The organism is Exiguobacterium sp. s50 (assembly GCF_018618175.1).
GTDB lineage: Bacteria > Bacillota > Bacilli > Exiguobacteriales > Exiguobacteriaceae > Exiguobacterium > Exiguobacterium chiriqhucha.
The window spans coordinates 1-230686 of sequence record NZ_JACSLP010000004.1 but is presented as its reverse complement, the minus strand read 5'-3'; the positions used below and the strand labels follow the sequence as shown (position 1 = coordinate 230686).

Annotated in this window: 236 protein-coding genes, 1 tRNA gene, 1 other RNA gene, 1 pseudogene and 2 riboswitches (1 of these 241 cut by a window edge); of the genes and pseudogenes, 184 read left to right on the top strand and 55 right to left on the bottom strand. The window is 53.5% G+C overall.

Annotated elements, in window-relative coordinates; translation table 11 throughout:
* The 8 genes from KNP68_RS07740 to KNP68_RS07705 form a co-directional block, all read right to left on the bottom strand.
* Positions 1-316, bottom strand: partial view of a CAP domain-containing protein gene (locus tag KNP68_RS07740; RefSeq protein ID WP_214714126.1) — the beginning only. 605 nt of this gene lie to the left of the window's left edge; 316 of the gene's 921 nt are visible here — the first part of the coding sequence; it begins with the start codon at positions 314-316; its stop codon lies off the left edge, out of view.
* Positions 317-429: 113 nt separating this feature from the next.
* Positions 430-1611 carry an exo-beta-N-acetylmuramidase NamZ family protein gene (locus KNP68_RS07735; RefSeq protein ID WP_251131483.1) on the bottom strand — a complete coding sequence of 394 codons (1182 nt, stop codon included), beginning with the start codon at positions 1609-1611 and terminating at the stop codon, positions 430-432.
* A gap of 215 nt (positions 1612-1826) precedes the next feature.
* Positions 1827-3461 (bottom strand): C39 family peptidase, encoded by a 1635-nt coding sequence (locus KNP68_RS07730; RefSeq protein ID WP_214799261.1) that lies wholly within the window; start codon positions 3459-3461, stop codon positions 1827-1829.
* A 113-nt stretch (positions 3462-3574) separates the two neighbouring features.
* Positions 3575-4333 (bottom strand): ABC transporter permease, encoded by a 759-nt coding sequence (locus KNP68_RS07725; RefSeq protein ID WP_214799259.1) that lies wholly within the window; start codon positions 4331-4333, stop codon positions 3575-3577.
* Positions 4333-5181: an ABC transporter ATP-binding protein gene (locus tag KNP68_RS07720; RefSeq protein WP_131471867.1), complete on the bottom strand. Its 849-nt coding sequence runs from the start codon at positions 5179-5181 to the stop codon at positions 4333-4335. The genes KNP68_RS07725 and KNP68_RS07720 overlap by 1 nt, the downstream gene beginning before the upstream one ends.
* The gene (locus tag KNP68_RS07715) at positions 5178-5381 is read right to left on the bottom strand and encodes a PLD nuclease N-terminal domain-containing protein (RefSeq protein ID WP_021066453.1); all 204 of its coding nucleotides are present in this window, start codon (positions 5379-5381) and stop codon (positions 5178-5180) included. The genes KNP68_RS07720 and KNP68_RS07715 overlap by 4 nt, the downstream gene beginning before the upstream one ends.
* A gap of 106 nt (positions 5382-5487) precedes the next feature.
* Positions 5488-5901 carry a universal stress protein gene (locus KNP68_RS07710; RefSeq protein WP_214751611.1) on the bottom strand — a complete coding sequence of 138 codons (414 nt, stop codon included), beginning with the start codon at positions 5899-5901 and terminating at the stop codon, positions 5488-5490.
* A gap of 109 nt (positions 5902-6010) precedes the next feature.
* Positions 6011-7492: a SulP family inorganic anion transporter gene (locus tag KNP68_RS07705; protein WP_131471871.1), complete on the bottom strand. Its 1482-nt coding sequence runs from the start codon at positions 7490-7492 to the stop codon at positions 6011-6013.
* A gap of 225 nt (positions 7493-7717) precedes the next feature.
* On the opposite strand from KNP68_RS07705, the gene KNP68_RS07700 reads away from it, so the two are divergent.
* From KNP68_RS07700 to KNP68_RS07675, 6 genes are read left to right on the top strand one after another with little or no spacing between them, the layout of a single operon-like run.
* Positions 7718-8035 carry an ArsR/SmtB family transcription factor gene (locus KNP68_RS07700; protein WP_214799257.1) on the top strand — a complete coding sequence of 106 codons (318 nt, stop codon included), beginning with the start codon at positions 7718-7720 and terminating at the stop codon, positions 8033-8035.
* A gap of 13 nt (positions 8036-8048) precedes the next feature.
* On the top strand, positions 8049-8408 hold the full coding sequence (arsD, locus tag KNP68_RS07695; protein ID WP_029594925.1) for an arsenite efflux transporter metallochaperone ArsD: 360 nt from the start codon (positions 8049-8051) through the stop codon (positions 8406-8408).
* Between the two features lie 11 nt (positions 8409-8419).
* Positions 8420-10180, top strand: a complete 1761-nt coding sequence (arsA, locus tag KNP68_RS07690) for an arsenical pump-driving ATPase (protein WP_029594926.1) — start codon at positions 8420-8422, stop codon at positions 10178-10180.
* Complete coding sequence (locus KNP68_RS07685; protein ID WP_214799255.1) at positions 10177-10455, top strand: Fe-S cluster assembly protein HesB; 279 nt, start codon at positions 10177-10179, stop codon at positions 10453-10455. Before arsA ends, KNP68_RS07685 begins: the two co-directional genes overlap by 4 nt.
* A gap of 30 nt (positions 10456-10485) precedes the next feature.
* On the top strand, positions 10486-11772 hold the full coding sequence (locus KNP68_RS07680) for an arsenic transporter (protein WP_035385645.1): 1287 nt from the start codon (positions 10486-10488) through the stop codon (positions 11770-11772).
* Between the two features lie 12 nt (positions 11773-11784).
* A complete protein-coding gene (locus KNP68_RS07675) occupies positions 11785-13443 on the top strand; it encodes an FAD-dependent oxidoreductase (protein ID WP_214799253.1) in 1659 nt (552 codons plus the stop codon).
* Positions 13444-13625: 182 nt separating this feature from the next.
* Here KNP68_RS07675 and KNP68_RS07670 read toward each other — a convergent pair whose 3' ends face one another.
* Positions 13626-14756 carry a GGDEF domain-containing protein gene (locus KNP68_RS07670; protein ID WP_029594930.1) on the bottom strand — a complete coding sequence of 377 codons (1131 nt, stop codon included), beginning with the start codon at positions 14754-14756 and terminating at the stop codon, positions 13626-13628.
* 214 nt (positions 14757-14970) lie between these two features.
* Here KNP68_RS07670 and pulA point away from each other — a divergent pair, with 214 nt between their 5' ends.
* The 10 genes from pulA to KNP68_RS07620 all read left to right on the top strand — a co-directional run bounded on the left by pulA (position 14971) and on the right by KNP68_RS07620 (position 24878).
* Positions 14971-17892 (top strand): type I pullulanase, encoded by a 2922-nt coding sequence (gene pulA, locus KNP68_RS07665; protein WP_251131478.1) that lies wholly within the window; start codon positions 14971-14973, stop codon positions 17890-17892.
* Positions 17893-18087: 195 nt separating this feature from the next.
* Entirely contained in the window at positions 18088-18573 is a 486-nt protein-coding gene (locus KNP68_RS07660) for a PAS domain-containing protein (protein WP_214799250.1), read from the top strand.
* On the top strand, positions 18521-19258 hold the full coding sequence (locus tag KNP68_RS07655) for a PAS domain-containing protein (RefSeq protein WP_131471879.1): 738 nt from the start codon (positions 18521-18523) through the stop codon (positions 19256-19258). Before KNP68_RS07660 ends, KNP68_RS07655 begins: the two co-directional genes overlap by 53 nt.
* A complete protein-coding gene (locus KNP68_RS07650) occupies positions 19255-19875 on the top strand; it encodes a GGDEF domain-containing protein (protein WP_214799249.1) in 621 nt (206 codons plus the stop codon). The genes KNP68_RS07655 and KNP68_RS07650 overlap by 4 nt, the downstream gene beginning before the upstream one ends.
* Positions 19876-19884: 9 nt before the next feature.
* The gene (locus KNP68_RS07645; RefSeq protein ID WP_255569768.1) at positions 19885-20940 is read left to right on the top strand and encodes an EAL domain-containing protein; all 1056 of its coding nucleotides are present in this window, start codon (positions 19885-19887) and stop codon (positions 20938-20940) included.
* A 102-nt stretch (positions 20941-21042) separates the two neighbouring features.
* Positions 21043-22116, top strand: a complete 1074-nt coding sequence (locus tag KNP68_RS07640; RefSeq protein WP_131471886.1) for a nitric oxide synthase oxygenase — start codon at positions 21043-21045, stop codon at positions 22114-22116.
* Between the two features lie 18 nt (positions 22117-22134).
* Positions 22135-22551: an RDD family protein gene (locus tag KNP68_RS07635; RefSeq protein ID WP_241764573.1), complete on the top strand. Its 417-nt coding sequence runs from the start codon at positions 22135-22137 to the stop codon at positions 22549-22551.
* Between the two features lie 132 nt (positions 22552-22683).
* Entirely contained in the window at positions 22684-23535 is an 852-nt protein-coding gene (locus KNP68_RS07630; RefSeq protein ID WP_029594935.1) for a DegV family protein, read from the top strand.
* 19 nt (positions 23536-23554) lie between these two features.
* Complete coding sequence (locus KNP68_RS07625) at positions 23555-23878, top strand: thioredoxin family protein (RefSeq protein WP_029594936.1); 324 nt, start codon at positions 23555-23557, stop codon at positions 23876-23878.
* A gap of 106 nt (positions 23879-23984) precedes the next feature.
* Positions 23985-24878 (top strand): DUF5996 family protein, encoded by an 894-nt coding sequence (locus tag KNP68_RS07620; protein WP_214799247.1) that lies wholly within the window; start codon positions 23985-23987, stop codon positions 24876-24878.
* Between the two features lie 34 nt (positions 24879-24912).
* Here KNP68_RS07620 and KNP68_RS07615 read toward each other — a convergent pair whose 3' ends face one another.
* The 3 genes from KNP68_RS07615 to KNP68_RS07605 all read right to left on the bottom strand — a co-directional run bounded on the left by KNP68_RS07615 (position 24913) and on the right by KNP68_RS07605 (position 28753).
* Positions 24913-25641 (bottom strand): DUF4261 domain-containing protein, encoded by a 729-nt coding sequence (locus KNP68_RS07615; protein ID WP_241764574.1) that lies wholly within the window; start codon positions 25639-25641, stop codon positions 24913-24915.
* A gap of 86 nt (positions 25642-25727) precedes the next feature.
* Positions 25728-28049, bottom strand: coding sequence for an ABC transporter permease (locus tag KNP68_RS07610; protein WP_214799245.1), 2322 nt, complete (start codon positions 28047-28049; stop codon positions 25728-25730).
* A gap of 5 nt (positions 28050-28054) precedes the next feature.
* Complete coding sequence (locus KNP68_RS07605) at positions 28055-28753, bottom strand: ABC transporter ATP-binding protein (protein ID WP_214799244.1); 699 nt, start codon at positions 28751-28753, stop codon at positions 28055-28057.
* Between the two features lie 169 nt (positions 28754-28922).
* On the opposite strand from KNP68_RS07605, the gene KNP68_RS07600 reads away from it, so the two are divergent.
* Positions 28923-29753 carry a DegV family protein gene (locus KNP68_RS07600; RefSeq protein WP_021066472.1) on the top strand — a complete coding sequence of 277 codons (831 nt, stop codon included), beginning with the start codon at positions 28923-28925 and terminating at the stop codon, positions 29751-29753.
* Positions 29754-29881: 128 nt separating this feature from the next.
* Entirely contained in the window at positions 29882-31564 is a 1683-nt protein-coding gene (locus KNP68_RS07595) for a GGDEF domain-containing protein (RefSeq protein WP_214756272.1), read from the top strand.
* Positions 31565-31988: 424 nt separating this feature from the next.
* Here the strand turns inward: KNP68_RS07595 and KNP68_RS07590 are convergent, their stop codons facing one another.
* Positions 31989-32630 carry a homing endonuclease associated repeat-containing protein gene (locus tag KNP68_RS07590; RefSeq protein ID WP_235045171.1) on the bottom strand — a complete coding sequence of 214 codons (642 nt, stop codon included), beginning with the start codon at positions 32628-32630 and terminating at the stop codon, positions 31989-31991.
* 453 nt (positions 32631-33083) lie between these two features.
* On the opposite strand from KNP68_RS07590, the gene KNP68_RS07585 reads away from it, so the two are divergent.
* The 6 genes from KNP68_RS07585 (at position 33084) to KNP68_RS07560 (ending at position 38541) form a co-directional block, all read left to right on the top strand.
* Positions 33084-33896 carry an undecaprenyl-diphosphate phosphatase gene (locus tag KNP68_RS07585; protein WP_029594943.1) on the top strand — a complete coding sequence of 271 codons (813 nt, stop codon included), beginning with the start codon at positions 33084-33086 and terminating at the stop codon, positions 33894-33896.
* Positions 33897-33990: 94 nt separating this feature from the next.
* Positions 33991-34133, top strand: a riboswitch (FMN riboswitch).
* Between the two features lie 152 nt (positions 34134-34285).
* Positions 34286-35365 carry a bifunctional diaminohydroxyphosphoribosylaminopyrimidine deaminase/5-amino-6-(5-phosphoribosylamino)uracil reductase RibD gene (ribD, locus tag KNP68_RS07580; RefSeq protein WP_214799242.1) on the top strand — a complete coding sequence of 360 codons (1080 nt, stop codon included), beginning with the start codon at positions 34286-34288 and terminating at the stop codon, positions 35363-35365.
* The gene (gene ribE, locus KNP68_RS07575; RefSeq protein ID WP_131471900.1) at positions 35346-35987 is read left to right on the top strand and encodes a riboflavin synthase; all 642 of its coding nucleotides are present in this window, start codon (positions 35346-35348) and stop codon (positions 35985-35987) included. The genes ribD and ribE overlap by 20 nt, the downstream gene beginning before the upstream one ends.
* Complete coding sequence (locus tag KNP68_RS07570; protein ID WP_029594946.1) at positions 35987-37171, top strand: bifunctional 3,4-dihydroxy-2-butanone-4-phosphate synthase/GTP cyclohydrolase II; 1185 nt, start codon at positions 35987-35989, stop codon at positions 37169-37171. Before ribE ends, KNP68_RS07570 begins: the two co-directional genes overlap by 1 nt.
* Positions 37168-37632, top strand: coding sequence for a 6,7-dimethyl-8-ribityllumazine synthase (gene ribH / locus KNP68_RS07565; RefSeq protein ID WP_021066479.1), 465 nt, complete (start codon positions 37168-37170; stop codon positions 37630-37632). Before KNP68_RS07570 ends, ribH begins: the two co-directional genes overlap by 4 nt.
* Positions 37633-37725: 93 nt before the next feature.
* Entirely contained in the window at positions 37726-38541 is an 816-nt protein-coding gene (locus KNP68_RS07560) for a ZIP family metal transporter (protein WP_214799240.1), read from the top strand.
* 49 nt (positions 38542-38590) lie between these two features.
* On the opposite strand, the gene KNP68_RS07555 is transcribed toward KNP68_RS07560, so the two are convergent.
* Together KNP68_RS07555 and pruA are read right to left on the bottom strand one after the other, a co-directional pair.
* Entirely contained in the window at positions 38591-38959 is a 369-nt protein-coding gene (locus tag KNP68_RS07555; protein ID WP_131471906.1) for an iron chaperone, read from the bottom strand.
* A 54-nt stretch (positions 38960-39013) separates the two neighbouring features.
* The gene (pruA, locus tag KNP68_RS07550) at positions 39014-40558 is read right to left on the bottom strand and encodes an L-glutamate gamma-semialdehyde dehydrogenase (RefSeq protein WP_021066482.1); all 1545 of its coding nucleotides are present in this window, start codon (positions 40556-40558) and stop codon (positions 39014-39016) included.
* 171 nt (positions 40559-40729) lie between these two features.
* Here pruA and KNP68_RS07545 point away from each other — a divergent pair, with 171 nt between their 5' ends.
* The 3 genes from KNP68_RS07545 (at position 40730) to KNP68_RS07535 (ending at position 43603) form a co-directional block, all read left to right on the top strand.
* Complete coding sequence (locus KNP68_RS07545) at positions 40730-41545, top strand: nuclear transport factor 2 family protein (RefSeq protein WP_214799237.1); 816 nt, start codon at positions 40730-40732, stop codon at positions 41543-41545.
* Positions 41546-41557: 12 nt separating this feature from the next.
* On the top strand, positions 41558-41995 hold the full coding sequence (gene bcp, locus KNP68_RS07540) for a thioredoxin-dependent thiol peroxidase (RefSeq protein ID WP_021066484.1): 438 nt from the start codon (positions 41558-41560) through the stop codon (positions 41993-41995).
* 231 nt (positions 41996-42226) lie between these two features.
* Entirely contained in the window at positions 42227-43603 is a 1377-nt protein-coding gene (locus KNP68_RS07535; RefSeq protein ID WP_029594951.1) for an alanine/glycine:cation symporter family protein, read from the top strand.
* 39 nt (positions 43604-43642) lie between these two features.
* Here the strand turns inward: KNP68_RS07535 and KNP68_RS07530 are convergent, their stop codons facing one another.
* A complete protein-coding gene (locus tag KNP68_RS07530) occupies positions 43643-45346 on the bottom strand; it encodes a methyl-accepting chemotaxis protein (protein WP_214799235.1) in 1704 nt (567 codons plus the stop codon).
* 217 nt (positions 45347-45563) lie between these two features.
* On the opposite strand from KNP68_RS07530, the gene gatC reads away from it, so the two are divergent.
* The 7 genes from gatC (at position 45564) to KNP68_RS07495 (ending at position 52452) form a co-directional block, all read left to right on the top strand.
* On the top strand, positions 45564-45854 hold the full coding sequence (gatC, locus tag KNP68_RS07525; protein WP_021066487.1) for an Asp-tRNA(Asn)/Glu-tRNA(Gln) amidotransferase subunit GatC: 291 nt from the start codon (positions 45564-45566) through the stop codon (positions 45852-45854).
* An 11-nt stretch (positions 45855-45865) separates the two neighbouring features.
* Entirely contained in the window at positions 45866-47308 is a 1443-nt protein-coding gene (gene gatA, locus KNP68_RS07520; protein WP_021066488.1) for an Asp-tRNA(Asn)/Glu-tRNA(Gln) amidotransferase subunit GatA, read from the top strand.
* A 12-nt stretch (positions 47309-47320) separates the two neighbouring features.
* A complete protein-coding gene (gene gatB, locus KNP68_RS07515; RefSeq protein WP_021066489.1) occupies positions 47321-48751 on the top strand; it encodes an Asp-tRNA(Asn)/Glu-tRNA(Gln) amidotransferase subunit GatB in 1431 nt (476 codons plus the stop codon).
* Positions 48752-48812: 61 nt separating this feature from the next.
* Positions 48813-49814 carry a diacylglycerol kinase gene (locus tag KNP68_RS07510; protein ID WP_029594954.1) on the top strand — a complete coding sequence of 334 codons (1002 nt, stop codon included), beginning with the start codon at positions 48813-48815 and terminating at the stop codon, positions 49812-49814.
* Between the two features lie 96 nt (positions 49815-49910).
* Positions 49911-51272, top strand: a complete 1362-nt coding sequence (gene rlmD, locus KNP68_RS07505; RefSeq protein ID WP_214799233.1) for a 23S rRNA (uracil(1939)-C(5))-methyltransferase RlmD — start codon at positions 49911-49913, stop codon at positions 51270-51272.
* A gap of 76 nt (positions 51273-51348) precedes the next feature.
* On the top strand, positions 51349-51885 hold the full coding sequence (locus KNP68_RS07500; RefSeq protein WP_029594956.1) for a GNAT family N-acetyltransferase: 537 nt from the start codon (positions 51349-51351) through the stop codon (positions 51883-51885).
* 36 nt (positions 51886-51921) lie between these two features.
* On the top strand, positions 51922-52452 hold the full coding sequence (locus KNP68_RS07495; RefSeq protein WP_029594957.1) for a DM13 domain-containing protein: 531 nt from the start codon (positions 51922-51924) through the stop codon (positions 52450-52452).
* Positions 52453-52556: 104 nt separating this feature from the next.
* On the opposite strand, the gene KNP68_RS07490 is transcribed toward KNP68_RS07495, so the two are convergent.
* From KNP68_RS07490 to KNP68_RS07480, 3 genes are all read right to left on the bottom strand, one after another.
* Positions 52557-53276, bottom strand: a complete 720-nt coding sequence (locus KNP68_RS07490; protein WP_029594958.1) for a Fic/DOC family protein — start codon at positions 53274-53276, stop codon at positions 52557-52559.
* Positions 53276-53464, bottom strand: coding sequence for an antitoxin VbhA family protein (locus KNP68_RS15250; RefSeq protein WP_029594959.1), 189 nt, complete (start codon positions 53462-53464; stop codon positions 53276-53278). The genes KNP68_RS07490 and KNP68_RS15250 overlap by 1 nt, the downstream gene beginning before the upstream one ends.
* 147 nt (positions 53465-53611) lie before the next feature.
* Positions 53612-54571: a DUF5692 family protein gene (locus KNP68_RS07480; protein WP_214799231.1), complete on the bottom strand. Its 960-nt coding sequence runs from the start codon at positions 54569-54571 to the stop codon at positions 53612-53614.
* 217 nt (positions 54572-54788) lie between these two features.
* Between KNP68_RS07480 and KNP68_RS07475 the strand changes: the two genes are divergently transcribed.
* From KNP68_RS07475 to KNP68_RS07370, 22 genes are all read left to right on the top strand, one after another.
* On the top strand, positions 54789-55391 hold the full coding sequence (locus KNP68_RS07475) for a TetR/AcrR family transcriptional regulator (protein WP_131471916.1): 603 nt from the start codon (positions 54789-54791) through the stop codon (positions 55389-55391).
* A gap of 95 nt (positions 55392-55486) precedes the next feature.
* On the top strand, positions 55487-56494 hold the full coding sequence (locus KNP68_RS07470; RefSeq protein WP_214717982.1) for a tRNA dihydrouridine synthase: 1008 nt from the start codon (positions 55487-55489) through the stop codon (positions 56492-56494).
* A gap of 93 nt (positions 56495-56587) precedes the next feature.
* A complete protein-coding gene (locus KNP68_RS07465; RefSeq protein WP_214799229.1) occupies positions 56588-57268 on the top strand; it encodes a response regulator transcription factor in 681 nt (226 codons plus the stop codon).
* 1 nt (position 57269) lies between these two features.
* Complete coding sequence (locus KNP68_RS07460; protein WP_214799227.1) at positions 57270-58274, top strand: sensor histidine kinase; 1005 nt, start codon at positions 57270-57272, stop codon at positions 58272-58274.
* 85 nt (positions 58275-58359) lie between these two features.
* Positions 58360-59043 (top strand): ABC transporter ATP-binding protein, encoded by a 684-nt coding sequence (locus tag KNP68_RS07455; RefSeq protein WP_021066503.1) that lies wholly within the window; start codon positions 58360-58362, stop codon positions 59041-59043.
* The gene (locus KNP68_RS07450; RefSeq protein ID WP_214799225.1) at positions 59040-61610 is read left to right on the top strand and encodes an ABC transporter permease; all 2571 of its coding nucleotides are present in this window, start codon (positions 59040-59042) and stop codon (positions 61608-61610) included. The genes KNP68_RS07455 and KNP68_RS07450 overlap by 4 nt, the downstream gene beginning before the upstream one ends.
* A gap of 74 nt (positions 61611-61684) precedes the next feature.
* The gene (locus KNP68_RS07445) at positions 61685-62194 is read left to right on the top strand and encodes a HEAT repeat domain-containing protein (protein WP_214799223.1); all 510 of its coding nucleotides are present in this window, start codon (positions 61685-61687) and stop codon (positions 62192-62194) included.
* 57 nt (positions 62195-62251) lie between these two features.
* Entirely contained in the window at positions 62252-62797 is a 546-nt protein-coding gene (locus KNP68_RS07440; RefSeq protein WP_214799221.1) for an RNA polymerase sigma factor, read from the top strand.
* Positions 62794-63528, top strand: coding sequence for a hypothetical protein (locus tag KNP68_RS07435; protein ID WP_214799219.1), 735 nt, complete (start codon positions 62794-62796; stop codon positions 63526-63528). Before KNP68_RS07440 ends, KNP68_RS07435 begins: the two co-directional genes overlap by 4 nt.
* A gap of 33 nt (positions 63529-63561) precedes the next feature.
* Positions 63562-63735 carry a hypothetical protein gene (locus tag KNP68_RS07430; RefSeq protein WP_158001040.1) on the top strand — a complete coding sequence of 58 codons (174 nt, stop codon included), beginning with the start codon at positions 63562-63564 and terminating at the stop codon, positions 63733-63735.
* A 151-nt stretch (positions 63736-63886) separates the two neighbouring features.
* Complete coding sequence (locus KNP68_RS07425) at positions 63887-64537, top strand: SIMPL domain-containing protein (RefSeq protein WP_029594971.1); 651 nt, start codon at positions 63887-63889, stop codon at positions 64535-64537.
* A complete protein-coding gene (locus tag KNP68_RS07420; RefSeq protein WP_029594972.1) occupies positions 64534-64962 on the top strand; it encodes a hypothetical protein in 429 nt (142 codons plus the stop codon). The genes KNP68_RS07425 and KNP68_RS07420 overlap by 4 nt, the downstream gene beginning before the upstream one ends.
* 83 nt (positions 64963-65045) lie before the next feature.
* On the top strand, positions 65046-65516 hold the full coding sequence (locus KNP68_RS07415; RefSeq protein ID WP_251131477.1) for a flavodoxin family protein: 471 nt from the start codon (positions 65046-65048) through the stop codon (positions 65514-65516).
* 110 nt (positions 65517-65626) lie between these two features.
* On the top strand, positions 65627-66028 hold the full coding sequence (locus tag KNP68_RS07410) for a hypothetical protein (RefSeq protein ID WP_214799215.1): 402 nt from the start codon (positions 65627-65629) through the stop codon (positions 66026-66028).
* An 88-nt stretch (positions 66029-66116) separates the two neighbouring features.
* Complete coding sequence (locus KNP68_RS07405; RefSeq protein WP_214756294.1) at positions 66117-67229, top strand: M14 family metallopeptidase; 1113 nt, start codon at positions 66117-66119, stop codon at positions 67227-67229.
* An 86-nt stretch (positions 67230-67315) separates the two neighbouring features.
* Positions 67316-68116, top strand: a complete 801-nt coding sequence (locus KNP68_RS07400) for an alpha/beta fold hydrolase (RefSeq protein ID WP_214756295.1) — start codon at positions 67316-67318, stop codon at positions 68114-68116.
* A 387-nt stretch (positions 68117-68503) separates the two neighbouring features.
* Positions 68504-68932 (top strand): CBS domain-containing protein, encoded by a 429-nt coding sequence (locus tag KNP68_RS07395; protein ID WP_128123335.1) that lies wholly within the window; start codon positions 68504-68506, stop codon positions 68930-68932.
* A gap of 76 nt (positions 68933-69008) precedes the next feature.
* The gene (locus tag KNP68_RS07390; RefSeq protein WP_214799213.1) at positions 69009-69386 is read left to right on the top strand and encodes a hypothetical protein; all 378 of its coding nucleotides are present in this window, start codon (positions 69009-69011) and stop codon (positions 69384-69386) included.
* Positions 69387-69530: 144 nt separating this feature from the next.
* A complete protein-coding gene (locus tag KNP68_RS07385; RefSeq protein ID WP_214799211.1) occupies positions 69531-70262 on the top strand; it encodes a hypothetical protein in 732 nt (243 codons plus the stop codon).
* Positions 70263-70457: 195 nt separating this feature from the next.
* The gene (locus KNP68_RS07380; RefSeq protein WP_198922691.1) at positions 70458-71192 is read left to right on the top strand and encodes a pentapeptide repeat-containing protein; all 735 of its coding nucleotides are present in this window, start codon (positions 70458-70460) and stop codon (positions 71190-71192) included.
* 337 nt (positions 71193-71529) lie between these two features.
* A complete protein-coding gene (locus KNP68_RS07375) occupies positions 71530-72033 on the top strand; it encodes a hypothetical protein (RefSeq protein ID WP_214799209.1) in 504 nt (167 codons plus the stop codon).
* Positions 72030-72920, top strand: a complete 891-nt coding sequence (locus KNP68_RS07370; RefSeq protein ID WP_029594980.1) for an aldo/keto reductase — start codon at positions 72030-72032, stop codon at positions 72918-72920. The genes KNP68_RS07375 and KNP68_RS07370 overlap by 4 nt, the downstream gene beginning before the upstream one ends.
* A gap of 106 nt (positions 72921-73026) precedes the next feature.
* Here KNP68_RS07370 and KNP68_RS07365 read toward each other — a convergent pair whose 3' ends face one another.
* Positions 73027-74721: a M3 family oligoendopeptidase gene (locus KNP68_RS07365; protein ID WP_214756307.1), complete on the bottom strand. Its 1695-nt coding sequence runs from the start codon at positions 74719-74721 to the stop codon at positions 73027-73029.
* 206 nt (positions 74722-74927) lie between these two features.
* Between KNP68_RS07365 and KNP68_RS07360 the strand changes: the two genes are divergently transcribed.
* Complete coding sequence (locus KNP68_RS07360; RefSeq protein WP_029594982.1) at positions 74928-75428, top strand: PTS sugar transporter subunit IIA; 501 nt, start codon at positions 74928-74930, stop codon at positions 75426-75428.
* Positions 75429-75514: 86 nt separating this feature from the next.
* Positions 75515-76114: a helix-turn-helix domain-containing protein gene (locus KNP68_RS07355; RefSeq protein ID WP_029594983.1), complete on the top strand. Its 600-nt coding sequence runs from the start codon at positions 75515-75517 to the stop codon at positions 76112-76114.
* 64 nt (positions 76115-76178) lie between these two features.
* Here the strand turns inward: KNP68_RS07355 and KNP68_RS07350 are convergent, their stop codons facing one another.
* From KNP68_RS07350 to KNP68_RS07340, 3 genes are all read right to left on the bottom strand, one after another.
* Complete coding sequence (locus tag KNP68_RS07350) at positions 76179-76604, bottom strand: hypothetical protein (protein ID WP_021066529.1); 426 nt, start codon at positions 76602-76604, stop codon at positions 76179-76181.
* 63 nt (positions 76605-76667) lie between these two features.
* Positions 76668-77861 carry an ABC transporter permease gene (locus tag KNP68_RS07345; RefSeq protein WP_214714114.1) on the bottom strand — a complete coding sequence of 398 codons (1194 nt, stop codon included), beginning with the start codon at positions 77859-77861 and terminating at the stop codon, positions 76668-76670.
* A complete protein-coding gene (locus tag KNP68_RS07340; protein ID WP_214714112.1) occupies positions 77851-78741 on the bottom strand; it encodes an ABC transporter ATP-binding protein in 891 nt (296 codons plus the stop codon). Before KNP68_RS07340 ends, KNP68_RS07345 begins: the two co-directional genes overlap by 11 nt.
* A 117-nt stretch (positions 78742-78858) precedes the next feature.
* Here KNP68_RS07340 and KNP68_RS07335 point away from each other — a divergent pair, with 117 nt between their 5' ends.
* Entirely contained in the window at positions 78859-79803 is a 945-nt protein-coding gene (locus KNP68_RS07335; RefSeq protein WP_214799206.1) for a VOC family protein, read from the top strand.
* Positions 79800-80399, top strand: coding sequence for an alpha/beta hydrolase (locus KNP68_RS07330; protein WP_214799203.1), 600 nt, complete (start codon positions 79800-79802; stop codon positions 80397-80399). Before KNP68_RS07335 ends, KNP68_RS07330 begins: the two co-directional genes overlap by 4 nt.
* Here the strand turns inward: KNP68_RS07330 and KNP68_RS07325 are convergent.
* Positions 80396-80884: a hypothetical protein gene (locus KNP68_RS07325; protein WP_029594986.1), complete on the bottom strand. Its 489-nt coding sequence runs from the start codon at positions 80882-80884 to the stop codon at positions 80396-80398. The two genes, KNP68_RS07330 and KNP68_RS07325, sit on opposite strands and share 4 nt — an antisense overlap.
* A 277-nt stretch (positions 80885-81161) precedes the next feature.
* Here KNP68_RS07325 and KNP68_RS07320 point away from each other — a divergent pair, with 277 nt between their 5' ends.
* The 5 genes from KNP68_RS07320 (at position 81162) to KNP68_RS07300 (ending at position 85301) form a co-directional block, all read left to right on the top strand.
* Positions 81162-82217 (top strand): acyltransferase family protein, encoded by a 1056-nt coding sequence (locus tag KNP68_RS07320; protein WP_029594987.1) that lies wholly within the window; start codon positions 81162-81164, stop codon positions 82215-82217.
* A 73-nt stretch (positions 82218-82290) separates the two neighbouring features.
* The gene (locus KNP68_RS07315; RefSeq protein ID WP_029594988.1) at positions 82291-82626 is read left to right on the top strand and encodes an Asp23/Gls24 family envelope stress response protein; all 336 of its coding nucleotides are present in this window, start codon (positions 82291-82293) and stop codon (positions 82624-82626) included.
* A 200-nt stretch (positions 82627-82826) separates the two neighbouring features.
* Positions 82827-83492: a beta-phosphoglucomutase gene (pgmB, locus tag KNP68_RS07310; RefSeq protein ID WP_021066537.1), complete on the top strand. Its 666-nt coding sequence runs from the start codon at positions 82827-82829 to the stop codon at positions 83490-83492.
* Positions 83493-83710: 218 nt separating this feature from the next.
* Complete coding sequence (locus tag KNP68_RS07305; protein WP_021066538.1) at positions 83711-84124, top strand: Rok-like winged helix domain-containing protein; 414 nt, start codon at positions 83711-83713, stop codon at positions 84122-84124.
* 124 nt (positions 84125-84248) lie between these two features.
* Positions 84249-85301: a glycosyltransferase family 4 protein gene (locus KNP68_RS07300; protein WP_021066539.1), complete on the top strand. Its 1053-nt coding sequence runs from the start codon at positions 84249-84251 to the stop codon at positions 85299-85301.
* A 48-nt stretch (positions 85302-85349) separates the two neighbouring features.
* Here the strand turns inward: KNP68_RS07300 and KNP68_RS07295 are convergent, their stop codons facing one another.
* Positions 85350-86372 (bottom strand): LCP family protein, encoded by a 1023-nt coding sequence (locus KNP68_RS07295; protein WP_214799200.1) that lies wholly within the window; start codon positions 86370-86372, stop codon positions 85350-85352.
* 41 nt (positions 86373-86413) lie between these two features.
* A complete protein-coding gene (locus KNP68_RS07290; protein WP_214799198.1) occupies positions 86414-87055 on the bottom strand; it encodes a YigZ family protein in 642 nt (213 codons plus the stop codon).
* A 174-nt stretch (positions 87056-87229) separates the two neighbouring features.
* Between KNP68_RS07290 and KNP68_RS15285 the strand changes: the two genes are divergently transcribed.
* The 6 genes from KNP68_RS15285 (at position 87230) to treC (ending at position 94143) form a co-directional block, all read left to right on the top strand.
* Positions 87230-88354, top strand: a complete 1125-nt coding sequence (locus KNP68_RS15285) for a sensor histidine kinase (protein ID WP_214799197.1) — start codon at positions 87230-87232, stop codon at positions 88352-88354.
* Positions 88355-88379: 25 nt separating this feature from the next.
* Positions 88380-89072: a response regulator transcription factor gene (locus tag KNP68_RS07280; RefSeq protein ID WP_021066543.1), complete on the top strand. Its 693-nt coding sequence runs from the start codon at positions 88380-88382 to the stop codon at positions 89070-89072.
* A gap of 94 nt (positions 89073-89166) precedes the next feature.
* Positions 89167-90015 carry a DegV family protein gene (locus KNP68_RS07275; protein WP_058764224.1) on the top strand — a complete coding sequence of 283 codons (849 nt, stop codon included), beginning with the start codon at positions 89167-89169 and terminating at the stop codon, positions 90013-90015.
* A 91-nt stretch (positions 90016-90106) separates the two neighbouring features.
* Complete coding sequence (gene treR, locus KNP68_RS07270) at positions 90107-90772, top strand: trehalose operon repressor (protein ID WP_251130829.1); 666 nt, start codon at positions 90107-90109, stop codon at positions 90770-90772.
* A 201-nt stretch (positions 90773-90973) separates the two neighbouring features.
* Positions 90974-92422 carry a PTS system trehalose-specific EIIBC component gene (gene treP / locus KNP68_RS07265; protein WP_058764222.1) on the top strand — a complete coding sequence of 483 codons (1449 nt, stop codon included), beginning with the start codon at positions 90974-90976 and terminating at the stop codon, positions 92420-92422.
* Between the two features lie 83 nt (positions 92423-92505).
* Complete coding sequence (gene treC, locus KNP68_RS07260) at positions 92506-94143, top strand: alpha,alpha-phosphotrehalase (protein WP_214756318.1); 1638 nt, start codon at positions 92506-92508, stop codon at positions 94141-94143.
* Positions 94144-94197: 54 nt separating this feature from the next.
* Here the strand turns inward: treC and KNP68_RS07255 are convergent, their stop codons facing one another.
* Entirely contained in the window at positions 94198-94551 is a 354-nt protein-coding gene (locus KNP68_RS07255) for a hypothetical protein (RefSeq protein ID WP_131472897.1), read from the bottom strand.
* Between the two features lie 182 nt (positions 94552-94733).
* Between KNP68_RS07255 and KNP68_RS07250 the strand changes: the two genes are divergently transcribed.
* The 11 genes from KNP68_RS07250 to KNP68_RS07200 all read left to right on the top strand — a co-directional run bounded on the left by KNP68_RS07250 (position 94734) and on the right by KNP68_RS07200 (position 102560).
* On the top strand, positions 94734-95891 hold the full coding sequence (locus KNP68_RS07250) for a helicase-related protein (protein ID WP_214799193.1): 1158 nt from the start codon (positions 94734-94736) through the stop codon (positions 95889-95891).
* Entirely contained in the window at positions 95888-96556 is a 669-nt protein-coding gene (locus KNP68_RS07245) for a ComFC family protein (protein WP_214799192.1), read from the top strand. The genes KNP68_RS07250 and KNP68_RS07245 overlap by 4 nt, the downstream gene beginning before the upstream one ends.
* A gap of 19 nt (positions 96557-96575) precedes the next feature.
* Positions 96576-96959, top strand: a complete 384-nt coding sequence (locus tag KNP68_RS07240) for a flagellar protein (RefSeq protein ID WP_029595002.1) — start codon at positions 96576-96578, stop codon at positions 96957-96959.
* 24 nt (positions 96960-96983) lie between these two features.
* Complete coding sequence (locus KNP68_RS07235) at positions 96984-97235, top strand: flagellar biosynthesis anti-sigma factor FlgM (protein WP_021066556.1); 252 nt, start codon at positions 96984-96986, stop codon at positions 97233-97235.
* Positions 97236-97347: 112 nt separating this feature from the next.
* Entirely contained in the window at positions 97348-97704 is a 357-nt protein-coding gene (gene flgN / locus KNP68_RS07230; RefSeq protein WP_214799190.1) for a flagellar export chaperone FlgN, read from the top strand.
* A 12-nt stretch (positions 97705-97716) separates the two neighbouring features.
* On the top strand, positions 97717-99210 hold the full coding sequence (flgK, locus tag KNP68_RS07225) for a flagellar hook-associated protein FlgK (RefSeq protein ID WP_214799188.1): 1494 nt from the start codon (positions 97717-97719) through the stop codon (positions 99208-99210).
* 6 nt (positions 99211-99216) lie between these two features.
* Entirely contained in the window at positions 99217-100146 is a 930-nt protein-coding gene (gene flgL / locus KNP68_RS07220) for a flagellar hook-associated protein FlgL (RefSeq protein WP_214799186.1), read from the top strand.
* A gap of 3 nt (positions 100147-100149) precedes the next feature.
* Positions 100150-100725: a DUF6470 family protein gene (locus KNP68_RS07215; RefSeq protein ID WP_214756327.1), complete on the top strand. Its 576-nt coding sequence runs from the start codon at positions 100150-100152 to the stop codon at positions 100723-100725.
* 15 nt (positions 100726-100740) lie between these two features.
* On the top strand, positions 100741-101178 hold the full coding sequence (gene fliW, locus KNP68_RS07210) for a flagellar assembly protein FliW (RefSeq protein WP_214756328.1): 438 nt from the start codon (positions 100741-100743) through the stop codon (positions 101176-101178).
* The gene (gene csrA, locus KNP68_RS07205) at positions 101178-101405 is read left to right on the top strand and encodes a carbon storage regulator CsrA (protein ID WP_021066562.1); all 228 of its coding nucleotides are present in this window, start codon (positions 101178-101180) and stop codon (positions 101403-101405) included. The genes fliW and csrA overlap by 1 nt, the downstream gene beginning before the upstream one ends.
* A 99-nt stretch (positions 101406-101504) precedes the next feature.
* Entirely contained in the window at positions 101505-102560 is a 1056-nt protein-coding gene (locus KNP68_RS07200) for a GGDEF domain-containing protein (RefSeq protein ID WP_251131476.1), read from the top strand.
* 31 nt (positions 102561-102591) lie between these two features.
* Here the strand turns inward: KNP68_RS07200 and KNP68_RS07195 are convergent, their stop codons facing one another.
* Positions 102592-103506 carry a YitT family protein gene (locus tag KNP68_RS07195; protein ID WP_021066564.1) on the bottom strand — a complete coding sequence of 305 codons (915 nt, stop codon included), beginning with the start codon at positions 103504-103506 and terminating at the stop codon, positions 102592-102594.
* A gap of 207 nt (positions 103507-103713) precedes the next feature.
* On the opposite strand from KNP68_RS07195, the pseudogene KNP68_RS07190 reads away from it, so the two are divergent.
* The 3 genes and pseudogenes from KNP68_RS07190 to KNP68_RS07180 all read left to right on the top strand — a co-directional run bounded on the left by KNP68_RS07190 (position 103714) and on the right by KNP68_RS07180 (position 105878).
* A pseudogene (locus tag KNP68_RS07190) lies at positions 103714-104529 on the top strand (YitT family protein).
* Between the two features lie 99 nt (positions 104530-104628).
* Complete coding sequence (locus KNP68_RS07185) at positions 104629-105582, top strand: DMT family transporter (protein WP_214799184.1); 954 nt, start codon at positions 104629-104631, stop codon at positions 105580-105582.
* A 2-nt stretch (positions 105583-105584) separates the two neighbouring features.
* Positions 105585-105878, top strand: a complete 294-nt coding sequence (locus KNP68_RS07180; protein WP_214799182.1) for a putative quinol monooxygenase — start codon at positions 105585-105587, stop codon at positions 105876-105878.
* Between the two features lie 32 nt (positions 105879-105910).
* On the opposite strand, the gene KNP68_RS07175 is transcribed toward KNP68_RS07180, so the two are convergent.
* The gene (locus KNP68_RS07175; RefSeq protein WP_214707193.1) at positions 105911-106408 is read right to left on the bottom strand and encodes a hypothetical protein; all 498 of its coding nucleotides are present in this window, start codon (positions 106406-106408) and stop codon (positions 105911-105913) included.
* Between the two features lie 157 nt (positions 106409-106565).
* On the opposite strand from KNP68_RS07175, the gene KNP68_RS07170 reads away from it, so the two are divergent.
* From KNP68_RS07170 to KNP68_RS07140, 7 genes are all read left to right on the top strand, one after another.
* Positions 106566-107051 carry a hypothetical protein gene (locus KNP68_RS07170; RefSeq protein ID WP_214799180.1) on the top strand — a complete coding sequence of 162 codons (486 nt, stop codon included), beginning with the start codon at positions 106566-106568 and terminating at the stop codon, positions 107049-107051.
* Positions 107052-107109: 58 nt separating this feature from the next.
* Complete coding sequence (locus KNP68_RS07165) at positions 107110-107937, top strand: GNAT family N-acetyltransferase (RefSeq protein ID WP_214799178.1); 828 nt, start codon at positions 107110-107112, stop codon at positions 107935-107937.
* Positions 107938-107947: 10 nt separating this feature from the next.
* Entirely contained in the window at positions 107948-108271 is a 324-nt protein-coding gene (locus KNP68_RS07160) for a hypothetical protein (RefSeq protein WP_021066571.1), read from the top strand.
* A 123-nt stretch (positions 108272-108394) separates the two neighbouring features.
* Positions 108395-109687 carry a methyl-accepting chemotaxis protein gene (locus KNP68_RS07155; protein ID WP_214799176.1) on the top strand — a complete coding sequence of 431 codons (1293 nt, stop codon included), beginning with the start codon at positions 108395-108397 and terminating at the stop codon, positions 109685-109687.
* A 114-nt stretch (positions 109688-109801) separates the two neighbouring features.
* Positions 109802-110440, top strand: a complete 639-nt coding sequence (locus tag KNP68_RS07150; RefSeq protein ID WP_214799174.1) for an EcsC family protein — start codon at positions 109802-109804, stop codon at positions 110438-110440.
* 124 nt (positions 110441-110564) lie between these two features.
* The gene (locus KNP68_RS07145) at positions 110565-111893 is read left to right on the top strand and encodes a coiled-coil domain-containing protein (protein ID WP_214799173.1); all 1329 of its coding nucleotides are present in this window, start codon (positions 110565-110567) and stop codon (positions 111891-111893) included.
* A 166-nt stretch (positions 111894-112059) separates the two neighbouring features.
* Positions 112060-113193: a flagellin N-terminal helical domain-containing protein gene (locus tag KNP68_RS07140; protein WP_214799171.1), complete on the top strand. Its 1134-nt coding sequence runs from the start codon at positions 112060-112062 to the stop codon at positions 113191-113193.
* 57 nt (positions 113194-113250) lie between these two features.
* On the opposite strand, the gene KNP68_RS07135 is transcribed toward KNP68_RS07140, so the two are convergent.
* Entirely contained in the window at positions 113251-114123 is an 873-nt protein-coding gene (locus KNP68_RS07135) for an endonuclease (RefSeq protein WP_214799169.1), read from the bottom strand.
* A 174-nt stretch (positions 114124-114297) separates the two neighbouring features.
* Here KNP68_RS07135 and KNP68_RS07130 point away from each other — a divergent pair, with 174 nt between their 5' ends.
* From KNP68_RS07130 to KNP68_RS07115, 4 genes are read left to right on the top strand one after another with little or no spacing between them, the layout of a single operon-like run.
* Positions 114298-114654, top strand: coding sequence for a flagellar protein FlaG (locus KNP68_RS07130; RefSeq protein ID WP_214799167.1), 357 nt, complete (start codon positions 114298-114300; stop codon positions 114652-114654).
* A 12-nt stretch (positions 114655-114666) separates the two neighbouring features.
* Complete coding sequence (gene fliD, locus KNP68_RS07125) at positions 114667-116340, top strand: flagellar filament capping protein FliD (protein WP_214799165.1); 1674 nt, start codon at positions 114667-114669, stop codon at positions 116338-116340.
* Between the two features lie 14 nt (positions 116341-116354).
* On the top strand, positions 116355-116729 hold the full coding sequence (gene fliS, locus KNP68_RS07120) for a flagellar export chaperone FliS (RefSeq protein WP_214799164.1): 375 nt from the start codon (positions 116355-116357) through the stop codon (positions 116727-116729).
* On the top strand, positions 116726-117079 hold the full coding sequence (locus tag KNP68_RS07115) for a flagellar protein FliT (RefSeq protein ID WP_029595022.1): 354 nt from the start codon (positions 116726-116728) through the stop codon (positions 117077-117079). Before fliS ends, KNP68_RS07115 begins: the two co-directional genes overlap by 4 nt.
* A gap of 35 nt (positions 117080-117114) precedes the next feature.
* Here the strand turns inward: KNP68_RS07115 and KNP68_RS07110 are convergent, their stop codons facing one another.
* Positions 117115-117492 carry a DUF3021 family protein gene (locus tag KNP68_RS07110; RefSeq protein ID WP_214799162.1) on the bottom strand — a complete coding sequence of 126 codons (378 nt, stop codon included), beginning with the start codon at positions 117490-117492 and terminating at the stop codon, positions 117115-117117.
* Positions 117493-117651: 159 nt separating this feature from the next.
* Between KNP68_RS07110 and KNP68_RS07105 the strand changes: the two genes are divergently transcribed.
* The 3 genes from KNP68_RS07105 to KNP68_RS07095 all read left to right on the top strand — a co-directional run bounded on the left by KNP68_RS07105 (position 117652) and on the right by KNP68_RS07095 (position 119274).
* Entirely contained in the window at positions 117652-117837 is a 186-nt protein-coding gene (locus tag KNP68_RS07105) for a hypothetical protein (RefSeq protein WP_214760504.1), read from the top strand.
* A gap of 148 nt (positions 117838-117985) precedes the next feature.
* Positions 117986-118615, top strand: a complete 630-nt coding sequence (locus KNP68_RS07100) for a hypothetical protein (RefSeq protein ID WP_214799160.1) — start codon at positions 117986-117988, stop codon at positions 118613-118615.
* A gap of 122 nt (positions 118616-118737) precedes the next feature.
* The gene (locus tag KNP68_RS07095; protein ID WP_214799158.1) at positions 118738-119274 is read left to right on the top strand and encodes a DUF402 domain-containing protein; all 537 of its coding nucleotides are present in this window, start codon (positions 118738-118740) and stop codon (positions 119272-119274) included.
* Positions 119275-119380: 106 nt separating this feature from the next.
* On the opposite strand, the gene KNP68_RS07090 is transcribed toward KNP68_RS07095, so the two are convergent.
* The 8 genes from KNP68_RS07090 to KNP68_RS07055 all read right to left on the bottom strand — a co-directional run bounded on the left by KNP68_RS07090 (position 119381) and on the right by KNP68_RS07055 (position 125039).
* A complete protein-coding gene (locus KNP68_RS07090; protein WP_131472871.1) occupies positions 119381-119884 on the bottom strand; it encodes a DUF1572 family protein in 504 nt (167 codons plus the stop codon).
* Positions 119885-120164: 280 nt separating this feature from the next.
* Complete coding sequence (locus KNP68_RS07085; RefSeq protein WP_131472870.1) at positions 120165-120830, bottom strand: DUF2225 domain-containing protein; 666 nt, start codon at positions 120828-120830, stop codon at positions 120165-120167.
* A 9-nt stretch (positions 120831-120839) separates the two neighbouring features.
* Positions 120840-121283 carry a YaaR family protein gene (locus tag KNP68_RS07080; RefSeq protein WP_131472869.1) on the bottom strand — a complete coding sequence of 148 codons (444 nt, stop codon included), beginning with the start codon at positions 121281-121283 and terminating at the stop codon, positions 120840-120842.
* 21 nt (positions 121284-121304) lie between these two features.
* Complete coding sequence (locus tag KNP68_RS07075; RefSeq protein ID WP_131472868.1) at positions 121305-122129, bottom strand: flagellin N-terminal helical domain-containing protein; 825 nt, start codon at positions 122127-122129, stop codon at positions 121305-121307.
* Positions 122113-122493 (bottom strand): flagellar export chaperone FliS, encoded by a 381-nt coding sequence (locus tag KNP68_RS07070; protein WP_029595030.1) that lies wholly within the window; start codon positions 122491-122493, stop codon positions 122113-122115. The genes KNP68_RS07075 and KNP68_RS07070 overlap by 17 nt, the downstream gene beginning before the upstream one ends.
* A complete protein-coding gene (locus KNP68_RS07065) occupies positions 122490-122780 on the bottom strand; it encodes an EscU/YscU/HrcU family type III secretion system export apparatus switch protein (protein WP_131472867.1) in 291 nt (96 codons plus the stop codon). Before KNP68_RS07065 ends, KNP68_RS07070 begins: the two co-directional genes overlap by 4 nt.
* A gap of 9 nt (positions 122781-122789) precedes the next feature.
* On the bottom strand, positions 122790-124454 hold the full coding sequence (locus KNP68_RS07060) for a hypothetical protein (protein ID WP_251131474.1): 1665 nt from the start codon (positions 124452-124454) through the stop codon (positions 122790-122792).
* A 90-nt stretch (positions 124455-124544) separates the two neighbouring features.
* Complete coding sequence (locus tag KNP68_RS07055; RefSeq protein WP_029595033.1) at positions 124545-125039, bottom strand: competence protein ComK; 495 nt, start codon at positions 125037-125039, stop codon at positions 124545-124547.
* 273 nt (positions 125040-125312) lie between these two features.
* Here KNP68_RS07055 and cspD point away from each other — a divergent pair, with 273 nt between their 5' ends.
* The 11 genes from cspD (at position 125313) to KNP68_RS07000 (ending at position 137657) form a co-directional block, all read left to right on the top strand.
* Positions 125313-125510 carry a cold-shock protein CspD gene (gene cspD, locus KNP68_RS07050; protein ID WP_021065411.1) on the top strand — a complete coding sequence of 66 codons (198 nt, stop codon included), beginning with the start codon at positions 125313-125315 and terminating at the stop codon, positions 125508-125510.
* A 313-nt stretch (positions 125511-125823) separates the two neighbouring features.
* Positions 125824-126384, top strand: a complete 561-nt coding sequence (gene hpf, locus KNP68_RS07045; protein ID WP_021065412.1) for a ribosome hibernation-promoting factor, HPF/YfiA family — start codon at positions 125824-125826, stop codon at positions 126382-126384.
* Positions 126385-126525: 141 nt separating this feature from the next.
* Entirely contained in the window at positions 126526-129048 is a 2523-nt protein-coding gene (gene secA / locus KNP68_RS07040; protein WP_214799154.1) for a preprotein translocase subunit SecA, read from the top strand.
* 54 nt (positions 129049-129102) lie between these two features.
* A complete protein-coding gene (gene prfB, locus KNP68_RS07035) occupies positions 129103-130203 on the top strand; it encodes a peptide chain release factor 2 (RefSeq protein ID WP_214756750.1) in 1101 nt (366 codons plus the stop codon).
* A 61-nt stretch (positions 130204-130264) separates the two neighbouring features.
* Positions 130265-131122, top strand: a complete 858-nt coding sequence (locus KNP68_RS07030; RefSeq protein ID WP_214756749.1) for a YitT family protein — start codon at positions 130265-130267, stop codon at positions 131120-131122.
* A 107-nt stretch (positions 131123-131229) separates the two neighbouring features.
* A complete protein-coding gene (gene cccB / locus KNP68_RS07025) occupies positions 131230-131562 on the top strand; it encodes a cytochrome c551 (protein WP_021065416.1) in 333 nt (110 codons plus the stop codon).
* Positions 131563-131995: 433 nt separating this feature from the next.
* Positions 131996-132682 (top strand): cell division ATP-binding protein FtsE, encoded by a 687-nt coding sequence (ftsE, locus tag KNP68_RS07020; RefSeq protein ID WP_021065417.1) that lies wholly within the window; start codon positions 131996-131998, stop codon positions 132680-132682.
* Complete coding sequence (gene ftsX / locus KNP68_RS07015) at positions 132672-133574, top strand: permease-like cell division protein FtsX (RefSeq protein ID WP_131472317.1); 903 nt, start codon at positions 132672-132674, stop codon at positions 133572-133574. Before ftsE ends, ftsX begins: the two co-directional genes overlap by 11 nt.
* Positions 133575-133604: 30 nt before the next feature.
* Complete coding sequence (locus tag KNP68_RS07010; RefSeq protein ID WP_029595038.1) at positions 133605-134978, top strand: murein hydrolase activator EnvC family protein; 1374 nt, start codon at positions 133605-133607, stop codon at positions 134976-134978.
* A 98-nt stretch (positions 134979-135076) separates the two neighbouring features.
* Complete coding sequence (locus KNP68_RS07005) at positions 135077-136480, top strand: S41 family peptidase (RefSeq protein WP_214799151.1); 1404 nt, start codon at positions 135077-135079, stop codon at positions 136478-136480.
* A gap of 40 nt (positions 136481-136520) precedes the next feature.
* A complete protein-coding gene (locus KNP68_RS07000) occupies positions 136521-137657 on the top strand; it encodes a PDZ domain-containing protein (RefSeq protein ID WP_214799150.1) in 1137 nt (378 codons plus the stop codon).
* 41 nt (positions 137658-137698) lie between these two features.
* Here KNP68_RS07000 and glpK read toward each other — a convergent pair whose 3' ends face one another.
* From glpK to KNP68_RS06985, 3 genes are all read right to left on the bottom strand, one after another.
* Entirely contained in the window at positions 137699-139216 is a 1518-nt protein-coding gene (gene glpK, locus KNP68_RS06995; protein ID WP_214707253.1) for a glycerol kinase GlpK, read from the bottom strand.
* Positions 139217-139246: 30 nt separating this feature from the next.
* Positions 139247-139954, bottom strand: a complete 708-nt coding sequence (locus tag KNP68_RS06990; protein ID WP_029334585.1) for an MIP/aquaporin family protein — start codon at positions 139952-139954, stop codon at positions 139247-139249.
* A gap of 101 nt (positions 139955-140055) precedes the next feature.
* The gene (locus KNP68_RS06985; RefSeq protein WP_214799148.1) at positions 140056-140853 is read right to left on the bottom strand and encodes a sulfite exporter TauE/SafE family protein; all 798 of its coding nucleotides are present in this window, start codon (positions 140851-140853) and stop codon (positions 140056-140058) included.
* A gap of 114 nt (positions 140854-140967) precedes the next feature.
* Between KNP68_RS06985 and uvrB the strand changes: the two genes are divergently transcribed.
* The 4 genes from uvrB (at position 140968) to KNP68_RS06965 (ending at position 147486) form a co-directional block, all read left to right on the top strand.
* Positions 140968-142944 carry an excinuclease ABC subunit UvrB gene (gene uvrB, locus KNP68_RS06980; RefSeq protein ID WP_021065425.1) on the top strand — a complete coding sequence of 659 codons (1977 nt, stop codon included), beginning with the start codon at positions 140968-140970 and terminating at the stop codon, positions 142942-142944.
* Positions 142945-145818 (top strand): excinuclease ABC subunit UvrA, encoded by a 2874-nt coding sequence (uvrA, locus tag KNP68_RS06975; RefSeq protein WP_214799146.1) that lies wholly within the window; start codon positions 142945-142947, stop codon positions 145816-145818.
* 66 nt (positions 145819-145884) lie between these two features.
* Entirely contained in the window at positions 145885-147063 is a 1179-nt protein-coding gene (locus KNP68_RS06970; protein WP_021065427.1) for a DUF4097 family beta strand repeat-containing protein, read from the top strand.
* A gap of 63 nt (positions 147064-147126) precedes the next feature.
* A complete protein-coding gene (locus tag KNP68_RS06965) occupies positions 147127-147486 on the top strand; it encodes a hypothetical protein (RefSeq protein ID WP_214799144.1) in 360 nt (119 codons plus the stop codon).
* Between the two features lie 49 nt (positions 147487-147535).
* On the opposite strand, the gene KNP68_RS06960 is transcribed toward KNP68_RS06965, so the two are convergent.
* Positions 147536-147892, bottom strand: coding sequence for a hypothetical protein (locus tag KNP68_RS06960; RefSeq protein ID WP_021065429.1), 357 nt, complete (start codon positions 147890-147892; stop codon positions 147536-147538).
* Between the two features lie 153 nt (positions 147893-148045).
* Here KNP68_RS06960 and hprK point away from each other — a divergent pair, with 153 nt between their 5' ends.
* The 13 genes from hprK to KNP68_RS06895 all read left to right on the top strand — a co-directional run bounded on the left by hprK (position 148046) and on the right by KNP68_RS06895 (position 158889).
* Positions 148046-148984, top strand: coding sequence for an HPr(Ser) kinase/phosphatase (gene hprK, locus KNP68_RS06955; RefSeq protein ID WP_021065430.1), 939 nt, complete (start codon positions 148046-148048; stop codon positions 148982-148984).
* Complete coding sequence (lgt, locus tag KNP68_RS06950) at positions 148984-149802, top strand: prolipoprotein diacylglyceryl transferase (protein WP_214799142.1); 819 nt, start codon at positions 148984-148986, stop codon at positions 149800-149802. The genes hprK and lgt overlap by 1 nt, the downstream gene beginning before the upstream one ends.
* Positions 149802-150452 (top strand): pyrophosphatase PpaX, encoded by a 651-nt coding sequence (gene ppaX / locus KNP68_RS06945; protein WP_214799140.1) that lies wholly within the window; start codon positions 149802-149804, stop codon positions 150450-150452. Before lgt ends, ppaX begins: the two co-directional genes overlap by 1 nt.
* Complete coding sequence (locus tag KNP68_RS06940) at positions 150445-150927, top strand: acyltransferase (RefSeq protein ID WP_214756742.1); 483 nt, start codon at positions 150445-150447, stop codon at positions 150925-150927. Before ppaX ends, KNP68_RS06940 begins: the two co-directional genes overlap by 8 nt.
* Before the next feature lie 295 nt (positions 150928-151222).
* Positions 151223-152695: a tetratricopeptide repeat protein gene (locus tag KNP68_RS06935; protein WP_251131473.1), complete on the top strand. Its 1473-nt coding sequence runs from the start codon at positions 151223-151225 to the stop codon at positions 152693-152695.
* Positions 152696-152763: 68 nt separating this feature from the next.
* Complete coding sequence (trxB, locus tag KNP68_RS06930; RefSeq protein WP_214799138.1) at positions 152764-153717, top strand: thioredoxin-disulfide reductase; 954 nt, start codon at positions 152764-152766, stop codon at positions 153715-153717.
* Positions 153718-153842: 125 nt separating this feature from the next.
* Positions 153843-154715, top strand: a complete 873-nt coding sequence (rapZ, locus tag KNP68_RS06925) for an RNase adapter RapZ (protein ID WP_021065436.1) — start codon at positions 153843-153845, stop codon at positions 154713-154715.
* 1 nt (position 154716) lies between these two features.
* Positions 154717-155712, top strand: coding sequence for a gluconeogenesis factor YvcK family protein (locus KNP68_RS06920; protein ID WP_021065437.1), 996 nt, complete (start codon positions 154717-154719; stop codon positions 155710-155712).
* 31 nt (positions 155713-155743) lie between these two features.
* Positions 155744-156697: a DNA-binding protein WhiA gene (whiA, locus tag KNP68_RS06915; protein ID WP_214799136.1), complete on the top strand. Its 954-nt coding sequence runs from the start codon at positions 155744-155746 to the stop codon at positions 156695-156697.
* 87 nt (positions 156698-156784) lie between these two features.
* Positions 156785-157021 (top strand): hypothetical protein, encoded by a 237-nt coding sequence (locus KNP68_RS06910; RefSeq protein WP_021065439.1) that lies wholly within the window; start codon positions 156785-156787, stop codon positions 157019-157021.
* A 95-nt stretch (positions 157022-157116) separates the two neighbouring features.
* Positions 157117-157632 carry a DUF2179 domain-containing protein gene (locus KNP68_RS06905; RefSeq protein WP_021065440.1) on the top strand — a complete coding sequence of 172 codons (516 nt, stop codon included), beginning with the start codon at positions 157117-157119 and terminating at the stop codon, positions 157630-157632.
* A gap of 63 nt (positions 157633-157695) precedes the next feature.
* Positions 157696-158136 (top strand): hypothetical protein, encoded by a 441-nt coding sequence (locus KNP68_RS06900; RefSeq protein ID WP_214799134.1) that lies wholly within the window; start codon positions 157696-157698, stop codon positions 158134-158136.
* A 57-nt stretch (positions 158137-158193) separates the two neighbouring features.
* Positions 158194-158889 carry a MerR family transcriptional regulator gene (locus KNP68_RS06895; RefSeq protein WP_214799132.1) on the top strand — a complete coding sequence of 232 codons (696 nt, stop codon included), beginning with the start codon at positions 158194-158196 and terminating at the stop codon, positions 158887-158889.
* 42 nt (positions 158890-158931) lie between these two features.
* Here KNP68_RS06895 and clpP read toward each other — a convergent pair whose 3' ends face one another.
* Both clpP and KNP68_RS06885 read right to left on the bottom strand, forming a co-directional pair.
* Positions 158932-159507 carry an ATP-dependent Clp endopeptidase proteolytic subunit ClpP gene (gene clpP / locus KNP68_RS06890; RefSeq protein WP_021065442.1) on the bottom strand — a complete coding sequence of 192 codons (576 nt, stop codon included), beginning with the start codon at positions 159505-159507 and terminating at the stop codon, positions 158932-158934.
* A gap of 154 nt (positions 159508-159661) precedes the next feature.
* Positions 159662-159734: transfer RNA gene (locus KNP68_RS06885), tRNA-Arg, on the bottom strand.
* A 123-nt stretch (positions 159735-159857) separates the two neighbouring features.
* Here KNP68_RS06885 and KNP68_RS06880 point away from each other — a divergent pair.
* The 15 genes from KNP68_RS06880 to KNP68_RS06810 all read left to right on the top strand — a co-directional run bounded on the left by KNP68_RS06880 (position 159858) and on the right by KNP68_RS06810 (position 175307).
* Complete coding sequence (locus KNP68_RS06880; RefSeq protein WP_214799130.1) at positions 159858-161000, top strand: RNA polymerase factor sigma-54; 1143 nt, start codon at positions 159858-159860, stop codon at positions 160998-161000.
* Between the two features lies 1 nt (position 161001).
* The gene (locus KNP68_RS06875) at positions 161002-161259 is read left to right on the top strand and encodes a glutaredoxin family protein (protein WP_058764126.1); all 258 of its coding nucleotides are present in this window, start codon (positions 161002-161004) and stop codon (positions 161257-161259) included.
* Positions 161260-161368: 109 nt separating this feature from the next.
* Positions 161369-162397 (top strand): sugar-binding transcriptional regulator, encoded by a 1029-nt coding sequence (locus tag KNP68_RS06870; RefSeq protein WP_021065445.1) that lies wholly within the window; start codon positions 161369-161371, stop codon positions 162395-162397.
* A 59-nt stretch (positions 162398-162456) separates the two neighbouring features.
* The gene (gene gap, locus KNP68_RS06865; protein ID WP_021065446.1) at positions 162457-163464 is read left to right on the top strand and encodes a type I glyceraldehyde-3-phosphate dehydrogenase; all 1008 of its coding nucleotides are present in this window, start codon (positions 162457-162459) and stop codon (positions 163462-163464) included.
* Between the two features lie 98 nt (positions 163465-163562).
* Positions 163563-164747 (top strand): phosphoglycerate kinase, encoded by a 1185-nt coding sequence (locus KNP68_RS06860; protein WP_131472331.1) that lies wholly within the window; start codon positions 163563-163565, stop codon positions 164745-164747.
* Positions 164748-164765: 18 nt separating this feature from the next.
* Entirely contained in the window at positions 164766-165518 is a 753-nt protein-coding gene (tpiA, locus tag KNP68_RS06855) for a triose-phosphate isomerase (protein WP_131437841.1), read from the top strand.
* Positions 165519-167057: a 2,3-bisphosphoglycerate-independent phosphoglycerate mutase gene (gene gpmI / locus KNP68_RS06850; RefSeq protein WP_021065449.1), complete on the top strand. Its 1539-nt coding sequence runs from the start codon at positions 165519-165521 to the stop codon at positions 167055-167057.
* 37 nt (positions 167058-167094) lie between these two features.
* On the top strand, positions 167095-168387 hold the full coding sequence (gene eno / locus KNP68_RS06845; protein ID WP_021065450.1) for a phosphopyruvate hydratase: 1293 nt from the start codon (positions 167095-167097) through the stop codon (positions 168385-168387).
* Positions 168388-168724: 337 nt separating this feature from the next.
* A complete protein-coding gene (locus KNP68_RS06840) occupies positions 168725-169522 on the top strand; it encodes a phosphotransferase (protein ID WP_214799128.1) in 798 nt (265 codons plus the stop codon).
* A gap of 252 nt (positions 169523-169774) precedes the next feature.
* The gene (galU, locus tag KNP68_RS06835) at positions 169775-170656 is read left to right on the top strand and encodes a UTP--glucose-1-phosphate uridylyltransferase GalU (RefSeq protein ID WP_214799126.1); all 882 of its coding nucleotides are present in this window, start codon (positions 169775-169777) and stop codon (positions 170654-170656) included.
* 21 nt (positions 170657-170677) lie between these two features.
* Positions 170678-171886 carry a glycosyltransferase family 4 protein gene (locus tag KNP68_RS06830; protein WP_251130877.1) on the top strand — a complete coding sequence of 403 codons (1209 nt, stop codon included), beginning with the start codon at positions 170678-170680 and terminating at the stop codon, positions 171884-171886.
* Complete coding sequence (locus KNP68_RS06825; RefSeq protein ID WP_214756739.1) at positions 171883-173223, top strand: glycosyltransferase; 1341 nt, start codon at positions 171883-171885, stop codon at positions 173221-173223. Before KNP68_RS06830 ends, KNP68_RS06825 begins: the two co-directional genes overlap by 4 nt.
* 55 nt (positions 173224-173278) lie before the next feature.
* The gene (locus KNP68_RS06820; RefSeq protein WP_131472337.1) at positions 173279-174166 is read left to right on the top strand and encodes a YitT family protein; all 888 of its coding nucleotides are present in this window, start codon (positions 173279-173281) and stop codon (positions 174164-174166) included.
* Between the two features lie 73 nt (positions 174167-174239).
* Positions 174240-174464 (top strand): preprotein translocase subunit SecG, encoded by a 225-nt coding sequence (gene secG / locus KNP68_RS06815; RefSeq protein ID WP_012726902.1) that lies wholly within the window; start codon positions 174240-174242, stop codon positions 174462-174464.
* Positions 174465-174566: 102 nt separating this feature from the next.
* The gene (locus KNP68_RS06810; RefSeq protein WP_214799125.1) at positions 174567-175307 is read left to right on the top strand and encodes an alpha/beta hydrolase; all 741 of its coding nucleotides are present in this window, start codon (positions 174567-174569) and stop codon (positions 175305-175307) included.
* 118 nt (positions 175308-175425) lie between these two features.
* Here KNP68_RS06810 and tnpB read toward each other — a convergent pair whose 3' ends face one another.
* Positions 175426-176523, bottom strand: a complete 1098-nt coding sequence (tnpB, locus tag KNP68_RS06805) for an IS200/IS605 family element RNA-guided endonuclease TnpB (RefSeq protein WP_214799123.1) — start codon at positions 176521-176523, stop codon at positions 175426-175428.
* A 258-nt stretch (positions 176524-176781) separates the two neighbouring features.
* Here tnpB and rnr point away from each other — a divergent pair, with 258 nt between their 5' ends.
* From rnr to KNP68_RS06770, 7 genes are all read left to right on the top strand, one after another.
* Positions 176782-179184 (top strand): ribonuclease R, encoded by a 2403-nt coding sequence (gene rnr, locus KNP68_RS06800; protein ID WP_214799120.1) that lies wholly within the window; start codon positions 176782-176784, stop codon positions 179182-179184.
* 49 nt (positions 179185-179233) lie between these two features.
* Positions 179234-179704: an SsrA-binding protein SmpB gene (gene smpB / locus KNP68_RS06795; protein ID WP_029595066.1), complete on the top strand. Its 471-nt coding sequence runs from the start codon at positions 179234-179236 to the stop codon at positions 179702-179704.
* Positions 179705-179753: 49 nt separating this feature from the next.
* Positions 179754-180109: a transfer-messenger RNA gene (gene ssrA, locus KNP68_RS06790) on the top strand.
* A 127-nt stretch (positions 180110-180236) separates the two neighbouring features.
* Positions 180237-180392 (top strand): hypothetical protein, encoded by a 156-nt coding sequence (locus tag KNP68_RS06785; RefSeq protein ID WP_029595067.1) that lies wholly within the window; start codon positions 180237-180239, stop codon positions 180390-180392.
* A 189-nt stretch (positions 180393-180581) separates the two neighbouring features.
* A complete protein-coding gene (locus tag KNP68_RS06780; RefSeq protein ID WP_214756734.1) occupies positions 180582-181190 on the top strand; it encodes a hypothetical protein in 609 nt (202 codons plus the stop codon).
* A gap of 71 nt (positions 181191-181261) precedes the next feature.
* Positions 181262-182221, top strand: coding sequence for an HNH endonuclease signature motif containing protein (locus KNP68_RS06775; RefSeq protein WP_029595069.1), 960 nt, complete (start codon positions 181262-181264; stop codon positions 182219-182221).
* A gap of 176 nt (positions 182222-182397) precedes the next feature.
* Complete coding sequence (locus KNP68_RS06770; protein ID WP_214756733.1) at positions 182398-183045, top strand: hypothetical protein; 648 nt, start codon at positions 182398-182400, stop codon at positions 183043-183045.
* 48 nt (positions 183046-183093) lie between these two features.
* Here KNP68_RS06770 and KNP68_RS06765 read toward each other — a convergent pair whose 3' ends face one another.
* A complete protein-coding gene (locus KNP68_RS06765) occupies positions 183094-183285 on the bottom strand; it encodes a hypothetical protein (protein WP_214712810.1) in 192 nt (63 codons plus the stop codon).
* Positions 183286-183424: 139 nt separating this feature from the next.
* On the opposite strand from KNP68_RS06765, the gene KNP68_RS06760 reads away from it, so the two are divergent.
* Together KNP68_RS06760 and KNP68_RS06755 are read left to right on the top strand one after the other, a co-directional pair.
* Positions 183425-184837, top strand: coding sequence for an NAD-dependent epimerase/dehydratase family protein (locus tag KNP68_RS06760; protein WP_214756732.1), 1413 nt, complete (start codon positions 183425-183427; stop codon positions 184835-184837).
* A gap of 132 nt (positions 184838-184969) precedes the next feature.
* Positions 184970-186526: a SulP family inorganic anion transporter gene (locus KNP68_RS06755; RefSeq protein ID WP_214799118.1), complete on the top strand. Its 1557-nt coding sequence runs from the start codon at positions 184970-184972 to the stop codon at positions 186524-186526.
* On the opposite strand, the gene KNP68_RS06750 is transcribed toward KNP68_RS06755, so the two are convergent.
* A complete protein-coding gene (locus KNP68_RS06750; protein ID WP_021065472.1) occupies positions 186523-186852 on the bottom strand; it encodes a YolD-like family protein in 330 nt (109 codons plus the stop codon). The genes KNP68_RS06755 and KNP68_RS06750 overlap by 4 nt on opposite strands.
* Positions 186849-188144, bottom strand: coding sequence for a Y-family DNA polymerase (locus KNP68_RS06745; RefSeq protein ID WP_214799116.1), 1296 nt, complete (start codon positions 188142-188144; stop codon positions 186849-186851). Before KNP68_RS06745 ends, KNP68_RS06750 begins: the two co-directional genes overlap by 4 nt.
* Positions 188145-188382: 238 nt before the next feature.
* On the opposite strand from KNP68_RS06745, the gene secA2 reads away from it, so the two are divergent.
* The 6 genes from secA2 (at position 188383) to KNP68_RS06715 (ending at position 198098) form a co-directional block, all read left to right on the top strand.
* Positions 188383-190752 (top strand): accessory Sec system translocase SecA2, encoded by a 2370-nt coding sequence (gene secA2 / locus KNP68_RS06740; protein ID WP_214799114.1) that lies wholly within the window; start codon positions 188383-188385, stop codon positions 190750-190752.
* Between the two features lies 1 nt (position 190753).
* Entirely contained in the window at positions 190754-191575 is an 822-nt protein-coding gene (locus tag KNP68_RS06735) for an SLAP domain-containing protein (RefSeq protein ID WP_021065475.1), read from the top strand.
* A 292-nt stretch (positions 191576-191867) separates the two neighbouring features.
* A complete protein-coding gene (locus tag KNP68_RS06730; RefSeq protein ID WP_214715924.1) occupies positions 191868-194606 on the top strand; it encodes a bifunctional 2',3'-cyclic-nucleotide 2'-phosphodiesterase/3'-nucleotidase in 2739 nt (912 codons plus the stop codon).
* Positions 194607-194813: 207 nt separating this feature from the next.
* Positions 194814-196256 (top strand): carbon starvation CstA family protein, encoded by a 1443-nt coding sequence (locus KNP68_RS06725; protein WP_214799112.1) that lies wholly within the window; start codon positions 194814-194816, stop codon positions 196254-196256.
* A 95-nt stretch (positions 196257-196351) separates the two neighbouring features.
* Positions 196352-197023: a PAQR family membrane homeostasis protein TrhA gene (trhA, locus tag KNP68_RS06720; RefSeq protein ID WP_029595081.1), complete on the top strand. Its 672-nt coding sequence runs from the start codon at positions 196352-196354 to the stop codon at positions 197021-197023.
* 157 nt (positions 197024-197180) lie between these two features.
* Positions 197181-198098 carry a proline dehydrogenase family protein gene (locus KNP68_RS06715; RefSeq protein WP_029595082.1) on the top strand — a complete coding sequence of 306 codons (918 nt, stop codon included), beginning with the start codon at positions 197181-197183 and terminating at the stop codon, positions 198096-198098.
* A gap of 15 nt (positions 198099-198113) precedes the next feature.
* On the opposite strand, the gene KNP68_RS06710 is transcribed toward KNP68_RS06715, so the two are convergent.
* The 4 genes from KNP68_RS06710 to KNP68_RS06695 all read right to left on the bottom strand — a co-directional run bounded on the left by KNP68_RS06710 (position 198114) and on the right by KNP68_RS06695 (position 200324).
* Positions 198114-198335, bottom strand: coding sequence for a YcxB family protein (locus tag KNP68_RS06710; RefSeq protein ID WP_029595083.1), 222 nt, complete (start codon positions 198333-198335; stop codon positions 198114-198116).
* 78 nt (positions 198336-198413) lie between these two features.
* A complete protein-coding gene (locus KNP68_RS06705; RefSeq protein ID WP_131472371.1) occupies positions 198414-198686 on the bottom strand; it encodes a hypothetical protein in 273 nt (90 codons plus the stop codon).
* A 57-nt stretch (positions 198687-198743) separates the two neighbouring features.
* Positions 198744-199298: a YcxB family protein gene (locus KNP68_RS06700; RefSeq protein WP_214799110.1), complete on the bottom strand. Its 555-nt coding sequence runs from the start codon at positions 199296-199298 to the stop codon at positions 198744-198746.
* Positions 199299-199421: 123 nt separating this feature from the next.
* Positions 199422-200324 carry an SDR family oxidoreductase gene (locus KNP68_RS06695; protein ID WP_214715906.1) on the bottom strand — a complete coding sequence of 301 codons (903 nt, stop codon included), beginning with the start codon at positions 200322-200324 and terminating at the stop codon, positions 199422-199424.
* 214 nt (positions 200325-200538) lie between these two features.
* Between KNP68_RS06695 and KNP68_RS06690 the strand changes: the two genes are divergently transcribed.
* From KNP68_RS06690 to gcvH, 6 genes are all read left to right on the top strand, one after another.
* Complete coding sequence (locus KNP68_RS06690; protein WP_214799108.1) at positions 200539-202950, top strand: 3-hydroxyacyl-CoA dehydrogenase/enoyl-CoA hydratase family protein; 2412 nt, start codon at positions 200539-200541, stop codon at positions 202948-202950.
* Positions 202951-202969: 19 nt separating this feature from the next.
* Complete coding sequence (locus tag KNP68_RS06685) at positions 202970-204142, top strand: acetyl-CoA C-acetyltransferase (protein ID WP_021065484.1); 1173 nt, start codon at positions 202970-202972, stop codon at positions 204140-204142.
* Between the two features lie 13 nt (positions 204143-204155).
* Entirely contained in the window at positions 204156-205940 is a 1785-nt protein-coding gene (locus KNP68_RS06680) for an acyl-CoA dehydrogenase family protein (protein WP_214799106.1), read from the top strand.
* Positions 205941-206027: 87 nt separating this feature from the next.
* Positions 206028-206756, top strand: a complete 729-nt coding sequence (locus KNP68_RS06675) for a hypothetical protein (protein ID WP_021065486.1) — start codon at positions 206028-206030, stop codon at positions 206754-206756.
* A 45-nt stretch (positions 206757-206801) separates the two neighbouring features.
* A complete protein-coding gene (locus KNP68_RS06670; RefSeq protein ID WP_021065487.1) occupies positions 206802-207164 on the top strand; it encodes an arsenate reductase family protein in 363 nt (120 codons plus the stop codon).
* A 39-nt stretch (positions 207165-207203) separates the two neighbouring features.
* On the top strand, positions 207204-207587 hold the full coding sequence (gene gcvH, locus KNP68_RS06665; protein WP_021065488.1) for a glycine cleavage system protein GcvH: 384 nt from the start codon (positions 207204-207206) through the stop codon (positions 207585-207587).
* A gap of 42 nt (positions 207588-207629) precedes the next feature.
* On the opposite strand, the gene KNP68_RS06660 is transcribed toward gcvH, so the two are convergent.
* Entirely contained in the window at positions 207630-208682 is a 1053-nt protein-coding gene (locus KNP68_RS06660; RefSeq protein ID WP_029595091.1) for a PTS sugar transporter subunit IIC, read from the bottom strand.
* 187 nt (positions 208683-208869) lie between these two features.
* Here KNP68_RS06660 and KNP68_RS06655 point away from each other — a divergent pair, with 187 nt between their 5' ends.
* The 12 genes from KNP68_RS06655 (at position 208870) to KNP68_RS06600 (ending at position 220512) form a co-directional block, all read left to right on the top strand.
* A complete protein-coding gene (locus KNP68_RS06655; RefSeq protein WP_214799104.1) occupies positions 208870-209127 on the top strand; it encodes a thioredoxin family protein in 258 nt (85 codons plus the stop codon).
* A 453-nt stretch (positions 209128-209580) separates the two neighbouring features.
* Positions 209581-209686: riboswitch (SAM riboswitch) on the top strand.
* A 77-nt stretch (positions 209687-209763) separates the two neighbouring features.
* Positions 209764-210792: a methionine ABC transporter ATP-binding protein gene (locus KNP68_RS06650; RefSeq protein ID WP_214799102.1), complete on the top strand. Its 1029-nt coding sequence runs from the start codon at positions 209764-209766 to the stop codon at positions 210790-210792.
* Positions 210782-211444, top strand: a complete 663-nt coding sequence (locus KNP68_RS06645; protein ID WP_021065492.1) for a methionine ABC transporter permease — start codon at positions 210782-210784, stop codon at positions 211442-211444. The genes KNP68_RS06650 and KNP68_RS06645 overlap by 11 nt, the downstream gene beginning before the upstream one ends.
* Positions 211445-211474: 30 nt before the next feature.
* Positions 211475-212308, top strand: coding sequence for a MetQ/NlpA family ABC transporter substrate-binding protein (locus KNP68_RS06640; RefSeq protein WP_029595094.1), 834 nt, complete (start codon positions 211475-211477; stop codon positions 212306-212308).
* 101 nt (positions 212309-212409) lie between these two features.
* The gene (locus tag KNP68_RS06635; RefSeq protein ID WP_214799100.1) at positions 212410-213624 is read left to right on the top strand and encodes an MDR family MFS transporter; all 1215 of its coding nucleotides are present in this window, start codon (positions 212410-212412) and stop codon (positions 213622-213624) included.
* A gap of 172 nt (positions 213625-213796) precedes the next feature.
* The gene (gene sufC, locus KNP68_RS06630; protein ID WP_087576453.1) at positions 213797-214558 is read left to right on the top strand and encodes a Fe-S cluster assembly ATPase SufC; all 762 of its coding nucleotides are present in this window, start codon (positions 213797-213799) and stop codon (positions 214556-214558) included.
* A 12-nt stretch (positions 214559-214570) separates the two neighbouring features.
* Complete coding sequence (gene sufD, locus KNP68_RS06625) at positions 214571-215839, top strand: Fe-S cluster assembly protein SufD (RefSeq protein ID WP_021065496.1); 1269 nt, start codon at positions 214571-214573, stop codon at positions 215837-215839.
* Between the two features lies 1 nt (position 215840).
* A complete protein-coding gene (locus tag KNP68_RS06620; protein WP_214799098.1) occupies positions 215841-217061 on the top strand; it encodes a cysteine desulfurase in 1221 nt (406 codons plus the stop codon).
* Positions 217051-217485: a Fe-S cluster assembly sulfur transfer protein SufU gene (sufU, locus tag KNP68_RS06615; protein ID WP_024372279.1), complete on the top strand. Its 435-nt coding sequence runs from the start codon at positions 217051-217053 to the stop codon at positions 217483-217485. The genes KNP68_RS06620 and sufU overlap by 11 nt, the downstream gene beginning before the upstream one ends.
* A 19-nt stretch (positions 217486-217504) precedes the next feature.
* Positions 217505-218902, top strand: a complete 1398-nt coding sequence (gene sufB, locus KNP68_RS06610; RefSeq protein WP_029595099.1) for a Fe-S cluster assembly protein SufB — start codon at positions 217505-217507, stop codon at positions 218900-218902.
* A 133-nt stretch (positions 218903-219035) separates the two neighbouring features.
* Positions 219036-219410, top strand: coding sequence for a YciI family protein (locus KNP68_RS06605; protein WP_214714515.1), 375 nt, complete (start codon positions 219036-219038; stop codon positions 219408-219410).
* 127 nt (positions 219411-219537) lie between these two features.
* Positions 219538-220512 carry an L-lactate dehydrogenase gene (locus KNP68_RS06600; protein ID WP_285801264.1) on the top strand — a complete coding sequence of 325 codons (975 nt, stop codon included), beginning with the start codon at positions 219538-219540 and terminating at the stop codon, positions 220510-220512.
* A 35-nt stretch (positions 220513-220547) separates the two neighbouring features.
* On the opposite strand, the gene KNP68_RS06595 is transcribed toward KNP68_RS06600, so the two are convergent.
* Positions 220548-221930 carry an alanine/glycine:cation symporter family protein gene (locus KNP68_RS06595; RefSeq protein WP_131472383.1) on the bottom strand — a complete coding sequence of 461 codons (1383 nt, stop codon included), beginning with the start codon at positions 221928-221930 and terminating at the stop codon, positions 220548-220550.
* Positions 221931-222022: 92 nt separating this feature from the next.
* On the opposite strand from KNP68_RS06595, the gene KNP68_RS06590 reads away from it, so the two are divergent.
* The 9 genes from KNP68_RS06590 (at position 222023) to KNP68_RS06550 (ending at position 230511) form a co-directional block, all read left to right on the top strand.
* On the top strand, positions 222023-222295 hold the full coding sequence (locus tag KNP68_RS06590) for an acylphosphatase (RefSeq protein WP_034778432.1): 273 nt from the start codon (positions 222023-222025) through the stop codon (positions 222293-222295).
* Positions 222296-222536: 241 nt separating this feature from the next.
* On the top strand, positions 222537-223856 hold the full coding sequence (brnQ, locus tag KNP68_RS06585; RefSeq protein ID WP_029595106.1) for a branched-chain amino acid transport system II carrier protein: 1320 nt from the start codon (positions 222537-222539) through the stop codon (positions 223854-223856).
* A gap of 114 nt (positions 223857-223970) precedes the next feature.
* A complete protein-coding gene (locus tag KNP68_RS06580) occupies positions 223971-225152 on the top strand; it encodes an MFS transporter (protein ID WP_021065505.1) in 1182 nt (393 codons plus the stop codon).
* Between the two features lie 17 nt (positions 225153-225169).
* Entirely contained in the window at positions 225170-226015 is an 846-nt protein-coding gene (locus KNP68_RS06575; RefSeq protein WP_214799096.1) for a DUF72 domain-containing protein, read from the top strand.
* Positions 226016-226029: 14 nt separating this feature from the next.
* Positions 226030-227370: a bifunctional metallophosphatase/5'-nucleotidase gene (locus KNP68_RS06570; RefSeq protein ID WP_251128599.1), complete on the top strand. Its 1341-nt coding sequence runs from the start codon at positions 226030-226032 to the stop codon at positions 227368-227370.
* 48 nt (positions 227371-227418) lie between these two features.
* Positions 227419-227799, top strand: a complete 381-nt coding sequence (locus KNP68_RS06565) for a YutD family protein (protein ID WP_214799094.1) — start codon at positions 227419-227421, stop codon at positions 227797-227799.
* 165 nt (positions 227800-227964) lie between these two features.
* The gene (locus KNP68_RS06560) at positions 227965-228270 is read left to right on the top strand and encodes a hypothetical protein (RefSeq protein WP_131472389.1); all 306 of its coding nucleotides are present in this window, start codon (positions 227965-227967) and stop codon (positions 228268-228270) included.
* Between the two features lie 102 nt (positions 228271-228372).
* Positions 228373-229050 carry a DUF975 family protein gene (locus KNP68_RS06555; protein WP_029334641.1) on the top strand — a complete coding sequence of 226 codons (678 nt, stop codon included), beginning with the start codon at positions 228373-228375 and terminating at the stop codon, positions 229048-229050.
* A 255-nt stretch (positions 229051-229305) separates the two neighbouring features.
* Complete coding sequence (locus KNP68_RS06550; RefSeq protein WP_131472391.1) at positions 229306-230511, top strand: YibE/F family protein; 1206 nt, start codon at positions 229306-229308, stop codon at positions 230509-230511.
* The last annotated feature ends 175 nt before the right edge of the window (positions 230512-230686 follow it).

Below are 230686 nucleotides of genomic sequence, written 5' to 3'. Positions count from 1 at the left end.
TGATATACGTGGCCGGAACGTAACCGTACCCCGTGCCCCATTGGATTTTGTACCAGCGGGCCCCGTTCGTCGTAAATGACGTCCGGACCATTATCGTGCCGTCGCGAACAATTTTACCTACACTCGTCGCTGAGCTTGACGGTGTTTTTCGGACGTTGATTTGACTGATTCCCGTAACGGAACCTTTCGTGTTGACGGCCGTCTCACGATATGAGGCTTCGACCGTGATCGGATTGACGGTGAGCGGGGACGTCGGGGTAAATGTGAACGCGGTCGCTAAGGCGGCAGCGAGCAAGACTGAGGCAGATTTTTTCAAAATGGGAAGCTCCTTTTTCGATAATATAACCATATAATATATTGAATAGGGCGGGAATGGGTATTACCATTTGATTACAAAAAGAGGCAGACTCAAGTGAGCCTGCCTGCTCCTTATTTATACAACAAATACTCTTTCCGAATCGGCAAGAACGCATCGCGCTCGGCATCGACTTTCGTCATGATCGCCTCAAGCGACTCGCCGGCGAGAATCATGTCTTTCACGTAGGCGTTCCCGGTCAGCTTCGTGATGAAGTCGTTTGAGAGGAACTCGAACTCGTCCGGATACAGGTCGTGCGCCGTCTTGACCATGGCGATACCGGTCTTGACCGCTTCGAACTTCGTCGGCTCTGTGACGTACACCTCGACGCCGTGCGACAGTTTGCCCGCGTTCTTCGAGAACGTCGGCGTGAACGAGGCGGCACGGAACGTGACGCCCGGAAGCTCGAGCGCGTTCAGCGTCTTAGCATAGTCATGCGCCTTCACGTAAGGGGCGCCAATCAATTGGAACGGTTTCGTTGTGCCGCGTCCTTCTGACAGGTTCGTCCCTTCGAACAGACCGGTCGCCGGATAGACGTTGACCGTGTCCGTCGTCGGCATGTTCGGTGACGGCATGACGAACGGGAGTCCCGTATCCTCGTACAGCATCGAGCGCTTCCAACCCTTCATCTTGACGACTTCGAGGTCGGCTTGAATCTGATACTCCGAATTGAACAAGCGTGCGAGCTCACCGACGGTCATCCCATGCTTGAGCGGGATCGGATAGAGGCCGATGAAGCTCGAATAGGCCGGGTTGAGCACTGGACCTTCGACGCGGAGGCCACCTTGCGGGTTCGGCCGGTCGAGGACGACGAACGGGATGTCATTCTCGGCTGCTGCTTCCATCGCATACGCCATCGTATAGATGTACGTATAGAAGCGCGTGCCGACGTCCTGAATATCGAAGACGAGCACATCGACGTCTTTTAGCATCTCGGCCGTCGGTTTTTTCGTCGCCCCATACAGACTATAGACGGGGAGTCCCGTCACTTCGTCGATATATGAACTGATCGTCGATCCGGCTTGCGCATCACCGCGGACACCGTGTTCTGGTCCGTACAGTGCCGTCAATTCGAAATCATCGGAGTTATGGAACAAGTCGACGATGCTCGTCATGTTGGCATCGATTCCGGTCGGATTCGTGATCAGTCCGACTCGTTTACCGGCCAAGATTTCAGGATTGTCCATCAACCGGTCGACCCCGAGTTCGACTTTCGGTTTCTTCGGCTCTGACTTGGCATCGGCATCGAGCAACATGACAGATGACGTGACGAGCGTGAGGGCGGCGAGGCCGCCAATCCATTTCTTCATAACTGTTCCTCCTTCATGAATGTAAGCGCTTTACTACTTATTGGAAAGTGTACCATTCTGTATTTTTAATTCAATATAAAGTAAATAAAATAGGAAATTTTATTTCTGAATTTGATTCGCTGTACCTAAAAAGCCACCGGATTTCTCCGATGGCTGGTCGATTATCGTACGGCAAGTGCTTTCCATCCCGTCGCGCCCATGACAGAGCTAACTTGGCTTTTCGGGATGACAAGGCGACCGCGGTACGGGTCGTTGATATAGAGGTTGTTCTTGTCATAGCCCGTCGCGAGCATGACATGATAATTGACGAAACCGGTGAATTTTTTGTTCGAAGCGGTATACCAATTGAAGTGACCGTAAGGCTGTTTAAAGTCGACACTCGCCCAGACGATGACCGGATTGCCGAGTGACAGCTCGCGCTCGATTGAAGATAATCCTTGGCCGGACAAGTCTTTCACAGGCCGGTATTTGCTTGAGAAATTGATCATGCCTTTCGGATAAATGCCGTAGTTGCGATATTTGCTGAGCTTGCCTTTCGGGTCGCCTGTGAACATGACGTTCGGGTCGACCCAGCGGTAGAGCCGATTCTCATAGCGGGCGTTCCACATGCTTTTCGGCATCTCCCGATATAGCGTCTCGGCGCTGACGACGCGTCCTTTTTTCTCGAGCGCCATCTTGAGCGAGAAGAACTCGCAGCCGGACGGGTAGCCCATAGCAAATTGACGATAGAGCGGCACGCTCATCTTATAGGTGGAGAGCGGGTTGCTATAGGCGCCCCGGGCATCGAACGCGGCGTTACCGATGCGTTTGTTCTTATACATGACGCCCGACAGATCGAAGAAATACCATTTGCCGTTGATGACTTGCCAATCTGTCTTCTTCGTCAAGGTCGGTGCAAAATATTCGTATTGCGTCGTATATTTCCAACCAGTCTCACGGACGCCGGTCGAGTGGAAGTAGTAATAGCGAGTCCCGACCTTGTGTTTTCCTTGCAAACGATAGCCGTAGACGGGATGGAACCCGTACACTTTGCCGTCAATCGTCTGCAGGCCGTAGCGACGTTTTCCGTCCGTCCCGAAATAGTAATAGCGAGAGGCGACTTTTTGAACGCCGGCCAACCGATAGCCGTACGTCTCGTGGAAACCGTAAACGGTCGTCCCAATCTTTTTCAGCCCGTGCTGGCGTACACCGCTTGTACCGAAGTAGTAGTGGCGCGTGCCGATTTGGTGCCAGCCGGTCGCGACCTGTCCGTCTTTCAAGAGCAAGTATTTCTTACCGTTGATCGTGTACATGCCCGACCGAATCGTTCCGTTTTCGAATATGTAATGCTTCACGCCGTTGACGGTTTGCCAACCGCTCAACCGTTTCCCTTCAAGAGAGAACAAGTAGCGTTTCCCGTCCACGGTCAAAAAGCCGGTCGCCATGACGCCATTCGATTTGAAGTAATAGAGACCGTCCGTGAGTTGTTGCCAGCCTTTCAGCTGCTTCCCGTCGGCGGCGAACAAGTAGATCGCCCCGTCAATCGAATAGCGCCCGGTGACGAGCACACCGTCCGTTTCAAAATAATATGTAGCGCCATCGATTGCTTGCCAACCGACGGCCATCGTCCCATCTGCCGCGAAATAGTACGTCTTGCCGTCAATCACTTGCCAGCCGGTCAGCACCGTGCCGTCTTCTGTCGTATAGACCGTTCCCGTCGTCGTCGTTTGAAACCCGGCCGCGGCATGGACGTGGTCGTTACTGAGGATGATGCTCATGCTGACGGCCAAACCTGCAACTACATGACTCCACTTCATAGTCGTTCCTCCACAATCGAATTGCAAAATTGGAATTATTTTGTAAATTAAGTATACATGAGAAAAGCCGCCCTGACTCGGCGGCTAAAGGACTATTTTGAGAAGGTGTTACATCAGGACGAACGGCTTATGAACAACAACCGTTTCGAAGCGACGAAGAGCGTCACGCCAATCAACAAGACGCTACTGACGATCGGCCAAACGAGTAAACTCTCGCCCATGAGCACTTCGGCCGATAACGAGCCGAGCCGCCACGGCATCCAGTCCCACTCGAGCCACCCGAGAAGGAGTGACATGATGAAGTGGAGGGCGAGCGTGATGACAAGGGCGACGAGGCCGCTCTCGAGCAACGCTGCGAACAAGAAGAAAATCGATAGCTGGACGACGAAATGGAGCATGAGCAGCCCGGTCGCGATCAAGAAATCGGTGACGTTGAACGAATCGAACAAAACGATTGTATAGTAGGCGGCGCTCAATTGGGCGAGGCCGATGGCGACGACGGCGAGTAGCGAATAATGTCCCCATTTGCTGAGCACAATGCGCGTGCCCGGAATCTTGAGCGACTTGAGCCAGGCGAGCGTGCCGAGCGACCGTTCTTGACTGAACGTATGCACGGCGGATAACAGCACGACGAGCAGGCCGATTTGTCGCAACTGTTCGCTCGCCGACATGAGCACTTCTTCTGGTGACGGGGTCGGAATTTCGATGACCGCCCCGTCCGGCAAGTTGCCGCCCGAGGCCAAGATGTCCGGGAGGAAATAAAGCGTGAGCGGTTGCATCGCCGCAAGCAACATCAAGGCAATCGGTACCCAAATCATCCGTTTATTGCGCCATGACTCTTTCCACTCTTGTTTGAAGATAGCCAGTTTCATCAGGCGTTCACCTCCAAAAAGAGTGACTCGAGCGATGGATGTCCGACGTGGAGCGATTGGAGTCTTAGACCGCGCTCCAGCAGCAACTGCAGTAGCGCCCGTTCCGTCACGTCTTTCGCGTCCGTCTCCAGTTCCCATGTCGTCCCGGAGCGGGTGACGTGGCTGACACCCGGGAGCGTTCGCCACTCATCCTCTGTCACGACGTCGTTGAACAGACGGACTTGAATCGAGGACTTCGAGCCGAGCAAATCGGTCACGGTCCCTTCCATGAGTAGGCGACCTTGTCGGAGCAGGAGTACCCAGTCGCTCGCTTCCTCGGCATCGGGGAGCACGTGCGTCGAATAGAGAATCATCCGCTCTCGTTTCAAGTCGCTTAAGAGGTCGAGTACTTCCCGGCGGCCGCGCGGGTCGAGCGCCGAGACGGGTTCATCGAGCAGTAACAGCTCCGGGTCATGCACGAGTGCCTGGGCGATGCCGAGCCGTTGCCGCATGCCGCCGGACAAGTGTGCCGCCGGTCGATCGACGGGCTCGAGTCCGACCCGTTTCAACAAATGGACCGGGTCGACATTCGTGACGCCGGTCAACTCGGCCGCATAGCGAATCGTCTCGACCGGTGTGAGCGATGGATAGAGCGCCGGTCGCTGTGGCAGATAGCCGATGCGGATGGCGTCATGCCCGACGATCTGTCCGGACGTCGGTGTCGTCACGCGGGCAATCATATTGAGCAGTGTCGTCTTGCCGGCCCCGTTCTCACCGAGGAGCGAGGTACAGCCGGGGCGGAGCGAGAAGCTGACGTCGTCGAGCGCGGTGAACGTGCCGAATCGTTTCGTCAGTTGGGTGACGTTCATCGCTTCGTCCGTCCCCATAGGAAGTAGACGATCGGCCCGAGGATGTTGATGAATAGGATGACGAGAAGCCATACCCATTTCGGTCCATTCGTTTCTTGCCGTTTGAGCAAATCAATCAAGGCGACGACGAGCAAGATGAGTTGCAACACGAGCAACGGCAAGAGGATGAGCAATAAATTTGAGTCATTGGTAATGTCCAAGTAGGTTCCTCCTTCATAAATGAGTTCACTATTCCATTCCACATATAGGACCTATTTCCTGTATGGAACAGAAAAAAGCCCTTTCTCCGTAAAGAAAGGGTGACGATCATTTGACGATGATGACCGGGGCGAGGGCGCGTTTGGCGAGCTTATGGCTGACGCTGCCGAGCACGAACTCTTGAAACGTGTTCAGTCCGCGTGAACCGACGACGACGTACTCGTACGGTTGATGGTTCGCATATTTGACGAGCTCGACGTCCGGCTCCCCGCGAAGTTCAATATATTCATACTCAAGCCCGGCTGCAACGATTTGATCGAAGAGCGGTTGCAACATCTGCTGGCGCTTCGTTTCAAGATCGATTTTTCCGGTCGAGTTGAGTGCGGCTTCTTTCGATTCTTTGGCGCTGACGACATGGACGATGTCGATGGATGCGTCTGATGCCTTGGCGAGCTGAATCGCTTTCTCAAGTGCCCGCTTCGAGTGGGCAGATCCGTCTGCCGCTAAAAATACCTTTCCCATTGAAACGTCCTCCTCTTTCACACAATCTACTTTTAGTATATGCGATTTACTAGAACCATGGATATAAAAAAGGGAGCGAACGTGAATGTTCACTCCCGAAGAAATTGAATCAATGGCCGGCGCTTGTTTCTTGTTGCTTCAAGTGCAGCGCGAGCGTGTTGAGCAGTTTCTCTGAATCTTTGTTCAAGTTCAACAGTTCCGGCTCGATCCCGACTTCACGGTACTTGAAGACAACTTTATCGATGGCACCGATGGCCGAATCGTCCCATAGATGCGTGTTCGAGAAGTCGATTGTGACATGTTTGACACCGGCTTCGGCGTCTTCGGTCACATCGAACTGATTGACGAACTCGGACGTCGAAGCGAAGAAGAGCTGACCGTTCACGATGTAGCGGGCACGGTCGGCGTCTACACTGCGGTCGAGTTCGACTTTCGAGATTTTTGCGGCGAACAGGATGGCTGCCGTCAAAATCCCGGCGAACACACCGAGTGACAAGTCGTGCGTGACGACCGTGACAAGCACCGTCACGAGCATGACGACCGTATCCGATTTTTGAGCGGTGCGCATCGCTTTGAGCGAGCCCCAGTCAAACGTCGCATACGAGACAAAGAACATGACACCGACAAGGGCGCCGACCGGGATGAGCATCAACACATCACTCATCGTCATGATCATGATGAATAACGCGAGTCCGGCGACAAACGTCGACAGACGGCCGCGAGCACCGGACGAGACGTTGATGACCGATTGACCGATCATCGCACACCCTGGCATCCCGCCGAAGAGACCGGCGATGATGTTGGCGATACCTTGTCCTTTTGATTCTCGGTTCTTGTTCGAATCCGTGCCCGTCATGTCATCGACGATTTGTGCCGTCAACAGCGACTCGATCAATCCGACGAAGGCGAGGGAGATCGAGTAGGGAAGGATGATCATCAACGTCTCAAACGTCAACGGGACGTTCGGGAATAAAAATTCCGGGAGCGTTGCTGAAATCGTACCCATGTCGCTAATGTTTTTCGTCTCGAGCCCGAGCGTGACCGCCAGAATCGTCATGACGACGATGGCGACGAGCGGTGCCGGGATGACTTTGTTGATGCGTGGGAACAAGAAGATGATGGCGAGCGATCCAATGACGAGCGCCCAGATAATCCAGCTCTCACCTTCAAAGTTCGTCAACTGTGCCTGGAAGATCAAAATCGCCAAGGCATTGACGAAGCCGACCATGACGGCGCGCGGGATGAACTTCATCAAGCGGGCGATGCCGAAATAGCCGAGCGCGATTTGAATGATTCCGGCGAGAATCCCCGCGGCGAGTAAATATTGCAACCCGTAGTCGGCGACGAGCGAGACGATGACGAGCGCCATCGCCCCGGTCGCAGCCGAAATCATGGCCGGACGACCGCCGGCAATCGAGATGACCATCGCGATGATGAATGACGCGTATAACCCTACCATCGGATCGACGCCAGCGATGAGCGAGAACGCAATCGCCTCAGGGATGAGGGCGAGTGCGACGACGAAGCCGGCTAGGACGTCGGCCCGGACGTTGCCGAGCCAATCTTGTTTAATCGTATTCAATTTTTCCAAAAGAACACACCTCTCTATATATTTTTTGACTTTGATCTCCGAGTCTCACGAAGATCAAACGCCGCATTATATGAGAGAAGTCGTTCGACCGACACATGTTTTCACAACGTGTTCCATCATAACGAACTTTCACCGAAATGACAATTGCCTCGGATGAAAAACTATGGTAACTTCATAACGTAAAGGTTATATAACGGTTTTGTTATACAGAGAAGGAGAATGACGATGCATACCGCAGAAGAACTCAGTAAAGTGCTCAAAGTGTTGGCTGACCCGACACGTCTGACGATGCTCAAGCAAATGCAAGAAGGGGAGCAGTGCGCTTGTAGCTTCGTTGATTGTTTCGACATCTCGCAGCCGGCTATCAGCCGTCATTTGAAGATGATGCGCCAAGCGGGGCTATTATTGGAACGACGCGACAAGCAATGGATTCACTATCGATTGAACGAGACGAGCCCATTCTACGCAATCGTCATCGATCTGCTCGACAAAATCGAGACGGTCGATGCGAGTTGTGACTGTGACGCCGAGTGTGCGATTTAAGGAGGAGTCAACGATGAAACTTGAAGTATTCGAACCAGCCATGTGCTGCCCGACCGGACTTTGTGGTCCTTCAATCGATCCGGAGCTGACGCGGATTGCGACCATCCATTACGTATTAAAACAACGCGGCTTTGATGTGGCCCGTTATAATCTCGCCTCCGAGCCAAACCGATTCGTCGAGAACGTCCATGTTCAAGCTGAAATCGCGAACGGCCTTGAGACGCTCCCACTCACGGTCGTCGACGGTGCCGTCGTCAAACGAGGCGCTTACATGACGAACGAGGAGATTGCCGAGTTGACAGGACTCCCGGTCGAAGCGTTCGCGAAACAAGATGGCGAAAAGCCGAAAGTCCGCATCACGCTTAAAAAATAAGGAGGCGGGTCATGATGAATCGCTTTGATTTCACGACAATCGAACCAACGCGCTATGTGTTTTTGACCGGTAAAGGCGGTGTCGGCAAGACGTCGACCGCTTCGAGCCTCGCGTTGACGCTTGCTGACCGCGGTAAGCGAGTCTTGCTCGTCTCGACCGACCCTGCGAGCAACCTTCAGGACGTGTTCGAGATGGAGCTCGACGAGACACCACGCCTCGTCCCGGGAACCGGTCTGTTCATCGCGAACTTCGACCCGGAAGAGGCGGCGAAGCAGTACATGGAACGGATGGTCGGTCCTTATCGCGGTGTCCTTCCGGACGTGGCCATCCAGTCGATGGAAGAACAGCTGTCCGGCGCCTGTACGGTTGAGATCGCGGCGTTCGACCAGTTTACCGAGTTACTGACGTCTGAGTCGGCACGTGAGACATACGATCACGTCATCTTTGACACGGCACCGACTGGTCACACGCTACGGTTGTTGACGTTGCCAAGTGCGTGGGACGAATTTTTAGAGACGAATACGACCGGCGCGTCTTGCCTCGGTCCGCTCGCTGGTCTGGCCGACAAGCAACTGCAATACAAACGGGCTGTCGAGACGCTCACCGACGGCAGCGAGACGACATTGTTGCTCGTCGCCCGTCCCGAGACATCGACGCTCGTCGAGGCGGCGCGTGCCGCGATCGAGCTTCACGCGATTGGAATCGAACAGATGCAACTTGTCATCAACGGCGTCGTCGCATCAGACGAAGGGACGGACCGCTATACGAAACGGTTCATCGAGCGTCAACAACAAGCGCTCCACGAACTGCCGAAAGGCATCGCCGACCTCGAGACGTTCACGTTGCCATATGCGTACGAGAATCTCGTCGGTGTCCCGGCGCTCCGACGCTGGGTAAACGGGGAGACGGCCACCGTCCTAACTACAAGCTATGACACAAGTCATTATGGCTCGATCGACCGACTCGTCGATGAAATCGAGAGGGATGGACCGAGCGTCATCATGACGATGGGGAAAGGCGGGGTCGGCAAGACGACGCTCGCCTCGCTTGTCGCCGTCGCGCTCAGTGAGCGAGGGCACGCCGTCCATTTGACGACGACAGACCCGGCCGCACATGTGGCTTTCACAATCGGGTTGGATGTCCCGGGTACGTTCACCGTCGATGCGATCGACCCGAAAGTCGAAATCGAGAAGTACCGGATGGACGTGTTCGGGGAAGCGGGGGATATGAACGAGGAGCAGCGCATGATGCTCGAAGAGGACTTGCGCTCGCCATGCACCGAGGAGATTGCAGTCTTCCGCGCCTTCGCCGATCAAGTGGCGAAAGCGAAAGACCGCTTCGTCGTCATCGATACGGCGCCGACAGGTCATACGCTGCTTCTCTTGGATGCGACCGAGAGTTATCACCGCGAACTCGAACGATCGACAGGGGTCGTCCCGGAAGCGGTTCGCGACCTGTTACCAAAACTGCGAGATCCGAAACAGACGCACGTCATCATCACGACGCTACCTGAAGCGACACCGGTGTATGAAGCCGAACGGCTCGTCGCTGACTTGAAACGGGCCGAGATTCAACCGTTCGCCTGGGTCGTCAACCAATCGTTCACACCGCTCGATGTGACAAGCAAGCTGCTGACGGCGAAAGTTGCGAGCGAGACGCCATGGCTCGAACGGGTGAACGCCTATCCGCGTCCGACGTTACTCGCATGGCAAGAACAACTGCCGGTCGGTTATCCGGCACTGTCACAACTACTCAAGGAGGAAGTTACATGAACATCACGAATGAAGCCATCGATTTTATGAAAGACGCACTGGTTGAAGAGGAAATAAAATCAGTTCGTATCTGTACGGAAGCCGGGTGCTGTGGACCGACGCTCGGTCTAGTCGTCGCGGCTCCGGAAGCGACGGATGCGGTCAAAGACTTCGACGGCCTCACGTTCGCCGTCGCGAACGACGCCGAAGCGATGGCGGAAAACGTTACGCTCGACGTCGAGTCGACAGAAGACGGCGTTAGCCTTGTGCTTCGCGGCTTGCAACAGACTTGCTAAACAAATAGAGATTTATTGGAGGAACTCATTGTGCAGTGGATTGCTAGTATTATCTTTTTGGTCACGCTCTTCCTCATCATCAAGCAACCGAAAGGCCTTGGCATCGGTTACTCGGCGATGGGGATGGCGGTCATCGCCCTTCTCACCGGGGTCGTCAATTTAGATGACGTCGGTACTGTCTGGGGAATCATTTGGAACGCGACGTTCACGTTTATTGCAATCATCATCATCTCGCTCATTTTGGACGAGATTGGATTCTTTGAATGGGCTGCCTTACATATGGCCCGCATCGCCAAAGGCGGCGGCGTCAAGCTGTTCGTCTATATCACGTTGCTCGGTGCGCTCGTCGCGGCGTTGTTCGCGAATGACGGGGCGGCGCTCATCTTGACGCCGATTGTCCTCGCCATGGTGCGGGCACTCAAACTGCCGGATGCGGTCGTTTTGGCATACGTCATGGCGTCTGGGTTCATCGCTGATTCGGCGAGTCTGCCGTTCGTCGTCTCGAACCTCGTCAACATCGTCTCGGCCGATTTCTTCGGCATCGGTTTCGCCGAATATGCGGCACGGATGGTGTTCGTCAACGTCTTCGCCGTCGCTGGAAGTTTGCTCGTCTTGTATTTGTATTTCAAAAAGGACATTCCGAAGCAGTACGATTTATCGAAACTCGTCGAGCCGGCCTCGGTCATCAAAGACCATAAAATGTTCCGCTTGTCGTGGGTCGTGCTCGCACTTCTCGTCATCGGATACTTCACAAGCGATATCGTCGGCATCCCGGTCTCGCTCGTCGCTGGGATTATCTCGTTGTTCTTCCTGATCATGGCGAACCGTTCACCGGTCGTGCCGACCCGGTCCGTCCTACGCGGGGCGCCTTGGGCGATCGTCTTCTTCTCGCTCGGGATGTATATCGTCGTCTACGGTCTGCAAAACGCGGGACTGACGCAAGTGCTCGCCAACTTCATCGACTGGTTCGCCGTGAACGCCTTCAGCGCCACGTTCGGGATGGGCTTCTTGGCCGCCATCTTATCATCGGTCATGAACAATATGCCGACCGTCATGATTGACGCGCTCGCCATCGATTTGACGAATACGACCGGTCAGATTCGGGAAGCGCTCATCTATGCGAACGTCATCGGGTCCGATCTCGGTCCAAAAATCACACCGATTGGGTCGCTCGCGACGTTGCTATGGCTCCACGTGCTCCGCACGAAAGGGCTTAAAATCGGTTGGGGTCAATACTTTAAAGTCGGGATCATCTTGACGATTCCAACGCTCGCCATCACCTTGCTTGGACTATACATCAGCCTACTACTTTACTAAGGAGTGTTTAATATGAAATTGGTCATCATCGGTTCAGTCGCCGCCGGTACATCGGTCGCGGCAAAAGCACGTCGTAACAACGAAGACGCACAGATTACGATCTACGACCGCGACTACGATATCTCGTACTCGGGTTGCGGTATTCCGTATTATGTCGGCGGCGAAGTCGAGTCGCGCGACGATTTGACGCCTCGCGATGCGGCATTCTTCAAGAAACGCTACAACATCGACGTCATGACACGTCATAACGTGACGGCAGTCGATGCCGACGCACAGACGGTCACGGTCGAGAACCTTGAGACGGGTGAATCGTTCACGGACAGCTATGATTCGTTGGTCCTCGCGACAGGTGCCTCGAGCATCATCCCGCCGATTCCGGGTGTCGATTCGGACAACGTGTTCCCAATCCGTAACATTCAGAACGCGGAAGCGACACGTAACTTCGTCGATGCGACGAACCCGAAGCATGCAACCATCATCGGCGCCGGGTTCATCGGCCTCGAGATGGCTGAGCAGCTCAAACTGCGCGGCGTCGAAGTTACGGTCATCGAGCGTTTCCCGCAAGTGATGCCACCACTCGATAAAGATATGGCTTGTCGCGTCGAGGATCACCTCGAGAAGAACGGGATCGAGCTCATGCTCGGGGAGACAGTGACAGAACTCGTCGGTGATGGTCATGTTGAACGCGTCGTCACGGAAAGTGGCAAGACGATTGATACGGACCTCGTCATCCTCTCCGTCGGTGTCCGTCCGAACACGGAACTCGCGAAGTCGATCGGTGTCACAATCGGCGAGACGGGTGCGATCGCCATCAATGAGCGGATGGAGACGAACGTGAAGAACGTCTATGCGGCCGGCGACGTCGCCGAAAGTTTCTCGCTCGTCACGGGCAAACCGATTTGGCGTCCGCTCGGTTCGACGGCGAACAAGATGGGTCGTGCTCTTGGTGACCTCATCACAGGAGGCGACCTTGAACACCGTGGCATCCTCGGCACAGGCATCTTCAAAGTGTTTGGCCAAGCCGTCGCCCAGACCGGTCTATCGGAACGTGAGGCCCGCGAGCTCGGGTATGACGTCGAAGTGCTCCATAACACGAAGCCGGACAAGCCGGCTTATATGGGCGGGAAAGACTTGACGATTAAAGCAATCGGCGACCGGTCGACACGCCAATTGCTCGGCGTTCAAATCGTCGGGTTCGAAGGTGTCGACAAGCGCATCGACGTGTTCGTCACGGCTATCACGTTTAAGGCGAAAGTCGATGACTTGTTCCATCTCGACCTCGCGTACGCTCCGCCGTTCTCGACGACGAAAGACCCGGTCATGTACACGGGCATGGCGCTCGCGAACAGTATGAATCAATCGGCGCGACTCATCACACCGGGTGAGCTGCAGAAGCGGATCGATGCGGGTGAAGACATGCAGATTATCGATACGCGTAAAGCTTCGCAGTTCGAAAAAGCATGTGTCGACTGTGCGGTCAACATCCCGCTCGATAACTTGCGTGATGCCGCCAAGGACATGGAAAAAGACAAGCCGACCGTCGTCTATTGCAACGGCGGGGTGACGGGGAACGCGGCTCAAAACGTGCTCCGCAACCTCGGTTTCACCGACGTTTACAACTTGTCAGGTGGGAATAAAAATTATCAACTCTTTAAAAAATACGGGAACTAACACAGACGGCGTCCGAGCCATTCGGACGCCGTTTTTTGGTATGCTGAGAAGTGAGGTGAACAGGATATTATCGGGTGTTGCATGAGAAGGACGAAGCGTTCAAGCTGAGCTATCGTTGGCACTTAGAGGCGTTAGAAGAATGGAAGAAACTATAATGAACCCCTGATGCCGCGCATCAGGGGTTAGTTCGCTTTCTTTTCGTTCCACTTGCCGAGTCGGTTGCGTCCGCTCCGTTTGGCGACATATAAGCCGACGTCGGCTTTTTTAATCAGTTGGCTCGACGTGGCGATTTTGGACTCTGACGTGCTGGCGATGCCGATGGAGACGGTGACGTCAATGAAGGATCCGTCCGGCAATAAGAACGGCGTTTCGGCGATTTGCCGCAAATAGCGTTTGCCAATGACGAACCCTTGCGACAACGTGCAGTCAGCCAATAAAACCGAGAATTCTTCGCCGCCGTTGCGGCAGACCATGTCATCGGTCCGGGCCGTCTTCGTCAACCGGTTGCCTAATTCGACCAAGATGGCATCACCGGCATCATGGCCGTACGTATCGTTAATCGATTTGAAATGATCGATGTCGAGGAAGAGCAAGGCGACGTCTTGCGTTCCATTGAACACTTCCTCGTCGACGCGCTTCATCTCTTCTTCGAAGCGGCGGCGATTGCCAAGTCCGGTCAACGAGTCGGTGAAGGCCGCTTCTTTATATTTTGAAATGAGCCGTTCCGAGCGTTGGATTTTATGGATGCCCCCGTAGACGATATGGAGAAGGTATCCGGCCGAGTACCCGATGGTGATGAAGGCGAGGAGCGTCATCACATACATTTCGATTTGATTATAAGTGCTGACGTTTAACAGCGAGAACAACGAGATGAATCCGAGGCTGATCGCATTGACGATCCGGATGTCACGCGCCGGTTTGATTCGTTCACGGAACCATAGGAAAGCGACAGCAATCGATGCGGCGAGCGTGTAGTCGAGAAACGTGATCAACAAAAGCGTCTCGCTCAAGATGAACGGCAAAACGAGAATGCTCGCGACATACGTGATCCGTACACCCGGCAGGCCGAAATAGAGCGCCGACATGATGATGGGGACAAACCCGTATTGAAAGTCGGCCTGCGCGTTCCACAACACGCCGTGCAGGGTGATCACAATCGATAGCCCGGCAAGTAAGAAGGAGATGGTGACTTGACGCCGGAGCGGGAGCTTCGTCGTCACGCCCAGCTTCGTGAGGCGCGAAATAATATAGAGACCGACCAGCAACAGACTGGCGTTGGCGATCAAGTTGTTAATGAGGTTCGTAAGTGACATATATTTAAAATTCCTCCTCTAACTTCTATATACAGTCCATTAATCCGAAAATGCAATTATTTTCGGAATGGAAAATAGCGGAGGTTTCCCAAGTGATGGCGCAAAGAGGAAGGCGTTAGGTGTTTATCTAGAAAAACATTGAATTCCGAAAAGGAAACGTTTACAATTTTTGTGTAAGCGTTTTCCTAAAATCATGCTACAAGGAGGGACCCACATGGTCAACAAGCGATGGAAACAGGCATGGGCAGTTGTGCTAACGTTTGCACTAGTGTTCTCAATGTTTCCGATGTCATCGTCCGCTCTCGATAAAGGCAAGTCGACGCTCGTCGTCGTTCACTATCAAGAGGCCCCGGACAATCAAACGGATTGGAACTTATGGCTTTGGGCGAATAACCCAGATTATTTCCCGAATAAAGCCTTCGCCTTCAACGGCGAGGACGATTTCGGAAAGGTGGCGGCCTACGAATTCCCGGTCGATTCACCTGAAAAGCTCGGTCTCATCGTCCGTACGGACAACTGGGAGAAAGATAAAGGGTCGGAGAACGACCGCTTCATCACGAGCGATATGATCAAAGACGGCGTTGCCGAAGTATGGATCAAGTCAGGGGACTCGAAAATCTATACGTCGAACCCAGACGGGGAGACGGCAGCAACGGACGTAGATATGAAAGTTCATTACTTCCGTTACGACAATACATACACGGACTGGGGTCTTTGGACATGGCCAGACGGTGGCGACGGTCAAAACATCAACTTCGATGAGACGGACGCCTTCGGCGGTGTCGCGAACGTGAAGTTTGCCAACCCGGACGCGAAGAAACTCATCGGACTCGTCACGAAAAAAGGCGAATGGGCCGAAAAAGACGGCACAGACCGTTTCGCGCTCAGCACGGCGAAAGAGATTTGGCTCGTCGAAGGGGATTCGACGATTTACTATTCAGAACCAGAAATCGATCGTTCACCGAAAATCGTCTCATTCGAGGCGGACACGTTCCGTCAAGCGGAGCTCACGCTCAACCGCGTCATCGACGAGAAGTTCTTGAGCGAATTGACGGTCGAAGGTGCGACCGTTGAATCGGTTGAGAAGTCAGGCGACAAGTCGGTCACCGTCCGTTTCAGTGCAGACATCGATTTGGCGGCGGTCATCACGGCGAAGCACCCGACGTTCGGAGATAAAGTACTCCAAGCGGGCGACGTCCTCCGGTCACCGGAGTTCGATGCGAAATACGCCTATGATGGCAAACTCGGCGTGACTTACAAGCAGTCAAAATCACAATTCGTCCTTTGGGCCCCGACGGCACAAGACGTGAAGCTCGAACTATGGAACATGCCGAAAACGCGTCCAGCTTCAGATAAAGACTTGAAGAAGACGATCTCGATGAAGCGTGGCGAGCGCGGCACATGGGTCGCGGACGTCCGTGGCGATTTGGACGGCATCGGCTACACGTACAACGTCAAGCACGCGTCCGGCAGCGTCCGCGCGGTCGATCCGTACGCGACAGCAGTCGGTGTGAACGGGGACCAAGGGGTCGTCGTCGACTTGAACGAGACGAAACCGAAACGTTGGAACTCGATGAAGCCGAAATTGGCGAAACGGACAGACGCCATCATCTATGAGACGCACGTTCGCGACTTGTCGATTTTCGACGTCACGTCAGACCAATACGATTCAGGGATTAAAAACAAAGGCAAATATCTCGGTGTCGTCGAGCCAGGCACACGCCTCCTCGTCAACGGCAAGAAGACAGCCACAAAGACTGGCCTCGACCATATGAAAGACCTCGGTGTCACACACGTCCAGTTCATTCCGGTGTACGACTATAACACGGCCTCGGTCGATGAGACGAAACCGGATGCATCATACAACTGGGGGTATGACCCGAAAAACTATAACGCGCCGGAAGGCTCGTATTCGACGAATCCATATGATGCGAAAGTCCGGATTCGTGAGATGAAACAAATGATTCAAGGGCTCCATGACAACAACTTGCGCGCCGTCATGGACGTCGTCTATAACCACATGTTCGATGCGCAGGCGTCGAACTTGCATAAGATCGTCCCAGGTTACTACTACCGTTACACAGAGGGCGGCGACTTCGCGAACGGAACGGGCGTCGGCAACGACACTGCGTCTGAACGCAAGATGATGCAGAAGCTCATCGTCGACTCGGTCGTCTATTGGGCGCAAGAGTACCATTGGGACGGGTTCCGTTTCGATCTCATGGGCATCCATGACGTCAAGACGATGAACCAAGTCCGTTCGGCGTTGAACAAAGTGGATCCATCTATCCTCGTCTTCGGCGAAGGTTGGGACCTCAGCACGCCGCTCGACCCGGCGAAGAAAGCGAACCAGAAGAACGCATACAAGATGCCAGGCGTCGCACACTTCAACGACAACATCCGCGACGGCTTGAAAGGCAGTGTCTTCATCGACACGGACAACGGCTTCATCAACGGGAAAGCCGGCCTTGAGAACCGCATCAAGACAGGCATCGTCGGTGAAATCGATTATAGCGCCGACATCAAAGGCTTCACGAAAGAACCGACGCAAGCGATCACGTACGTCGAAGCGCACGACAACCACACGCTCTGGGACAAGCTTGAACTCACGAACCCAGAAACGTCGGAAGCGGACCGTACGAAGATGCACCGTCTCGCGTCGAGCATCCTCTTGACGAGCCAAGGAACAACATTCATCCATGCAGGTCAAGAGTTCATGCGGACGAAAGAAGGCGACCACAACTCGTACAAATCGCCGGACCGCATCAACCAAATGGACTGGAAACGGGCCGCTGACCGTAAGGCGGACGTCCAGTACATGAAAGGCTTAATCGAAATGCGTAAAGACAACCCAGGTCTCCGCATGACGAAGGCGGTTGACGTGAAGAAAAACTTGAAATTCTACAAAGCCGAAGCGAACGTCATCAGCTACTCGATTGATGACAAAGCACCTGGCCAGAAGAAAGACTTGTTCATCACGCACAACGCTAACGCTAAGACGGTCAAAGTGAAATTGCCTAGCGGGCAATGGAACCTCATCGTCGATGGGAAACAAGCGGGCACGAAGACGATTAAACGCGTCTCGGGCACGGTCGATGTACCGGCTTACGGATCGGTCGTCGTGAAACAACGTTAAACGGGAGACCACGGACTCAATTGAGCCGTGGTCTTTTATGATGCTTGAAATAATGACATTAATTTCAAAATATGTACAAAAGAGAGATTATTCCCCTTATTTTCAAAAGTAGAAGCCTCCTTGACGGGTTCCATCTTATAGAATCAAGGTAATACGACATTCATGTGACGTTCGTCACACCGGGGAGTGGTGGAAATGGGCTTCTTCCGACAATGGAAGCATGCATTGGAATCAAACGTTGAACAAATGGAACGTGGAGAACGAATCAATATCGATCCGCTCCTGTTAGATCAGTATCCAGATGCCGTCTATGTACTCGATCGAGAGTTAAGGCTCGTCGACTCGAATGAAAAACTGTCGCTTCTTTTTAACGGGGAAGAAGAGCGGTTCGTCCATCCGGCATCATGGTTGCCTCGTACAGAAAGTGAACGGGTCCAGACGTTCCATCAACGGTCGCTCCAAGGTGAAACCGTACATTATGAACTGCAAGCGCGTAATGCAGACGGTCGCTCGATTCATCTGTCGATTACGAACACGCCACTCTATACCGGACGGGTCATCACGGGCCTTTACGGGGTCGTCGAAGATTTGACGACACAGACGGAGTTGAGAGAACGTTACAATTCGGATGAAAGTGAGCCGATCGCTATTCGAGCGGATCCCTGGACTCATCTTGATTGAACTCGACCTTGAAGCGGACACGTTCTATCATTCTCCGCAAACCGGACAACTGCTTGGTTTGACGAAACGACAGCTCGCTGAGATGAAGCGGGAAGATTTTCGGAAATTGATTCATGAAGACGATCGGGGTACGTTCGCGGCGGCAATCGAAACGTTGCTTCAAGACACCGAACAATTTGAATACGAGACGCAACTTCGCGCTTTTAATCCGAAAGTGGAACAGTATTTGGAGTTGATTGTGAAAGTCGGTGTCTCGAAAGACCGAAAAGCCGTCACCTGGGCGATGTTTGATGTGACGAATTTCGTCACGGCCGAGGAAGAATTGACGAGAGAACGGTCGAAAGTAAGGCAGCTTTGCGAGATTGTCGACTCAGTCATTTTTGAGCGCTATTTTGAGTCAAAACAATTCAAGTTTTTGACGCCAGGATTCTCACTTATCTTTGGATATACGGAAGACCAATTCAACGCTCACCCGGATTACTGGCAAAAAGTTGTCGTCCCGGACGACATTCCGAAAGTCAAGCAGGCGCGGGAAGTGACACTGAACGGAAAACCATCGACGTTCTCGTATCGTATTTTCGCCAAAGGGAACATCAAGTGGATCGAAGAGAATCGGGAACCGATTTTTTCTGAGGGCGGAACGTCATCGGATTCCGGACGCTCGTCAAAGACATCACGCAGTTGAAAGAGCAACAAGAAGAGATTTGGCGTCTTGCCTCGCTCGATCCGATTACGAACATGCCGAATCGCGAGTCGATCACGGAGTCGGTATATCATTTGACCCGCAAGCGGGACCCGTTCACGCTATTCTCACTATCGTTCAACCGGATTGCCGAGATCAATCATACGTTCGGCTACGAACTTGGCGACGAGTGGCGTGTCGCGACGGTGAACCAATTGATTCGCCTATTACCGAAAGACGCCATGCTCGGGCATTTAGATGCGGATAACGTGCTCATCGTCTTGCCGCGACGCATGGAAGATCCCGAAGTGCTCGCGCTTGGGAAAAAGCTCGGCACGCTCTCGACCCATCGCTTCCGCGTTGCCGTCTATGACTTATTCGCCCGCATTTCAATCGGGGTGAGCCGATATCCGGAAGACGGGGTGCAGGCGAGTGAGCTAATTAAACACGCCTATATTGCTATGAACCGAGCCGACAAGAAAATCGGGGCTCAACTTGAACTGTATTCCTCACAAATGGATATTGAGTCATTAAAGCGATATGAACTGCTGCGGGATATGCGTGGTGCGCTTCAAAAAAAAGAGTTTTATTTAATGTATCAACCGAAAGTGAACGCGTGAACCGGACAAATCGTCGGGGCCGAGGCACTCATGCGTTGGACGCATCCGACGTGGGGATCGATTTCACCAGCCGAGTTCATCCCGCTCGCCGAGGAGAGCAGCCTTCATCTCGAGCTGACGAATTGGCTGATTGAAGAAGTGTGCCACTATTTGATGACGCTCCCGAAAAAAGTGCCGATTTCAATCAACGTCTCAGCCAAATATTTATATCAAGAGCATTTCGAGCATGTGCTCGAGGACACGCTCGCCCGTCACCATATCCCCGCGAGCTATCTCGAGGTCGAAATCTCGGAGACATCGCTGTTAGAAGACGCCCAACAAATCACGCAAGCGTTCGAACGATTGAATGACCTCGGCATCCCAATCGCGTTCGACGATTCCGGGAAAGGCTACTCGTCGCTCGCGTACTTGCAGGCGTATAGCGCTCAGACGATTAAAATCGACCGGGTGTTCGCCCACAACGTTAACCAAAGCCGGAAGGCCCAAGGAATCATTCGCAGTCTACTCCTCATCGCCGAGGAGTTCGGGATGAATGTCGTCGTCGAGGGTGTCGAGATGATGGACGACCTGCTCCGTCTCCGCGAATTTGGCTGTCACGTCATTCAAGGATTTATTTTCAGCCGTCCGCTCAAAGAGTCAGAGTTCGAACAAGCACTCGAAGCTGGAACGCTGACGCCGATCGAAGAGTATGTCGAGACGCTACCGTCGTCGAGTCGATTGATTCATGCGGGCATCACCATCACGCGCTTGCGCAATCGAGACGTCGCGGTCGGCACATCACCAATCGTCATCATGCGTCGCGGCTTCAAGGCCATCGCCTTTTACGGGTCAATCCGCTTACCGGTTGATAGTGATCTCAGCCTCGTCATCTTGCTTGACGATGGAATGGCACCATTCCCGATTCAAGTGAAGCGTTTGACCGAGCTTGCCAATGGCCTCTATCAATATGAGGCGTCATATGAACAGACGGTTGAACTTGAAAAACGATTGACTGCCTTGGAAAGCGAAAAACCACGAGGCTTTACGATTCAAAAAGCGACAGACTTGATTGATCAGACAGACTGAAAGCGAGCCGATTGGCTCGCTTTTTCTGTACGCTAAAAGTAGAAACCCGTTATGATATTCTCTAAGATGAGAGGGACAGACTATATAGAGGAGATCGACAATATGGACATTCAGGTAGCCCGACACTTTTTCTCACAACTAGAAGGCGATCATTCGAAACGGCTACAGACGATTGCGGATGAGATTGAACGAACAGGATCGTATACGCTCACGACCGATGAGTTGACGGAAGGGGCAAAACTCGCCTGGCGCAACTCGAATCGATGTATCGGCCGTCTGTTTTGGCAGACGCTGAACGTTCGGGATGCCCGCGACGCAGAGACGTTCGACGACGTGTTCGAGGCGCTCGTCAGTCATTTACGGTATGCGACGAACGATGGCAAGATTCGCTCGACGATGACGGTGCTCCCGAATGAGTTTCGTTTGTTGAACGCGCAACTCATCCGGTACGCGGCGTATGAGACGGAGGACGGAATCATTGGCGACCCGCTATCCTTGACGATGACGCGACAGGCCGAACGACTCGGCTGGAGCGGGACCGGGACCGAGTTTGACGTCTTGCCGCTGTTGATTACGGATGGTCGTGAGGTCCGGCTCTATGAACTGCCAGACGATGTCGTGCTCGAAGTCGAGATTCGGCATGAGGCGTACGACTTGTTCAGCGGACGCACGATCAAGTGGCACGCCGTCCCGGCCATCGCGGATATGGAGCTTGAAATCGGTGGCCAGCGCTTCACATCAATCCCGTTCAACGGCTGGTATATGGAGACTGAGATTGGGGCGCGCAACTTGGCCGATACGGACCGCTATAATCTCTTGCCGCTCGTCGGCGCGTCGCTCGGTCTCGACACATCGAAAGAGCGGACGCTTTGGCGCGACCGGGCTCTCGTCGAATTGAACGTGGCTGTCTTGCAGTCGTTCGAGCGGGCCGGGGTGACGATTGTCGACCACCACACGGCGGCAAAACAGTTCAAACGGTTCGAGAAGAACGAACAGGACGCAGGGCGCGACGTGACCGGCCAATGGAGCTGGCTCATCCCGCCGCTGTCACCCGCCGCGACGCACGTGTTCCACCGCCATTATGATGACAAAATTGTGACGCCCAACTTGTTCGCGCGTTCGGGTTGTCCGTTTTCGGCGTTTCAAGCGAAGGCAAAAGAGGAATCTAAAGCCTAGAACCGAAACGAGAGGATGATGAACGTGGCAGTCCCAATTTGGAAACGTGCCGTTGCTAGTCAAATTGATCAACTCATTTTTCAAACCCCAGCGAAACTCGTCGAGAAGACGATTCGGCAAAAGTTGTTTCCTGGAAAAGAAGTGAAACGTTACTATTTGCCGACGCTCGTGACAATGGCCGGGGAAGTGTACTTCCTGCTCAACAAAAATGGCCAGACGATCGGTGACCAAGTCGTCGGGATTAAAGTCGTCAGTCAAGACGGTCGACCGCTCTCGCTCGAACAAGTCGTGAAGCGGACGTTGTATAAAGATGTCGTCTATCCGGCCACGCTCGGTCTCCCGTTGTTAAAAGCGTTGCAACAAATCAAGTCAGGCAAAGACATGGAATTGCCGCACGATGAGTTTGCCCATACAAAATTGATTTCGACACGATGAGTCGAAGCCGAAGACAGCGCGACGATGAGTCGGGCTGTCTTTTTCGTGCGAATCAGTCAGAAAGGAAGGATTTCGAAAAATAAGGTATAATGAGTTAGGAAAAAATTGAACGACCATTGGAGGATTTTTGTTATGACCAAAATCGCATGGATTACCGATAGTATGGCCAATTTCTCGAAAGAAGAGGCGGCCCGTCTCGGTGTCGATATCGTCCCGATTCAATTGATCGTCGACGGCAGCGGCTACAGCGAAGTGGACTTGTCGCTCGAAGACTTGCATCGCTATATGATCGACCAAAAGAAAGAAGCGAAGACGTCACAGCCGATCTTCGGTGACTTCATCGCCCGTTATGAACGTTTGAAAGAAGAAGGGTATGACTGCGCCATCGCCGTCCATTGCTCGAACGGCTTGAGCTCGACCGTGAAAAACTCGAGTGCGGCGGCCGAAGCGGCCGACTTCAAAGTGTACACGGTCGACTCGCACGCAGCGCTCGAGGAGCAGCAAGAACTCGTCCGTCTCGGTCTCGCCGCCGAGGCTGAAGGTAAGTCGGTCGAAGAAATCGTCGCCTTGCTCGAAGCGTGGCGTGACAAGAAGAACTTCTTCATGATTATCGGCAACATGGAAACGATGCGCCGCGGGGGTCGCGTCTCGTCAGGCGAGATGTTCCTTGCCAACATCCTTAACATCAAACCGATTATCACGCTCGATGAGACGGGGAAAGTCATCCCGTTCAAAAAAGCACGGTCGCTCAAGAAAGCCTACGCCGAGATGGTGACAGAGCTCGAACGTCGTCACGCCGCGAACGGCATTCATAACAACCGTGTCTTCGTTCAGACGGCGCTCGCTCCAGAGATGCAGGACAATATCGTCGCGCTCATCCAAGCGAAGTTGCCAGACATTGAAATCGTCAAGACGCGTTTCTGTCCGTCGATTGCGGTCCACGCAGGCTTTGAGACGGTCGGCATTCTCTGGCTCGACGCGTAACCATAAAGGAGGGAGTTTGATGGAAGCTGTCACCACACTCACTGCGTTACAAGACCGGATTGCGGACTCGGACCAATTGCTCGTCTACGTCTCGCATCCGACCTGTAGCGTCTGCCACTCGCTCAAACCGCAAGTCGAAGAGATGTTGACGGAGTTCCCCGATATCGAGGCGGTCGCCATCGATTCGGATCAGGTGCCGGAAATTGCCGGTGCCTACTCGATTTTCACCGTACCGGTCGTCCTGTTCTTCCTCGACGGCAAAGAGACGCTCCGTCGCGCCCGGTTCGTCCCGATCGGCGAGCTGACGCATCAACTCGAACGTCTCCAAGAGATGCGCAGCTAAGTCCACAGACATACGTCTGTGGACTTTTTTGATTGTTCGCGTTGGGGACGGGGAATCAGGATAGTAGTTGCGTCACTTGTACGAAAGAAGAAATGGGGAAACGCTCATGAATCTGATCCGCCACTCCGACTGGGCCGACACGAAGCTCACGCTCCATCTCGTCTCGCAAATTCTCGGGAAAATCAAACTCGGGCTGGCCCCGCAAGAGCCACAGTGGGCCCACGTCACGTTGCCGCTCACCGTGAACGGGTTTTCGACCGGGCCGCTCTGGAGCGGGGAAACGTTGTTCGAGATTGACGTCGACGTCGCGGCCGGAATCATTACGGTGCACGTCGAGTCGAATCGAACGATGTTCCCGCTTGAGAACGGGAAAACGCTCAAAACGTATTACATGGAAATCATCGGTACGCTTCAAGCGTCCGGTGTTCGACTCGAGCTCAATCCGAAGACGCAGGAAATGCGAGAACTCAGATACTTGGACCGGGATGAGGCGCCGCTCGCTTACGATGCCGATGCCGCGCTGAAAGGGCTGCGTTTGTTCCAATATGCCGCACGGGAACAAGCGACGTTTCTCGCCCCGCTCCGATGCCGGAAAGTGAAACCGGCTTTGTTTTGGGGCACGTTCGACGTCTCGTCGATGATCGTCTATGGGAAGTCCGAGCCGTTCCTGGAAGACAAACTGATTGAGAAGGCGGCGTTCGATGAGCACATGATTGAGTTCGGGTTTTGGCTCGGGGATGCGTCCGTCGACGTGCCGACGTTCTTTATCTTGCCGTATCCGTTTCAATACTCCGAGCTCGCCTCGGAACGGCTTCAACCTGCGGACGCCTACTACGACGCCAAGATGAGCGAATGCTTTCTGTCGCTGGAGAAAGTAGAACGGTCGGGTGACATCCAAGCGTTCTTCCGGACGTCATTCGACCTATTGAGTGAACAGCTCGGATGGGAAGGGTGCGCGCATTATTTCTCGCCGCTCGATATGCCGCCGCAACCAAAATAAGGGCCCACAGACGAAAGTCTGTGAGCCTTTGTTTTTATTCTGCTGCGACTTGTGGCACGAGGTAAATCAAGCCGAACGGGTTATGGAGCAAGTTGTCGATTGACGTCCGCTCGTCTTCACCCATCTCGACCGTGAACGTCTTGCCGTCCTCGAACGTGAAGCTGTCTCCGTCTCCGAACATCGAACCACCCGATATGAGGTGGAAGTTGAACGAGTGGACGACGTGAATCGCGTCTTCAATCTCGAGCGTGGCCGGTACGGCGACGTCGGCGTGACCGAACGCTTTCATGCCCCACGAGACGTAGGCGTCTTCTTCTTCCGTGATGGCCGTCAGAAGTGAGTAGTCGAGGGCGAGATCTTCTTCTTTCGACTCCTGCCATTCGTCTTTCGAGTAGGCAACACCAGCCGTCTCGACCATGACGCCGAGGCCGCCGGCGTTCAAGATGGCGTTGGCTGCACGGCGCGCCGCCGCAATGTCTGACACGTCATTGACGTCGACAATCAAATAGACGATGTGCGTATGGCGGGCGAGCCCTTTCGCGATTTTCGGCGTGAAGCCACCTGAACTGGCGTGAATCATCGCCTCGGCGAGGGCAGGGTCGCGCTCGACGACTTCGACCGTGAATGCTTTCCCAGTCTCGTCTTCTAACAGCAATAGGCCTGCCATCGTGTAGCCTTCGCTATGTAAACTGATTTGTTCGCTGACTGCCTCGCCCGATGACCAGTTTCCTGGGATGGCGAGCAATACTTGTGTACGGTTCATAAGAATCATCCTCTTCTTCTAATAGTCAGGCCCCTCACAGGGAGAGGCCCGGTCTCTTCTCTTATTATGCCCTATTTGGCGACAAATTATTCTTGATATGTCTTCAATACTTCTTGTAACGGGATTTGATCGATTTTCCGACGACTGATGAACGTACTCGCGAAGAAGAGGAGCGTCACCGCGCCGAGCGTATACAGCACGTACACCCATTCAAATTCGAGCGGCAGGACGAGGCCGTAATCTTCTGCGAACACGACGATGATGACCCGCAAGATGAGGAGGGCGATCGGGATGCTGAGGAGCGCAGAGGCGAGCGCGTACATGAAATAGCTGTTCAAAATCATCGAACGGACCTCACGACGGTCATAGCCCATCACTTTCAACAGCGAGATGACGTAATAGTTTTTCTCGACCGTGAGCGCCGTCAAGACGAACAGGATACTGAAGGCGATCAATGCCGACCCGCCGATCATGACGTTCATCATCAAGTTCATATATTCATTGATGGACTGGGACTGCTCGATGAGGCCGCTCCGAGAGATGATGGTCGGATAGTCCGTCTCGTCCGGACGTTCGGTCGCGTAAATGCCGTTGAACAACTCGTCCGTCGTCCCGTCCGACAACTGTTCGCTGAGCGCCGCACGCGATAGATAGACCGTGTCCCCCATATACTCATCCGCGATGCCGCGAATTGGATACGACAGCGTCTCGTCTTCGAGTTCGATCTTGAGGGTGTCCCCGGTCTCGAGTCCGAGCTTCAAGGCGAGCGAGGCGCTCACGATGACCTCGTCTGCGGCAGGCGTCAAGTCATTCCCGTCTTCGTCTATAAGCCGATCGAGCGTGTTTGTCGCATCGAGCCCTTTCAACGTGACGAGCTTGTCTTCGACGAACGCGAACGGATAGGTGAGGAACGGTTCTTGTCCGTCACGAAGCGTGGGCTGCGTCGTCGTATACGCCTCGTACGCATAGTCAGCCTCATTCAATTCCCCGACGGTCATCCGGTCGACGGCCCCGTTCATCATGAGGGCGAAGACGATGAGAAGGGTGGAGAACAGGATGCCGAGGAAGAAGATGATGAAACTGCCCGTGCTTTTGACGGCGTATAAATATTTAAACTTCGTCTTGCCGCGTGTGTTGCGGAGCATGCGGCTGACGATCCGACTGAGGCGGTTGAGCGATACGTTGTCGCGAGGTGACAACAAAGCGAGCGCGCTCTCACCCATGATTTTATAGATGACCGCCCCTGCGACGAGAGCGAAGAAGAAGAGCGGGGCGAAGACGGCCGTGAGAAAGACGAGCGGGCTTTGAGCGATGGTGATGGACGGCAATAGATAGAAATCGAGATACAGGTTTTTGAGCGGTTCGGCGAAATAGAGCCCGAGAAAGTAGCCGATGACGAGCATGATGGTCGCGAACACCAAGATGAGCACCAGATACGGTATGGTAATTTGGCGTCGGTTATACCCGATTGCTTTCAATAGACCGATTTGTCCGCGTTCGGCCTCGAGCATGTTCGAAATCAAGATGGCGACGATGATGACGGCAATGGAGACGATGAATAAGCTCAAGCCGAGCGCCATCGCTTTACCGGACGAGATTTCGCTATAGATGGCGCCACTGCGCATGATGTTCTCCGTCTCCATGACCGAGATGACGAACGGGAGCTCGATGTCCGTCACGACTGTCCCGTCGGCGGCACCAGCCAAACGGAACGATTCCGTGCCGGTCACTTCCTCGTAAGCGTTGTCCGTCATGAGGAGAAGCGTCTGCGTGCCCGGGTCGAGGTTAAAGTAATTTTCATCAAACAGCGGCAACGTATAGTCCGGGAACAGGACGAACCCGCTCACCGTGAACGGGCTACCGAGGTCAATCGTGTCGCCGATGGCAATGTCATTCTTCTCGGCGTATTTCGCATTGATGGCGACCTCGTCGTCTCGCACGGGGCGCTTGCCCGCTTCAAGATACGAGAGGTTGATGGCGTCCGCTTCTTTCAAGACGAGTCCGCGGTGCTCACTCGAGCCGAAGGGATAGTTAATCAGTTTTGAAGCACGCAGTTCGAGCGTCGCGTTGCCCATGTCACGCTCGACGGCATCAATCCGCGCCGTGACCAACGCATCGAACGCCGCCTCGTCGACACGTTGCAAGTCCGATAGTGTATATCGACCTGAAGCGATGAAGTCGGCGAGGGCGGGGGCGGTTGCTTCTTCCGCGGTGACGCGGTTGAGCATCTCGACGGCAAAGTCTTCTTGATTCGATGACGCAAGATATTCCTCGGTCGGGACTTCGATGCCGCTGATGCCATAAAACATCATCGTGTACGTGAGCGAGCTCATGACGATGATGACGGCGATGGCGAGAAGCTGCATCCATTTACCGGCGAGCGTCTTCCATACATTTTTATAAAGCATCTGTCTCACCCCCAGTGGATGTCACGAGCAGATCGTTTAATCGGGTTGTGCGTCAATTCAATAATTCGACCCGAGTTCATTTTGATGACGTCATCGGCCATCTCGCTAATTCCCGTGTTATGGGTGATGACGACAATCGTCTTGTTGTACGTCGTGTTCAATCGTTCGAGTAGCTCGAGCACCCGTTTCGAGTTGTCCTCGTCGAGCGATCCCGTCGGTTCGTCACAGAAGACGATGGACGGATTTTTGGCGAGGCTGCGGGCGACGGAGACGCGCTGTTGCTCGCCCCCGGACAGTTGATACGGGTATTTGTCGCGGGCGGCCGTCAGTCCGACCTGCTCAAGCAATTCATCGATTGGGAGTGGGTTGTCAGATAAATCGGCCCCGATTTGAATGTTTTCATAGACGGTCAGGTTTTGGAGCAGATTATACTGTTGAAAGATAAAGCCGAGATGGTCGCGCCGAAACGCGGTCATTTGTTCCGGGGACAACTTGGTCAGGACGGTATCACCGAACATGATTGTCCCGGACGTCACCGTGTCGAGTCCGCTGATGACGTTCAACAGCGTGCTCTTGCCGCTCCCGCTCGGTCCCAGGATCACGACGAACGCGCCGTCCTGAATCGTCAACTCGATGTCTTTAAGCGCCGCCGTCTCGACATCCCCGGTCTTATAGATTTTATTGACGTGCTCGATGTGAATCATGCCGATTCCTCCTTTGTCCGATGCTATCTTTTACCCGTTTCAGGCGCATTGTGGACGGGAATATGTGAAACTTCAAGGGAATTCGATTTTTGAAAAAATAGTGAAACCGCTTCACCTGTGATAAAATAATATTACCAGGTACTAATTTTGATTGAAGGAGAGCCCTAACATGAAAATTGCTTATATTACGGACAGCACCGTTGTCCTTCCAGATTCGATTCAGCACCACCCGGACATCCATATCGTCCCGCTCTACGTCGTCAAAGGGGATCAACCGTATAAAGATGGGGTCGAGGTCGATGCCAAGACCGTGTACGAATGGATTGATGCGGGCGAACGCGTCTCGACGAGCCAACCGGCCATCGGCGACTTCGTCACATTGTATGAAGGAATCAAAGATCAGTATGACATGGGCATCGCCGTCCACTTGTCATCCGACTTGAGCGGCACGTATTCGGCATCGGTCCAAGGCGCAGAGATCGCTGAGTTCAAATTGCTCGCGATTGACTCGCGGGCCGGGATCTATACGATGGGACTCATGCTCGAAGAGTTGATTGAACGTGTCGAACGCGGTGACGCGCTCGAGGACGTCGAAGCGTATATGAAACAACGTGTCGAGGATGTCCGCATCGAGTTGATTTTGCAAAACTTGACGCAGATGCAAAAGGGCGGACGTATCTCGAAGTCGAAAGCGCTCATCGGCAACATGTTGCAGTTGAAACCGGTGCTCCGTTTCGAAGACGGGCTCATCGTTCCATATCAGACGGTCCGGACGTATAAAAAAGCGCAAGCCCAGCTGTTCGAAGCACTCCGTCAAGCCATCGATTCGGGCGAGTGCACGGACGTCTCAATTTTCCACGGAAACGTGCCAGAGCTGGCCGAGTCGTGGAAACGTGAGCTCGGCGATAAAGCCAAGATTCGGGTCGACACGCTCGCACCGCTCCTCGGAGCACACACGGGGTCAGGCTCAATCGGCATCTCGTTTTTAAAAGCGAAGTGATGACAAGATCGTGACGAGAGTCACGGTCTTTTTTTCATTGTCAAAACTTTCAAACAACGGCTGGAATCTTCAACCAAGAACCTTCATACTGTGTAAGAATGATAACGGATAAGGAAAGGGGGGAGACGATGCGATTTCGGAAGTACCTCGTCAGGAGCTGGTTCTCGTGGTCGATCGTCTTCATGGGGATTCTCTCCTATATGTGGCTCGGTATCGGGACGTTTGATTGGTCGTTGTTTTGGTTCATCTTTACGCTCGGTGCCCTGTTCGTGATGAATCCGCTCAAGCGGCGGCACTTGCACTTCACGTTCCATGAGATGTTTGTCTTTATGACGTTCTTCTTGTACGGTCTGCTCCCGGCCTTATTGATGGGACAGCTCCTGCTGCTCACATTCCAGGCCCGGACGTTCGCCAACAAAGTCGGGCGGCGACGATTTTTACATTTCTATCCGCTCAATACGTTGATTGAGGCGATGTTGCTCGTCTTACCAGGACTCGTCTACTTGCGGCTCGGCGGACAAATTGGTCCGAACGTCCATCTGCTCGAGCAAGGTACGGCGCTACTCGGTTTCTTCGCGATCTTGTTCCTCGTCCTCGGATTCAGTTTCCTCATGTCGCGGTTCTTGATCGGGGAACGGATTCCGCTCCCGATCATGTGGCGTCTGCTCCGATTCGACTGGCTCGTCATCTCGCTCGAGCTATTGTTCACGATGGTCGCAATCGAGGCGTTCCAGTTGTTCGGCTATACCGGCCTGATGGCGACGTTCCTCATTCTGTCGCTCCTCAAGATGGGGCTGTCCAAAGCGACGGAGACCGAGGAGACGCAGTCGAAAATCGACCAAGTCGAGCGTTTGAAAGAACAGCTCTACCGAGTCGACAACGAACAACTGCTCATCGAGAAGTTTTGGAACGGGTTAAGAGAAGTCGTCGAACTCGAACGTGGCTGGTTACAAGTCAATCGAACCGGCGACCGCACGTTCTATGACGTCAGCGGACGAAAGTCAAAACCGATTGCCGACGCCTTTACGCTCGAACGGCATCGGGATGCGGAAGAGCCGTACTTCGTGTACGATTCGCTCCATGAGTGGCATCCCGACCTGCAGGCACAACAGACCGAGTTACATCATTCGGCCCTCGTCATCCAGCCCGTTTCGAGCACGACGAACGCGGTCAGTTGCATGATTTCGACGACAGCGAACGGCGCGTATGAAGGGGCGATCGCCGTCGAGATTCATCGACTGTTGAAAACCTTGTCCTGGTCACTCGAACGGATTGACGAGCGCAACCGGCTCCAGCATGAGAGTCTGACCGACCCGATGACAGGGCTGCCGAACCAGCGGGCGCTCAAACGTTGGACGAAGGAGCGGTTGAACGACATTGCCTCGTATCCGTTGTCCGTGTTCTTGGTCGACTTGGATCATTTCAAGGCGATTAACGATACGTATGGCCATGCGTTCGGGGATGAAGTGTTAATCGAGGCCGGGGCGCTGTTCAGTCGTCTCGTCCGAAGCGGTGACCTCGTCACGCGTTACGGCGGCGAAGAGTTCGTGTTCGTCTTCCCGCGCATGGATGAGGCGGCCGCGCTCGTGACGGGAGAGAAGATCCGCCAAGCGCTCCGCGCCCATCCGTTCGGCTCCGAAGGGATCCGCGTCCAAGTGACGGCGAGCATCGGCATCGAGACGATCCACGAGTATGACGACCTCGACACGCTACTCCGCCACGCCGACCGAGCCATGTACGTCGGTGCAAAATTCAACGGGCGGGACCGTGTCGCCCATTATCGCGACACGTCGACGGAACGGATTCAATGATGAAAGAGAACACGAATAAGCCGGTGTTCTTCTTTTTCGTCTAATCAACATGAACGATGTTCGGCCGACGCCCTCCGTTCCTGGGGCGATGCGGATGCCTCCGCAGCGCGTGCCGCGCTTTACGGAGTCATCCTTGCATCGCTCTCCCCTAGGAGTTCGGGCACCGGCCAAGGCATCGTTCAACAAATATTGAACGAACTTCCATGTCTGACACGGGATATTGATGTACCGTGGCGCTTTCGATGCGCTCGTCCGTCGGCGCCCCGACTCTTGCAGGATAGCAATCCGACGGAGACCCAGCAGCGTAAGCGATGCGGCTCCGGGATTGCCTGCAGAAAGCGTGGGCGCCGAAAGGACGATGACGCAACATCTACAAAATAAAGGAGGACACCGGATACCCGGCGTCCTCCTTATGAATGAAAGATTATAATTTCTGATTGAAAATTTCTGACTCGACCGCGTGAATCGCAGCCGACCATGAACCGTAACGATGAAGAATTGCTTTCGTGGATGGTTTGTTGTTCCGTTTTGCCCATTCGCGATACGCTTCGAAGGAAAGAGAGAAGCCCATCTCGTGAATCGCTTCACGGAGTGCGGTGGAGAGCTCTGATTTCGAGTACGTCACACTCGCTTCAAGTCCGGCTTCGGCGCAGGCGTCATGCCACGAACCGAACGTCTTGACGATATGGTAATGGCTCGGTGCTTTCGGATGGAGCTTGCGCCATTCCTGATACTTTTTGAGCGTGATAATCGATCCCATGTCGCGCGAGTAGAGGGCGAGTGTCTCGATGATATCTTCACGCGTGTACTTTGGCATTTTGTCCGGGAGATCGACAGTCGCCTCTCCGTGCCATTCATAGCCGGCGATTGCAAGCGCCTCGGCCCATGACCCGAACTGTCGGATAATCGACTCGGGAGATGGCCAGCTTTGTTCCATCGCGAAGCGACGATACACAGAGCGTCGTGGACGTTCCTTCAACAAGTCGCCGAGCAGTCGAATACAGTGAATCATCCTCTGCTGTTCGGTGGACAAGTGGTGGGATTTAGTGGATAGCGTTTGACTCAATGATGGTTCCTCCTTCCATGGACTCATATCTGAACCGACAAAGATGACGAAGTTGCTTCTACAATCATACTATCGGCCAGTTTTTACAATTTATAAGTGCATTGTTCAAGTTTTTTTAAACCGATTTTATGAACGGGTAGGTCTAAAGTCCTGTTTATACTTTGAAAAAATGGTAACAGTTCTATTACAAATTTAATATTAAATGGGTTCAATTGTAAACAAAAAGTTTTATCGTGGCTAATATGTAATAATCTGTACGAAAAAGTACCCAACTGGCCAATGGGGTCATCACCGTCGCACCAGTTGAGTACTCTTCTATAATAAATTTAATTTTCAGACTAATCAAATGAAAGTTTTGAAAATAACGATTTTTTTTTGAAAGGGTGGTCAGTGAAACGAACGGTCTGCTAAAATAATGGAATTGATGTAAATAAGAAAAGAGGATGTTACGATATGACAATATGGTTATTTTATCTCCTACTCGGCTTGATTCAAGGGTTCACCGAGCCGATTCCAATCTCATCAAGCGGTCACTTGGTCATCTTCCAAGAGCTGTTTGATATCGAGTTACCGGGGCTCTCCTTCGAGATTTTCGTGAACTTTGCCTCGTTGCTCGCCGTGTTAACGATTTATCGGCAGGACGTCGTCCGTCTCGTCGTCAGTCTGTGGACGTTCTTGTTTAAAAAGGACCGCAGTGACGAGACGATGGTCGACGTCAAGTTCATTGGTCTCTTGCTCGTCGCCACGGTCCCAGCCGGTGTGCTCGGCGTCCTGTTCGGCGATTGGATTGGCGAGAAGCTCAGCGGCGTCGCCACGGTCGGTTATACGCTTATCCTGACCGGGGTCGCGCTCTGGTTCATCCGGAATATGCGAGGGAATAAAGGAGACGGCGGCATCACGCTCCGCGACGCCATCTTAATCGGTCTCGCTCAAGCGGTCGCGCTCATCCCAGGGATCAGTCGCTCCGGGGCGACAATCGTCATGGCGATGTTGCTCGGCATCAAACAAGAGTCGGCGCTTCGCTTCTCGTTCTTCCTGTTCATCCCGATCAGTCTCGGGGTGACGATTTTAGAGGGACCGGAGTTGTTCACGAATCCAGAAACACGTGATTTGTTCGGACCGCTCATCTTGGCGTTCATCGCCTCGTATGCGCTCACGGCCATCTCGCTCAAATGGTTCCAGCACATCATGGCGAAAGGCGAGCTCAAATACTTCTCCTTCTATTGCTGGGTTGTCGGACTCCTCGTCGTTTTATTCTTGGCTTGATTTACAAAGCGTTGCTCACACGAGCGGCGCTTTTTTTGCGCATTTCGTTTTGCCATCCATTTATTTTTGCGCTAAAGTGGAGACGTACAAACAAATATTCCTTCGGGGTCGGGTGAAAGTCCCAACCGGCGGTGATGGGCGCGAGCCTTAAGTCCGTGACCCGGTCGCACGTGTGCGAACGGTGGATCTAGTGCGATTCTAGAGCCGACAGTATAGTCTGGATGGGAGAAGGAAACATGACAGGTCCACGCGACCTGTAGTTCGTCGTACGTTTTTCTGTAAAGAAAACGCTTATTTGGCTTGCCCAAATGACGACGGACGACTCCCACCGAGACCTTGAGGATCATTCCTTGAGGTCTTTTTGTTTGTACGAAACAAGGAGGGAGATTATGCAACAGTACATGCAACAAGCCATCCAATTGGCCAAATCCGCCTCTTCGACCGGCGTCAATCCGCGCGTCGGGGCCGTCGTCGTCAAGGACGGTCGAGTCGTCGGGTTCGGCGCCCACTTGAAGGCGGGGGAAGCGCACGCCGAAGTGCACGCCATCCGCATGGCCGGTGCTGCCGCCTATGGCGCCACGATGTATGTCACGCTCGAACCGTGCTCGCATTATGGCAAGACACCGCCGTGTGCCGATTTAGTCGTAGAGTCGGGCATCAAACGGATCGTCATCGCGATGACCGACCCGAATCCGCTCGTGTCAGGGCAAGGCATCGCTCGATTGAAAGCGGCCGGGATTGATGTCGAAGTCGGTCTGCTCGAGAGTGAGGCACGAACGCTCAACGTGGCGTTCTTGCGCTCGCTCGAGACGAAACGGCCGTATGTCATCTTAAAGACGGCGACGAGCCTTGACGGCAAAGTCGCCCTCGATACCGGTGACAGCAAGTGGGTGACCGGAACCGAAGCGAGACGGGACGTCCATGAACTGCGGGCGTCGGTCGATGCGATTTTGACCGGTGTCGGCACTGTCCTCGCTGATGACCCGGCCCTCACCGTCCGGCTCGACCGCGAGACGACGGAACCGCTCCGGGTCGTGCTAGACCGAGAGTTACGCACGCCGCTGTCAAGTCAGCTCGTCCGGACGGCGAACGATGTGCCGGTGCTACTCTACACGACGTCCGACGATCAAACGAAGCGGGACGCGTTCATCGAGCGCGGCGTCGAACTCGCGGCGTACACGTCGCTCGACGCTGTGCTGCAAGACGTCTACGCACGCGGCATCGGTCGTCTGCTCGTCGAAGCGGGACCGACGCTCGTCACATCACTCTTGGACGGACGGTTCGTCGACGAGTGGGTCATGTACCAGTCACCGCGCGTGTTCGGCGGCAAGGGCGGATTTTACCGTTCGCATCATGACGGTCCGCTCGATGCAATCAATCGATATGACGTGCAATCGGTCGAGACGGTCGGCGCCGACATCAAACTCATCATGCGAGAGGGGGAGTCCGATGTTCACGGGAATCGTTGAAGAAATCGGCAGTGTCAAGGCAGTGAAACGCAACGGTCCGTCCCTCCGACTCACGCTCGCCGGAAAAATCGTCCTCGAGGACGTGAAGCTCGGTGACAGTATCTCCGTCAACGGCATCTGTCTCACCGTGACGACGTTCGATCGTGACAGCTTCTCGGTCGATGTCATGCCGGAAACGCTGAAGGCGTCGAGTCTCGACGGGGTCCGCCCCGGCACGAACGTTAACTTGGAGCGGGCTATGCCCGCGAACGGACGCTTCGGTGGTCACTTCGTATCGGGTCACGTCGACGGGGTCGGGCGCATCGTCAAAAAACAATCGCTCGCGAACGCGGTCTATGTCGACATCAGCTGTGAGCCATCTCTCCTCCGTTATATCGTCCCGAAAGGTTCGATTTCGGTCGACGGGACGAGCTTGACGGTGTTTGATGTGACGGAACGCGGCTTCACGTTGTCGCTCATCCCGCACACGTACAGTGAGACAGTGCTCGGGATGAAACAGGCTGGGGATGCGGTCAATTTGGAATGTGACATGTTGGCTAAGTATATGGAAAAACTCGTAAGTCAAAAACCGATGACGCTCGAATCGCTGGCGTCACAAGGGTATGGAAAGGCGGGATGGTAATGTTTCACTCGATTAAAGAAGCAGTCGAAGAGTTGAAGATGGGACGTCCCATCATCGTCGTCGACGATGAGGACCGGGAGAACGAAGGGGACTTCGTCGTCCTCGCGGATAAAATGACAGCAGAGACGATGAATTTCCTCATCACGGAAGGCAAAGGGCTCGTCTGCGCTTCTCTCGCTGAAGAAGTGGCCGTCCGGCTCGACTTGCAGCCGATGGTCGCGAACAGTACCGACCCGCACGGCACGGCGTTCACGGTCAGTGTCGACCACGTCGATTCGACGACGGGCATCTCGGCGAGCGAGCGGGCCCATACGGTGCGCGAACTCGCGAATAGCAACGCCCGTCCGGCCGATTTCCAACGTCCTGGTCATATCTTCCCGCTCATCGCCAAAAAAGGTGGCGTCTCCGTCCGGCGCGGGCATACGGAAGCGTCGGTCGATTTGGCGCGACTTGCCGGAAGTGAACCAGTCGCCGTCATCTGTGAGATTATCCGTCCGGACGGCGAGATGGCCCGGTTGCCGGACCTTGAACGTGTCGCACAAGCGCATGATTTAAAATTCATCACGATTGAGGAATTAGTTCGCTATATGGAGACGGACCTCGTCGAACGAGAGGCGGACGTCTCGCTCCCCTCGGTGAAAGGGGACTTCCGATTGATCGGTTATCGGAACGTCCTCGACCGGGAAGAACACGTCGCGCTCGTCAAAGGTGAGATCGAACACGCACCGCTCGTCCGGATTCATTCCGAATGTCTGACCGGTGACGTCTTCGGGTCCCATCGTTGCGATTGCGGGCCACAACTGGACACAGCGATGGCGAAAGTGGAAGCCGAAGGCGGTGTCATCTTGTATATGAGACAAGAAGGGCGTGGCATCGGTCTGCTCAATAAATTGAAGGCGTACGAACTACAAGAACAAGGGCTTGATACGGTCGAGGCGAACGTTGCGCTCGGACTTCATGCCGATTTGCGCGATTACCGGGTCAGCGCGGCCATGCTTCGTGACCTCGGCGTCACGAACGTCCGGCTCATGACGAACAACCCGGAAAAAGTCGATGCGTTAGAAGCGTGCGGCATCACGGTCATCGAACGTGTCCCGATTCTCGTCGGCGCCCATGCGGCGAACGAGAAGTACCGAATGACGAAACAACAAAAAATGAATCACTTTGGAGGAGAAGAATCATGATGCATACATTTGAAGGAAACTTGGTCGGAAAAGGCTTGAAAGTCGGAATCGTCGTCGGACGGTTCAACGATCTCATCACGATGCGCTTGCTAGACGGGGCGAAGGATGCGTTGAAGCGCCACGGCGTCGAACAAGACGACGTCGAGATCGCATTCGTCCCTGGGGCGTTCGAACTCCCACTTGTCGCGAAGAAGATGGCGATGAGCAAGAAATATGATGCCGTCATCACACTCGGGGCCGTCATCCGTGGGGCGACACCACACTTCGACTACGTCTGTAACGAGGCGGCGAAAGGCATCGCCCAGGCGAGTTATCAGTCAGAAGTACCGGTCATTTTCGGTGTCTTGACGACCGAGACGATTGAGCAAGCGATCGAGCGAGCTGGAACGAAAGCCGGGAACAAAGGTTGGGAAGCGGCAACGTCGGCCATCGAGATGGCGAACTTGATGCGCGCGTTTTAATTGGACGGGGGAGAGCGAACCAGCTCTCCTCTTTTTTGTCGTTAGCGACGCATGCGTCCCGGGAAAAGGATAGGGTGGAAGGAGGCGATGGTGATGTGGGAATGGGTGGCTCAACTGAGCCCGGCCATGCAGGCGTTGCTCGGGACGATGTTCACATGGGGGATGACCGCGCTCGGGGCGGCAATCGTCTTCATGACGAAGTCGATTAACGAGCGGTTGATGGACAGCATGCTCGGGTTTGCCGGCGGTGTCATGATAGCGGCCAGTTTTTGGTCACTCCTCGCCCCGGCCATCGAAATGGCGGAACAAGACGCGATGCCGGCTTGGTTTCCGGCCACCGTCGGTTTTTTAGTGGGTGGTCTGTTTTTGGCAGTCGTCGACAAACTGATTCCGCACGTGCATCCGACACCATCCCTAAAAGAAGTGGAAGGTTTCCATCCCCAAAAACGGAAACGGAGCACGTTGCTCGTCTTGGCGATCACGCTGCACAATATCCCGGAAGGACTGGCCATCGGTGTCGCCTTCGGGGCGGTCGCGGCCGATTTCCCGTCCGCCTCGCTGACAGGTGCCATCGCGTTGGCCATCGGCATCGGCATTCAAAACTTTCCGGAAGGTGCCGCCGTATCGCTCCCGCTCAGACGGGATGGGCTCTCCCGGCGCCGCAGTTTTTTCTACGGTCAGTTATCGGGCATGGTCGAACCGGCGGCCGCACTGGTCGGCGTTTGGGCCGTGCTTGTCATGGAGCCGCTCTTGCCGTTCGCGCTCAGCTTTGCCGCCGGGGCGATGATTTTTGTCGTCGTCGAAGAAGTGATCCCGGGGTCGCAAGAGAATGGGCATAAAGATATGGCGTCGATGGCGTTGATGCTCGGCTTCACCATCATGATGATGTTGGACGTGGCGTTAGGATAAGCCACAGAAAAGGAGCGGTGACATGTGCGTCATCGCTCCTTCTTTCAGATCAACGCCAAAACGACGTGTGACCGGCCTTATCTTCGATATTGAACGCGATGATGTCACGAAGCAAATCGTAGTCGACGGTTTGGCTCCACTTGATACGGAACAGCTGTTTCGTCTGCGTATAGCCCGCCTCCCGGATTTGCATCTGGAACACCTCGAGCGGGACGGCCTCCGGCGCGACGGCAAAGTGTGCTTTGGCCACACTGAAGGCGATGATGAACGTCCCGTGATCGGTGAACATCGGCTGATTCCAGGCGATGCGTTCCTCGAGGTGCGGGAATGTCTCCCGGACCCACACGAATATGTCGTCCAGTTTGGCACGGTGTTCCAGGTCGTCAATCGTTGCTAAAAAATCGTCAAACGTCTCCATGAGAAACCTCCTTTGGTGAAAGAAAGCCCGACTCAGATGAGCCGGGCCGATTGATTAAAACGTCTCAGACGTCGTTTTTGCTTGCATGTGGAGCTGGATGTAATCCGGTCCGCCTGCTTTTGAGTCTGTACCTGACATGTTGAACCCGCCGAACGGCTGATAGCCGACGATGGCGCCTGTGCAACCACGGTTGAAATACAAGTTCCCGACGTGGAAGTTCTGACGCGCGTACTCTTGGTTCGAGCGGTCACGCGTGAGGACGGCACCCGTCAAGCCGTATTCCGTGTTGTTGGCGATGTCGATCGCTTCTTTGAAGTCTTTCGCTTTCGTGAAGGCGACGATCGGTCCAAAGATTTCTTCTTGCATGAGACGTGCTTTCGGCGCGACGTCAGCGACGACCGTCGGCTCGATGAAGTAGCCTGTCGAGTCGTCGGCTTTACCACCGGCGACGATTTTGCCTTCTTCTTTGGCGACGTCGAAGTATGATGTGATCTTCTTGAACGCGGCCGCATCGATGACCGGTCCCATGAAGTGTTCGTTTTGCTCCGTGTTGCCGACCGAGAGTTCGTTCGTCAACTCGACGACGCGGTCGAGCACCGTGTCATACACGCTGTCGACGATGACGGCGCGCGAACAAGCCGAACATTTTTGACCAGAGAAGCCGAACGCCGATTTGACGATTGACTGGGCCGCGAGTTCGAGGTCCGCTGATTCGTCGACGACGATCGTATCTTTTCCGCCCATCTCTGCGATGACGCGTTTGAGCCAGATTTGGCCGTCGTTCAATTTAGAGGCACGCTCGTTGATGCGCAAGCCCACGTCACGTGAACCTGTGAAGCTGATGAAGCGTGTCTTCGGATGGTCGACGAGATAGTCACCGACTTCTGCGCCTGGTCCTGGGATGAAGTTGAGGACGCCTTTCGGAAGGCCTGCTTCTTCCATGACCTCGACGAATTTCGCAGCGACGATCGGTGTCGTCGATGCTGGTTTCAAGAGGATCGTGTTACCAGCAACGATAGCCGCGACGGCCGTCCCTGCCATGATCGCGAACGGGAAGTTCCAAGGGCTGATGACAATCCCGACCCCGAGTGGGATGTAGTCATAGCGGTTGTATTCGCCCGGACGGCTCTCGACTTTTTTACCTGGTTTGAGCTCGAGCATTTGACGTGCATAGTACTCCATGAAGTCGATCGCTTCCGCTGTATCCGCGTCCGCTTCGTTCCACGGCTTGCCTGCCTCTTTGACGAGGTAAGCTGAGAACTCGTGCTTGCGCTTGCGGACGATGTTCGCCGCCTTGAACAAGACGTCGGCACGGACGGCCGGGTCGACATGGCGCCATGAGTCGAACGCTGTGAGCGCTTCTTGCATCGCACGCTCAGCGAGCTCTTGGTTCGCTTTCGAGACGTGACCGATGACTTCTTCTTTATTGGCCGGGTTGTAAGACGTGATTTTGCCTTCCGTCGTAACTTTCTCCCCACCGATTACGAGCGGATAGTCTTTTCCGAGCTCACCGTTGACTTTCTCGATCGCCGCTTGGATGGCTGCGGCGTTCTCTTTGTTTGTAAAGTCTGTGAATGGTTCATGTTTGTATGGAATCATTCTCGTTCCCCCTTAAAAGTGATCGTATATTGAAGCGCTTACGTCTGTATTGTATCGAAAATCGTGGTGAAATCCTAGTGAAACAATTTTCCAGAAAAGCGTGTCGTTTTCGCTCGAAATCGAGTCGTGGTAGGATGAGGGTACAGGACGACTTGCGAAGGGAATGATTGAATGAACAAGTGGATGATGCCGCTCGCGCTGACCGTGTTGCTCGCGGGATGCGGGACGGCGGACGAAACGCCGACGGAAGAGGCGGCCGAAGAGACGAAAACGCCGCTCCCGGAAGCGGTCGAGACCTTGTATACGTCATACCAACAAGCGCTCGAAAACGGTGATGCGGCGGCACTCAAAGCCATCGACTATGCGGGCGAGTTGACCGACATCCCGGCGACCGGTGCCGAGATGCGTGGCCTCACGCCGGGCGATATGTACGAGAGCTGGGTGAACGAGGACGGGGACGTCGCGTTCATCGTCCATGAGATGGAGGATGCGGACGGCAATGAACTGCCGAACCGACTTTCGAAAGTCGCTATCAAAGAAGGGGAGGACTGGAAACTCGTCGTCACCCCGGCTCTTATCCCGGCCGACGTGATTGGGGAAGTTGGCGACATGTTGACGGGAATCGAGGCGAACGAGTACGGCGTGAATGCAGAAGCGAACGCCCGTCTCGCCGAAGTGCCGGAAGACGAGGCTGGCCCGATTTATGACCAAGTGAACGCCCAGACCGACTACGTCGCGCTCGAGGCCGACAATAACGTCTTCTTGCTCATGGCCGAGACGCTCACGGTGCCGGAAAACCAAGACACGATGGTCAACTACTTCGAGGCGTACCGGACGTGGTATACCGACAATGAGGCGGCACTTAAAAAGGCCGCTGCAACAGAAGATCCGGTCGAGTATCTCGAAGTGCTCGAACCGCTCAAACAAAAATTAGAACAAGCGATCGACGGTTATGACGAGAATCTCGTCGACCCGTCGTTCGGATAAGGAGGAAATAACATGTTAGCACCGACATTCACATTACCGAACCAAAACGGGGACATGATCTCGCTCGAGGACTACCGGGGCCAGAAAGTCGTGCTTTATTTTTACCCGAAGGACGCGACACCGGGTTGTACGACCGAGGCATGTGACTTCCGCGATGCGACACCGCGATTGAACGGGGCCGTCGTCCTCGGCATCTCGGCCGACAGCCAGAAGAAGCACCAAAACTTCATCGCCAAACATGAGCTGCCGTTCGATTTGCTCGTTGACGACACGCATGAGGTGTCGGAGCTATACGGCGTTTGGCAATTGAAAAAGAATTACGGGAAAGAGTACTATGGCATCGTCCGTTCGACGTTCCTCATCAACGAGGACGGCTATATCGAACAGGAATGGCGCAGTGTGAAAGTGAACGGACACGTCGACGAGGTCGTCGCGGCGCTCACGACATGAAACGAGACGGCTTCCAAAACGGGGGCCGTTTTTTTGTGCGCCTCGCATTACAATTTTATTTCAAATACTAAATTCAGAATTAGGGTAAGATAAAGCGGAAAAGTGGTATATTACAAAAATATTACACGACATCGGACCGGATTAATGCCTTGTCAACTTGACGAAGTTGAGAATGTTCTGAAAAATATGAAGGAACGGTGAACACCAGATTTACATAGGGGGCAGAGTAGCATGGAAAAGTTTGAAGCGGTCCTGACGAGTTTATCGAACCTCGTCTGGGGGCCACACTTATTGATTCTATTGATTGGGACAGGCGTCTATTTGACGTTCCGGCTCGGCTTTATCCAAGTGACGCGGCTCGGATACGGTTTGAAAGAGGCGTTCCTCCCGAAACAGAAAACGGGAGCGGAAGCAGAGAAACAGAAAAAGCAACGCGGTGACATCTCTCACTTCCAAGCGCTCATGACAGCGCTCGCGGCCACGGTCGGGACCGGGAACATGGTCGGCGTTGCGACGGCGGTCGTCCTCGGGGGACCGGGCGCCATCGTCTGGATGTGGCTCTCCGGTTTCATCGGGATGGCGACGAAGTACGCCGAGGCGATTCTCGCCGTCAAATATCGTGTCGTCGATGAGCGGGGCGAGATTGCCGGCGGACCGATGTATTACTTGGAGCACGGCTTGAAGAAGAAGTGGCTCGGCATGACGTTCGCCTTGTTCGCTGCGATTGCCGCGTTCGGCATCGGCAACGGCGTCCAGACGAACTCAATCAGTATGGCACTCAACACGTCATTCGGGATCCCGATGCTCGTGACGGGCATCGGGCTCATGGTGCTGACTGGATTCGTTATCCTCGGGGGCGTCAAATCGATTGGGAAAGTCGTCGGCGTGTTCGTGCCCGTTATGATCATCGGCTATGTCGGTGGGGGTCTCGTCATCCTCGTCATGAACTTCGAGTTGATTCCGTCGGCGTTCGCGACCATCTTCTCGAGCACGTTCAGTGCGGAAGCTATCGGCGGTGGGGCGCTCGGTGCCGCGATTCGATACGGGGTCGCACGCGGCGTGTTCTCGAATGAGGCGGGCCTCGGCTCGGCGCCAATCGCAGCGGCAGCCGCGAAGACCGATTTCCCGGGACGACAGGCGCTCGTCTCGATGACGCAAGTGTTGATCGATACGCTCATCGTCTGTTCGATCACCGGGTTGACGATTGTCATGAGTGGTCAGTATACGAGCGGTCTGCAAGGCATCGAGTTGACGCAAGCGTCATTCGCGTACTTCCTCGGTCCGATTGGGGAACTGATCGTCACAATCTCGCTCGTCTTCTTCGCGTTTTCGACAGTGATCGGCTGGTGTTATTATGGGGAACGGTCGGTCTATTACTTGCTCGGGGAGAAAGCCATCATGCCGTATCGGATGATGTATATCGTCGTCGCCGGACTTGGTGCGATGACGACGAACTTGAACTTGATTTGGGCCATCTCGGACGTCTTCAACGGCCTGATGGCGATTCCAAACTTGATTGGTCTCTTGTTCTTGTCAGGTGTCGTCGTCGCCGAGACGAAGCGTTTCGAGCTCGAACGGAAAAAAGAACTGCGGCAAGCGGCCGCTTAACCAAAAGGAAGCGCCCTCGCATGAGGACGCTTCCTTTTGTCATACTTTGAATTGACCGATCAACGTGTTCAATTCGTCCATCTTCTGTTGCGAGATCTCGGTGACGCGGTTCAATTCGCTGAAGCGGTCGACAGACATCGTCACTTTCTCGGCGATTTCCTGTGTGCCGAGCGCACCGTTGTTGACCGTGACAGCCACGTCTTGGATGACCCGGATCATATTCGACGTCAACTGCTCGAGTTCGATAGCGGCGACGGCAAACTCTGAGGCGGTCGCTTCGAACCGGCCGGCGTCCTCACTGTAATGCTCGGCCGCCTCTTCGAGTTGGTCATAGTCTTTCAACACGTTTGTATCGAGGAAACTGAGCATCTCGCTCGACGTGTCGTTCAAATGGTCGACGGAGTGGAGCACGGTCGTCGAGATGGCTTGAATCCGTTCGACGGTCGTCCGGCTCGTCTCGGCGAGTTTCCGAATCTCATCGGCGACGACGGCGAACCCGCGTCCCGCCTCACCAGCCCGAGCGGCTTCAATCGAGGCGTTCAAGGAAAGGAGATTCGTCTGGGCGGCGATGTCTAAAATGTCGTTCGTGAGTATCGCGATCTCCCGGACGGCTTTGGCGTCTTGCATCGCCTGCTCTAAATTGACGCGCGTCGACGAGAGGACGTGGAGGGCGGACGCTTTTGCCTCGACGGCATGGTCGCGCAAGGCGACGGCGCGGGCATCGACTTGCTCGGCCTCGGCTTTTCGCTCGGCGGCCATCGTCACGATGTTGTGAAGCGTCCGTTCCATGTCAGAAGCCGACGCGTTCATCTCTTGGGCGCTCGCGGCCGTCTGTTGCATCCCGGCCGTCAAGTCCTCGGTCGTGGCGGCCGTCGTCGTCATGTACGTGTCGAGCTCGCGCAACTCATCATACATGCGACTTGACTGTGCGGTCACCCCGTGAGACACACCGTTCACTTGCAAAATCAATTGGCGAAGGTTGGCAAGGAATTGGTTGAAGTCGCGGGCGAGTCCCGAAAACTCATCGCGGCGCTTCACCGGGATGGCCGTTGTCAAATCGCCTTGGCTCGTGGCTAGCTCCCGCATCTTCACTTTAAACTCGTTTAATGGCTCAAAGATGGAGCGGAAGATGAATACCATCATCAGCACCGTGAAGATGACGGCAGCGGCCATGATGATCATGAGTGTGAGCTGGACTTGTTCGAACAGCGCCGCACCGGATTCCGTGTCAGACCGAATCTCATCGCGGTTCAAGTTGACGAGCAGACCGAGCGTGTTTGACAAGGCGTCAGCGCTTGGTGTCGCCGTGTCCCGGAAGTAGGCGTCGGCCGCGGCTTGCCCGTCCTCGTTCGAGACGCGCACCAACTCATCGATGTTCGTCTGGAATGACGTCCATTGGGTCGTCGCTTGATCGAACAATTCCTGATCGGCCTGTGTGATAATCGTTGACTCATATCCAGTCATTTGTTGTTCGAGAATCGTGACGGCTGTCTGCAAATCACGCTCGATGTTTTGCTTCATCACCTCGTCCTCGACCAAGGCGTGGCGCGTCATATGGCGACGAATCTCGAGCAACTGTTTGTCGACTTGATGGATTTGGTCCATCCCTGGCACCCACGAGACGGTCATATCTTGTTGGGCGGCCTTGGATGCATTCAACGCATAAAACGAGTAGCCGCTCACCCCGAGCAACAACACGAGCAAGACGGTGAACGCGACGATCAGTTTATTACGGATTGACATAGGAATCCCCCTCGAAAAAATAATGCTTCTTTCTAAGCATAATGAGATTAGGGGACGGACCGAATAGGTGTTTTTGGAAACGAGTCAATATTACGAGGACATTCCCTAAGTTTTCAAAAAAGACATCAAGATTGGCGAGATGGGATTTTCTTTTTTGTCTTATAAAAAAGTGGTATGATAATGGACGATGTATTGAAAACTGTTGGAGGTGGAACCTTTGGCTCGAATCACAGAAGCTGAAGTTCGGCACGTCGCCGGACTCGCTCGACTTGCGATCACAGAAGATGAAGTGACGCACTTCACGGAGCAATTGACAAAAATCCTCGAGTTCGCCGAGCAACTCGATGAACTCGATACGACGGGCGTCATCCCGACGACCCATGCCCTAGATTTGAAAAACGTACTACGCAAAGACGAGGTTCGTCCTTCACTTCCACGCGAGGAAGTCGAACGGATGGCACCTGATTGGGAGAACGGCCAAGTCCGTGTCCCAGCGGTCTTTGAATAAGGAGGCCCTTCATGAGTTTATTTGATCACGGTGTAGCCAAGCTGCATACGCTTATAAAAGAAGGCGAAGTCACGGTATCCGACCTCGTCAAAGAATCATTTGACCGCATCGAGGCGACCGACGAGAAAATCGGTGCCTTCTTGACGCTCAACGAAGACGCGTTCGAACAGGCGAAACGGATGGACGAGCTCGCCAAGACCTCGGACAACCCGCTCTTCGGTTTGCCAATCGGCGTCAAAGACAATATCGTCACGAAAGGGACACGCACGACGTGTGCCTCGAAGTTCCTCGAGAACTTTGTCCCGGCCCATGACGCGACGGTCGTCGAGCGTCTCCATGACGCCGGTGCCGTCACAATCGGGAAGTTGAACATGGACGAGTTCGCTATGGGTTCATCAAACGAGAACTCGGCGTTCAAAGTCGTCCGTAACCCGTGGGACCCGACGCGCGTACCAGGCGGTTCGTCAGGCGGTTCAGCGGCAACGGTCGCGGCCGGCCAAGTCCTGTTCAGCCTCGGCTCGGATACGGGTGGCTCGATTCGTCAACCGGCGGCCTATTGTGGCGTCGTCGGGATGAAACCGACGTACGGTCTTGTCTCACGTTACGGCCTCGTCGCATTCGCCTCGTCGCTCGACCAAATCGGTCCGCTCACACGTACGGTCGAAGATAACGCCTACTTGTTGAACGCGATTGCCGGTCATTGCGACATGGACTCGACGTCAGCAACGGTCGACCTTCCGGATTACACGAAATCGCTTCACGGCGACATCAAAGGCATGAAGCTCGCGCTTCCAAAAGAGTTCATGGCCGAAGGCGTGTCAGACGGTGTCCGCAAACAGATTGAAGAAGCGGTCGAGACGCTCAAGTCGCTCGGTGCGACGGTCGAGACGGTCTCGCTCCCGACGGTGAAATATGCGCTCCCGACATATTACTTGCTCGCGTCATCAGAAGCGTCTTCGAACCTTGCCCGGTTTGACGGCATCCGTTACGGGCGCCGTGCCGAGGCTGATGCGCTCGAAGAAGTGTTCACGTATTCGCGCGAACAAGGTTTCGGGGAAGAAGTGAAACGCCGCATCATGCTTGGGACGTACGCACTCAGCTCGGGTTATTACGATGCGTTCTATAAGAAATCGCAACAGGTCCGCACGCTCATGAAGCAAGACTTCGCGAACGTGTTCGCCGACTACGATGCGATTATCGGACCGACTGCGCCGACGGTCGCGTTCAAACTCGGTGACCAGCTCGAAGATCCGCTCACGATGTATGCCAACGATATTATGACGATTCCGGTCAACTTGGCGGGCATCCCGGCCATCTCGGTACCGGCTGGCTTGTCAGAAGGCCTCCCGGTCGGTTTACAGATCATCGGGAACCATTTCAGTGAACCAACACTCTACCGCGTGGCCCATGCTTTTGAACAAGCAAACGGCGGTTTCAAGATGCCACAGCTCTAAGGAGGACGTACGATGAACTTTGAAACGATCATCGGGATCGAGGTGCACGCCGAGCTGAGCACGAAGTCGAAGATTTGGTGTGGCTGCTCGCGCACATACGGTGCCGAAACGAATACACAGACGTGTCCGATTTGTCTCGGACACCCGGGCGTCTTGCCTAAATTGAACGAAGAGGCGGTCAATCTCGCCATCAAGGCCGCGATGGCACTCAACTGCGAAATCGCGACCGACACGAAATTCGACCGCAAGAACTATTTCTATCCGGATACGCCGAAAGCGTACCAAATCTCGCAGTTCGACCAGCCGATTGGTTTCAACGGTCACGTCGACGTCGAAGTCGACGGTGAGATGAAGCGGTTCCGCATCGAACGCGTCCATCTCGAGGAAGATGCCGGGAAGATGAACCACACGGGCGAGAAACACTCGGTCGTCGACTTCAACCGGACTGGGTCACCCCTCATCGAGATCGTCAGTGAGGCCGACATGCGCTCACCGAAAGATGCCGTCGCGTATCTCGAGCGCTTGAAAGAAGTGCTCTCGTTCGCGGGCGTCTCGGACGTCAAGATGGAAGAAGGGTCGCTTCGTTGCGACTGTAACATCTCGGTCCGTCCATTCGGTCAAGAGCCGTTCGGAACGAAGACGGAGCTCAAAAACTTGAACTCGTTCTCGAACGTCTTGAAGGCGCTCGAGTATGAGGAAGACCGTCACCGCAAACTGCTCATCACGGGCGGCGTCATGCGTCAAGAGACGCTCCGTTTTGACGAGGCAGCGAAGAAGACGATCCTCATGCGTGTCAAAGAAGGAGCGGCCGATTACCGCTACTTCCCAGAGCCGGACCTCGTCCGTCTCGAAATCGATGAGGAATGGAAAGAACGCATCCGCGCCACGCTTCCGGAACTTCCGGTCGCACGTCGCGAACGTTATATGAACAACTACGGCTTGTCGGCTTATGACGCCAAGGCGCTCACGTCGACGCGGGAGTTCTCGGACTTCTTCGAAGCGACGACTGCGGCCGGTGCCGAACCGAAAGCGGCAGCGAACTGGCTCATGGGCGAAGTGCTCGGCCACTTGAACAAATCGGACGATACGATCGAGACGATGAAATTGACGCCGAGCTCGCTCGCGGAGTTGATTCGTTTGATTGGAGAAGGTACAATTTCTTCGAAGATCGCCAAACGCGTGTTCACAGCCATGATCGAAGAAGGCGCCGAGCCGAAGGCGTACGTCGAAGCGAACGGTCTCGCCCAAATCTCGGACGAGAACTTGCTCCGCGGCTACATCCTTGACTTGTTCGAAGCGCATCCGCAGATGATTGAAGACTTTAAGAACGGGAAAGACCGTGCCAAAGGCTTTATCATCGGACAGATCATGAAGCAGACGAAAGGGATGGCGAACCCGGCACTCCTCGATGGCTTGTTCCACGAAGAGATCGCCAAACGCTAAACAAGCGGCGAGGCACTTGTGTCTCGCTTTTCGCTCGACTTGAGCATGGGGAGAGAATAGTATGCAACGAAAACGCGCACGGGTCATCTATAACCCGACATCTGGAAAAGAAGTGATCAAACGGGAACTCCCGTACATTTTGAACCGCCTCGAGGATGCGGGTTATGAGACGTCGACGTACGCGACGAAAGCAATCGGCGACGCGACGCTCGAAGCCGTTCGAGCCGCGGAGGCCGAGTTCGACTTGATTATCGCGGCTGGTGGGGACGGGACGCTGAACGAGGTTATCTCGGGACTCGCCCCGCTCGACACGCGTCCGACGATCGGACTCATCCCAGTCGGAACGACGAACGACTTTGCCCGAGCGATGCGGATTCCGCTCAACGTCGTCGGTGCCCTCGACGTCATCTGTGACGGTTTCGAGATGCCGGTCGACCTCGGTGAGATTGAAGGGGAGACAGGGGATATCCACTACTTCATCAATATCGCCGGTGGCGGCATCATGACGGAGCTGTCGTACGAGGTGCCGTCGAAACTGAAGACGGCGCTCGGTCAGCTCGCCTATTACGTCAAAGGGATGGAGAAGCTTCCACTCATCAAGCCGACGTATATCGAGCTCGAGCACGACGAGGGCACGTTCAGCGGCGAGGTCATGATTTTCCTCACGTCGAACTCGAACTCGGTCGGTGGCTTCGAGAAGATTTCACCACACGCCTCACTGAACGACGGACTGTTCGACTTGTTCATCTTGCGCAAGTGTAACTTGTTCGAGTTCATCCACGTCGTCGGTTTGTTGCTCCGTGGTGAGCACTTGTCGAGTCCGCTCGTCGAGCACGTCAAGACGGGACGCGTCAAGATGAAGACGACGACGGAACGGATGAGTCTCAATATCGACGGCGAATACGGCGGCGAATGCACGGGCGAGATGCGAAACTTGTTCCGTCACTTGACGGTGCTCGCACCGAACGCGCGCATCCGTGAGATGGAAGACTTGAACGCCCAGTATGAACGCGAGCAGATGATCAAACAGCTGTTCAACGTGTCAAACGAGAAAGCAGAATGATTCGGCTCGGCGTGGCGCACACGCCGAGCTTTTCGTTCGCTTGGAACGGGTATGAACCAATACACACTATTTTTTGAATCGGGAAAGGAGAGACTCATGTTACCAGTCCAAAAAAATGACCGTCTCGACGTCCACATCCACGACCTCACGCATGAGGGCGCGGGCGTGGCACGCGTCGACGGTTATACGTTGTTCGTCCCGAACGCACTTCCGGGAGAGACCGTGGAGATCGTCGTGACGAAGACGAATAAACAGTACGGGTTCGCCCGCTTGATCGATGTGAAAGAAGCGAGTGCGGACCGCGTTGAGCCACCGTGCCCGATTTTCTATCAGTGCGGGGGCTGTCAGCTCCAACACTTCAGCTACGACGGCCAGCTCCGTCAAAAACGGGACCGTGTCGTCGATGCGTTGAAGCGACTTGGCCAATTCGATGTGCCTGTCCACGAGACGATCGGCATGCCGGAACCATGGCGTTACCGCAACAAGGCGCAAGTGCCGTTCAAAGACGAGGCCGGCCGCCTCGTCGCCGGTTTTTATCGTCCACGTTCGCACGACATCGTCGAGATGAAGGAATGTCTCATCCAAGACGAGCGCAACGATGAGGCCGTCCAAGTCGTCCGTGACGTGCTCGCGGCGCACGGTGTGCCGGCGTACGATGAGAAGACCGGGCGCGGCGTCATCCGCCACGTCATGGCCCGTTACGGCTACCATTCGGGTGAATTGATGATCGTCCTCATCACGAAGACGACGAAAATCAAAGGCGTGAATGAGATTGTCGCCGACATCTTGAAACGTCTGCCGGACTTGACGTCGATCATGCAAAACGTCAACCCGGACAAGACGAACGTCATCTTAGGGTCGACGAACAAATTGTTGTATGGCCATGAGACGATTGAGGACAAGATCGGTGGACTGACGTTCACGATTTCCCCGCACTCGTTCTTCCAAGTCAACCCGGTCCAGACGGAGAAGCTATACGGCAAGGCGCTTGAATACGCGCAACTCACCGGGACCGAGCAAGTCGTCGACGCCTATTGCGGCATCGGGACGATCAGTCTGTTCCTTGCCCGGAAAGCGGCGCACGTATACGGCGTCGAAGTCGTACCGGAAGCGATTGAGGACGCGAAACAGAACGCGCTCGTCAACGAAATCGACAACGTGACATACGCGTGTGGAGCGGCAGAAGATGTGTTGCCAAAGTGGAAGCAGGATGGCATCAATCCTGACGTCATCGTCGTCGATCCACCACGTAAAGGCTGTGCCGAGTCGTTCCTTGAGACGATGGTCGAGATGGCACCGAAGCGGATCGTTTACGTGTCGTGTAACGTCGCGACGCAGGCGCGCGATATGCGTTACCTCGCCGACCGCGGCTACCGACTTGTCGAAGTCACACCGGTCGACATGTTCCCGCATACGGCGCATGTGGAGACGGTGGCGTGGTTAGAGAAAGTGGAATAAGATGAATACAGATGAACCTTCGATTTTGTTTGAAATCGGAGGTTTTTTTAGGATCAAGACGATAAGGAGCGTGTGGATGAAGATTCAGCGTTATGTAGAGTTAGAACTTGATGAGACATTGAGTAATGAAATCAGTGAGTTGTTGGTGGTGTCATTTGAACCGCTCTATCCGAATCGTCGATATTTCAAGCAATTGCCTCACCTCCGTCTTCTCGCTTTTGGGGACGAAGGTCAAGTCGTTGGTCATGTCGGACTAGACTATCGAGTGATGAATTTGAACGGGGAACCGATTCAAGTTCTTGGTGTGATTGATTTATGCGTCAAAAAAGAGATGCAGGGCGACGGTATTGGTAAGGCGTTATTGGATGAGGTCATTGGTGTAGGAGAGACGAATCAAGTCGATTTCCTCTTATTGTTTGCGGACCGACCTGATCTTTATTTACGAGCGGGATTCAACCATGTCAACAACACGTGTACGTGGCTCAAAATCGACGATGAACGGCAGATGACACGTGGAATTGGGGAAGCATCCTTTGATGAGTTGATGATTCGGCCTGTAGGGAATAAAGCATGGTCGGACGGTCATTTGGATTTAGTAGGTTACTTGTACTGAGAACTGAAGATTTTCTCATGAAAAGGAGTGAAGAGGATGCGAAACGTGACAAAAGTGATCCTAGGTATAGTGGGAGTAGCCGTCCTGTTGATTGGGTGGTGGCTCATTTCTCCTATTTTCTTGGACGAGACGGTTGATGAGGGACTTCCGCCGACGTCAATTGACGCAACTGTAGACGAGGAGGGCGAAGCCGAGGAAGCGACGGAACCCCCGTCGTCTGAGGATGACGGCACCGCTAAGGAGTTTGCCGACTTGGCAGGAGTGTTCATGGATGGAGAAAAGAACTATGAAACGTCAGGGAACATTCAAACGATCCGTGCAGAAGACGGCGTGTACCTGCGCTTCGAAGATTTCCAAACGACAAATGGGCCCGACTTGTTCGTCTATTTGATTCAGCCGGAGATGGAGACGACAGAAGGAATTCGTCTAGGCGCATTAAAGGGCAATACCGGGAACCAAAATTATTTGATTCCTGAAGATGTTGATTTCACGCAATACACGACCGTCGTGATCTGGTGTCGGGCGTTCGATGCAACGTTTGGTACGGGAGAGTTAAGTCCACAATAACGCGAATACATTAAAAGTTAAGGCCTTCATCTAATGACATAAGAAAAACAACAACCTTAGTGTGACCGATGAACGGTTTCTCTAAGGTTGTCTGTTTTTTTGAATTATGATTCATGAGGGTCTGTAGAGAACGGATTCTCTTCGTAACTAGAAACGTTATATGAACCAATTGTGCGATACTTTTCAGAAGAAGCGTCACTATCTGACAAGCTATTAGAGACATCAATAGATAAAGCATCATTTATGATTTTGTATAAATAGGTCGGATCTGGCACTTCATTGATGGCAGCCATGACGAGGGCATTTCTAAGGTAACCAGCGTTATTAGAAAGCAATTCTGCATTAAAAGACAAATTATGATGTTGAGCGAAAAGTTTCATGAAAACAGAAACGGTACGGGTATTCCCTTCGCGAAAAGGATGAACCCGCCACAAATCTGTCATTAGCTTAGCGAAATAGATGGGCAGTCGTATATTTTGATGGGTCCATGTGATTTTTTGTTTCCAATCAAAGATAGATGCTAAGTCCGTTTGAATCTGCAAAGAATCACTGTAAATCACAGATATACCGCCCAAAATTCGCTCATTTTTATAGATATTGATTGAGCGAAAATCGCCGGCCCATTCATATAGTTCGTTGAATAGATGTCGATGGATTTGTTGTAGAGAATGATAACTATCGAAGTCTACTTTCGAAATGAGCGATTCGATTTCTAATAAGTTTGCAATGATAAGTTGCGCTTCAACAGTAATCAGTTGTTGCTCGTCAGTTATCCCAAGCTTATTTATAAGCACACTTGTATTGGGGTAAACGTAAGGATCCATTAGGATTGCTGTGCTTTCGCATACTGCTCCATAATGGCTTGTTTAAACTGAGCTGAAGTGATCTCGCCATTTTCATATCGACTTAGCAATTTTTGTGTGAAAGGACTTGGTTTTCCCCCATCGATTGCAGCCATACCAACTGCAAATTTCACTTGTTTTTGACGTTCGATATATGAATTCTTATCCACTTTTCTCACCCTTTTCACTTTGATCAAATTATTTACAATTATATCATACACGGAAAATCTTTTTTGAAGAGGCAACTTATTTTCAGCTGCTCTCAAAGCTATCTAAATGCACGTAACAAAAGACGGGCATTGAGGCCCGTCTTTTGTTTACAATGCTTTACCGATGACAGCTTCCCGTTCAGGAGCAGTGTCTTCGCGCATCGCATCAATTTCTTTATATTCGTTCGTATCTTTCCACAACTCATCTTTCAACGGATTGAGTTTGTATTTGACAATCCGTATCACTTGCCAGACGGCGAGGACGACGTTCAGTGCCAAACTGAGCAGGGCGATCGTCCAGTTCGCTGCCGGGTTGTATGACACACTCACATTGAACGTGCTACCGACAGCAAAGAAGTAAGGGAACGTCATGACCCACATCATCCAAAACGAAAGCGTCTGGGCACGGTTTTGCATCCATGTACCTTTTGCCCATAAGAGTACGGGCACTGTCGCAGCGATGTTCAAAGCGAAGCCTGAGTAAAAAGCGTTACCCGGTGCACATGAATAGACGTAGGCGATGTTCCAAACACCATAGGCGATAATCCATAGCTTCGTCTGGTCGGGCCAGAGCATGTCTTTTTTCTTACCAGATGTCGCGAAGATCCCGACCCAGCCGCAGATGAGGACCAAGTTCAAGATTCCGGCGACGGCGTTCACGTAGTTCCACCCGCCCGAGATGTAGTACATCCCATCGACCATCCCTTCAAATCCCATGATGCCGACTTGGAACTCTCGAACGACGGCCTCGGCGATGTTGAGTGCCAAAATACCTGGGACGAGCATCAAATACCATGGATGCTTCTTATGGTAATCGGTGAAGCGGATGACCATGTAAATCAAGCTTCCGGCCAATGCTGAATACACTTTCACCCAATGGAACCATGAGGTGATTTCAGGATCGGCGGTGAAAAACCAAATCGGGGTTAAGGCGATCGGTACGGCCATGAACATGAAGATACTTGCTTTTTTGCTAGATCGGACGATTTCATTCAACCCGATTAATAGACCGAAGACGACGAACCACATCACGACATTGTACCAAGGGATAGACTCAAAGAAGAACATACGATAACGCCCCTTTCATTTCTAAAGGATAGTGATGAAGCAACGACGAAAAGATGATGTCTTTAAACATACCGAACGTTCGTTATGTTTATGTGAAAAGTGTAACAAACTAGTGAAAGCGATGTCAATACGGTTTGGTACGTCACAGGGACATGTCATAAATCAGACAAATCATTATGATATAATTAGCCATTATTACGTGAGGAGCGTCGGGCATATGATGAACGAAGGAAAACAAAAGATATTAGAAGCGGCGCGAGCGACGATTATCGAAAACGGGATTCAAGGTACGACGCTTCGAGGAATCGCAAAAAAAGCAGGCTTTAGCACGGGCGCGATCTATCATTATTACAGTTCGAAAGAGGCTATTCTGTATGACGTGATGGACGAAGGATTAGGTGAGATTCGACGAATCGCGACCATCTCGATTGAAGATAAGAAAGAGGCCCGCGAAATCATTCAAGAAATCTTTGATGGGATGCAAGACCGACTCAAAAAAGATGCGGAAAGCCGTTTGCAGTTTTATTTGGCTCATGAGGCGATGCTCGGGAATGTGGAGTTACAAAATAAGTTTAAAGAAAAATACGAGGATTGGATCAATCGCGTCGAAGCTATCTTTGTGAGAGCGTACGGCGTTGAACGCGGACCCTCGACGAGAGCGGTCGCCGCGTGGACGATGGCTGCAATCGATGGGATGGTGCTCCAAACGCTGTTGAATGTTCAAGTTGTCGAATCTGAGCACACGAATCGTATATTAGAGTATTTGCTGCAGGACGGATTTGCTCACTTCTTTAAAATCATCGAAAATGAACAAGGCTGAGCTTTTTAAAGTATTGTCAGTTGATACATTCCCGCGTCCATAATAAGATAGATGAAGTGATTTTATTGGATTGACTACGAAAGGGAATGATTTTTATGAAAGAAAACTTCTGGCGCGATCTGCCGCGTCCATTCTTTATACTTGCCCCGATGGAAGACGTGACCGATGTCGTCTTCCGCCATGTCGTCGCCCATGCCGGCCGACCTGACGTCTTTTTCACCGAGTTCGCGAACTCGGACAGCTATTGCCATCCAGAAGGGAAAGGCAGCTTGCGTGGACGCTTGACGTTTACTGAGGACGAGCAGCCGATGGTCGCCCACATTTGGGGCGACAACCCGGACTACTTCCGCGAGATGAGCATCGGCATGGCCGAGATGGGCTATAAAGGCCTCGACATCAACATGGGTTGCCCGGTCCCGAACGTGGCCAAACGCGGGAAAGGGAGCGGACTCATCCTCCGTCCTGACGTCGCGGCGGAACTCATCCAAGCGGCGAAAGCCGGCGGAATCCCGGTCAGCGTCAAGACGCGTCTCGGTTTTGCGAAGCTCGACGAGTGGCGCGACTGGTTGACGCATCTCTTGAAGCAAGACATCGCCAACTTGTCGATTCACTTGCGCACACGTAACGAGATGAGTAAAGTCGATGCGCACTGGGAGATGATCCCGGATATCGTCAAACTGCGTGATGAGATCGCACCGGATACGCTCATCACGATCAACGGCGACATCCTCGACCGTCAGATGGGTCTCGAACTCGTCGAGAAGTACGGTGTCGACGGCGTCATGATCGGCCGCGGGATTTTCAAGAACCCGTTCGCGTTCGAGAAAGAGCCGCGTGAGCACTCGATGGAAGAGTACCTCGACTTGCTTCGTCTCCAACTCGACCTGCAAGACAAGTTCCAAGAAGAGGTGCCGCGTTCAATCTCGAACTTGCACCGCTTCTTCAAGATTTACGTGAAAGGGTTCCGCGGGGCGAGTGACCTCCGTGTGAAGCTCATGGACACAAAATCGACAGACGAAGTGCGGGCACATCTCGATGCGTTCGTTGAGAACTATCATAGAGAAGAAGCGGCGCTTGCCGAGGCAGCATCGACAGTCGAATAATGTTTTACCGGGATTCAGTGTATACTGGGTCCCTTTTTTCGATAGAATTGGAAGAGAAGTTTGAGTAGTCGAAACGAAACAGGAGGAGTAGACATGCACATTTTAATCGTGGAAGACGACCGGACAATCGCCTCCGGTCTCCAATATTCGCTCGAACAAGAACAATTCACGACGACGTTGTGCCAGAACGCGACCGACGCGACACGTTTGATTGAACAACAGTTACATACGATCGACCTGTGTCTATTCGACTTGTCGTTGCCGGACGGGAGCGGCTATGATTTATGTCGGCTCGTGAAGCAAAAACAGGATACGCCCGTCATCTTTTTGACGGCGTTCGATGATGAAGTGAACGTCGTCATGGGACTCGATATGGGGGCGGACGACTACATCACGAAACCGTTCCGGGTCCGTGAACTCATCTCACGGATTCACTCGGTATTGCGCCGCTACAATAAACAGGCGAGTTCGCCAATTCTGACAATCGGGTCGGTCGAAATCAACACGCAGGACGCCAAAGTCACAAAGGATGGGAGCGAGATTTTATTGACGGCGCTTGAATACCGCTTATTGCTCATCTTCGGCAGACATACAGGACAAGTGTTGTCCCGCGCCCAGCTGCTCGACCAGATTTGGGACATGGGTGGGGACTTCGTGAATGACAATACGTTGACCGTCTACATCAAACGGTTACGCGAGAAGCTCGAAGACGACCCGCAACGGCCGACGTTGATTAAGACGGTTCGCGGGATTGGCTATAAGGTGGAACGCTGACATGTTGCGCAATCGAGAAATCCGTATCTATTTAGTCAGTCTGTTGCTGCTGATTGGGGTGGCTTCTATCGTCGCATCTTTGTTCCTATCGATGGAGGCCGTCATTCTCGTCCTCCTTTTGTCGGTCGCGTTCTTGATCGTGACATATCGGTTCACGACGTGGCGCTATCGGGAAATCAATCAGCTGTCGAGTTACCTGCAAGAGATCAGCAACGGCAATTATAAACTCGATGTCCGCGACAACCGTGAAGGCGAGCTCAGTCTATTGAAGAGCCAAATCTATAAAGTGACGAAGATGCTGTCCGAGCAAGGGACGCATCTCGAAGAGGACAAGCAGAAGTTGACGGATGCCCTCTCCGACATCTCCCATCAGCTGAAAACCCCGCTCACCTCGATGACCGTCATGGCGGACTTGCTCAGTGACCCACGGCTGTCAGATGACAAGCGTCAAGAGTTCACGCATAACGTACAAGTGCAGCTCGAGCGGATGGAGTGGCTCGTCTCGTCACTGCTCAAGCTGTCTAAAATCGATGCCGGGACGATTCAGTTCAAACGGGAACCGGTATCCGTCCCCGCACTCGTTCAAGCCGTGACGAAACCGATGCTCGTGCCAATCGATATCAAAATGCAGCGGCTTCAGATTACGGGTGAGCGTGATGTCACGTTCGAAGGCGACTTGAAGTGGACGACCGAGGCGCTCATCAACATCTTGAAAAATTGCGTCGAACATACACCGGAAGAAGGGGAGCTGTTCATCGAATTTAGCGAGAACACACTGTACACGGAAATCGTCATCCGTGACACGGGGAGCGGCATCGCCAAACAAGACATCCCGTATATTTTCCAACGTTTTTATAAGGGTATGAATGCGAGTGACGACAGCGTCGGCATCGGGCTTGCCATGGCCCACAGCATCATCACAAGCCAACAAGGTGAACTGACCGTCCGCAGTGAACGTGGAGCCGGGACCGCGTTTCAAATTCGATTCTACAAAGCAATCGTCTAAGTGACGAAACAGTCACTTTTGAGTCACGGACGTGTCACACTCGCTCGGTACACTCAAAGTAGATTAAGTACTGGAGGGTGCAACCATGAACATATTAGAAGTGCAACACTTATCGAAAGTATACGGAAAAGACGAGATGGAAGTGCGGGCGCTCGATGACGTGTCGTTCACGGTCAAAAAAGGCGAGTTCGTCTGTATCGTCGGACCGTCGGGCTCGGGGAAGTCGACGTTGTTACATTTGCTCGGCGGTGTCGACGTGCCGACGAGTGGACAGGTGTTGATCGACAATACGGATATTTACAAGTTAGACGAGACACAGCTCGCCATCTTCCGTCGTCGTCAAATCGGTTTGATTTATCAGTTTTACAACTTAATCCCGATTTTGACGGTCGAGGAGAACATCACACTGCCGATGTTGTTGGACGAGCAAAAAGTCGACGCCGCCCATTTGGAGCGCATCATCGGCATCCTTGGTCTGTCGAACCGATTGACTCATCTGCCAAACCAATTGTCTGGCGGGCAGCAACAACGCGTTTCCATCGGTCGGGCGCTCATCAGCAACCCGGCCATCATCTTGGCCGATGAGCCGACAGGGAACTTGGACAGTCAAAACAGTGAAGAAATCATGAGCCTCCTCAAACTGTTCAACAAGAAGTTCAATCAGACGCTGATCATCATCACGCATGACGAACGAATCGCCTTGCAGGCCGACCGGATCATCTCGATCGAGGATGGGAAGATTGCGAAGAACGAGGTCGTCCGCTCATGAACATCATCAATAAAATGACGCTTCGACACTTGCGTGAAAACAAGCGGCGTTCGCTCGTCACCATCATCGGGGTTATCATCTCGGTGGCGATGATCACGGCTGTGACGACACTCGGTTCATCGTTCTTAGACTTGATGATCCGTCAAGACATCGCGGACAATGGAGAATGGCACGTCCAATACATCAACACGAATGAGGAGCAGGTCGAGGCAATTCGAAATGATGCATCGACGAAGGATGTCATCCTTTCAAGTGACGGCTATGCAGAATTAAAGAATTCACAGAATGCCTATAAACCGTACTTATACGTCCGGAACTATAACACGTCAGGGCTCAAGAACTTTCCCGTCGACTTGACGGAGGGACGCTTGCCAAACAAAGAAGGCGAAGTCGTTATTTCTGAGGCCATCCGTCAAAATGCGCAAGTCACGTACAATATCGGGGATGAATTGACGATTGAGATCGGTGAGCGCATGGACGAATCATCAGGTCGCGTATTGACCCAAAACGATGGCTTGATCCGTGACGGGGAGACGATGCTTGAACAGTTGAAAATCGAGGATACGGTGACGTTGACCGTCGTCGGCACGATGACGCGCCCAGCCTGGGAGCCAACGTGGTCGCCGGGCTATACGGTCGTCGGATACATTGACGACAAAGCGTTGAACGGTGCGATCGTCGATACGTTCGTCGCCTTGAACGACGTGAACGGCTCGATCTATGAGGATACGAAACAAGTGATGAACGAACAGAAAATCGAAGGGGTCGCTTATAACTCATCGTTGCTCCGCTATTATGGGGTGACGGATGATGACGGCTTGCGCAAGACGCTGTACGGGTTCGGTGGCATCATCATGGCGGTCATCGTCATCGGCTCGATTTCGCTCATCTATAATGCCTTTGCCATCAGCGTATCTGAGCGCTCACGCTACCTCGGGATGCTCGCGAGTGTCGGGGCGACGAAACGGCAAAAACGAAACTCGGTCTTCTTTGAAGGACTGATCATCGGAGGGATTAGCATCCCGATCGGTATCATCGCCGGGGTGACCGGAATCGGGGTCACGTTCTTGTTCATCAACGCTTTTGCGGAGAAGGCGCTCAACGTGACGGAGAAGTTTGAAGTCGTCGTCACCCCGCTCACACTCCTGTTGACGATCTTCATTTCGAGCGTGACGATTTTCATCTCGTGTTATCTGCCGGCGCGCCGCGCTTCGAAGATTTCTGCGATTGACGCGATTCGTCAGACCCAGGACGTGCGACTGACGTCGAAGAACGTGAAGACGTCGAAACTCGTGCGACGGATCTTCGGATTGGAAGCGGAGATTGGGCTGAAAAACACAAAACGCAACCGGAAACGGTATTTGGCGACGGTGTTCTCGCTCGTCATCAGTATCGTGCTGTTTTTAGTCGTCAGTTACTTCACGGATCGACTCGAACAGTCACTTGAGATGTCACAAGGCACGTACGAGTTCGACATTCTCGTGAACGGGTCGAATCTCAGTAAAGATGACTTACGTCGCTATGAGACGTTGGATCATGTGACGAGCGGGACGTACTTCGAGAACACGACCGTCCAGACGGTGGTTGACGAAGCGCGGTTACCGAGCGCGGTCACCGAGAATGAAGACTTGGTGTCCACGTTCGTCGATGGGAAATTTGTGTACTACGTTTCTCTTTATCAATTAGATGATGAAAGTTTCGATGCGTACTTGAAGCAGATCGGGGCAGCCGCCAGCAATTTTGAAGATGGAGATGTCCCAGGCGCCGTTTTGATTGATGAAGTGTCGTATCAAGATGTGGACAAGAAAAAGTTCGTCAATTCGAAGACGATTGAGACCGAAATTGGCGATACGCTTGAACTCCGGGACGAGAATGCGACGGACGAGGCGGCACCGCTTAAAACGATCAAAATCGGAGCCATGACCGACGTCGCCCCGACCGGTGTGATGACGAGTTCACTCGGATGGCTCGATGTGATCGTCCGGGAAGGGACGTTCGAAAAAGATGCGATTGGGAAGTTGATGCAGCAGTCGAGCCCATCAATCGCCTTGAACACGAGCAATCCTGAGGCGACACAACAAGTCATTGAAGCAGAGCAAAATATGGACCAATATATCTTCAACGTCTCGGAACAGCGCGAACAGCAAGAGCAAATCTTGTTGCTGTTATCGATTTTCGTCTATGGGTTCATCGTCTTGATCTCGCTCATCTCGGTGGCGAACATCTTCAACACGATCTCGACGAGCGTCTCGCTCCGTCGTCGCGAATTCGCGATGCTGCGGTCGGTCGGGATGACACCGAAAGGGTTCAACAAGATGGTGTATTATGAGAGCATCTTCTACGGCATGAAGGCGTTGGCGTATGGCGTGCCGCTCAGTGTGCTCATCATGTACCTCATTTATCGTGCGCAAATCAACACGTTCGAAGCCCCGTTCACGTTGCCGTGGGGCGACATCTTGTTCGTCACGGTCGTGATTTTCCTCATCGTCGGTTCTTCGATGTTATATGCCATTTCGAAAGTGAAGTCGGATAATATCATCGACCGGTTGAAGCAAGAGAATAACTAATAGGGTTGTAACGGGATTCAGTGTCTACTGAATCCCGTTTTTTGTAAAATGAGAGAGAAGAAAGAGGTGGGAGAATGGACATCCGAGAAGTATTGAGTGGTGGAGATTTGCGCTCGGTCGGTCGCGTCGATGAGGTCGTCGAATTTGTTGGGAACGACCCGGGCCGATTCAGTGAATTGATGACCGGCTTGACCGATGCCCGTCCCGTCGTCCGGATGCGGAGTGCGGACGCGATGGAGAAAGTGACGCGTCGTCACCCCGAGCTGCTGGAAGCGCATCAGTCATCCTTGTTCGAGCAGCTGCATATCGCTACCCAACAAGAAGTGAGGTGGCATTTGGCACAACTCATGTCGCGGATGATATGGACTGAGGAAGAGGCGTCCGACATCGCTCACGTGCTCACCGATTGGATTACCGCAGAGACGAGCAGTATCGTCATCGTCAATGCTCTGCAGGCAATCTTCGACTTGAGCGCCGTGCATCCACGATTCCGGGACGAGCTGAAAGCATTGCTCGAGTCGCAACGCGAGACGGGGAGCCCGGCCGTGAAGAGCCGCTCCAAAAAACTTTTACAGAAGTTGTGACCGATGGATTTCATTTCCGGTCTATAAAGATGTAAGTACATCGAGAGGGGGATTCGATTGGACGATCAAGCGATTATCGATTTGTATTGGAGGCGTTCCGAGCGAGCGATTGAGGCGACGGCGCAAAAGTACGGCGGCTATTGTCATACGATTTCCTATAACATTTTGCATAGCCGGGAGGACGCGGACGAGTGCGTCAATGACACGTACATGAAGGCGTGGCAAGCAATTCCGCCGACACGTCCAGCGCGGTTCGCTGCCTACTTGGCAAAGCTGGTCCGGAACGTCGCGCTCCACAAGTATGAGAAAGCGAACGCCAAGAAGCGTGGAGCGGGGCAAGTCCCGCTTATCGCGAGCGAGCTCGAGCACTGTCTCGCCGCCTCCGCCGCGACCGATTCGGAAATCGTCGAGTTGTTGAACGACTTTTTGGCCCAGTTGCCGCAAGAGACCCGGCAGATTTTCATGGGGCGTTACTTTCACTTTCAGTCGATCAAGGATATCGCGAAGATACGCAACGTGAGCGAGAGCAAGGTGAAAATGGTGCTGCTTCGGACACGGAACGACTTGAAGCAAGTACTCGAAGCGGAAGGGGTGGCGCTATGAGGCTCACACGTTTGATGGGGGACGTCGATGACCGTTTCGTCGAGGAATCGATGGAAGTCGAGGGAAAGAAACGGAGACATAGGCGTTGGATGGGCGATCTCATCGCTGTCGCTGCCGTCACACTCTTTGCCGTGACATGGGATGGGTTTAAAGAACAGATCCCGCTGTCGGACAGCTCGAGCAATATGTCGGTCGCGTATATCGATGAAAAGGACATCGATGTCGGGATGTCGTCGGCAAACCTGATCGAGATGAGTGAAGATGAACTGTTCTCGAAATGGGAGCCTGTCGTGGTGCGAGGCGTCGTCAAACAGATTGACCACATCGAGCTCGATTTCAACGGACAAGAGGAATATCAGTCGATCGTGACGATCGGCGTGACAGACGTCTATCGGGGCGAGGTTGAGCCGGGGAGTGAGATGAAAGTACTCACCGTTGCAGGTGTCGGTTCGAAAGTGCTTCAGTCGGATGCGGACATCATCTCCGAGCTTCGCCTCGGCATGGAAGGGATTTTTATGCCGAGACTGCATGACACTTCCCACGTCTGGTCACAAAACGGGGCCACGCTTCAAGTCATGGATGTGAGTGATTACGGCTTTCCGGACGGTGAGCGATACATGTTCCTGAACACGGACGAAGGGCTCGTCTTCAGTCGAGACGCCTATCCGTCGCTACGTGGGGCTGAAACACTCGATGACGTAGAGGCGTTCATGATGGACCGGTTCCGTTAACGGGAAGGGATATATAGGAGAGGGGAGACTACGATGACAGAACAGAGTTGGCGAGCGTCGGGTGTAGGACTCGGACTAGTGTTTGGAGCGGGGATTGGCATCATCAGTTCGCTCCTACTCGGATTTGAATTGGTGTATGGGATTGCGACAGGAACAGCACTCGGCTATCTCATCGGACTCGTGGTGTCATTGACAACTCGGGCGTGAGAAGTGAAAAGCGTAAAAATAATCAACCTCACCGATGATGGGAGATTGATGAATTCTATGAAGATTAAAGCTGAAACTTACTTACACGAATGAGGCTCCATCAATTGGTCTAAAAAATCACATGATTTTAAACTCAGAAGGGGGAAATCATATGGACCGCACCATCACCGTGAAAGGCACAGGGAAAGTATCGGCCAAGCCTGATTTGATTGTCGTGAGAATGGATTTAACGTCACGAGCTGTCCGCTATGAGGAGACGATGAACGGGGCGGCACTCGCCGTCACGCGGCTGCAAAAGGCAGTCGAGCAGGCCGGATTCGAGAAGGCAGCGCTCAAAACGACCGACTTCTCGATCGACACCGACTATGAGAGCTACCGCGACAAACAAGGCAACTACAAGTCTCGGTTCCGGGGTTACGTCTGTCAGCAGAAGACGAAGCTCGAGTTTCCGCTCGATACGAAACAGTTGTCCGCGGTCATCGAACACGTCAGCAACTCGTTAGCCGAACCGAAGCTGTCCATCTCGTTCACGATCAAGGATGCGGATTCGGTTCAAGATGAACTGCTCGCGAGCGCGGCGGCGAACGCGCGCCATCGGGCCGAACTGTTGGCGAAAGGGGCCGGGGCGACGCTAGGCGATTTGCTTCAAATCGACTATACGTGGGGCGAGCTCCATCTTTATTCGCCGACGCGTCTCACACTTCATGACGAGGTGCTCTTCTCGGAGGCGGCGATGCCGGAACTCGAACCGGACGAGATTGACTTGAGCGACTCGGCGACGTTCGTGTGGGCGATTCGATGAGACGTGTCATCGGATTGGTGCTATTGTTTCTATCCATCTCCTTGTCGGCCCAAGCTTTGTCGTGGGCGTATGCGTTCGTCGTGTTGGACGGACGGGTGTATGAGGTGATGGATGTCGCCGTATTGGAGGGCGACTTAGGTGAGGTCGTCGGTGAAGTGAGGACGATGGCCGACGATATGGACGGCAGCTATCACGGGGACGCCTCGAACATGTATCCGATCGGGACGACCTATCGGAAAGTGAACGGGGAAGCGATTGAGGACGTGCTCGCGGTCGAGGACGAGGCTGGGTGGAAGCGGGCCGAGTATCGGCATGACGCTCCGTTCAGCATGCGTGACCATTTGGATAAGGTGGCGTATGGGGCGCTTGCTGTCGGTGTGATCGTCTTTGTGTCTATACGTGTGAAGAAAAGACATGAAAATTAAATGAATCCATGATGAGGTTCGGTTCATTAAGGGAACAGTCAACTGTAGACGTGTCGTGTTTTCGTGTAATGGAGGGATTCCCTATGAAAATCCTCATCATCTTTGACTCGATGTACGGGTGCACCGAAAAAGTCGCATATGCCATCAAGGACGGGTTCGGCGACTTGCACCGAGTTGACATCATGCAGATCAGCCACGTCGGGTACGGCGACCTTGCCAACCTCGATTTGTTCATCGTTGGCTCACCGACGCACGGCGGACGCGAGACCGAGGACGTGAAAACCTTTTTAGACGGCTTATCGGATCATGCGCTCCGGGGTATCCGGGCCGCGGCGTTCGATACGAGCATGGCTGAAGAAGATCAAGGCTTTTTCGTCGGAAAAATCGTCAAATGGTTCGGCCATGCCTCGACCCGGATTGAACGATTGCTGTTGGACAAGGGAGCGGAACCGGTGTTGAAAGAGTCGTTCATCGTTCTCGACAAGGAAGGGCCGCTCAAAGACGGAGAACTCGAGCGGGCGACCGAATGGGCTCGTCACTTGATGGACAAATAATCGGGCGTGTTCCTTATGGGACGCGTCTTTTTTTATGCGGATGTGACCGAAGCATCGGTAAAACGGGAAAATATAAAGGTAGCTCTGTTGCGTGGAACGGAGGGAGAACGATGAAAAAATGGGAACGTGACGTCCTCATCGGTTGGGTTGTCGTCTTGTTGGTGCTCGTCGCGCATTATGTCATCACGGTGTCGCTCGGCAACACGTATTTTGCCGAATCGACGCTCAATCGGATGCTTTGGTTCAGTAGTTTTCCGGCCTTTTTAATCGCTTTTCTCGCAGCCCTCTTTCAAAAAACAAACACGCTCACGCTGGCTGTCCGCCGTGGAGTCATCTGGACAGCCGAACTCATCGTTGGCTTCTCGCTCATGGCCTGGTTTTTCCGGGCGTTCGAGACGCTGTTCGTGAGTCCGGGTGCGTACTGGTTGTTTGGTGCCGTGCTGTTCGCCCTGCTCGTCTATTTGTTTGAGTTCCGCCGTCAAAACCGGGGTACGAAGGCCGGGGCCCATTAGGTGTCAGAAGATGTCTCCGGAAGGAGGCGTTTTTAGTCGGGTCAGGAATGGGAATGGGATACAGAAGATTAGAATGGAGGGAGTCACTATGAGTCAGTATTTTTCATCATCATACGAGGAGTCACGCGAGAAGTTTCTCGCCCTGCTCGACCGCGTCAAACCTTATTATCCGACCGCACGCGTGATGTCCCACTCGATTGGGGAAGACACAATCGATGTCATCATCGGTGAACCGGCGGGGTCACGCGAGGCGGTGCTCTTCATGACGATTGGCGAACACGGCATCGAAGGATATGCCGGAGCCGCTGTGACACACCAGTTCGTCGAGACGCAACTTCAACACGTCCGGCACGAATCGACCGGCATCTGTCTCATTCATGCCGTCAATCCGTGGGGGATGAAACACTTCCGCCGCGTCAATGAACATAACGCCGACTTGAATCGAAACTATGTCATCGACCGAGAGTCGCTCCCGCGTAACGTCAATAAAGAATATGAAATCATGCGTCACTTGTTCGTCCCAGACGGCGTCATCGATGACTATCACGAGGCGCGTGAACATATCTACTCGTTCCTCGGTTCTGGCATTAAACTCGACGGGTTCGCTGCGATGACAGAGGCGAAAGGGATGGGCCAATACCAGTTCCCTAAAGGTGTGTACTACGGCGGTGAGTCGGATGAGCCGTCCGCCATCTTCTTGAAAGAAGTGCAACACGATTTGCTTGATCGCTACGACCGCGTCGTCCATATGGACTGGCACACGGCGCTCGGCCCGACGAACGAGGTGACGATGGTCATCAGTGAACGGGACGGGCGTGACGTGGATGAACTGAAGCGGACGTACGGATTGAAAAATATCCAGACGTATGACCCGACCGACGTGCTCGGGGACTCGACGAACCATTTCTATTATGTGCGAGACACGCATCATCCCGATAAGAAACTCGTCTCGGCGTTGTTCGAGTTCGGGACGTTCGGGACGTCGACGAAAGCAACGATTCGCGAGTTTTTGACGATCATCCTCGAGAACCGGCTTTACTTTGAAGGGACGAAAGACCCGGAAGCCCGGAACGGCATTCGCAAAGAATTCATGGCCATGTTCTATCCGGAAGACGAGTCGTGGCGGACGTCTGTATTACGTGAAGGAGCGGGAGCAATCGAGCACGTCTTGAAAGCTGAATCGCTCTGGCGTGACAGTTGACAGGTTTCCACTTTGGTCAAACGGGAAAAGTTGGGTTGTGGGCAAATACGCACGCCGCTCAACAATCCAACTGGGGGTTTTGACCAATGGGGAACTATATTACGGCACATGATGGAACGAATATTTTTGTAGAGGACGTCGGGACAGGCGACGCCGTCGTCTTCCTGCACGGCTGGCCGGCGAACAACAACATGTTCGAGTATCAAAAGAATGCGCTGCTTGACGCAGGCTATCGCTACGTCGGGATCGACTATCGCGGCTACGGTAAGTCGGATGCACCGGCGACGGGCTATGACTATGCGACGATGGCGTCTGACGTGCACATGGTCGTCAACGGTCTCGGTGTCAAAGACTTCACGCTCGTTGGCTTTTCGATGGGCGGGGCCATCGCCATCCGTTACGCGGTTGATTTCCCAGATGACGGTTTGAAGAAGCTTGTCCTCTCCGGCGCCGCAGCGCCGGTGTTCACGCAACGTCCGGACTATCCGTACGGGATGACGCAAGCTGAGGTCGATGCGTTGATTGAGGACACAAAGAAAGACCGGCCGAAGATGCTCGAAGGCTTCGGTGAGATTTTCTTCGAGAAAGAACATTCGAAACCGACGCAAAACTGGTTCCATCATCTGTCGCTCGTCGCCTCGAGTCACGGGACAATCGCTTCGGCGAAAGCACTCCGCGACGAAGATTTGCGTGAAGATTTGTCAAAAGTGAACGTCGAGACGCTCATCATCCATGGGGTGCACGACAAAATTTGCCCGTTCGAGTTTGCGCTCGAGATGGAAAAAGGGATTCCGAACTCGCGCATCGAACGGTTCGAGGAGAGCGGTCACGGTACCGTCCTCGACGAGATGGACAAATTCAACAAGACGTTGCTCGAATTTATTTGAGTGAGACAAGCCTAGGACGTTCCTAGGCTTTTTTGATGGCCATCTGTAGCATGTTTGTTACGGTTTTTAAGGCTAGAATGACCTTCACTCGGGTATAGCAACAGTGAAGCCGTTTCGGGTGATTCCGTTTAGATTGGTCAATGATATAGGTGATACAAGATGTTTGATTCACGGTCAAGATTGGCTTTGGAGAAGCTGTTCGGGGCCGTGCCTGTTTGTGTGCTGTCACACAATGCGAATAGCTTGTCTGGAAACGCTTCATCAGAAAAATGAAATGAACCTCCTTTTGACAGAACAGATGCAGATTAGATGGTCAATTTGTGCTGACTAGACCCTAATACATGGTACAATGAAGAGGTGGATTTTTAGATTGAGGAGAGATTGTACATGAATATCGCTTTCTTTTTATATCCGAAAGAAGACGTCAAATATCTAGACCCGGAATCGACGGTGCGTCAAGCGCTCGAGAAGATGAAGCATCATCGCTTCACCTCGGTGCCGCTCGTATCCGAGAACGGCTTTTACGCCGGGACGATGACAGAAGGGGATTTACTCTGGGCACTCGCCGAACAGCTTCGCGGGGAAGAAGACTACGAAAAAGTGCTCCGGACACGGTTGAAAGACATCAAGCAACGCGTACGGTATAAGCCGGTCGCCATCACGGCGCAAATCGAGGAGCTCGTCGATGCGATCACCGACCAAAACTTCGTGCCGGTCGTCGATGACGGCAAGTATTTCATCGGCATCATCCGGCGCCGCGACATCATCGAGTACTACTCGACGAAGTTGAAACAGCTCGAGAATAAAGTGAACTGAGCGAACGGACCAACCTGTGTGAAAGCGGGTTGGTTTTTGTATGTGCGAATACTAGTAACGGGGAGGCGAACTATAGATGGAACCACGAGTCATTGAATCGATTGAGCTATGGTTTCAAGAGGCAGGGTCTGCGGAAGCAGTGAACTTCATCGATTTCATGCTGTATTTGAATGAATCGGCGTATTCGTTGCTTCACCGAGACACGTTACATGGTATCTTCACCTATCAGATCCGCTACCAAGACGGGACCTCTCAGTCTGTCTCGTACGATAAAGACGAGTGGGTCGCCCATGAACGGAATGAATGGCAAACCGGTATGAGCGGCGGTGAGTGGGTATGGTGGCTCGTCGAGCGATGGCGTTTTGTCGTGGAGTGGTGGAGCGGACGGGACTTCCGGACGGGTGACGAGATAGAAGAGAACTTCTATGGGATGATCCCATACGGTGAAGTTTAAGACCTTGATATTCTGCTATATACAATTATTGGAAATGGCGGCCTCAACACAAAAGCGTTAATCAAAGAGGGGTATTACAATGACCCGCTGCTACATGAATGGATTGTCATTCCCGAGTCGACGGACAGCCTACGACCGCTCGTCTTGGCCTTCTGTTACAACAAAGGGATTCTGGAGACACCCCGAACCATTGAGCGGATTGAAGTGACGTTCACCGATGTGACGACAGGAGCGGTCCAATCACTTGCGAGTGCACTCGAAGCGTATGAGAAACCGGCAGATCTCGATTTAGATGATATGAGGTATCGCCATGACATGTTTTATCGCGACGAGTCCATTCAAGGGACGATTCGTTATGAGGTGACGTATCAAGGCGGAAGGGTCCAATTCGTCGAGCATGACAAATCAGAAATGTTCATGGATTGGGACATGGCGTTGATCAATTGGTTTTTCGAGCATTGGCGAAAACTGTACGAAGCTTATGCCGAAAAATCGTTTCCATCAGGTCGACCGTTGCAACGCTTTGAATCGGGCTATGATTATTGGAAAGCCAGACTGTCACCGGAAGCGTGGGACGAGCTCATTCATTCAACAGACCCTTTTGACCAGCGGCTTTTAACGGATCGGAAACCGCATGACGAGATTCAAAGAGCAAAAGAACAGTTTGAGATGATGTTCCATCAAACAGCGGAACTCCATCTCGAAAATTTGCGTCACGGATTCTATGTTGATCACCTATTGGAACAACGCATCGACGTCGAAAGTTCGTTCGATGCTGTGATTGCGCTTTACGAAGAAATATCCGAGGCAGAGCAGAAAAGGCGAACGAGGGAGCAACTGCTTTATGGGGAAAAGGATGAAGGCAAACTTGATTGATTGAATAAAGGCTATGGAAAAATAGGGACATTCCTTATACTTGTACGTATAGAGTCAAGACATACAATGAAGGAGTGACAATGAATGGCGATGCCCGATCTGCATATGCTGCGTGAATCGCTCAAACCGGATTGTGCGAATTGTTTCGGTCTCTGTTGTGTGGCGTTCCACTACTTGAAATCTGAGGATTTCCCCATGGATAAACCCGCAGGACAGCCGTGTGTCCATTTGGCAGATTCGTATGCCTGCAACATCCATTCCGAACTGCGTGAGCGGGGCTTCAAAGGATGTACGGTGTACGACTGTCTCGGGGCCGGGCAGTTCGTGTCACAAGTGACGTTTCACGGACGAAGCTGGCGGGAGGGGGAGGTCGATGGGACGCGCATGTTCGCGACGGTGCCAATCATGAGCCAAGTCCATGAGCTGTTGCTCTACATCACTGACATCCTGACCCGGGAGATCCCTGAGCACGATGCTCGGTTACTCGAGACGTTATTGGAAGAGCTACTGGCTTTCCGTGAGTTGCCGCCTGAACAGTTGACCGGGACGGCGCTGATGGCATTCCGACAACAAGTCCGCCCGTTGTTCGTCCGACTCAGTCAGCACATACGTGCGGAAGGATTGAAACAGGACGGCCTGACGTTGACGTCACGACACGAGCAAGATCGGGCCGATTTGATTGGACGAAACGTGAGTCAGCGTGACGTGAGAGGCACGTGTTATCGAGGCGCCTTGTTGATTGGTGCTAACTTACGTGGGAAAGACCTGTCCTATGTCGATTTCATGGGGGCAGACGTGCGAGATTTGGACGTGCGAGGAGCAACGTTGACTGATAGTCTGTTTTTGACACAGATGCAAGTGAACGCGATGAAAGGGGACCGGCAGACAAGACTGGCACCCGTTTACACGCGACCGAGCCACTGGCTGTAACGCAAGAGACGACTTCCATGTAGGAAAGTCGTCTTTTTTGAGTACATGAGTATTACGAAAGCGGTGGGAAATGGGGGAGCACATATTCACCAAGCTCCTCGATGACCTCGTCTGGGTCATACCCCAAATTGACATTGAGTCTGACCTGAATCGTGCCAATCACTGAGCACTTGTTGCTGGGAAAATGGGGACTGGGATAATACTTCCAACCGATTTTGGATATGATGTGTGCCTGGGGAAGACGTGATCTCCTGATGAAACGGTTGCTCGTGCCGAGCAGCCGTTTTTTGTTGCCTTATGTCGGGTACAGTCTCAAGAGACAAAGGAGGGGGCAACTATGGATATGAAGACATATCGATTTGAAGATGACGGCTCGATTCCGAACAATCCAGATTTTCCGGTGCTGTTATATCGGGGCGTGTTCGACGAGACGGACGGCATGCAGGCGACGTTTGAACATAACGGCTGGGGGAACAGCTGGGTGAACGGCGTGTTCGATTACCATCACTACCACAGTAATACGCATGAAGTGCTGGGCGTGAAGTCGGGCCGGGCGACGGTCCAACTCGGCGGTGCGACGGGAGACCTCGTTTCACTTGAAATGGGAGACGTCTTGATTTTACCGGCCGGGACGGGACATCGCCGTCTCGAGGCGAGTGCAGACTTCGCCATCGTCGGTGCGTATCCGGACGGGCGCGACTACGATACGTTGACCGGGAAACCGGGAGAACGACCGGACAATATCCTACGCATCGAACGAGTCGACAAACCGGCGACCGATCCTGTTTTCGGGACGACCGGACCGTTACATGAACAATGGACGAAGGAGGAGATGGCATGAACCGCATACCACACACATTGATTTTGGCGGCACTGAAACAACACGTGGCTGAACTGCCGGACGGCCGTGAAATGAGAGTCCTTGGGCAAGGCACGTGGCGCATGGGGGAAGACGAATCGAAACGGGATGCCGAGATCGAGGCACTCCGGACGGGACTCGACTGCGGATTACACGTCATCGATACGGCGGAGATGTACGGGGAAGGAAAATCGGAGGCGCTCGTCGGCGAAGCAATCCAAGACCGGCGGGAAGACGTGTTCCTCGTGTCGAAAGTGTATCCACATAACGCCGGGGGCGACAAACTGGTCCAGGCGTGTGACGCCACGCTCGAACGGCTAGGTACCGATTATCTCGACCTCTATTTGCTCCATTGGCGCGGGAACATCCCGCTCGAGGAGACGGTCGATGGGCTCGAACAGTTGAAGGCGGACGGGAAGATCCGGGCGTGGGGCGTGTCGAACTTTGATGTCGACGATATGAAGGAGTTGCTCGCCTTGCCGAACGGGAAACATTGCGCCGTCAACCAAGTGCTGTATCATCTCGGCAGCCGCGGCGTCGAATACGACTTGTTGCCATTTTTACAGGAGCAAGGCATCCCGATGATGGCTTACGCCCCACTCGCCGAAGGAAGCGATGTGAAAGAGAAAGTCTTCAACGATGAGACGGTAAACCAGATCGCCAAAGCGTACAGTGCGACACCGGCCCAAACCTTGCTTGCGTGGACAGTGCGGAGTGGCAACGTCATCGCCATCCCGAAAGCAGGGCAGAAAGCCCACGTCGAAGAGAACGGCGCGGCGATGCTTCTCAACCTGAGCGAGGATGACTTCAATGCGCTCGACGAGGCGTTCCCGCCACCGAGTGGGAAAGAACCGTTAGATGTGATTTGAAGACCACAGGCGAGCTCACTGGCTCAACTGTTGTTGCGCATTCATCTGAATGTATTCCTAAGCAAGCACGAGAAAACCCACTCACACTGACGTGAGTGGGTTCGTTTTAGTTCGCTAACGGATGCTTCAACAGGTAGTCTTCAATCTGTCCAATCGTCTGTTTCAACACGCCGTCCTCAAACGGCGACTTGAGTCCGGCCAACTCGACGAGCTCGAGGAACGAGCGGCTGCCGCCGGCTTGGCAGAGCGTGAGGTAATCGCTCCACGCTGCTTCACGGTCTTCATGCATGCGCACCCAGAACTGGAAGGCACACACTTGCGCGAGCGTGTAGTCGATATAGTAGAACGGGCTTTGGAAGATGTGCCCTTGTTGGTGCCACCAAGCTCCTGACTCGAGATAACCGTTCGTCTCATAGTCACGGTGCGGGAGGTACACTTTTTCAAGGTCACGCCATGCCTGGCGACGCTCAGCGGCCGTCATTTCTGGGTTGCGGTAGACGACGTGCTGGAACTCATCGACGAGGACGCCGTATGGCAAGAATGTGATGCTTCCGGCCAAGTGATTGAACTTGTACTTGTCGACTTGGTCGCCGAAGAATAGCTCCATCCACGGCCAGCAGAAGAATTCCATCGACATCGAGTGAATCTCGCACGCCTCGTATGTCGGGAACGCGTATTCTGGCGTCGTCAAATGACGGCTCTCGTACACTTGGAAGGCGTGACCGACCTCATGTGTGAGCACGTCGATGTCGCCGGCCGTCCCGTTGAAGTTCGAGAAGATGAACGGGAGACCTTCTGACGGGAGGTACGTGCAGTACCCGCCACCGGACTTGCCCGGTTTCGCCGTAAGATCGAGAGCGCCGCGCTGTTGCATGAACTGGAAGAACTCGTCCGTCTCTTTCGAGAGTTCGCGGTACATCGTGTTCCCACCCTCGATGATAAACGCCTCGTCGCCTTTCGGTGTCGCGTTGCCGTCCGGGAAGACGAACGACTCGTCGTAGTACGTGAGCGTGTCGACACCGATCCGTTTCGCCTGCTTCTCTTTTAACGTCGTCGCGAGCGGGACGATGACGTCGCGCACTTGCTTGCGGAAGTTGTCGACGTTTGACTCGTCATAGCCGACACGTTGCATCCGGGCGTAACCGAGCTCAACGAACGACGGGAAGCCGAGCGTGTGAGCGATGTCGGTCCGGACGCGTACGAGTTCACCATAAATGCGGTCGAGTTCGTCGCCGTTGTCGGCGAGATATGTATAACGGGCCTCGGACGCCGCTTTTCGAACTGAACGGTCAGGAGATTGCAGATACGGGCCGAACTGGGACAAGTTGAGCGTCTTGCCGTCGAATTCGATTTGGGCCGCCGACATGACTTTCTGATAAGCGGTCGCCAATCGGTTCTCTTCTTGAAGTTTCGGGATGAGCGACTCTTCGAACGTCTTGAGGGCGCGCTCGGCAAGTTCGAACAACTGGCTGCCCCATTCCTGTTCGAGTTGGTTGCGAAGGTCGTGCTCGGTCAAGACCCGATAATACGCTTGCACTTCTTTCTCGTACACCGGCAAGGCATCGTCAAAAAACGTCTGCTCGGCCTCGTAGAACGCATCGCGCGTGTCGATCGAGTGGCGGATCGAGACGAGCTGACTTTGCGTCTCGAATTCGTTCCGTTCCTGGTTGATTTGGCGAATCAATTCGTTCGCTTCCTCGAGTGTGCTGGCTTGTTGCAATTCGACTGAATAGTCCGACAATCGGCTGTTTAGAGCCTCCAAATTGGGCCGTTCATATGACAATTTTGTGAAAGTCGTCATTGTAAGCGCCTCCATCGTGTGAAATTTTTATAAAGTGTAAAAAGGGCTTGCAAAAGCGGTTGCACACTCGTATTCTTACGATGTGTAAACGAATTCGCACTACCTTATTACAACTATACCGTTTCTAGGGTAGGGATTGAAGAGGAAGCTTTTCGGGTATAAAAGCTAAGACTTTGATTAACAGAACATGTTGGAGGGATTAAGCTATGGGATTCTTTAAAAAACTATTCGGTGGTAAAGAAGAACAACTTAACGCGGTTTCACCGCTTACAGGGAAGGTCATTGACATCACAAACGTTCCTGACCAAGTGTTCTCGCAAAAAATGATGGGTGACGGTATCGCCGTCGAACCGACAGATGGTAAAGTCGTTTCGCCGGTCAACGGTACAATCGCGACTGTCTTCCCGACAAAACACGCGATTGGGATCAACGCTGACAACGGTGCCGAGTACTTGATTCACATCGGTCTCGACACGGTCAACCTTAAAGGTGAAGGCTTCGAAACGCACGTGACAGAAGGTCAAGCGGTTAAAGCTGGCGACACGCTCGTCACATTCGACCTCGACTTCATCAAAGCGAACGCGCCGTCGACGATCACACCAGTGATCATCACGAACCACGACAGCTTTGGCGTCAACAAACTCGTTGCTGAAGGCGACACGGTCACAGCCGGTTCTTCAGAAGTCGTCGAATTGACGAAAAAATAAGTTGCACATTTTACTCGGAGGCATACGCTTCCGAGTATTTTTTTATGGATTCGGGAACTATACTAAGAAGAGAGGGGGAGAGACACATGGATGGAAAGAACGCACCGTATCGGGGGTATGGGGATCGGATTCGAATTTTACGTGAGCGGGCCGGCATCTCGGTCGAGGCACTCGCCGACCGCATCGGCGTCGCCCCGTACTTTATTCGCCGGACCGAGCTGAGTGAAGTCTACCCGACGATGCCTTACATAGAGGCGCTCGCCGAGGCGCTCAAGATCGACGCGAACTATTTGGCCCGCCATATTTGGACGGGTGAGTCGCTCAAAGTGCTCATGAAAGGAACGGTCCCGGAGCTCGAACAGATGAAGCTCGCCTACGATGAGGCGATGCACGGCAAGTCGACCGAGGACATGCAACGTCAGCTCGAGGCGCGCATGCGCATCTTCGACTTGATGCACGAGGAAGAACTCCGTCGCATCTTTGCCGAAGACGAGGAACCGACGTCACATCAAGCGCTCGAGGCGCTCGTCGATGCTGTGCTCGACCTAGGCCGCTCGCACGAACCGACGCAACGGATTGTTCCGTTCGCTCGCTATATCGAGCAGCTCGTACCGGACCAGTTCGTCGACAACTCGTTCCAATACACGGAGTTCGGGGTCATCGCTAAATCGTATAAATTGCAGTGACAGCCGTGGGAGACCACGGTTTTTGCATACAAAAACAGCCGCTCCGAGGAACGGCTGTTTTCTGTTAACGCGCCATGCGCGCGTCGTAGCGTACTTTCGGTCGTGTCCCGGCAAGTAGGAAGCCGAGCACGATATTGAGAATCGTGAGCACCCAGCCGACGTAACCGAACGTGTAGGCTAGGCTCGCGAGCATCGTCTGCCAGTCGAGTAAGGACGCGGCGTCACCACGAACGGTGAAGCGGATTGCGGTGAATCCGATGAGCGTCGTCGCTGTGATCAAGATGCCAATCCACGCGCCGCCGAACCGCGACGTCTCCGGACGCCGGCTGACCGGATACCAAAAAGCGAGCGTCCCGAGGAACGTGCTTCCTGCGTATGCGAGCAAGATTTGCCACAGCGCATCGGCGTCCAAGAAGACGGTATAACAGATGAACGTCGTGAGCGTCGTCATGAAAGTAAAGATTAAAGCTGCGAGTAATCGTGATCGCATAGTTCGTTTCCTCCTCATTTTGCACATTCTTTAGAGTATACGAAAACGAAAATGCTGTAAACGTTATTGTCGATTCTGTAATATTTGTCGCCATTGTTTAATCGCATTGTTGCCGTAGAACAAGACGCCGCCGCGATAAAATTTCGAGCCGACCCACAAAATCACACCGATTGTGGCGATCATGATGCCGATTGATAACGCGACTTCCCACACCGGCACGTCGACGAGCATGACGCGAAGGAACATGAGCATCGGCGTGAAGAACGGCACGTACGACAGGATCGTGACGATCGGTGCCTCCGGATTGTTCAAGCCGAACATGGCGGCGAGGAACCCGGCGACCAGCAGCATGATGACCGGCATCGTCATCTGTTGCGACTCCTCGACCCGGCTGACGAGCGAGCCGAGCACGGCGAACATGGCCGCATAGAGCAGGTAGCCGAGCGTGAAGAACGTCAACAGATAGACGACGGCGCGGACGTTGCCGGCGTTGTCGATGACCGACTGGGCCATCTCGTTGCTGCGGGCGCTGAAGTAACCGAAGCCGAGGAAGATGGCGATTTGGAGCAGGGCGAGCGTCCCGATGGCCGAGATTTTAGCGAGCATATGCGTCACCGGGTGCGTCGTCGAGATGATGAGCTCCATGACACGCGACGATTTCTCGGTCGTGACCTCGGTCGAGATCATCGATCCGTACGTGATGATTGAGATGTAGAGCAACATGAGCATGACATAGACGAAGGCGAACGACGAGAACAGCTCGTCCGAGTTTTCTCCGCCGCGGCCGAGATACGATTCCTCGACCGTCACGGGTTCATTCAACGCCGCGAGGACGGTTGGGTCGATGTTCGACGCCTCAATCAGCTCGGCGTTCCGGACTTCCCGCAGCGCCGTCTGTAGTACCGTCGTGAAATCCGGTTCCGGCCGTTCCGAGAGGACGCGGGCCGAGTCCTCTTCGATGAAGGCGACGATCTCATAGTCCCCGTTATCGAGCCCGGCACGTGCCTCGGACTCGCTGATGGACGCCGACTCGATATCTTCATAGCCGAGAGACTGCATGAGCGTCGTCAGTTCGTTATTGTCGGTGACGAGGATGGCTTGCGCCTGGTCAGTGTCCTCGAAGTTCGCGAGCAAGCGGTCGATGTTCGTAAAACCGAAGATGAACAGGATTGTCAACAGCGTCGAGATGAGGAACGCCTTCGAGCGCAGTTTCGAGCGTAACGTGAACGAGTAGAGTGGTCCGAAGTTATGAAACATGTTGGCCGACCTCCTTGATGAAGATGTCGTTTAATGAAACGGGCTGGCGCATGAACGTCTTGATGGCGGCCCCGTTCACCACGAGGGCACCGAGCACCGCGTCGCTGTCGTCGAACGAGTCGAGGCGGACGAAGTGGCCATCTTTATATGGCTCGACCGCCCGGACGACCGGGAGGGCTTGCAACAGGTCCGGTCGATCGGTTTCAATGAACAGTACCGGCTCCTCATAGCGTGTCTTGATTGTAGGTACGTCGCCGCTGACGACGGCACGTCCACCTTTCAAGATGCCGATATGTTGGCACAACTCCTCGACGTGCTCCATCCGATGGCTCGAGAAGACGATTGTCGTCCCGGCGTCACGGAGGGCGAGCACTTCACGCTTTAAAATCTCGACGTTGACCGGGTCGAGTCCGCTGAACGGTTCATCGAGAATGAGCAGCTCCGGGTTGTGGAGCAGGGCGGCCACGAGTTGAATCTTTTGTTGGTTCCCTTTGGACAGTTGTTCGACGCGCATCGTTTCATACTGCGGGATTTCGAGCCGTTCGAGCCACGTCTTGACGGCTCGTTTCGCCTCGGCCTGCCGCATGCCTTTCAAGCTTGCTAAGAAGACGAGCTGGTCACGAACGGGTGACTTTGGATACAGGCCTCGTTCTTCCGGCAGATAGCCGACGATGCGATGGTCGACGTTGCGGCCATCCCACGTAATCGTTCCGGCACTCGGTTTGAGGATATCGAGAATCATGCGGAACGTCGTCGTCTTCCCGGCGCCGTTCGCCCCGAGCAGGCCGAACATCTCACCTTTCGGGACGTGGAAGCTCAAGTCATCGACGGCCGTGAAGTCGCCGAATTGTTTCGAGACACGATCGATTTGTAACGTCATCATATGTACCTCCTTATAAGTGTCTACTATTAGCGTACGCCATGCTGAGCAAAAAGTTTCACATTTCTTCGAAAATGATTTATCTTGAAATCAAGATAATAATAAGGAGGACATGACATGACAAAGCAATCAGCGGGCATCCATCACATTTCAGCGATGGTGAAAGACCCACAACGTACATTAGATTTTTATGGGAATGTCCTCGGACTTCGATTCGTCAAACAGACGGTCAACTTCGACGACCCGGGCACGTACCACCTCTATTTCGGGGACGAGCAAGGGTCACCGGGGACGGTCATCACGTTCTTCCCGATCCCTGGGATCGGCAAAGGTAGCGTCGGCAGCGGACAGGTCGGTGTCACGGCCTATCTCGTCCCGGAAGGCAGTCTGTTGTTCTGGGAGAAACGATTGAACGACCATGGCGTCGGCACGGTCGCGACCGAGCGCTTCGGCGAGCCGTCGCTCCTGTTTGAAGACCCGGACGGACTCGTCGTCGAGCTTGTCGCCCGGACCAGTACGAAACAGACAAGTTGGGTCGTGCCGGGCGTGACATCACGCGAGGCGATTGTTGGTTTTGCCGGGGCGACGCTGTTGTCGAAAGACCCGGAGGCGACGGTTCGCCTGTTGACGGGGCTGTTTGGCTTTGAGACGGTAGGGGAAGATTCAGAATGGATTCGCCTTGAGGCGACGGCCGACTACGGCAACGTCATCGACGTGAAAAAGACCATCCTGCCGAACGGGGTTCCTGGTTCGGGGACAGTCCATCATATCGCCTGGCGCATCAATGATGGGGAAGACTATGCCTCATGGCAAGACGCCATCTTCGAGCTCGGGCTACGCCCGACCGAAGTGAAAGAGCGTCACTATTTCAGCTCGGTCTACTTCCATGACGGCGGCCGGATTCTTCACGAACTGGCGACCGACGCTCCTGGCTTTTTGATCGATGAGAGCTTGGAGGGCCTCGGCTCGACACTCAAACTCCCGGCTTGGTTCGAACAAGACCGCGAGGCGATCACTCGCACGTTACCGACGATTACAATCCCGAGAGGAGACATGACATGATTCATCAATTCATCAAAGGCACGACCGAGACGACACTCGTTTTATTGCACGGAACAGGAGGGACAGAACAGGACTTGATTCCGCTCGCTCGAATCCTCGCCCCGGAGGCAAACATTTTGACGCTGCGCGGTGACGTCCTCGAGAACGGCATGTCCCGTTTCTTCCGACGTCACGCGGAAGGCGTACTCGACCTCGAGGACTTGAAGAAACAGACGGAACGGTTCTTGACGTTCTTGGATGACGCCACGACAGAGTACGGCATCGACCGGGACAAGATGATTCCGCTCGGTTATTCGAACGGCGCCAACTTGATCGGCTCGGCGCTGTACCGACAAAACGCATTCCACGCGTCGCTCTTATTCCACCCGATGGTCCCGGACCGCTCGCTCACGTTACTGGACCTCGCTGGTGCGAACGTGTTTATCTCGGCCGGAGAACGTGACCCGATTTGCCCGAAAACAGAAACAGAAGAGCTCACGTCGACGCTACGGGGTGCCGGAGCGGACGTCGAACTCTTCTATCACGGAGGTGGGCACGAGCTGCGCATGGAAGAAGTCGAGGCAGCTCGGGCATGGCTAGAACCGTTCCTCGGTTAAGCCATCTTCTTCGGTTTCGGTGGTCTCGAATAGACGACGAGCACACCTCGATCAATCAAATAGGCGGCGAACAGACGTTTCGCCTCTTCAGAACGAACGGTTCGGTCGATTTGGATATACAATCGGCCGAGCTTTTTTTGTGACGTGCGGGTCAATAACCAGATGGAGTCAAGCGTGTACTGCCAACCGCGGAGCGTATCCGCGCCGATGTACATATACCGGTTCGATGTGCGCTCAAGCAGATAATTAAGCCACCAGACGTCCCGGGCGAGCTTCATGGCGACACCGATGAAGAACGAGATGAACACGAATGACAGGGCAGACAGAATCGGATGGATGGCGGTAAATCGTTCCCGGATGGGTTCGAAGGCGACGATGAGCAGTCCGACGGAAAAGGCGCCGGTGAACCACCAAAATCCGAAGTTAGAGAATGAACGTTTCGGGTCATGCACCATATGATGACGGTTACGGATGACGGAAGCCATTCTCCACACCTCCTTTTATTAGAATATTCTGATTATTTAGTAAGACTACTATACTATACTGTACCCACTCTCGTCTATTTGAATACGCGTGAAACGTGCTCTAGCTTGAAGATTTCTTGACGTTTCGGCTTGCGGAGGGCAAATCCGGGGAATGATGACAGTGAAGTCATCATTTTTTTGTGGAATCGTAATTTCATCAGCTCAAAAAATCGGCTATGATGGATGAGGCAAAAAAGAGAGAACATCAGAAAACTAATAAAGAACTAGAGGGAAAGACATGCGAAATCATTGGTACGATAATATTAAAGGCGTGCTCGTCTTGCTCGTCGTGTTCGGTCACTTGTTGACCGACGTACGCGGCGCGTATGACGACATCCTGCCGAAATGGGTCTATTTATTTTTATACACGTTCCACATGCCGTTGTTCATCATGTTGAGCGGTTACTTCTTCCGGGAGAACCGTTATTTGCGCGTCATCCAGTTGTTCGTCGTCTACGTCATCTGGCAAGTGATTCTCGGCTCGTGGTTCGCCTTCACCGAGGGCATCCCGCTCTTATCACTCGAGAACCCTGCACTGAACATCTTGACGCCGTATTGGGCGCTCTGGTATTTGATGGCGATTATCATCTGGTACGTCATCACCCCGTACGTGACACAATTGAAAGGATACGTGCTGTTCGCGCTCTTGTTCGCGCTCCTGTTCGGCTTCCAAGCTGAGTCGACTGGGTTCTTCGCGCTCCGAAAAGTCATCATGTTCTACCCGTTCTTCTTGATCGGGAACTGGATGAGCGAACGGAACACGTTGAACTTCTTTGAATTGCCGAAGCGGGCCGAGCAACGCAACCGTTACCGGATTGGCGGTTTTGCCGTCTTCACAACGCTCACGCTCGGGCTACTCGCCTCGATGAGTTTCCAACAGGAGGGTACGTTCTATCATATCGGTAACTTGTTCAAATTCCGGTTCGCCTATGAGTCGGCGGTGCCGGAGGCGATTTGGAGCGGGCCGTTCGCTTTCTTGATCGTCTACACGGTGTCGATTCTTATGGCAATCAGCTTCGCCTTGATGATTCCAGGGCGTGAACTGCCGGTGTTCACCCGGGCCGGGAAGTATAGCCTCTACGTCTATTTGGTGCACGTCTTCCTCGTCGTCGCCTGGAAGGCGTTCATCCCAGCCGGTTTCATGCCGACGTCGTGGCTCCAATTGCTCGTCTTGTTCGGCGTCGCCTTCTTGATCGTCCTGGTCATTATCAGCCCGCCGGTCGTCAAGCTGTTGAAGCCGCTCGTCGAGATTGACGTTCGCCGTGCCCAAGATATGAAGGACGTGAAATCGTAAACCCTTTTCTAAATGGCGGTTTTCCGCTACACTTTAAGATGGGAAGCGAAACTAGAGTTAAGGAAGTGACACCATGCCATACGAAAATGGAATGCACAGCACTGAAGGAGACGTCAACGTCTCACGCCACGTCGTGGAAATGATCGCCGCTGTCGTGGTCAAAGAGACGAAATACGTGTCGTTCACACAAGAAGATACGAAATTGTCAGAGCGCGCGCTCATGAAGCACGTCAAAGTCGACGAGTCGTCAGAAGGCGTCACAATCAACTTGTCACTTTACATCGCGTACGGTCAATCGATCGTCAAGACGGTGACGGCCGTGCAAGAACGCATCACGCAAGACATGGACACGATGCTTGCCATGACACCGTTATCGGTGAACGTGAAAGTCGTCGGAATCCAATTATAAGTCGTGGGAGAAGCACCTGCTTCTCCTGCTTTTTTATTTTTTTGCGAAAGCGGTTGCATGATGATGGCTTTTTCATTTATAATAGAAATCGAACAAGTGCAACCGTTTGCATCAATGACCAATCGTGCAACGGGTACTTGTCAAGTTCCCTTAATGTAGTCTGACGACAGAAGCATTAGAAGGAAAGGCGGAAAGCATGTATGTCGACGATTGAAGCAGTCATTTTTGATTTGGACGGTGTCATCACTGACACCGCGGAGTACCATTACCTCGCTTGGAAACAACTTGGAGAAGAGCTCGATATTCCGTTTGACCGCGAGTTCAATGAGACGCTAAAAGGCGTGAGTCGGACGGACTCGCTCGAGCGCATCCTCGCGCTCGGTGGAAGACAGGACGATTTCACACCGGATGAAAAAGCGGAACTCGCACAGAAGAAGAACGAGCATTACGTTGAACTCATTCAACACATCTCTTCAGCCGACTTGTTGCCGGGCATCATTTCATTCCTCGATGAAATTAAAGAGGCTGGTCTCAAAATCGGAATGGCTTCGGCTTCTAAAAACGCATTCGCGGTCGTAGACGCACTTGGTGTCCGTCATTACTTCGATCACATTGTCGATGCAGCAACTGTCGCCGAATCAAAACCACATCCCGAAGTGTTTTTGAAGGCTGCCTCTGCCCTTGGCGTGAAACCCGAACATGCCATCGGCGTTGAAGACGCAGCTGCAGGCGTAACTGCAATCAAAGCGGCAAACATGTTTGCTGTCGCCGTCGGGGAAGAGTCGATGCTCGGTCATGCAGACCTCATCGTTTCTTCGACCGATGAACTCTCGCTCGCACGCATCCTCGAACGCGTCGGCGCGTAAAGACTACGATCATCTTCCGTGAGATGACGACTGCCCCGAACAGTCGTCATCTTTTTGTGTTGGTCCAAAAGACCTAAAATAGATAGAAATGCCTAAAAATAGATGACAAGTACATTACAAAACCGTTACACTTTTATATGGGAACAAGTAATAACTGGTAATAATTGATGAATTTGGGTGATGGGGAACATCAATTAGGTGTAGAGGAGGATTTGTGCATGGAATCTACAAACGTGAATGAAAATATTTATCGGGAACTGATGGAGATCGAAGAGTCGTATCGCCAGCTGCAACGCCGGGCCGAGTATTTGATTTCGGAACTGAACCGGAACAAGCGGGAAGAAGAATCGCTACTCGATCCGTCAAAACGAATGCGCCCACGTCGCGTCAATCAACGTTATCCGCTCGAGGTCTATGTCCATCAGGTAACAGACCTGTTGAAGGAACGGAAGACGATGAGCGTGCGGGACATTCAAATGGAGCTCGAGTTGCGTTATCGTCACCACATTAGCAATATTTACCAGCTAATGGTGAAAATCGAGTCCGTCAATCCTGACATCAAAAAAGTAGGACGCGGGTTATATACATACGAAGCCACGGATGACGTGACGACGCACCCGGCCCACGCCTGACCAGACCCGACGAGATTCACTCGTCGGGATTTTTTGTTGTAACATTTCTGATACGTCTCGCCTCACAGGAAATATGCTATAATTCGCCAGAGTCTATTTTTTTATGAGAGAGGAACGTTGGCCCATGTTATGGATTGCCATGTTGGTCAGTTTTGTGATGGCCATCTTGATCACGCCGCTCGTTCGCCGGTTTGCTTTTCTGATCGGAGCGGTCGATCACCCGAACGCCCGAAAAGTACATTTACGGACGATGCCACGGATCGGCGGCCTCGCCATCTTCATCGCTTTCTTTATCGGCTATGCGCTCCTATTGCCGACGAGCCGTTATAACGATGCCATCTTGATTGGGGCGGTCGTCATCCTGTTGACCGGCTTGATTGATGATCGCTTCCAACTGACGGCCCGCGTCAAACTGATGGGCCAGATGATCGCGACGGTCATCGTCTTGAACTCAGGCATGCGCATCGAATTGATTAACCTGCCGTTCGACCAACAGCTGTATCTCGGTTCGTGGAGCATCCCGGTGACGGTGCTCTGGCTGATCGGCATCACGAACGCCATCAACTTGATCGACGGTCTCGACGGACTCGCCGCCGGGGTCTCGAGCATCGCCCTCGGGACAATCGCGCTGCTCGCAATCATCCAAGGGAACGTTTATTTGACGATGATGGCGCTGTTGCTCCTGGCGAGCACGCTCGGCTTTCTCGTCCATAACTTCTATCCAGCGAAGATATTCATGGGCGACACCGGGGCGCTCTTCCTCGGCTATATGCTCGCCGTCTTCTCCTTGATCGGATTCAAGAACGTGACGCTGTTCTCGCTCGTCGTCCCGGTCCTCTTGCTCGGTCTGCCGATCTCGGACACGATTTTTGCGATCGTCCGTCGGCTCGTGCAAGGGCGTCCGCCGATGTCGCCTGATAAGTCGCATATGCATCACCAGTTGATCGATATGGGCTTCACGACGCGGCAAGCCGTCCTGCTCATGTATGGGATGACGTTCTTCTTCGGCATCGCCTCGATTCTGTTCGCGAAGACGACGATGCTCGGAGCGATCATCACGTTCGTCATCGTCCTGATCGTCATCGAGCTGATCGTCGAGTCGACCGAGTTGATTCACCCGAACTATAAGCCGATTATCCAGACGTCCCGGCGTCTGCTCGGACGGCCGAAGACGTGAATCATTAAAAAATGCCCAAGGACACGATGTCCTTGGGCGTTTTTGTGGTCAGTAGGTCGTCGTCTCGCTGAAACCGTCTTCCGTTTCATTCAAGCCGTCGCCCGTTCCGTTGTCACTGTCTTCCGCCGTGAGCGGGAGGCCGAGCTCGGTCTTCAAGAGCGAGCGCTTGTCACTCAAGTCGGCCGGGTCGAGCTCGTAATAGTAGACGCCGCCGATCGTCAAGTCGCCGCCTGCGAGCGTCTCCTGGTTGAACGAGCGGAGCGACTTCGTGTACGGCTGCAACTGAGACGCCTCGGAGAGGGACATGTTCGTTCGGATGTTATCGCCGACCGCATTCATGATCCGGTTTAGCTTCGTGAACGAATTGATTGTCGTCGCCTCGTTGATGATGGCCTCGAGCACTTGCTGTTGACGCTTCGCCCGTCCGACGTCGCCTTCAGGGTCGTCTTTGCGCATGCGTGCATAGGCGAGCGCTTCTTTGCCGTCTAGCGTCTGGACGCCTGGTTGGAGTTCGACATTGCCGGTCGCCCGTCCAGAGATCGGGACGAGCACATCGACCTCGACGCCGCCGACCGCATCGACGAGATCCTCGATGCCATCAAAGTTGATCGTCGCATAATAGTCGATTGGGATGTCGAACAGCTTCTCGACCGTCGCGATCGTCGTGTCGATGCCACCGTAGGCGTAGGCGTGGTTAATTTTGTCTTTGAACTCACCGTCGGTCGTGACGATATCGACGTACGAGTCACGCGGGATGCTAACGAGCGTCACTTGGCGTGATTCCTTGTTAAACGTCGCCACCATGAGCGAGTCGGTCCGTCCTTCTTCGAGCGAGGCGCCGCCATCGACACCGGCGAGTAGGACGGAGAAGTGATCTTTCGTCAAATCGACCGTCTCTTCACGACGATCCGACTTGTCCCCGCGTGTCAGTTCGCTGTTCGTGTTCTCCGCCGCCTCGTTCGCTTTGAAGACGAAGTAGCCGAAGGCCGACCCGCCGATCAGCAAGACGAGTCCGAACACGAGCAGTACGATTTTCCACACAGGACGTTTCTTGCGGGAGTCTTGTTCCATGTCGTCTCCTCATTTCATTCGTTTCCTTTAGTATACGTGACCTACCGCACAAAATCACGTTCGATGATACGTTGGTCCTGGGTCTCGAGTCCTCCTTGGCCGTTCGTCAAATCGACGAGCCAGGCGAGGGCGGCCTCAGTCTCTTCGACCGGCACCGAGATGTGGAACGTGACGGTGTCCGCGTAGACGATGTCATCGAGGAGGTACGACGATTGCCGCAGCTCGTTCTCGACCTTGCCGATCCAGCCGTAATCGACCGTGAGCGTCAAACGTTGCATCGGGATGCGTTCGACGATGCCGACCGCGTCGAGCCCTTCGCTCACCGTGCCGCCGTAAGCGCGGATGAGTCCGCCTCCGCCGAGCTTGATGCCGCCGAAGTAGCGGGTGACGACGACGACCGTATCCTTCAATTCGCGTTTACGGAGCACCTCGAGCATCGGCAACCCGGCCGTCCCGCTCGGTTCCCCGTCATCGTTCGCTTTTTGGAACTCGTTCCGTTCGCCGATGATATAGGCCGAACAGTTATGATTGGCGCTCCAATGCGCCTTCTTAATGGCTTGGATGAACGCCTGCGCCTCCTCTTCGGACGTGACGCGTTTGAAGTGGGCGATAAATTTTGACTTTTGAATGACGACCTCGTATTCTCCGTCTTGTTTTATAGTATAATTTTGTTCAGCAGACATTTCTGAAAATTCTCCTTTCTATTTTTGAATATTTTTTTTAAAATTCAAGTAGGCGTCAACGCCAGTTGCGGCGAAAGGGAAGGAGAGCCTCCAATTTTTACTGTAAACGAACGTTCCGCAGACGATAATAGGAATAGATGAGGACTTACTACCGAATTATTAGGGGATGGCATCGTGAATCATATTACCGATCGTACAGCTTTAGAACATATCATAACAAATATGATTGATACGGTGACGGAAAGTAAAGAGGAGATCGTCCGGATTACCGAGAGTTCGGCCAACGAGTATTCGTTGATTCAGAACGAACTGAAAGAGTTGACGCAAAAGATTGAGTTTTATATCGAGGAGTCGGAACGGCTCGACCTGCTCGTGAAAGCGGCGAAGAACAAACTCGTCCAAGTGAGCAAGAAGTTTCATATACATAGCGAGCAAGAGATTCGGGAGGCGTACGAACGCGCCAACCAAATGCAGCTCGAGCGTTTTCTCATCCAAAAAGAAGAGATGGCCGGCCAACAGCGCCGCAACGACCTTGAACGTCGCCTGCTTATCCTCGAGGACACGATTGAGCGGGCCGACAAGCTCGTCAGCCGCGTCTCCGTCGTGCTGAACTTCCTGCGGGACGACCTGCAGCAAGAATACTCGGACATGATGAAGAAGCAAGAGATGGCCATCAGTGTCTTTGAAGCGGCCGAACGTGAACGGCGCCACCTCGCCCGTGAGATGCACGACGGACCGGCGCAATCGCTTGCTCACATCTTGATTCGGGCCGACTTAATCGAGAAGACGTACGACAAGCGGGGGAAAGACGAGGCGTTCGCCGAACTGCATGAGTTGAAACGACTCATCCGTGGCGCGCTCGTCGACGTCCGGCGTCTCATCTACGACCTTCGTCCGATGTCGCTCGACGACCTCGGTTTCTTGCCGACGCTCGAACGGTATCTCCATCAGACGGAGGAATACACGGCCATCAAGACCCGGCTCAACTACCGGGGCTCACGGGCCCGACTTCCCGAAAAATTGGAGATTAACGTGTTCCGGCTCGTCCAAGAGGCCGTCCAAAACGCAATCAAACATTCGAAGACGGCGGAGATTATCGTCAACGTCGAGCAAGCGCATGATGCGATACATATTCATGTACGCGACCATGGGGTCGGATTCGTGCCGAGTTCGATTGGCGAAGAGTCATTCGGGATCGTTGGGATGCGAGAACGGATTGAGCTTGTGAACGGAAGCATGACCATTGATTCGGAAGTCGGCAAAGGGACGGTCGTCCGCATGTCGATTCCAATCACGTAAGACAAGAACAAGGGGGAGTATCCAGATGGAACAATTACAAACACGCATCGCGATTGTGGATGACCATGAGCTGTTTCGAGAAGGCTTGAAACGGATTTTTGATTTAGAGGACGAGTTCACGGTCGTCGCCGAAGGGCGCACCGGGATTGAGGCGATTCGCATCGCCGCGGACCACAAGCCGGAAATCTTGATTCTCGATATCAACATGCCGGAATTGAACGGGATCGAGGCGACGAAGCAGTTGTCCGTGCTCTCACCAGAGACGCGCGTCCTCATCTTGTCGATTCACGACGATGAGTCGTACATCACGCATGCACTCGAAGCCGGAGCATCTGGGTTCTTGCTCAAAGAAGTCGCATCGACCGAGCTCATCTCGGCCGTGCGTTCGGTCGCAAAGGACGGGGCCTACTTACACCCGAAAGTGACGACGAACGTCTTGAAAGAGTACCGTCGTTTACTCCAATTCAAAGGCGAACAGGCTGGCCGTAACGTCGAGAGCCGTACCGACGATCCGGTATACCAATTGCTCTCACGCCGTGAAGTCGAAGTGTTGCACTTGCTCGCCGAGGGCCGCTCGAACCGCGACATCAGCGATATGCTGTTCATCAGCGAGAAGACCGTCAAGAACCACGTCTCATCTGTACTCCGCAAGATGGAAGTGAACGACCGCACACAAGCCGTCGTCGATGCCATCCGTCGCGGATGGGTCGAGATTTGACCTCGACCGATGCAATACATCGTTTTTATGCTACAATATGGAATGGAATCCACATTCAATTGGAAAATGAAACGATGTAAAGTGAGGATATAGCATGGGAAACATAGCCATTTTGACCGACAGTACCGCCTATTTGCCGGCCGAATTTTGTGAGCGCCACGACGTCCACGTCGCACCGCTCAGCGTGATTTTTGACGGGGAGTCGTTCCGCGAAGCCGTCGATATCACGACCGAGGCTTTTTATGACCGGATCGAGGCAGGGAACTTGCCGACGACGTCCCAGCCGAGCATCGGTGAAACGATTGAACTGATTGAGCGTCTCCCGAACGAGGTGACGGACGTGATCGCGATCACACTCTCGAGCGGCATCAGCGGGACGTATCAATCGATGATCGCCTTGAACGACATGGTCGACGTCAACGTTCACGCATTCGATTCGGAGATCTCATGTATGCCTCAAGCGTTCCTCGTCGAGGAAGCGATTCATTTACGCGATGCAGGCGCGTCGGCGCAAGAAATCATGGCTCACCTTGAAAAGATGCGCGAGTTGATTCGGGCGTACTTCGTCGTCGATGACCTCGACCACCTCCAACGAGGCGGCCGACTCAGCGCGGCGCAAGCGCTCGTCGGGTCGTTCCTTCAAATCAAACCGGTGCTTCATTTCCAAGACCGGATGATCGTCCCGTTCGAGAAGATTCGGACGTACAAGAAGGCGGTCCGTCGCATCGAAGAGATGATGGAACAGTCGATTCAAGGCGACGGGACAGGCTACTGTATCGGCATCATCCACGCCAACTGCCCGGAACGTCAGGCCGAGGAAATCGCCTCGATGAAACAGAAGTTTCCGCAGGCGCATGTCACGGGCGGTCATTTCGGACCGGTCATCGGGACACACCTTGGGCCAGGCGCAATCGGCATCACGTGGTATCGCCGCGAATGGTAAACAAAAGACGGCCATCTGGTCGTCTTTTTCGATAGAGAGGAGTGAGCCTGTGGCCAAATATCGTCAAATCTATGAGCGTCTCGCCGAGCGGATGAAGACGGGCGAGTATGCGGCGGAGTCGAAACTGCCGTCCGAGACCGAACTCATGCACGAGTACGAGGCGAGTCGAGGGACGGTCCGGAAAGCGCTCGATTTGCTCCAAGAGCACGGCTACGTCCGGAAGCATCACGGGAAAGGCGTGTTCGTGCTGCGGCGCGATCAAATCGAATTCCAGTTCAACGGCATCGTCAGTTTCTCCGAAGTGTACGCCAGCATGCTCGGTCGCTCGATTCAGACATCGGTCGCCTCGTTCGAGGACATCGAGGCGCCGGCGTGGCTCGCCGACCGGATGAATTTGACGCCGGGGACACGCATGTTCCGGATTGAACGGATCCGCAACTTCGATGGTGAGAACGTCATCTTAGACGTGAACTATTTCGTCAAAGACCTCGTGCCCGGCCTGACAGAAGAAATCGCCGCGCAATCGATTTACGCCTATGTCGAGCACGAGCTCGGGATGCAAATCAGTTACGCCAAACGGAAGATTGCGGCCGAGGACGTGACCGAGCTCGACCGGTTGCGGCTCGACCTGCACGATTATGAATACGTCATCGTCATCACGAACGACACGTTCCTCTATGAGGGCAGACAGTTCGAATATACCGAGTCCCGCCACCGGCTCGACAAGTTCCAGTTCAGCGATGTGGCGCGCCGGTAAGGCTCCTTTTTCGAAAGGAGTCTTTTTTCGTTTTGAATCAAGGCAAGAGGGAACAAAAATACTGAACGCCTGTCACATAGTTGTCACACCTAACTTATATAGATAAGTTGTTGACATGACTTATCTATATAAGTTAAACTTTGTTTGTACTCATAAGTAACCGTTTTCAACAAACGTTTTCAAACAAAGGAGGCCTACAATATGAAGGCAGATTATCGTCAAATAGCCGCGGATATCCTTGAAGCCATCGGGGGCAAGGATAACGTCGACAAAGCGGCACACTGTGTCACGCGGCTCCGTCTTTCGTTGAAAGACCAGTCGCTCGTCAATGAAGCGAAAGTGAAAGAAGCCGATCTCGTCAAAGGCGCATTCGAAAACTCGGGTGTGTATCAGGTCGTCATCGGGGCCGGGGACGTCGAGCGTGTCTACGCCGAGTTCATCAAACTCGCTGGGCTTGAAGCGGCGACGGTCGCCGAGGTCAAATCGTCGGGCGGTAAGAAGATGAACCCGCTCCAGAAGCTCGTCAAAGTGTTCTCGGACGTGTTCATGCCGATCATCCCGGCCATCATCGTTGCCGGTCTATTGATGGGGATTAACAACTTGCTCGCCTCAGAAGGACTGTTCGTCGAAGGCGCGACGTTGATTGAGGAATATCCGAACCTACAAGGGTTATGGGATCTCGTCAACATGATGGCAAATACGGCGTTCGTCTTCCTCCCGGCACTCGTCGGTTGGTCGGCGACGAAACGGTTCGGCGGCAGCGAAGTGCTCGGGATCGTCATGGGTCTCTTGCTCGTCCACCCGGATCTCTTGAATGCATGGGGTTACGGACAAGCAGCGCTGGAGGGCGACGTTCCGACGTTCAATATCCTCGGCTTGTTCGAGATCGAGAAAGTTGGCTACCAAGGTCAGATTCTTCCGATTTTGGCCGCGGCCTTCATTTTAAGCCATATTGAAATTTTCTTGAAAAAACATGTACCGAATGCGATTCAATTGCTCGTCGTGCCAATCACGACAATCGTCATCACTGGTTTCCTTGCGCTTTCGATTGTCGGACCGCTCACACGTGGCCTCGGTAACTTGATCGCAACGGGAATCGTCAACGTGTTTGAAGCGGTACCGGTCGTCGGGGCACTCCTGTTCGGTCTGCTCTACGCACCACTCGTCGTTACCGGGATGCACCACTTGTTCCTCGCCATCGACCTGCAGCTCATCGCGGAGACGAACGGGACGTTCCTCTGGCCGATGCTCGCTTTGTCGAACATCGCCCAAGGTGCAGCCGCACTCGCGATGTTCCTCGTGTTCAAACACGACGCCAAACAAAAGAGTATGGCTTCGACGTCATCGATCTCGGCATTCTTCGGGATCACCGAGCCGGCCATGTTCGGGGTGAACTTGCCGAACAAGTTCCCATTCTACTCGGCGATGATCGGGTCGGCCGTCGCGGCGGTGTTCATCACATTGAACGACGTCCAGGCGTTCGCTGTCGGGGTCGGGGGTCTTCCTGGATTCCTGTCAATCTTCACCGATAAGATTCTTATCTTCATCGTCGGGATGGTCATCGCCCTCGTCATTCCGTTCGTGTTGACGCTCGCCCTGTCGAAACGTTACATGAAAAAAGGCGAGATCGAGAAAAACAAAGTCGCATAAGAAGATTACTGACAAGGGGAGGGACGGAGGTTCTTCCCCTTTTCCTATCGAAATGAAAACTCTTACAAAAGGAGACTACATCTATGACACAACCAAACTGGCGTAAATCCGTCGTCTATCAAATCTATCCGAAAAGCTTCTATAGCCCGGAAGGCAATGCCACCGGCTCCATCAAAGGGGTGACGGCGAAGCTCGATTACTTGGCCGAGCTCGGCATCGAATACATTTGGATGACCCCGGTGTACAAGTCGCCGCAAAACGACAACGGCTATGACGTCAGCGACTACTATGCGATCGATCCATCCTACGGGACGATGGACGACCTCGACGAGCTCGTCCGCGAGGCCGAAGCGCGCGGCATCGGGCTCATGATGGACATCGTCGTCAACCACTCCTCGACCGAGCATGAATGGTTCCAGAAGTCGCTCGCCGGGGATGAGCGTTATCGCGACTACTACATCTGGCGCGACGAACCGACGAACTGGGAGTCGAAGTTCGGCGGCAACGCCTGGAAATATGACGAGGCGAGCGGTCAGTACTACCTTCACTTGTTCGACGTGACCCAGGCCGACTTGAACTGGGAGAACGAGCAGATGCGCGAGGACGTCTATGAGATGATGCGCTTCTGGCGCGACAAAGGCATCAAAGGGTTCCGCCTCGACGTCATCAACTTGATCTCGAAGCAGCAGGACTTTCCGCAAGACGACTCGGACGGCCGCAAATTCTATACGGACGGGCCGCGTATCCATGAATATTTGAAAGAGATGAACCGCGAGGTGTTCGACGGCCACGACGTCATCACGGTCGGCGAGATGTCATCGACGACGCTCGACCACTGCGTCCGCTACTCGAGCCCGGACGAGCGCGAGCTCAGCATGACGTTCAGCTTCCATCACTTGAAAGTCGACTATCCGAACGGCGAGAAGTTCGTCGCCGCCCCGTTCGACTTCATCCAACTGAAAGACATCATGTCGACGTGGCAGGAAGGGATGCACGGCAAGGGCTGGAACGCCATCTTCTGGTGCAACCATGACCAGCCGCGCGTCGTCAGCCGGTTCGGCAACGACACCGACCATCGCGTCGAGAGCGCGAAGATGCTCGCGACCGTGCTCCATGGCCTCCAAGGGACACCGTACATCTATCAAGGCGAGGAGATCGGCATGACGAACCCAGGCTTCGACTCGCTCGACGAGTATCGTGACATCGAGACGCTCAACGCCTATAACTTGAAACGCGAACAGGGCGTGTCGCACGAGGACATGATGGCCGCCATCAAACAGAAGTCGCGCGACAACTCGCGGACGCCGATGCAGTGGGACGCGACGCCGCACGCCGGCTTCACGAGCGGGACGCCGTGGATCAACGTGGCGCCGAACTATACCGATGTCAACGTCGAGACGGCGCTCGACGACCCGAACTCGGTGTTCTACCACTACAAGAACTTGATCTCGCTCCGCAAAGAGTTCGACGTGTTGACGGACGGGGACTATACGCTCCTCACACCGGACGCGCTCGACGTCTGGGCGTACACGCGGAAGACGGAAGACGAGGAAGTGCTCGTCGTCGCCAACTTCTACGGCCCTGAGACGACGTATGAGATCCCGGCAGGTTTCTCGCAGGCCGAGGTCGTCAGCCACAACTATGACGTGCCGCAGCTCGACGGGACGACGTTGTCGCTCCGGGCGTATGAGGCGATCATGTTCTACAAGCGGAACGCATAACGAGAAAAACTCGCCAGACGAAAAATCGTCTGGCGAGTTTTTTGATTATAGGTGTTAGTCGAAGGCGTCGCGTCTGTCCAATGACCGTGAGACGTTCGCGACATCCCCGATATTGTCGTCCACGACGTCTCCGGCTCGAGTGACGCGAACCCACAACTCAGCTTCGACATGGGACGGGGACGCGAACAAGACGTAATACTTCGCATCGTACAGGGATAAGTACGTCACGTCGGTCACGACGAGTTCCATCTCGGGATACGTCGTGTCGACATACGTTTCGGCTGCTCGGACGGCTCGTTGTTCGGCCGCCTCACTGCCGTTCAGCACATACCACACCCACCAACCGAGACAGAACACGGCCATCATTCCGAGTACGGTCAAGACGTTATGAAGCGGTCGTTTGTGCATCGGACACCTGCTTTCCAATTATTGGACTACGCTTAGTATAAAAGAGATGTTGCACCGTTCGCCTCGGTCGTAAGTCGCAAATGGCTCAGGTTCCGTACGGGAATGGTGCCGCTACATGCTGACAACGCCTCATGTCCGACGGCTTCTCATATGATATCCTCATTCAAAAAGGACTGATTGTATTGGGACAACTCATCATCGCTCCGACCGGCACGCCCGCCATCCGCTTCGGCATCTGTCAACGCTGTCTGAGCGCGGACACCCGCTCGTTCACGTGCCACCACGGTGCGTGCCGCTATTGCCGGAATTGCCTCCATCTCGGCCGTGTCTGTCAGTGCGACCGTCTCGGGGAAGAAGACATCACGACACCGGTCGAACCGACGGAACTCGTCATGCCGTTCGAGCTGTCGACCGACCAGCAACACATCAGCCGGCAGTTGCTCACCTGGTGGGAATCTCGGACGAGCGGGCTCGTCCATGCCGTCTGCGGAGCCGGGAAGACGGAGATGACATTCCCGGTCATCGCGCGCGTCGTCAATGAAGGGAAGCGTGTCCTCATCGTCTCGCCGCGCCGTGACGTCGCCATCGAATGGGTCGACCGGCTCGAGGCCGCCTTCTCCGTCCCGGTCACCCGGCGCTACGGGGGCGGGGACAAGGACACGATTGGGATGATCACTGTCGCGACGGCGCCGCTGCTCGTGAACTTACGACATGTCTTCGATTACGTCCTCGTCGATGAGTCTGATGCCTTCCCGTTCGCCTTCGATTTGGCACTTTGGTGGACGCTCCGCCGAGCCGGGAAAGGCCTATTCTTGTTCGTGACGGCGACGCCGACCGTCTGGCAGCGCCAGTTTCCGACCGTGCAGCTATCGCGTCGCTATCACGGCCACGACTTGCCGGTGCCGCGACTCGTCCGTGAGACGGGGCAAGCCATCCTCGACTTCAGCGGGCAATACGAGGGGTCCCCACGTTTGCTGTTCGTCCCGACGAAGCCGGACCTCGTCCGTTATGGGGAACTGCTCGCGGCGAACGGGTTCGGCTACCAGGCCGTCTCGGCAGATACCAATGAGCGGACGGATACACTCGAATGGCTCGAGGCGACGAACGGGATCGTGCTCGCGACGTCGATTTGGGAGCGGGGCATGACCGTGACCGGGGTCAACGTCGCCGTCCTCGACAGCAGCCACGCCTTGTTCTCGTCCCGCGCCCTCGTCCAGATGGCAGGGCGGGCCGGTCGGAAACCGACCGCGCCGACCGGGGATGTCGTCTTCTTCTACCACGAGCGCACGTTCCGGCAAGACCGGGCCATCCGCGAGATCGAGGAGGCGAACCGGCGATGAACTGTCTCGTCTGCCGAAAACCGTTCGCTATTCCGTGGAGCCCGGCGACGCTCTTAAAACGGGACTGGGTCTGCCCGGACTGCGAGGGGAGATTGACCCCGATCATCTCGGGCTGCCCGCGCTGCGGCCATCCGACCGAGGACGGGGCGACATGCGACGATTGCGTCCGGTGGCTTGCCCTCGGTCTCGATTTGACCGTGCGCTCGCTCTACCTATATGACGAGGCGGGTGTGAACTGGCTCCACCGCTACAAGTTCGGCGGTGACGTCGTCCTGGCCAATCAGATGCGCCCGGTACTAAGGCAGCTGCGAGAACCGGATGTCGTCTACGTGCCGATTCCGCTCAGTGAGGAGCGGATGCGGACACGGCGTTTCAATCAGGCGGAGCTGCTCGCAAGGATGATTGGACCGACGGAGCAGGTGCTCGTCAAATCCGAGGTTTCGAGTCAGCGTGAACTTGGGAAAGAAGAAAGGCGGCACCGTACGAATCCGTTCGCTGTACAGCAGTTGCCACGCTGTGGCAAAATTGTCCTCGTCGACGACGTCTATACGACGGGGACGACGCTCCATCAGGCGGCGCTCACCTTGCGCTGGGCCGGGGTGGAACAAGTTTCTGCCGTTTGCCTGTTCCGGACGCTAAACAAATTAAAAATGCGTCCGATATAAAGGGCAGAGGTGAATGACTGTGGAAGCAACAACTTGTCAAACGTGCGGACGGCTGTTCATGAAACAAAGCCGCTCGCCATACTGCCCATCCTGCGCGGAAGTCGATTTCCAAAACTTCTTGAAAGTCCGGGACTTCATCCGCGAACCCGCCAACAAACAGACGACGATCGGAGCCCTCGTCGAAGCGACAGGCGTCTCCGAACTTGATATCACGCGATACATCCATGAAGGACGCCTGATCATCAAGGACAATCCGTCACTGAACATCGCCTGCGTGCGTTGCGGCAATCCGACGAACCAAGGAAAGGTATGCGCGGACTGTCAGACCGACATGCAGCAAGAACTGAAAGGGCTACAAGCCAGCGTCACGAAACAGAGCGTTCGCGCTTATCGTTTGGATTAACAACTGAGAAGAGGGGGGACACGTATGCGCATCGATTCTGCAAAGTGGGTACACTTACCGAACACTTACGAGAAGAAAACGCAACCTGAGACGAAGCCCGAGCTGACACGCCAAACGGACCAATTATCGATATCGGCCGAAGCCCGCGCCCGGTTTGAAGAACCGGTGAAACACCCGGAGCGTCTGGAAAAAATCAACGCCTTGAAGGCGGAGATTAACGCCGGGACGTATTCACGGGACGCGCGCGACATCGCCAAACGCTTTCTACAAGGATGAATGAAAGCGGGGTCCGAGGGAGACCTTCGCATAAATAAGATGGCACGGAAGCTGACTAAACAAGGGACACCCTTTCTTTAGTCGGCTCTTTTTTTGGACAAAGGAGAGACTTATGCTCACATTACATACACGTTTACTCGAACTGGCTTATGACAAAGAACGACTGCTCGTCAACGGAGACATGCCCGCTTTTAGCTCACTCGTCAAGGAAGAGGCGACGATTCTCCGACAAATCAAACAAAAAGAAGCGGAACGACTTCAAGGAACGCTCGTTTTGGACGATGAAGAGAAAGAAGCGTTACGACCGGTCGTCCTCGAGCTGAAACGGCAGAATGAACTGAACGCCGTCCTGCTCGAACAGTCGCTCCGGTATATCGAATGGCATTTGGACATGCTCATGCCAGAGGCAGATGATTTCACGTACGGTCAACAGGCGCTCGAGACGCGCTCGTTCAGCCGGGATGTATAAGGAGGAAGTTTGATGGGCTCAACATTTATGGGATTAGAAACGGCGCGACGCAGTTTAACGACGCACCAATGGGCGCTCCAGGCGACGGGGAATAACGTCGCCAACGCCTCGAATCCGGGTTACTCGCGCCAACGCTTGTCACTCGGCATGACCGAACAACTCAGCGTCAACTTCGGGGGAACGAAGGCCGGGCAGTTCGGGACTGGTGTCCGCGGCGAGACGCTCGCCCGAATCCGCGATTTGATGATCGACCAGCAATACCGCGACGAGTCGGTGAAGAACGCCTACTACGCGACGAAAGAGGCGGCGTTCGGTCGGATGGAGGATATCGTCAACGAGCCTTCCGAGACAGGGCTCGCCAAATCGCTCGACTTGTTCTGGGCCTCGCTCCAAGACTTGTCGGTCAACCCGGATGACGCCGGCGCGCGCAGTGTCGTGCGCCAACGGGCGATGACGCTCGCTGAGACGTTCAACTACATGTCGTCCTCGCTCCAAAAAGTGCAGGCCGACCTCGCCTCAGAAGGTGACGTCGTCGTCAAGAAAGTGAACGACTTGATGACAAAAATCAGTCAGGTCAACCGTCAAATCGGGGATGCGGAGCCGCTCGGCGTGCTCCCGAACGAACTGTATGACGAACGTGACCGCTATATGGACGAGCTCGCCCAATACATGGACTTCACACGCGTCCCGGTCGACTATACGAACGGGGAGTCGCGCGGTAACTCACAAAAAGTCGCTGAGGGCCGCATCGACATCGTCGTCTCGATCAATGGCGTCGACCACAAACTCGTCGACGGCATCAACGGCACGGTCGGATCGTTCGACGGTCTCGATATGACCGATGCAAGTGGAGCGGACGTGGCACTCACGCACGCCACGATGCCGAACGGCAAATGGAAAGCGCTCGTCGAGATGTACGGCACGGACACGCCAGAATCAGGCAGCGTGAACGGCGTCTACGCGACGATGTTGAAAGACTTGGACGAGATGGCCGGCAAGTTCGCTTCGGCGTTCAACACCGCCCATAGCACAAACATGGACGCCAAAGGCAACGCCGGAACGGCGAACTTCTTTGAAGGAACGGCGAGCGCTGCGACAATCAAAGTGAGCGACGCCGTCATGAACAACCTCGACTTGATCGCCGCGTCTCAAGACGGCAATATCGGGGACGGCAGCGGGGCCCTCGCCTTGGCGAACTTGAAGTCGGCCACGCTCAGCTTCGACGGGTCGGTCCAGACGGACACGTCGATCGGCAAATACTATCAGAACGTCATCGGCAACATGGCCGTCGCCGCCGACCAGAGCGGACGCCTCGCCAAGAGCACGTTCGCGCTCATGGCGAGCTCGGACCAGCGCCGCCAAGCGGTGAGCGCCGTGTCGCTCGACGAGGAGATGACGATGATGATTCAATATCAACACGCCTATAACGCGGCGGCCCGCAACATCACGGCCGTCGATGAGATGCTCGACAAAATCATCAACGGCATGGGTGTCGTAGGGAGGTAATGCTTGATGCGAGTCACACAGACGATGCTCACACAGACGAACTTGAAACACTTATCGAGCAGTTATAACAAGCTCGCCCAAGTGCAAGAACAGCTCATCAGCGGGAAACGGATTCAGAAGGCGTCCGAGGACCCGGTCGTCGCCATGCAAGGCATGCGCTACCGGACCGAGGTGCGTGAGGTCGACCAGTTCCGCCGCAACGTCAGCGAAGCGACGAGCTGGATGGACTTGACCGACTCGACGTTGAACGAAGTGACAGAAGCCGTCAAACGGATCCGCGAACTGACGACGCAGGCGGCGAACGACACGTACGAGTCGTCGCAACGTCAAATCATCCAAAGTGAGGTCAATCAGTTGATCGAACATATCGGCTCACTCGCGAACGCGAAGTCGGGCGAGAAATATATCTATAACGGCACGAAGACGGACCAACCGCTCGTCGACATGGACGCCTTGAAGGCGTTCCTCGCCGACCCGAACGGGGACGTCAACAGCATCTATCCGGACGGGGCACCGGCCGCGAGCGGCAAAGTCGCCTTCGAAGTATCGAAAGGCATCACTGTTCAAGTGAACATGCAGCCGGAGACGGTATTCGGGAGTGACGTGTTCGCCGGACTCCACGACCTCGTCTCGAAACTGGCCGATCCGAATACGACCGGTGAAGTGCTTTCGAATGAGCTCGCCGACCTCGACGTCATCGCCCAAAACTTGATCACGGAACGGGCCGAGCTCGGGGCGCGCGCCAATCGGCTAGAGCTCGTCGACAACCGCCTGCAAGAACATGAGATTATCGCCAAGACAATCATGTCCGATAACGAGGACATCGACATCGAAAAAGTCATCATGGAGCTTAAGTCTCACGAGACGGTGCACCGGGCCGCACTATCGGCCGGGGCGCGGATCATCCAACCGACGCTCCTCGACTTCCTCCGGTAAGCGATGAATATCGCCCGGCTTGAGATGCGGCAGACGCAGGCCGCCATCCAAATCACGTCGAACCGGCCCCACCTCGAGATGCGGCAAGGGCGGGCCGATGTGTCGATGACGCAAGGCAAGGTCGAGATGACCCAACAGACGACAGGCGGCACGCTCGAGATCGACTCGTCGGTCGCGCGCAGTGAAAGCAACTTGAAAGCCGCACTCGAGCTCGGCCGCCACTTCGGTCAGCTCGGGGAACAGGCGGCCCGGGAAGCGACGTCGACCACGGCCCGCGACGGGGACCGGCTCATGCGCATCGAGAACGGCAATCCGATTGCCGCGATGGCCGCCGAGAAGACGAGTGCCCCATACCCGGTTGTCGACATGGATTTCATGCCGAAGTCGCTCGACCGCGTGAAGTTGACGTATACGCCGGCGGATGTCAAAATCGAGTGGAACCTGACGCCGGCACAGATTGATGTATCACTCACCCCGGCCGACATCTCGTTCACGCCATGGACGACGGACATCTCGCTCCGTCAACAGGCATCGCTCGAGATGTGGCCGGTCGGTGGCATGTATGATGAGACGCGTTGAAAGTGAGGACAACCCATGTTCATTGAGACAGACTATTTTGGCAAAATCGAAGTAAATGAAGACGAGACGATCTCGTTCGTCAGCGAGATTCCCGGGTTCCCGGAATCGAAGACGTTCACCCTCATCCCGTACGGCGACGAGCTCCCGTTCTGGTCGCTCCAGTCGCTCGAGGATCCGGCCTGCGCCTTCGTCGTGACGAACCCGTTCTGGCACAAGTCGGACTATGCGTTCGAGTTGACCGACGGCGCGAAAGAGCAGCTCGGCATCGATGAGGCGGAACACGTCTCGGTGTATGCCATCGTGACGCTCCGCGATCCGTTCGACGCCTCGACGCTCAACTTGAAGGCCCCGATCGTCATCGAGACGAAAGAGCGGCGTGGGAAGCAGGTCATCTTGGATGACGTCTACCCGGCTCGGTTCCCGCTCGGCGGTCAGAAAGAAGAGGTGCGCTGATGCTCGTATTGAAACGAAAACAAGGCGAGGCCATCCATATCGGGGACGATGTGACGCTCACCGTGCTCGCCATCGAAGGCGACCAGGTCAAGCTCGGCATCGATGCCCCGCGCCATATCGATATTCATCGCCATGAGGTGTACGTCCAGATGCAGGCCGAGAACGAATCGGCCCGCGACAGCGCCAACTTGATGAAACAGATGATGCAAAACAAGTCGGAAGCGTGAGCTTCCGGCTTTTTAGCTGTCCTAAAATTTGGATAGGGTGACATGCGTCACTTTTGTACGATAGGATAGGAGGAAAGAAATGGCGGGAGAGGACAAGGCTTGGGTCAAGTCATCAACATCTTTTTCATCAATGTCAGTATCATCTATCTCGTTTTATCACTGGCCCTGTATCTCATGCGCCAGCTGTTGCCGATTCAGGCAGGTTCTCCTTATGCGGTCCGCATCTGGTTCGGTCTCGCCATGGGGCTCGCGGCCGTACTGTTGACGGTCAACTCGTTTCAAGTCGGAGAGGCAAGAGTCGACCTCCGGATTATCCCGCTCGCGCTCTCAGGCGCCTATGCCGGACCGGTCGGAGTCGCCGTCACGATGGGGTTGACTCTTCTCGGTCGCTTCGGTCTCGACGGCATGACCGACCAATTCATCCGCTCGTTCGGCACGCTCGGCTTGTTCTTCGTGTTGTCGCTCGTGTTAAATCGACTGGTGATGCGACGCGGTCACTTGTATTCGGCCTATCTCGTGTTCGGGGCCGTGCTCGTCTTGTTTCGAATTGCTGGTAATGTCCCGATCCAAGCGTTCACGACCGTGTTCTTGCCGTATTTCGTCATGACGTTCCTCGGTGGCTGGATGTGTTACTGGGTCGCGAAACAGATTGAGACGCACCTACGCATGTTCCGGCTGCACGCGCAGCGGGCGACGATTGACGAGCTGACGGGTCTCCCGAACCGCTATATGACGCTCGAACGATTGAACGAGGTCGAGATGTCGGGTCTCCCTTGGGCGCTGTTCGTCATCGATGTCGACCGGTTCAAGCAGTTGAACGATACATATGGCCATCGGGCCGGTGACGCGGCGCTTCATCACATCGGTCAAACGTTACAGGCGAACTGTCCGCCGGACGGCTTCGTCGGGCGCTACGGCGGGGAAGAGTTTCTGATGGTGCTCGAGGATGCCGGTGACGTCCGGGTGATCGCGGACGACATCGTCACGGTCATCCGCGACACCCCGTTCTCGTTCGAAGGGATGCACATCCCGATGACGGTTTCGCTCGGAGCATCGCTCGCCGGGGCCGAGCCGGGCACGGTCGTGTTCGAACGGGCCGACGCCGCCCTTTACGCGGCGAAGACGAGCGGGCGCGATCAAGCAAAAATCGGATAAACAAAAAATCGGTCCCGGGGGGCCGATTTTTTTAGTGGATATTTTTCTTTTTGAACTGGCCGCCCCGGACGTCATGGATATTGCCGATGGCGAGGAACGCCTTCTCGTCATAGTCGTCGAGGATGTCCTTCAATTTCGTTTCTTCTAATCGACTGATGACGGTGAAGACGACTTTCTTGCCGTCGCCCGTATAGGCCCCTTCACCGTGCAAGTACGTCACGCCCCGGCCGAGCCGGTCCATGATGGCCTGACCGATGTCGTCCGGCGCCGTCGTGATGATCCACGCCGCCTTCGACTGGTCGAGTCCCTCGAGCACAATATCGATCGTCTTGAAGGCGACGAAGTACGTGATGAGCGAGTACATCGCCCGGTCCCAGCTGAAGACGAAGCCGGCCGTCCCGAGGATGAAGATGTTGAAGAACATGACGATTTCGCCGACGGAGAACGGGAGCCGGTCCGTGAACGACACGGCTAAAATCTCGGTCCCGTCGAGCGACCCACCGGCCCGGATGACGAGGCCGATGCCGGCTCCGAGCAGGAAGCCGCCGAACACGGTCGACAATAGCAGGTCGTCCGTGAACGGCTCGATCGTATGGAGCAAAATCGTAAAGCCGGACATGAGCATGATGGCGATCAACGTGACGATGGCGAACGTCTTTCCGATTTGGCGATAGCCGAAGAAGATGAACGGCAAGTTGAACAGGACGAGCCAGATGGCGAGCTTCGTTTCCGTCAAATACGACGTGATGATCGAGACGCCGACGATGCCGCCGTCGATGATTTGGTTCGGGACGAGGAACGCCTCAAGCCCGATGGCGAAGATGAACGACCCAATCAACAGGAGTAGCCCCTTGGCGAGGAGTTCGGTCGGTTTGATCGGATTGTGGACACGTTTCAAACGGAGCACTTCCTCCGGAGACGGGGAAGGCATCGGTGGACGCTGCATCGGGGGTCACTCCTTTTTCTTTTCAGTATAGCAAACCTCACACGGGATGAAGCAGAAGCGGCAGAGAATCTGACACAAGTTTTTCATCGACACCGAAGATGTTATTCTACTATTTTTTTATGCTAGACTAGGAAAGTTGAAATCAAAAGGAGGACGTTACTCATGAAACGTGACAATCGAGCCTGGCTCATGGGCTTTCAAATCATCATGAACATCATCGGCGGAATGATCGCGGCGTACGGCCTCGAATCGGTGTTGATCCCGAACAGCGTATCGGGCGGGGGCATCACCGGCATCAGCATCGTCGGCTCCCAACTGACGGGTGTCCCGCTCGGCGTGTTCCTTGGCATCCTGAACATCCCGTTCGTCTATCTTGGCTATAAGCAGATTGGGAAGAGCTTCGCCATCCTATCGGTCACGGGCATCGCCTCGCTCTCGGTCGGGACGGTCATCATGCACCGCGTCCCGACGATCATCGATGGGGACACGCTCCTCGTCACGGTCGTTGGCGGAATCATTCTCGGGCTAGGGATGGGGCTGTCGCTCCGGAACGGGGGCGCGCTCGACGGCATTGACATGCTGGCCGTCCTGTTGTCGAGGAAGTTGCCGTTCGGGACGAGCGACTTGATTCTCTTCTTGAACGTGTTCGTCTTCATCGTCGTCTCGACGGTGTTCGGCCTGCAAGGAGCGGTCCTGTCGGCCATCGCCTACTTCATCGCCTCGAAAGTGATTCATATCGTCGAGGAAGGACTGAGCGGTGCGAAGACGTTCAAAATCATTACGAGCGTACCGGACGTCATGGTCGAGACGGTACGGGACCGGCTCGGCCGGAGCGCCACGCTCAACCAGATTCAAGGCGCGTACTCAAAAGAGTGCTAATACGAGATCACGTGCGTCATCAACCGGCTCGAGGAGCGGAAGATGAAAGAAATCATCAACCAAGTCGACCCCGAGGCGTTCGTCGTCGTATACGAGGTGTCCGAGGTCAAAGGCGGGAATTTCCGCAAAAGCGATATCCATTGAGACGAATCAAGCAGCCGGCGCTGCTTGATTTTTTTTGGTGGAGGCAGGGAAATGCGGGACGGATAGGGAACAAATTGGGATTCAGAAAGGAGAGACCGTATGCGTCCGCTGTTATTAGGTGTGCTCGCCGCCTTGTTTTTCGCGAGCACGTTCGTCTTGAATGAATCGATGCAGGTCGGCGGAGGGAGTTGGGCGTATAGCGCCTCGCTCCGCTTCCTGTTCATGATCCCACTGCTCATGCTCGTCGTGGCCGTCCGGGGTGGCATGACGCGGGTGCGCCGCGCCATCGTCGATGAGCCATGGCCGTGGCTCGTCTGGGGGACGGTCGGCTTCGGTCTGTTTTACGTCCCAATCTGTCTCGCCGCCGAGGTCGCCCCGCCTTGGCTCATCGCCGGCACGTGGCAAGTGACGATTATCGCCGGGGCGCTGTTGTCTCCGCTGTTCCGCCGCAGTGACGGGACGCGGGAACAGATTCCGTGGACGGCGCTCCGTTTCTCAGGACTGATTCTGTTCGGCGTCGTCTTGATGCAAGTCGAGTTCTTCGCCGATTTCGAGCCGCGCTTTTTGTGGATCGGAGTGGTGCCGGTGTTGATCGCCGCGTTCGCCTATCCGCTCGGCAACCGGAAGATGATGGCCCACACCGACCTCGACGTGTTCGAGCGCATCCTCGGCATGTGCATCGGCTCGCTCCCGGTCTGGCTCCTGTTGTTCGGCTACGGGCTGACGACGGGGGCACCATCGAGCACGCAACTGACGCAGACGCTCCTCGTCGCACTGTTATCGGGCGTCGTCGCGACGGTGCTCTTCTTCAAGGCGACCGACCTCGTCAAAAACGATATGGGGAAACTGGCCACCGTCGAGGCGACGCAGGCGCTCGAGGTATTGTTCGCGCTCATCGGTGAGTTGATTTTTCTTCAGGCGCATCTGCCGTCCGGGCTGTCGCTCGTCGGCATCTCGCTCGTCATGATTGGGGTCGTGCTGCATAGCCGAAGCCAATTCAAGGTGGAGGAAAAGCCGCACGTTGCGGCGAATCGATACGGGAAGGAGGGATGAACATGTCCTATGGATTGATTGGGAAATTGACGGCCGTCCCGGGTGAGCGCGAGACGCTGCTCGCGATTTTACTCGAGGCGGCCACGGCGATGGAACAGGAGCCGACGTGCGCGGCGTACCGGGTGAACGTCTCGCTCGATGACGAGTCGATCGTCGTCTATGAGGTGTGGGAAAGTATGGAGGCGCATCAACAGTCGCTGTCGCTCGAGACGACGCAGACGTTGATTGGGAAAGCAAAGCCGATTCTGGCCAATATCGAGCGTTTGGCCGTGTTCGAGCCGCGGGACGGTCATTAAAAAAATCCACGTCCGTGGACGTGGATAGGTGGTCAAGCTTTCGTTAAGCTGCCTTTTACTTGCTCATAAAACTCGTCCATCATCCCAGTCCGGCTACCGAGCTGGCAGATGAGTTCGAGCGTCTCTTTATAGAACTTTTTGACGAGTCCTTTGTTTTTGATGTTGTCCATCGACGCCATCGTCTTGTCGAGGTTTTGGAGAATCTCTTCAATCTGGTCGTCCGAGTCCGGTTTCACGACCGTCATATTGTCCGGAATTTTGACGACTTTGTCTTGCTCCTGATGACGGAACGACGCGCCGAAGCCGAGGTTCTCGATGAACAAGTGCGGCATCACTTTCTGACCGAAGAACTGCTTATGCCAGTCCGTCGCTTTCATCGTGTCCATGTCCTGCTTGAACGTGGACGCTGTCGAGACGTACTTTCTGAACAAGTCGGTCATGAACTTCTCGATGACCGGGATTTGAAGGGCGAAGACGTTTTTTAAGAGCGCGTCGAGCTGTGCGCGTGACAATTGTTGTTCGTTTGACATATCAGTTCCTCTTTTCTATAATACGATATCTTCATCGTATGGGATTGACGGACGTGCGTCAACGCATCCTAAAACATTTTTTCAGAATATTTAGTGTACGCTCGATGAGATATGAGATAATCAAGTCATGACAGACTTCACAGAAGGAGTGGTTCAGATGAATAAAACAATGAAATGGGCGGTCGCGCTTGGCGTGACGGGTGCCCTCGTCGCAACGATCGGTGTCGTCTCGTCCAGAGGGCGGACTGACGACACGACGCAGACGATCCGTGACCGTGAGCTCGGTTATGAGATTATTCTCCCATCGAAAATCGTCGAGGCGATTGAGCGCGGGGACGTCTATATCGAGAAGGCGCAGGATGTCGTCGATGTCGGCGACAAGAACAGCTACGGCACGTTCGATCTCTACTATAACGTCGAGGACGGTGACGACCAGTTGTTGTTCCATTTGGACTTGATTGACCGTGAACTATCGGAAGAGGCGTTCGCCCAGGAAGTCGGCTACGGCAACTACCTCGGTGCGAGCGACAAGACGTTCTTCTGGGTCGAACCGACCGAGGCCGTCCCGGGTGCCGAGGCGCACACGGACGAGATTGCCGAACTGCTCGAGACATTACCGGAGCTCGAATTCCGGACGTTATGAGTCCGCCCGCTACGGCGGGCTTTTTCGATTATGCTACAATATGACGTGAGGTGATTTCATGAATTGGACAGTAGAAGAAGTGAGACAGGCAGTACAAGTAGGGGTGCTCGAGGAAGCTGTCAACGCACATGACAAGATTGACGTGAAACTTGGACACGTAGCGGTCGGTCAGAACGACTACGCCGTCTATGATGACGACACGCTCGTCGGGTATATGGTGCTTTTCCCGTATCTCCCGAACGAGTATGAAGTGAACGCGCTCGTGCATCCGGACTATCGGAAACAAGGCGTCTTCAAGGCGCTCTTTGAAACGGCGAAACAGGACGCGAAACAGAATGGCTGTGAAGCGTTCACGTTCGTCATCGACCGCAAATCGAAGGACGGCAAGGCGGTCATCGACCATCTTGGCGCGGCGTACCAGTTCTCAGAATATAACTTGGTCCTTAAAAAAGCCGAGCTGTTCTTGAAGCCGGACGAAGTGTCGCTCCGCGAGGCGACGGACGCCGACCGTTCGCTCATCATCGAGACGCTCTCTGAAGCGTTCGGCGACCCCGTCGACGTGACGGAGAACATCTATCAACAGATTGATACGCCGGACCGCGTGACGTACATCGGTGAGGTCGACGGTCGTCCGGTCGGGGTCATCCGCGCGCTCCTTTCGGGCGAAGATGCCGGCAGCATCCACGCGTTCGGCGTCAAGGCGGACGAGCAAGGCAAGAGCTACGGCACGAAGATGTTGAAGCAGATGGTCCAGCAACTGTTCCGTATGGGCCGGACGAAGCTCGAGCTCGACGTCGAGACAGAAAACAAAGCCGCGCTCGAGATTTACAAGCGAGCCGGGTTCGCTGAAAACGGCGGCTATGAGTTCTATCTATTAGAACTGTGAGGTGAGACGAATGGTTCGGAATTTGAAATGGCTCGGTGCCGCGTTCGAGGCGTTCCTCGGCATCCCGGCAATCGGTGGGCTGTTCATCATCAGTATGGGCTACACACCGCTCGGGTTCATGCTCGTGTTCCATATCGTCTTGCTCGTCTTATCGGTGTCGCGGCTGAAACGAATTTCAGTCGGGGCCATCGTCGGCATTACGGCTTCGGTACTCGGGGTCATCCCGCTCATCGGCATGGTGCTACACTGGGCAGCCGCGATTGCGCTCGCGCTCGATGCACTTATGACGACGCACAACGAAGAACGTAAGACAAGTGAAGATGACCGTTTTTAATCAAGACGCTCTCGGTGACGAGGGCGTTTTTTCATTGACCAAAACTTCAACTGAAAACGCTATACAAAAGCTGGGATTTGGACGATATAGTAGGTGATGAATTACACAGAGGAGGAACTCATAGTGAAGCTATTCAAAAACTTTACGACCCAACTGCTCGCTTGGATTTTGGTCACATCCTTTATCACGGGCGGAGCGGTCGGCTGGATCACGCTCTTACTGCTCACGGAGCTTGAGATGGCGAAAGGTCAGGTCATGCTCGTCGGGACGGCCGTGGCCTTGCTTATTTCAGGGATTGGCGGTGCCGTCATCTACTTGATTGCCCGTCGCCCGCTCAAGGCGATCGAATTGGCGTCGGACAAGGCAGTCGAGGTCGGCAACGGCGATTTGACGGTCGCGTTCGCGGACGAGACGACGACAGACCGTTCGGAGATGGGGCGTCTGCTCCTCTCGATGGACAACATGGTCGGACACCTACGTGAACAAGGGACGAACATGCGCTATACGGCGGACCAGCTCACAGGTTCGGCACAAGAGATTGCGGCAGCGGTCCAAGAAGGCAATATCGCCGGCGAGAACATCCGTCAAGCGATGGACGCCTTGAACAAGATGCTCGAGGATAACGTCAGCGCGACGTACAGCTCGATGGATTTGCTCGGTGCCGTCGCTCGGACGATGGAGAAGATCCGCAACGAGATGGGCTCAGCGCTTGAATCAGCGAGTGAGATGCAACAAGAGGCGGAGAGCGGCAAAGGCCTCGCCTCGTCGTCGGTCGATGCGATGCATGCGATTGCTGACAAAGTTGAGCAATCGTCGACGCTCAACAGCAAGTTGACAGAGATGACGGGCGAAATTTCGCGCATCACGGACGTTATCAGCGACATCTCGGCGCAGACGAACTTGCTCGCCTTGAACGCGTCGATTGAAGCGGCACGGGCTGGCGAACATGGGCGCGGCTTCGCGGTTGTCGCGGCCGAGGTCAAGAAGCTCGCTGAACAGACGGCGAACTCGACGCAAGAGATCACGGATTTGATTGTCGACGTCAAACGTCTCGTCGGCGATACGTCGTCCTCGATGGCGAACGTGAAAGCGGAAGTGGAGACGGGCGTCGGTCTCGTCGAGAAGGCGGGCGGTGCGTTCGCATCAATCCACAACTCGGCAAACGAAGTGTACAGCCACGTCCATTCGGTCGATGCGCTCTTGGATGAGTCACGCGGACAGATCGACTCGGTCGTCACGAACTCGGCCGGAATTGTCGGCATGGTCGAAGAGGCGTCACGCTACGCGACGGAAGTCACGTCGGCGGCGAGCCAACAGGCGGCCAGTCTCGGTGAAGTGAACGGCGCGATGACGGAGCTCGTCCGTGTCGCGGAGAGTTTGCAGAATGAGACGGAGCAAGTGAAGGTAGAAGCGTAAGGAGGAGCGGCCCAGCGATGGGTCGTTTTTTATTTCCATTAATTATAAAAAAAGTTATTTAAGACCTAAAAATTGAATTATAATGATTTTATGAAATTGTAGGAGGAATATTACATGGCAAATCAATTAACTGTTAATAAAGTGAACGAAGTATTAGATTGGGGCTATGAAAAAGCATTGACCGGTTTACCTGGGATGGATACAGCATATGAATTGGCTGAAGAGTATACGAAGAAGTATGGAGTGGACCAAGGGATTGATAAACTAATCACAACGCAGCTCGCTAAATGTGGGACGAGTGGATTTTTGACGGGACTAGGGGGTTTGATTACATTACCGGTAGCCGTCCCTGCTAACATCAGTTCAGTCCTGTTTATTCAAATGCGAATGATTGCTTCAATTGCAATTATGCGAGGGTATGATGTAAAAGATGACCAAGTACGTACATTTGTTTATGCTTCACTAACGGGAAAAGCCGCCACTGATATTTTGAAGCAAGCGGGTGTTCAAGTTGGGCAAAAATTAGCAGTAAATATGATTAAAAAGTTACCTTTTGAAGTTATAAAAAAAATTAATAAGGCTGTTGGGTTTAGACTGATGACGAAGTTCGGACAAAAAGGCGTCATTAACATGGGAAAAATGGTGCCACTAGTTGGAGGGGTTATTGGCGGAACGTATGATGCGACTACGACAAAATTGATTGCCAACGCAGCTAAAGACATTTTTGTTGAGATGACACCCCAGCTCACGTGAAAAGTATTTACCATGACCCTCTCGGCAACAGTTGAGAGGGTTTTTAGTTCTCGTTTTGTAAAAGAGCAAACCTACTTTGTCTACTTGAACTAGTATGCATAACGAAAGGATGAGTACGAAAAATATGAATGATTTAGGGGAGCAATTAAAACGGTGGACGGAAAGCACGGCAAGCCACATAGAGAAATGGATGCGCGGGATGGATTCCATGTTAGGTCAAGCGCTTGCAGATTGGGTGGCTCAAGAAAAACGAGTCATTGCGTTTCAAAAACAAACTCGTGAAGTGGAAGACAAACTGAAGAAACATGACCTTGTCATTCAAGAACTAATAACTCGTTTGTATCAACATGATGATTCTCAGCGTCTGAATCAACAGGCTCGTTTTCAACAGACATTGCGAGAAAAAGTGAATCGGATTGAAACGTTACATCGCGAACTTCAAGAAAAAGAAGAAGTTGTTATGAAGAGTCACCTTGCTGTTCAACAATTATTGTTCAAAGTGGACGAGTCAAAATCCAGAGAAACAAAACTTCAAGAAGATGTAGAAAAACAAAAAATGAAATTACAAAAATTTCATATCGAAAAAAACAAATTGGAAAATCAAATTAAAGAAATGACATCAAAATTGTCAGATGATAATCTTCAGGCTAATGCGAAAGTACTTTTCAAGGCACAGATTCAAGAAGCAGAGAAGCGAATTGAAGAGATTGAAGCACGAGAACAATCGGTCTGTGAACAAAATAAACGATATGAAGAAGAACTCCAAAAAGTACGACATCAAAAATTAGAACTTGATCAAAAGGTTGCTCAAATGGAAGTGGTCCGTGATGCCTTACTAACAGATAAACAGAAATTGCTCCATGACGTCGCTTCTCATGAAAAGCAAATTCAATTTGCCATTCAAGAAAGTGAATGCCTTCAAAAGCAACTCCAAACGAGTAGAGAAGAGCAAGAAGCGGCATATTCGTTATGGAGTGAAGAATTAGAAAAAAGATCCGCAATCGAGCTTGAAAAAGAGAAAATCAATCGCCAATACGATGAAGTGATAGAACAATGGAGTTTGGATAAGAAAAAACACTTGCAAAAAGAAATGCGGCTTCAAAAGAAAATTGGGCGTAGGGTAGGTGGAAGTATCCCGAACATATATGTGGAGAAGGAATTCGAAAAAGACTATTTGGAATTGTCCGAGCAGGAGCAGACTGGCGTCGATGCGGCTCTCTACGAACTTTCGCTTGGATGGCATACGGGGAATGTGACATTTAGACCGAATAGCGTTAAAGGAAAGTCGACAACTTATAAGGAATATGGGTGGGGATCTTCTCATCGCATACCGGGACGTTTATATGTCAAGAGAGAACAAACAGGTTATCGTGTGTATCGAATAAGTCGTACAAAAGATGGAAACCATCGATTAAGTCAAACGCGGGTGATTGAATGGATAAAAAATCAATAAAAATTGCCAAGAATGTTAAACAATCGAAACGACACTCCGATATAGAGTATGGTAACGATAAAACGTTCCAACTAATACAAGGTGAGGGGCCGGCCTAAGCCTTGTATGCTCGGACAAATGGATTTGGAAGAGCGGAAAAAACTCAAACCTATGGAGGGAAATTACAATGATTATTAACCACAACCTTAACTCGATGAACGCACACCGCAACATGTCAATCAATACAACACAAACAGGCAAAGCGATGGAGAAATTATCTTCAGGTCTTCGCATCAACCGTGCTGGTGACGATGCAGCTGGTCTTGCAATCTCTGAAAAAATGCGTGGACAGATTCGCGGTTTGGATCAAGCGTCGCGTAACGCACAAGATGGCATTTCTTTGATTCAAACAGCTGAGGGTGCATTAAACGAGACGCATTCAATGCTTCAACGTGTACGTGAACTTGTTGTTCAAGCTGACAACGGAACTAACACTACAGCAGACCGTGATGCAATTCAAAAAGAAATCGGTGAGTTGTCAAATGAAATCACTGATACAGCTGAAAAAACGAAGTTTAACACTTTGAGCCTCATCAATGGTAGTGCTGGTGTTCAAGTGTCTGGTGGTACAGCAATCGCAGGTTTAGTTACTGCAGCTGGAGCTAAAATTGATGTAAGTAATGCCGATCCTAGTTCGACATACACTTTGTCTCGGACTTTAAACGATATCACTTTGACAAACGGTTCTGTATCACAAACTATTTCTGTTGCTAATGCAGCAGCAGTAGCAACTGGTACTGAATTAAACTTTGATTCACTAGGCGTTAAATTGACTACAGGTTCAGTTACTGACTTCTCTCAAGCTGCTAATGTAGGTACAATTACTACTGGTGCATCTGCGGCTTTGAAATTCCAAATTGGTGCTAACAACACAGCTAACGAAGCAATTAACCTTTCAATCGGCAATATGCGTGCTGACTCTCTTGGTAATGCAGTTGCCGGTCAGAAAGTAAGTGATATTAACGTTACTAGCACGACACAAACGTATAACACGCGAATTGATATCTTGGACAAAGCGATTGCTACTGTATCTACTGAGCGCGCTAACCTAGGTTCTAAACAAAACCGTTTAGAGCATACAATCAATAACCTCGGTACTACTTCTGAAAACTTGACAGCTGCTGAATCACGTGTTCGTGATGTAGACATGGCTAAAGAGATGATGAACTTCACGAAGAACAACATCCTTAACCAAGCTGCTCAAGCTATGATGTCGCAATCGAATCAACAGCCGCAAGCTGTTCTTCAATTGCTCCGTTAATTGGCACTATAACAAGCTATAAAACTCCCACGACTCGACAAGAGTCGCGGGAGTTTTTTAACTTACATACACAGCCTCGACTTCTCTTAATCTGTTTTTCTTAATGTCCTGCCACTTGTACACAACAGACCAATATGTTCTGCCTAACACATCTGCGATTTCTTGATCTGTCTGTCCTCGTAATTTTGAAGTGACAATATACTCGATGTCTTCCTCCGTATAATCATTTTTAGGTTTAGAGGTAAGCACTACTTTATCAGGATTTTCGTCTTTTTCTCGTGACAAGCGGTAGTCCCAATCCAACTTCCAAGCCATCGACGGGATTTCAGTGGCATACGATTTTGTGAACTCAAGGAAATTGAGGGCTTCTTGGGTCTTCTGTATTCGTAGAATGTAATTATGCCCATCGTTTCGTCGGCTTAACACAAACTGGTGTCCAAACGTATCGTGAATGAATTGGCTTAAATAGTTCAACTCAGATGGATGGAAAGCTTGGAGGTATAAAGCGATGTGTGGGGTCAAAATGATTTGATTTTTATTGGAGCGACTCGACCTTGTTAAACAAAGACTGCCGTCATCAAGATAGAGCACTAATAAAAAGACTGGGTCGGTACACTCTGAAAGCAGATGAAGCGGGACGCTTTTTTTACCGGCAATATACAGTTGGCCACGGAGCCAAGTGAATAATTCATCATATTTTGAAGTGAGCGATGCGCTTGTCCCATTGTTATTCTTGATGATACCCGAGAAAATACGAGGTGCCTGTTGCAATTTCCATTCCCGGTACTCAAGCTGCTTGATAGAAAAGTGTTCTCCATACCGTAAATTTGCATTCGGATATTTTTTCTTTTGAATACAGATATGACCGTCTCCTAGCAAAGTTCCTAACAATAAACTTTTCTCATAAATTGTCAACTCGTCCCACTTCAAATTTAACCCCTCCTGATAAGAACTTACGTTCGTATATTATATACCCAACTGGTTTCACAGTATTCTTTTGTTTCTACTTAAGATTAGACGAATTAGTGAACGTGATAATATTGAAGATTACGAATCTGATGCCGATATAGATAATGAAGAAATCATAATGAGGTGTGACAGCTTATGAATCCAATTATCTCTGAAGTCCGGCTTCACCTACCTTCTTCTGTCTTGCCGTATGAACAAACGAAAAACGTGTTCGTCGAAGCGAATCAAAAGACCCTCGCCGACGAAGGCATCGTAATTCTCCCGACGCCTCAACACGTGACAAAGTTAGAGGCAGCTGTCGAGAAGGCGAACCAAGTGCTAGATCAACAACGTACCGGTTTGAAATTTATGAAACATGAAAAATTAAACGACTACTATATTCAAATCGTTGATATGAACAACGAAGTCATCCGTGAAATCCCAAGCAAGAAGTCGCTTGACTTCTTCGCGGCATTTATGGAATTCAATCAGCTCTTCGATGAACGTATATAAAGGAGGTACATCATGACAACACCTATTAGATTTGGTGGACTTGCTAGTGGAATCGATACTGATACAATTATCAAACAATTGATGCAAGCAGAACGATTACCAGTCGATAAACTTGAACAAAAGAAACAGACGACTGAATGGAAACGAGATGCCTACCGTGAAATTAACCGTTCACTTATGACATTACGCAATAGTGCAGTTGATCTTATGTTTAGCCGTAATTTTTATGCGAAAACATCTAGCTCCTCTGATGATTCACGTGTTTCTGTGGTAGCTGGGCCATCAAGTGGGAACACCGCAATTCAAATTGAATCTGTTTCAAAGCTGGCGACAGCTGCGACTCAAGTTGTCATCCCTAAAGACAAAAACGGAGTAAATGTAACGAACGCAACTAAAATAGCAGACATGGAGTTGCAAGTTGCGACTCAAGAAATAAAGTTAGAAACTGCAGTGAAAGAGTGGGAAATCACACCCAAACCAAAAGCTGCAGAAAGTATTGTCTTAAAAACAGCTAGTGGTGACACGATTGCTGCAGAGTTATATACGTATAACGAAACAACTGGAAAGTTAACAATGAACGATGGATCTGACTTTGCAGCAGGCACGACTAGTACGTATGAATCAGGCTATCAGATTCAGATTAGAACGAGCGTAGATGGAGATTTTAAAACGATTAAAGTCTCAGAAGATGCGACAATGCAAGATTTGGTCGCTGCTTTAAACGGAAAAGATACAGGGATTTCTGCATTTTTTGAACCTGTCTCAGGCAAAATGTCGATTACTCAAAAACAGACTGGAGAAAATCAAATTATTGAATTTGATACAACCACGAAGTTAGCGTTTCGAATTGCAGATACATCTCTACCGATTAAAGGTGCAGATGCAGAATTTGTTGTTAATGGAATTGACATGAAACAAAGCTCAAATACTGTCACGATTGATAATATGACCGTTACTCTGAAATCTGAATTTGCATCAGGCGCAGTCACGCTCTCAGCCGCAACTGATACTCAAAAGGTTTTCGATAATATTAAAGGCTTTGTCGATAAGTACAACGAAACAATTGATTTGATGAACAAAAAAGTCAAAGAAGACCGTTTTCGTTCTTTTGCACCGCTTACTCAAGCACAGCGCGGGGAACTGTCTGAAGATGAAATCAAAAAGTGGGAAGAGAAAGCAATGAGCGGAATGCTTCGTGGAGATACGATTGTTCGCAGTGCCATGGATACATTACGCAGTAAGTGGTCCATGACTGCGTCTTCCACGAATGACGATACGATGAAACAGCTATTCCAGATTGGTCTTTCGACCGGAGCTGACTTCACAAATGGTGGAAAAATCGAGCTAAACGAAGAGAAACTCAAAGCCGCCATCGAAAAAGACCCAGATCAGGTGTACCAACTATTCACTAATGCTGAGAGTGGACTACTCCCACAAATTCGTGATACAGCTGTTTCATCGAGATCGTCGATTACTCGGATTGCTGGTGCTGACGGTGCCGGTGCTCCGACGTATTCAATGGGGCGTGAGATGACTGCGATAGATACACGTATTCAGCGCTTGAATGACTTACTTGTAAATAAAGAAAACGCCTACTACCGTCGCTTCGCAGCGATGGAAACGGCGATGAATCAGGCGAACTCGCAAGCCGCCTCATTGCAACAGTTCTTAGGCGGAGGCATGTAAGAGGAGGAATTTAAATGGTAGCCAATCCATATGCAGCATATCAAAACAACGCGGTCACGACCGCAAACCCACAGGAACTGACGCTCATGCTTTATGACGGAGCGCTCAAGTTCATGCGCCTCGCCAAACTCGCCATCGAGCAAGGAAATCCAGACTTAAAGAACACGAACATCCAGAAGACGCAAGCTATCTTCCAGGAGATGCGTTTGACGTTGAATAAGGATGTCGCCATCTCGGCAAACTTGGATGCGCTTTATGAATACATGTGGCGTCGTCTCGTCGATGCGAACGTCAAGAACGATACGACGATCCTCGACGAAGTACTCGATTTCACGACGGAGCTCCGCGACACGTGGAAGGAAGCGATGAAACTCGCGAAGCAAGCATGAGACCTATCGATGAAATTATCTTCAAAACGCAACGATTAAAGGATTTGTTGGCGAAAGTCCCGGAAGAACCGACGTACGACACATGGATGGACCAAATCCATGAGTTGCTAGACGACCGTGAGCAATTGCTCGCGGCTCATGGACCGGACTTGAAGGATGCCGACCAGACCGTGATTCGTCAGCTCGTCGATGACAGTCAACAGATTGCACGCTTAATCGAGGCGGAACATCAACGGCTCGGGATGACGCTCGGGACGGCGCGGCAAGAACGGAAGACCGTCAAATCATACGTCGACCCATACGAAGACGTCGATTCGAATTTCTCGGGTTTATTCGACCAACAGACATGAAACAGCTCGAAGGCGCGCCTTCGAGCTGTTTTCGTTTATGAAGCTTTGACTTGCCGTCGTATTTTCAACAGTATTCTAGACAAGGTAAACAAAATCAGACCGCTCACATTGAATTTTAAATACGTGACTAAAGCGTCTTGCAGTGACGTCACCGGCAGAAAACCACTGAATATGACGAGCGGCAGAATCGTTACATGCATCGTGGCCCAATGAATGAAAATCTGTTTCGGGAACGACCAACGTCTCACTTCATAGATGACACTCGTCAGACCGAGGAAAAATGCCATCCCGCCATAGACGAGCATGTTGGTCACACCATCTTGATTTCCGCTCCACCACTGAAACCCGGCAAGCACCCCGAACACCGCAAACCACGTCACACCGCGAACCAATCCTCGCTTCAAAAAAGCCATCTAGATCGTCCTTTCTATCGCTTGTTGGTTTCTTATACGATTTGATTTGGAAAAAGTTTCAATCTAGATGTGAGGATGCAAAGACGTCTGTTTTCGTATAAAATCGGGTAAATACCACTGTAACCGTTGCTTCTTTTCTGGAAAGGGGAGGGAAACGAGATGAGTGAGAAAAAAGTGAAACCTGAGTCAGCGAAAGACCGTCGTTACTTCGTCTACGGTCCAGAAGGGGCGTACGATGAGTATGTGGAACGCGACCCGAAACTTGAGGCGTATGTCGAGGACGATGCGCCGATCGAAGACGGTCCCGATCCGTATGAAGAAGAAGAGCTCAAATCAAGAGGATAAATCAGTCGAAGTCAAGGTCGTTTCCATGACCTTGACTTTTATTTGTTCAGGGTGATAACCTTCAACTTTTTCTTACACCGGTCAGGCTAGACAATCCAGTATGCTCATCTTATCAACCACCACTCATACGAAAAAGGAGAGAGTTAAGATGAACATGAAACGATACGGATTGTTGCTAGCCTTGCCAATGACACTGCTTGTCGGCTGCGGGGAAGCCGATGAACTGAAGACGACCGCGACCGATACGGAGGAAGTCGTCGAGGCAGAGAAGACGGAAGAACCGGCTCCAGAATCAACAACAGATGAGGAAGTTCAGGAAAGTGAGCTCGGCTCGAATCAGATTTACATGAAGAACAAGGCGCTCGACATCAAAGAGACGATCGGCTCCGTCAACTTCGCCATCGATAAGGTCCAGACGTCACGGCTCACGGTGAACGAGATGTATCGCGATTCGTTCGACGGACAAGAAGAAGTGACGGTCGTCGCAATGAATATGATCGTTGAGAACACGATTGATGAGACGGTCAATTTTTATCCGGATCAAGCGACGCTCGTGACGAATACGGGTGAACAAGTATCAGCGGACTTGTGGTTCTCTGATGACGTCGGCGGGGAGTTTCTCGGCAAAGTGAAGAAGGAAGGGAACGTACTGTTCTTCGTCAAAGCGATGCCGGAAGAGTTGGCGGAAGTGAAAGTTGTCATCGACGGCCCATCTGACGAGAACTATCAGTCGATCGGGGAATCCCGTTACGAATATACAATCAACGTCGAGAAATAAGCAATGGTCGCTCCAGGGAACTGGTGCGGCCGTTCTTGTATGGATTATCCATAAATGAGTTGTCTCTCTCTTCAGCTTCAGACATGATGAAAGTAATCGATATCGCAAAAGGGGAAATTGGGATGAGTGAAACACGCACCGTTCAAGTGGAAAAGTATGATGGAAGCCTGCATTACGAATGGACAAGCCGACTCATCGACGAGGATGACGAACGCATCCTGCTATACGCTGGACCAGGGCGGACGTTGCAACACCATACCCGCCAAGCTTGTTATACGTATGAATCACATTCGCTCGAATGTTTCATGCGCCGAGACGGATTCACGGTCCAACTCGATTTAGAGACGGACGGGTCGATTCGTCATTACTGCAACATCGGGCTCGTTCCTCGACTAAACGAAGACGTCATCACGTTCATTGATTTAGACCTCGACCTTGTGGCTGATGGAGGAGGAGAGTGGCGGCTTGTCGATGAAGAGGAGTTTGCCGTCAATCGGGTCCGGTTCGGCTATCCGGACGATGTCGTGGCACATGTTTGGAACACGATCGCAGACGTGAAACGGCGAATCGATTCGGGTGCGTTTCCGTTCGACGGGTCACTTGAACGACGGTTGCTGACACTCGCCAAGGAACAATCGTTCGGGTCTCCATCTACTTGACCAGGAAAGCAGTCCTGTTGTTTAACCGTTAGAAAACCCGCTCTAGGCGTCGACAACGTCTGCCAGGAGCGGGCGAGTTTGTGCTCTAAGTATTGCTTACGAGACGTCAGCCGTTCCGTTGATGCGGCAACGGAATCGTCAACACGTTCCAGTTCTCACCGGCGAACAGCTTCGCGAGATAGACGATCTGTCCGACGTGATAGCTGTAGTGGGACACTTGCTTCTCGATCGCCCAGATGACGCTCTTCTCTTCACCGCGGATGAAGACGGTCTTGCCGAGGTCTTCTTGCGTGAGGCTCGCTAAGACGTCGTCCAACAGTTGCCAACGTTCATCCCACGTCGCCATCAGTTCGGCGCGTGACTGGTGCTGGTCCTCGAACTCGGCGTCGCGGTTCCGGTCCGGCTTCTCGCCGTCCGTCGTCAGAAAGTCGGTCCAGCGCGATTTCATGTTGTTCGAGATGTGCTGCACGATGACCGCGATCGAGAGCGTGTCTTTCGCGAGCACACGATGCATATCCTCGTCGTTCACTTGCTTCAACGCGTTCTCGGCGAGCTGTTTCTGTTCTTGGAAAATTGAGCGTACCGTTTCGATATAGCTGGCTTCAAACATGGAATGACCTCCTTTGGATTCCTACTAACCATACCCCAATCTGAACGTGATAAAAATAATAGTAAAATAGCGAAATCCGCATTATAATGAGACTGAACCGTGCAAGACGCCACCGCGCGGTCGGTTCTTGGGTGCCCTGTTTAGGTTTTGATGCGAGTCATGTGGCGTATATCTCCTTTCGGTTTGGGGGTTCACCCGTGAAGAGAACCGACCGCGTTTGTCCGTGAGTGGATGAGCGCGGTTTTTTGTATGCGAAAAGGGAGAGCCGTGGCTCTCCCTTTTAGGCGTGCTCGATTCTAAAGTCTTCCCAGTGTGACCGGGCCTGGGTACGAATCCGCTCCGACACTTCCTTGCTGCCGAGCAAGATGCCGTACCAACGTCTTGCGTCCTCATACAGACCGAGCGCGGCCGACAAGTCGGCGATCCGCAACATGAGCTGGTCGTACGGGAGGCCGGTCCGGATTTGATCCGTGTACGCCTCCTGCACCTCGTTGTACTTGTCGAGCGTCCGCTTCATCCATTCCTTCTCAGACGCCTCGTTCCCCGTCAGGCGATACATCCAGACGAGCCGCATGCCGAGCATGGCGACGACGGACGGCTTCTGGCCGCTCAATTGGGCCGTCACGACGGCGAACTTATAGAGCCGGATGACGTGCTCGGCCGAACGGTCACCGTTGAGCGCCTCGGCGTTGACGCGGTCGAAGTAGCCCGACTCGAGCGCCTCGCGATTGTTTTTCCGTACCTTGTCAAACGAGTCATGGAAGACGAGATGACAATGACTGCAGACGGTCGGCTCATAAAAGTACGGGTTGGCGCCATCGTACGTCGTATAGCCGTCCTTCGCGACTTCCTGCGGCCGGATGTGGCGCGACAGCACGCGCGGCGTCTCGCTCTGTTTCAAACAATACGGACACTTCACTTTTTTCGAAAAGATATGTTCTGCCATTGTCTCACCTCACACGTATACGTTGACGAGCAGGCCGCGAATCTCACCGACTTGGTCGAGGAGCGACAAACGTGACGCCTCGCCCGAGATGACTTGATCGGTCAAGGCGAGCAGCTTCTGGTCGACCTGTTCGACAATCTTATAAATCTTGGCGCGGCCGCGGCGGTTGAAGCCGCGTTTGTCCTCGAGGCGGAGTGCCGCGTCGACGGCGTCTTTCATAAAGTCTTTAATGAGTTGCTTATATTCAGCGAGCGACTCGACCGTCTGGCTCTCGGCGAGGAGCTCGCCTTTCTCGTGGATGGCCGCGATTTGGCGTTGGAAGCGCTCGTGCTCGCGGTCCTCCCGCTTTTGACCGATGACGTTCTGGAACGAGACGCCGGGCTCGGTGTCAGGGCGTTTCGCCTTACTGGCGCCGTGAAGCGACTGCGTCTCCATGATGCGACGAATGTCCATAGGGATCCGTCCTTCCTTAAGTTAGTTCAACAATTGTAGCACGCCTTGCGGCAACGCGTTCGATTGGGCGATCATCGCCATGCCGGATTGGTTCAAGATGTTGAGTCGGGCGAAGTCCATCATCTCACGTGCCATGTCGGCGTCGCGGATGCGTGACTCGGAAGCCGTCAAGTTCTCAGACCCGATCGTGACGACGCTCACATTCGCCTCGAGCCGGTTTTGGATGGCGCCGAGTTTCGAACGTTCGAGCGAGACTTTTTGAATCGCGGCATCGAACTTGGCGATGGCGTCATTGGCGCCACCTTGCGTCGTCACGTCAAGACCATCAATTCCGAGCGCGCCGGCGCGCATGTCGTCGACGTTCAAGACGACGCCTTCGCCGCTGCCGGCCCCGAGTTGGAAGAAGAGTGTCTCATTGCCGGCGATAAAGTCACCGTTCATGATCTTCTTCGAGTTGAACTCGGTCGTCTCGGCGATCCGGGTCACTTCATCCGTGAGGGCAGCAATCTCGTCTTGAATCGCCTTGGCGTCATCACCGCTCAGCGTCCCGTTCGACGCTTGGACCGACAGCTCGCGCATCCGTTGCAGGAGGGAATGGGTCTCGCTCATCCCGCCTTCGAGCGTCTGCGTGAGCGAGATGCCGTCGAGGGTGTTGCGTTCGGCCATCGACAGCGAGTCGAGACGGATGCGCATCTTCTCAGAGATGGCGAGCCCGGCCGCGTCGTCGGACGCCTTGTTGATGCGGACACCGCTCGAGAGGCGATCCATCGTCTTCTTCATCGTCGCCTGGTTGACCGTGAGCGACGAGTAGGCTTTCAGTGCTTGCACGTTATTGGTAATTTTCATAACGGTTTCCTCCTGAAGGTACGGGTTGGAGTCGGGCGTTCTCGATCGCCTCGGCCCACGTCTGGTCGAGCTCGGTCGCGAGGCCGTGAAGCTCCTCGATTTTGTCCATGTCTTGTTCAATCAACGCCTCGAGGCTCGATTTGGCCATATACAAGTAAAGCTCATCGAGTTGGGCCGAGATGATGCCGCCGCCGTCGTGAAGTCCTTGGTGGAGCTTCGCGAGCAGTTCGCGCGCTTGGCGCAAATGGCGGTTGCGTTCGGCGATTGTCGCCGTCTGGGCTTGTTCATAGTGATAGACGAGCGCGTGGAGCATCGCTTGCGTCAGCTCTTCCGGGCTCATTTCGTATAGTCGGTTCGGGTTCATGATGGGTCTCCTTTGATGGTGTCGAGTTCTTCAATCAGTAATAGCACTTCGGCCATGACGTCATACAGTTGCGGCGGAATCGCGTCCCCGAGGTCGAGGTCAAGCAGGTGGCCAAGGAGCGAATGGTCATGCTCGATGGCGACGCCGCGTGATCTCGCCTCGTCTAAAATCTTATCGGCGACGGCGCCCGTTCCGCGGGCGACGACGACCGGGGCGCGGTCGATCGTCTCGTCATAGCGGACGACGGCAGCCGTCTTGCGTTTCGTCAAATCCATGCGTTGATACATAACAGCCTCCTAGATACGGAAATCATAGCCGGTCGTCTCGAGCGTCGGACGCTCGGTCTCCGGTCGGTCCGTCTTCGTCAATGGGCGGAACTGGGTCGTCACACTCTTATAGCCGATCGCCTCGAGCGTCGTCTCGATGTTGCCGAGCAGGGGACGCGCGAGTGCTTCGACGGTCGGGTCATCGTGTTCGAGCGTGAGCCGGAGATTCCGGTCGATCGCTTCGAGCTTGACGCCGATCTCGCCGAGCCGTGGCGTCTCGAGCCGAATGTAGAGCACGCTGTTCTCCCAGTCGACGACGTCCCCGGCCTCACGGTTTTGGATATGGACGTGGATGCCGGTGTCAATCTCTTGGACTTTCGCCGGCAAGGCAAGGATGAGCTGATGGAGCTGCCCACCGTCCAACCGGTTCAACGTCTGTTGGACTTGGAAGAACGAGGCGAGTCGTTGTGCCTCGGGTGTCGCCGCGTCGGCTTTCAATGACAACGTCGACGCCTGGATGCGCTGCGCCGTCTCTTGGATGACGCGGCCCGATAGGTTCGGGTCGACCTTGAACGGCGTGACGCGCGGCAGTTCACCGGCGCGGGTCGCCTGATGCGGGATGTATTCGAGCCGGACGTGGTTCGGCACGTACCGGAACTCGTTCAAGCTGGCGCGCACTTCTTTGATGAGCACTGCGCTCTCGGCCGGTTTCGTCGACAGCAGGCCGAGGGCGACGTCGAGCTTCGCTGTCATCGCGACGAGCGCCTTCTCTTGGGTCGCGCTCGTATGTAACAAGGCGTCCGTCTTTTGGATGAGTTGCGTCAAGCGAGTCGACACCGTCTCGAGAGCGGGTCTTGCTTGATGCGGGTTCGTCTCGACGAGGGCGGCAACTTGGCCGAGCTGTTTCGTCACCGTCACTTGTTCGCTTCGGAACGTGTTCGTCACGGTCGCGAGATGCGTCGTCACTTCCTTGACGAGCACCGGTCGTCCGAGGACGGGTGGTAATGCCTCGCGCGGTTCAATTCGCGTCGGACGTGGCTCGGGTAACTCGTTGATGAGCCGGTCGACCGTATCCGGCGTCGGCGTCATGCGCTCGCTGACGGGACGCGACAGGTTGACGTGTTCGATGAACCGTTCTTTCTGCGGGTACGGCGCGTCAGGTGGCGGTGGTTTCATTTGTTGTCTCGCTTCATCTAATGACGCGATGGCGAGGTCGCGCGCGACATCACGCGGGAGCGTCGGCGCCTCGACCGTCTTCAGCCAGAGGACGGCATCTCGCATGTCGCCTTTAAAGACGGTCTCGAGCAGACGCACCGTGTCCTCGTTCATCGGCAGCCGTCCTGATTGGAGCAAACGGCTGACGGCACTCCGGACCTCGGGCGGGAGCGATGCGAGCAACGCCTGAATCTTCGTATCGAGTTTCACCGGTTGACCGCTCGGCATGTCCGGCGTCTCCGGCTCAGGTTTGACGACGATCGTCGCGATGAGCTGGCCGTCTTGTTCGGCGAGTGTCAGTTGGAACGGGTTCGTTTTCGGGAGCCCGCCCTCGAACGTGACCTCGACGTGCTCGCCATTGATTTTGACGATCCCGGAGTCAGGGCCGGTCTGTTTGACGAGCTCGGCTTTATAGATGCGATTCGTCTGGATACCGGCTGTGACCGCGACGGCTGCGGTCATGGGGGCTTGGATTTGCATAGTTGTCACCTCGAACAATATATCGACCTCTTTTTCAAAAAGTGAAGCGAAACCGGCAGAAAAAAACCTCCCGTCGAATCGACGGAAGGGTCAAGAGTTGAGCGTTGCGCTCTGGTTTAATTGTTGGAACCGAGCGACGAGTTCGCCCGTCGCTTTCAATTGATTGCGGAGGACGTATGAGGTCGCGTTCGTGGTGATCCGGTGACCGTTCTGGGTGACGACCAAGCCTTTCGACTCGATCGGGTCACTCGTGATGTCACGGACGTGCGACCAGGCGTACCATTCACACTCAGGTCGCTTCGGGGACATCGTCGGGAAAAAGACGAGACCGGACGTCGGTTCGATGACGACTGGCACTTTGCCTTTGATGCCGGCGACGCGCTTGGCGACGAAGATGCGCTCCTCAATCGAACTGCTGTACTGGCGGCATGAGAGCTGCAGGAGCTGGTAGGGCCGGAGCGGGGTCGTAATCTCGGAGCCGTCCTCGAGAATGACGCGCGATTGCGCGGACATCTCATAACAAGGCAGGATGGCCACCGTCCGCTTCGTAATACGGTACTTTTCCTCGGAATGGTAGGGGCGCATATGGCTGCACCGTCCTTTTCGTATTAGATTTTCAGGCTCGGCTCGCCCAAATGGCGTACAAACCTAAATCATCCCTTCCATGATATATCACAAAATATGTAAATTCAATATCTCTATATGAAAAGTAGGGAAATAGAATTCCAATGTAAGCCAAAAGACGATTCATTTACAAAAATATGAGAAAGTGTTTGTCACGCTTCCAAGAAGGTGGTAAGATTACCGATAGAGGGAAAGCCTCTGTATTCTTCAATGGTGAAAGGAATGGATTTACACATGGTAGGTAAAGTAAAATGGTTTAACTCAGAAAAAGGTTTTGGATTCATCGAAGTAGAAGGCGGCAAAGACGTATTCGTACACTTCTCTGCAATCCAAACTGACGGCTACAAATCACTTGACGAAGGTCAAGAGGTAGAATTTGAAATCGTTGATGGCGAGCGTGGCCCACAAGCGGCTAACGTTACAAAATTATAATTTCAAGCCGTAAGCCGGTTCCCTCGTGGAGCCGGCTTTTTATTTTCCTTACATAGCGTCCTTCGAATCAAAATCGCGTTTAAGAACGGGCAGAACGGGTAGTTTCTTTTTATACCGCCGATTCAAGTTGAAGACGACGCAATCGGAACAAAATTGTCATTATTTTCTGATGATAACGTTTTCAAACGATTTGAATTCGGGGTATACTATAAATGAGCCACCTGGTTCCACTTTCTTTTCAGAAATGAAGCAGGAGATTCGGTCCAAATCGACGAATCATTGGGTCAAGCGGTTATTTTAAGGAGGAGTTCAGATGATTTATAACATTCGCGGCGAAAACATTGAAGTCACACCAGCTATTCAAGACTATGTCGAGAAAAAGTTGGACAAATTGACTCGGTATTTCACAACTCCTACGGATGCACAGACGGCTTACGTCAACTTGAAAGTGTACAATGAGAAGCAAAAGGTGGAAGTGACGATCCCGATGCCGAACTTGTTGCTCCGTGCTGAGGAAACAAACCTCGACATGTACGCGGCAATCGACCTCGTCGTCGATAAATTGGAACGTCAAATCCGTAAGCACAAAACGAAACTCAACCGTAAATCACGTGCCAAAGATGGCGGTATCGGCGAGTACTTCAAGTCACTCGAAGGTCCTGAGGACGTGGTCGTCTACGACGAGGACGAGGCAGAACTCGAACTCGTGCGGACGAAGCGTTTCACGCTCAAACCGATGGATACGGAAGAAGCGATTCTTCAGATGGACATGCTCGGTCACAGCTTCTTCGTCTTCTCAGACGCAGAAACGGGCAACACGAACGTCGTCTATCGTCGTAAAGACGGGAAATACGGCTTGATCGAACCAGAATAATTCAACCTTGAAACCACACGGCCCTCCAACTCGGAGGGCCGTTTCGTTTGGCCTTTCCTTGAAAGCGAGGGTCACTTCGGTTAAACTGTACATTAGGGAAAAAACATGCATTTTTCAGTGAATGCAGAGGAGATAAAGCGTATGGCGAACTTTTTGAAAGATTTATTTGCTCCACAGAAACGAGTATTGAAAAAAGCAGAAAAAGCGGCCGACCTCGTCGAGTCGTTCGCCGAACCGATTAAGGCATTGTCTGACGAAGCACTTCAGGCGAAGTCGATTGAGTTCCGGGAGCGTTTGGACAAGGGTGAGACGCTTGATGATATCTTGCCGGAAGCCTTCGCGGTCTGTCGCGAGGCGTCTGAGCGTGTGCTCGGCATGCGCCACTACCGCGTCCAACTCATCGGGGGCTACGTGCTCCATAACGGTGACATCGCTGAGATGAAGACCGGGGAAGGGAAGACGCTCGTCGCAACTCTTCCGGTATATTTGAACGCGCTCACGGGCCGCGGCGTCCACGTCGTGACGGTCAACGAATATTTGGCCCGCCGTGACAAAGAACTCATGGAACCGCTCTACTTCGCACTCGGCCTTTCGGTCGGCCTCAACGTGTCGAACATGGACCGTGTCGAGAAGCAAGCGGCTTACAACTGTGACATCACCTACTCGACGAACAATGAGCTCGGTTTCGACTACTTGCGTGACAACATGGTCCTTTATAAAGAAGACCGTGTCCAACGTGAGCTCTACTTCACGATCGTCGATGAAGTTGACTCGATTCTCGTCGATGAGGCGCGGACCCCGCTCATCATCTCGGGTTCGGCCCAGAAATCGACAGAGCTCTACACGCGGGCCGATGCTTTCGTGCGCACGCTCAAAATCGAGGACGACTACACGGTCGACGTGAAGACGAAGTCGGTCCTCCTCACGGACGAAGGGGTCGACCTCGCCGAGAAGTTCTTTGGCATCGACAACTTGTTCGCGATCGAGCACGTCTCGGTCAACCACCACGTCGGGCTCGCCCTTCGTGCCAACGCCGTCATGCATCATGACGTCGACTACATGGTCCGTGACGGCCAAGTCATGATCATCGACCAGTTCACCGGTCGGGTCATGGACGGACGCCGCTACTCGGAAGGGTTGCACCAGGCGATCGAGGCGAAAGAAGGCGTCGAGATTCAGCGCGAATCGATGACGCTCGCGACGATCACGTATCAGAACTACTTCCGGATGTATGAAAAGCTGGCCGGGATGACCGGAACGGCGAAGACAGAGGAAGAAGAGTTCCGTAACATTTATAACATGCAGGTCGTGACGATTCCGACGAACAAACCGATCCTTCGGGAAGACCGCTCGGATCTCATCTTCAAGTCGATGGACGGTAAGTTCAAAGCTGTCGTCGAAGAAATCATGGCAGCCCACGCGACGGGACAACCGGTCCTCGTCGGGACGGTCGCTGTCGAGACGTCGGAGCATTTGAGCAAGCTTCTCTCGAAGAAGAAAATCAAACACGAAGTCTTGAACGCGAAGAACCACGCCCGTGAGGCCGAAATCGTCGAGAACGCCGGCCAAAAAGGCTCGGTCACGATCGCGACGAACATGGCTGGACGCGGAACCGACATCAAGCTCGGCGAAGGCGTCATCGAACTCGGTGGCTTATATATCGTCGGGACCGAGCGCCACGAGTCGCGCCGGATCGACAATCAGCTCCGTGGACGGGCCGGACGACAAGGGGACCCAGGTAAATCCCAGTTCTACTTGTCACTCGAAGATGAGCTCATGCGCCGCTTCGGGACGGACAGCCTCCAGAACATGATGGAGCGCCTCGGCATGGACGACACGCAACCGATCGAGAGCCGCATGGTCTCGAAAGCGGTCGAGTCGGCCCAGAAACGTGTCGAAGGGAACAACTATGACGCCCGGAAGCAGCTCCTCGGTTACGATAACGTCATGGCCGACCAACGGAAAGTCATGTACAAAGACCGGGCCAGCATCCTCGAGAACGAATCGGTCACGGACATCGTCCGTTCGATGATTCAAGAGACGGTCGAGACGGGCGTGGCGCAATATACGCCGCTCGAGCTCGTGCCGGAAGAATGGAACATCGATGAGCTCGCGCACTGGGCCAACCAGACGCTCGCCCTCGAACAGCCGGTCGAAGGCAAGGACTTCTACGGCAAAGAGCGCGAGGAGATCATCGAGCTCTTGAGCGAACGCACGAACGCGCAGTATGAGGCGAAACGCCAACTCGCGCCGCCGGAACGCTTCAACGAGTTCGAGAAGATTATCGTGCTCCGTGCCGTCGATTCACACTGGATGGCACACATCGACCACATGGACCAACTCCGTCAAGGGATTCACTTGCGTGCCTACGGACAGAACGATCCGCTCCGCGAGTACCAGGCGGAAGGCGTCAACATGTTCGACGCGATGAACGCGGCCATCTCCGAAGAAGTGACCGGCTTCGTGCTTCGTGCCGAAGTCGGCGATAACCTCCGACGCGAGAAAGTCGTCGAGGAGGAAGTGGCGGTGTCTGGCAAGGACGACACGCCGCTCAAGAAGAAGCCGGTCCGTCGCTCGGAAGACCAACGGCTCGGGCGCAACGACCCGTGCTGGTGTGGTTCAGGCAAGAAGTTCAAAAACTGCCACGGCAAACAACAGGCTTAATTTTGAAAGAGGCGAGCCCGCTCGCCTCTTTCCTACGGAAAGGTGACCTACACTATGGAAATTTCAGATATTCGCAACGAACTCGAGGCGATGGCGAAACGCCTCGAGAATTATCGCCAATCGCTCAACCTGACAGAGAAGCAGGCCCGAATCGCCGAGCTCGAGAACGAGATGACGTACCCAGACTTCTGGGACAGCCAAGAGAAGGCGCAGAAAGTCATCGACGAGTCGAACGCGCTTAAAGCGATGGTCGACAAATACCAAGAGCTCGCCGATGGGCACGAAGACGGCGAAGTCACGCTCGAACTGATCAAAGAAGAGCCGGACGCCGAGATGCAAAGTGAATTAGGAGAGATGGTCACGGCGCTCAAGGCCGATTTCGACGCGTTCGAGCTCGAGATCCTCTTGAACGGACCATACGACGCCAACAACGCCATCCTCGAGCTTCATCCGGGGGCGGGCGGTACCGAGTCACAGGACTGGGCATCGATGCTCCTCCGCATGTATCAGCGCTTCGCTGACAAGCAAGGCTGGAAAGTCGAGACGGTCGACTATCTTCCGGGCGAAGAAGCCGGCGTCAAATCGGTCACGCTTCGCATCGTCGGGCATAACGCTTACGGCTATTTGAAAGCAGAGAAAGGGATTCACCGCTTGGTTCGTATCTCGCCGTTCGATTCGTCGGGCCGCCGCCATACGTCATTCGTTTCGTGCGACGTCATGCCGGAATTCAATGACGACATCGAAATCGAAGTGAAGACCGAAGACCTCCGGATCGATACGTACCGCGCGTCAGGCGCCGGCGGTCAGCACATCAACACGACCGACTCGGCCGTCCGGATCACGCACGTGCCGACGGGCGTCGTCGTCTCGTGTCAAGCTGAGCGTTCGCAAATCAAGAACCGCGAAGCAGCGATGAAGATGCTCAAGGCAAAACTGTATCAACGCGAACTCGACGAGCAGCAACGCAAGCTCGATGAGATCCGCGGCGAGAAGACAGACATCGGTTGGGGCAGCCAAATCCGTTCGTACGTCTTCCACCCGTACGCGATGGTCAAGGACCACCGCACGAGTTATGAAGTCGGGAACACGAGCGGCGTCATGGATGGCGACATCATGGGCTTCATCGACGCTTACCTCCGCAAGACAAATATGTGATGCAAGTGGCTCAAGGACTGACGTCTTTGGGCCACGTTGTATGTAGAGGAGAAAACCTTTAATGAAGCAAATCGTCAAAGACTATATCTATTTACTGACCGGGTCCGTCTTCGTCGCTTCGGCGTTCAGTTTGTTCCTATTGCCGAACAACCTCGCCTCGGGCGGCGTCAGCGGGATCTCGATCATCACGTACGAGCTGTTCAACATCTCGCCAGGGGCGTTCCAGCTCGTGTCGAACGTGTTGCTCCTCCTCGTCGGCTGGATGATTCTCGGGCTAGGCTTCGGCGTGAAGTCACTCGTCGGGTCGATTTTTTTACCGGGCGTGATCTTATTTTATGAAGCGATTGACGCGGGTGCGGCCGTCAATGACACATTGCTCGCGGCCATCTTCGGCGGGGCCGGCGTCGGCATCGGTCTCGGGCTCATCTTCCGGGGACGGGCCTCGACCGGGGGAATGGATTTGCTCGCGCAAATCTTACATAAGTTCACCCACATCCCGCTCTACCTCTGTATCGCCATCCTCGACGGGGCGGTCGTCCTCGTCGCTGCTGTCACGTTCTCGTTCACGACGGGACTGTATGCACTGATCGCCCTCTTCATTACGATCAAGATGATCGACTTTGTCCAGCTCGGGTTCACACAGGACAAGATGGCGTACGTCATCTCGGAGAAACGGGACGTCATCACGCGCGCCGTCTTCGATGAGCTCGACCGCGGCGCGACAGAGATTCAAGCGATCGGGGCGTATTCGCGTCTCGACCGCCCGATGCTCCTCGTCGTCGTCCGTCAGAACGAGGTGAGTCGTTTGAAAGAGATCATTCGCCGTATCGATCCCGACGCGTTCCTCATCTTCAGTGAGGCGCATGAGGTGATGGGCCAAGGATTCACGTCCGATAAGCGCTATATCAACGTTCCCTAACATGTGGAATCTTTGTGTATTTTTCGTGAGTTAGGTTAGAAAGCGGTTCATAACGGCTATAATGGTAAAAGTAGGTTATTTCTACGACATAGGAGGGGAACCTGATTATGAAGAAATGGATGATGGCGATTGGACTTGGCGCCATGCTCACGCTCGGTGCGTGCGGCGGTGGCGATGAAGAAGAGTCGACGAGCAACGGGGACGGCGCCAACACGGCGTCGGTCGACGCGGAAGCGGTCTACGCACAAAACTGTGCGGCTTGCCACGGTGCGAATCTAGAAGGAATGAGCGGTCCGAAACTCTCGGACGTCGGTTCACGTCTATCAGCTAGTGAAATTGAAGAAGTCATCAAAAACGGGAAAGGCGCTATGCCTGCGAACGTGATTGAGGACGAAGAAGAAATCACGGCTGTCGCCGCTTGGCTCGCCGAGAAAAAATAATCATAGGGAACCACGAGGCGACTCGTGGTTTTTTTGTCTTCATTTCCTTTAACTAAATATGAAGCGCCCATGATTCAGTGGAAGCATTCACAGATGCAGGTATCTTTTGAATGTGCGTTTCATCATCTGTGTCCGAGTCGTGAAATCATTCTTCAACGCGACAATTTCACACCGAACTCCATCCAACTGAAACATTCCTGTAATGGTTATTTAAAAGTCCGATTGCTATAATTGAAGGCGCTTGAACTATATTGCCTGTCGCCTTTTTGGGTCAGGTTGGCACGAACAGGGTCCCTTGACAGGACGAGTGCTTATCGTGTAGAACAGAGGCTAGACGAAAATATTCACTTAACTAACTAATCCAGTCTTCGTCATAGATGCATGAAACGTGATAGATGCATAAAAAATATATAAAAAGGGTAGGGAATACGTTATGATCTCGATGCAAAAAGTCAGCAAAGTATATCCAAACGGCGTCGTCGCCGTCGATGACCTCGAGTTAGAGATTCAAGACGGCGAGTTCTTATACGTCGTCGGACCATCCGGCGCCGGGAAATCGACGTTTATGAAGATGATTTATCGGGAGGAGAAACCGTCGAGCGGTCTTCTTTTGATTGACGGGATTGACGTCGGCAAGTTGAAAAACCGCCACGTCCCGAAATTACGCCGTCAACTCGGCGTCATCTTCCAAGACTATAAGTTGTTACCGTCACTCACGGTATATGAGAACGTCGCGTTCGCTCTCGAAGTCGTACAGGCCGACACGAACACGATGCGCAAGCAGGTCATGGACGTGTTGAACCTTGTCGGACTGAAACACAAGGCGCGCAACTATCCGGATGAACTATCGGGTGGGGAGCAACAGCGTGTGTCGATCGCTCGTGCCATCGTCAATAAGCCAAAGCTCATCATCGCCGACGAGCCGACGGGTAACTTAGACCCGGACACGGCTTGGGGCATCATGGAAGTGTTCCAAGAGATTCACCGTCGCGGTGCAACCATCGTCATGGCGACCCACAACCGTGATATCGTCGACAAGATCCGCCATCGCGTCATCGCGATCGAGAACGGGAAAGTCGTACGCGATGAAGAGAAAGGAGCATATGGCTATGATATTTAAAAGTGGATTACGTCATCTGCGCGAAGGGTTCAAGGGAACACTACGCAACGGTTGGATGACATTCGCGGCCATCAGTGCCGTTACCATCACCTTGTTACTCGTCGGGGTATTCGCCCTCGTCATGTTCAACGTCAATGAGATTTCAGAGAACGTCGAGAGCGACGTCGAGATTCAAGTATTCGTTACCCGGACCGCGGAGGAAGCGAACGTCGAGAAGCTCGGTGAGAACTTAGAGCAGATTCCAGGCGTCGAATCGGTCACGTTCAGCTCGAAAGAGGATGAACTGGAGAACTTCCGCAACCAACTTGGGGAAGATGCGAACGCCTACGGGACGGTCGAGAAGGACAACCCGCTCCACGACCGCTATATCGTCAAAGCGTCAGACCCGCTCAATACGGAGAAGGTCGCTAATTCGGTGCAGTCACTTGATAACGTCGATAAGGTCACATATGGACAGGACTATATCGACAAGATGTTCGCCTTCTTCAACGGGATTCGCATCGGCGGACTTGCGTTGATCGTCGGTCTCACGCTCATGGCGATGTTCCTCATCTCGAACACGATCAAGATGACGATCTTCTCACGCCGTCGCGAAATCGAGATCATGCGTCTCGTCGGAGCGAAAAACAGCTTCATTCGCTGGCCGTTCTTCATCGAAGGACTTCTCCTCGGTGTATTCGGTGCGCTCATCCCGATCGCCGTCATCTACTTCGGTTATGACGTCGCATATAGTGCTTTACAACCATCGCTAGATCAACTGAATAGTGATATATTTAAATTGATTGATCCATCGATTTTGACGACGCAAGTGTCACTCGTCCTCTTAGCGCTCGGTGCCTTCATCGGGATCTGGGGTTCGACGACATCGCTCGGTCGATTCTTGAAAGTCTAATCTAATTTAAATATGAGGAGGAGTTGGCGGATGAAACGTTCGCTTGCGCTTGGATTAAGTTTGACGCTACTTGCCTCGCCTGTATGGGCGACGGAGAAAGACACGCTGAAAGCACGACAAGATCGTTTATCCAATCAATTGGAGGAATCCAAGAAAGCGCAAGACGAGACGGACGCCGAGCTCGAAGTCACCGAGGCGGAACGTGACGCGGTCACGACAGAAATCCGTGCGGTCAATGAACGTCTCGAAGGCTTAAGTGAACAGATCGCCGTCCAACAGGAAGAAGCGGACGCGGCGCGCACCGAGCTCGAGGAAACCCGTGATCAACTCACTGCCCAAGGGCAGTACCTCGAAAGCCAGAAGGCGCTCCTTAGTGAGCGTCTTCGTGTGCTTCAAGTACATGAGGACCAGTCCTATCTCCAAGTCGTCTTCGAGTCCCGTTCATTCGGAGACTTCGTAACGCGGCTCTTGACCGCGCAGACGATCGCCGATCAGGACCGGGACCTCATACATAGTTACATGAGTGAAGTCGAGCGGCTCGAAGCGCTCGAAGCACGGCAGCGGACCCAGCTCTCGTTCCTTAAACAGAAAGAGCGGGAACTCGTCGTGACGAAACAGGCGCTCGACGTCGCCGCCGAACAAAAGCAGGGTTTGTTGTCGGAACTGAACGAACAAGTCGAACTACTGGAGCTTGAGAAGATGAGCCGTGAAGAAGAACAGGCGCTCATGAGTGAGCAGAGCCGGATCATCGCCGGTCAACTCGAAGCAATCGCCCAAGCGGAGCGGGAAGCCGCCGCCCGCGCCGAGGCCGAAGCGAAGGCCAAGGCACAAGCAGAAGCGCAGGCAAAAGCCGAGGCAGAGGCGAGAGCACGAGCAGATGCCAAAGCGGAAGCGGACAAGCGGACAGACGACAAAGCGCCAACCGCCCCAGCGCCTGCTCCAACAACCCCACCGCCTGCGGAAACCCCGACGAACGTGACGGGACCGGCGACCTCGTTCGTGCGGCCGGTATCCGGCTACGTGTCGAGCCCTTTCGGCCCGCGGCAAAACCCGCTCACGGGCGTGGCGGAGTCGCACCGTGGCATCGATCTCGTCAATGCGACCGGGACACCGATCGTCGCGGCGGCACCAGGCATCGTCATCAAGGCGGCCCCGGCGACCGGTTACGGCAACGTCGTCTTCGTGTCCCATATCGTCGGCGGGGAAGTATGGACGACCGTCTATGCCCATCTCGACGCGATTACGGTCACGTCGGGGCAAACGGTCGGAGCCGGACAGACCGTCGGCACGCTCGGCAGCACGGGCTGGTCGACAGGCCCGCATCTCCACTTCGAATTACATCGCGGACAATGGGCGCCAGGGCAACCGAATGCGGTCGACCCGGGTCCATACATCGGTTACTGATGAGACGGACGTGTTCCAAATTTCTGGAACACGTCCGTTTTTCTGAACTTTTTGCTATACTGGATGAAAGGCTGACAAAGAGAAATGAGGGACTACCCGTGAAAAATACAACCGCAGGATTACTAGCCGGTGCCACGTTCGTCGCCGGTGCCGGTGCTGGGCTCGCGACGATGGCGTTCACCGATACAGCGTTACCGATTCAACCGAAAGCGGAAGGCTGGGACAAAGTCGACCAAGTCCGACAATTGATTGAGACGCATTCGTTAAAGGATATCTCGGAAGAAGACTTGTTGACCGGTGCCCTCGACGGGATGACGGGAGCGCTCGACGACCCGTACTCGGACTTCCTCGACGCCGAAGAGACGTCACAGTTCACTGACTCGATCGAGTCGAGCTTTGAAGGAATCGGCGCGACTTTGGAGAAGAAAGGAGAAGACATCTTAATCGTCGCTCCAATCAAAGGCGCACCAGCCGAAGCAGCGGGTCTTCGGGCCGGAGACGTCATCACGGCGGTCGACGGGGAATCGATTGAAGGGATGGCCGTCGAAGAGGCGGTCCAACTCATCCGTGGCGAGAAAGGGACCGTCGTCACGCTCACGATCCGTCGCGGCGGCCAAGAGGCCGACTATGAGATTACACGCGATACGATTCCGATCGAGACCGTCTATTCAGAAGTGAAAGAACAGGACGGCAAGAAAATCGGCTATATCGAGGTGACCCAGTTCTCTGAGCCGACGGCCGATGAGTTTTTGGAGCAGCTTGAGACGCTCGAGTCAGAAGACATCGATAGCCTGATCATCGACGTGCGCGGGAACCCAGGTGGCTTGCTTCCTGCCGTCATCGAGATGACCGAAGGGTTCGTCCCGACGAATAAACCGGTCGTCCAAATTGAAAACGCGGACGGGGAACGCGAGTCGCAGAGCGGCCGCGCCCGAGAAGCGAAGCCGTACGACTTGTTCGTCTTGACGGACGAAGGATCGGCGTCGGCATCTGAGATTTTGGCCGGGGCGCTCAAAGAAGGGGCCGGTGCCACGATTATCGGCAACAAGACGTTCGGAAAAGGGGTCGTCCAGACGGCGTTCGATTTAGAGGACGGCAGCAACTTGAAACTGACGACGAGCAAATGGCTCACGCCGGACGGCAATTGGATTAACGAGAAAGGTATCGAGCCGGACGTCGAGGTCAATCAACCGGATTACTTCGGGGTCAACCGTATCCTCGCCGACACGGACTCGCTCAAAGTCGGCGACTACGGCGAGGCGGTGTCGAACCTGCATACGGTCTTGTCGGGCATCGGCTATGAGCCGGGCGGACAGCCAGGATATTACGGCGACACGATGGCCCGCGCCGTCAGCGACTTCCAAGCCGACAACAATTTGCCGGAAGACGGGGTCGTCAATGAGGCGACGGCGTCGGCGCTCGAGTCACGCTTGCTCGAGGTGATTCAAGATGAGGCGAACGATGCCCAATTGAACCGTGCGCTCGAAGAAGCTGCAAAATAAGGATTAGGGAAAGGATTGGACAAGTGTGGACGTTCTACGAATGAGTTTTACTGCTTTGTTGACCTTGATCGGTAGTCCGCTACTCTGGGCGACGCTCGTCGCCCTCGCTTACATATCCATGACGCGCATCAAACGGGAGCGGGGCATGTTCCGCTCACGGCGACGTTCGCCGAAGTCGGACTGGCGCCATTTTGTATGGCCGAGCCTGTTGCTCGCCGTCATCGGTTCAGCCGCATTGATTTTGCTCGAGACGACCGTCAACTGGGAATGGCTCGTGACGTTCAGCGTGCTGTATGCGCTCATCGTCTTGACGATGCACCCGCGTTTCAGCAGCCCGGCGTTCCCGTTTTTGATCATGCTGACGGCAGTCGCGCTTCGTGACGTCGTCGACTACGGCGCCGTCTCGGGCTGGATGGACCGGCTATCCGAGGTCGAGTGGCCGGTATATGCGCTCGTGTTCGGCGTCGTCACATTGGCGGAAGCGATTCTCTTACGTTGGAACGGGTCGATTGAGACATCACCGACGCTCATCTTGTCCAAACGAGGCCAGTTCATCGGCGGACACGTCGTCAAACGGTTTTGGTTTTTCCCGCTCGTCGTCTTTTTGCCACCGTCGTTCGGTCTCGACATGCCGGTGCCGGTCATCTTGCCGATCCCAATCGGGGTCAGCCTGTTATCGACCGGGGCCTTGCCAGGGACGCTCCTCGGTCGCCTGAGCCTGTATCGCGGCGTGCTCGCGCTCGTCGCCCTCGGTTTGTTCGGGGCGTCGTACGTCATCGACGTGCCGTATGCGGCTTACGGCTTGCTCGTCGTGTTCGTCTTGTATGAGCTAGCGCTTCAAATGATCAAGCGAGAGAACCGCGGGACGACACCGGTGTTCATCAACGGCAACCGGGGCGCGGTCATCATCGATACGCTCCCGGGCTCACCGGGCGAGGCGATGCAGCTCATTCCGGGCGAATCGATCTACAAAGTGAACGGGACCATCATCACGGGCGGGAGCAGCTTCTATGAGGCGCTCCAGTTGCATAAACCGTACATCAAGCTCGAGGTGCTCAACTTGAACGGGGACATCCGTTTCGTGCAACGGGCGATGTACGAGACCGATCCGCACGAGCTCGGCATCTTGTTCGTCGCTGAGCCGGCGAGCCCTCGTCTGCGGTTACGGAAACTATAAAAGGGAGCATCCTTGGCGGATGCTCCCTTTCGTGCGTTCAATTAAAGTTCAAGTTTTGATGGTTTGAAGCCCATTGTCGCTTCGACGGCGTGTTGCCAGCCTTTATACAGATTTTCGCGGTGTGCTTCGTCCATCTTCGGTTCGAACTGATGGTCGAGTTTCCACTGCTGTTTGATCTCTGCTTGGTCTTTCCAGAACCCGACGGCGAGACCGGCGAGATAGGCGGCACCGAGAGCCGTCGTCTCGCTCACTTCAGGCCGTTCGACCGGCACGTCCAAGATGTCCGCTTGGAACTGCATGAGGAAGTTGTTGTTGACCGCACCGCCGTCGACGCGGAGCGTCTTCAACTCGATGCCAGAATCTTGTTCCATCGCCGTCAAGACATCGCGTGTCTGATAGGCGAGTGACTCGAGCGTCGCCCGGACGAAATGTTCTTTCTCCGTCCCGCGCGTGAGGCCGAAGATGGCACCACGGACGTCCGAGTTCCAATACGGGGCACCAAGTCCGACGAAGGCAGGGACGACGTAGACGCCGTCTGTCGTCTCGACGCGGTTGGCGTACTGTTCCGTGTCTTTCGCCGACTTGAGCATACGGAGTCCGTCACGGAGCCATTGGATGGCCGAACCGGCGACGAAGATTGAACCTTCGAGCGCATATTCGACTTTACCGTTGTATCCCCACGCGATCGTCGTGAGCAGACCATGGTCCGACTTGACGGCTTCTTCGCCCGTGTTCATGAGCATGAAGCAACCTGTTCCGTACGTGTTCTTACCTTCTCCTGACTCGAAGCAGGCTTGACCGAAGAGGGCAGCCTGTTGGTCACCGGCCGCACCGGCGATCGGAACTTCGAAGCCGAAGAAGTGATACGGGATCGTGTTGGCGTACACTTCACTCGACGGTTTGACTTCCGGGAGCATCGACTTTGGTACCGTCAAGATCTCGAGCAACTCATCGTCCCATTTTTGCTCATAGATGTTGTACATGAGCGTACGTGACGCGTTCGAGTAGTCCGTGACGTGGGCGTGGCCGCCTGACAGTTTCCAGATGAGCCAAGTGTCGATCGTTCCGAAGAGGAGGTCACCGGCTTCGGCTTTCTCACGGGCGCCTTCGACGTTGTCGAGGATCCATTTGACTTTCGTGCCTGAGAAGTAGGCGTCGATCAAGAGACCAGTTTTATCGCGGAACAAGTCGGCATGACCGGCTTCCTTCAACTCATCACAAATACCGGCTGTTTGACGCGATTGCCAGACGACGGCGTTATAGACCGGACGTCCTGTCGACTTCTCCCAGACGACGGCCGTTTCCCGTTGGTTCGTGATCCCGATAGCTGCGATCTCTTTTGGATCGATGTCGGCCGAACCGAACGCCTCGGCCATGACGGCGAGGACAGACCCCCAAATCTCATTGGCGTTATGCTCGACCCAGCCCGGTTTCGGGAAGTATTGTTTGAACTCACGCTGAGCGGTCGTGACGATTTTTCCGTCGTGGTCGAAGATGATCGCCCGTGAGCTTGTCGTTCCTTGGTCAAGTGCTAAGATATAACGTTTTTCTTTCTCCATATGAGAGTGCCTCCTTAGAAATTAGAAAGATTATGGGACAAGAATGCCGTAAACCAATGCGGCGATGACCGCCCCGATGATTGGTCCGACGACCGGGATCCATGAATAGCCCCAGTCCGACGTCCCTTTGCCTTTGATTGGAAGAATCGCATGCGCAATCCGCGGCCCGAGGTCACGTGCCGGGTTGATGGCATATCCCGTTGTACCACCAAGCGAGAGACCGATCGAGACAACGAGGAAACCGACGATGAGCGGATTCAAGCCGTCCGTGAACGTGTTGGCCCCGAATGACAAAATTCCGAAGACGAGGACGAACGTACCAATGATTTCCCCGATCAAGTTGAACGGCGTGCTACGAATCCCTGGTGCGGTCGAGAAGGTGGCCAGTTTGGCACCTGGATCGTCGGTCACATCATAGTGCGGTTTGTAGTGCACGAACACGAGGACGGCCCCGATGAACGCCCCGATAAACTGTGCCAAGATGTAGGCGGGCACATCAGCCCAAGGGAATGAGCCTGCTGTCGCGAGCCCGACCGTGACGGCAGGGTTCAAGTGCGCCCCTCCGTAGATTCCGGCTGCGTATACCCCGATCATAACGGCGAAGCCCCAACCGAACGTGATGACGACCCAACCTGCGTTCTCCGCTTTCGAATGACGGAGCACGACGCCGGCGACGACACCGTTACCGAGCAAGATGAGTAGCATTGTACCAATAATTTCGCTGACGAATGCTGACATGTGATACTCCCTTCCTTCCATATTAAATTTGGCTTACCACTTCATTATATGCCCCAAATGTAAGCGTTTCAAAACCGTATATGCAAAAAAAGCCACTTTTCTTATGAAAAGTGGTTTTGATTGACAATACGCCGTCTGAAGTCGAGTCCAATCCCGACAAGAAAAGCGAGCAGGACCGCCAAACTGACGTACGCGAGCGGCGCATAGACGGCGGCACCAAGATCGAGCGCGATCGAGGTGATGACGGCCATATATAACCAGGCGAGTCGGTTAGAGATCTCTTTATCGTGATAGCGATTCGTGAGCGTGGCGCCGAACGGGGCTCCGATGAAAGCGCCGATGACCAACGCGAGCGGCGTCACGTAGTCGAGCGACAGCGACGGGAGATAACCGACGAGTCCGCCGAGCGAGATGAACAGGACGGCAGCCAGGCTCGTTCCGACCCCGTGATGTGTCGAGAATCCAAGCCAACTGACGAGGAGCGGGACGATGATGAAACCGCCACCGATACCGAGTAGCGCCGACAACAGCCCGGCCATCATCCCGATGACGAGGGCGGCAAGTAGCGATGATTTTTTCGGCTTCTGCGGTTTCGATGTTTTCTTTAATAGCGTAACGGCAAAATAAGATAGGATAGCCAGATAAAATAGATTGAGCAACCAGTCGTACGTGCCCGAGATCGAGAGGACGAGCCGGCTCGACAGCTGAGCCGTGACGGCACCGGCCAAGCCGACCGTGATGCCTGTCAACCAGGACACGTTGCCGAGCGACGTATGTTTCTTGGCGCCGGACAGGCTCGTCCCGACGACGAATAGGAGCGACGTGGCGCCGACGACGGCACCGAGCGGGATAAAGAGAAGCGACCACATGACGACCAACTCGTTTCTGTTTAGATTCACTCTCCATGATAACGAAAAGCGGAACGATTTGGGAAGCGTGTCAGAAGCGAATATTTGTTCGTGTATGTGATATAATCAAGCCAATATGCAAGGTAAAGAAAGCGAGGAATATACATGGATAAGATTAGCGTTCCGTTCGACTTACATTCAGAATATAAGCCGGCCGGCGACCAACCGGAAGCGATTCGTCAGCTCGTCGAAGGAATCAATCGCGGCGACCGGTATCAGACGTTGCTCGGTGCGACCGGCACCGGGAAGACGTTCACCGTATCGAACGTCATCCAAGAAGTGAAGAAGCCGACGCTCGTCTTGGCCCACAACAAGACGCTCGCCGGACAGCTCTACTCCGAGTTCAAAGAGTTCTTCCCGAACAACGCCGTCGAATACTTCGTCAGTTATTACGACTACTATCAGCCGGAGGCGTATGTGCCGTCGACCGACACGTTCATCGAGAAAGATGCCTCGATTAACGATGAGATCGATAAACTCCGCCACTCGGCGACATCGGCCTTGTTCGAGCGGGACGACGTCATCATCGTCGCCTCCGTCTCCTGTATTTACGGTCTCGGTAACCCGGAAGAGTATAACAGTCTCGTCTTAAGTCTCCGCGTCGGCAAAGAGATGGGGCGCGACCAGATGCTCCGCAAACTGATCGACATTCAATATGAACGGAACGATATCGATTTCCAGCGCGGCCGTTTCCGTGTCCGCGGGGATGTCGTCGAGATTTTCCCGGCGTCACGTGACGAGCAGTGCTTGCGCGTTGAGTTTTTCGGTGACGAAATCGACCGCATCCGCGAGATGGACCCACTCACCGGAGAGATTATCGCCGACCGGGAGCACGTCTCGATCTTCCCGGCGTCCCACTTCGTCACTCGTGACGAGAAGTTGCAAAAAGCAATCGTCAACATCGAGGCCGAGCTCGAACAGCAGCTCGAAAAGTTCCGCGAAGAAGGCAAACTGCTTGAAGCACAGCGCCTCGAACAACGGACGAACTATGACCTCGAGATGATGCGCGAGATGGGCTACTGTTCAGGCATCGAGAACTATTCACGTCATTTGAACTTGACGGAGGCAGGGGCGACGCCGTACACGCTCATCGACTACTTCCCGAAAGACTTCTTGCTCATCGCTGATGAGTCGCACGTGACGCTCCCGCAAGTGCGCGGCATGTACAACGGCGACCAGGCCCGGAAACAAGTGCTCGTCGACCACGGTTTCCGTCTGCCTTCGGCCAAAGACAACCGACCACTCAAGTTCGACGAGTTCGAGAAGAAGTTGTCGCAAGCGATCTTCATCTCGGCGACACCGGGTCCTTACGAGCTTGAACATACACCGAACATGATCGAACAGATCATCCGGCCGACGGGTCTACTCGACCCGACGATCGAGATTCATCCGATTAAGGGACAAATCGACTACTTGATGGATCAGATTCGCGACCGTATCAAACAGGACGAACGCGTCCTCGTGACGACGCTCACGAAAAAGATGGCCGAGGATTTATCGGACTATCTGCGTGAAGCGGGCATCAAGGTCAACTATATGCACTCGGAAATCAAGACGCTCGAGCGGATTGAGATCATCCGTGACCTGCGTCTCGGGAAATACGACGTCCTCGTCGGAATCAACTTGCTGCGGGAAGGACTAGACATCCCGGAAGTGAGTCTCGTCACGATTCTAGACGCCGACAAGGAAGGGTTCCTCCGTTCGGACCGATCGCTCATTCAGACGATCGGGCGGGCGGCGCGGAACTCGAACGGGCACGTCATCTTGTTCGCTGATAAGATGACCGACTCGATGACGCGCGCGATTGAAGAGACCGATCGTCGTCGCTCGATTCAAGAAGCTTATAATGAAGAACACGGCATCACGCCGCAGACGATCCGTAAAGAAGTACGCGGCGTCATCCGCGCGACGGTCGACGCCGAGGAGGATGTGCTCGAATCACTCAGCTCGATGAAGCCGGCTGAACGTGAGGAAGCCATCGCCAAGCTAGAAGAAGAAATGAAACAAGCGGCCCGCGACCTCCAGTTCGAACGGGCGGCCGAATTGCGTGACTTAATCTTGGAGTTGAAGGTAGGGAATTAAATGGCTGAAAAGAAAAATGCGATCGTCATCAAAGGGGCGCGCGTCAACAACTTGAAAAACATTGATATCGATATTCCACGGGACCAGCTCGTCGTCTTGACGGGCTTGTCCGGTTCCGGTAAATCGTCACTCGCGTTCGACACCATCTACGCCGAGGGGCAGCGCCGTTACGTCGAGAGTCTATCGGCCTACGCCCGTCAATTCCTCGGACAGATGGACAAACCGGACGTCGATACGATTGAAGGGCTGAGCCCGGCCATCTCGATCGACCAGAAGACGACGAGCCGTAACCCGCGCTCGACCGTCGGGACGGTGACGGAAATCTATGACTACTTACGTCTTTTGTTCGCTCGCATCGGGAAACCGGTCTGTCCGCGTCACGGTATCGAAATCTCGAGCCAGACCATCTCACAGATGGTCGACCAAGTGATGGAGCTGCCGGAGAAGACGCGCCTGCAAATCCTGGCGCCAATCGTCTCGGGCCGCAAAGGGACGCACGTCAAAGTGTTCGACTCGCTCAAAAAGGAAGGGTTCGTCCGCGTTCGTGTCAATGGCGAGACGATTGAACTGACCGATGAGATCGAGCTTGATAAGAATAAGAAACATTCGATCGAAGTCGTCGTTGACCGTCTCGTCGTTCGCGCTGACGTCGAAGGTCGTCTTGCTGACTCGCTCGAGACGGCGCTTCGCCTTGCCGACGGTCGGGCCATCATCGATAAGATGGACGGCACCGAGCTCCTGTTCAGCGAACATCACGCTTGTCCGATTTGTGGGTTCTCGATCGGCGAACTTGAGCCGCGCATGTTCTCGTTCAACTCACCGTTCGGCGCCTGTCCGACGTGTGACGGGCTCGGTACGAAACTCGACGTCGATCCGGAACTCGTCATCCCAGACCCATCGAAGACGCTGAAGGAAGGCGCGATCGTCGCCTGGCAGCCGACGAGTTCGCAGTATTATCCGCAACTGCTCGCCTCGATGTGTAAACACTTCGGCATCGACATGGATGTACCGTTCGAACGCTTGTCCAAGCGGGACCAAGACCTCGTCTTGCACGGAACGGATGAAGAGTCGTTCTTGTTCCGTTATGAGAACGATTTCGGACAAGTCCGGACGAACACGATCTTCTTCGAAGGGGTGCTCCGTAACATCGAGCGCCGCTATAAAGAGACGACGTCCGATTATATCCGTGAACAGATGGAGACGTACATGGCGACCCACGCCTGTCCGACATGTAGCGGCTACCGTTTGAAAGAAGAGACGCTCGCCGTCAAAATCACGGGTCACCATATCGGCCAAGTGACGAACTTGTCGGTCGTCAACGCCATCGATTTGTTCGATTCGATCATGACGGAACTGAGCGAGAAAGATATCGCCATCGCCCGTCTCATCTTGCAAGAGATTTGTGAGCGGCTCAGCTTCTTGAACAACGTCGGTCTAGACTATTTGACGCTCTCTCGCGCCGCCGGGACACTCTCGGGCGGGGAAGCACAGCGGATTCGTCTCGCCACGCAAATCGGTTCGCGGCTCACGGGCGTCCTATACGTCCTCGATGAACCGTCAATCGGGTTGCACCAACGCGACAACGACCGCTTGATCGCGACGCTCAAACAGATGCGTGATATCGGCAATACGCTCATCGTCGTCGAGCACGATGAGGATACGATGATGGCAGCCGATTATTTGATCGACATCGGACCGGGCGCCGGCGAACACGGTGGAGAAGTCATCGCCGCCGGGACGCCGAAGCAACTCATGAAGAACCGAAAGTCGCTCACGGGCCAATATCTGTCGGGTAAGAAGTTCATTCCGCTCCCGGCCGAACGCAAAGTGCCGGACGAGCGCTTCTTGAAAATTTTGAAGGCGGAAGAGAACAACTTGAAAGGGGTCGATGTCTCGATCCCGCTCGGCATGTTCATTGCCGTCACCGGTGTCTCTGGTTCTGGGAAGTCGACGCTCATCAACGAGATTCTGTATAAATCGCTCGCCCATCACATCAACCGGGCCAAGGCGAAGCCAGGGAAGCATAAGAAGATTGAAGGACTCGACCATATCGATAAAGTCATCGATATCGACCAGTCGCCAATCGGACGGACGCCACGGTCGAACCCGGCGACGTATACCGGCGTATTCGATGATATCCGTGACGTGTTCGCGTCGACGAACGAGGCGAAGATGCGCGGCTATAAGAAAGGCCGCTTCAGTTTCAACGTTAAGGGCGGACGCTGCGAGGCGTGCCGCGGGGACGGAATCATCAAAATCGAGATGCACTTCTTGCCGGACGTCTACGTCCCGTGTGAAGTGTGTCACGGGAAACGCTATAACCGCGAGACGCTCGAAGTGAAGTACAAAGGCAAGACGATTGCCGACGTGCTCGATATGACGATTGAAGAAGGGCTCGACTTCTTTGACAAGATTCCGAAAATCAAGCGCAAGATTCAGACGATTTATGACGTCGGTCTCGGCTATATGAAACTTGGACAACCGGCGACGGAACTGTCGGGCGGGGAAGCGCAACGCGTCAAGCTCGCCTCTGAGCTCCATAAGCGATCGACCGGCAAGACGATTTATATTTTGGACGAGCCGACGACAGGACTTCATGTCGATGATATCGCCCGGTTGTTGAAAGTGCTGCAACGCCTCGTCGAGAACGGGGACACGGTACTCGTCATCGAGCATAACCTCGACGTCATCAAATCGGCCGACTACTTGATCGACCTCGGACCTGAGGGCGGTGACGGTGGCGGGACAATCGTCGCGACCGGGACTCCGGAAGAAGTCGCTGAAGTGGCAGCCTCGTATACGGGTAAGTATTTGAAGCCGGTGTTAGAACGGGATTCGGCCCGAGCGAAACCAAAAGCAGGAAAACGGAAGTAAGGTATAGAAATGATGAGAAACGGGAACATGATTGACGTGTAACCAAATCGAAGGGGGAAACGAACAGTGAAACAAGAAATGCGTGAACTGATTCTCCAGCAAGTGAAAGATGGAAAGCTGACGATTGAAGAGGGCATGACCCAACTCGAGCGACTGGAACGGCTCGAACCTGAGCGCGTCCAAGCGCTCGAGGAACGTCAAGAGACGGAGAAAGTCGATGCGTATTCGGTCGAGTCGCTCACGACGAAACTGACGTCGGCCGTCGAAGGACTCGTGACGAAACTTCGTGACAGCGACTTCACGTTCAGCTCGAACTTCGGACCAGAAGTGACGTATTCGAAATCGTTCCCGTTCACTGGGAAAGACATCTCGCTCGACTTGTTCAACGCCTCGGCGACGATTGTCTCGTCCGACAACGACGAGTGCGAACTGATCGTCACGGGCCGTCCGCTCCGTCAACAAGACGCGGACAAGGCACTCGAACAGCTTCAGTCGGCGGTCAAGCATTCGGTCATCGGCGACCGTCTCGTCGTGTCGCTCCGTGACAAACTCGTTCGGGCCCACGTCGAACTGTACGTCCCGCATCATCATTTCGATCACCTGCACGTGCAGACGCTCAACGGGGAAGTCCGCGCGGACGGCCTCGATGTCGAGAGCGTTCGCATCCAGACGGCGAACGGCCGGGTCGTGCTCCATGACGTGCACGCCTCAGAGCTGCTCCTCAATACGGGGAACGGCACGGTCGAGGTCGAAGCGGTCGAGTCAGAACTCGTCCACGTACGGACCGGCAACGGTGCCGTCATCGTGAACGGGAAATATGACAAGGCGTCGCTCAAGACCGGCAACGGGAATATCCGGGCCGAACTCGCGACGGCCCGTCCGGCCAAGTTCGAGCTCGTCTCGCTCGCCGGAAACATTCGTCTCGTCTTGCCGCACGGCGTCGAGGTCGAAGGGGAACTCGAGACGAACTTCGGTGGACTTCACTGTAACTTGGACGAGCTCGAGTTGATCCGTGACCGGAAAGATGTCGCCCAGCGTCGTCTTGAATTCCTGTCGGGACGCGGTCAGACACCACGCATCGAAGTCGAGGCCGGAACACGTACCGGTACAATCGACCTCGAACACGGCTCGCTCCATACGCCGTCGACGTTCCTCGAAGAGGACAAGCACGAGCCGGTGGAACCGATCGACCCGGTCGACCCGGTCAATCCAGCCGATTTGAACAACCCGTTCCATCAGCAATGACCGACAACCCGAAGGCCTCTCGCCTTCGGGTTTCTTTCAACTTGATAGATGAGGAGGGACGGGATGAAGCGATTAGCGTCAGCGTCCGGATGGATGATGATTGCGGTGCTGTTGCTCGGCGGATGTGACGACAAACAGCGCATCGTCAGTGGGAACGAGCCGGCAGGCGACGAAGCGATTGCCATCGCCTGGGCGTATGTGACCGCGCGAAACTGGCAAGAGCCCGCAATCGATGCGGGAGCGAGTGCCGAGGTACATCGTATCACGGTCGATGATGGCTATGAACTGTTGGACGATGCGTATAAGGGGACCGAGGCGCTCGCCGTATCGTTCGAAGCGGACCCGAACAGTAGCGTCGGCGTCCCGACGATTTTGGTCGCACCGGAGTCGAACACCGTGGTCGGTTATTTGCCGGGCGAATGAGACACCCATGACAAAACCCGAAGGCGAATGCCTCCGGGTTTTTGTCGTGTCATAGATTCATTTGATACTCCATCTGTTCCCAATCCATCATTTGACCGTCATACAGCGTGAATGAGCCGATGATGAACAGGATAAATAGGACCGGTCCGGCGATAAGCAAGAAGATTCCGAGATACCGCATCTTCTTCGATCGGTTCCAATAGAAGATGATGGCGACGATCATCGATAAGAGCGACCCGGACAAGAACAAGCCGACGATGTTCAAGATGAACAATAAGAGCACCGTCTCGTTCTTCGTCGCCGCATACTCGCGCCACATGTCAAATAGTGACTTGACCAAGTAGACGAGCGCCGCGATCCCGACGATAAAAATAAAGACAATGGCAATCCAAAATAGTGAATTCATTTCATTTCACCTCCCTATTCGTCTATACCCGTTCTACGCAATTGCCACAATTTAGTTTCACCTCTTTTTTTCGACACGCTTCGGCTCACTTTCGTTGACACTTTTCAAGAAGAGCTATGATACAATAATGAGCGTGAAAGGGGCAGATTACTCATGCAAAATATCGTACGCACGGCTCAACTCGTTGAGCGCTTCAAACTTCAAGTCATCGCCGGGGAAGAGGGACTTCACCGTCCTGTCGCCACACCGGACCTCAGTCGACCGGGACTCGTCCTTGCCGGCTATTATACCCACTATGCGAAAAATCGGCTTCAAGTGCTCGGGAAGACCGAGCTCACGTTCTATGCGAGCTTGTCGGAAGAGAGCCGCCGCGAGCGGGCGAAGATTTTATGCACGGAATTGACACCGGGCATCCTCATCACGCGCGGCTTCGACATCCCGAAAGAGATTGAACAAGAAGCCGAGGCGGCGAACGTTCCGCTCATGCGCACGAACGCGGTCACGACCTCAATCGAGTCACAAATCACGAACTTCCTCGAGATGGAACTCGCACCGATGACGGCGATGCACGGCGTGCTCGTCGACATCTACGGCGTCGGCGTGCTCATCAAAGGGCAGAGCGGCGTCGGGAAATCCGAGACCGCCCTCGAACTCGTCAAGCGGGGCCACCGTCTCGTCGCTGATGACTCGGTCGAGATTCGCCAGACCGGGGACCAATTGCTCGTCGGTTCAGCGCCGAAGCTGATTCGTCACTTGCTCGAGATTCGCGGAATCGGCATCATCGACGTCATGACGTTGTTCGGTGCCGGTGCCGTCCGTTCGCACAAGAAAATCAGCTTGATCATCAACCTCGAGAACTGGGATGCGGGCAAAGTATATGACCGCGTCGGGCTCGATCACAACACGATGAAAATCATCGACAGTGAAGTGCCGATTTTGACGATTCCGGTCCGTCCGGGACGTAACTTGGCTGTCATCGTCGAAGTCGCGGCGATGAACTACCGTCTGCAGAACATGGGCATCAATACGGCCGAAGAGTTCGCGGAGCGGCTCGCGAACGCCATCCATGACAACGAAGGAGACATGGAATAATGGTAGAGCCAACATTTGACCGCGTCGCGTTTGAGATCGGGTCACTCCCGATTTATTGGTACGGCATGATTATCGCCTTCGGGGCGATGCTCGGCCTCGTTCTCGCCTTGTTCGAGGCGAAGCGCCTCAATTATGATTCAGAACGGGTCGTCGACGTCATCATCTGGTCGATTCCGATCAGCATCGTTTTCGCCCGGATTTACTACGTCATCTTCCAATGGGACTACTATAGTCAGAACCTCGGCCAAATCATCGACATCCGTCAAGGCGGCATCGCCATTCACGGGGCCATCTTCGGGGCGCTGCTCGTCGTCGTCATCTATTGCATGCGCAAGTCGATGTCGTTTTGGAAGATCACGGACATCCTCGCACCGTCGCTCTTGCTCGGACAAGCGGTCGGTCGCTGGGGGAACTTCATGAACCAAGAGGCGCACGGTGCCGAGACGACGAGCCGTTTCTTGAATGAGACTCTCTTCCTCCCGGACTGGATCGTCAATCAGATGTATATCGACGGGGCCTACTATTTGCCGACGTTCTTGTTCGAGAGCGTCTGGAACATCATCGGCGTCATCTTGCTCGTCGTATGGCGTATGGTCGGTAACCCGCCGCGCGGCTATATTTTCTTGTCGTATCTCGTCTGGTACTCAATCGGTCGCTTCTATATCGAAGGACTGCGGACCGACAGCTTGATGGCCGGTGATCTCCGGACGGCACAACTCGTCTCGATCGCGATGATCGTGTTCGGTATCGTCATGATGATCGTCCGCCGCAAAGCGAAGCGATACGACGACCCTTCAGAGAAAGGACTGTTTGATTGATGGATACCCTTCTATTCGATTTGGATGGCACGTTGCTCGATACGAACCCGCTCATCATCGCGAGCTTCCGTCACACGCTCGAGTATTACTTCCCAAACGAGACGTATCGCGACGAGGACATTTTCCCGTTCATCGGACCGACGCTCGAGAAGTCGTTCAAAGCGCTCAATGAGCCGGAATGGAAAGAGATGCAGGCGTTCTATCGCAGCTTCAACATCGCCATGCACGACCAGCTCGTCGCCGAGTATCCGGGTGTGATCGAGGGGCTGTATCGCCTTCACGCCAAAGGATACAAGATGGGCGTCGTCACATCGAAAGGCCGTCCTGTCGTCGAGCAAGGCTTGCGTTTGTTCAACATCGACCACTTGTTCGACGTCGTCATCACGGCCGACGATGTCGTCCATGAGAAACCGCATGCCGAACCGGTCGAGCGGGCGCTCCGCGTGCTTGGGTCGACGGCGGACCGCGCCGTCATGGTCGGCGATAATGACACGGACATCTTCAGTGGCAAGAACGCCGGCACGAAGACGGTCGCCGTCGGCTGGGCGTTGAAAGGCCGCGCGTTTTTAGAAGCGCTCGAGCCGGACGTCATCATCGACTCGATGGAACATTTTGAGGCGTGGCTCGACGAGGTTACGGTCCATGCGTAAGACGGAACGGTTTCGTCTCGACGGGCCGAATCCGCTCTGGCAGATGTATCGGACGATTCGTTTCCTGCGCGTCTTCAAGAACACGACCGTCGTCTTGATTGGCCGCTACTTCCCATCCGTCAAAGCGAAACGCTGGTTGTACCGGACGTTCCTCGGCATGGAAATCGGGGAGTATAGCGCGCTCGCCCTCATGGTGACACCGGACGTCATGTTCCCGGAGCGAATCTCGATCGGCCGTAATACGGTCATCGGGTTCAATTCGACGATTCTCTGTCACGAGTACCTCATCGACGAGTACCGGATCGGGGATGTCCGCATCGGGGACGAGGTGTTGATTGGGGCGAACGTGACGATCCTTCCTGGCGTCACGATCGGCGACCGGGCCGTCATCGGTGCCGGTGCCGTCGTGCATCGCGACGTCCTGCCCGGAGAGCGCGTCGTTGGCGCAAAGCTCCAAACCATCGACACAAAATAGACACAATTTAGCGCGAAATCATTTTGAGGTCAAGACATGTTCGTCCTCATAAAATTACTAGAGCGGTATCACTTTTTTTAAAGGGGATGCCGCTTTTTTGTGTCTGTGGGCGCTGACACGAAACCCTCATATTTTTGTCAAAAAGCATTTAGCGGACCTAGCAAAATATATTCATTATAGAAGGAATATAGTCCCGATTTTTTTTAAGTTTTTCAGTTGCCCTCACTGATTGAGTGCGGTATTCTTAACCCTGCAACTAAAAAAAGATTTAGAGATGATGTGGAGGATTTAGAATATGGAAGCGAACTATGAAGCAGTAATGACGCTACCCGAACCAGAATCTCCGCTCGCCGCGGAGCTCCACTACTATAGAGGTCGTCGTGCGTTACGTGAAGGTCGCCTAGATGAAGCGACTTTTTTCATGGCTGAAGCCACTGCCGCTGCAGCCCACCGCGTCGACTATCACAAACAGTACGCTGAACTGTTATTTGAAGTAGGGGAGATCTACCACGCCAATGACGTGTGGAAACGGGTGCTTGAACTCGATGAAACGTCAACTGAGGCCTTATATCACCTTGCGAGCAACTGCGCCTATATCTCTTTATATGAAGAAGCAGCGATGTATGCGAACCGCTACCTCGAAGTCGAGGCACACGGACGCTACGCGGACTCGGTCCAATCCCTGTTAGAACTGATTGAACTCGAACAAGAACTCGAAGATGACGAAGAAGACGAGCTGATCACGTGGCACACCGAGGCCCAACAGCATATCGACAAAGGCCGCCTGTTCGCCGCCAAGTCGACGCTCGAACGGTTAATCGATCGCTATCCGCGCTTTTGGCCGGCGTTCAATAACTTGGCTGTCGTCAATTTTTATCTCGGCAACGATGACGCGGCTTTCGAGACGCTCGAGTACGTGCTCGATGAGAACCCGGGTAACTTGCATGCGCTCTTGAACACGATTCTGTTGTTGCATGAAGCCGGACAATCAGAGGCGGCGCTCCAACTGTCGGTCCCACTGACACGTGTCCGTCCGCTCCAGTTCGATTTACGCTACAAACTCGCCACGACGCTCGCGCTCGTCGGTCAATACGACCGCGCGTACGAAGAACTCCGCCTGTTGAAAGAGCGCGGGTTCCGTGGGGATTCACTGTTCGGGCATTGGCTCAGCGTATCCGCCTACAAGACCGGGCGTCTTGAAGAAGCGGCTACCTATTTGAACAGTGACGAGTTGAAACAATTCGAAGAGAAGAGCCCGTACGACATCCGCGACAACCTCGAGTTCCGCTCGGCGCTCGTCCAAGGATTGCGTCAAGAAGAAGACGCGGCTCGAATCGAAATCATCCGAATCATCTCGAAGCTCGCCGATGACGAGGCGTTCGAAGCGCTTGCGTTGACGAGTGGCATCACCGACAACGAGACGGTGCTTGCGTTCGCTGAGAAGTGCCGGGCCGAGATTTGCCAGGCTCCGTTCACAGGCGACGTCCGCATCGCTCAGGCGTATGACGCGCTTCTGCTTGCCGAGACGAAAGTCTCGGAAGCAGAACAGATGAGCCTCGACGGCGACTTTTATGAACGGTTCGCGCTCTTGCTGCTCGCCGGTGCATCATTCGAGGACACAACGGCATCGGCCGCTGCCCTCGTCTGGATGTTCTATGCGAAACGGGACGCTCTCGTCCTCGACGACTGTGCCGATGTGTTCGGTATCGATGTCGCGACGCTCACGGAGACGATCCGTTCGTTCAAACAAACACTCGAACAAGCATAAAGATAGACGATACCTCCCTAGGTTTCTTATACTGAAGTCAATCAATTTCATGCAGAGGTGGAATCATTATGACAGAAGAAAAAATCTATGATGTCATTATCATCGGGGCCGGCCCAGCCGGAATGACTGCGGCACTTTACGCGTCGCGTGCCAACTTATCGACACTTATGATCGAACGCGGCATCCCAGGTGGACAGATGGCGAACACGGAAGATATCGAAAACTATCCGGGCTATGACAGCATTCTTGGTCCAGACTTGTCTCAAAAAATGTTCGACCACTCGAAAGCGTTTGGTGCGGAGTACGCCTATGGCGACGTCCAAAGCATCTCGGACGAGACGGAGTATAAAGTCGTTCACGCCCACAATCGCGACTATAAAGCGCGGGCCATCATTCTCGCCTCAGGCGCGCAATACAAGAAAATCGGTGTCCCGGGCGAAGAAGAGCTCGGCGGCCGCGGTGTCTCTTACTGTGCGGTCTGTGACGGAGCATTCTTCAAAGGCAAGAACTTGTTCGTCATCGGTGGCGGTGACTCGGCAGTCGAAGAAGGCGTGTTCTTGACGCGCTTCGCTGACAAAGTCACAATCGTCCACCGTCGCGACGAGCTTCGCGCGCAAAAGATTCTTCAAAAACGGGCGTTCGACAACCCGAAAATCGACTTCATCTGGAACCACACGCTCAAAGAGATCGTGGAAGCGGACGGAAAAGTCGGTGGGGCGCGTCTCGTCAGCACGGTCGACGGAACCGAGTCGGACCATGAGATCGATGGCGTGTTCATCTATATCGGCATGAACCCGATCACTGGTTTCGTCAAAGACCTCGGCATCACGAACGAGCAAGGCTATATCGTCACGAACGAAGCGATGCAGACGACGATCCCTGGGATTTTCGCAGCCGGAGACGTTCGCGACAAGACGCTCCGTCAAGTCGTCACCGCGACGAACGATGGGTCGATTGCCGCTCAAAACGCGCAACACTATATCGAGGGACTCCTCGAGGCGTTGCACGAACAAAACGCGTGACTAGAGACAGAAGGGATTGCGGGCGACCGCAATCCCTTCTCTTTTTTTCAGGCGTTCGTTATACTAAAGACAGAAGAGAGCTACACACACGGCTCGGTTGTCAATTTTAAGGGGGCGTCAGTGACATGGAAGACTTTAAAGGATTAGAAGAATTGATTATCATCAGCGGGATGAGCGGGGCCGGGAAATCGGTCGCGATGAACAGCTTTGAGGACCTCGGCTATTTTTGCGTCGATAACTTGCCGCCGGTGCTATTGCCGCAATTGATTGACGTCATCAGCTCGGTCCGACCGAAAATAGCCGTCGCGATCGATACGCGCACGCGCGACTTCATCGACAGCCTGTTTATCGTCATCGACGACTTGGAACAGAAGAACGTGCACCCGCACTTACTCTATCTCGACACACGGGACGAAGTGCTCGTGCGCCGCTATAAAGAGACGCGCCGGTCGCATCCGCTCGCCCCGGAAGACGCACCACTCGTCGGCATCGGTCTCGAGCGCTCGTTACTCGAAGGTTTCCGTGACCGGGCCCATACGCTCTATGACACGACCGACTTGAAGCCGCAGATGCTCAAAGACCGCATCCTGCTCCAATTCAACGAGGAACGGATTCCGTTCACGGTCAACTTCATGTCGTTCGGGTTCAAGCACGGCGTCCCGCTCGATATCGATTTGTTGTTCGACGTCCGCTTCATCACGAACCCGTTCTATATCCCGGAGCTCCGTCCGCTCACCGGACAGACGGAAGAAGTCCAGAATTACGTCATGTCGCACCCCGAGGCGCGGGCGTTCTATAAGAAGCTGATCGACATGCTCGAATTCCTGTTGCCGCAGTACAAGCGCGAAGGGAAGACGCAAGTCGTCGTCGCCTTCGGCTGTACGGGCGGGAAGCACCGTTCGATTACGTTCGCCGAGAAAGTGTCGGCCCATTTCGCCGAGCGCTATAACGTCAAGACCGTCCATCGCGACCTCGCGCATGCGACGAAGGAGAAGTAAGATGAGACGCGAAAGGAAAGTTGTGGCCATCGGTGGCGGTACGGGCCTCTCGACGCTCGTACGGGGCTTGAAGCACTATCCGCTCGATATAACGGCCATCGTCACGGTCGGGGACGACGGGGGCAGCTCGGGACGCCTCCGTGACGAGTTCCACATGTTACCGCCGGGCGATATCCGGAACGTCATCCTCGCTTTGTCCGAGGTCGAGCCGCTCATGGACAAGATTCTGCAATATCGGTTCGACAGCGGCTTTGGGCTCGAAGGCCACTCGCTCGGCAACCTCATGCTGACGGCGGCGACGCACATCTGTGAAGGCTCGTTCGTCAAGGCGGTCGACGTCTTGTCGCAGCTGTTGAACGCCCAGGGCAAGGTGCTCCCGGTGACGGAGACGCTCATGACGCTCGCGGCCGAGTTTGAGGACGGGACGATCGTCAAAGGCGAATCGAAAATCCCGCTCGTCGAAAAACCGATTAAGCGCCTATTCTTGCTCGAAGAGGGCATCAAGCCGGCGGCAGGTGTCGTCGAGGCGATTGAGGACGCGGATTTGATCGTACTCGGACCAGGGAGCTTATATACGAGTATCATCCCGAACCTGTTGATTCCGGAAGTGCGCGACGCCATCGTCCGCTCCGGGAAGCCGGTCGTCTATATTTGCAACGTCATGACGCAGCCGGGCGAGACGAAAGGGTACGACGCGATGAAGCATTTGAAATCGATTGAGGCGTATCTCGGCAAGTCGACGGTCGACACGATCGTCGTCAATAACGAGCCGATCGAGGACATCTATTTAGAGCGTTACCTCGAGGACGGCTCGGAAGAGGTCCGGTTCGATCGCAAGAAGCTTCGGAACTATGGCACGAACGTGCTCGCCGGTGACATCGTCGACTATAATCGCGATTACATCCGCCACGACTCGGACGCCATCGCCGGCCTCGTCATGCAGCGCGTGCTGCGCATCAAGAAACCACGCTCGTTTCAAGAGCTCGAGCTGAAATAAGTTGTGATTGAACAGAAAGGAGGGGACTGACATGAGCTTTGCCTCTGACGTCAAAAAAGAACTGACGCAACTCGTTGTGACCGGTGCCGAGGCGAAAGCGGAACTGTCCGCGCTCGTCCGGATGAACGGGGTCATCTCGCTCGCCTTAGGGCGGGGGATGACGCTCGACGTCTCGACCGAGAACGCCGCCATCGCACGCCGAATCTATTCCCTCATGAAACGGCTGTACGACCATCATCTCGATTTGTTCGTACGGAAGAAAATGCGGTTGAAGAAGAACAACGTCTATATCGTCCGTGTCGCCCAACGCGCCGAGACGATGTTGAAGGACCTCGAGATTCTCGGGGAGAATTACGAGATGATTCGGACGCTCAACTCGGATATGACACGCGACGAGAACCTCGCCCGGGCGTATTTGCGCGGGGCGTTCCTCGCCGGCGGCTCAATCAACCATCCGAAGACGTCATCGTATCACCTCGAGGTATATAGCTTGTACGAGAACCATAACCAGGCGCTCCGGGACCTCGCCAACCGCTTCGGCTTGAACGCGAAGACGCTCGAGCGGAAGAAAGGTCATATCCTCTACATCAAAGAGAGCGAGAAAATCTCGGACTTCCTGAAACTCGTCGGCGCCACGCGCGGTATGCTCGACTTCGAGGACGCGCGCATCATCAAGGACATGCGCAACTCGGTCAACCGGCTCGTCAACTGTGAGACGGCGAACTTGAACAAGACCGTCGGGGCGGCGCTCCGCCAAGTCGAGAACATCAAGTTCCTCGAGCGCACGGTCGGGCTTGAGATTTTACCGGTCAAACTCCGAGAAATCGCTGAACTCCGGGTCACCCATCAAGACGTCTCGCTTCAAGAACTCGGCGAGATGCTCGAGACGGGACCAATCTCGAAGTCAGGAATCAACCACCGGCTCCGTAAAATCGACCAGATCGCGGACAAGGTGCGCAACGGTGAAGAAATCAGCTCATCGTGACGTTGGTTGCGCCAAAACCATTCTTCCTATATAATTAGCAATTGTGTATAGGACTTTAGAAATGTAACTTAAAGGAGCTTCATGATTATGTCGAATGCAAAGAAAAGAATCTCGCTCACGATTGACGCTGACTTAGACCAGGTCATCACGGAGCGTGCGAAACAAATCGGGATCCCGAAAAGTGCCCTCGTCACGTTCGCGACAAGCCTCTTCCTCAACCAATTGCGGGCCGAAGAAGTATTGTCAGGCGACACGAATGCCATCTATCAGGTCATCCGTAAAGACTATGAACTGCTCACGAGCGTTGATAACTTAGACAAATAATTGCGAAAGGCTGACTCCGGTCAGCCTTTTTTGGTTGCATCCGGCCCTGAAATTTGAAATAGTGGTTGTATTGAATTCGAATGGAGGTCGTTCCAATGGGGCAAATCTTGCTCATCCTAGTATTACAACTCGTCTATGTACCGGTGCTGACGCTTCGTACCATCATGCTCGTCAAAGGAAAAACGATGATTGCGGGGCTGTTCGGTACGCTTGAGACGCTTATCTATATCTTCGCGCTCGGCATCGTGTTCCAAGATTTGACGACACTCGGGATGATCGTCTATGCGGTCGGCTTCGGACTTGGGATTCTCGTCGGCGGTTACGTCGAGCGGAAACTTGCGATCGGCTACAATATGATTCAAGTCCACACACAAGAGTTCCCGGCCGAGCTCATCCAGAAGATGCGCGACAGCGGCTACGGGGTGACACACTACCAAGGGCAGGGACGTGACGGCATCCGCTATCGTCTCGATGTCTTGGCAGCGCGGACACGGATGAAAGATTTGCGCCAGATGGTCGAGGAGTATGAACCGAAGGCGTTCCTCGTCGCTTTCGATCCAATCGACTTTAAAGGCGGCTATATGATGAAAGGGCTCCGACGCCCGAAATGAACAGGACGACTCACGAAAGTGGGTCGTTTTTTTCGTAGGACGGGGAATAGACGTACAAAGGGGATGAGCGGGTTGAGACGAAAAGGATTATGGATTGTTGTGATTGGGTTGCTCGTGGTCGGCGGGATTTTATACGCCACCTCGTTTTGGAAGTCGGGGACGTCGGTCAAACCACCGCTCCCGACGGTCCGGGTCGGAACCGTGACCGCGGAAGTGAAACAGTCGACATTCTGTTGGTCGGATGGGGGCGAGGCGGTATGCGAGGACCACGCTCTGCCGGAGGCGGATGACCTACAGCTCGTGCCGGTCGAAGCGGGTGCCGAGATTGATGTCGAGTTCCATGCCGAGCCGTCGAACGCCTCGTTCCATCAACTCGTCGATGGGGAACTTGTCCCGGCTGAACCGGTCGTGCCAGACGAGCCGGGCGTTTATGTATTCGAGACGGGCGGGGATTGGCCGCAAGGCGATAGCCGCTATGTATTCGGGGTAGAGGTCAAAGAATAAAGATGTTGACCTGTCCGCTACGGCCGGCTTTATGATAAACGAGAAGGGGGGACGCCAATGATTCAAATCGGAAAAGTGGTCCATCTAACGGGGTTGTCCACTAAAGCAATAAAATGGTATGAAGCAAAAGGACTTGTCCAACCGACTCGTTTAGAGAATCAGTATCGGTTATACGGGATGGAAGAAATAAGGCGCCTGAACGAAATCAAGTTACTACGTCAAATGGGCATCTCACTCGAACAAATTCAAGCGGCAGAAAGTGTGAGCGGGTTACTCGACAGCAGACTTGACGAGGTTCAACGTGAGATCGAGGCGTTGCGACAAGTCGAGCAACAAATTAAATGGATGCAAACAGGGGGAGATTCAATGAAAGTACGTTATGAGAAGTGGGACCAACCGAAAATCGTAAACGGCTATGTATCCGAACTCACCAAAATCCCATTCGTTTGGGAAAAACTGCAACCAGAGCTGACAACAGACGAATCATATGGCGTCTGTTTAGCGAAAGAAGAAGCCTATTTAGCAGGGATGACTAATCCTGTGACAGGTGAAGACGGAAGACAGGTTGAACTGTCGGCAGGACGGTATCTTGTCGCCACGGTCGAAGGGGGAATTCCAGCCATCCCTACGACATATAATCAACTTCTAGCATTGCCGGATGTAACGTTGCGAGATGCACTCGATTTTGAGCGCTATATTCATGGGCAAGACGGAGCCGACGACTTGATTGAAATTTGGTTGCCCGTCCAATAACAAAGAAGTGCCTTTCCCGAAGTCGGGAAAGGCACTTTTGGATTAACGCGTCATGACTTTGTCGATGAGACCGTAGTCTTTCGCTTGTTCAGCTGACATGAAGTAGTCGCGCTCTGTGTCGCGCTCGATGACTTCAAGCGGCTGGCCTGTGTTATCGGCCATGATTTGGTTCAATTTCTCACGCATCTTGATGATGCGTTCGGCATGGATTTTGATATCCGATGCTTGACCTTGCGTACCGCCGAGCGGTTGGTGAATCATGATCTCTGCGTTTGGAAGCGCGAAGCGTTTGCCTTGTTCACCGGCTTGGAGCAAGAAGGCACCCATCGATGCGGCCATTCCGATACAAATCGTCGACACGTTCGGCTTGATGAAGTTCATCGTGTCATAAATCGCCATTCCGGAAGTGATCGAACCACCCGGGCTGTTGATGTAAAGTGAGATGTCCTTATCTGGGTCCTCGGCTGCAAGGAAGAGAAGCTGGGCGACAATCGAGTTGGCGACGTTGTCGTCGATTGCACTTCCGAGCAAGATGATGCGGTCCTTGAGCAAGCGTGAGTAAATATCGTACGCGCGTTCCCCGCGACCTGTTTGTTCGATAACTGTTGGAATTAACATTGAATCTGCCTCCTTTATGTAGGTTGTAAACATATCATACCGCTATAGTCAATGTTGGTCAAACGATAGTCATCGTTTTTGACCTATTCCACGGTTTGACGATTCTAAAACGACAAAAGAGGCCAGGCATATGTTGCCTGACCTCTTGCTATGATACACCCGGAGAGATTCGAACTCCCGACACCTGGCACCGGAAACCAGTGCTCTATCCCCTGAGCTACGGGTGCATGTTCTCTGACACGATTTATTATACATTTGTTTTTTTAAAAAAGCAATCCTGTTCGGCTCACTTTTTTTTGAGCGCGATTTCCCGCTGTTCGTTACAATAAGAAGCGAGAGGGGTGTGACCGATGCAACGGCAAGAACAGCAACAACTTCAAACACAACAGCTGACCCAGGACATGGTTCGGCGGCTGCCGATTCTCGAGGCGGACCGGACCGCGATCGCCTTTCAGCTCGGCCGGTTGGCTCGACGCAATCCATGCATCGCCACGGGGAGCGGTGCGGTCGAATGGGTGGCCGATACGGCGAGTGGGTTCGAGGAGCGATTGTTCGAGCAGATCAAGGAAGGGAGCGGGACCGAGACCCAGCGTGCGCTCCAGAAACGGCTCGTCCTCGCGCTCGATCATCGCGGTCTACTACCGGAGAGCGACTTCGTGCTCGCCCATCGTTTCGAGGTCGATGTGGCGGACATTGAGGCGGCGCGCCAGGCGCTCTTGTTTTTAGAACCGACAGGGATCGGGGCAAAGAATGAGCACGACTGCCAATATCGGCATGCGATTGAACATGACGACCCACTCGTCTTGGACGTGTTCGAGGCGCTCGACGCGCACCTTGATGACATCCCGGGACGACTCGACATCTCGGTTGCCGAGTACGAACGAGTGACGCGTATCGTGACGACGCTCCCGAAGACGCCATTATTATATGAAGGAACCGAACACGTCGTCCCGGAACTTGAAGTCGTCCGTCGTGACGGTGAGCTCGTGACGACATGGTTCAGCCCGACGCTCGATGCGGCTCGGATCAGAGACGACCGCGAGGCAAAATGGTGGCACGAGACGCTCGAGATGCGGAACGCGACGCTTAAATCGGTGTGGGCCGTCATCGCCGAACGCCAACGCGATTGGTTGGACGGGAAGCTCGTCTTGCATCCTTTAACGCGAAAAGAAGTCGCCGAACAAATCGGCAAGCACGAGTCGACCGTCGGCCGGGCGATTCAAGGCAAGTACGTGACGACCGAAGGCGGCGTGATGGCATGGCGTCACTTTTTCGTCCGGGCCTCGCACGGGCAATCGCCGTTCATGGTGAAGAAGGCGCTCGCCGAACTGATTCAACAAGAGACATCGCCGCTGAGCGATGCCGCACTCATGCGCGAGCTGGCCCGGCTCGGCTATACGGTGACACGACGGACCGTGGCGAACTATCGGGAGGCGCTCGGTTTTGGAAACTCGCGGGAGCGGGAACGACAACTATGGAAAGGAGGGGACTGACATGGTCCTGACGTTATACCGCCGCGCCAACTGTTCGCTCTGCGAGGAGGCGCTCGTCATGCTCGAATGGCTCATGGAAGACTATTCGTTCGAGCTCGAGCAAATCGACATCACCGGCAACGAAGAACTCGAGGCGAAATACTTGTTTGAGATCCCTGTCGTCTTACACGAGGGACGTGTCATTAGTCAAGGTCGATACGATGACAGTAAAGTTGAAGATTTTGTTAAGTATACGCTTACATCGAAAAAAAACGTTTGAAGGGGTTGCAAGACGGAAAGGTGATTGATAAGATGAAGTCGTAGCGGTGGGACGCAAAAATAAAAGTGGGACAAAAATTGTCCATGCTTTAAGTCGAGGGGGAATGAGTATGATCCAGCAGCTGATTCAAGTTCAGAAGCAAATCGTTCCCGACATGCTCGATACGCTCCGACATCGTTACGATATCTTACATTATGTCCGTTTGATGCAGCCGATCGGCCGCAGGACATTGGCCACAAGCCTCGGGCTGACGGAACGAATCCTAAGACGAGAAGTTGACTTTTTGAAAGACCAAGGTCTATTGATGGTCGCTACTCAAGGCATTTCCCTTACGGAATCGGGCCGAAACGTTCTCCGGGACTTGCACGAGGTCATGGGAGAGATCCTAGGCATCTCGGAAGTCGCACGAGAACTCGAGCGCAAACTAGGCGTTCGCCAAGTCGTCATCGTACCGGGTGATTCCGACGAGACGTTCTGGGTCCAGCGAGATATCGGCCGGGCCGCCGTCACGCAACTGAAAGCGAGACTGGCACCGGACGACAATATCATCGCGGTCACAGGCGGGACGACGATGGCATCGGTTGCGGCCATGATGTCGCCCGATAAAAAAGAACGGCCGATGCATTTCGTGCCAGCACGCGGCGGACTTGGAGAGACGCTCGAGTTACAGGCGAACACCGTCTGTTCTCGGATGGCCGACCGGGCCCATGCCGACTATCATTTACTCCACATTCCGGACGAGGTTTCGCAAGAGACATTCGAGCGGATGGTGGAGGAACCTAGCATTAAAAATGTACTGGAAATGATTAGAGCGGCGCGAATTGTGGTACATGGAATTGGTGAGGCGGAAACGATGGCGAAACGCCGTCACGCGTCACCAGAGCATTTGCGGATGATCGAACGGCACGATGCCGTCGCCGAAGCGTTCGGATATTATTTCAACGCGGAAGGTGAAATCGTGCACCGGGTCAAGACGGTCGGGATCCAATTGGAGGAGCTCGACGACATGGACACCGTCATCGCTGTCGCCGGAGGAAAGTCGAAGGCACAGGCGATCGCCGCATATGCGAAACACACGCCGAACATCATCCTCGTCACAGACGAAGGTGCGGCGACAGAATTATTAACTCGTTATTAAAGAGTTGACCCCCGTTGGCTCTTCAATAAATAGCTTCTACCCTAAGGAGGAAATTAACTATGGCAGTAAAAGTTGGTATTAACGGATTTGGACGTATTGGTCGTTTGGCATTCCGCGAGATCATCAAAAACGAAGGAATCGAAGTTGTTGCAATCAACGACTTGACTGACACGAAGATGCTTGCTCACCTTCTCAAGTACGACACGACTCAAGGTCGTTTCGACGGAGACGTTGAAGTACACGACGATCACTTCCTCGTTAACGGCGAGAAAGTCATCACACTTGCTAACCGTAACCCAGAAGAACTTCCATGGGGCGAGCTCGGTGTTGACATCGTACTCGAATGTACTGGATTCTTCACAGACAAAGAAAAAGCGGAGCTTCACTTGAAAGCTGGCGCGAAAAAAGTTGTCATCTCGGCTCCAGCTACAGGTGACATGAAAACTGTCGTTTATAACACAAACCACGACATCCTCGATGGTACAGAGACAGTAATCTCTGGTGCTTCATGTACGACAAACTGCTTGGCGCCAATGGCTAAAGTTCTCCAAGACCAGTTCGGAATCATCGAAGGTCTTATGACAACAATCCACGCTTACACAGGCGACCAAAACACACTTGACGCTCCACACCCGAAAGGCGACTTCCGTCGTGCACGTGCAGCAGCAGCGAACATCGTACCGAACACAACTGGTGCGGCTAAAGCAATCGGCCTCGTTATCCCAGAACTTCAAGGTAAACTTGACGGTGCGGCACAACGTGTACCAGTTGCTACAGGTTCACTCACAGAGCTCGTAACAGTTCTTGAGAAAACTGTATCTGTTGACGAAATCAACGCAGCAATGAAAGCAGCAGCGAACGAGTCTTACGGTTACACTGAAGACGAAATCGTATCTTCTGACATCGTCGGAATCACTTACGGTTCACTCTTCGATGCAACACAAACTAAAGTAATGACAGTTGGCGACAAGCAACTCGTTAAGACAGTTTCTTGGTACGACAACGAAATGTCTTACACTGCACAATTGGTTCGCACACTCAAGCACTTCGCTGAAATCGCGAAGTAAGTTCGTGAACTAAATAGAATCAAATAGGAGCGGAAACAAGAGATTGTTCTCCGCTCTATTTATGAAATTGACACGCACGACATATGGAGGCGAAGGTTATGAACAAACAGTCTATTCGTGACATCGATGTAAAAGGGAAACGCGTCTTTTGCCGCGTTGACTTCAACGTTCCACTCAAAGATGGCGTCATTCAAGATGAAACGCGGATTCAAGCGGCACTTCCAACGATCAAGCACTTGATCGACGGCGGCGCGAAAGTCATTTTGGCGAGCCACCTCGGCCGTCCAAAAGGCGAGAAGAACCTCGAGTTCTCACTCGCACCGGTCGCAACACGTCTCGCTGAACTTCTCGGCAAAGAAGTACCCCTCGTCGAAGAGGCGTACGGTCCAGTCGCAGAAGAAGCCGTTTCAAAACTTGGTGAAGGTGACGTCGTCGTTCTCGAGAACGTCCGTTTCTACCCTGGTGAAACGAAAAACGATCCAGAACTCGCGAAAGGTTTCGCGGCACTCGCTGATATCTTCGTCAACGACGCGTTCGGTGCGGCTCACCGTGCCCACGCTTCGACAGAAGGCATCGCGCACCACGTCGACCACGCGGTTGCTGGTTTCTTGATGGAGAAAGAACTTGAAGTCCTCGGCAAGGCACTCTCGAATCCAGACCGTCCGTTCACGGCGATTATCGGCGGATCGAAAGTTGCTGACAAGATTGGGGTCATCGACCACCTTCTTGACATCGTTGACACACTCATCATCGGTGGCGGTCTCTCGTACACGTTCTCGAAAGCACTCGGGCACGAAGTCGGAACGTCACTCCTTGAAGAAGACAAGCTCGACCTCGCTCGTCAATTCATGAAAAAAGCAGAAGACAAAGGCGTGAAGTTCTTGATGCCGGTCGACTGTGTCATTGCGAAAGAATTCGGCGAAGAGACATACGTCGGACCAGTCGATATCGACTCGATCCCTGCGGATCACATGGGTCTTGATATCGGACCGAAGACAGTCGAAATTTACGCGGAAGCGATTCGCGAATCGAAACTTGTCGTTTGGAACGGACCGATGGGCGTATTCGAACTCGATAAGTACGCTAACGGAACGAAAGGTGTCGCTCAAGCACTCGCAGACAGCGACGCATACTCAATCATCGGTGGTGGTGACTCAGCCGCGGCAGCAGCCAAGTTCGGCCTTGCTGACCAAATGAGCCACATCTCGACTGGTGGCGGCGCTTCACTCGAATTCATGGAAGGCAAGAAACTTCCAGGCGTCGAAGCGTTGAACGACAAGTAAAACAGAGGAGGGTTATCGATGCGTAAACCGATTATTGCAGGTAACTGGAAAATGAACAAAACACTCTCGGAAGCCGTCGCTTTCGTAGAGGAAGTTAAAAACAATATCCCGTCAACGGACAAAGTTGACGCGGCGATTGGTGCACCAGCAGTATTCTTGGCCCCAATGGTAGAAGCGGCTAAAGGATCGAACTTGAAACTCAGTGCACAAAACATGTACGACAAAGACAGCGGGGCATACACAGGCGAAATCAGCCCGGCCATGGTCGCTGACCTCGGCGTGACATATGTCATCCTTGGACACTCAGAGCGTCGCGAATACTTCGGCGAATCAGATGCGTTCATCAACAGCAAAACGAAAAAAGCGTTCGAACACGGTCTTACGCCAATCGTTTGCGTCGGTGAGACATTGGAAGAGCGCGAAGGCGGCAAGTTCGAAGACGTCATCAAGACGCAAGTCGAAGGTGGCCTCGCGGACCTTTCTGCTGACCAAGTCAAACAACTCGTCATCGCGTACGAGCCAGTTTGGGCAATCGGCACTGGTAAATCAGCGGACGAAGCAGACGCGCAAAGCTCATGCAAATATGTTCGTGACGTGGTAAAAGGTCTTTACGGTGAAGACGTGGCGGCTGCGGTTCGCATCCAATACGGCGGTTCTGTAAAACCTGAGAACATCAAGGAGTATATGGCACAAGAAGACATCGACGGCGCACTCGTCGGCGGTGCTTCACTTGAAGCTGCTTCGTTCCTCAAGTTGTTGGAGGCGATTTAAATGGCAAGACCAGTCGCCCTCATCATCTTGGATGGTTTTGGAATGCGGAACGAGACGTTCGGTAATGCGGTCGCTGCGGCGAACAAACCGAACTTCGACCGCTTCTGGGAGCAGTATCCACATACGCTCTTGAACGCGAAAGGCGAGTACGTCGGCCTTCCGGAAGGTCAGATGGGGAACTCGGAAGTCGGTCACTTGAACATCGGTGCCGGCCGGGTCGTCTATCAGTCACTTTCACGCGTCAACAACTCCATCAAAGACCGTTCACTCTTCGACCGCCAAGCGATGAACCACTTGGCCGGACATGTGAAAAAGTATGATTCGAGCCTCCACATCATGGGCCTCGTCTCAGACGGTGGGATTCACTCTCACATCAACCACATGTACGCCATCGTCGAGTTTGCAAAACTTCATGGTATCGAAAAAGTATTCATTCACGCTTTCACGGACGGCCGTGACTGTGATCCGAAATCAGGCGCTGGCTTCCTCGAACAAACGGAAGCGAAGCTCGCTGAACTCGGACTCGGTCAAGTCGCTAGCGTGTCTGGACGTTACTATGCCATGGACCGCGACAACCGTTGGGAACGCGTCGAGAAAGTATACGACGTGCTCGTCAACGCGAAAGGCGAAGTCGGCACGAATGCAGTCGACGTTCTTAAACAGTCGTATGCAGACGGCTTAACGGATGAATTCGTTCTTCCGACGGTCATCGAGAAAGACGGTCAACCGATTGCGACGATTAAAGACAACGACGCAATCATGTTCTTCAACTTCCGTCCGGACCGGGCGATTGAACTTGCGAAAGTGTTCAAAGAGAAGACCGGCTTCAAAGGCTTCGAACTTTCGAGCGCACATCCAGAGAACATCTTACTCGTCTCGATGACGAAATTCTCGGATGAAATCGACACGGACATCGTCTTCCCACCAGAAGATTTGAAAAACACGCTCGGTGAGACTCTCGCCGCGCAAGGGTACAAACAGCTCCGCGCTGCGGAAACTGAGAAATACCCGCACGTCACGTTCTTCTTGAACGGACAACAAGAAACACCGTTCGAAGGTGAAGATCGTTTCCTCGTACCGTCACCGAAAGTGGCAACGTACGACTTGAAGCCAGAAATGAGCGCATACGAGCTCACGGAAGGTCTTCTCGAACGGATCGAATCGGACACGTATGACGCGTATATCATCAACTACGCGAACCCGGACATGGTCGGCCATTCCGGTATGCTCGAACCGACGAAGAAAGCTGTCGAAGTCGTCGACGAATGCCTCGGTAAAGTAGTGGACGCACTCATTGCCAAAGGCGGCGCGGCGATCATCACGGCGGACCACGGGAACGCTGACCTTGTCACGAACCCGGACGGCTCACCGATGACGGCACACACGACGGAACCAGTACCATGTATCGTCACGAAAGAAGGGGTGGAACTGAAACCAGTTCTAGAAGGCGCCTTGTGCGACCTCGCCCCGACGCTCCTTCACCTTCTCGGTGGAGAGCAACCGGCCGAAATGACCGGCACATCAATCGTCACGAAGTAACTCAAAAAACTTTCCAAACAAAAAGGAGCGAATTTTCATGTCAATGATTACAGAAATTTACGCACGCGAGATTTTGGATTCACGCGGTAACCCAACAATCGAAGTAGAAGTCTTCACAGAAGACGGCGGTTTCGGCCGTGCCCTCGTCCCATCAGGCGCATCAACTGGTGAGCACGAAGCAGTTGAACTCCGTGATGGCGACAAGTCACGTTACCTTGGTAAAGGCGTACTCAAAGCCGTTGCTAACGTAAACGACACAATCGCACCAGAACTCATCGGCTACGATGTATTCGACCAAAACGCACTCGATAAGAAAATGATCGAGCTCGACGGTACGAAAAACAAAGGTAAACTCGGCGCAAACGCGATCCTTGGTGTCTCTATGGCAGCAGCACACGCAGCAGCAGACGAGCTCGGCCTTCCACTTTACACGTACCTCGGTGGATTCAACGCGAAGACGCTTCCAACTCCAATGATGAACATCATCAACGGTGGTTCGCACGCTGACAACAACGTTGACTTCCAAGAGTTCATGATCATGCCTGTTGGCGCGCCAACGTTCCGCGAAGCGCTCCGCATGGGTGCAGAAGTATTCCACGCCCTCAAATCAGTTCTTTCTGGTATGGGTCTTAACACAGCTGTCGGTGACGAAGGTGGTTTCGCACCAAACCTTAAGTCTAACGAAGAAGCGATCACAGTTATCCTTGAAGCGATCGAAAAAGCTGGTTACAAAGCTGGCGAAGACATCTACCTCGCAATGGACGTTGCGTCTTCTGAGTTCTACGACAAGTCGACTGGCAAGTACGAACTCGCTGGCGAAGGCAAGTCAATGACAACTGCTGAGCTCGTAGACTTCTACGCTGAGCTCGTAAGCAAATACCCAATCATCTCAATCGAAGACGGTTGCGACGAAAACGACTGGGACGGCTTCAAATTGCTCACTGACAAAATCGGTGACAAAGTTCAGCTCGTAGGGGATGACCTCTTCGTAACGAACACTGAGAAATTGGCTGAAGGTATCGAAAAAGGAATCTCGAACTCGATCCTCATCAAAGTTAACCAAATCGGTACGCTCACAGAAACATTCGACGCGATCGAAATGGCTAAAAAAGCTGGTTACACAGCTGTTATCTCACACCGTTCTGGTGAAACAGAAGATGCGACGATCGCGGACATCGCTGTTGCGACAAACGCTGGTCAAATCAAAACTGGTTCGCTCTCGCGTACAGACCGTATCGCGAAGTACAACCAACTTCTCCGCATCGAAGACATGCTCGGCGATGTAGCGAAATACGACGGTATCAAGTCGTTCTACAACCTCAAAAAATAATTGATTGTTTCAGGTCCGCCTCGTGCGGGCCTGTTTTTTTTGTTGGTGGATCAGACGTTCATCAGACGGTGGGACGCTTTCCTGGGGTGATGCGGATGCCTCCGCAGCGCATGCGCGCTTTACGGGGTCATCCTTGCATCACTCTCCCCAAGGAGTCGCCCACCGTCTGATTCAGTCGCGCACCAATCTAAGATTTTGCAAGAGTCGACACTGAATGTATGTATATTGCGAGATACTCCTGTCCAAGTGGCACCGATGCTCTGTGTCGAGCTTCCTCGTCATCGACACCCCGTGTTGCTGTATACTGAACGTGACTGATGAAGAATGGGGGGATTGGATGGACCAATCGAATGAGCAAGAGGAGAGGTTGAGCGGGGGGAACGTGTCGACCGTCTACAAAAAGGGGAATCATGTCTATCGCACGCAGAAAGAGGTAAGTGCGAATGTCCATTGGTTGTTAAAACATTTGGAGGCGAAGGGGATATCGGGCGTGCCGCGATTTGTCGGGGAGGATGAACAGGACCGGGAGATTTTGACGTACCTCGAAGGGGAGACGGCCGATTATCCGTTGAAAGCCTACATGTGGTCAGATGAGGCGATTCAAGACGCCGCTCGACTGATGCGTCAGCTGCATGACGCGACCACGGATGTCGAGTGGCCGTCTGACTGGCAACCGCTCGACCATACGCCAAAACCGTTTGAAGTGATTTGCCACAACGACTTCGCCGTCTACAATACGATTTTCCATGACGGGAAAGTGACAGGGGTCATCGACTTTGATTTGGCCGCACCGGGTCCACGCGCTTGGGATATTGTATATGCGCTTTATACGTTCGTCCCGCTCAGCCGGCGTCATCAAGCCGAGTCGGGTGAAGTTGTTCACTATGAGGCGAAGCGCGATGATGGGACGTACAAACGACGAGTCGCTCTCTTCTTGAAAGCATACGGCTGGGAAGAATCGACAACAGAGTTGCTGACGATGTTGCTGTTACGAATCGATGCGCTCTGTCGATTGATGAAACGGAAAGCGGCGGAAGGGGATGTCGCGTTCCAACACATGATCGATGACGGGCACTATGACCATTATCAAGAAGAGTACCGGTTCATCGAGGTGCATGGACGGAAGTGGTTCTAAGAAAGGTTGAGACGGACGCTTGTCGAGTGCTCATTCCGGGAATAGAAGAGTGTAGGTGAAAGGAGGCGTTCGTCATGATGATCAGCGGTTTTCTCCTTCTTCTCATCGCGCTCGGTGTCGGTGGTTGGTTCCTGTATAAGTATATGGACGACCGGAAATGGTCGTGACGTGCGTCACGGCCGTTTTTTTGAGTGCGTGAACGCTTGAAAATTGGGTATAATCAGATACAGACTACAAAAAGGAGAGACGTCCATGACACGCGTACGGAAAGCCATCATCCCGGCCGCCGGGCTCGGTACCCGCTTCTTGCCGGCGACGAAGGCGATGCCAAAAGAGATGCTCCCGATCGTCAACAAACCGACGATCCAATTCATCGTGGAAGAAGCCGTCGCTTCCGGCATCGAGGACATCATCATCGTGACCGGGAAGAACAAGCGCGCCATCGAGGACCATTTCGACCGGGCCATCGAACTCGAACAGAACCTTGAGTCAAAAGGCAAGATCGAGCTCCTCGAGTCGGTGCGCCACTCGTCGAACCTCGCCAATATCCACTACATACGGCAACAGGAGCCGAAAGGGCTCGGCCACGCGATTTGGTGTGCCCGCAAGTTCATCGGCGATGAACCGTTCGCGGTCCTGCTCGGGGACGACATCATCGAGGCAGACGTGCCGGCGACGAAGCAATTGATTGACCAGTACGAGCAGTATGAGCGTTCGATTATCGGGGTGCAGCGCGTCCCGTATGAAATGACGAATCGATATGGTATAATTGACCCGCTTGCCGTCGAAGGGAAGCTGATCCCGGTCCGGACGTTCGTTGAGAAACCGGCTGTCGGAGAAGCCCCATCGAACCTCGCCATCCTCGGCCGCTACATTTTGACGCCGGACGTCTTCGAGGCGTTGTCGGCGCAAGAAATCGGGACGGGCGGCGAGATCCAACTGACGGACGCCATCGCCCGCTTGAACGAGGTGGAGACCGTCTTCGCCTATGAATTTGACGGGCGTCGCTATGACGTTGGGGAACCGATCGGCTTCATCGAAGCGACGATTGCCCATGCGCTCTGCGACCCAGATTTAAAAGCCAACGTCCACACGCTCTTGAAGCGCTTCGTGGACGAACTCGAACAACAGTAAGGTGTGTTATTTTTGAAAACAATGTTAATGGTCTGTCAAAACTATTATCCGGAAATCGGCAGTGCCGGGAACCGGATGCAAAATATTACGCATCTCATGAAAGAACGCGGTTACGACGTGGAGGTCATCACGGCCGCCCCGTCGTATCCGAACTTCAACTTGTATAAAGACGACCGCTTCTGGAACGACAAGGCGCTCAACAACCAACCGTTCATCAAGCGTCTCATCACGAAGAAACGCAAGCATACGTCGAACATGGTGAGCCGGCTCGCTTTGTTTTTGGAACAGATGATTAAAGGCGTCGCTGCCGTCCAAAAGCTCGACTCGAAACCGGATGTCGTCTTTGCGACGACCCCGTCTTTTTTTATGGCGTTCGTCGGTGTGTATGCGAAACGGAAGTATGGCGTCCCGTTCATCTTGGACGTCCGTGACCTCTGGCCGGAGTCGGTGAAAGGCGTCGGTGTGTTCAAACACGACTGGATGCTCGCCCCGGCGTTTTGGTTTGAGAAGCGGCTCTATAAGGCGGCCGATGAAATCATCATCAACTCGGAAGGGTTCCGCAGCTATCTGCGCCAACGTGGCGTCGACAACGACATGATTCACTATATGCCGAACTCGATTCGAGAGAGCGAGCGCAACCTCGAGCGGACCGTCCCTGAGGACGACCGGATGGAGATTCTGTACGCCGGGAACATGGGCCTCGCCCAAGACGTATCGCTCTTGCTCGAGCTTGCAGAACGATTCCGTGACGAGCCGCGCGTGCATTTCAAGTTGATCGGCTATGGATACCGGAAGAACGAATTGAAAGACATGATTAAAGCCCGCGGTTTCAAGAACTTCCTCTTCCTCGAGGCGATGCCTCGGACGGAGGCGTTCCAAGCCATCAAGAACGCGGACGTCGCGTTCGTCAGCTTGATTGAGCAAGAAGTGTTCGATACGGTCATCCCGGGTAAATTGATTGATTATATGGCGGTCGGTAAACCGATCGTCGCGGCGGTGTCAGGCCATGCGGCGAATGTCATCGAAGCGGCCGAGGTCGGTTACGTGTCACGGAAGCGTGACATCAACGAGATCGAGCTCATGCTCCGGAAACTGCTCGAACGTCCCGACTTACGCGAGAAATACGGCGTGAACGGGATCCGTTATGTGAAAGACAATCTGTGTTGGGAAAACAACATACACGTCCTCGAAGACGTGATAGAAAAAGTAACGATGGAGGAAACACGATGAAGTCAGTATGTATGTTTGTATGGAACCATTTTACGAATGATGCGCGCGTCTTGCGCGAATGCTCGGCGCTCGCCGAGGCGGGCTATGAAGTCGATTTGATCGCGCTCCAAGACCCGAAAAATCCGTCGCTCCCGAAAGAGGAGATGCGTCCGGAAGGATTCCGCGTCATCCGTGTCAAACGTCAGCCGTCGATTCTCGCCAACGGGATGAAGGCGCTCAAATCGGTCCGCACATGGGTCAGCGCGAAGAAGACGCGTCAACTCGGTGCCGGACTCGTCGGCGTAGGACTGCTCGTCCTCGCACCACTGACGATGCTCGGACTCGGTGCGGCAGCGGGTGCGATTTTGTTCCCACCGGTGCGTAAAAACATCGTCAACGCGAGCGCGATGCTCGAGATGGTGTTCACTTCGACGAAGAAGTCGTACGATTTCTATCACGCCAACGACTTGAACACGCTCCCGCAGGCGTTGATCGCCGGGAAACTCGTCAACAAAGGCAAAATCGTCTACGATTCGCACGAAGTCCAGACGGACCGGACCGGTTACGGTTATATCCAAAGTAACCTCGAAGGCTGGCTCTTGCCATACGTCGACTCGATGATGGTCGAGAACCACACGCGCGCGGCGCACAACGAGGAACTCTACGGCTTCTATCCGTACGTGCTCCACAACTATCCGTTCTATCGTCCGCTCGACTTCACGCTCCGCAAAGACTTGCATGCGCTCCTCGACTTGCCGAAAGATGAAAAGATCCTCTTGTACCAAGGCGGCATTCAAGCCGGCCGCGGACTCGAGCAACTCATCCTCGCCGTCAAGGACTTCAACGAAGGCACGCTCGTCATGATCGGGGACGGGAAACTCAAGCCGGTGATCAAACAGATGATCGAGGACGAAGGCGTCAGCGACCGCGTCAAGATGATTGACAAAGTACCGGTCGAGGCGTTACCGTACTATACGATGAACGCGTATCTCGGTTTCCAAGTGTTGAACAACGTCTGCTTCAACCACTACTCGGCGTCATCGAACAAACTGTTCGAATATTTGATGGCCGAAGTACCGGTCGTCTCATGTGACTTCCCGGAAATCGAACGTGTCGTCGCCGGCAACGACGTCGGTGTCGTCGTCGATTCGCACGACCCACAATCGATCGCCGAAGGCGTCAACCGCCTGCTCGACGATCAAGCACTCTACGCCCGTGTCAAAGAGAACACGAAGACGGCGCGTGAGCAATATAACTGGGATTTGGAAAAAGAGGCACTCTTGAACGTCTACACGAACGTCGTGGACCGCAAGTTGCCGATTATGAAAGACGGTGCGCCAAAGCCAGTTCAACAGTAAGACTTAGACTGCGGCTTTGTGCCGCGGTCTTTTTTATATGGAAGGGGGACAACCAATGAAACGTCAACAACAACATCTATTGCGTCAACAAGTCTGGAAGAAGCTCCAATCGATTTCCTTGAAGGATATCGCCTGGATCGTCGCCGGCTCATTCATTCTCTCGTTCGGGGTGAACTACTTCACCGTCCCGAACGACTTCTCGGAAGGCGGCCTGCTCGGGGTCACCATCATCCTGTACTACATGTTCGGCTGGGACCTCGGGGTCACGTCGATTATCGGGAACGGGATTTTATTCATCGTCGGCTATAAGCTGCTCGACCGCCGGACGATGGTCTACTCGGTCGTCGCGGTCATCGCAACGTCGTTCTTCCTCAGCTTGACCCATGACTGGGGCAGCCCGGCCGAGGACAAACTACTCGCGGCGGTGTATGCCGGGATTATGATCGGGGTCGGCATCGGCATGGTGCTCCGCGTCGGCGGGACGACCGGGGGCGGGGTCATCATCGCCCGCCTCATGGAGCGCTACTTGCATATGAGCGTCGCTGTGTCGATGTTCATCATCGATGCGATCGTCGTCGGGGCGTCGGGCTTCATCCTCGGGGAGCAGGTCGTGCTCTATACGTTGATCGCCATCATCATCGGCTCGTGGGTCATCGACCTCGTCGCCGAAGGACTCAACATCCGTAAGGCCGTCACCATCATCAGTGACAAGCAAGAAGAGCTCGCCGTCGTGTTGACGGAGACGCTCGGCCGCTCGGCGACGATTATTCACGGTCACGGCTACTATACGAAGCAAGATAAGAACATGCTGTATATGATCGTCGACAAGCGCCAAGTCGGTCCACTCAAGAAAATCGTCGAAGTGACAGACCCACGTGCCTTCGTCGTCATCCACCAAGTGAAAGAGGTCATCGGGGAAGGGTTTAGCTACCCGTCCCGATAATTTGAAAGCTGGTGTTTTGACGCCAACTTCTATATAATAAGAAGCGTGTAAAAAGAAGGAGGAACTGACTACTATGCAAACGATCGCTACAATCAGCCTACTCGTCGTGGCTGTTTTATTGATTGTCGTCGTACTGCTCATGTCAGGTCGGTCGCAAGGTCTTGGGGCGATTGCAGGTGGCGCGGAGCAGTTGTTCGGCCGCCAGAAAGCGCGCGGCTTCGACGCTGTTTTGAACCGAACTGCAGCTGTACTAGGCACATTGTTTTTCATTTTAGGATTACTAGTCGCATCACTATGATGAAAGGCTGATCGTTCTCGATTTTCACGTGAGGCGGTCGGCTTTTGTTTTTTTCAATTATTTTTTGGGAATAATGGATTGTATGAGGAGATGACGTTAGCAATGAAGATTACAGCACCGAAACCGTTCTTCTTTGAAGGCGGACCACGTGCCGTGTTGATGTTACATGGCTTTACCGGATCGAGCGCGGATGTCCGCATGCTCGGTCGTTTCCTGCAAAAAGAAGGCTATACGTGCATGGGTCCCCAGTACCGGGGCCATGCCGTCCCGCCGGAAGAATTGCTTCAGTACGGACCGGCCGACTGGTGGGAAGACGTTTTGAACGCCTACCAATCGTTGAAAGATAAAGGCTATGAGGAGATTGCCGTCTGTGGCCTCTCGCTCGGAGGCGTCATGTCGCTGCGCCTCGCTTCGGAGGAAACCGTCAAAGGCGTCATCCCGATGTGTGCCCCGACCGGAATCGATGCCGAGGACCGGTTATACAAAGGAGTCAAAGCCTACGCTCGAGAATATAAATCTCGAGAAGAAAAATCACCTGAACAGATCGAACAGGAGATGGCGGACTTCAAACCGATGCCGACGCTCAAGGATCTCCGTGCCTTCGTCCGTGACACGACGACTAAACTAGAAGATATTTTCGTCCCGGCGCTCGTCGTTCAAGGGGCGAAAGATCAAATGGTCGATCCTGAATCTGCACACGAGATTTACGAGGCGATTAACGCGTTCCAAAAAGAGCTACTCATGTATGAGGAGTCGGGACACGTGATCACACTCGATAAAGAAAAAGAGAAACTGCACCAGGACGTGCTCGATTTTCTCGAAACGTTAGACTGGTCAGTGTGAACTACTCACTCAGTACTTGAAAGGCAAGATAAAGGGTGAGCTTCTTGGGAAGACCGTACTCTAATTAGCTACGGTTATAAACCAAGCTCGTTGGGCAGTTCCTGCCCTGAGATTTTATTCAGTGGTTTTTTGCCAATAGTAGTAAGTTTATGCTGGCATTAACATCTCGGTCGTGGTCTGCGCCACATGACGAGCATGTCCAAGTACGAACTCCGAGTGGTTTTTGGCCATCATCTTTTCCACAACAAGAACATATTTGCGTAGAAGCGAACCACTGGTCAGCTGTAATGAGAGTCCGACCGTAAAAAGTAGCTTTATATTTTAGTTGCCGGATAAACTCAGACCAGCTGGCATCACTAATAGATTTTGCTAAATGACTATCTTGAATCATATTTTTTGGCTTTAATGTCTCTATAACGATGACTTGGTTTTCGTCAACGATAGATTTTGATAATTTATGCAAAAAATCGTTACGTTGGTTCGCAATCTTCTCGTGTTTCTTTGCTAAAATCAATCTTGCTTTTTCTCGATTCTTGCTACCAACTTTTTTTCGAGACATCGCGCGTTGTGCTCTTTTGATTTTTTCTTCGGATTTTCGGAAAAAACGGGGGTTTATAACTTTCTTTGTAACTAAATTATCATTTGTCAGAATTGCAAAATGTTGAAGACCAAGATCAATTCCGACTAAGTGATTCCCGGGGGCTGACTCGATTTCTTGTTCAAGAATAAGAAGAGAGACAAAGAATTTTCTTGTCCTAGTCATTGAAATAGTGGCAGACCTAATAAGCCCATGAAAAAGTCGGTGTTGCTTAAATCGCACGAAACCAATTTTAGGAAGTCGAATCTTTTCCCCCTCGATGCGCACAGTTCCATGCTGATTATTAGTAGTATATGAGGCACGCGAATGTCGTTTGGTTTTAAACTTCGGGAAACCTCCTGAACCGGTAAAGAACTTTTCGAAAGCCTCATTCAAGTTTAGATTTGCATTTGCCAGTGCAAGACTATCAGCTTCACGAAGGAATGGAAACTCTGGTTTGTATGATGCTGGTGTCGGGAATTTCTGTTTAATACCTGGATTTTGTTTTGTCGCCTCATAAATTGCAATTCGGTCAGCGAGAAGACGATTATAAATAAATCGGGTACAACCTATTGTTTTCACAAAAAAAAGTGCCTGTGCTTCTGTGGGGTAGAGCCGATACTTGTAGGCTCTGAGCATATTGATTCCCTCCCTAACTTTGGACCGACATATAGTAACCGATGTGTTTATATAGTCTATTACCACGTGTTCAATTAGAAAAATCTAAACAATTTAAGAACTTTTGTTCGTCTTAAATATCACTTTGATTTATTTTTTCCTTTCTCATGAGTTATTAGAAATTAGAATTATGTATAAATTATTTTTGAGAAAAGATTTAAAAAAACTACAATAGAGAATAATGCTCTCTAAATTTCAGTAACAAAAGGAGGTGTCACGTTGAATTTACGTGAACAATTATTAGAAATCATCCAAGCCAGTGATAAAGCACTGACGGTGGACCAATTGACCGAGCGTCTTGCGCTCGAGTCGACGGATGCTTTTAAAGAACTCATCCGCACCTTGAACACCCTCGAAGAAGAGGGCTTAATCGGCCGCACACGGACGAACCGTTACGGGACGCTCGCCGTGCTCGGCCAAGCAGCGGGAATCATCTCGATTCACCAACGCGGCTTCGGCTTCTTATCGGTCGAAGGCGAGACGGAGGACGTGTTCCTTCCGCCCGACCAATTGAAAGACGTCTACCACGGGGACACGATCCTCGTCAAAAAACGCGAGGACAACCGCGGCAAGACCGAGGGCGTGCTCCTCAAAGTCTTGAAGCGCGGCTTGTCAGAGTTCGTCGGGACGTATACGCTCCCGAGCGGACGCCTCGACCAGTTCGCCTTCATCGAGCCGGATGACAAGCGCATCAACTTCTGGCCGGTCGTCAACCCGGACAAATCGCTCGGTGCCGTCGATGGCCATAAAGTCGTCGTTCGCATCACGAAATATCCGGACGGACGTTTCGCCGGAGCGTGTGACGTCGTCCGCATCATCGGACACAAGAACGACCCAGGCGTCGACATCTTGTCGATCGTCTATAAGCACGGCATCCCGACGGAGTTCCCGGAAGATGTCATCGACCAGGCGAACGCCGTGCCGGACGAGGCCGACGAGAAAGACTTCATGGGCCGTGTCGACCTTCGTAACGAGACGATCTTCACGATTGACGGCGAAGACGCGAAAGACTTGGACGATGCCGTCCACGTCAAGAAACTCGACAACGGCAACTATGAGCTCGGCGTCCATATCGCCGACGTGTCACACTACGTGACGGAAGGGTCACCGCTCGACGTCGAAGCGTTCGAACGGGGGACGAGTGTCTATCTCGTCGACCGCGTCATCCCGATGTTGCCGCACCGTCTCTCGAACGGAATCTGTTCGCTCAACCCGCACGTCAACCGTTTGACGCTCAGCTGTGTCATGGAGATTTCCCCGCAAAACGGGAAGGTCGTCAACCATGAGCTGTTCCCGAGTGTCATCAAGACGACGGAGCGGATGACGTATACGAACGTCCGTGAAATCATCGAACGCGATGACGAAGCGACGCTCGAACGGTACGAGCCGTACATCCCGTTGTTCGACCTGATGGCCGAACTCGCGGAAGTGCTCCGCACGCGCCGTAACTCGCGTGGTGCCATCAACTTCGATTTCGCCGAAGCGAAAGTCGTCGTCGATGAGGAAGGCAAACCAGCCGACATCGTCTTGCGTCCACGCTCGGTCGCCGAGAAGTTGATTGAGGAGTTCATGCTCGCGGCCAACGAGACGGTCGCCGAACACTTCCACAAGATGGACGTGCCGTTCATCTATCGTGTCCACGATAACCCGAAACCGGACAAGCTCGATTTCTTCTTCGATTTCGTCGCGAACTTCGGCGTGCATATCGAACGGTTCAAAGGCCAGAAGGTCGAACCGAAGACCCTTCAGAAGATTTTGAAGGCGATCTCGGGCGAACCGGAAGAGCCGGTCATCAGCACGATCATGCTCCGTTCAATGCAACAGGCGAAGTACGATGACGTCTCGCTCGGTCACTTCGGCCTCGCGACCGACTTCTATACGCACTTCACCTCGCCGATCCGTCGATACCCGGACTTGATCGTCCACCGTCTCATGCGCACGTACGTTTTCAACGGTGATGTGTCTGAGAAGACGATCGCCAAGTATGAGGACCGTCTCGACTCGATCGCCGAACAGGCTTCGAAACGCGAGCGTCGTTCGGTCGATGCCGAACGCGAGACGCAATCCTTGAAGAAAGCCGAGTACATGGAATCACGTCTCGGTGAAGAGTTCGACGGCGTCGTCAGCGGTGTCACGAACTTCGGAATGTTCATCGAGCTCCCGAACACGATTGAAGGACTCGTTCGTCTCCAGTCGATGGATGACTACTACCACTTCGACGAGTCGCAGCTCATGTTGCTCGGCGAGCGGACGAAACGTCAGTTCCGCATCGGTGACGCGGTGCGCGTCAAGGTCGACGCCGTCAACTTGGACGAGCGCACGATCGACTTCACCGTCGTCGGCATGCCGAAACGGGAACAGTCGCGCCGTCGCCAACCGACGACGATTAAAGCGACGGAAGGTCGTCCAAAGAAAGACGACAAAAAAGGCCGCGGCCGTGACGACAAACGTCCGAAGCGCGGCAAGCCGGGTAAACCAGGGAAACCAGGTCAAGCCGGCAAACCGTCCAAACCAGGCGAGAAGCCGAAGACGTCGCAAGGACGCTCGGCACTCGACTTGAAGAAGAAAGACGGTCAAAAACGAACAGGCGACGCCAAACGCGGAGCGAAGAAGCGTCGTTGATGGGAGGGGGCGACCCCTCCTCCATATTGAAGTAAAGGACTGAATGTCTATGGCCAAGAAGAAAGATTCGAACGCGCTCGCGCAAAACCGAAAAGCGTCCTTCGATTATGCGATTGAAGATACGATTGAAGCCGGCATGGTGTTGACGGGGACCGAGATTAAATCGGTGCGGCAGTCAAAAATCAATATCGCCGACGCGTATGTCCGCTTTGACGGTGGCGAGGCGACACTTCATAACTGTCATATCAGCCCGTTCGAGCAAGGGAACCGGTTCAACCATGAGCCGCTTCGTGTCCGAAAGCTATTGTTGCATAAGAAGCAAATCAATCAGCTCATCGGCGCGCAAGGCCGTGACGGGTATACGATCATCCCGCTCAAAGTGTATCTGAAGAACGGCTTCGCCAAATGTCTCCTCGGCATCGGGCGCGGGAAGAAGAAGTATGACAAGCGCGACGACTTGAAGAAGAAAGATGCGAAGCGCGATGTCGACCGGGCACTCCGGGACCGGCAAAAATACTGACAGCGAGACCTGATTGTGGTATAGTTGTTGTAGTACCAATTACCACCTCGGGGACGTTATGGATTCGACGGGGGTAGGTCGGTCGTATGTGGCGTGTCGAGGGGTCGGCCTCGTTAAAACGCAAACGCCTATAACTGGCAAAACTAACACACAACTCGCAGCAGCCTAAGTGCCCTGCGGATCCTGACATCCATCGCTTGTGTGGATGATTATCAGGGTCTCAAACTAAGCAAGCTACGCTTCAACCTCGCCGTCTGAGGGCGCGAAGAAGAGATGAACCAGACTGGATGCGACAACGCCTGTTTATCGGCAGTGTCACATTGAGATTCAATAGATAAACTACACACGTAGAAGCATGCGTTACGATGCCTTCGGACGCGGGTTCGACTCCCGCCGTCTCCATTTTTAAGCAGTCTGCAACGACTGCAATCAATGATTTTTAATGAAGACCTTCTAATTTCATTGAGATTAGAAGGTCTTTTGATTTTTATGGAACAACTCAATCACAATGAAATGAAAGCAGGTGAATCAAATGGGAAAATATCAATTAGATACGAAAAGTAAAGTGGCTGCTGCCAAGTATCAAGATGGCAAAAAACCAGCTATTTCGAATAAAAAAGATAAAATCAATCAGATTCGAGAAGCATATTTGCAGAAGCAACAAGAGAAGAAAGAAGCTGGGGAATGATCAGGAAACATTATAGCAAAAGGATTATTGAGTGTTTGCTCAATAATCCTTTCTTTGTGAATGGACAACACCATTATTTGGACTTTTAAACGGAATCAAAGGATTGAATATTGCTTTGTTGAATATATACTATGAGCTGTTTTTGAAAAAACGTCACGAGAATATATAACCATCATAGGAGGAATCCTCATGTCAAAAAAATCTACGGAATTAATTATCAATGGAGTCAAGAAGTATGGTCCAACAGTCGGAAAACTAGTTCTTGAACATAAAAAAGAAATTGTTGGAGCAATTGGTGCACTAGGTGTAACGGAACGACTCAAAAAGCGTACGGATAAAAAATCGAGTCCTAAAGAACCGAAAGACAAAATCATGCATCCTAGAAAGAAACGATATCAGTATTTGTTAACTGATGTTATCCCTGCGTTGGACACTCGAAACCGAGCTGAGCTGTTCCAATATAAGTTGGAAGTTGAACAATATATTCAACAAATTAAGCATAAGCAAGAACAAGACAGCATCATCAAAAAACATATTCATGAGAGTCGTGTAAAAGAGTGGTCTGCAATTCTCTTTCAAATTGTGAGCCAGATGACTGTAAAAGATTATATGGAGTATCTAAAGCTCTTTAACAATCCTGATTATCAAAGTGAGTACTTTAAAGACTTTGAAGGAGATGTTGAGAAATTTAAAAAGCTAAATACTGTCGAACAGTATGATACGTTAGTCCATTATATCCATGAAAAAACAAATATCGATATAGAACAAATCAAAAAAGAGTTTTCGGCTCCTGTTTGATTCACCTTGATCCGTTCTTGTTCCTCATTCGTTATAATCGATGATGTAACGAATGAGTGGGGGTGAGGTCATTGGGGTGGGATTTAAGTGTTGCTGAGGCAAAAAACGTCTACTTAACAGAAACTGACTTATGGCGCTATACACAACAATTTTTAATGAATGCGACACATACGACGACGTACAAGCATATGCTTATGAAGGCGTTGCTCGAATGCACGACCGAACTAAGTGATTCCGGTGTAGTGACGTTCCAGCAAATTTCAAGACACGTGACGAAGATGTATTGGAATTTGATTGTGAAACACGGATTGCGACAAGTGAATCAACTTGAGAAATTGAGCTCGGTCGAAAAAACGATGCTCACGTTTCAAGCGACACATGAAATTCCGTCCACTTGGAACTTTGATCGTCTGCCGGTTCAGCAGCAACAACAATTGATTCGAAACGTGAATCAGTTCTATAAGAAGTACGTGTACGGATCGTTCTATACCTCGTTCGAGGGAACCGTCTATTCATTCAATCGGAAAGAAGAGTGGGTCAAACTTGTGCCGAGCTACGTCATCTTTTTTGAGAAATATAAACGGGTCTTGATGAATGTTACGAATTATCAACTCGCCGTCTTTCTGGAAAAATACAATACACGCGAAGCGATGGAGCGAATCTTGAACAAAATCGAATTCGTCTCGGCTCGTCAATCGCTCGACGAGTTCAAACAAATTTTGCTGAGCCATGGTCATTCCGTCTGTTTTTATTGTATGAAGCCGCTCAAACAGATCCATGTCGACCATTTTATCCCGTGGTCTTACATACAGAATGATGTTCTATGGAATTTTGTCCTCGCTTGTCCGACTTGTAATACGAGCAAGAACAATCGGATGGCGAAGATTGATTATCTTTACGCTCTTCTGGAACGAAATCATGAGTTGCGCGTGGCAGAACAGATGGAGACATACAAAGAAACGAAATTGATTCACCTGTATGACTATGCGGTGCAGAATGGGTTTGAAGCCAATTGGGCACCGAGGGCATAGGTTTGTGGGATAGGTGATGTTCAAAAATTCGGGACCTTAGAAAACTAGAAACTCATTACCCTTAAAACTATACCTTTGAATAAAATAAACCCTTCCATAAATTGTCTGATACACTGATAGAAAGAAGCTGAGATACTTTTTTGGTGGTACATAGACGGTTTAGAGGAGGTATTGGTGTGGAGCGCTTTTGGAAATGGGCATTAATTGCGATTGGGGTGCTTGTCGTCGGGATGGGAGGCCTCGTTTTTGTGTTCAATCAGTCGATGAAGTCCGACCCCAATGAAGAAGCAAAAGCAATCCAACTCGCTGAGCCGTATGTAGCGGAGCGTTTCGACAATGCCGAATTGACGACAGAGGTCACGTTCGACAACATGGGAAATTTCCCGTTCGAATATGCGGCAACCGCAGTTGATTCCGTGACAGGGACCGAGTTTTTCGTTTATGCGGACGAGACGACAGGGGAAGTCGTCGACACGTTCCTGGCATCGAAATGGGAAGATGACGTGACGGATGTCATCGAGGATTCGGTCATGACGGCGTTTGGCCGCGATGTCACGTACGATGTTTTTTACGACGAAGTAGCCGTACGAGAACTCGACGCTTCGGCGGCGAACCCGCTCGCCTATAAAACAGCCGACGTCGTACCGACAATCCTGGTGACGATTCATCGGGAGCCAGCGTTAGGAGACGAGGTACTCGTCCGGACTTGGATGGCGGCGCTAAAAGAGAGCGACATGTTACGCCGTGCGGAAGTTCATGTCGACTATATCGCTAAAAACGGAGAAATTCTCAATGACGGGACCCCGTTAATTCTATCGTTCTAATGAAAAAACACTTTCTGCGAGCAGGAAGTGTTTTTGTTCAGTTTATCGTCACCACAAGTTAAACAAATCCGCTACAATCGCATCACTTCCGTCTTGGAACATGAACAAACCGAGTGCGATTAACAGACCGCCGATGACGAGGCTTCCGAAGCGTATCAGCCCGCTTGTGTTCTTTTTGAATAGGCCGCGAATCACGAGCCCTCCACCGATCAATAGCATCAAGAAATACCAAAACCCCATAGTCATTCCTCCTCCGCTTGTAGTTGGCTTTAGTTTACATATATTTTCCAGTACATACTGTAGGGCGCGGGACTGATTTAATCTCAGCCTAAGACGGGTACAGTACCTTTATGTGTAAATAAAGGGGAGAGTGACCACTATGCGGAAAACCATCGTCATCGCGGGCGCGAGCGGTTATATCGGCTCGAACGTGATGGACCATTTAAAAGAAGAATACGACATCATCGCCTTATCCCGCTCGACGAAGAACAAAGAAGACGAGGACCACATCACGTGGCGGTCGTGCGATTTGTTCTCGTATGAACAGACACGCGAGGCGTGCGAGGGAGCGGACTACGCCATGTTCCTCGTCCACTCGATGATTCCGGACGGCGGATTGACGCAGGCGACGTTCGAAGACATGGACGCGCTCATCGCCGATAACTTCGCCCGGGCGACGAAAGCGAATGACATCGAACAAATCGTCTACTTGAGCGGCATCATTCCGAAAGAATCGAAGACGTTGTCACGTCACTTGAAGAGCCGGCTCGAAGTCGAACGGATTCTTGGCGGCCAAGGCGTGCCGGTGACGACGATTCGGGCCGGGCTCATCATCGGTCCAGAAGGCTCGTCGTTCCCGATTCTCGCGAAGCTCGTCAAACGGTTACCGGTCATGATTCTCCCGAACTGGACGAAGACGGAGACGCACCCGATCGATTTGCGTGAAGCCGTCCAGGCGCTCATCTCAGTCGTCGGCGCCGAGGCGCTGTACGACCATCATATCGATATCGGTGGACCGGAAGTGATGACGTATCGCAAGATGATTGAAGACACGGCTGACGTCATGGGCAAACGCCGCGTCATGATCGACTTCCCATTCCCGACGATCAAATTGTCCCGCCTTTGGGTCATGGCCGTGACGGGTGAACCGAAAGATACTGTCTATCCGCTCGTCGAGAGCATGGGCCACGCCATGGTCGCGAAAGACACGACCGGCGTCAAACAAGGAGAGATCCCGTTCAAGGAAGCGGTGGAGCACGCACTCGAGGAAGAAGAGAAACAGAAATCTGGCGGCGGCAAGAAGAAAAAAGCACCGCAACAGTACACCGTCCGCTCGATTCAACGGTTCGGCCTGCCCGAGAACAAGTCGGCGCTTTGGATGGCCGACACGTATTTTGAGTGGCTCGGCCGGCTCGCGTATCCGCTCATCCAGACGACAAAAGAAGACGATGACTGGGAGATTTCGTTGCTTCGTCCATCACTCGTCGCGCTCCACCTGTCGCTCGAAGACGAGGCGACGGACGACATGGCGTCCTATTCAATCGACGGCGGCTTGTTCGCGAAGTTGAGTGAGGATGACAAGACCGGCCGGCTCGAGTTCAGACGGCTCCCGGAGTCAGAAGAAGGGCTCGTCGCCATCCACGAGTTCGTGCCGGCGCTGCCGTGGTGGTTCTATACGAAGACGCAGGCGAAAGCCCACCTCGTCGTCATGTGGCTGTTCGGCCGTCACGTCCGTCTGCTTGGGGAAGATGCGGACGAGGGTGACCAAGTCGTCGAAGCACCGACGAATTAACGAAGACGCATCCATCGCGATGCGTCTTTGTTTTGTCGATTATGTTAACGTTTTGCCGGAGTCGTTTACAAAGGGCAGGGACAGGCGTACACTGAACTCGTTTTCGACATAATGGAAAGAAGGAATGCAAGAATGGACAACTTCATGACATCACGCCAAGGATGGCAAAAAGACATCTCGGCCGGGATCACCGTCGGGGTCGTCGCCGTGCCGCTCGCGATGGCGTTTGCGATCGCCTCAGGTGTCGGACCGGTGTACGGCCTGTACACGGCCATCATCGCTGGGATCCTCGTCAGCCTGTTCGGGGGCTCGACGTTCCAAATCGCCGGACCGACCGGCGCCTTCATCCCGATCGTCTCGGGCGTCATGCTCGCGCATGGCTATGAAGGATTGCTCGTGACGACGTTCCTCGCCGGGATCCTGTTGTTCCTTATGAGCGTGCTCCGCGTCGGACGACTGATCCGCTTCATGCCGCGGGCCGTCACCATCGGCTTCACGGCCGGGATTGCCGTCGTCATCTTCGTCGACCAGCTCGATGAACTGTTCGGCATCTCGTTTCAGAAGGCGCCGCACTTCCACGAGAATTTACTGAAGCTCGTGACGTCGTTACATGAAGCGAGTTTATGGCCTGTCTTCATTGCCGCCATCGGTTTCTTGACGCTCTGGCTCGTACCGAAACTGCCCGTGAAATTGCCGCTGTTATTGATGGCGATGCTCGTGCCGACGTTCGTCAGTCTCGTCGTCCCAGGAGAAGTCGCGACAATCGGCAGTGCCTATGGCGGTATCCCGAGCGGACTGCCTGACTTCAACTGGCTCGCCATCGACCTCGATTTGATTGCGACGCTACTTCCGTCGGCGTTCGCCATCGCCTTCCTCGGGGCGCTCGAGTCGCTATTGTCGGGTGCGGTCGCGGACGGCATGGCCGGCACGAAGATGAACCCGGACAAGGAACTGTTCGGGCAAGGGCTCGCCAACGTCGTCGTCCCGTTCTTCGGCGGGATCCCGGCGACCGGCGCCATCGCCCGGACGGCGACGAACATTCAAGCCGGGGCCGTCAGTCGCCGTTCCGGCGTCATCCACGGGTTGACGGTGCTCCTCGCCGTGCTCGTGTTGGCACCGCTCGCGAGCTACGTCCCGCTGGCCGCACTCGCCCCGATTCTAATGCGCGTCGCTTGGAACATGTCGGAGCGGCACCACGTCTTCGAGATGCTCAAGCATCGGTCGGCCGAGTCGCTCGTTTTGCTCGTCACGCTCGGGTTGACCGTGTTCGTCGACCTCGTCGTCGCCGTCGAGGTCGGGGTCATCTGTGCGCTCGCCTTGTTCGCGAAACGGATGGCCGATACGATTGACGTCCGCGAACAGACGGAACGGTACGTGACGCGCGACGGACAGGTCGTCTTCAGCGTCGAGGGGCCGCTCTTCTTCGGCGCGATCGAGATGTTCGAGCACGTGTTGCATCATATCCATGACGAGCCCGACGTCTTCATCTTCAACTTCCACCGCTGTCCCGTCATCGATGTGACGGCCGTCGAAGAGATTCGCCGCGTCGTCCGCGAGTTAAAGGCGGCCGACCGCCGTGTCGTCTTCGCGCACTTGTCGGCACCGGTGCGCCAGACGCTCACGCATTATGGCGTCCTTGACCACGTCGACACGTTCGAGACGACGCAGGCAGCGATTGACGCGTCTTAACGGACGGACAGAATCTGACCGAACGGGATGCGAAGCACCTCGGTGTCGAACAGCTCGACTTCACGCTCGGCGTAATAGATGGCGTGGACGTAACCGCGCACCGTATGGGTCATGCCGTTATCGAACAGCGTTAGCTCGACGGCGTCCCCTTCACGGATGGCGCGTTCGAGCTCGGTCTGCCATAAATAGAGCAACTGCTCATCCAAATCGGGTAGCTCGATCTTTTGGACGTGGGCGTAATATTTCTTCAGGAGCGCCACGTGCTCGGGCATGAGGAAAGGGATCCATTTCAATTCACCGCGGTCTTTGTATCGGGTCTGGCTCATGACGATTCACCTCCTTGTTTATGTCCGCCGATTAACCGCTGGCGGGTACGGAGCGGACTGTCTTTCAGTAAACTCGATGCCGGGCGGATCGTGCCGCGCCCGAAGCGGACGTTCAAGCTGTCGACAAGATCGAGGAAGTCGAACCGGCGCGCCCGGGCCCACTCGTCTTCGAAGAACGACAGCTGAACGTGGTCGCTCCGGGGCTCGAGTTTGCCGAGGGCGACCGAGACGTAACGGACCGCCTCCGTCTCGTCCCACGCGTCGAGGAAAAGCGTCAACAACACCGGCAAGAACTCGCGCTCGTCCGCTGTGAAGCGGGCGAGCTTTTTTTGTTTGCTGAAGCCGCGTCGCTCGCTCGTCCGGGTGTAGCGGACACCGAGATGGACGCTGCCGCCGACGAGTCCGGCCTGTCGCGTCCGCATCCCGACCTCGACGGCGATGGCTTGTAAGACGAGCCGAATGGCCGCGTAGGTCGTATAGTCTTTCATGAGCGTGATGCCGTGGCCGATCGTCCGGGGCCGCTGCCGTTTCGCCCCGAACAGGGAGCTCGGAGGGAGGATCGTCGGCGATTCGTCGATGCCCCAGGCGTGATGCCACAGCTCGGCGCCGATGACGCCGAACTTCTCATGGAGCGTCTCGAGCGGATAGCGGGCGAGGTCGCCGATCGTGTCGATGCCGAGCCGCCGGAGATGGACTTCCATCTTCGCACCGACGCCCCACATCTTGCCGATCGGGGCCGGGTGAATTAATCGTTCGACGTCGTGGAGGAAACAGCTGGCGACACCCGTCTTCTTCCCATGCAAGTCGAGGACGAGCTTGGCGAGGACGTTGTTCGGGCCGATGCCGATCGTGACCGGGATGCCGGTATAGCGGAAGACGGTCGAGCGGATGAGGCGGGCGACGTGCGCATCGTTCCCGAACAGCCGCTCCGTCCCCGTCAAGTCGACGAGCGTCTCGTCGACCGAGTAGACGCGGATTGCCTCGGGGGGTGCGAACTGATGCAAGATGTGGACGATTTGCACGGACACGTTCAAATAGTGGCTCATCCGGGCCTCGGCGTAGATGACGTGCCGCCGCTCATGCCACGGCAACCGGTCGATGTGGAAGCGCCGGGAACCGGTCTTGATGCCGAGCTGCTTCATCGGCGGTGTCGCGGCGAGGACGAGGGCACCGTGGTCTTGGAGGTTTGATAAGACGACGAGCTTCGTCTTGTACGGGTTCAACTTGCGGGCGGCGCACTCGCAGCTGGCGTAGAACGAGACGCTGTCGATACAAAAAATCCGTCGTCGCATAGCCACCTCTCCTTTTTTACGAACAAACGTTCTGTTTTTGTCATCGTATCACGGTCTCACGCCGTCTCAAATAGAAAAATGAAAACAAATTTTGAAAAGAGTAAAAAAAAGGGTGTAATGAGTGGTGGAATTCCAACTTTCTGGGATTTACCAAAATAAAAAAACGAGTCGGAAACAAAATCCGGTATAATGAGAGGGTAGCTAGACAAATATGGTTTCGGACGATGGAGGCTATCCTGTGATTGATTTTGTGAAGCAATTGACCAATGATCAGGCACGACGATTGAAAACCTATAAGAAACAAGTCGAACGCATCAACGCGTATGAGGAGACGATGCGCGCTTTAGACGATGAGGCGCTTCGCCAGTACGCGCTCGAACTGAAACAGCGGCTCACGGACGGTGCGGATGTCCGCGCCATCACGGAGGAAGGGTTCGCCCTCGTTCGTGAGGCATCCGTCCGGACGATTGGGCTCCGTCACTATGACGTCCAGCTTATCGGCGGTCTCGCCCTGCTCGAAGGAAATATCGCCGAGATGCCGACCGGGGAAGGGAAGACGCTCGTCGCGGCATTGCCGGCGTTCGTCAAAGCACTCGAAGGAAAAGGCGTCCACGTCATCACGGTGAACGACTATTTGGCGCAACGTGACGCCGAGCAAATTGGCAAGATTCACACGTTCCTCGGACTCACGGTCGGGTTGAACGTGCCGGAGATGGAGCTCGCTGACAAACAAGCGGCGTATACGGCCGATATTACATACGGGGTCGGGACCGAGTTCGGCTTCGACTATCTTCGGGACCACTTGGTCGGCTCGCCGGAAGAACGGGTCCAGCGTCCGTTCCATTTCGCGTTGCTCGATGAAGTCGACAGCGTCTTGATCGACGAGGCGAAGACGCCGCTCATCATCGCCCAGAAGGACGAGTCACACGTCCGTTTGAAACGTCTCGCCCAAACCGTGTTCGGTCAATTGACGGAAGACGACTATACGGTCGACCTCGAGGCGCGCGCCGTCATGTTCTCGGATAAGGGCATCGAGAAGATTGAAGCGTTGTTCTCGGTCGACAACTTGTTTTCCGCCGAGCACCACGTCCTCTATCACTACATGATGCAGGCGCTCCGGGCGAACGTATTGTTCGAGCGGGACGTCGACTATATCGTCCAAGAAGGCAAAATCGAGTTAATCGATTTGTTCACGGGGCGGGTCATGGAAGGACGCAGCCTGTCGGAAGGCCTCCATCAGGCGCTCGAGGCGAAAGAACAGCTCGACATCACCGAAGAGAACAAGACGACGGCTGAAATCACGATTCAACACTACTTCCGGATGTATCCGCTCCTCGGTGGCATGACCGGGACAGCCCAGACGTCACGCGAAGAGTTCATGAAGACGTATCAAATGGACGTCGTCCAAGTGCCGACGAACCGGCCACGTCTGCGTGAAGACTTGCCGGACCGCGTCTTTGATACAATCGCCCACAAGTATGCGGCGGTCGGACAAGAAGTGGCGGCCATCCACGCGACGGGACAACCGATTTTGATCGGGACGACCTCGATCGCCCAGTCGGAGGCCGTCAGCGAACAGCTCGAGCGACAGGGCATCAAGCATGAGCTGTTGAACGCGAAGACGGTCGCCCAAGAAGCCGAGATTATCGCCGAGGCGGGACGGCTCGGACACGTGACGATTGCGACGAACATGGCCGGACGCGGGACCGATATCGTCTTAGACGAGACGGCGCGCGAACGCGGCGGCTTGTATGTCATCGGGACGGAACGACACGAGTCGCTCCGCGTCGACAATCAGCTCCGTGGACGGTCGGGACGCCAAGGCGACCCAGGCATGTCACGTTTCTTCGTCTCGCTCGAGGACGACCTCGTCAAACGATATGCCGCCGAGCGGTTGAAACGTGTCGAGCACAAACTGAAGCCGGACGAGCACGGGGAGATTCGCCATAAGGAAGCAGGCGTGATCATCGAATACGCCCAGACGACGATTGAAGGCGTCGGCGTATCGGTCCGTGACTACATGTTCAAACTCGACGACGTCTTGAACGAACAGCGCCGCATCATCTACTCGATTCGCGATGAGGCGGTCGACGCCAATGCGACGGCCATCTTGAACAACGTGCTCGCCATGATGCGCCTCGCGCTCAACGAGACGCTCGACCGTCATATCGACGCCGAACTCGTCCCGGAAGAGTGGGCGACTGACGCGCTTATCGAGGACTATATGTATTTGACGCAACAGGCGCCGACATGGGACGACACGGTCGGAGACAAAGACGAGTTGAAACGAGCACTCGCACCATGGATCGACGGCATCGTCGCGATGGCGCAAGAGCGTATCGAGGGTTATCCGGAAGTCATCGCCTTCGCGCGGCAACAACTGCTCAGCCACCTTGATATCCGCTGGACGAACCATTTGACGACGATGAACGCCTTGAAAGAGGGCATCGGACTCCGCAGCTACGGCCAGGAAGACCCGAGTCGTCAGTTCGGCAAGGAAGGGCTCGAGATTTTCCAAGAGACGTATCTCGATATCGCCCGCGACGTGACGATTCAACTGTGCCAGCTTGATCTATACTTTGCGCAACGGGAAGAGGAGGGGCTGTGACATGTTCGGACTGTTGAAACGAAAGAAAGTCGAGACGATCATCCGCCAAGACGACGAGCGGGCGCTCCGCCTCGTGTTCGATGAAGGGATGGATATCTCGAAAGAAGATGAGTACGTGTTCCGTTATCATGCGACGACGCTGCCGCCGCTCGCGGACAACCAGTTGTCGATTGAACTGCTCAGTGCGACGAAGAACCCGGGAGGCCTGTCCGTGGTCGCCTTATTCCGCAACACGGTCGCGACCGAGTTCTCGCTCGACGAGATCCCGGTGCTCTTGTTGAACGAACGCCGCGAACCGCTCGGCCAGAAGATGCTCAGCCGGATGGACTTGCCGTCGTTTGAGGCGATGACGAGTAAGCCCGTCTATCTCGACTTTTTCGAAGAGGAACTGTTCACCGATGTCGACGAACTCGACACCGAGTCGATTCAGCTCGCCTTCCAAATGAACCCGACGGCACCGCTCCAAGATGTGACCGACGCCGAACGGGACGCGTTCCCAGACGTGGCGTGGCACCGCCTGAAGCGGATGAACGTCCTCAGCCGTCCGGTCGCCGAAGGCCAGTTCGATTTGTTGCTCGTCCATCTCGACGTGACCGACACGGAAATCGGCGCCTCACTCCTCGTCCGGAACGGCTATTCCGAGCAGGCGCTCCAAATCCCGCGCCTCCCACTCGAGTTGATGCAGCGAGACGAGGTCGTCGGCCGGGCCGATGCCGTGCTCGCCGAGCCAATCTTGCCGAAACACGACTATCCGCTCCACGTCCGCTTCCCGCGGCCGGAAGGCGACAACGACGGACCGATCTCGATTCGCATCCGTTCGTGACGATATGACCATCCCCGATACGCGTCGGGGATGGTTTTTTAGGTCTAACGAACTGCTTGTGCGAAGTCTAGCCTCTGTACAAGTTCGACCAAAAAAATCTCGTGAAGCGAAGTCGTCTGTTCGGTTCCATCATACGGATTCGGACCTTTTCCATGTTCTCGGAAAGTCGTCTGAGACTAGACCTTTCTTTACCAAATTTTAAAGGAAATAGGGCGTTAGATTCATTAAATTGAGAGTCCGGCTATGGTATATTTAGTCCGCAATGCACACCACATGAATGGGGAGAAAAATCATGTCTAAATTTACGAAGATGGCCATTGCTACGTCGCTCATCGTCCCAACACTTATCCCGCTCCAACACGCGGCAGCGGAAGACGAGGACGTCGTCAAACTGCGCTTCTTGGAGACGACCGACCTACATACGAACATTACGAACTACGATTACTTCCAGGACAAAATCGATAACACGATCGGGTTGACGAAAGTCGCGACGTTGATTCAGCAACATCGCACGGACGCCGGAAAGCCGAACACGTTCCTATTCGATAACGGGGATACGCTTCAAGGGACGCCGTTCGGGGATTACGTCCGCGAGCAACACCAAAAAGCACCAGGCGCGTTCGAGCATCCGATGTATCAAGCGATGTCGGCGCTCGAGTTCGACGCCGTCACACTCGGGAACCACGAGTTCAACTTTGGGCTCCAGTTCTTGTATGACGCGATGCAAGGGTCGAAAGGCAAGCTTCGCTTCGTCAACTCGAACGTGAAGGACTTGTCAGGCGAGCCGATCGTCTCGAAATACAATGAAGACGGACAAGAAGTCCAAATCATTGAACGCCAAGTCGTCGACGGGGACGGCGAGACACATACAATCAAAGTCGGTGTCTTCGGTGTCGTGCCGCCAAAAATCATGTCGTGGGATTCAGGGAACCTCCAAGGCAAGGTGACGGCAGATGATATGGTACCGGCAGCAAAAGCGGCCGTCGCCAAATTGAAAGAGCAAGGTGCGGACGTCGTCGTCGCGCTCGCGCACTCAGGGATCGGGGAAAGTGCGGCACTTGCGGATGAGCAATTAGACGGGGAAGAGAACGTCGGCTACACGCTCACGAAAATCGAAGGGCTCGACATGGTCATGACCGGTCACCAGCACGGCCGTTTCCCGGACGCGAACGGCATGTTCAAAGATTTCCCGCATGTGAACATGGACAAAGGCACAATCAACGGCAAGCCGGTCGTCATGGCGAACAACCAAGGGAAAGATCTCGGGGTCATCGACCTCGACCTCGAGCTCGTCGACGGCAAGTGGAGCGTGCTCGACGCGAACGCGAAACTCGACACGGTCAAGGCGGACACACCGGTAGACCCGACGATCGCCTCGCTCATCGATGCGGACCATAAGGCGACAATCGAATACATCAACCGCCCAGTCGGTGAGATTCAAGACGATATCCAAAGCTACTTCGCGCTCGTCCGTGACGACGCATCGGTCCAGTTCGTGACGAACGCGCAGAAATGGTACGTCGAGAGAGAACTCGCGACGAACCCAGAACTCGCGGCATATAAAGAGCTTCCAATCCTCTCGGCGGGGGCTCCGTTCAAAGCCGGTAACCGTCAGTTGACGGACGCGAGCTATTACACGAACATCCCGAAAGGCTCGATCGCGTTAAAGAACGTGGCCGACCTGTACGTCTTCCCGAACACGCTCGAAGTCGTCAAAGTGACGGGTGCGGACGTGATGGACTGGCTCGAGATGTCAGCCGGGGCGTACAAACAAGTCTCGGATACGAACGATGAGTTGCTTAACTTGGAGTTCCGCAGCTACAACTTCGATATCCTCGACGGCCTCACGTATGAGATTGATGTGACTGGTCCTGCCAAGTTCGATATCGGTGGAACACTGAAAAACAAAGATGCGAACCGCGTCAAGAACGTGAAGTATAACGGCAAGCCGATCACACTCGACCAAGAGTTCCTCGTCGCGACGAACAACTATCGCGCTGGCTCGACATCGTTCCCGGGTCTCGGTGGCGGGAAGAACATCGTTTACCGTTCAGCGTATGAGACACGGAACGTGATTTCGGACTATATCGTCTCAGGCAAGCTCGAATACAAAGCGGACGACAACTGGAAAATCGTTGCCGACGCGAAGCGGACAGCCAAGTTCGAGACGGCCGATGCCGGCAAACAGTACGTCGACCTGTATGAAGGCATCGAAGCGACCGAGACGACACGTCCGGATGCGGCGAATCGCTTGTTCCGCACATACACGATCGAACTCGATCAAGCGGCAGTCGAACTCGCCCTCACGGTGAACACGATCAAACCTGGCGCAAAAGCGGTGACAGGGACGACGACACCGAACGCGAACGTCACGTTGAAAGATGGCGACAAAGTGCTCGCGACAGCGAAAGCGGATCAAGACGGTGCGTATACGCTCGTGACGAAACCGCTCAAGCTCCGTCAATCGCTCACCATCGTCTCTGAACTCGATGGCGCTTCGGTCACGGAAACGAAAGTCGTCGGTGCTGGCTTCGTCGGCACACCGGCGCTTGCGTCGAAGTTGACGTACGCCAACACGAACGTCATTACCGGAAAAGCGACACCGGAGACGAAGTTGACGCTCAAGCGTGACGGCAAAACGATCGCGTATGCGACGGCTGACAAGAACGGATTGTTCGAATTCACGAAACGGGCCGGCTTCATCTATGGCGACTATGAAGTCGTCGCCAAAGATGTGACGGGAACGGTCGTCAAAGCGAAGGCGTTTACGCTCAAGAAAGCGGCCATCGCGACACCGAAGAACACGAAAGGTGTCAAAGCCGGCACGAAAGCAATCATCGGGAAAACGACACCGGGAGCCGTCGTCGTCTTGAAAGACGCGAAAGGCAAACAAGTCGCCAAAGTGAAAGCGAGCTGGGCCGGAACGTATACATTCACATTCAAAAAAGGTCTCGCCAAAGGAAGCTACGCGGTCATCGCGAGCGACTATACGGGCGCAGGGGCGAAGCAAGCGAAGTTCGCCTTGAAATAAGCGATTCAACCGAGACGGCGTCCTGCGGGGCGCCGTTTTTTCATGTTCGAAAAAGTGTCAAAAAAATGAACGAAACCCCTTACAAAAAAGTGGTAACTGCTGTATAATCAGTCACGTAAGCGTTTACATTATACGTGTAAAACAACGGGATTCATTTTTCGGGGCCGACGGGGATCGGCTACATATGCACAAAAGGGGACAGCACACATGATTACATTCTTTATTGCCTTGGCGATTTTATTCGTCGGGTACAAAGTGTACGGCAGCTATGTCGAGAAGACGTTCGGCATCAAAGAAGAACGCACGACGCCTGCCTATGCGTCACAGGACGGCATCGACTACGTGCCGATGGGGAAAAAACGGAACTCGATGATTCAGTTGTTGAACATCGCCGGCGTCGGACCGATTTTCGGACCGATCATGGGGGCGCTATACGGACCGGTCGCTTTCCTCTGGATCGTCTTCGGGTCGATTTTCGCGGGAGCGGTACACGACTATTTGACGGGCATGATCTCGCTTCGTAACAACGGAGCGCACTTGCCGCAACTCGCTGAGAAGTTCCTCGGCCGCTCGCTCCGCCACGTCGTCAACGGGTTCGCACTCTTGCTTTTACTCTTGGTCGGGACAGTATTCGTCACGTCACCGAGTAATATGATCAACAACTTGTTCGACGGCAATGCGACGACGCTCACGATCGTCATCTTCGCCGTGTTCGCCTACTACATCTTGGCGACGCTCCTTCCGGTCGATAAAATCATCGGACGCATCTATCCGTTCTTCGGGGCGCTCCTCATGATCAGCGCCGTCGGGATTGCTGTCAGCCTGTTCGCACAAGGCTACCATATTCCAGAGATGACACTCACGAACATGCACCCGGATGGCTTGCCGATTTGGCCGCTCCTCTTCTTCACCATCTCATGTGGGGCGTTGTCTGGTTTCCACGCCACGCAGTCACCGATCATCTCGCGGACGACGATGAAAGAAAGCAATGGCCGTGAAATCTTCTACGGCATGATGATCGTCGAAGCGGTCATCGCCATGATTTGGGCCGCGGCAGCCATGGCCATCTTTGAGCCAGGCGAATTGCTCGGGTTGATTCAAACGGGTACACCGGCACTCGTCGTTCAAGAAGTGGCGACACTCATGCTCGGCAGCATCGGCGGCACACTCGCCATCCTCGGTGTCATCGTCTTGCCAATCACGTCAGGTGACACGGCATTCCGTAGCGCGCGGATGATTATCGCCGACTACATGAGCATCGCGCAGAAGAAATTCTCGTCACGCCTTTGGATCGCACTTCCACTCTTCGTGATCTCATACGCGCTCACGAACATGGACTTCCAGATGCTCTGGCAATACTTCAACTGGGCCAACCAGACGACGGCGGTCATCGCCTTGTTCGTCGGGGCGATGTACTTGTACATCAAAGGGCGCAACCACTATATCGCGCTCATCCCAGGGACGTTCATGTTGTATGCCGTCTGGTTCTACATTTTGACGGCACCGATCGGCTTCAAGATGGATGGGGTCATCCCGTACGTCATCGCCACCATCGGGACGATCACGTTGCTCGTCTTGTTCCACATGCGCGCGAAAGCGATGCGAGCACAAAATATGGAATGTGACGTTCCGGTGAAGGAAGTCGCATAATTCACAGACATGGGTCGCTTCGGCCCATGTTTTTATTTGCGTTGAAATCGGGAAATGACCATACTAGAGGAATAGATTTGAAAGGTGGGACCTGAATGGATCAAGAGAAGCTAAAAGACATGCTCCATGCCGATACGCTTGGAGAAGAGATTGCGAGCGCCATCACCCACGGGCTTGGCGTCATCTTCAGCATCGTCGCATTCGTTCTGCTTGTCATGACGGCAACCGAGACGGGAAGCACAGGTAATGTCATCGCGGTGAGCGTGTTCGGGGCATCGATGATTTTACTGTATCTGTTCTCGACACTCATGCATGCGATTCCGCACCCACGGGCGAAGCGCGTGCTCCAAGTGTTCGACCATGCCGGGATTTACTTACTCATTGCGGGGAGTTATACGCCGTTCGCGCTCGTGTCGCTCAAAGGGACGCTCGGCTGGACGTTGTTCGGGATCGTTTGGGGCGTCGCCGTGCTAGGTATTGTCTGGAAGTTGTTCTCGACGGGGAAATACATGTGGGTGTCGAACGTGACCTATCTCGGCCTCGGCTGGATTTGTCTCATCGCCATCCGCCCGCTGTACGAGTCGCTCGGTCATAACGGCTTCATGTTGCTCCTCGCCGGAGGGATCGCCTATTCGGTCGGGATCATCTTCTACGTATGGCAGAAGTTGCCGTTCAACCATGCGATTTGGCACTTGTTCGTCCTAGCCGGAAGCGTGTTCGTTTTCCTTAGTATCTTGCTCTATGTGGCACCGAATACGGGCCTGTGAAACGGACGTCCTGCGGGGCGTCTGTTTTTTCTGAATAGAGGGAAATGAAATCCTGAAAACGATTACAAAATTACAGACGAATTGACGTTTGTATGTCATAATAATTTCAGACATCGTCATAGAGATAGATGGGTGTAAACGTAAGGGGGAAAATCAGATGGAAAAAGTGTTGCGCGATGGATTTATCTACATGTCTCAAAACAAAACACTCAACAGTTTGGCTAAAAAATACGGGCTTCGGTTCGGGGCTTCGCGCTTTGTGGCGGGGGAAGATTTTAAGACGTCGGTACCGACGATTCGCGAGTTGAATGCGAAAGGCTTATCGGTCACGGTCGACCATCTAGGAGAGTTCATCACGACGGTCGCGGAAGCGAACGAGAACCGCGATGAAATCATCCGGGCGATTGAAATTATGGCAGAAGAGCAGCTCGACGCCTACATGTCACTCAAGTTGACGTCACTCGGCTTCGACATCTCGGACGAGTTGATTGAAGACAACATGCGTCAAATCTTGACGACAGCGCAAGCGGTCGGTGTGTTCGTCGCCATCGACATGGAAGACGAGACACGCTGCGAGAAGACGCTCGACTTGTTCAAAAAGTTGAAAGCCGACTTTGAGGGACTCGGGACGGTCATCCAGTCATACTTGTACCGTTCGGAAGATGACATCAATCATCTCGCACCGCTCAAGCCGAACCTTCGCATCGTCAAAGGGGCATACAAAGAGCCGGCGACGGTCGCATTCCCCGAGAAGGAAGACGTCGACCACAACTACTTGAAGCTCGTCAAACTCCATCTTGCGAACGGGAACTACGCCTCTATCGCGACACATGACGACCATATGATCGATGCGGTCATCGAGCATGTGAAACTGAACAATATCCCACTCGACCAGTTCGAGTTCCAAATGCTATATGGCATCCGGGTCGAGCGTCAACTCGAGCTCGTCCGCCAAGGCTACAAAGTTCGTGTCTACGTGCCATACGGCCGTGACTGGTACGGCTACTTCATGCGCCGCCTCGCGGAACGTCCGGCGAACGTCGCGTTCGTCTTAAAAGGAATGGTCAAGAAATGAAACAAGCACACGAGTTCAATGTGAACTCGTGTGCTTTTCTGTGTTCATATGTTTGTCGAGGATCCGCTCGATTTCACTCTGTTCGACTTCTGTGACCCCATCTTTTACTTTCGGGATAATCAACGCCTCATCCTCTTCGTAATAAAGGAAGCGATGCGTCTCGTTCTCGTTCACTTTGAGAATGGATGCCCATGGGACTTGAGTTGTTCGATGGATGTTGCCACGAATGGCCTGCATTTCGATGTGCGTATCAGAAAGTTGAAGCGTGACGTCTTTTGGCCAAGTGTCCTGTTTGTTGAGGACACGACGGGTTTGCTAGAGGGCGAGCGGGGCATGCAAATCTTTTAGCAACGGTCTGAGTAATAGCGCGAACAGCAGCCCGATTCCGACCGTAATCAATAAAAAGGCAATCGTCGACTCGGGGCGCGGTACGAGGAAGAATGCGGCTGCATAACCGAGAGCGAAAAGCGGGATGTTCATATATCTCAACCATGCGCTGCGAATTCGTTTATATTGATCGGAATGGTGAATCATGTCGTTTTGGAAAGCTAAAAAATCGTCAAGCGTCAGTTTATACGTGGTGACCATTGCATCCACTCCTTTGTGATTCGTCATAATTACGTACTGATTGAATACCTTTGTCGCTTAGAGTGTGATGCCTAAGTGTTTTTGTAGCAGATCATTCATTCGAATTCGCTCCGTCTCGTCGAGCATCCGGTTTTGCTTCGGGACGATAATCGCTTCCGCTGCTTCAATAAATATATAGTGATGGGTCTCGTCCTCGTTCACTCGTTCAATCGCTTCCCACGCGACTTGAACCCGTTTGTTGACGGCATTGTGGAGCGAATTGACTTCAATCCCGTCCTCATGGATCGACAACGTGACATCACGTGGCCATTTCGAGTCCTGTCGAAGTATGGATCGCAACTGTCTCAACCTCATCGTGGAATACACTTTCTTGAAGAGCGGGAATAAGAGTAGCGCCGGCACCACAGCGGCACTGACGGCGAGTGCGATGATGACAGGGGCGGAAAGCGTTTGCGGTAAAAAGACAATCGCGAGGGCAAATCCGTAAAAGGCGGTCAGTAACATGAGTACAAGCGTGACAAGTATAGATTTTCGTTTATCGGGAACCGAGTTTTCGATGAAGTTCTTTTGTAACGTGAAAAAATCATCTTGTGTCAATCGATAATGAATCATCCATCATTGGCTCCTTTCTGTCGTCTAAATGACAAGCTAACGCCTGAAAATTACGCTAACATAGGATGGATGAATTTTCCATACAAAAAGGCCCAGTGACTGAACACTGGGCCTGCGACAATATTATCCGTTGATGACCGTCCCACCGTTGACATGCATGACTTGCCCGCTGACGTACGTCGAGTCGTCGCTCGCGAGATAGACGTAAGCCGGGGCGAGTTCTGCCGGTTGGCCCGGACGTTTCATCTCGGCCGAGTCACCGAACGAGGCGACTTTTTCTGCCGGGAACGTCGCTGGGATGAGCGGCGTCCAAATCGGACCTGGTGCGACGCCGTTGACGCGAATTTTCTTCTCGGCCAAGTTCTTGGCGAGCGAACGCGTGAATGCCGTGATTGCACCTTTCGTCGACGCATAGTCGATCAATTGGTCGTTACCTTCGTACGCTGTGATCGACGTCGTATTGATGATGCTCGCGCCTTCGTTCAAGTATGGAAGGGCGGCTTTCGTCAAATAGAACATGCTGAAGATGTTCGTCCGGAACGTACGCTCGAGTTGGTCGTCCGAGATGTCGAGGAGCGACTCTTGTGGATGTTGCTCGGCGGCATTGTTGACGAGGATGTCCAAATGTCCGAACGTCTCAAGCGTCTGTTTGACGACGTCTTGGCAGAAGGCCGAGTCGCCGATGTCCCCTTGTAGCAACAGACAGGCTTGGCCGAGTTCCTCGATGCGCTCTTTCGTCGCCTCGGCGTCCTCGAGTTCGTTTTGATCTTTATAGACGATGACCGTGTTCGCGCCTTCGTGGGCGAAGAAGATGGCGACCGATTTCCCGATTCCCGAGTCGCCGCCTGTGATGATGGCCACTTTATCTTTTAGTTTATCGCTTCCTTTATAGCCTTCACGCTCATAGATCGGGAACGGCTCCATCTTCGAGTCGATCCCCGGTTGATGGGCCTGCTCTTGGCCGTCCTTCTTGAACGATTCAAAATCATGTCGGTTCCCCACTGTGTTTAAACGATTATCACTCATGTATACATTCCCCTTTCTAAAATTGACTCTTTGTGTCTATACCACAGTGACCGATAAATAAATCGTCCTCAGTGAAATTGGAACGAATTTGAAAAATGAACGCTTGCGAATGAATTGTCATTCATTTATGATAGAAGAGTAAACACGATGGTGATTGCGATTTTTTTTACGCTTGAAATGAATCACTATTCATTCTCATTGAGGGGGGAACAATATGACGAGTCACATCGAACAATCAGCCGACCTCCGTTTGACGAGCAATATCCGTTTTGCGGTCGTCATCGGTTCAGGAGTAATGGGGGCGGGGATTGCGGCTCACTTGGCGAACGCGGGGATTCGTTCGCTCATGCTCGACATCGTACCACGTGAATTGACGGCGAAAGAAGAGGCGAAAGGGCTCACGCTCGAGTCACCAGAAGTGCGGAACCGCATCGCGTCTGAAAACCGTCAGAAGCTATTGAAGCAGAACCCGGCACCGCTCGCGACAGCAGAGCACTTGAACTTCATCGACGTAGGCAACTTAGAAGATGATCTCGAGCGCTTGAAGGAAGCGGACTGGGTCATCGAGGTCGTCGTCGAACGGCTCGACGTGAAACAACAGCTGTTCGAAAAAATCGCACCTTACATCCGTGAAGACGCGATTCTCAGCTCGAACACGTCTGGTATCTCGATCGAGGCGATGGCGAGCGTATTGCCGGAAGGCTTGAAGACACGTTTCCTCGGAACACACTTCTTCAACCCGCCACGTTATTTGAAACTGCTCGAACTCATCCCGACGGAGCAGACGGCACGCCCGGTCATCGACTTCATGGCCCGCTTCGCGGAAGACCGTCTCGGGAAAGGCGTCGTCGAGGCAAAAGACACACCGAACTTCATCGGTAACCGCATCGGTACGTACGGACTCCTCGTCACGTTCGAAGAGATGCTCAAGCAGAACGCCTCGATTGGCGAGATGGACTCGATCACCGGACCGCTCATCGGCCGGCCAAAATCGGCGACATTCCGTACGCTCGACGTCGTCGGCATCGATACGTTCGTCCACGTCGCTGGTAACGTCTATGAGACGCTCGACGCAGGCGAAGAGAAGGACACGTTCGACGTCCCAACTGAAATGAAGACGCTCGTCGAGAAGGGCTGGATCGGTCAAAAGGCCGGACAAGGCTTCTATAAGAAAGACGGCAGAGTCATCCAAGAACTCAACCTTCACACATTCGAGTACGAGCAATTGAAAGCGATTACAGGCCCAGAGCTCGATCAAATCAAATCGCTCTCGGGCTCGAAAGCGAAGTTGAAAGGTGCCATCTTGAACAAAGGACGCATCGGACAACTGCTCTGGCCGGTCACGGCGAAGACACTCGTCTACTCGGCTCGTCTCACAGGCGAAATCAGTGATTCAATCGTCGCTATCGATGACGCGATGAAGTGGGGCTTCGGCTGGAAGTTCGGACCGTTCGAGACGTGGGACGCACTCGGTGTCGAGAAATCGGTCGCCCGCATGAAAGCGGAAGGTTATGACGTCCCGGCGTGGATCGACGAGATGCTCGCTGCCGGACACACATCTTTCTATAAGGGAGACCAGTATTACGACCAAGCGTCACAGACGTACGTTGAGAAGACCGTCAACCCGAAAGAAGTGAAACTCGCGCCGCTCGCCAAGTCGAACGGCATCGTGCTCGAGAACGGTGGGGCCCGCCTCATCGATATCGGAGACGACGTCGTCGCTCTCGAGTTCACGTCACCGAACAATGCGATCGGTGTCGATATCATGCAGATGATTGAACAGTCAATCGACCTCGTCGAGACAGACTTCAAAGGACTCGTCCTCGCCAACGACGGCAAGAACTTCTGTGTCGGCGCCAACCTCGCGATGATGCTCATGGAAGCGGAAGACGAGAACTGGTACGAGCTCGACTGGATCATCAACAAGTTCCAACAAGTCGTCCAGAAGATTCGCTATGCGGGTCGCCCGGTCGTCGTCGCGCCTTACGGCATGACGCTCGGCGGTGGGACAGAAATCAGCTTGCCGGCCGCACGCATGCAGGCGGCGCTCGAGACATATATGGGTCTCGTCGAAGTCGGTGTCGGCCTCATCCCAGGTGGGGGCGGAAACGTCAACACGTACCGTCGACTCCTCGAGCAGACGCCGAAGTCGATGCAAAACATCGAGAAAGCGGCGCAACAGACGTTCGAAAACATTGCCATGGCGAAAGTATCGAAATCGGCCTATGACGCGAAAGCGCTCGGCTATCACCGTCCGATCGACGGCATCTCGATGAACCGCGACCACTTGACGTTCGATGCGAAACAGACGGTACTCGGTCTCGCTGACGGCTATACGGCACCGGTTCGTGAGAAGTTGCCGGTCGTCGGTCGAACGGGGAAAGCGACGCTCGAACTCGCGGCGTACGAGATGTTCTACGGTGGCTATATCTCTGAACACGATTTGAAGATTGCGAAAAAACTTGCCCACGTCATCAGCGGCGGCGATTTGGCATACGGTACGATGGTCGACGAGCAGTACTTCCTCGACATCGAGCGCGAGGCGTTCCTAAGCCTCATCGGGGAACCAAAATCGCAGCAACGGATGCAACATATGCTCGTCAAAGGCAAGCCACTTCGGAACTGACAAAAGGGGGACTTAACAGATGAGAGAAGCAGTCATCGTGGCCGGCGCACGAACGCCGGTCGGAAAAGCAAAACGCGGTTCGTTCCGAAATGTTCGCTCGGACGAACTCGCGGGTCATGCGATTAAAGCGACGCTCGAGCGGTCTGGCTACACGGGACCAATCGACGACGTCATCATGGGATGCGCCATGCCGGAAGCGGAACAAGGGATGAACATCGCCCGCTACGCGGCCGTCCGGGGCGGCTTGTCGCACGAAGTACCAGCCATCACGATCAACCGTTATTGCTCGTCAGGTCTGCAAGCCATCGCCGACGCGGCAGCGAAAATCATGATCGGCCAAGCGACGGCGGTCATCGCCGGCGGTATGGAATCGATGAGTCTCGTCCCAATGGGCGGACACGTCATCCGTCCGAACCCGACAATCATGGAGACGGCTCCGGAATACTATATGAGCATGGGCCACACGGCAGAACGTGTCGCGGCCGAATATAACATCTCGCGCGAAGACCAAGATCTGTTCGCGATCGACAGCCACCAAAAAGCGGCGGCGGCGATTGCGGGCGGCAAGTTCGAAGAAGAGATCGTCCCGGTCACGGTCGTCGAGCAAGTGCTCGGCGAAGACGGGAAAGTCGCGGAACGTGAATTCGTCGTCAAACATGACGAAGGCGTCCGTGCTGACTCGACGCTCGAGGCGCTCGGTAAACTGCGCCCGGCGTTTAAAATCAAGGGCTCAGTGACGGCGGGGAACGCGTCACAAGTGTCAGACGGCGCAGCGGCCGTGCTCGTCATGGAGCGCGAAGAAGCCGAACGTCAAGGCTTGAAACCGATGGCGAAATTCCTCTCGTTCGCGGTCGGCGGTGTCCGTCCTGAAGTGATGGGAATCGGCCCGGTCGTCGCCATTCCGAAAGCGCTCGAGATGGCCGGCGTGAAGCTCGAAGAAGTCGGATTGTTCGAATTGAACGAGGCATTTGCGAGCCAATCGCTCGGTGTCATCCGTGAACTCGGGATCGACCCGTCGAAAGTGAACGTCAACGGCGGCGCGATCGCCCTTGGGCATCCGCTCGGTTGCACGGGCGCGAAACTCGCGGTCTCGATCTTGCATGAGATGAAACGACGCAATGAAAAGTATGGGGTTGTGACGATGTGCATCGGTGGCGGTATGGGTGCTGCTGGCGTCTTCGAATTACTATAAGGGGGAATTGACAATGGAACGTACAGAACACGAATTGATTAAAGGCGGTAGCTTCGTCATCGACGCACTCGACGCGGATCGTTTGTTCACACCGGAAGACTTCTCAGATGAGCACAAAATGATTGGCGACACGACGGCGAGCTTCGTCGACGACCGTGTCATGCCTGTCCTTGGACGCATCGAGAAACACGAGTTCGATCTCTCGGTCGAACTGTTGAAAGAAGCGGGCGAGCTCGGCCTCCTCGGCGCGGACGTGCCAGAAGAGTATGGCGGTTATCAGCTCGATAAAATCTCGTCATCGATCATCACAGAGCGATTCGCCAAAGCGCGTTCATTCGCCCTCAGCTACGGCGCCCACGTCGGCATCGGGACGCTCCCGATTGTCTTCTTCGGGACAGAAGAGCAAAAGCATAAGTACTTGCCGAAACTCGCAACTGGCGAATGGATTGCCGCCTACGCGCTCACAGAGCCAGGCTCAGGCTCGGACGCGCTCGGTGCGAAAGCGACGGCCGTCTTGAACGAAGCCGGCACACACTACGTCTTGAACGGGGAGAAACAATGGATCACGAACGCTGGTTTCGCGAACGTGTTCGTCGTCTACGCGAAAATCGACGGCGACAAGTTCAGCGCCTTCATCGTCGAGCGTGAATTCAAAGGTGTCTCGACAGGCGCCGAAGAACAGAAGATGGGCATTAAAGGCTCATCGACACGGACGCTCATCTTAGAAGACGTCGAAGTCCCAGTCGACAACCTCCTCGGAGAAATCGGCAAAGGCCACGTCATCGCCTTCAACATCTTGAACGTCGGTCGTTACAAACTTGCGGTCGGTGCGGTCGGTTCGTCGAAACGTGCGTTCGATCTTTCGGTCCAGTACGCGAACGAGCGCAAACAGTTCAAGACACCGATCAGTCAGTTCTCGCTCATCCAAGAGAAACTCGCGACGATGGCTGCGAACATTTATGCGATGGAGAGCTCGGTCTACCGGACGGGCGGTCTGTTCCAAGACAGCCTCGACGCGCTGGGCGACGACAACATGCGTGACGGTTCGAAAGTTGCCCAAGCCATCGCCGAATACGCGATTGAATGTTCACTCAACAAAGTGTTCGCCTCGGAGACGTTTGACTACGTCGTCGACGAAGCGGTTCAAATCCACGGCGGCTACGGCTTCATGACTGAATATGAAGTCGAGAACTTGTACCGTGACTCACGCATCAACCGCATCTTCGAAGGAACGAACGAAATCAACCGCTTAATCGTACCGAGCACGCTTCTTAAGAAAGCGATGAAAGGCGACTTGCCGCTTCTCGCCGAAGCACAGAAGCTCCAGAAAGAGCTCATGAGCTACATGCCACAAGAACTTGACGGGTCGCCGCTCGCACGTGAGAAGATGCTTCTGTCGAACATGAAGAAAATCAACTTGATGATCGCCGGAACGGCCGTCCAGAAATATCAGCAGGCCCTCCAAAACGAACAAGAGATTCTCGCGAAGATTGCCGATATCATCAGCGCCATCTATGCGCTTGAAGCGGCCATCGCACGGACGGAGAAAGCCATCGCTCGCACAGGCGCTGAGAAGAACCAGCAGAAAGTCCGCTATACAGAAATCTTCGCCGAGCAAGTGTTCAAGCAAGTCGAACTCATGGCGAAAGAAGTCTTGTATGCGGCCGCATCGGGCGACGAGCAGCGCATGCTCTTGTCGGCGATGAAGAAGTTCAGCCGCTATCAGCCGATCAACGTCATCGGCACGAAGCGCGAAGTCGCAGCGAGCCTCATCAAAGCGAACAAGTTCATCGTATAAGCAAGCGAGAGAAAGGGTGGCCGGACGCGGTCGGCCCTTTCTTTTTGCTGTCTGCGGACGATACAATGGACGAAGGAGGGGATACGCATGAAACGAGATGACTTATTAGAACGGATGGATGCAATCGGCCGCTCGGTCGCCAAGCATGAGGGCACGCTCATGCTCCTCGCGCTCGGTTCAATTGGACTTGAGATGGATCGGCTCGACGACTATTCGGACCTCGATTTCTTTTTGATCGTCGAGGACGGACATAAGGCCCGCTTCATCGACAATTTGGACTGGCTCGCGGTCGAGCCGTTGGCGTACCAGTTCCAAAACACGAAAGACGGGCACAAGGTCATGTATGAGGACGGCATTTACGCCGAGTTCGCCGTGTTCGAGATCGTAGAGATGCCTGGAATCGCTTATACACCGGGTCGTGTCGTTTGGCAGCGTGACGAGGCGCTCGATACGTTTGCGACGCCGAAGCTTGTTACACGCCCTTCAGACGCCGCACATCGCTACGAGGAGGCACTGACGAACCTATACGTCGGACTGCTCCGGGAACGGCGCGGTGAACAGCTCGCTGGCTTTGAACTCATTCAAGTCGCGGCTGTCAACAACGTGTTAATCGCGTACGGGGAGACGAGCGACCCGTTCAACCCGACGCGACGGGTCGAAGGGACACATCCGGAGCTCGTCGCACGTCTACAGGAGTGGTTACCCGGTTACGGAAAATCGGTCGAGGCGGCCGCAGCCATCCTCCGCCACATCGAGGCGCACCACTCGGTCAATCCGGCGCTCAAGCAAGAGATTGTGCGCTTGCTTGAAACGTGAACCGACGAATCGGAATATGCTACAGTAACAGGAGAGGTGATGAACATGGTGACACTATATGGCTATCCGCCATGCAGTACGTGTAAAAAAGCAGAGAAGTGGTTGAAAGAGAACGGCATCGACTATACATATATCCATATCGTCGAGGCGACGCCGTCGAAAGACGAGTTGGCTGAACTATGGAAACAGTCGGGTCTCCCGCTTAAAAAATTCTTCAATACGAGCGGACAAGTGTATCGGAACGAAGGCATTAAAGACAAGCTACCAAATCTATCAGAAGACGAACAACTCGAGCTTCTTGCGAGCAATGGTATGCTTTTAAAGCGCCCAATCGTGACAGATGGTCAAAAATCAACTGTCGGATTTTCAGAAAAGTCGTTTACAGACGTTTGGGGCGAAGTGCTATAATACTCGTGTGAGTCTAATTCATTTGAGGGGGAAGTTAAGATGAGCAAAGTACCTGCCAATCTACGTTATTCAAAAGAGCACGAATGGGTGGAAGTGAACGGAAGCGTCGCCCGCATCGGGATCACGGATTTCGCACAAAGCGAACTAGGGGATATCGTCTTTGTCGAACTTCCTGAAGTCGGTGGCACGATCTTACTCGATGAGCCATTCGGTTCGGTTGAATCGGTCAAGACCGTATCAGAGCTTTACGCACCGATCTCTGGGAAAATCACAGCAGTGAACGAATCACTTGCCGATTCACCAGAACTCGTCAACGAAGCACCGTTCGAAGGCGCTTGGATGATCGAAGTCGAGTTGAACGACGCGTCAGACGTCGACAAGCTCATGTCAGCCGAAGAATACGAAGCGATGATTCAAGGCTAAACAAAACCCGGTTTCTCTTTACGAGAAGCCGGGTCTTTTTGATTAATCGAAGTCGAGACGGTAATGATCAGGCTCGATGAGCGACGTCCGGTTGAACAAACGATAGAACAGAATCCCGAGTGCGATTGGGATGAGCCCGAACAAGACGACGACAAGCATGACGTTCCAGAGCGCGAATCCTCCCGGCATCAAATGCAAGGCGTTGACCGGACCGATTAGACCCGAGACGCCGAATCCGGCACTGATTGGCGTGCCTTCAATCCGAAGGATACCTGCGAGCGCTCCGAGAATGGCCGCATTGGCGAGCACGGGCAACATCATGATCGGACGACGGACGAAGTTCGCCATTTGAATCTTCGGTGAGCCGAGGAAGTGGGCGATCGACGTTCCCGTCGCGTTCATCTGCCAGCCAGCGATGGCGAGACCGAAGCCGGCAGCGACGACGCCAAGGTTGGCGGCCCCGGCAGCGACACCAGACAGGCTGATGGCTGTGGCAATCCCGACCGTGGAGATTGGCGATACGATGATGAGCGAGAACGCCATCGCGATCAACATGCCCATCACGATCGGTTGCAGTTCAGTCATCGTCATGATGATCGTTCCGACGTACGTCGTGATTTGTGAGATGTATGTGAGCAGGAACGCCCCGATGCCTCCAGCGACGACGATGACCGTCATCGGCAAGACGAGCACCGTGTATGTCTTCAAGCGTGGCGACAACTGCATGACGAGGAACGTCGCGAGAGCGGCCGTCACACCAGCCGTGATGACGTCACCGATTCCGGCCATGAGGAACGCGCCTTCCTCGATGCGGATGGCGCCACTTCCGACCTGGGTCGCGATGCCGATCGTCCCGGCCTCGAGCGCCGATCGTCCGAACTGCATGGCGACGGCGACACCGATGATGACCGGTAAGAGGCGCATCGCAATCGTCGTCGCATCTAAGATGAACTGCAAGGACGGAAAATAAGGCAAGATGGCTTTCGTTAATTCACCGAGCAAAGCGCTCGGGATGAGGGCAATGAGAATGGCAAGACTGAGGCCGTTCAAGACGTTCATTAAAAATTGTTTTCCGGTAAGCTTCTCTTCCGTCATTGGGGATTCACCTGTCCTTTTCTACTGGTTTGCTGTTATGTACAAAAGCGATAAAGTTAATGACCATACTATGCCTCTTTCTGCCGAGCGTCAACCAGAAATGTTGAAATGTTCAGAATTTTCCATTTGAGCACAACTTTTGAACCGACTGGGCCGGATTCATATACTTAGAAGAGAGGTGAGCAAAATGATGACAGACGGATTCTTATATATATACGCCCCAATGTGCGGTACATGCGCCGTGGCTGAGCGGATGCTCTCGGTCGTCGAGGCGGTCGACCCAGAATTGAAGATTGAAAAACGCGATGCCAACTTTATCCCGAACGAGCTCGAGGCATATCAGGTTATGAGTGTCCCGGCGCTATTGAAGCTAGAGAATGGCCAAGTTCGCAATCGTTTGTACGCGTTTCAAAACGTCCAGCACGTCCTATCTTTCGTTAAATGAGATAGGATGATTAGAATAATCTGAAAATTTTAAATAATCAGTTGACACAGAAAGTTCACGAATGATATATTCATTACAACATCTTACTTGAACACAACATAGGACGAGATTTTCCCGTCATCAAGACGTTTTCGAACAACCGCTGCATGAGCTTACGCGATTTCAGGTGGACCTTCCCTTCGATTGTCCCCCAAAAAAATCAAGCGTCGGGGCACCGGTCGCGTAATTGCATGGTCCGTTCGAAGACCGAGTGATGGTTGGGTAAAAATCCCCCATATAAGGATGAATGCTCTGATCGGGCAAAAGAGGTTCATCTATGGGTTGTCCTTCAGTGACTCAAGGTGCTACGTTCTGTGTCATCCTCGGATGGCACCTTTTTTTATTTTGCTGAAAAAAATAGTTTGACATGAAAATAATGTGTCGCTATGATAAAGCTAATCAAATACGCAACCACTCTTATCAAGAGAGGCTGAGGGACTGGCCCTATGACGCCCAGCAACCGCGGAGCAATCCGAAATGGTGCTAATTCCAGCAAGGTGTATACCTTGGAAGATGAGAGCAATCGTTGTCCGTACGATAAAGTACGCACGTTTGCTCAAACGTGCGTACTTTTTTTGTTGTCAGGAGGGAAATGGATTGATTCAATTACGCAATGTGGCCAAATGGTTCGACACGAAAAACGGTCGGGTCCAGGCGGTCGATGATGTGTCGCTTACAATCGAAAGCGGCGAAATTTTTGGAATAATCGGATATTCAGGTGCGGGGAAGTCGACGCTCATCCGCTTGCTCAACCGACTCGAGGCACCGTCAAGCGGTGAAATCGTGGTCGCCGGCAGCGAGCTGACGAAACTCACACCAAAGGAACTACGCGGGGTACGTAAAAACGTCTCGATGGTGTTCCAACACTTCAACTTGTTATGGTCGCGCACAGTCGCTGAGAATATCAGCTTCCCGCTCGAACTCATCGGGGTACCGGCGAGCGAGCGCAAACGCCGCGTTCAAGAACTCGTCGAACTCGTCGGCCTCGCCGGACGAGAAGATAGCTATCCGTCACAGCTATCGGGCGGCCAAAAGCAGCGAGTCGGGATAGCCCGTGCGCTCGCTACGAATCCAGAAGTGCTCCTCTGCGATGAAGCGACGAGCGCACTCGACCCGAAGACGACGGATTCGATTCTCGAACTGCTCGTCAGCATCAACAAGAAACTCGGTTTGACGATCGTCCTCATCACCCATGAGATGCACGTCATCCAAAAGATTTGTCACCGTGTCGCCGTCATGGAGGCCGGAAAGGTCGTCGAGACCGGGCAAGTCGCCGACGTGTTCCAACACCCGAAACAGCCAATCACGAAAGAGTTCGTCAAACAGATCGGCGCGGTCGAAGACATGTCGCTAACGTTCGAACATTTGAAAGCTCGTTATCCGAGCGGTCAAATCGTCAAGCTCAAATTCTTGAACGAGACGGCCGAACAACCGATTCTGTCGGAAGTGTTGAAGCAGCATGACATCGGCTTCAACATCATCGGCGGAAACGTGACGCAGTCACAAGTCGGTGCCCTCGGGACATTATTCATCCAATTGATCGGAGAGCCGGCTGAAGTCGAGCGGGCCATCGCCTCAATCCGATCACAGGCAGTGGAAGTGGAGGTAGAAAGCGATGTTTCCTAATGTAGATTGGCAAGTCATGTTAGAACAGACGTGGGAGACGCTCTATATGACGCTCGTCGCCGGAGCCGCGACGTTCGTCATCGGTCTCGCCCTCGGGATGCTCCTATATGTCACAAACGAGCCGCTCATGATGAAGAACCGTCCGATTTACACGGTCATCAGCGCGGTCGTCAACATCTTCCGGTCAATCCCGTTCATCATTTTGATTATCTTGCTCATCCCGTTCACGTTACTCGTCGTCGGGACGATGCTCGGGTCAACGGCAGCACTGCCGGCACTGATCATCGGTGCGGCCCCGTTCTATGCTCGGATGGTCGAGCTCGCGCTTCGCGAAGTCGACCGCGGCGTCATCGAGGCGGCTGAGTCGATGGGTGCGACAAAATGGCAGATCGTCTATAAAGTATTGTTCCCAGAAGCATTGCCGGCCATCGTGTCAGGCATCACGGTCACGATCGTCGCGATCGTCGGTTACACGGCGATGGCAGGGGTCGTCGGCGGTGGAGGACTCGGGAACTTGGCGTTCCTCGAAGGCTTCCAGCGTTCACAAAGTGACGTCACGTTCGTCGCGACCGTCTTAATCTTGGTCATCGTCTTCGTCATTCAGTTCATCGGCGATCGACTCGTATCTGTAATTGATAAGCGTTCTGCTTAATCTAAATAGAAAATTTGGAGGGGTTTTATAATGAAATCATGGAAAACAGTACTCGGTTTAACGGCAGCTTCAGCACTTACGATTCTCGCGGCTTGCGGCGGTGGGGATTCAGAATCAGGTTCAGGCGATGACAAGACACTCGTCGTCGGCGCATCAAACGTCCCGCACGCTGAGATTTTAGAGCACGTCCAAGACGAATACGAAGAGAAGGGCTATACGCTCGAAATCAAGAAGTTCCAAGACTACGTCCTCCCGAACAAGACGCTCGCAGACGGTGAATTGGACGCGAACTACTTCCAACACGAACCGTACCTCGAGTCACAAATGGCTGAAAACAAAGACTACAAATTCGCTTCAGCTGGCGGCGTTCACATCGAGCCAATCGGTGTGTACTCGAAAGATTACGCATCACTCGATGAGCTTCCAGAAGGCGCGGAAATCATCATGAGCTCGTCGGTCGCTGACCACGGACGTATCCTCACGATGCTTCAATCTGAAGGCTTGCTTACACTCGCGGAAGGCAAGACAACGGACGCGACGGTTTCAGACATCGTCGACAACCCGAAAAACTTGGAGTTCAAGACGGACGTCGAAGCGGCACTTCTCCCGCAAGCGTTCAACAACGGTGAAGGGGACGCGGTCCTCATCAACACGAACTACGCGATTGATGCCGGCCTCAACCCACTCGAAGACGCAATCGCTCTCGAAGGTGAAGATTCACCGTACGTCAACTTGATCGTCACACGTGAAGGCGACGAAGATGATGAGCGCGTCAAGGCACTCCTTGAAGTCCTCACGTCAGAAGAAACACAACAGTGGATCTTGGACGAGTATAAAGGTGCGGTCGTACCGGTCAAACAATAATTTCGTCAAGGCCCGGGCTATACCGGGCCTTTTTTATTTGGAGTAGTTTTGGTTCACCAATAGAAGTACACTACATATATGTAGGAAAAGGGGGGATCCGGATGAACATACGACACATTCATCCGCTGACGCTGGGTGTCTTGTTTGGCACATTTTTTGCCCGGCTGTCGACATTTTTTGTTATGCCGTTTTTTGCGATTTATCTCGCGACGCTCGGTTTCTCGGCGAGTGTCATCGGGACGGTGTTCGCCATCTCGGCGCTATCGGGTCTGTTCATGAGCTTTTTCGGGGGAACGCTGTCTGACCGATACGGGCGCAAACAGTTGATGCTGATCGGCATCGTCTTGAACGCCTTGACGTTCAGCGGCTTCGCGCTCGTGACAGAATTATTTTGGTTTTACATATTTTCGGTACTCATGGGTGTGTCGCGGTCGTTCCTCGAACCGGCGTCTCGCGCGCTCATCAGCGATACGACGCAGCCGGACCAGCGCGTCATCGTCTATAACGTCCGCTACTTTTTAATCAATATCGCGGCGGCGATTGGGCCATTGCTCGCGGTCGTTTTGTCGCTCACCGGCGCAAAGAGCGCCTTCTTCGTCGTGACGGGCGTTTACGTGATGTACGGACTCGTCATTTCGACACTGTTCCGAAAGTATCCGTTCGAGGAAGGGGACGGCGTCAAAGTCCGGCCGCGCTTGACGGAGACGTTCCGTGTGTTACAACAAGATAAGACGTTCCGCTTCGTCATCATCGGGATGATTTTTGCCATCATCGGCTATAGTCAGTTCAATGCGACGTTGCCACAGTTCATCGCTTTCCATGACGGATTCAGTGACGGCTCGCGTTTGTTCGCCTATCTATTGACGGTCAATGCGATCACCGTCCTTGTCGTCCAATATCCGATTATGCGATTCGGGATGCGGGTCTCACCGATCAAGTCACTCTTCTTCGGTGTCGCCACACTGTCGTCGGGACTCCTCCTGATCGGCTTCGCGACCGAGACGTGGATTTTATTCGTCGCGATGGTCATCTTCACGGTCGGAGAGGTGCTCATGTTCACGATGACGGACGTGTTGACGGACGAATTGGCACCGGCCCATCTGCGCGGGACGTATTTCGGGGCGATGGGATTGACGGCGCTCGGTCAGACGATTGGCCCCGTCATCGGGGGAGTGTTGCTTGATGGATTCGATAATGCAGCGTTGCCAGTGTTTGGAAGCTTGGCCGTATTGACGGCGTGCGGCGCCTTCTTCTTCGCCGGCGCCTTGAAAGAACGGAAAGCAAGTTTGGCGTTAACCGAGGAAAAAGTTGGATAATGTCTTGATTTCCCGATATTCTCATTCTCAACATTTATGTTTTATTGAGAATGAATAATAAGGTGAGTCGCTTGAAATAAAAAATTGCCTAGATTAAGATTAGAATATATCTAATCTACGCCAAAAATGGCGAGAAAACGGAAGGGGTATCCGAATGTCTAACGTACCACACATGAAAATTGATGACCTCCGCGTCTCAATCGAAGGAAAAGAGATCGTCAAAGGTCTTAATCTTGAAATTAAAGGTGGCGAAATTCACGCCATCATGGGTCCTAACGGAACGGGTAAATCAACACTCGCATCGGCACTTATGGGTCATCCATTGTATGAAGTAACAGGCGGAAGCGTCGATTTGAACGGTGAAGACGTACTCGAGATGGAAGTCGACGAGCGCGCGCAAGCCGGAATGTTCCTCGCGATGCAGTATCCTGCTGAAATCAGTGGTGTCACGAATGCCGATTTCTTGCGTTCAGCAATCAACTCGCGCCGTGAAGAAGGCCAAGAAATCTCGCTCATGAAGTTCATCCGTGAACTCGATGCGAAGATGGACGTCCTTGAAATCCCTTCAGCAATGGCACACCGTTATTTAAACGAAGGTTTCTCAGGCGGAGAGAAAAAACGTAACGAGATTCTTCAGATGATGATGATCAAACCGAACATCGCCATCCTCGATGAGATTGACTCAGGTCTTGACATCGATGCGCTCAAAGTCGTCGCGAAAGGCGTCAACGAAATGCGCAACGAAGAGTTCGGCTGCTTGATCATCACGCACTATCAACGTCTCCTCAACTATATCGAGCCAGACTTTGTTCACATCATGATGGACGGGAAAATCGTCATGTCAGGTGGCAAAGAGCTTGCACAACGACTCGAAGCAGAAGGTTACGACTGGGTGAAGCAAGATCTTGGAATGACAGTAGACACAGAAGCGTAAGGAGGCTGTACGATGACCGTACAATTTGAATTGGATGCACAAGCAGTAGCGGCACGTGCAGAGGCGCTCGGTGGACCTTCATGGATGGTCAACCGTCGCAAAGAAGCAGCAGAACTTGCGCCGACTCTCGCCTTGCCAAAAGTTGAAAAAATCAAGATTGATAAATGGGACTTCGTCTCTGGAGACGTCGAGCTCACGAAGCATGACGGCTTGACGCCTGAAATCGAAGCACTTCTTGGAGACCACCGTACAAACGTGCTCGTTGAACGCAACGGTCATGTCGTCTACAACGAACTTGCGACGCCAGAAGGTGTCCTCTTCATGGGCATCAACGAAGCGATGGAACAACATCCGGACCTCGTCGAGAAATACTTTATGACGGAAGGTGTCCGCGTAGACGAAGAACGTTTGTCTGCGTTGAACGCTGCCCTCATGAACGGCGGTGCGTTCTTATACGTACCGAAGAACGTTCAGTTGAAAGACCCGCTCCAAGCCATCTTCACGATGGAACAAGCGAACGGCGCGCTCTATCACCACACAATCATCGTCGCAGACGAAGGCAGTGAATTGACGTACGTCGAGAGCTTCCTCTCGAACACGAACGAGCCGCACACGGTCAACGCCGTGACGGAAGTGTTCGCTGGCGCTAACGCGAAAGTCGTCTTCGGTGGCGTCGACCAGCTCGCTGAGTCGGCTCTCTCGTTCATGAACCGCCGCGGTGTCGTCTATGAGAACGCACGCCTCGAATGGGCGCTCGGTCATATGAATGACGGCAACTCGGTCGTCGAGACGAAAACACACCTCGTCGGAGACAACACGTTCTCAGACACGAAAGCAGTCACGATCGGTCGTGGCGCACAGAAACAAAACTTCAACATCCGGACGGACCATTTCGGGAAGTCTTCAGAAGGGTTCATTTTGATTCACGGTGTCCAAAAGGATTCGGCCACGGCCATCTTCAGCGGGACATCGATGATTCACCATGGCGCTTCGAAATCGAACGGCGTTCAAACGGAACGTGTGCTCATGTTGTCTGAAAAGGCACGTGGGGATGCGAACCCGATTCTCCTCATCGATGAGGACGACGTCATGGCAGGTCACGCCGCTTCGGTCGGACGCGTCGACGACGTACAGCTCTACTACTTGATGAGCCGCGGTCTGTCACGTAAAGAAGCCGAACGGTTGATCATTCACGGATTCTTGAACCCGGTCGTCGAGCAACTCGCGATCGAGTCGGTCAAAGACCGTCTCCGTGAAGTCATCGAAGGGAAAGTACGTTAAGATGATTGATGCCTCGATTCGTAAACAGTTCCCGATTTTAGATCAGGAAATCAACGGTCATCCGCTCGTCTATCTCGACAGCGCGGCGAGCTCCCAAAAACCGCTTGCTGTCATCGAGGCGATCGAGGATTACTATAGCCGCACCCACTCGAACGTGCACCGGGGCGTCCATACGCTCGGGACGCACGCGACGGATGCGTATGAAGGGGCGCGGGAGCGCGTCCGTTCATTCATCAACGCCGCCGTCCCAGAAGAAATCATCTTCACACGCGGGACGACGACGGCGATTAACCTCGTCGCGTCAAGCTACGGGGACGCCAATGTCGGCGCGGGGGACGAGATCGTCCTCACACCGATGGAGCACCACGCCAACTTGATTCCATGGCAACAGCTCGCCAAGCGTAAAGGGGCCACGCTCCGTTACGTCGAATTGACGCCGGACGGTCGGGTCACGCTCGACGCGGTCCGTGCCGTCTTGTCGGACCGGACGAAAATCGTCGCCATGAGTCACGTCTCGAACGTACTCGGCACGATCAACCCGATCGCCGATGTGGCGAAGCTCGCCCATGAAAAAGGCGCGGTCATGGTCGTCGATGCGGCGCAAAGCGCACCGCACCGGAAACTTGACGTGCAAGCACTCGATTGCGACTTCCTCGCCTTCTCAGGCCATAAGATGCTCGGTCCGACCGGGATCGGTGTCTTATACGGGAAGAAGCAGTTGCTCAAAAACATGGAACCGGTCGAATTCGGTGGCGAGATGATCGATTACGTCGACTTGTATGAGTCGACATGGAAAGATATCCCGTACCGATTCGAAGCAGGGACGCCGATTATCGCCGGCGCCGTCGGTTTGGCAGCGGCCATCGACTTTTTAGAAGACCTCGGTCTCGAGAACGTCGAAGCCCACGAACGGGCGCTCGCGACGTACGCCATCGAACAGATGCGTACGATTGAAGGCATTGAGATTTACGGACCAGAGGAACGGGTCGGACTCGTCACGTTCAATTTAGGCGACGTGCACGCCCACGACTTAGCGACCGTCTTGGATATGCAAGGCATCGCGGTCCGGGCCGGCCACCACTGTGCCCAGCCGCTCATGCGTCTCCTGAAGCAATCATCGACAGCCCGAGCGAGCTTCTACTTGTACAATACGAAAGAAGAGGTCGACCGCTTCATCGAAGGGCTACGTCAAACGAAGGAGTATTTCAATTATGAGTTTTAACAATCTCGACATGTTGTACCGACAGGTCATCATGGATCATTATAAAAACCCAAGAAACCGTGGCGTCATCGAAGATGGCGTGACGGTCGACTTGAACAACCCGACATGCGGGGATTCACTCCGACTCCAACTCCAAGTCGAGGACGGAATCGTGAAAGATGCCAAGTTCGAAGGTGAAGGCTGTTCAATCAGTCTCGCGTCGGCATCGATGATGACTCAAATCGTGAAGGGCAAGTCTGTTGACGAGGCACTCCAATTGGCCACCATCTTCTCGGAGATGGTCCAAGGAAAAGACTATGATACAGACACGTTCGACCTAGGCGACATCGAAGCGTTGTCTGGCGTCTCAAAGTTTCCGGCTCGCATCAAGTGTGCCACGCTCGCGTGGAAAGCGCTTGAAAAGGGAGTCGACGAGGAAGCGTAAGTAGAAGGAGGAGACCGATATGGCGAAAAACATGCCTGACATTGGCGATTATAAATATGGCTTCCATGACCGAGACATCTCGATTTTCCGTTCAGGCCGCGGCTTGACGAATGAAATCGTAGAGACGATCTCGCGCATGAAAGAAGAACCGGCATGGATGCTCGAGTTCCGCTTGAAATCACTCGAACAGTTCCGCAAAATGCCGATGCCGACATGGGGCGGCGATCTCACGGCACTCGATTTCGATGAGATCACGTATTATGTCAAACCGTCTGAAAAGACAGAGCACTCGTGGGACGAGGTTCCTGAAGAAATCAAACGTACGTTTGACAAGCTCGGAATCCCAGAAGCGGAGCAAAAATACTTGGCAGGCGTCTCGGCTCAGTATGAGTCTGAGGTTGTCTATCACAGCATGCAAGAAGACTTTGAAGCGAAAGGTGTCATCTTCAAAGATACAGACACGGCGCTCAAAGAAAACGAAGACCTCTTCCGTGAGTACTTCGGAAAATTGATTCCGCCGACGGACAACAAGTTCTCGGCGCTCAACTCGGCTGTATGGTCAGGTGGCTCGTTCATCTACGTACCAAAAGGCGTGAAGCTCGAGCAACCGCTCCAAGCTTACTTCCGCATCAACTCGGAGAATATGGGTCAGTTCGAGCGGACGCTCATCATCGTCGACGAGGGCGCTTCTGTCCATTACGTCGAAGGATGTACAGCACCGGTCTACACGACGAACTCACTCCACTCAGCGGTCGTTGAGATTTTCGTCAACAAAGACGCATATTGCCGCTATACGACGATCCAGAACTGGGCGAACAACGTCTACAACTTGGTCACGAAGCGTGCTGTCTGTGAAGCGGGTGGATCGATGGAATGGATCGATGGCAACATCGGTTCGAAACTCACGATGAAATACCCGGCCGTCATCTTGAAAGGTGAAGGCTCACGCGGTATGACGCTCTCAATCGCTCTCGGCGGTAAAGGGCAGCACCAAGACGCGGGCGCGAAAATGATTCACCTCGCACCGAACACGTCGTCGTCAATCGTCTCGAAGTCGATTTCGAAACAAGGCGGAAAAGTCTCGTATCGCGGAATCGTCCACTTCGGTCGTAAAGCGAAAGGTGCACGTTCGAACATCGAATGTGACACACTCATCATGGATAACGAGTCGACGTCGGACACGATCCCGTACAACGAGATCTTGAACGACCAAGTCTCACTCGAGCACGAAGCGAAAGTCTCTAAAGTGTCAGAAGAGCAACTCTTCTACCTCATGAGCCGTGGAATCTCGGAAGAAGAAGCGACTGAGATGATCGTCATGGGCTTCATCGAGCCGTTCACGAAAGAATTGCCAATGGAATATGCCGTCGAAATGAACCGTCTCATCAAGTTTGAGATGGAAGGATCGATTGGATAATCCTGCATAGATAGAGAAAGACGGTTGACATGATTTCATGTCGACCGTCTTTTTTGTAGGTAATGCTTGCAAACAGGGAATAGGGAATGGGATAAGATGATGCGTGACTGTAGATTCGAGAGGAGAAGATCACATGATGTTCTTGGTAACGGGATATTTCAACGCTGACAAAATGAACGAAAAGACCGACCTGGAAATCGATCAAATCATGGCTACGTGTGAACCATACTTACAGGAGCTATATGCAAGTGAACAAGTGTTGTTGGACATGGGGCTTGAAGCGAGCATGAAACAACTCAAGCGGGAGTCACATCAGATTTCGATTACGGATGGGCCTGTTACTGAATCGAAGGAAGTCATGGGAAGTGCATTCGTGATTGAAGCGTTAGATATGGAGGACGCAGTCAGAATCGCTTCCATCCATCCGACGACCCAAGTACCCGAAGCGGAAGCGTTAGGATGGCGGCTCGAGATTCGGCCGGTTCACTATTATCGGGAGCGAGAATGACATGTGTCATAAACACGGTTTTGTTTAGAAGCGAATTCCTCACAAGTTAGTTCGCTTTTTTTGTCGTGAAACGAACGCCAGTCGGGTATGATAAGTAAGAGAACACGTTTAGAAAGGGATGAAGCAGATGGATCACTTGAACACGATTGACCCAGAAGACATCACCCGCATCGCCGTCGTCGGCGCCGGCTGGGTCGGTATCAGTTTCGCCTATCAACTGTCGATGGCGGCGCTCTGTGAAGAGCTCGTCTTGATCGACTCGAACCACGCCAAGGCCGAAGGGGAGGCGATGGACCTCAATCACGGGATATCATTCGCCCCGAGTCCGGTCCGAATTTGGGCAGGTGACTACTCGGACTGCCGCGACGCCGATATCGTCATCATCACGGCCGGTGCCGCTCAAAAGCTCGGTCAGACCCAGATGGACCTCGCCGAACAAAATGCGAAGGTCATGCAACATGTCACGGAACAAATTATGGCGAGCGGATTCGACGGTATCATCGTCGTCGCGACGAACCCGGTTAATGTCATGGCACACGTCGTCTGGAAGGCGTCCGGCTTGCCGAAACATCGCGTTATCGGTTCAGGAACAGTCCTTGATACGGCACGTCTCCGTTATAAGGTAGGCGAGTACTTCGACTTGTCGTCACGGAACTGCCACGTCTATTATATGGGCGAGCATGGTGCTGGGGGCTTCGTCGCCTGGGACAACGCCCGCGTTTACGGGAAGTCGATGAAGCAGCTACTTGAGGAGAATGAATCGTATCGCCAAGAAGATTTGGACGCCATCTATCAAGGAGTCCGCGATGCGGCGAATCAAATCATCGAATATAAGAGCGCGGCGTACTACGCGATCGGGCTCGGGCTCCTCCGAATCGTCCGCGCCATCGTCCGGAATGAGAACTCCGTCGTGACAATCGGTGCCCATCTCGATGGCGAATACGGTGCCTCAGGTCTCCATATCGGCGTACCGGCCTTGATTGACCGGACTGGTATCCGCCAAATCGTCGAGATCGAACTGACGGACGAGGAACAAGGACAGTTCGATGCCTCGGTCGGACGGATTCGCCAAGCGATTGACAACATCGAATCATCAACATAAAAAGGACCCGGCTGCAATCGCAGCCGGGTTTGTCATTACGACGCCTTCTTCTCGGCGACGTCTTTCTTATAATATTTCTCGGACGTGAAGAACTCGGTCGTCAAGCGCTTCACTTCGCCGCTCAACATCAAGACGGCAATCATGTTCGGGATAAGAATCATCGCGAGCATCAAATCAAGGAAGTTCCAAATCATCTGTGCTCCACCGATTGCACCGATGACGATTGAGCCGATATAGACGACTTTCATCAGGAAGCCGGCCTTCAAACCGAATAAGTACTCGGCTTGGCGCGACCCGTAGAAGATGATGACGATAATCGTCGACAAGACGAAGAAGATGAGCGAGATTGTGACAAGCAGGCTGCCCGTGTACCCGAAGTACTGTTGGAACGCGATTGTTGTCAGGGCTGCTGGATCGTTCATCGCATCGGCCCGTGTCCATACACCGGACGACAAGACAACGAACGCCGTCGCGCTACAGATGATGAGCGTATCGATGACGATCCCGATCACGGCCCAGAAGCCTTGCCGGACCGGATGATCCGTTTGCGCAGCGGCGTGGGCAATCGGTGCCGTCCCGAGTCCTGCCTCGTTCGAATAAAGACCACGGGCGAAGCCCCAACGAATCGTCTCGGCGATGGCGGCACCAGCGAAACCACCGAGCGCGGCCATCGGTTGGAATGCGTATGAGAAGATGAGCCCGAGTACTTCCGGGATTTGTGAGAAATTCATCAAGACGATAATGAAACCGGCACCGACATAGACGAGTGCCATCGCCGGGACGATGACTTCCGTCACTTTCGCGATGCGTTTCATACCGCCGAAGACGACGAGGGCGACGAGCCCGGCGACGATAATCCCGGTCACAAGGGTATTGCCGTTGAACGTCTCTCTGACGGCCGAACTGACGGCGTTTCCTTGAACCATGATACTCGGGATGAGTTCGATCATGAGAGCGAAGGCGAACCATGAGGCGAGCCATTTCAGCTTCAAGCCTTTCGCCATATAGTAGACGGGACCGCCGACAAATTCACCGGCCTCGTTCTTCTCGCGGTAACGGACGGCGAGGACGCTCTCCGAGAACTTGATGGCCATCCCGACGACGGCGATGACCCACATCCAGAAGATGGCGCCCGGACCGCCGAACATGATGGCGGCTGGTACCCCGATGATATTGGCGGCACCGATCGTCGAAGATAAGGCCGACGTCAATGCCTGGCGGGGACTGATGTCACCTTCACCTTTTGGTTTTTTGAAAACACTGCCTAACGTTTGTTGCATTATGTAGATGGGGTATCGGAATTGGAAGAATCCTAAACGAATCGTCAAATAGAGTCCAGACAAAACGAGTAACGAGATGATTGGCACACCCCATAGCCAATCTGAAATTGTCGTCACCACAGTCACAAGTTGTTCCACATCACCACTCCTATCCAGTATTTTACTTATACATTGTTGCCTAACGAGACAGAGGCTAAACCCATTCTTTCAAATTAGAGGAGGAGACTTATATGAAACAAGCACAGCATCTCATCGTATCGGGTCGGGTCCAAGGGGTCGGTTTCCGCTATTTCGCGCAAGCGACTGCCCTTGAATACGGCATCACAGGTTGGGTCCGGAATTTGAATGACGGGACGGTCGAACTTCAAATCGAAGGAGACGCGGAGAGACTCGAATCATATAAACGCGCCCTCTATGACGGCAATCGTTTTGTCGGGGTCGAACGGATTGAAGCGGAAGAGGCGACGATCGAATCATTCCGAAAGTTTGATATCCGTTATTGACCATTTTTCTCATTTACAGCTAGTCAATGAGTGCGACCAACCGATAATTTGTAAATTAAGGGAACGGTTCCATACAATAAATCCACATTTCAAAAAAATAAACATCATTTTTATGGATAGGGTGGTCAAAAAAATGAAAGTGTGTATAATGAAATAGACCAAGCGGTTTATTGTCAGAAAATTTAGTCATTTGATTCATTGGGTAACACGGAAGGTATTACATGTATGTGGAGGTAGTTGTATGAAAAAATCGACATTATTCCCGTTAGCATTCACGATTTTCGCATTATTCTTCGGGGCCGGGAACTTGCTGTTCCCACCGATGCTAGGTGCGATGGCAGGACAGAACCTCGTCCCAGCCCTAGTCGGCTTCGTCATTACCGGCGTCGGGCTACCATTACTCGCGCTCTTCGCAGTCGCGCGGGTCGGCGGTGGATCTGACCAAATCGCTCGGTATATTCCGAAGCGGCTTGCGCTCGTCTTGACGGGATTAATGTACGTGGCGATTGGACCGTTCTTCGGGATTCCTCGGACGGCAGCAGTCACGTATGAGATGGGAGTCGTACCGTTTCTCGGTGCGCCATCTACGCTCACGCTCGCAATCAGTTCAACTGTCTTCTTCGGTTTGACGTTCTTCTTGACGTTACGTGCTCAGAAATTGATTGAAGTCATCGGACGCATCATCACGCCAATCCTCTTGCTCTTGCTTGCGGCAATCGGAATCACGAACCTCGTGGCTCCACTCGGGAAGCCGGTCGCACCAGCAGAAGGATATGAGACGTGGATTGGTGCCCTCGGGGAAGGCTTCAAACAAGGCTACTTGACGATGGACGTCTTCGGCGCTCTCGTCTTCGGTGCCATCGTGCTCGTCACGCTCAAAGCGAACGGGATGACGGACCAAAAAGAAGCATCTTCACTCCTTCGGACGTCTGGAATGCTCGCTGTCACGTGTTTGATGCTCGTCTATATCTCGCTCGGGTCGATTGGAGCGAACATGACAGGCCAAACAGGAACGACGGACGGAGCAAGCTTGCTTCAAGCGTTTGCAGGTTCGTCTTTCGGACAAGTCGGAATGCTCGCGCTCGGGGCTGCGGTCTTCCTCGCTTGTTTGACGACAGCGGTCGGACTCATCACTGAGTTCTCACGCTTCATCAGCAACACGTTCGAATCACTCAAGTATTACCAAGTCGTCATCGCGACGACGTTGTTCGGCTTCATGATTTCACTCGTCGGACTCGGTATGTTGATTGAAATCGCAGTACCGCTTCTCACGCTCTTGTATCCGGTCATGATCGCACTCGTGCTCGTCTCGATTACGGAGCGGATTCAACGCAACCCGCATGTCGCCATGAAGGCGACTGTATATACGGCTCTCGTGCTCTCGCTCTTCGAGACGACACACGGATTGGCGCCGTCAGCAGCAACAGCTTGGATCACGAACTTGCCGATGGCTGAGATCGGACTCGCCTGGGCAGTTCCAACATTGATCGTGTATGTGATCACACTGTTTTTACCGAAAAATCGTTCCAACCAAGCACTCGCTCAATCACGCATCTCATAAGCAAGTGTTTGAACACCCATCCTCTGGTCAAGGATGGGTGTTTTGCTGTCTTATCGTTTGCTCATTTCATTCATCAACAAGTAAAATGAAAGGATGAAAAGGAAGTGACATACATTGACGACTAAACAAAAGAAACAATTGGCGATTCTCATGTTGAACATGTTCATCGCTGTAGCAGGATTCGGGATTATCATACCGATTATTCCTGATTATTTGAAGATGATTGGAGAAGGCGGAACCGCTGCCGGACTCATGATCTCTGTCTTTGCCGGGGCCCAGCTGCTCATGTCGCCGATTGCCGGGAAATGGGCGGACGTTTACGGCCGCAGGCTCATGATCATCCTCGGACTCATCGGCTTTACTATCTCGATGGGCGTCTTTTACTTATCAGACAACTTGACCGTCCTGTTGATTTCACGGGCGATCGGCGGCGTCGGGGCCGCTCTCTTGATTCCGGCCATCTTTGCTTACGTGGCCGATATCACGACGCTCAAACAACGGGCGAAAGGGAACAGTTATATTTCCGCGGCAATGTCGCTCGGGATTGTCATCGGACCAGGAATCGGTGGTTTCTTCGCCGAATTCGGGTTGAAGGCACCGCTCTTGTTATCGGCGATCGTATCATTCGTCGCCGTCATCTCGTCAATCATTCTATTGAAAGAACCGGACCGTGAACCGTATGTCCAAACGAGTGAGAGTGAATCGTTACCGCGTCAACTCGTGTCGTCGACACGGAAACCGTATTTCTTCGTGCTCGTCATCAACTTGGTCATGGCGTTCGGTTTGATGGCATATGAGTCGGTCCTCGGTCTGTTCGTCAGTGAGACGTTCAGCGCAACGCCACAACAAATCGCGGTCATGATCACCGGGACGGGAATCGTCAGCGTTATCGTCCAACTGTTCGCGGTCGACCGTCTCGTCTCGCTGTTCGGTGAGATTAAAGTCGTGCTCATCTTTATCATGCTCGCTGCGCTCGGCTTCTTGTTCTCACTGTTTGCCGGGTCTTACACGATTTTCTTCGCGGTCACGTTGATTATCTTCTTGTCGACGTCAATTTTACGACCGGTATTGAATACGCTCGTATCGAAAATGGCAGATAAAGAGCAAGGGTTTGCGATGGGGATGAACAATGCTTATATGAGCATCGGGAATATCGTCGGACCGACGCTTGCCGGAATCGCCTTCGATATCGATATGCGCTATCCGTTTGTGATGGGGCTCGTTCTGTTGCTCGTGACGTTCGCGGGAACGTTGAATTGGTCGAAACGGAACACTGCGGCCACGTTCGAACAATAAGTTGAGGAGGGAATGTGATGATTTATGTCGGTGTGACGGGGTGGGGAGACCATGATTTACTGTATACGACCCCAGAAGAACGAAAACATAAACTGTCGACCTATGCGGGACATTTCCCGACCGTTGAAATCGATTCCTCGTTTTATGCGATTCAACCGGTGAAGAATTACGAGAAGTGGAACTTGGAAACACCGGAGACGTTCCAATTCATCGTCAAAGTTTCCAGGGAAATGAGCGGCCATGACCGGGAGCCGAAGCTACCTCTCGCCGAGCTGTTCGAACGGTATCGAACGTCTGTCGAACCGCTGAAACAAGCTGGGAAGCTACGAGCCGTGCTCGTCCAACTCCCGCCCTGGTTCGATGTCTCGAAGCCACATCTCGATTATTTACGGACGATCCGTGACGAGTTGCACGACTATGACATCGCCATCGAGTTCCGGAACCCGACGTGGTTCTCCGAGGCGTTCCGGGAGCGGACGCTCGCATTCTTAACGGAACAACGTTTCATCAATACGATTTGTGATGAGCCGCAAACGAAAGAGAGTAGCATCCCGTTCGTCCCGGTCGTGACCAATCCGGACGTGGCCGTCGTGCGCTTGCACGGCCGCAACACCGCCGGCTGGCTCCGAAAGCCGGGCATGACGAGCCAAGAATGGCGTCACGTCCGCTGCCTGTATCGCTATAGTGAGGATGAACTGCAGGAGCTCGCTGCGGCCCTCAAACAAGTCGATGAAACAGCGAAGTCGGTGTACGTCTACTTCAACAACAACTCGGCCGGCGACGCGGTACCAAACGCCAAACGGTTGATTGAGATTCTCGGTGCCGAATATGAACTCGCCCCGAGCCAAATCAGTCTGTTCTAGGAAGGGGGATCGTCTTGAGAACGATTACGATGTTCCATTATAATGACTTACATTCGAAATTCCATAACTGGCCGCGGTTCGTCTCGTTTTTGAATGAGCATCGGACGGACGAGACGCTCGTCTTCGATCTCGGCGACCATGCCGACCGCACCCATCCGGCGACAGAAGTGACGCGCGGACAAGTGAACGTCCGACTGCTCAACCGGATTCGACCGACGGCGGTCACGATCGGCAATAATGAAGGCATCACGTTCCCGCACGACTGGCTCGCCCATCTGTATGACGAGGCCGCGTTCCCGGTCCTATTAGGGAACGTCTATCAAGCAGCTGGTGAACGACCAGAATGGGCGTCGGAGACGCTCATCGTCGAACGAGAGGGAATTCAGATCGGGCTGTTCGGGGTGACCGCGCCGTATGAAGAGCTTTATCCTGAACTCGGTTGGGCCATCGAAGCACCACATGCGGCAACGGCGCGTGCCCTCGAGACACTTCGAGACTGCGACGTCATCATCGCGCTCAGCCATCTCGGCTTTTATGCCGACGAGCGGCTCGCCGAGGCGTTCCCAGAAATCGATGTCATCCTCGGAGCCCATACCCACCACGTACTCGATGAAGGTGTCGTCACGAACGGCGTCCTAATCGCGCAGGCCGGCAAATACGGGCAGTACGTCGGGCAAATCGAGCTAGCCATCGAAGGAAAGCGGGTCATCGAGAAACGGGCTTGTCTCCACGATGTATCGGAGCGCGAACCTGATGAAGCGACGGTCGCGGTCCTAGCCGCAGAGTATGGTCAAGCCGAGCGTCTGCTCGATGTGACGATTGCCGAGACACCAGGTTATGAAAGTGACTGGTTCGGTCCGTCAGCCATCGGAAACCTATTGGCGAGCGGACTCGCGGACTGGTGTGACGCCGAGTTGAGTATCATCCCATCCGGTGTCTTGTTAGAAGGTTTGCGCCCGGGCCACGTCACGCTAAATATGTTGCACCGGATTTGTCCGCATCCGATCAACCCTTGTCTCTTGACGCTTGACGGGGCGACCCTCGTCCGATTTTTGAACGACGTCCAAGAAGATGCGTTCACGACAATGCATGTCCGTGGCCTCGGTTTTCGCGGGACGGTGCTCGGTAGCCCGATCCTCCATGGAATCGACAGCCGAAACGGTCGCTATTCGATTAATGGTGAGGAAATCAATCTAGACGGGACGTATCGTGTCGCCACGGTCGACATGTTCACGTTCGGACCGCTCCTTCCGTATTTGGCCGATCAGCCGAAGCGTTACTTTATGCCGGAACTGCTGCGTGACGTGTTACGCGAGACGATCGTGACCCGTCATAATGCCATCCGAAAAGGATAGGGACGGGACCGGTCGGCATGCTATGATAGAACAGTGGAGGTGTGAAACATGATTAGAGTGAATCGCCACGGCTATACCGTCATTGAAGAGAAACGTGACGGTTTTGACGAGGAAGCGTTCATCGCACGCTATAGCGACGTGCTTGATAAATACGATTATATCGTCGGGGATTGGGGCCACGGACAGCTTCGGTTGAAAGGGTTCTATGAGACGAAGTCCAAGTTCGCGACGTATGATAATCGAATCGATCACGTGATGGATTACGTGTATGAATACTGTAACTTTGGGTGCCCGTTCTTTGTACTCAAAAAAGAGACGGAAATCGATGAGGCGGAAGACGGTCCAGTCTTCGGTGGTACGAAACAACCGCTCAAACTGAAACGCAAATTCAATAAATCGGAAGAAGTCGAGCCTTCGACCGGTAAATGACGCGCTGATGACATCAGCGCTTTTTTGTTACATTTATTTTCCAAATGTTTCTTTTAGGTGAAAAGACGGTGTGACAGGTTTAGGGATAGGAAAATTGTGATAACTTATATTTAAGGTTATTGTTTCTGTTCGGGTTTTTGTGGGTTTTGGAAGTGAGGTGGAAGTATGCAACACGTACAAACGGCGACCGTCGGTGACCGCGATGACGTCCATAATCGAATTCATAATTTCGGCTTGGGCGTACTAGCGATGTTGTTCTTCGGGTTCGGGAGTATCATGACGTTTTACTTCACCGCCGCAGTCCTGATCTATGAGGTTGTCCACGTCTTGTTCATCCGTCGCTTCGAATACCGACATGCATTTTTAAGAACTCGTTTATTCAAGGCCACGTCGCTCGCGGCGGTTGCCGTCGGGGTGCTCTTATTGATCTTATCGATGTCGCAATTTTTCTTAGGCAACGTGATGTACTGAAGGGAAAGGGAAAAACCTTTTCCCTTTTTTCGCATTCTCCTGAAACTTTTTCATTGTTTTCACGTACACTAAGAAAAGACTGATAAAAAAAGGGTGGAACATATGACAGCACAATGGAAACAACACGCACGACACATGTTAAAAGGGAAATGGTGGCTTCTTGCCGGGATTTTGATCGTCTTCACCGTCTTGAACGCGATCCCGCAGACGTTCGCCCCGACGGTGGACCCAGAAGTGGCACCTACGGCGACGGAAACATCACTGACACTCTTGTCACTTTTGCTCACAATTTTGATCGCACCGCTCACGCTCGGATGGTCTTGGATCGTCCTGTCGGTATCACGTGGCGACAAGCCGGCCATCTCGCAACTGTTTGAACCGTTCCGGAACGGTTACGTGAAGCACGTTCTGGCACCGCTCCTCATGGGGATTTTCATCTTCCTCTGGTCGTTGCTTTTAATAATTCCAGGAATCATTAAAGCGTTCTCGTACTCGCTCACGTATTACATTATGCGTGACGAGCCGGAACTTTCGGCACTCGAAGCGATCACGGAGTCTCGTCGGTTGATGGACGGCCACAAGATGCAAGCGTTCAAGCTCGTCTTGTCGTTCATCGGTTGGTTCTTCGTCGGGATTTTGACGCTCGGGATCGGATTCTTGTTCATCTATCCGTACTTCTCGACGGCGTATGCGACGTTCTACGATTCGATTCAGCAAGATCAGCGACCAGAACCGCAATATATGACCGACCATTCAACGGATGCCCCGACAGGATTCTAAATCTGTAAACGCATAATATGATGAAAGCGACTGTCCCTTATAATTAAGGGGCGGTCGCTTTTTGTAGTGGATGGATCATTTCCAAGCGCTTGGAAATGAGCGGAGGAACACAGGAGGTAGTAAGTCAGAGTCAATCATCCTTATGTTACAAAATAATTTTAAAATGGAGACGCGACACAAATAGTCGTACTCCTTTGTTATAATAGGTTCTCATTGTCTGTCAGCTTGAACTCGCACAAAGGAGAAATTAACACCATGCTTCGATTAATCACGCTCATTATATTCACGTTTCTAATCGTTCCTTCGACTGCCCTTGCAAGCTATACGCCACCGCCGATGAACCCTGGCGAAGAGGAAATGATGTATGAGATGCCAAATACCGTCAACACAACCGCCCGTGTTCTGGAAGTCATTGAGGAAAGAACAGAAATTGAGGAAATCACACAAGAAGAAAGAGAATTTCAACTATTGAATGTCGAGATTTTATCTGGAGAATATAAAGGCCAGGAAATCGAGGTCGAAGGTTTCAATTACGTCGATACGTATTTTGCGAACAGCAACTTCTGGTTTGAAGAAGGTGACCGCATTACCGTCGGGCTTCAAATTGAAAATGGGGAGATCACCCGGGCTTATCCGATCGGATATACGAGAGACGTTCCAACCTATATTCTAGGTGGGTTGTTCATCGCGCTGTTGCTCTTCTTTGGCAAGGTGAAAGGCCTTAAGTCTGTGATTACGTTAGGGTTGACTGTCTTTATTCTCTTCAAGTTTATGATTCCTTATTTGTTGGAAGGCTATAATCCGGTCTTGCTCGTACTCATTACAGGCGCGATTGTCACGACGCTGACTTTCGTGATTGTGAGCGGAATTTCTTGGAAAACGCTTGCTGCGATTGCCGGAACCGTGGGCGGATTGGGCGCGGCGGCTTTGATTTCCTTTATTTTCATGAGTCTGATGAAAATGTCCGGTTTTCATGGGGAAGAAGAAATCATGCTCGGGATGCTCGATTCGGAAAATTCGATCGACCTTTCTGGCCTGTTGCTTGCTGGGATCATCATTGGAGCGCTTGGCGCTGTCATGGATGTCGCGATTTCGATTGCTTCATCACTTGAGGAAGTAAAACGTAATAACCAGAAGGCGTCTTATAAAGACTTGTTCAAGTCAGGAATGAACGTAGGCGGAGACATCATGGGTACGATGGCGAATACGTTGATCTTAGCTTACGTAGGCGCCTCCCTCCCAATTCTTTTATTGATGAATGCCTACGAGTATCCTTTCGGAGAATTGATTCATATGGAGGTTTATAGTGTAGAAATCCTGAGGACGCTTGCCGGGAGCATTGGTCTCGTGCTTGCCATTCCGATTACCGCTTTCGTATCAGCTTTGCTTTTAAGTAAGCAGGAGATAAAGGCAGACCAAGATGCAACGATTGTGATTGGTGACCGAAATACAGGGTCGTAAATAATATCGAGCGATTCAAAGCTCCTTTTAACCAAATCGATTGTCGTATCGATGATGTAGTCATCAGTTGGCCCCGGCGTTTGCTCGAGGGCACTGAAAAACCTCCGCTCTATCCGAGCGTGAACTGAAAAAAGGTGGATTGGACCGACTCACGTCGGGACAATCCACCTTTTTT

Coding starts and splice junctions, on each gene's coding strand:
- KNP68_RS07735 (WP_251131483.1), bottom strand. CDS start 1,611: ATGTTGCTCGATGCCGATGCCAAGTCAGAGCCGAAGAAACCGAAAGTC.
- KNP68_RS07730 (WP_214799261.1), bottom strand. CDS start 3,461: ATGAAGTGGAGTCATGTAGTTGCAGGTTTGGCCGTCAGCATGAGCATC.
- KNP68_RS07725 (WP_214799259.1), bottom strand. CDS start 4,333: ATGAAACTGGCTATCTTCAAACAAGAGTGGAAAGAGTCATGGCGCAAT.
- KNP68_RS07720 (WP_131471867.1), bottom strand. CDS start 5,181: ATGAACGTCACCCAACTGACGAAACGATTCGGCACGTTCACCGCGCTC.
- KNP68_RS07710 (WP_214751611.1), bottom strand. CDS start 5,901: ATGGGAAAGGTATTTTTAGCGGCAGACGGATCTGCCCACTCGAAGCGG.
- KNP68_RS07700 (WP_214799257.1), top strand. CDS start 7,718: ATGCATACCGCAGAAGAACTCAGTAAAGTGCTCAAAGTGTTGGCTGAC.
- arsD (WP_029594925.1), top strand. CDS start 8,049: ATGAAACTTGAAGTATTCGAACCAGCCATGTGCTGCCCGACCGGACTT.
- arsA (WP_029594926.1), top strand. CDS start 8,420: ATGATGAATCGCTTTGATTTCACGACAATCGAACCAACGCGCTATGTG.
- KNP68_RS07685 (WP_214799255.1), top strand. CDS start 10,177: ATGAACATCACGAATGAAGCCATCGATTTTATGAAAGACGCACTGGTT.
- KNP68_RS07675 (WP_214799253.1), top strand. CDS start 11,785: ATGAAATTGGTCATCATCGGTTCAGTCGCCGCCGGTACATCGGTCGCG.
- KNP68_RS07670 (WP_029594930.1), bottom strand. CDS start 14,756: ATGTCACTTACGAACCTCATTAACAACTTGATCGCCAACGCCAGTCTG.
- pulA (WP_251131478.1), top strand. CDS start 14,971: ATGGTCAACAAGCGATGGAAACAGGCATGGGCAGTTGTGCTAACGTTT.
- KNP68_RS07660 (WP_214799250.1), top strand. CDS start 18,088: ATGGGCTTCTTCCGACAATGGAAGCATGCATTGGAATCAAACGTTGAA.
- KNP68_RS07655 (WP_131471879.1), top strand. CDS start 18,521: ATGAAAGTGAGCCGATCGCTATTCGAGCGGATCCCTGGACTCATCTTG.
- KNP68_RS07640 (WP_131471886.1), top strand. CDS start 21,043: ATGGACATTCAGGTAGCCCGACACTTTTTCTCACAACTAGAAGGCGAT.
- KNP68_RS07635 (WP_241764573.1), top strand. CDS start 22,135: ATGAACGTGGCAGTCCCAATTTGGAAACGTGCCGTTGCTAGTCAAATT.
- KNP68_RS07630 (WP_029594935.1), top strand. CDS start 22,684: ATGACCAAAATCGCATGGATTACCGATAGTATGGCCAATTTCTCGAAA.
- KNP68_RS07625 (WP_029594936.1), top strand. CDS start 23,555: ATGGAAGCTGTCACCACACTCACTGCGTTACAAGACCGGATTGCGGAC.
- KNP68_RS07620 (WP_214799247.1), top strand. CDS start 23,985: ATGAATCTGATCCGCCACTCCGACTGGGCCGACACGAAGCTCACGCTC.
- KNP68_RS07615 (WP_241764574.1), bottom strand. CDS start 25,641: ATGAACCGTACACAAGTATTGCTCGCCATCCCAGGAAACTGGTCATCG.
- KNP68_RS07610 (WP_214799245.1), bottom strand. CDS start 28,049: ATGCTTTATAAAAATGTATGGAAGACGCTCGCCGGTAAATGGATGCAG.
- KNP68_RS07605 (WP_214799244.1), bottom strand. CDS start 28,753: ATGATTCACATCGAGCACGTCAATAAAATCTATAAGACCGGGGATGTC.
- KNP68_RS07600 (WP_021066472.1), top strand. CDS start 28,923: ATGAAAATTGCTTATATTACGGACAGCACCGTTGTCCTTCCAGATTCG.
- KNP68_RS07595 (WP_214756272.1), top strand. CDS start 29,882: ATGCGATTTCGGAAGTACCTCGTCAGGAGCTGGTTCTCGTGGTCGATC.
- KNP68_RS07585 (WP_029594943.1), top strand. CDS start 33,084: ATGACAATATGGTTATTTTATCTCCTACTCGGCTTGATTCAAGGGTTC.
- ribD (WP_214799242.1), top strand. CDS start 34,286: ATGCAACAGTACATGCAACAAGCCATCCAATTGGCCAAATCCGCCTCT.
- ribE (WP_131471900.1), top strand. CDS start 35,346: ATGTTCACGGGAATCGTTGAAGAAATCGGCAGTGTCAAGGCAGTGAAA.
- KNP68_RS07570 (WP_029594946.1), top strand. CDS start 35,987: ATGTTTCACTCGATTAAAGAAGCAGTCGAAGAGTTGAAGATGGGACGT.
- ribH (WP_021066479.1), top strand. CDS start 37,168: ATGATGCATACATTTGAAGGAAACTTGGTCGGAAAAGGCTTGAAAGTC.
- KNP68_RS07560 (WP_214799240.1), top strand. CDS start 37,726: ATGTGGGAATGGGTGGCTCAACTGAGCCCGGCCATGCAGGCGTTGCTC.
- KNP68_RS07555 (WP_131471906.1), bottom strand. CDS start 38,959: ATGGAGACGTTTGACGATTTTTTAGCAACGATTGACGACCTGGAACAC.
- pruA (WP_021066482.1), bottom strand. CDS start 40,558: ATGATTCCATACAAACATGAACCATTCACAGACTTTACAAACAAAGAG.
- KNP68_RS07545 (WP_214799237.1), top strand. CDS start 40,730: ATGAACAAGTGGATGATGCCGCTCGCGCTGACCGTGTTGCTCGCGGGA.
- bcp (WP_021066484.1), top strand. CDS start 41,558: ATGTTAGCACCGACATTCACATTACCGAACCAAAACGGGGACATGATC.
- KNP68_RS07535 (WP_029594951.1), top strand. CDS start 42,227: ATGGAAAAGTTTGAAGCGGTCCTGACGAGTTTATCGAACCTCGTCTGG.
- KNP68_RS07530 (WP_214799235.1), bottom strand. CDS start 45,346: ATGTCAATCCGTAATAAACTGATCGTCGCGTTCACCGTCTTGCTCGTG.
- gatA (WP_021066488.1), top strand. CDS start 45,866: ATGAGTTTATTTGATCACGGTGTAGCCAAGCTGCATACGCTTATAAAA.
- gatB (WP_021066489.1), top strand. CDS start 47,321: ATGAACTTTGAAACGATCATCGGGATCGAGGTGCACGCCGAGCTGAGC.
- KNP68_RS07510 (WP_029594954.1), top strand. CDS start 48,813: ATGCAACGAAAACGCGCACGGGTCATCTATAACCCGACATCTGGAAAA.
- rlmD (WP_214799233.1), top strand. CDS start 49,911: ATGTTACCAGTCCAAAAAAATGACCGTCTCGACGTCCACATCCACGAC.
- KNP68_RS07500 (WP_029594956.1), top strand. CDS start 51,349: ATGAAGATTCAGCGTTATGTAGAGTTAGAACTTGATGAGACATTGAGT.
- KNP68_RS07495 (WP_029594957.1), top strand. CDS start 51,922: ATGCGAAACGTGACAAAAGTGATCCTAGGTATAGTGGGAGTAGCCGTC.
- KNP68_RS07490 (WP_029594958.1), bottom strand. CDS start 53,276: ATGGATCCTTACGTTTACCCCAATACAAGTGTGCTTATAAATAAGCTT.
- KNP68_RS07480 (WP_214799231.1), bottom strand. CDS start 54,571: ATGTTCTTCTTTGAGTCTATCCCTTGGTACAATGTCGTGATGTGGTTC.
- KNP68_RS07475 (WP_131471916.1), top strand. CDS start 54,789: ATGATGAACGAAGGAAAACAAAAGATATTAGAAGCGGCGCGAGCGACG.
- KNP68_RS07470 (WP_214717982.1), top strand. CDS start 55,487: ATGAAAGAAAACTTCTGGCGCGATCTGCCGCGTCCATTCTTTATACTT.
- KNP68_RS07465 (WP_214799229.1), top strand. CDS start 56,588: ATGCACATTTTAATCGTGGAAGACGACCGGACAATCGCCTCCGGTCTC.
- KNP68_RS07460 (WP_214799227.1), top strand. CDS start 57,270: ATGTTGCGCAATCGAGAAATCCGTATCTATTTAGTCAGTCTGTTGCTG.
- KNP68_RS07455 (WP_021066503.1), top strand. CDS start 58,360: ATGAACATATTAGAAGTGCAACACTTATCGAAAGTATACGGAAAAGAC.
- KNP68_RS07450 (WP_214799225.1), top strand. CDS start 59,040: ATGAACATCATCAATAAAATGACGCTTCGACACTTGCGTGAAAACAAG.
- KNP68_RS07445 (WP_214799223.1), top strand. CDS start 61,685: ATGGACATCCGAGAAGTATTGAGTGGTGGAGATTTGCGCTCGGTCGGT.
- KNP68_RS07435 (WP_214799219.1), top strand. CDS start 62,794: ATGAGGCTCACACGTTTGATGGGGGACGTCGATGACCGTTTCGTCGAG.
- KNP68_RS07430 (WP_158001040.1), top strand. CDS start 63,562: ATGACAGAACAGAGTTGGCGAGCGTCGGGTGTAGGACTCGGACTAGTG.
- KNP68_RS07425 (WP_029594971.1), top strand. CDS start 63,887: ATGGACCGCACCATCACCGTGAAAGGCACAGGGAAAGTATCGGCCAAG.
- KNP68_RS07420 (WP_029594972.1), top strand. CDS start 64,534: ATGAGACGTGTCATCGGATTGGTGCTATTGTTTCTATCCATCTCCTTG.
- KNP68_RS07415 (WP_251131477.1), top strand. CDS start 65,046: ATGAAAATCCTCATCATCTTTGACTCGATGTACGGGTGCACCGAAAAA.
- KNP68_RS07410 (WP_214799215.1), top strand. CDS start 65,627: ATGAAAAAATGGGAACGTGACGTCCTCATCGGTTGGGTTGTCGTCTTG.
- KNP68_RS07405 (WP_214756294.1), top strand. CDS start 66,117: ATGAGTCAGTATTTTTCATCATCATACGAGGAGTCACGCGAGAAGTTT.
- KNP68_RS07400 (WP_214756295.1), top strand. CDS start 67,316: ATGGGGAACTATATTACGGCACATGATGGAACGAATATTTTTGTAGAG.
- KNP68_RS07395 (WP_128123335.1), top strand. CDS start 68,504: ATGAATATCGCTTTCTTTTTATATCCGAAAGAAGACGTCAAATATCTA.
- KNP68_RS07390 (WP_214799213.1), top strand. CDS start 69,009: ATGGAACCACGAGTCATTGAATCGATTGAGCTATGGTTTCAAGAGGCA.
- KNP68_RS07380 (WP_198922691.1), top strand. CDS start 70,458: ATGGATAAACCCGCAGGACAGCCGTGTGTCCATTTGGCAGATTCGTAT.
- KNP68_RS07375 (WP_214799209.1), top strand. CDS start 71,530: ATGGATATGAAGACATATCGATTTGAAGATGACGGCTCGATTCCGAAC.
- KNP68_RS07370 (WP_029594980.1), top strand. CDS start 72,030: ATGAACCGCATACCACACACATTGATTTTGGCGGCACTGAAACAACAC.
- KNP68_RS07365 (WP_214756307.1), bottom strand. CDS start 74,721: ATGACGACTTTCACAAAATTGTCATATGAACGGCCCAATTTGGAGGCT.
- KNP68_RS07360 (WP_029594982.1), top strand. CDS start 74,928: ATGGGATTCTTTAAAAAACTATTCGGTGGTAAAGAAGAACAACTTAAC.
- KNP68_RS07355 (WP_029594983.1), top strand. CDS start 75,515: ATGGATGGAAAGAACGCACCGTATCGGGGGTATGGGGATCGGATTCGA.
- KNP68_RS07350 (WP_021066529.1), bottom strand. CDS start 76,604: ATGCGATCACGATTACTCGCAGCTTTAATCTTTACTTTCATGACGACG.
- KNP68_RS07345 (WP_214714114.1), bottom strand. CDS start 77,861: ATGTTTCATAACTTCGGACCACTCTACTCGTTCACGTTACGCTCGAAA.
- KNP68_RS07340 (WP_214714112.1), bottom strand. CDS start 78,741: ATGACGTTACAAATCGATCGTGTCTCGAAACAATTCGGCGACTTCACG.
- KNP68_RS07335 (WP_214799206.1), top strand. CDS start 78,859: ATGACAAAGCAATCAGCGGGCATCCATCACATTTCAGCGATGGTGAAA.
- KNP68_RS07330 (WP_214799203.1), top strand. CDS start 79,800: ATGATTCATCAATTCATCAAAGGCACGACCGAGACGACACTCGTTTTA.
- KNP68_RS07325 (WP_029594986.1), bottom strand. CDS start 80,884: ATGGCTTCCGTCATCCGTAACCGTCATCATATGGTGCATGACCCGAAA.
- KNP68_RS07320 (WP_029594987.1), top strand. CDS start 81,162: ATGCGAAATCATTGGTACGATAATATTAAAGGCGTGCTCGTCTTGCTC.
- KNP68_RS07315 (WP_029594988.1), top strand. CDS start 82,291: ATGCCATACGAAAATGGAATGCACAGCACTGAAGGAGACGTCAACGTC.
- pgmB (WP_021066537.1), top strand. CDS start 82,827: ATGTCGACGATTGAAGCAGTCATTTTTGATTTGGACGGTGTCATCACT.
- KNP68_RS07305 (WP_021066538.1), top strand. CDS start 83,711: ATGGAATCTACAAACGTGAATGAAAATATTTATCGGGAACTGATGGAG.
- KNP68_RS07300 (WP_021066539.1), top strand. CDS start 84,249: ATGTTATGGATTGCCATGTTGGTCAGTTTTGTGATGGCCATCTTGATC.
- KNP68_RS07295 (WP_214799200.1), bottom strand. CDS start 86,372: ATGGAACAAGACTCCCGCAAGAAACGTCCTGTGTGGAAAATCGTACTG.
- KNP68_RS07290 (WP_214799198.1), bottom strand. CDS start 87,055: ATGTCTGCTGAACAAAATTATACTATAAAACAAGACGGAGAATACGAG.
- KNP68_RS07280 (WP_021066543.1), top strand. CDS start 88,380: ATGGAACAATTACAAACACGCATCGCGATTGTGGATGACCATGAGCTG.
- KNP68_RS07275 (WP_058764224.1), top strand. CDS start 89,167: ATGGGAAACATAGCCATTTTGACCGACAGTACCGCCTATTTGCCGGCC.
- treR (WP_251130829.1), top strand. CDS start 90,107: ATGAAGACGGGCGAGTATGCGGCGGAGTCGAAACTGCCGTCCGAGACC.
- treP (WP_058764222.1), top strand. CDS start 90,974: ATGAAGGCAGATTATCGTCAAATAGCCGCGGATATCCTTGAAGCCATC.
- treC (WP_214756318.1), top strand. CDS start 92,506: ATGACACAACCAAACTGGCGTAAATCCGTCGTCTATCAAATCTATCCG.
- KNP68_RS07255 (WP_131472897.1), bottom strand. CDS start 94,551: ATGCACAAACGACCGCTTCATAACGTCTTGACCGTACTCGGAATGATG.
- KNP68_RS07245 (WP_214799192.1), top strand. CDS start 95,888: ATGAACTGTCTCGTCTGCCGAAAACCGTTCGCTATTCCGTGGAGCCCG.
- KNP68_RS07235 (WP_021066556.1), top strand. CDS start 96,984: ATGCGCATCGATTCTGCAAAGTGGGTACACTTACCGAACACTTACGAG.
- flgN (WP_214799190.1), top strand. CDS start 97,348: ATGCTCACATTACATACACGTTTACTCGAACTGGCTTATGACAAAGAA.
- flgK (WP_214799188.1), top strand. CDS start 97,717: ATGGGCTCAACATTTATGGGATTAGAAACGGCGCGACGCAGTTTAACG.
- flgL (WP_214799186.1), top strand. CDS start 99,217: ATGCGAGTCACACAGACGATGCTCACACAGACGAACTTGAAACACTTA.
- KNP68_RS07215 (WP_214756327.1), top strand. CDS start 100,150: ATGAATATCGCCCGGCTTGAGATGCGGCAGACGCAGGCCGCCATCCAA.
- fliW (WP_214756328.1), top strand. CDS start 100,741: ATGTTCATTGAGACAGACTATTTTGGCAAAATCGAAGTAAATGAAGAC.
- csrA (WP_021066562.1), top strand. CDS start 101,178: ATGCTCGTATTGAAACGAAAACAAGGCGAGGCCATCCATATCGGGGAC.
- KNP68_RS07195 (WP_021066564.1), bottom strand. CDS start 103,506: ATGCAGCGTCCACCGATGCCTTCCCCGTCTCCGGAGGAAGTGCTCCGT.
- KNP68_RS07185 (WP_214799184.1), top strand. CDS start 104,629: ATGCGTCCGCTGTTATTAGGTGTGCTCGCCGCCTTGTTTTTCGCGAGC.
- KNP68_RS07180 (WP_214799182.1), top strand. CDS start 105,585: ATGTCCTATGGATTGATTGGGAAATTGACGGCCGTCCCGGGTGAGCGC.
- KNP68_RS07175 (WP_214707193.1), bottom strand. CDS start 106,408: ATGTCAAACGAACAACAATTGTCACGCGCACAGCTCGACGCGCTCTTA.
- KNP68_RS07170 (WP_214799180.1), top strand. CDS start 106,566: ATGAATAAAACAATGAAATGGGCGGTCGCGCTTGGCGTGACGGGTGCC.
- KNP68_RS07165 (WP_214799178.1), top strand. CDS start 107,110: ATGAATTGGACAGTAGAAGAAGTGAGACAGGCAGTACAAGTAGGGGTG.
- KNP68_RS07160 (WP_021066571.1), top strand. CDS start 107,948: ATGGTTCGGAATTTGAAATGGCTCGGTGCCGCGTTCGAGGCGTTCCTC.
- KNP68_RS07150 (WP_214799174.1), top strand. CDS start 109,802: ATGGCAAATCAATTAACTGTTAATAAAGTGAACGAAGTATTAGATTGG.
- KNP68_RS07145 (WP_214799173.1), top strand. CDS start 110,565: ATGAATGATTTAGGGGAGCAATTAAAACGGTGGACGGAAAGCACGGCA.
- KNP68_RS07140 (WP_214799171.1), top strand. CDS start 112,060: ATGATTATTAACCACAACCTTAACTCGATGAACGCACACCGCAACATG.
- KNP68_RS07130 (WP_214799167.1), top strand. CDS start 114,298: ATGAATCCAATTATCTCTGAAGTCCGGCTTCACCTACCTTCTTCTGTC.
- fliD (WP_214799165.1), top strand. CDS start 114,667: ATGACAACACCTATTAGATTTGGTGGACTTGCTAGTGGAATCGATACT.
- fliS (WP_214799164.1), top strand. CDS start 116,355: ATGGTAGCCAATCCATATGCAGCATATCAAAACAACGCGGTCACGACC.
- KNP68_RS07115 (WP_029595022.1), top strand. CDS start 116,726: ATGAGACCTATCGATGAAATTATCTTCAAAACGCAACGATTAAAGGAT.
- KNP68_RS07110 (WP_214799162.1), bottom strand. CDS start 117,492: ATGGCTTTTTTGAAGCGAGGATTGGTTCGCGGTGTGACGTGGTTTGCG.
- KNP68_RS07105 (WP_214760504.1), top strand. CDS start 117,652: ATGAGTGAGAAAAAAGTGAAACCTGAGTCAGCGAAAGACCGTCGTTAC.
- KNP68_RS07100 (WP_214799160.1), top strand. CDS start 117,986: ATGAACATGAAACGATACGGATTGTTGCTAGCCTTGCCAATGACACTG.
- KNP68_RS07095 (WP_214799158.1), top strand. CDS start 118,738: ATGAGTGAAACACGCACCGTTCAAGTGGAAAAGTATGATGGAAGCCTG.
- KNP68_RS07090 (WP_131472871.1), bottom strand. CDS start 119,884: ATGTTTGAAGCCAGCTATATCGAAACGGTACGCTCAATTTTCCAAGAA.
- KNP68_RS07085 (WP_131472870.1), bottom strand. CDS start 120,830: ATGGCAGAACATATCTTTTCGAAAAAAGTGAAGTGTCCGTATTGTTTG.
- KNP68_RS07080 (WP_131472869.1), bottom strand. CDS start 121,283: ATGGACATTCGTCGCATCATGGAGACGCAGTCGCTTCACGGCGCCAGT.
- KNP68_RS07075 (WP_131472868.1), bottom strand. CDS start 122,129: ATGAAAATTACCAATAACGTGCAAGCACTGAAAGCCTACTCGTCGCTC.
- KNP68_RS07070 (WP_029595030.1), bottom strand. CDS start 122,493: ATGAACCCGAACCGACTATACGAAATGAGCCCGGAAGAGCTGACGCAA.
- KNP68_RS07065 (WP_131472867.1), bottom strand. CDS start 122,780: ATGTATCAACGCATGGATTTGACGAAACGCAAGACGGCTGCCGTCGTC.
- KNP68_RS07060 (WP_251131474.1), bottom strand. CDS start 124,454: ATGCAAATCCAAGCCCCCATGACCGCAGCCGTCGCGGTCACAGCCGGT.
- KNP68_RS07055 (WP_029595033.1), bottom strand. CDS start 125,039: ATGCGCCCCTACCATTCCGAGGAAAAGTACCGTATTACGAAGCGGACG.
- cspD (WP_021065411.1), top strand. CDS start 125,313: ATGGTAGGTAAAGTAAAATGGTTTAACTCAGAAAAAGGTTTTGGATTC.
- hpf (WP_021065412.1), top strand. CDS start 125,824: ATGATTTATAACATTCGCGGCGAAAACATTGAAGTCACACCAGCTATT.
- secA (WP_214799154.1), top strand. CDS start 126,526: ATGGCGAACTTTTTGAAAGATTTATTTGCTCCACAGAAACGAGTATTG.
- prfB (WP_214756750.1), top strand. CDS start 129,103: ATGGAAATTTCAGATATTCGCAACGAACTCGAGGCGATGGCGAAACGC.
- KNP68_RS07030 (WP_214756749.1), top strand. CDS start 130,265: ATGAAGCAAATCGTCAAAGACTATATCTATTTACTGACCGGGTCCGTC.
- cccB (WP_021065416.1), top strand. CDS start 131,230: ATGAAGAAATGGATGATGGCGATTGGACTTGGCGCCATGCTCACGCTC.
- ftsE (WP_021065417.1), top strand. CDS start 131,996: ATGATCTCGATGCAAAAAGTCAGCAAAGTATATCCAAACGGCGTCGTC.
- ftsX (WP_131472317.1), top strand. CDS start 132,672: ATGATATTTAAAAGTGGATTACGTCATCTGCGCGAAGGGTTCAAGGGA.
- KNP68_RS07010 (WP_029595038.1), top strand. CDS start 133,605: ATGAAACGTTCGCTTGCGCTTGGATTAAGTTTGACGCTACTTGCCTCG.
- KNP68_RS07000 (WP_214799150.1), top strand. CDS start 136,521: ATGAGTTTTACTGCTTTGTTGACCTTGATCGGTAGTCCGCTACTCTGG.
- glpK (WP_214707253.1), bottom strand. CDS start 139,216: ATGGAGAAAGAAAAACGTTATATCTTAGCACTTGACCAAGGAACGACA.
- KNP68_RS06990 (WP_029334585.1), bottom strand. CDS start 139,954: ATGTCAGCATTCGTCAGCGAAATTATTGGTACAATGCTACTCATCTTG.
- uvrB (WP_021065425.1), top strand. CDS start 140,968: ATGGATAAGATTAGCGTTCCGTTCGACTTACATTCAGAATATAAGCCG.
- uvrA (WP_214799146.1), top strand. CDS start 142,945: ATGGCTGAAAAGAAAAATGCGATCGTCATCAAAGGGGCGCGCGTCAAC.
- KNP68_RS06965 (WP_214799144.1), top strand. CDS start 147,127: ATGAAGCGATTAGCGTCAGCGTCCGGATGGATGATGATTGCGGTGCTG.
- KNP68_RS06960 (WP_021065429.1), bottom strand. CDS start 147,892: ATGAATTCACTATTTTGGATTGCCATTGTCTTTATTTTTATCGTCGGG.
- hprK (WP_021065430.1), top strand. CDS start 148,046: ATGCAAAATATCGTACGCACGGCTCAACTCGTTGAGCGCTTCAAACTT.
- lgt (WP_214799142.1), top strand. CDS start 148,984: ATGGTAGAGCCAACATTTGACCGCGTCGCGTTTGAGATCGGGTCACTC.
- ppaX (WP_214799140.1), top strand. CDS start 149,802: ATGGATACCCTTCTATTCGATTTGGATGGCACGTTGCTCGATACGAAC.
- KNP68_RS06940 (WP_214756742.1), top strand. CDS start 150,445: ATGCGTAAGACGGAACGGTTTCGTCTCGACGGGCCGAATCCGCTCTGG.
- KNP68_RS06935 (WP_251131473.1), top strand. CDS start 151,223: ATGGAAGCGAACTATGAAGCAGTAATGACGCTACCCGAACCAGAATCT.
- trxB (WP_214799138.1), top strand. CDS start 152,764: ATGACAGAAGAAAAAATCTATGATGTCATTATCATCGGGGCCGGCCCA.
- rapZ (WP_021065436.1), top strand. CDS start 153,843: ATGGAAGACTTTAAAGGATTAGAAGAATTGATTATCATCAGCGGGATG.
- KNP68_RS06920 (WP_021065437.1), top strand. CDS start 154,717: ATGAGACGCGAAAGGAAAGTTGTGGCCATCGGTGGCGGTACGGGCCTC.
- whiA (WP_214799136.1), top strand. CDS start 155,744: ATGAGCTTTGCCTCTGACGTCAAAAAAGAACTGACGCAACTCGTTGTG.
- KNP68_RS06910 (WP_021065439.1), top strand. CDS start 156,785: ATGTCGAATGCAAAGAAAAGAATCTCGCTCACGATTGACGCTGACTTA.
- KNP68_RS06905 (WP_021065440.1), top strand. CDS start 157,117: ATGGGGCAAATCTTGCTCATCCTAGTATTACAACTCGTCTATGTACCG.
- KNP68_RS06900 (WP_214799134.1), top strand. CDS start 157,696: ATGAGCGGGTTGAGACGAAAAGGATTATGGATTGTTGTGATTGGGTTG.
- KNP68_RS06895 (WP_214799132.1), top strand. CDS start 158,194: ATGATTCAAATCGGAAAAGTGGTCCATCTAACGGGGTTGTCCACTAAA.
- clpP (WP_021065442.1), bottom strand. CDS start 159,507: ATGTTAATTCCAACAGTTATCGAACAAACAGGTCGCGGGGAACGCGCG.
- KNP68_RS06880 (WP_214799130.1), top strand. CDS start 159,858: ATGCAACGGCAAGAACAGCAACAACTTCAAACACAACAGCTGACCCAG.
- KNP68_RS06875 (WP_058764126.1), top strand. CDS start 161,002: ATGGTCCTGACGTTATACCGCCGCGCCAACTGTTCGCTCTGCGAGGAG.
- KNP68_RS06870 (WP_021065445.1), top strand. CDS start 161,369: ATGATCCAGCAGCTGATTCAAGTTCAGAAGCAAATCGTTCCCGACATG.
- gap (WP_021065446.1), top strand. CDS start 162,457: ATGGCAGTAAAAGTTGGTATTAACGGATTTGGACGTATTGGTCGTTTG.
- KNP68_RS06860 (WP_131472331.1), top strand. CDS start 163,563: ATGAACAAACAGTCTATTCGTGACATCGATGTAAAAGGGAAACGCGTC.
- tpiA (WP_131437841.1), top strand. CDS start 164,766: ATGCGTAAACCGATTATTGCAGGTAACTGGAAAATGAACAAAACACTC.
- gpmI (WP_021065449.1), top strand. CDS start 165,519: ATGGCAAGACCAGTCGCCCTCATCATCTTGGATGGTTTTGGAATGCGG.
- eno (WP_021065450.1), top strand. CDS start 167,095: ATGTCAATGATTACAGAAATTTACGCACGCGAGATTTTGGATTCACGC.
- KNP68_RS06840 (WP_214799128.1), top strand. CDS start 168,725: ATGGACCAATCGAATGAGCAAGAGGAGAGGTTGAGCGGGGGGAACGTG.
- galU (WP_214799126.1), top strand. CDS start 169,775: ATGACACGCGTACGGAAAGCCATCATCCCGGCCGCCGGGCTCGGTACC.
- KNP68_RS06830 (WP_251130877.1), top strand. CDS start 170,678: ATGTTAATGGTCTGTCAAAACTATTATCCGGAAATCGGCAGTGCCGGG.
- KNP68_RS06825 (WP_214756739.1), top strand. CDS start 171,883: ATGAAGTCAGTATGTATGTTTGTATGGAACCATTTTACGAATGATGCG.
- KNP68_RS06820 (WP_131472337.1), top strand. CDS start 173,279: ATGAAACGTCAACAACAACATCTATTGCGTCAACAAGTCTGGAAGAAG.
- secG (WP_012726902.1), top strand. CDS start 174,240: ATGCAAACGATCGCTACAATCAGCCTACTCGTCGTGGCTGTTTTATTG.
- KNP68_RS06810 (WP_214799125.1), top strand. CDS start 174,567: ATGAAGATTACAGCACCGAAACCGTTCTTCTTTGAAGGCGGACCACGT.
- tnpB (WP_214799123.1), bottom strand. CDS start 176,523: ATGCTCAGAGCCTACAAGTATCGGCTCTACCCCACAGAAGCACAGGCA.
- smpB (WP_029595066.1), top strand. CDS start 179,234: ATGGCCAAGAAGAAAGATTCGAACGCGCTCGCGCAAAACCGAAAAGCG.
- KNP68_RS06785 (WP_029595067.1), top strand. CDS start 180,237: ATGGGAAAATATCAATTAGATACGAAAAGTAAAGTGGCTGCTGCCAAG.
- KNP68_RS06780 (WP_214756734.1), top strand. CDS start 180,582: ATGTCAAAAAAATCTACGGAATTAATTATCAATGGAGTCAAGAAGTAT.
- KNP68_RS06765 (WP_214712810.1), bottom strand. CDS start 183,285: ATGGGGTTTTGGTATTTCTTGATGCTATTGATCGGTGGAGGGCTCGTG.
- KNP68_RS06760 (WP_214756732.1), top strand. CDS start 183,425: ATGCGGAAAACCATCGTCATCGCGGGCGCGAGCGGTTATATCGGCTCG.
- KNP68_RS06755 (WP_214799118.1), top strand. CDS start 184,970: ATGGACAACTTCATGACATCACGCCAAGGATGGCAAAAAGACATCTCG.
- KNP68_RS06750 (WP_021065472.1), bottom strand. CDS start 186,852: ATGAGCCAGACCCGATACAAAGACCGCGGTGAATTGAAATGGATCCCT.
- KNP68_RS06745 (WP_214799116.1), bottom strand. CDS start 188,144: ATGCGACGACGGATTTTTTGTATCGACAGCGTCTCGTTCTACGCCAGC.
- KNP68_RS06735 (WP_021065475.1), top strand. CDS start 190,754: ATGTTCGGACTGTTGAAACGAAAGAAAGTCGAGACGATCATCCGCCAA.
- KNP68_RS06730 (WP_214715924.1), top strand. CDS start 191,868: ATGTCTAAATTTACGAAGATGGCCATTGCTACGTCGCTCATCGTCCCA.
- KNP68_RS06725 (WP_214799112.1), top strand. CDS start 194,814: ATGATTACATTCTTTATTGCCTTGGCGATTTTATTCGTCGGGTACAAA.
- trhA (WP_029595081.1), top strand. CDS start 196,352: ATGGATCAAGAGAAGCTAAAAGACATGCTCCATGCCGATACGCTTGGA.
- KNP68_RS06715 (WP_029595082.1), top strand. CDS start 197,181: ATGGAAAAAGTGTTGCGCGATGGATTTATCTACATGTCTCAAAACAAA.
- KNP68_RS06710 (WP_029595083.1), bottom strand. CDS start 198,335: ATGCAGGCCATTCGTGGCAACATCCATCGAACAACTCAAGTCCCATGG.
- KNP68_RS06705 (WP_131472371.1), bottom strand. CDS start 198,686: ATGGTCACCACGTATAAACTGACGCTTGACGATTTTTTAGCTTTCCAA.
- KNP68_RS06700 (WP_214799110.1), bottom strand. CDS start 199,298: ATGATTCATTATCGATTGACACAAGATGATTTTTTCACGTTACAAAAG.
- KNP68_RS06695 (WP_214715906.1), bottom strand. CDS start 200,324: ATGAGTGATAATCGTTTAAACACAGTGGGGAACCGACATGATTTTGAA.
- KNP68_RS06690 (WP_214799108.1), top strand. CDS start 200,539: ATGACGAGTCACATCGAACAATCAGCCGACCTCCGTTTGACGAGCAAT.
- KNP68_RS06685 (WP_021065484.1), top strand. CDS start 202,970: ATGAGAGAAGCAGTCATCGTGGCCGGCGCACGAACGCCGGTCGGAAAA.
- KNP68_RS06680 (WP_214799106.1), top strand. CDS start 204,156: ATGGAACGTACAGAACACGAATTGATTAAAGGCGGTAGCTTCGTCATC.
- KNP68_RS06675 (WP_021065486.1), top strand. CDS start 206,028: ATGAAACGAGATGACTTATTAGAACGGATGGATGCAATCGGCCGCTCG.
- KNP68_RS06670 (WP_021065487.1), top strand. CDS start 206,802: ATGGTGACACTATATGGCTATCCGCCATGCAGTACGTGTAAAAAAGCA.
- gcvH (WP_021065488.1), top strand. CDS start 207,204: ATGAGCAAAGTACCTGCCAATCTACGTTATTCAAAAGAGCACGAATGG.
- KNP68_RS06660 (WP_029595091.1), bottom strand. CDS start 208,682: ATGACGGAAGAGAAGCTTACCGGAAAACAATTTTTAATGAACGTCTTG.
- KNP68_RS06655 (WP_214799104.1), top strand. CDS start 208,870: ATGATGACAGACGGATTCTTATATATATACGCCCCAATGTGCGGTACA.
- KNP68_RS06645 (WP_021065492.1), top strand. CDS start 210,782: ATGTTTCCTAATGTAGATTGGCAAGTCATGTTAGAACAGACGTGGGAG.
- KNP68_RS06640 (WP_029595094.1), top strand. CDS start 211,475: ATGAAATCATGGAAAACAGTACTCGGTTTAACGGCAGCTTCAGCACTT.
- KNP68_RS06635 (WP_214799100.1), top strand. CDS start 212,410: ATGAACATACGACACATTCATCCGCTGACGCTGGGTGTCTTGTTTGGC.
- sufC (WP_087576453.1), top strand. CDS start 213,797: ATGAAAATTGATGACCTCCGCGTCTCAATCGAAGGAAAAGAGATCGTC.
- sufD (WP_021065496.1), top strand. CDS start 214,571: ATGACCGTACAATTTGAATTGGATGCACAAGCAGTAGCGGCACGTGCA.
- KNP68_RS06620 (WP_214799098.1), top strand. CDS start 215,841: ATGATTGATGCCTCGATTCGTAAACAGTTCCCGATTTTAGATCAGGAA.
- sufU (WP_024372279.1), top strand. CDS start 217,051: ATGAGTTTTAACAATCTCGACATGTTGTACCGACAGGTCATCATGGAT.
- sufB (WP_029595099.1), top strand. CDS start 217,505: ATGGCGAAAAACATGCCTGACATTGGCGATTATAAATATGGCTTCCAT.
- KNP68_RS06605 (WP_214714515.1), top strand. CDS start 219,036: ATGATGTTCTTGGTAACGGGATATTTCAACGCTGACAAAATGAACGAA.
- KNP68_RS06600 (WP_285801264.1), top strand. CDS start 219,538: ATGGATCACTTGAACACGATTGACCCAGAAGACATCACCCGCATCGCC.
- KNP68_RS06590 (WP_034778432.1), top strand. CDS start 222,023: ATGAAACAAGCACAGCATCTCATCGTATCGGGTCGGGTCCAAGGGGTC.
- brnQ (WP_029595106.1), top strand. CDS start 222,537: ATGAAAAAATCGACATTATTCCCGTTAGCATTCACGATTTTCGCATTA.
- KNP68_RS06575 (WP_214799096.1), top strand. CDS start 225,170: ATGATTTATGTCGGTGTGACGGGGTGGGGAGACCATGATTTACTGTAT.
- KNP68_RS06565 (WP_214799094.1), top strand. CDS start 227,419: ATGATTAGAGTGAATCGCCACGGCTATACCGTCATTGAAGAGAAACGT.
- KNP68_RS06560 (WP_131472389.1), top strand. CDS start 227,965: ATGCAACACGTACAAACGGCGACCGTCGGTGACCGCGATGACGTCCAT.
- KNP68_RS06555 (WP_029334641.1), top strand. CDS start 228,373: ATGACAGCACAATGGAAACAACACGCACGACACATGTTAAAAGGGAAA.
- KNP68_RS06550 (WP_131472391.1), top strand. CDS start 229,306: ATGCTTCGATTAATCACGCTCATTATATTCACGTTTCTAATCGTTCCT.